This is a genomic window from Mucilaginibacter pineti (assembly GCF_900101875.1).
In the GTDB taxonomy this organism is placed as follows: Bacteria; Bacteroidota; Bacteroidia; order Sphingobacteriales; family Sphingobacteriaceae; genus Mucilaginibacter; species Mucilaginibacter pineti.
Genome location: NZ_FNAI01000001.1, coordinates 1 through 230686 on the forward strand (window position 1 = coordinate 1; position 230686 = coordinate 230686).

The 230686-nt window shown below is 42.6% G+C and carries 170 protein-coding genes, 1 pseudogene and 1 riboswitch; of the genes and pseudogenes, 96 read left to right on the forward strand and 75 right to left on the reverse strand.

What is annotated here, in order from left to right; genetic code table 11:
• Nucleotides 1-403: 403 nt before the first annotated feature.
• The gene (locus tag BLS59_RS00005; RefSeq protein ID WP_091142102.1) at nucleotides 404-670 is read right to left on the reverse strand and encodes a CHC2 zinc finger domain-containing protein; all 267 of its coding nucleotides are present in this window, start codon (nucleotides 668-670) and stop codon (nucleotides 404-406) included.
• A gap of 372 nt (nucleotides 671-1042) precedes the next feature.
• Between BLS59_RS00005 and BLS59_RS00010 the strand changes: the two genes are divergently transcribed.
• Complete coding sequence (locus BLS59_RS00010; protein ID WP_091142106.1) at nucleotides 1043-3721, forward strand: DUF7133 domain-containing protein; 2679 nt, start codon at nucleotides 1043-1045, stop codon at nucleotides 3719-3721.
• 61 nt (nucleotides 3722-3782) lie between these two features.
• Here the strand turns inward: BLS59_RS00010 and BLS59_RS00015 are convergent, their stop codons facing one another.
• The 7 genes from BLS59_RS00015 to BLS59_RS00045 all read right to left on the reverse strand — a co-directional run bounded on the left by BLS59_RS00015 (nucleotide 3783) and on the right by BLS59_RS00045 (nucleotide 18752).
• Entirely contained in the window at nucleotides 3783-5303 is a 1521-nt protein-coding gene (locus BLS59_RS00015) for a fibronectin type III domain-containing protein (protein ID WP_091142110.1), read from the reverse strand.
• A gap of 12 nt (nucleotides 5304-5315) precedes the next feature.
• Nucleotides 5316-11486, reverse strand: a complete 6171-nt coding sequence (locus BLS59_RS00020; RefSeq protein WP_091142114.1) for a carboxypeptidase-like regulatory domain-containing protein — start codon at nucleotides 11484-11486, stop codon at nucleotides 5316-5318.
• A gap of 18 nt (nucleotides 11487-11504) precedes the next feature.
• On the reverse strand, nucleotides 11505-13181 hold the full coding sequence (locus tag BLS59_RS00025) for a hypothetical protein (protein ID WP_143014026.1): 1677 nt from the start codon (nucleotides 13179-13181) through the stop codon (nucleotides 11505-11507).
• Between the two features lie 77 nt (nucleotides 13182-13258).
• Nucleotides 13259-15034: a hypothetical protein gene (locus BLS59_RS00030; protein ID WP_091142121.1), complete on the reverse strand. Its 1776-nt coding sequence runs from the start codon at nucleotides 15032-15034 to the stop codon at nucleotides 13259-13261.
• Nucleotides 15035-15144: 110 nt separating this feature from the next.
• Nucleotides 15145-15750, reverse strand: coding sequence for a hypothetical protein (locus BLS59_RS00035; protein ID WP_091142125.1), 606 nt, complete (start codon nucleotides 15748-15750; stop codon nucleotides 15145-15147).
• A gap of 172 nt (nucleotides 15751-15922) precedes the next feature.
• Complete coding sequence (locus BLS59_RS00040) at nucleotides 15923-18034, reverse strand: tetratricopeptide repeat-containing sensor histidine kinase (protein WP_091142128.1); 2112 nt, start codon at nucleotides 18032-18034, stop codon at nucleotides 15923-15925.
• A 1-nt stretch (nucleotide 18035) separates the two neighbouring features.
• Entirely contained in the window at nucleotides 18036-18752 is a 717-nt protein-coding gene (locus BLS59_RS00045; RefSeq protein WP_091142132.1) for a LytR/AlgR family response regulator transcription factor, read from the reverse strand.
• A 337-nt stretch (nucleotides 18753-19089) separates the two neighbouring features.
• On the opposite strand from BLS59_RS00045, the gene BLS59_RS00050 reads away from it, so the two are divergent.
• Complete coding sequence (locus tag BLS59_RS00050; RefSeq protein ID WP_091142136.1) at nucleotides 19090-20871, forward strand: hypothetical protein; 1782 nt, start codon at nucleotides 19090-19092, stop codon at nucleotides 20869-20871.
• A 273-nt stretch (nucleotides 20872-21144) separates the two neighbouring features.
• Here BLS59_RS00050 and BLS59_RS00055 read toward each other — a convergent pair whose 3' ends face one another.
• The 7 genes from BLS59_RS00055 to BLS59_RS00085 all read right to left on the reverse strand — a co-directional run bounded on the left by BLS59_RS00055 (nucleotide 21145) and on the right by BLS59_RS00085 (nucleotide 27896).
• On the reverse strand, nucleotides 21145-21576 hold the full coding sequence (locus BLS59_RS00055) for a DUF1801 domain-containing protein (protein WP_091142141.1): 432 nt from the start codon (nucleotides 21574-21576) through the stop codon (nucleotides 21145-21147).
• A gap of 63 nt (nucleotides 21577-21639) precedes the next feature.
• On the reverse strand, nucleotides 21640-22608 hold the full coding sequence (locus BLS59_RS00060; RefSeq protein WP_091142145.1) for a FecR family protein: 969 nt from the start codon (nucleotides 22606-22608) through the stop codon (nucleotides 21640-21642).
• A complete protein-coding gene (locus tag BLS59_RS00065) occupies nucleotides 22605-23180 on the reverse strand; it encodes an RNA polymerase sigma-70 factor (RefSeq protein ID WP_091142148.1) in 576 nt (191 codons plus the stop codon). Before BLS59_RS00065 ends, BLS59_RS00060 begins: the two co-directional genes overlap by 4 nt.
• Before the next feature lie 105 nt (nucleotides 23181-23285).
• On the reverse strand, nucleotides 23286-23858 hold the full coding sequence (locus BLS59_RS00070) for a porin family protein (RefSeq protein ID WP_091142152.1): 573 nt from the start codon (nucleotides 23856-23858) through the stop codon (nucleotides 23286-23288).
• A gap of 58 nt (nucleotides 23859-23916) precedes the next feature.
• Nucleotides 23917-24981, reverse strand: coding sequence for a hypothetical protein (locus BLS59_RS00075; protein WP_091142156.1), 1065 nt, complete (start codon nucleotides 24979-24981; stop codon nucleotides 23917-23919).
• Between the two features lie 136 nt (nucleotides 24982-25117).
• The gene (locus BLS59_RS00080) at nucleotides 25118-26002 is read right to left on the reverse strand and encodes an AraC family transcriptional regulator (protein ID WP_091142161.1); all 885 of its coding nucleotides are present in this window, start codon (nucleotides 26000-26002) and stop codon (nucleotides 25118-25120) included.
• A 358-nt stretch (nucleotides 26003-26360) separates the two neighbouring features.
• Entirely contained in the window at nucleotides 26361-27896 is a 1536-nt protein-coding gene (locus BLS59_RS00085; protein ID WP_091142165.1) for a family 43 glycosylhydrolase, read from the reverse strand.
• Nucleotides 27897-28381: 485 nt separating this feature from the next.
• Between BLS59_RS00085 and BLS59_RS00095 the strand changes: the two genes are divergently transcribed.
• The 5 genes from BLS59_RS00095 to BLS59_RS00115 all read left to right on the forward strand — a co-directional run bounded on the left by BLS59_RS00095 (nucleotide 28382) and on the right by BLS59_RS00115 (nucleotide 37548).
• Nucleotides 28382-29848, forward strand: coding sequence for a GH39 family glycosyl hydrolase (locus tag BLS59_RS00095; RefSeq protein WP_162842533.1), 1467 nt, complete (start codon nucleotides 28382-28384; stop codon nucleotides 29846-29848).
• Between the two features lie 36 nt (nucleotides 29849-29884).
• Complete coding sequence (gene rhaM, locus BLS59_RS00100) at nucleotides 29885-30178, forward strand: L-rhamnose mutarotase (RefSeq protein ID WP_240315119.1); 294 nt, start codon at nucleotides 29885-29887, stop codon at nucleotides 30176-30178.
• A gap of 154 nt (nucleotides 30179-30332) precedes the next feature.
• Complete coding sequence (locus BLS59_RS00105) at nucleotides 30333-33341, forward strand: glycosyl hydrolase (protein ID WP_091142179.1); 3009 nt, start codon at nucleotides 30333-30335, stop codon at nucleotides 33339-33341.
• A 12-nt stretch (nucleotides 33342-33353) separates the two neighbouring features.
• The gene (locus BLS59_RS00110; RefSeq protein WP_205411151.1) at nucleotides 33354-36116 is read left to right on the forward strand and encodes a family 78 glycoside hydrolase catalytic domain; all 2763 of its coding nucleotides are present in this window, start codon (nucleotides 33354-33356) and stop codon (nucleotides 36114-36116) included.
• A gap of 1 nt (nucleotide 36117) precedes the next feature.
• Nucleotides 36118-37548 carry an arabinose isomerase gene (locus tag BLS59_RS00115; protein ID WP_091142185.1) on the forward strand — a complete coding sequence of 477 codons (1431 nt, stop codon included), beginning with the start codon at nucleotides 36118-36120 and terminating at the stop codon, nucleotides 37546-37548.
• Nucleotides 37549-37552: 4 nt separating this feature from the next.
• Here the strand turns inward: BLS59_RS00115 and BLS59_RS00120 are convergent, their stop codons facing one another.
• Entirely contained in the window at nucleotides 37553-41695 is a 4143-nt protein-coding gene (locus BLS59_RS00120) for a hybrid sensor histidine kinase/response regulator transcription factor (RefSeq protein ID WP_162842534.1), read from the reverse strand.
• 343 nt (nucleotides 41696-42038) lie between these two features.
• On the opposite strand from BLS59_RS00120, the gene BLS59_RS00125 reads away from it, so the two are divergent.
• Together BLS59_RS00125 and BLS59_RS00130 are read left to right on the forward strand one after the other, a co-directional pair.
• Entirely contained in the window at nucleotides 42039-45233 is a 3195-nt protein-coding gene (locus tag BLS59_RS00125; protein WP_091142190.1) for a glycoside hydrolase family 2 TIM barrel-domain containing protein, read from the forward strand.
• A gap of 223 nt (nucleotides 45234-45456) precedes the next feature.
• A complete protein-coding gene (locus BLS59_RS00130) occupies nucleotides 45457-46632 on the forward strand; it encodes an MFS transporter (RefSeq protein WP_091142193.1) in 1176 nt (391 codons plus the stop codon).
• Between the two features lie 55 nt (nucleotides 46633-46687).
• On the opposite strand, the gene BLS59_RS00135 is transcribed toward BLS59_RS00130, so the two are convergent.
• Nucleotides 46688-47044, reverse strand: a complete 357-nt coding sequence (locus tag BLS59_RS00135) for an RNA recognition motif domain-containing protein (RefSeq protein ID WP_091142197.1) — start codon at nucleotides 47042-47044, stop codon at nucleotides 46688-46690.
• Between the two features lie 185 nt (nucleotides 47045-47229).
• Here BLS59_RS00135 and BLS59_RS00140 point away from each other — a divergent pair, with 185 nt between their 5' ends.
• The 6 genes from BLS59_RS00140 to BLS59_RS00165 all read left to right on the forward strand — a co-directional run bounded on the left by BLS59_RS00140 (nucleotide 47230) and on the right by BLS59_RS00165 (nucleotide 56222).
• On the forward strand, nucleotides 47230-48003 hold the full coding sequence (locus BLS59_RS00140) for an ABC transporter ATP-binding protein (protein ID WP_091142201.1): 774 nt from the start codon (nucleotides 47230-47232) through the stop codon (nucleotides 48001-48003).
• Between the two features lie 48 nt (nucleotides 48004-48051).
• On the forward strand, nucleotides 48052-49746 hold the full coding sequence (locus tag BLS59_RS00145) for a hypothetical protein (protein ID WP_143014027.1): 1695 nt from the start codon (nucleotides 48052-48054) through the stop codon (nucleotides 49744-49746).
• Nucleotides 49747-49883: 137 nt separating this feature from the next.
• Complete coding sequence (locus tag BLS59_RS00150; RefSeq protein ID WP_091142208.1) at nucleotides 49884-51836, forward strand: tetratricopeptide repeat-containing sensor histidine kinase; 1953 nt, start codon at nucleotides 49884-49886, stop codon at nucleotides 51834-51836.
• Nucleotides 51837-51903: 67 nt separating this feature from the next.
• The gene (locus BLS59_RS00155) at nucleotides 51904-52224 is read left to right on the forward strand and encodes an RNA recognition motif domain-containing protein (protein WP_091142212.1); all 321 of its coding nucleotides are present in this window, start codon (nucleotides 51904-51906) and stop codon (nucleotides 52222-52224) included.
• Nucleotides 52225-52624: 400 nt separating this feature from the next.
• Nucleotides 52625-54079 carry a 3-keto-disaccharide hydrolase gene (locus tag BLS59_RS00160; RefSeq protein ID WP_091142215.1) on the forward strand — a complete coding sequence of 485 codons (1455 nt, stop codon included), beginning with the start codon at nucleotides 52625-52627 and terminating at the stop codon, nucleotides 54077-54079.
• A 31-nt stretch (nucleotides 54080-54110) separates the two neighbouring features.
• Nucleotides 54111-56222 (forward strand): plastocyanin/azurin family copper-binding protein, encoded by a 2112-nt coding sequence (locus BLS59_RS00165; RefSeq protein WP_091142220.1) that lies wholly within the window; start codon nucleotides 54111-54113, stop codon nucleotides 56220-56222.
• A 110-nt stretch (nucleotides 56223-56332) separates the two neighbouring features.
• Here the strand turns inward: BLS59_RS00165 and BLS59_RS00170 are convergent, their stop codons facing one another.
• Nucleotides 56333-59191 carry a M16 family metallopeptidase gene (locus tag BLS59_RS00170; protein WP_091142223.1) on the reverse strand — a complete coding sequence of 953 codons (2859 nt, stop codon included), beginning with the start codon at nucleotides 59189-59191 and terminating at the stop codon, nucleotides 56333-56335.
• 346 nt (nucleotides 59192-59537) lie between these two features.
• On the opposite strand from BLS59_RS00170, the gene BLS59_RS00175 reads away from it, so the two are divergent.
• The 6 genes from BLS59_RS00175 (at nucleotide 59538) to BLS59_RS00200 (ending at nucleotide 70979) form a co-directional block, all read left to right on the forward strand.
• Nucleotides 59538-61295, forward strand: coding sequence for an alpha-L-rhamnosidase-related protein (locus BLS59_RS00175; protein ID WP_091142228.1), 1758 nt, complete (start codon nucleotides 59538-59540; stop codon nucleotides 61293-61295).
• A gap of 27 nt (nucleotides 61296-61322) precedes the next feature.
• Nucleotides 61323-64586, forward strand: a complete 3264-nt coding sequence (locus BLS59_RS00180) for a glycosyl hydrolase (RefSeq protein WP_091142231.1) — start codon at nucleotides 61323-61325, stop codon at nucleotides 64584-64586.
• Between the two features lie 109 nt (nucleotides 64587-64695).
• Entirely contained in the window at nucleotides 64696-65739 is a 1044-nt protein-coding gene (locus BLS59_RS00185) for an NAD(P)-dependent alcohol dehydrogenase (protein ID WP_091144932.1), read from the forward strand.
• Between the two features lie 329 nt (nucleotides 65740-66068).
• The gene (locus tag BLS59_RS00190) at nucleotides 66069-68810 is read left to right on the forward strand and encodes a carboxypeptidase-like regulatory domain-containing protein (RefSeq protein ID WP_091142234.1); all 2742 of its coding nucleotides are present in this window, start codon (nucleotides 66069-66071) and stop codon (nucleotides 68808-68810) included.
• A 304-nt stretch (nucleotides 68811-69114) separates the two neighbouring features.
• The gene (locus BLS59_RS00195; RefSeq protein WP_091142238.1) at nucleotides 69115-69915 is read left to right on the forward strand and encodes a DUF4350 domain-containing protein; all 801 of its coding nucleotides are present in this window, start codon (nucleotides 69115-69117) and stop codon (nucleotides 69913-69915) included.
• A gap of 26 nt (nucleotides 69916-69941) precedes the next feature.
• Nucleotides 69942-70979 (forward strand): LacI family DNA-binding transcriptional regulator, encoded by a 1038-nt coding sequence (locus BLS59_RS00200; RefSeq protein ID WP_091142242.1) that lies wholly within the window; start codon nucleotides 69942-69944, stop codon nucleotides 70977-70979.
• Nucleotides 70980-70994: 15 nt separating this feature from the next.
• On the opposite strand, the gene BLS59_RS00205 is transcribed toward BLS59_RS00200, so the two are convergent.
• Nucleotides 70995-71648: a metal-dependent transcriptional regulator gene (locus BLS59_RS00205; RefSeq protein ID WP_091142245.1), complete on the reverse strand. Its 654-nt coding sequence runs from the start codon at nucleotides 71646-71648 to the stop codon at nucleotides 70995-70997.
• A gap of 145 nt (nucleotides 71649-71793) precedes the next feature.
• Between BLS59_RS00205 and BLS59_RS00210 the strand changes: the two genes are divergently transcribed.
• Genes BLS59_RS00210 through BLS59_RS00220 form a run of 3 tightly spaced genes read left to right on the forward strand, consistent with a single transcriptional unit; the run spans nucleotide 71794 to nucleotide 74694 of the window.
• Nucleotides 71794-72996, forward strand: a complete 1203-nt coding sequence (locus BLS59_RS00210; RefSeq protein ID WP_091142248.1) for a di-heme oxidoredictase family protein — start codon at nucleotides 71794-71796, stop codon at nucleotides 72994-72996.
• A gap of 2 nt (nucleotides 72997-72998) precedes the next feature.
• Nucleotides 72999-73442 carry a QcrA and Rieske domain-containing protein gene (locus BLS59_RS00215; RefSeq protein ID WP_091142252.1) on the forward strand — a complete coding sequence of 148 codons (444 nt, stop codon included), beginning with the start codon at nucleotides 72999-73001 and terminating at the stop codon, nucleotides 73440-73442.
• On the forward strand, nucleotides 73417-74694 hold the full coding sequence (locus BLS59_RS00220) for a hypothetical protein (protein ID WP_205411152.1): 1278 nt from the start codon (nucleotides 73417-73419) through the stop codon (nucleotides 74692-74694). The genes BLS59_RS00215 and BLS59_RS00220 overlap by 26 nt, the downstream gene beginning before the upstream one ends.
• A gap of 3 nt (nucleotides 74695-74697) precedes the next feature.
• Here the strand turns inward: BLS59_RS00220 and BLS59_RS00225 are convergent, their stop codons facing one another.
• Nucleotides 74698-75861: a trans-sulfuration enzyme family protein gene (locus BLS59_RS00225; RefSeq protein ID WP_091142256.1), complete on the reverse strand. Its 1164-nt coding sequence runs from the start codon at nucleotides 75859-75861 to the stop codon at nucleotides 74698-74700.
• A 3-nt stretch (nucleotides 75862-75864) separates the two neighbouring features.
• Nucleotides 75865-77211 (reverse strand): APC family permease, encoded by a 1347-nt coding sequence (locus tag BLS59_RS00230; protein WP_205411153.1) that lies wholly within the window; start codon nucleotides 77209-77211, stop codon nucleotides 75865-75867.
• 249 nt (nucleotides 77212-77460) lie between these two features.
• Between BLS59_RS00230 and BLS59_RS00235 the strand changes: the two genes are divergently transcribed.
• The 3 genes from BLS59_RS00235 to BLS59_RS00245 all read left to right on the forward strand — a co-directional run bounded on the left by BLS59_RS00235 (nucleotide 77461) and on the right by BLS59_RS00245 (nucleotide 81633).
• Nucleotides 77461-78516 (forward strand): LacI family DNA-binding transcriptional regulator, encoded by a 1056-nt coding sequence (locus BLS59_RS00235; protein ID WP_091142261.1) that lies wholly within the window; start codon nucleotides 77461-77463, stop codon nucleotides 78514-78516.
• A gap of 117 nt (nucleotides 78517-78633) precedes the next feature.
• Nucleotides 78634-79305 carry a basic secretory protein-like protein gene (locus BLS59_RS00240; RefSeq protein WP_091142264.1) on the forward strand — a complete coding sequence of 224 codons (672 nt, stop codon included), beginning with the start codon at nucleotides 78634-78636 and terminating at the stop codon, nucleotides 79303-79305.
• A 36-nt stretch (nucleotides 79306-79341) separates the two neighbouring features.
• On the forward strand, nucleotides 79342-81633 hold the full coding sequence (locus tag BLS59_RS00245) for a GH92 family glycosyl hydrolase (protein WP_091142268.1): 2292 nt from the start codon (nucleotides 79342-79344) through the stop codon (nucleotides 81631-81633).
• 86 nt (nucleotides 81634-81719) lie between these two features.
• Here the strand turns inward: BLS59_RS00245 and BLS59_RS00250 are convergent, their stop codons facing one another.
• Nucleotides 81720-82799: a phosphotransferase enzyme family protein gene (locus tag BLS59_RS00250; protein WP_091142270.1), complete on the reverse strand. Its 1080-nt coding sequence runs from the start codon at nucleotides 82797-82799 to the stop codon at nucleotides 81720-81722.
• 81 nt (nucleotides 82800-82880) lie between these two features.
• A complete protein-coding gene (locus BLS59_RS00255) occupies nucleotides 82881-83906 on the reverse strand; it encodes a LacI family DNA-binding transcriptional regulator (RefSeq protein ID WP_091142273.1) in 1026 nt (341 codons plus the stop codon).
• A gap of 238 nt (nucleotides 83907-84144) precedes the next feature.
• On the opposite strand from BLS59_RS00255, the gene BLS59_RS00260 reads away from it, so the two are divergent.
• The 3 genes from BLS59_RS00260 (at nucleotide 84145) to BLS59_RS00270 (ending at nucleotide 90109) form a co-directional block, all read left to right on the forward strand.
• Complete coding sequence (locus BLS59_RS00260) at nucleotides 84145-85452, forward strand: DUF3472 domain-containing protein (RefSeq protein ID WP_091142276.1); 1308 nt, start codon at nucleotides 84145-84147, stop codon at nucleotides 85450-85452.
• 33 nt (nucleotides 85453-85485) lie between these two features.
• Nucleotides 85486-86832, forward strand: a complete 1347-nt coding sequence (locus tag BLS59_RS00265; RefSeq protein ID WP_091142280.1) for a Gfo/Idh/MocA family protein — start codon at nucleotides 85486-85488, stop codon at nucleotides 86830-86832.
• A 289-nt stretch (nucleotides 86833-87121) separates the two neighbouring features.
• Nucleotides 87122-90109, forward strand: a complete 2988-nt coding sequence (locus BLS59_RS00270) for a glycoside hydrolase domain-containing protein (RefSeq protein ID WP_091142285.1) — start codon at nucleotides 87122-87124, stop codon at nucleotides 90107-90109.
• A gap of 64 nt (nucleotides 90110-90173) precedes the next feature.
• On the opposite strand, the gene BLS59_RS00275 is transcribed toward BLS59_RS00270, so the two are convergent.
• Entirely contained in the window at nucleotides 90174-90863 is a 690-nt protein-coding gene (locus BLS59_RS00275; protein ID WP_091142289.1) for a class I SAM-dependent methyltransferase, read from the reverse strand.
• 60 nt (nucleotides 90864-90923) lie between these two features.
• On the opposite strand from BLS59_RS00275, the gene BLS59_RS00280 reads away from it, so the two are divergent.
• Nucleotides 90924-91634: a DUF92 domain-containing protein gene (locus BLS59_RS00280; RefSeq protein WP_091142292.1), complete on the forward strand. Its 711-nt coding sequence runs from the start codon at nucleotides 90924-90926 to the stop codon at nucleotides 91632-91634.
• 15 nt (nucleotides 91635-91649) lie between these two features.
• On the forward strand, nucleotides 91650-92438 hold the full coding sequence (locus BLS59_RS00285) for a M90 family metallopeptidase (protein WP_091142296.1): 789 nt from the start codon (nucleotides 91650-91652) through the stop codon (nucleotides 92436-92438).
• Nucleotides 92439-92441: 3 nt separating this feature from the next.
• Here BLS59_RS00285 and BLS59_RS00290 read toward each other — a convergent pair whose 3' ends face one another.
• A complete protein-coding gene (locus BLS59_RS00290; RefSeq protein WP_091142299.1) occupies nucleotides 92442-93266 on the reverse strand; it encodes an MBL fold metallo-hydrolase in 825 nt (274 codons plus the stop codon).
• A 151-nt stretch (nucleotides 93267-93417) separates the two neighbouring features.
• Between BLS59_RS00290 and BLS59_RS00295 the strand changes: the two genes are divergently transcribed.
• Nucleotides 93418-94074 (forward strand): YceH family protein, encoded by a 657-nt coding sequence (locus BLS59_RS00295; protein ID WP_091142302.1) that lies wholly within the window; start codon nucleotides 93418-93420, stop codon nucleotides 94072-94074.
• Between the two features lie 102 nt (nucleotides 94075-94176).
• Here the strand turns inward: BLS59_RS00295 and BLS59_RS00300 are convergent, their stop codons facing one another.
• Nucleotides 94177-98463, reverse strand: coding sequence for a hybrid sensor histidine kinase/response regulator (locus tag BLS59_RS00300; protein WP_091142305.1), 4287 nt, complete (start codon nucleotides 98461-98463; stop codon nucleotides 94177-94179).
• A gap of 227 nt (nucleotides 98464-98690) precedes the next feature.
• Between BLS59_RS00300 and BLS59_RS00305 the strand changes: the two genes are divergently transcribed.
• The gene (locus tag BLS59_RS00305) at nucleotides 98691-98912 is read left to right on the forward strand and encodes a VF530 family protein (protein ID WP_091142308.1); all 222 of its coding nucleotides are present in this window, start codon (nucleotides 98691-98693) and stop codon (nucleotides 98910-98912) included.
• On the opposite strand, the gene BLS59_RS00310 is transcribed toward BLS59_RS00305, so the two are convergent.
• The 4 genes from BLS59_RS00310 to BLS59_RS00325 all read right to left on the reverse strand — a co-directional run bounded on the left by BLS59_RS00310 (nucleotide 98909) and on the right by BLS59_RS00325 (nucleotide 101761).
• Nucleotides 98909-100204 carry a DEAD/DEAH box helicase gene (locus BLS59_RS00310; protein ID WP_317039721.1) on the reverse strand — a complete coding sequence of 432 codons (1296 nt, stop codon included), beginning with the start codon at nucleotides 100202-100204 and terminating at the stop codon, nucleotides 98909-98911. The two genes, BLS59_RS00305 and BLS59_RS00310, sit on opposite strands and share 4 nt — an antisense overlap.
• Before the next feature lie 138 nt (nucleotides 100205-100342).
• Nucleotides 100343-101113, reverse strand: coding sequence for a tRNA pseudouridine synthase A (locus BLS59_RS00315; protein ID WP_091142311.1), 771 nt, complete (start codon nucleotides 101111-101113; stop codon nucleotides 100343-100345).
• A gap of 105 nt (nucleotides 101114-101218) precedes the next feature.
• Nucleotides 101219-101443, reverse strand: coding sequence for a CDGSH iron-sulfur domain-containing protein (locus BLS59_RS00320; protein ID WP_091142315.1), 225 nt, complete (start codon nucleotides 101441-101443; stop codon nucleotides 101219-101221).
• Between the two features lie 90 nt (nucleotides 101444-101533).
• Complete coding sequence (locus tag BLS59_RS00325) at nucleotides 101534-101761, reverse strand: hypothetical protein (protein ID WP_091142319.1); 228 nt, start codon at nucleotides 101759-101761, stop codon at nucleotides 101534-101536.
• Nucleotides 101762-101925: 164 nt separating this feature from the next.
• On the opposite strand from BLS59_RS00325, the gene BLS59_RS00330 reads away from it, so the two are divergent.
• The 4 genes from BLS59_RS00330 (at nucleotide 101926) to BLS59_RS00345 (ending at nucleotide 107107) form a co-directional block, all read left to right on the forward strand.
• Entirely contained in the window at nucleotides 101926-102957 is a 1032-nt protein-coding gene (locus BLS59_RS00330) for an aldo/keto reductase (protein WP_091142322.1), read from the forward strand.
• 260 nt (nucleotides 102958-103217) lie between these two features.
• Nucleotides 103218-104036 (forward strand): peptidoglycan-binding domain-containing protein, encoded by an 819-nt coding sequence (locus tag BLS59_RS00335; RefSeq protein ID WP_091142325.1) that lies wholly within the window; start codon nucleotides 103218-103220, stop codon nucleotides 104034-104036.
• 233 nt (nucleotides 104037-104269) lie between these two features.
• A complete protein-coding gene (locus tag BLS59_RS00340; RefSeq protein WP_091142328.1) occupies nucleotides 104270-105601 on the forward strand; it encodes a Gfo/Idh/MocA family protein in 1332 nt (443 codons plus the stop codon).
• Nucleotides 105602-105751: 150 nt separating this feature from the next.
• Entirely contained in the window at nucleotides 105752-107107 is a 1356-nt protein-coding gene (locus tag BLS59_RS00345) for a 3-keto-disaccharide hydrolase (RefSeq protein ID WP_091142330.1), read from the forward strand.
• A 255-nt stretch (nucleotides 107108-107362) separates the two neighbouring features.
• Here the strand turns inward: BLS59_RS00345 and BLS59_RS00350 are convergent, their stop codons facing one another.
• The 4 genes from BLS59_RS00350 to BLS59_RS00365 form a co-directional block, all read right to left on the reverse strand.
• Entirely contained in the window at nucleotides 107363-108391 is a 1029-nt protein-coding gene (locus BLS59_RS00350) for a GntR family transcriptional regulator (protein WP_091142333.1), read from the reverse strand.
• An 84-nt stretch (nucleotides 108392-108475) separates the two neighbouring features.
• Nucleotides 108476-109486 carry a cytochrome d ubiquinol oxidase subunit II gene (locus BLS59_RS00355; protein WP_091142336.1) on the reverse strand — a complete coding sequence of 337 codons (1011 nt, stop codon included), beginning with the start codon at nucleotides 109484-109486 and terminating at the stop codon, nucleotides 108476-108478.
• Nucleotides 109487-109499: 13 nt separating this feature from the next.
• Nucleotides 109500-110807 (reverse strand): cytochrome ubiquinol oxidase subunit I, encoded by a 1308-nt coding sequence (locus BLS59_RS00360; RefSeq protein ID WP_091142339.1) that lies wholly within the window; start codon nucleotides 110805-110807, stop codon nucleotides 109500-109502.
• 171 nt (nucleotides 110808-110978) lie between these two features.
• Nucleotides 110979-111566, reverse strand: coding sequence for a TlpA family protein disulfide reductase (locus BLS59_RS00365; RefSeq protein WP_091142343.1), 588 nt, complete (start codon nucleotides 111564-111566; stop codon nucleotides 110979-110981).
• A 122-nt stretch (nucleotides 111567-111688) separates the two neighbouring features.
• On the opposite strand from BLS59_RS00365, the gene BLS59_RS00370 reads away from it, so the two are divergent.
• The 23 genes from BLS59_RS00370 to BLS59_RS00480 all read left to right on the forward strand — a co-directional run bounded on the left by BLS59_RS00370 (nucleotide 111689) and on the right by BLS59_RS00480 (nucleotide 156684).
• The gene (locus BLS59_RS00370) at nucleotides 111689-112153 is read left to right on the forward strand and encodes a RidA family protein (protein WP_091142347.1); all 465 of its coding nucleotides are present in this window, start codon (nucleotides 111689-111691) and stop codon (nucleotides 112151-112153) included.
• 200 nt (nucleotides 112154-112353) lie between these two features.
• Nucleotides 112354-113460: a D-TA family PLP-dependent enzyme gene (locus BLS59_RS00375; RefSeq protein WP_091142350.1), complete on the forward strand. Its 1107-nt coding sequence runs from the start codon at nucleotides 112354-112356 to the stop codon at nucleotides 113458-113460.
• A gap of 15 nt (nucleotides 113461-113475) precedes the next feature.
• A complete protein-coding gene (locus tag BLS59_RS00380; RefSeq protein ID WP_091142354.1) occupies nucleotides 113476-114579 on the forward strand; it encodes a dipeptidase in 1104 nt (367 codons plus the stop codon).
• A 214-nt stretch (nucleotides 114580-114793) separates the two neighbouring features.
• A complete protein-coding gene (locus BLS59_RS00385; protein ID WP_091142357.1) occupies nucleotides 114794-117391 on the forward strand; it encodes an MGH1-like glycoside hydrolase domain-containing protein in 2598 nt (865 codons plus the stop codon).
• Nucleotides 117392-117534: 143 nt separating this feature from the next.
• A complete protein-coding gene (gene eat / locus BLS59_RS00390) occupies nucleotides 117535-118860 on the forward strand; it encodes an ethanolamine permease (RefSeq protein ID WP_091142361.1) in 1326 nt (441 codons plus the stop codon).
• Between the two features lie 128 nt (nucleotides 118861-118988).
• Nucleotides 118989-120368 carry an ethanolamine ammonia-lyase subunit EutB gene (locus BLS59_RS00395; protein ID WP_091142364.1) on the forward strand — a complete coding sequence of 460 codons (1380 nt, stop codon included), beginning with the start codon at nucleotides 118989-118991 and terminating at the stop codon, nucleotides 120366-120368.
• A 99-nt stretch (nucleotides 120369-120467) separates the two neighbouring features.
• Complete coding sequence (eutC, locus tag BLS59_RS00400; RefSeq protein WP_091142368.1) at nucleotides 120468-121220, forward strand: ethanolamine ammonia-lyase subunit EutC; 753 nt, start codon at nucleotides 120468-120470, stop codon at nucleotides 121218-121220.
• A 150-nt stretch (nucleotides 121221-121370) separates the two neighbouring features.
• Complete coding sequence (locus BLS59_RS00405; RefSeq protein WP_091142371.1) at nucleotides 121371-123761, forward strand: ABC transporter permease; 2391 nt, start codon at nucleotides 121371-121373, stop codon at nucleotides 123759-123761.
• Between the two features lie 139 nt (nucleotides 123762-123900).
• Entirely contained in the window at nucleotides 123901-126282 is a 2382-nt protein-coding gene (locus tag BLS59_RS00410) for an ABC transporter permease (protein ID WP_091142375.1), read from the forward strand.
• Nucleotides 126283-126485: 203 nt separating this feature from the next.
• Nucleotides 126486-127517 carry a DUF4097 family beta strand repeat-containing protein gene (locus BLS59_RS00415; protein ID WP_091142379.1) on the forward strand — a complete coding sequence of 344 codons (1032 nt, stop codon included), beginning with the start codon at nucleotides 126486-126488 and terminating at the stop codon, nucleotides 127515-127517.
• Nucleotides 127518-127855: 338 nt separating this feature from the next.
• Nucleotides 127856-130285, forward strand: coding sequence for an ABC transporter permease (locus BLS59_RS00420; RefSeq protein ID WP_091142383.1), 2430 nt, complete (start codon nucleotides 127856-127858; stop codon nucleotides 130283-130285).
• A 121-nt stretch (nucleotides 130286-130406) separates the two neighbouring features.
• The gene (locus BLS59_RS00425; RefSeq protein WP_091142387.1) at nucleotides 130407-132869 is read left to right on the forward strand and encodes an ABC transporter permease; all 2463 of its coding nucleotides are present in this window, start codon (nucleotides 130407-130409) and stop codon (nucleotides 132867-132869) included.
• 208 nt (nucleotides 132870-133077) lie between these two features.
• Complete coding sequence (locus tag BLS59_RS00430) at nucleotides 133078-135477, forward strand: ABC transporter permease (RefSeq protein ID WP_091142391.1); 2400 nt, start codon at nucleotides 133078-133080, stop codon at nucleotides 135475-135477.
• A gap of 37 nt (nucleotides 135478-135514) precedes the next feature.
• Nucleotides 135515-137914, forward strand: a complete 2400-nt coding sequence (locus BLS59_RS00435; RefSeq protein WP_091142394.1) for an ABC transporter permease — start codon at nucleotides 135515-135517, stop codon at nucleotides 137912-137914.
• A gap of 306 nt (nucleotides 137915-138220) precedes the next feature.
• Nucleotides 138221-140638, forward strand: coding sequence for an ABC transporter permease (locus BLS59_RS00440; protein WP_091144946.1), 2418 nt, complete (start codon nucleotides 138221-138223; stop codon nucleotides 140636-140638).
• A gap of 148 nt (nucleotides 140639-140786) precedes the next feature.
• Nucleotides 140787-143165: an ABC transporter permease gene (locus tag BLS59_RS00445; RefSeq protein WP_091142397.1), complete on the forward strand. Its 2379-nt coding sequence runs from the start codon at nucleotides 140787-140789 to the stop codon at nucleotides 143163-143165.
• A 144-nt stretch (nucleotides 143166-143309) separates the two neighbouring features.
• Complete coding sequence (locus tag BLS59_RS00450; RefSeq protein WP_091142400.1) at nucleotides 143310-145685, forward strand: ABC transporter permease; 2376 nt, start codon at nucleotides 143310-143312, stop codon at nucleotides 145683-145685.
• Between the two features lie 142 nt (nucleotides 145686-145827).
• Nucleotides 145828-148227 (forward strand): ABC transporter permease, encoded by a 2400-nt coding sequence (locus BLS59_RS00455; RefSeq protein ID WP_091142403.1) that lies wholly within the window; start codon nucleotides 145828-145830, stop codon nucleotides 148225-148227.
• 158 nt (nucleotides 148228-148385) lie between these two features.
• Nucleotides 148386-150797 (forward strand): ABC transporter permease, encoded by a 2412-nt coding sequence (locus BLS59_RS00460; RefSeq protein ID WP_091142406.1) that lies wholly within the window; start codon nucleotides 148386-148388, stop codon nucleotides 150795-150797.
• A 183-nt stretch (nucleotides 150798-150980) separates the two neighbouring features.
• Nucleotides 150981-153365 (forward strand): ABC transporter permease, encoded by a 2385-nt coding sequence (locus BLS59_RS00465; RefSeq protein ID WP_091142409.1) that lies wholly within the window; start codon nucleotides 150981-150983, stop codon nucleotides 153363-153365.
• Between the two features lie 386 nt (nucleotides 153366-153751).
• Entirely contained in the window at nucleotides 153752-154429 is a 678-nt protein-coding gene (locus tag BLS59_RS00470) for an ABC transporter ATP-binding protein (RefSeq protein ID WP_091142412.1), read from the forward strand.
• Between the two features lie 10 nt (nucleotides 154430-154439).
• Nucleotides 154440-155879, forward strand: a complete 1440-nt coding sequence (locus tag BLS59_RS00475) for a TolC family protein (protein WP_091142416.1) — start codon at nucleotides 154440-154442, stop codon at nucleotides 155877-155879.
• A gap of 199 nt (nucleotides 155880-156078) precedes the next feature.
• On the forward strand, nucleotides 156079-156684 hold the full coding sequence (locus BLS59_RS00480) for a porin family protein (RefSeq protein ID WP_091142419.1): 606 nt from the start codon (nucleotides 156079-156081) through the stop codon (nucleotides 156682-156684).
• Nucleotides 156685-156765: 81 nt separating this feature from the next.
• Here BLS59_RS00480 and BLS59_RS00485 read toward each other — a convergent pair whose 3' ends face one another.
• Nucleotides 156766-157371: an HD domain-containing protein gene (locus tag BLS59_RS00485; RefSeq protein ID WP_091142423.1), complete on the reverse strand. Its 606-nt coding sequence runs from the start codon at nucleotides 157369-157371 to the stop codon at nucleotides 156766-156768.
• A 101-nt stretch (nucleotides 157372-157472) separates the two neighbouring features.
• The gene (locus BLS59_RS00490; RefSeq protein WP_205411155.1) at nucleotides 157473-158018 is read right to left on the reverse strand and encodes a hypothetical protein; all 546 of its coding nucleotides are present in this window, start codon (nucleotides 158016-158018) and stop codon (nucleotides 157473-157475) included.
• Between the two features lie 116 nt (nucleotides 158019-158134).
• Here BLS59_RS00490 and BLS59_RS00495 point away from each other — a divergent pair, with 116 nt between their 5' ends.
• Nucleotides 158135-158620 carry a DUF4126 family protein gene (locus BLS59_RS00495; RefSeq protein WP_091142426.1) on the forward strand — a complete coding sequence of 162 codons (486 nt, stop codon included), beginning with the start codon at nucleotides 158135-158137 and terminating at the stop codon, nucleotides 158618-158620.
• On the opposite strand, the gene BLS59_RS00500 is transcribed toward BLS59_RS00495, so the two are convergent.
• A complete protein-coding gene (locus BLS59_RS00500; protein ID WP_091142429.1) occupies nucleotides 158608-159732 on the reverse strand; it encodes a mechanosensitive ion channel family protein in 1125 nt (374 codons plus the stop codon). The genes BLS59_RS00495 and BLS59_RS00500 overlap by 13 nt on opposite strands.
• 182 nt (nucleotides 159733-159914) lie before the next feature.
• Between BLS59_RS00500 and BLS59_RS00505 the strand changes: the two genes are divergently transcribed.
• Nucleotides 159915-160532, forward strand: a complete 618-nt coding sequence (locus tag BLS59_RS00505) for a TetR/AcrR family transcriptional regulator (protein ID WP_091142431.1) — start codon at nucleotides 159915-159917, stop codon at nucleotides 160530-160532.
• Nucleotides 160533-161146: 614 nt separating this feature from the next.
• On the opposite strand, the gene glgX is transcribed toward BLS59_RS00505, so the two are convergent.
• The gene (gene glgX / locus BLS59_RS00510) at nucleotides 161147-163294 is read right to left on the reverse strand and encodes a glycogen debranching protein GlgX (RefSeq protein WP_091142434.1); all 2148 of its coding nucleotides are present in this window, start codon (nucleotides 163292-163294) and stop codon (nucleotides 161147-161149) included.
• A gap of 207 nt (nucleotides 163295-163501) precedes the next feature.
• Between glgX and BLS59_RS00515 the strand changes: the two genes are divergently transcribed.
• Nucleotides 163502-163867, forward strand: coding sequence for a response regulator (locus tag BLS59_RS00515; RefSeq protein ID WP_091142437.1), 366 nt, complete (start codon nucleotides 163502-163504; stop codon nucleotides 163865-163867).
• Nucleotides 163868-163892: 25 nt separating this feature from the next.
• Here the strand turns inward: BLS59_RS00515 and BLS59_RS00520 are convergent, their stop codons facing one another.
• The 3 genes from BLS59_RS00520 to BLS59_RS00530 form a co-directional block, all read right to left on the reverse strand.
• The gene (locus BLS59_RS00520; RefSeq protein WP_091142441.1) at nucleotides 163893-165002 is read right to left on the reverse strand and encodes a hypothetical protein; all 1110 of its coding nucleotides are present in this window, start codon (nucleotides 165000-165002) and stop codon (nucleotides 163893-163895) included.
• Between the two features lie 170 nt (nucleotides 165003-165172).
• The gene (locus tag BLS59_RS00525; protein ID WP_205411156.1) at nucleotides 165173-166444 is read right to left on the reverse strand and encodes an FAD-dependent monooxygenase; all 1272 of its coding nucleotides are present in this window, start codon (nucleotides 166442-166444) and stop codon (nucleotides 165173-165175) included.
• A gap of 121 nt (nucleotides 166445-166565) precedes the next feature.
• Complete coding sequence (locus BLS59_RS00530) at nucleotides 166566-167180, reverse strand: DUF2238 domain-containing protein (RefSeq protein ID WP_091142444.1); 615 nt, start codon at nucleotides 167178-167180, stop codon at nucleotides 166566-166568.
• A gap of 176 nt (nucleotides 167181-167356) precedes the next feature.
• Between BLS59_RS00530 and BLS59_RS00535 the strand changes: the two genes are divergently transcribed.
• The gene (locus BLS59_RS00535; protein ID WP_162842535.1) at nucleotides 167357-168637 is read left to right on the forward strand and encodes a thioredoxin family protein; all 1281 of its coding nucleotides are present in this window, start codon (nucleotides 167357-167359) and stop codon (nucleotides 168635-168637) included.
• A 242-nt stretch (nucleotides 168638-168879) separates the two neighbouring features.
• On the forward strand, nucleotides 168880-169617 hold the full coding sequence (locus tag BLS59_RS00540) for a LytR/AlgR family response regulator transcription factor (protein ID WP_091142452.1): 738 nt from the start codon (nucleotides 168880-168882) through the stop codon (nucleotides 169615-169617).
• 3 nt (nucleotides 169618-169620) lie between these two features.
• Here the strand turns inward: BLS59_RS00540 and BLS59_RS00545 are convergent, their stop codons facing one another.
• Nucleotides 169621-170337 carry a ZIP family metal transporter gene (locus BLS59_RS00545; RefSeq protein WP_091142455.1) on the reverse strand — a complete coding sequence of 239 codons (717 nt, stop codon included), beginning with the start codon at nucleotides 170335-170337 and terminating at the stop codon, nucleotides 169621-169623.
• On the reverse strand, nucleotides 170337-170900 hold the full coding sequence (locus BLS59_RS00550) for a phosphatase PAP2 family protein (protein ID WP_091142457.1): 564 nt from the start codon (nucleotides 170898-170900) through the stop codon (nucleotides 170337-170339). The genes BLS59_RS00545 and BLS59_RS00550 overlap by 1 nt, the downstream gene beginning before the upstream one ends.
• A 298-nt stretch (nucleotides 170901-171198) precedes the next feature.
• On the opposite strand from BLS59_RS00550, the gene glmM reads away from it, so the two are divergent.
• The 4 genes from glmM (at nucleotide 171199) to BLS59_RS00570 (ending at nucleotide 174806) form a co-directional block, all read left to right on the forward strand.
• Nucleotides 171199-172581 carry a phosphoglucosamine mutase gene (gene glmM, locus BLS59_RS00555; RefSeq protein WP_091142460.1) on the forward strand — a complete coding sequence of 461 codons (1383 nt, stop codon included), beginning with the start codon at nucleotides 171199-171201 and terminating at the stop codon, nucleotides 172579-172581.
• 165 nt (nucleotides 172582-172746) lie between these two features.
• A complete protein-coding gene (locus BLS59_RS00560; RefSeq protein WP_091142464.1) occupies nucleotides 172747-173883 on the forward strand; it encodes a cysteine desulfurase family protein in 1137 nt (378 codons plus the stop codon).
• A 283-nt stretch (nucleotides 173884-174166) separates the two neighbouring features.
• A complete protein-coding gene (locus BLS59_RS00565) occupies nucleotides 174167-174526 on the forward strand; it encodes a hypothetical protein (protein ID WP_091142467.1) in 360 nt (119 codons plus the stop codon).
• Between the two features lie 58 nt (nucleotides 174527-174584).
• Nucleotides 174585-174806: a hypothetical protein gene (locus tag BLS59_RS00570; protein WP_091142470.1), complete on the forward strand. Its 222-nt coding sequence runs from the start codon at nucleotides 174585-174587 to the stop codon at nucleotides 174804-174806.
• Between the two features lie 81 nt (nucleotides 174807-174887).
• Here BLS59_RS00570 and accD read toward each other — a convergent pair whose 3' ends face one another.
• Entirely contained in the window at nucleotides 174888-175733 is an 846-nt protein-coding gene (gene accD, locus BLS59_RS00575; protein ID WP_091142473.1) for an acetyl-CoA carboxylase, carboxyltransferase subunit beta, read from the reverse strand.
• A 311-nt stretch (nucleotides 175734-176044) separates the two neighbouring features.
• On the opposite strand from accD, the gene fbaA reads away from it, so the two are divergent.
• The 4 genes from fbaA (at nucleotide 176045) to BLS59_RS00595 (ending at nucleotide 178787) form a co-directional block, all read left to right on the forward strand.
• Nucleotides 176045-177124, forward strand: a complete 1080-nt coding sequence (fbaA, locus tag BLS59_RS00580; protein ID WP_091142476.1) for a class II fructose-bisphosphate aldolase — start codon at nucleotides 176045-176047, stop codon at nucleotides 177122-177124.
• 94 nt (nucleotides 177125-177218) lie between these two features.
• Nucleotides 177219-177719, forward strand: a complete 501-nt coding sequence (locus BLS59_RS00585) for a low affinity iron permease family protein (RefSeq protein ID WP_091142481.1) — start codon at nucleotides 177219-177221, stop codon at nucleotides 177717-177719.
• Complete coding sequence (locus tag BLS59_RS00590; protein WP_091142484.1) at nucleotides 177694-178119, forward strand: GNAT family N-acetyltransferase; 426 nt, start codon at nucleotides 177694-177696, stop codon at nucleotides 178117-178119. The genes BLS59_RS00585 and BLS59_RS00590 overlap by 26 nt, the downstream gene beginning before the upstream one ends.
• A gap of 80 nt (nucleotides 178120-178199) precedes the next feature.
• Nucleotides 178200-178787, forward strand: coding sequence for a hypothetical protein (locus BLS59_RS00595; RefSeq protein ID WP_091142487.1), 588 nt, complete (start codon nucleotides 178200-178202; stop codon nucleotides 178785-178787).
• 86 nt (nucleotides 178788-178873) lie between these two features.
• Here the strand turns inward: BLS59_RS00595 and BLS59_RS00600 are convergent, their stop codons facing one another.
• From BLS59_RS00600 to BLS59_RS00625, 6 genes and pseudogenes are all read right to left on the reverse strand, one after another.
• Nucleotides 178874-179650: a DNA-formamidopyrimidine glycosylase family protein gene (locus BLS59_RS00600; protein ID WP_091142489.1), complete on the reverse strand. Its 777-nt coding sequence runs from the start codon at nucleotides 179648-179650 to the stop codon at nucleotides 178874-178876.
• A 46-nt stretch (nucleotides 179651-179696) separates the two neighbouring features.
• On the reverse strand, nucleotides 179697-180596 hold the full coding sequence (locus tag BLS59_RS00605; protein WP_091142493.1) for a helix-turn-helix domain-containing protein: 900 nt from the start codon (nucleotides 180594-180596) through the stop codon (nucleotides 179697-179699).
• Between the two features lie 3 nt (nucleotides 180597-180599).
• Complete coding sequence (locus BLS59_RS00610; RefSeq protein ID WP_091142499.1) at nucleotides 180600-181211, reverse strand: pyridoxamine 5'-phosphate oxidase family protein; 612 nt, start codon at nucleotides 181209-181211, stop codon at nucleotides 180600-180602.
• Between the two features lie 11 nt (nucleotides 181212-181222).
• Complete coding sequence (locus tag BLS59_RS00615) at nucleotides 181223-181639, reverse strand: nuclear transport factor 2 family protein (RefSeq protein WP_091142501.1); 417 nt, start codon at nucleotides 181637-181639, stop codon at nucleotides 181223-181225.
• Between the two features lie 118 nt (nucleotides 181640-181757).
• The gene (locus BLS59_RS00620; protein ID WP_091142504.1) at nucleotides 181758-182312 is read right to left on the reverse strand and encodes a carboxymuconolactone decarboxylase family protein; all 555 of its coding nucleotides are present in this window, start codon (nucleotides 182310-182312) and stop codon (nucleotides 181758-181760) included.
• Nucleotides 182313-182419: 107 nt separating this feature from the next.
• Nucleotides 182420-183469: pseudogene (locus BLS59_RS00625) on the reverse strand (winged helix DNA-binding domain-containing protein).
• A 69-nt stretch (nucleotides 183470-183538) separates the two neighbouring features.
• Here BLS59_RS00625 and BLS59_RS31490 point away from each other — a divergent pair.
• The 11 genes from BLS59_RS31490 (at nucleotide 183539) to BLS59_RS00680 (ending at nucleotide 194281) form a co-directional block, all read left to right on the forward strand.
• Nucleotides 183539-183682 carry a hypothetical protein gene (locus BLS59_RS31490; protein WP_162842536.1) on the forward strand — a complete coding sequence of 48 codons (144 nt, stop codon included), beginning with the start codon at nucleotides 183539-183541 and terminating at the stop codon, nucleotides 183680-183682.
• A 99-nt stretch (nucleotides 183683-183781) separates the two neighbouring features.
• Entirely contained in the window at nucleotides 183782-184126 is a 345-nt protein-coding gene (locus tag BLS59_RS00635; RefSeq protein WP_091142515.1) for a hypothetical protein, read from the forward strand.
• A gap of 103 nt (nucleotides 184127-184229) precedes the next feature.
• Nucleotides 184230-184691 carry a DUF4268 domain-containing protein gene (locus tag BLS59_RS00640; protein WP_091142518.1) on the forward strand — a complete coding sequence of 154 codons (462 nt, stop codon included), beginning with the start codon at nucleotides 184230-184232 and terminating at the stop codon, nucleotides 184689-184691.
• A gap of 273 nt (nucleotides 184692-184964) precedes the next feature.
• On the forward strand, nucleotides 184965-187427 hold the full coding sequence (locus BLS59_RS00645) for a glutaminase family protein (RefSeq protein WP_091142522.1): 2463 nt from the start codon (nucleotides 184965-184967) through the stop codon (nucleotides 187425-187427).
• A gap of 221 nt (nucleotides 187428-187648) precedes the next feature.
• The gene (locus tag BLS59_RS00650) at nucleotides 187649-188968 is read left to right on the forward strand and encodes an MFS transporter (protein WP_091142525.1); all 1320 of its coding nucleotides are present in this window, start codon (nucleotides 187649-187651) and stop codon (nucleotides 188966-188968) included.
• Nucleotides 188969-188980: 12 nt separating this feature from the next.
• Entirely contained in the window at nucleotides 188981-189709 is a 729-nt protein-coding gene (locus BLS59_RS00655) for a (Fe-S)-binding protein (RefSeq protein ID WP_091142529.1), read from the forward strand.
• A gap of 522 nt (nucleotides 189710-190231) precedes the next feature.
• Entirely contained in the window at nucleotides 190232-192157 is a 1926-nt protein-coding gene (gene thrS, locus BLS59_RS00660) for a threonine--tRNA ligase (protein WP_091142531.1), read from the forward strand.
• 1 nt (nucleotide 192158) lies between these two features.
• Nucleotides 192159-192725 carry a translation initiation factor IF-3 gene (gene infC, locus BLS59_RS00665; RefSeq protein WP_090647343.1) on the forward strand — a complete coding sequence of 189 codons (567 nt, stop codon included), beginning with the start codon at nucleotides 192159-192161 and terminating at the stop codon, nucleotides 192723-192725.
• A gap of 145 nt (nucleotides 192726-192870) precedes the next feature.
• A complete protein-coding gene (gene rpmI / locus BLS59_RS00670; protein WP_090647347.1) occupies nucleotides 192871-193071 on the forward strand; it encodes a 50S ribosomal protein L35 in 201 nt (66 codons plus the stop codon).
• A gap of 79 nt (nucleotides 193072-193150) precedes the next feature.
• Nucleotides 193151-193495, forward strand: a complete 345-nt coding sequence (gene rplT / locus BLS59_RS00675) for a 50S ribosomal protein L20 (protein ID WP_076369188.1) — start codon at nucleotides 193151-193153, stop codon at nucleotides 193493-193495.
• A gap of 117 nt (nucleotides 193496-193612) precedes the next feature.
• Entirely contained in the window at nucleotides 193613-194281 is a 669-nt protein-coding gene (locus BLS59_RS00680) for a response regulator transcription factor (protein ID WP_091142537.1), read from the forward strand.
• A 46-nt stretch (nucleotides 194282-194327) separates the two neighbouring features.
• On the opposite strand, the gene BLS59_RS00685 is transcribed toward BLS59_RS00680, so the two are convergent.
• The 5 genes from BLS59_RS00685 to BLS59_RS00705 form a co-directional block, all read right to left on the reverse strand.
• Complete coding sequence (locus BLS59_RS00685) at nucleotides 194328-195077, reverse strand: SRPBCC family protein (RefSeq protein ID WP_091142541.1); 750 nt, start codon at nucleotides 195075-195077, stop codon at nucleotides 194328-194330.
• A gap of 181 nt (nucleotides 195078-195258) precedes the next feature.
• The gene (locus BLS59_RS00690; RefSeq protein WP_091142545.1) at nucleotides 195259-196359 is read right to left on the reverse strand and encodes a DUF5074 domain-containing protein; all 1101 of its coding nucleotides are present in this window, start codon (nucleotides 196357-196359) and stop codon (nucleotides 195259-195261) included.
• A gap of 30 nt (nucleotides 196360-196389) precedes the next feature.
• A complete protein-coding gene (locus BLS59_RS00695) occupies nucleotides 196390-197283 on the reverse strand; it encodes a cell surface protein (RefSeq protein ID WP_091142549.1) in 894 nt (297 codons plus the stop codon).
• A 27-nt stretch (nucleotides 197284-197310) separates the two neighbouring features.
• The gene (locus BLS59_RS00700) at nucleotides 197311-198447 is read right to left on the reverse strand and encodes a YncE family protein (RefSeq protein WP_091142553.1); all 1137 of its coding nucleotides are present in this window, start codon (nucleotides 198445-198447) and stop codon (nucleotides 197311-197313) included.
• 4 nt (nucleotides 198448-198451) lie between these two features.
• Nucleotides 198452-200476 (reverse strand): TonB-dependent receptor plug domain-containing protein, encoded by a 2025-nt coding sequence (locus BLS59_RS00705; protein ID WP_162842537.1) that lies wholly within the window; start codon nucleotides 200474-200476, stop codon nucleotides 198452-198454.
• 143 nt (nucleotides 200477-200619) lie between these two features.
• Nucleotides 200620-200821: riboswitch (cobalamin riboswitch) on the reverse strand.
• Nucleotides 200822-200941: 120 nt separating this feature from the next.
• Here BLS59_RS00705 and BLS59_RS00710 point away from each other — a divergent pair.
• The 3 genes from BLS59_RS00710 (at nucleotide 200942) to BLS59_RS00720 (ending at nucleotide 203037) form a co-directional block, all read left to right on the forward strand.
• Nucleotides 200942-201520, forward strand: a complete 579-nt coding sequence (locus BLS59_RS00710) for a DUF6580 family putative transport protein (RefSeq protein WP_091142560.1) — start codon at nucleotides 200942-200944, stop codon at nucleotides 201518-201520.
• A gap of 78 nt (nucleotides 201521-201598) precedes the next feature.
• The gene (locus BLS59_RS00715; protein ID WP_091142564.1) at nucleotides 201599-202285 is read left to right on the forward strand and encodes an SIR2 family NAD-dependent protein deacylase; all 687 of its coding nucleotides are present in this window, start codon (nucleotides 201599-201601) and stop codon (nucleotides 202283-202285) included.
• Nucleotides 202286-202323: 38 nt separating this feature from the next.
• Nucleotides 202324-203037 (forward strand): Dph6-related ATP pyrophosphatase, encoded by a 714-nt coding sequence (locus tag BLS59_RS00720; RefSeq protein ID WP_091142567.1) that lies wholly within the window; start codon nucleotides 202324-202326, stop codon nucleotides 203035-203037.
• Between the two features lie 217 nt (nucleotides 203038-203254).
• On the opposite strand, the gene BLS59_RS00725 is transcribed toward BLS59_RS00720, so the two are convergent.
• Entirely contained in the window at nucleotides 203255-203503 is a 249-nt protein-coding gene (locus BLS59_RS00725) for a hypothetical protein (RefSeq protein WP_091142571.1), read from the reverse strand.
• Nucleotides 203504-203506: 3 nt separating this feature from the next.
• Nucleotides 203507-204208 carry a DUF3291 domain-containing protein gene (locus BLS59_RS00730; protein WP_091142575.1) on the reverse strand — a complete coding sequence of 234 codons (702 nt, stop codon included), beginning with the start codon at nucleotides 204206-204208 and terminating at the stop codon, nucleotides 203507-203509.
• 197 nt (nucleotides 204209-204405) lie between these two features.
• Between BLS59_RS00730 and BLS59_RS00735 the strand changes: the two genes are divergently transcribed.
• The 6 genes from BLS59_RS00735 (at nucleotide 204406) to BLS59_RS00760 (ending at nucleotide 209269) form a co-directional block, all read left to right on the forward strand.
• Nucleotides 204406-204888: a GAF domain-containing protein gene (locus tag BLS59_RS00735; RefSeq protein WP_091142578.1), complete on the forward strand. Its 483-nt coding sequence runs from the start codon at nucleotides 204406-204408 to the stop codon at nucleotides 204886-204888.
• Nucleotides 204881-205528, forward strand: coding sequence for an alpha/beta hydrolase (locus BLS59_RS00740; protein WP_091142582.1), 648 nt, complete (start codon nucleotides 204881-204883; stop codon nucleotides 205526-205528). The genes BLS59_RS00735 and BLS59_RS00740 overlap by 8 nt, the downstream gene beginning before the upstream one ends.
• Nucleotides 205525-206127 (forward strand): DNA-3-methyladenine glycosylase, encoded by a 603-nt coding sequence (locus BLS59_RS00745; RefSeq protein WP_091142586.1) that lies wholly within the window; start codon nucleotides 205525-205527, stop codon nucleotides 206125-206127. The genes BLS59_RS00740 and BLS59_RS00745 overlap by 4 nt, the downstream gene beginning before the upstream one ends.
• A 36-nt stretch (nucleotides 206128-206163) precedes the next feature.
• Nucleotides 206164-207444: a kynureninase gene (gene kynU / locus BLS59_RS00750; RefSeq protein WP_091142590.1), complete on the forward strand. Its 1281-nt coding sequence runs from the start codon at nucleotides 206164-206166 to the stop codon at nucleotides 207442-207444.
• A gap of 61 nt (nucleotides 207445-207505) precedes the next feature.
• Complete coding sequence (locus BLS59_RS00755) at nucleotides 207506-208360, forward strand: bestrophin family protein (protein WP_091142594.1); 855 nt, start codon at nucleotides 207506-207508, stop codon at nucleotides 208358-208360.
• Nucleotides 208361-208366: 6 nt separating this feature from the next.
• Entirely contained in the window at nucleotides 208367-209269 is a 903-nt protein-coding gene (locus BLS59_RS00760; RefSeq protein ID WP_091142598.1) for a histone deacetylase family protein, read from the forward strand.
• Here BLS59_RS00760 and BLS59_RS00765 read toward each other — a convergent pair.
• The 4 genes from BLS59_RS00765 to BLS59_RS00780 all read right to left on the reverse strand — a co-directional run bounded on the left by BLS59_RS00765 (nucleotide 209266) and on the right by BLS59_RS00780 (nucleotide 212436).
• Nucleotides 209266-210645 (reverse strand): MATE family efflux transporter, encoded by a 1380-nt coding sequence (locus BLS59_RS00765; RefSeq protein ID WP_091142602.1) that lies wholly within the window; start codon nucleotides 210643-210645, stop codon nucleotides 209266-209268. The two genes, BLS59_RS00760 and BLS59_RS00765, sit on opposite strands and share 4 nt — an antisense overlap.
• A 51-nt stretch (nucleotides 210646-210696) precedes the next feature.
• Entirely contained in the window at nucleotides 210697-211320 is a 624-nt protein-coding gene (locus BLS59_RS00770) for an AlbA family DNA-binding domain-containing protein (protein WP_091142605.1), read from the reverse strand.
• A 27-nt stretch (nucleotides 211321-211347) separates the two neighbouring features.
• Nucleotides 211348-211806 (reverse strand): GNAT family N-acetyltransferase, encoded by a 459-nt coding sequence (locus BLS59_RS00775; RefSeq protein WP_091142609.1) that lies wholly within the window; start codon nucleotides 211804-211806, stop codon nucleotides 211348-211350.
• Between the two features lie 135 nt (nucleotides 211807-211941).
• Nucleotides 211942-212436, reverse strand: coding sequence for a DUF4442 domain-containing protein (locus BLS59_RS00780; RefSeq protein ID WP_091142612.1), 495 nt, complete (start codon nucleotides 212434-212436; stop codon nucleotides 211942-211944).
• Nucleotides 212437-212567: 131 nt separating this feature from the next.
• Here BLS59_RS00780 and BLS59_RS00785 point away from each other — a divergent pair, with 131 nt between their 5' ends.
• Nucleotides 212568-212777 (forward strand): hypothetical protein, encoded by a 210-nt coding sequence (locus BLS59_RS00785; RefSeq protein ID WP_091142616.1) that lies wholly within the window; start codon nucleotides 212568-212570, stop codon nucleotides 212775-212777.
• Between the two features lie 71 nt (nucleotides 212778-212848).
• Here the strand turns inward: BLS59_RS00785 and BLS59_RS00790 are convergent, their stop codons facing one another.
• From BLS59_RS00790 to BLS59_RS00840, 11 genes are all read right to left on the reverse strand, one after another.
• Entirely contained in the window at nucleotides 212849-213643 is a 795-nt protein-coding gene (locus BLS59_RS00790) for an SDR family NAD(P)-dependent oxidoreductase (RefSeq protein WP_091142619.1), read from the reverse strand.
• Between the two features lie 166 nt (nucleotides 213644-213809).
• Nucleotides 213810-214196 (reverse strand): VOC family protein, encoded by a 387-nt coding sequence (locus BLS59_RS00795; protein WP_091142623.1) that lies wholly within the window; start codon nucleotides 214194-214196, stop codon nucleotides 213810-213812.
• A gap of 176 nt (nucleotides 214197-214372) precedes the next feature.
• Nucleotides 214373-214774 (reverse strand): VOC family protein, encoded by a 402-nt coding sequence (locus tag BLS59_RS00800; protein ID WP_091142626.1) that lies wholly within the window; start codon nucleotides 214772-214774, stop codon nucleotides 214373-214375.
• A gap of 256 nt (nucleotides 214775-215030) precedes the next feature.
• Nucleotides 215031-216296, reverse strand: a complete 1266-nt coding sequence (locus tag BLS59_RS00805) for a tetratricopeptide repeat protein (RefSeq protein WP_091142630.1) — start codon at nucleotides 216294-216296, stop codon at nucleotides 215031-215033.
• A gap of 4 nt (nucleotides 216297-216300) precedes the next feature.
• Nucleotides 216301-217419: a tetratricopeptide repeat protein gene (locus tag BLS59_RS00810; RefSeq protein ID WP_091142634.1), complete on the reverse strand. Its 1119-nt coding sequence runs from the start codon at nucleotides 217417-217419 to the stop codon at nucleotides 216301-216303.
• 5 nt (nucleotides 217420-217424) lie between these two features.
• A complete protein-coding gene (gene gyrA / locus BLS59_RS00815) occupies nucleotides 217425-219998 on the reverse strand; it encodes a DNA gyrase subunit A (RefSeq protein ID WP_091142637.1) in 2574 nt (857 codons plus the stop codon).
• A 237-nt stretch (nucleotides 219999-220235) separates the two neighbouring features.
• Complete coding sequence (locus tag BLS59_RS00820; protein WP_091142641.1) at nucleotides 220236-220634, reverse strand: hypothetical protein; 399 nt, start codon at nucleotides 220632-220634, stop codon at nucleotides 220236-220238.
• Between the two features lie 10 nt (nucleotides 220635-220644).
• A complete protein-coding gene (gene hemF, locus BLS59_RS00825) occupies nucleotides 220645-221559 on the reverse strand; it encodes an oxygen-dependent coproporphyrinogen oxidase (RefSeq protein ID WP_091142645.1) in 915 nt (304 codons plus the stop codon).
• A gap of 140 nt (nucleotides 221560-221699) precedes the next feature.
• A complete protein-coding gene (locus tag BLS59_RS00830) occupies nucleotides 221700-222932 on the reverse strand; it encodes an MFS transporter (RefSeq protein ID WP_091142649.1) in 1233 nt (410 codons plus the stop codon).
• A 115-nt stretch (nucleotides 222933-223047) separates the two neighbouring features.
• Nucleotides 223048-223245, reverse strand: coding sequence for a cold-shock protein (locus BLS59_RS00835; RefSeq protein WP_091142652.1), 198 nt, complete (start codon nucleotides 223243-223245; stop codon nucleotides 223048-223050).
• Nucleotides 223246-223383: 138 nt separating this feature from the next.
• Nucleotides 223384-224019 carry a peroxiredoxin gene (locus BLS59_RS00840; RefSeq protein WP_091142655.1) on the reverse strand — a complete coding sequence of 212 codons (636 nt, stop codon included), beginning with the start codon at nucleotides 224017-224019 and terminating at the stop codon, nucleotides 223384-223386.
• A gap of 151 nt (nucleotides 224020-224170) precedes the next feature.
• Here BLS59_RS00840 and BLS59_RS00845 point away from each other — a divergent pair, with 151 nt between their 5' ends.
• A complete protein-coding gene (locus BLS59_RS00845) occupies nucleotides 224171-225955 on the forward strand; it encodes a glycoside hydrolase family 15 protein (protein ID WP_091142660.1) in 1785 nt (594 codons plus the stop codon).
• A 486-nt stretch (nucleotides 225956-226441) separates the two neighbouring features.
• On the opposite strand, the gene BLS59_RS00850 is transcribed toward BLS59_RS00845, so the two are convergent.
• From BLS59_RS00850 to BLS59_RS00860, 3 genes are all read right to left on the reverse strand, one after another.
• Nucleotides 226442-228640, reverse strand: coding sequence for a bifunctional alpha,alpha-trehalose-phosphate synthase (UDP-forming)/trehalose-phosphatase (locus tag BLS59_RS00850; RefSeq protein WP_091142664.1), 2199 nt, complete (start codon nucleotides 228638-228640; stop codon nucleotides 226442-226444).
• Nucleotides 228641-228791: 151 nt separating this feature from the next.
• Complete coding sequence (locus BLS59_RS00855; RefSeq protein WP_091142668.1) at nucleotides 228792-229283, reverse strand: hypothetical protein; 492 nt, start codon at nucleotides 229281-229283, stop codon at nucleotides 228792-228794.
• 237 nt (nucleotides 229284-229520) lie between these two features.
• The gene (locus tag BLS59_RS00860) at nucleotides 229521-230330 is read right to left on the reverse strand and encodes an SDR family oxidoreductase (protein WP_091142672.1); all 810 of its coding nucleotides are present in this window, start codon (nucleotides 230328-230330) and stop codon (nucleotides 229521-229523) included.
• Nucleotides 230331-230686 lie beyond the last annotated feature (356 nt).

A 230686-nucleotide genomic window follows, 5' to 3' on the forward strand; every position in this document is an offset into this window, starting at 1 on the left:
CAGAGCCGATGGTACTGCGGTAAAACGTGGGAGAGTAGGTCGGTGCCCAATCTTAAATCAAGCCCTTGCTGGAAACAGTTAAGGGCTTTTTTTATTAGCCGGCATTTGGGTCATTAGTCATTGGGTCATTAAGTCATTGGGTCATTGATCCTGACCTAATAAAATTTCCCCTAACTGTTCACGTTCATAACACCCTGAACTCCCGTGAACACTTAATATCTCGTTATAATCAGGCTATTAACTGTTTAACACTACTGGTAAATCAATGGCACCATGTAAATATCGGTCATTGGGTTATTGGGTATCAGGTCATTGATGTGATTCCCCGGTTAACCTAATCCCCGCTCTTCGATCCATACACTGCCGCACCTTTTGCCTTTTACCTTTAACTTTTAGCCTTCTTTTATGATCCTTTTGTAATTAATTGTATAGCTTCTTCCCTGGTTTTGTGTTCAATAGCCATCACAAACTCTACCGGACCTCCGCCTTTACCGCATCCAAAACATTGAAAAATATTTTTCTCGGGTGATACCATTAGCGAGGTAGCCAAATCTTTATGAAATGGGCAGCGCCCCTTCAGGTTTCTGCGGCTTTCTTCTAATAAAATATATTTGGAAATGATAGTTACCAGGTTGGGTTGAATAGGGGATAATAGGTGGTCTGTTAGCATGAAAGTTAAAGTATAGCCTGCATTGGGCAGGGGCACAAAAGTACATACACGGGCGGTTCCATACTACCCCAAAACTACCATGTTGAAAAATAAATTACGCTGGCTATTATTCTAATATAGCCTCTGTAATATCAATATTACAAATCAAAAAAATGGTCTGACTTTATATGAAGGCTATAATAAGTTCCTTAAAGGCATCGATAGTAATAATCCTATTGCCATCTTGGGGCGCTTTTATTATCTTGTAGCCGATTCAATATTTCAAAATAGCCAATTTTATTTGTATTTACCTCAAAAACCTTTATTCATAAATATGTTTAACTGCGATTTGAAAAACAGTATTCGCATTTATACAGAAATAAACCAATATCTATGTTAAAACTTTCCTTTACTTCATTTTTTGTTGTGCTTTTTTTAGGTGTTTGCCAATATTTTAATGGCACTGGTAATCATGAACCTCAACAAAAAATAATTATAGATTCTTCAGTTACACGTCAGGCAGCGTCTGCCAACGTTCATAAAACTTTGGTTGCTCCGGATGGATTAACACTTACGCGATTTTCGGGCCCGGATCTTACACCAAGTCCCGCTTGTATTGCAGTTGCACCAACCGGGGAAGTGTTTGTTGGGGTTGATATGATGGGATCATTGGGTCGGGATCCCGGAAAAGGTCACATACTCAGGTTGGTTGATAAAGACAATGATGGAAAAATTGATGAGCATACAGAATTTGCCCAGGTTGATAACCCGCGAGGTATTCTTACCATGGGTGACCAGGTTTTTGTGCTGCACACCGTTTTTTCGAAAGAAACGGGTAAGGCAACGGGTATGGATCTGGTGGTTTTTGAAGATAAGGACCACGATGGTGTTGCAGACGGCCCCCCTAAACCACTTATTGAACACATAAGTAATGCACATATGCTGGCCGAACGCGGAACCGACCATGCCACCAACGGTATCCGCATGGGAATTGATGGCTGGATTTATATAGCTGTTGGCGATTTTGGTTTCCACGATGCTATAGACAGATCCGGAAAAAAAATGACCATGCTTGGCGGCGGTATTGTACGCGTACGCCCGGATGGAACGGAAATGGAGATCTACAGTCATGGTACGCGCAATATTTATGACGTCGCAATTGACCCATACATGAACATTTTTACCCGTGATAATACCAACGACGGCGGTGGCTGGAACATCCGTTTCTCGCATCAGATCCAATCTGGCGAATATGGTTATCCTGAATTATTTCAGCATTTTACCGATGAGATTTTGCCAGCTCTTGCCGATTTAGGTGGAGGATCTGGTACCGGCGCGTTATTTATGGACGAGCCCAACTGGCCCGAAAAATATAATCACGTTCCGATGATGGCTGATTGGGGAAGAAGTGAGCTTTTTATCCACCGTATTCAACCCGATGGGGCCAGCTTTAAGCAAAAGGAAGAAGATTTTATCGCGTTGCCTCAAATTACCGATCTGGATATTGATGGTTCGGGGCGACTTTACCTATCGGCATGGGATGGTGCGGGTTATTCTGGTAATCCCGACAGGGGATATGTGGTACGTGCAGTGCCTACAGATTGGACCTATAAAGCTTTCCCAAACCTGAAAACAGCGTCTCTAGATGATTTGGCAGGTATGCTTAAATCGGGGAGCGCCGTTGCAAGGTTAAATGCCTCGCAGGAATTAATTACCCGGCCTGCAGAACAAGCCGGTAAGGCGGCGCTGGCTATCGCATCGGATATTAGCTCACCGTTATATGCACGTGTAGCTGGTTTATATACTTATGCTCAAATATCGCGCGAAAGCGGAATACCTTCTTTAGTACAGCTTTCGCAGGAAAAGGAGATAAAGGAATTTGCATTGAGGGCCCTTGCCGATAGAAAATGGACTTCAGCTGCTGCAATTCCAATAGAGCCGTTCTTAAATGCGCTTAAAGATCCATCTGAACGTGTACAGGCGGTAGCCATTATTGGATTGGGGCGACTTGGAAAAGTTGAGGCTGCCAAATCATTATTAGCAACCAAAGTCCCGGCCAGTTTTGTTGCGCCAGGCAAACAAACAGAAGGACCGCACGCTACGCCAAATTCAGCTATCATACTTCCACATTTGGCGGTTAGGGCGTTGGTAAGTCTTAACGCGGTGAGTGCCTGTGTTAATGCTGTAGGTACTGAAAATTCAACACTGGCACTTTGGGCCCTGCGCTATATGTATGATAATAAGGCTGTTGATGGCTTAGTATCGGCTTATAAACAATCAAAAGATGAGAAGTTGAAAAAACAGATCCTGGTAACATTATCTCGATTGTACAAAAAAGAAGCTGCTTATGATGCTTCATGGTGGTGGGGTACCCGGCCCGATTCACATGGCCCTTATTATAAGGGAATCCTTTGGGGCGGTTCTGAGCGGATAGAAAAATTCCTTAAAGCAGAGCGTTTAAAAGCAAGTACAACAGGCAAACAATTTTTTGCCGATTTAAATGCTCGTAATCAAATGGATATTGCCGGTTTTGGCGGCGAAGAAAAAGTTGTTGCCGCTAAAGAAGTAAAGGTTGATCTGGAAAAGATCCGCAATAAAAAAGGCCAGATAGGTAAAACTTCTATTGAAGATGTGATGCTGATGATAGCCAAGATAAAAGGTGATCCTGCAACGGGTAAAGCTCTTTTTGCAAGGCAGGGTTGTATTGCATGCCATAGTATAACCAGGGGCGAAAAGCTCAAAGGCCCTTTTATGGGGCAAATTGGATCTATCATGAACCGTCAGCAAATTGCCGAATCTATTCTCAAGCCAAGTGCCTCTATTTCACAAGGTTTTGCCACCATTTTGATAACAGCCAAGGGGAATAAGAACTACATGGGCTTTATTACCGATGAATCTTCTCAGAAAATTGTTATGCGGGATATTACAGGTTCTGTTTTTACTATTAAAACAGCCGATATTCTTACCCGTAAGGAAATGAAAACATCAATGATGCCTACAGGGCTTGCCAACGCGTTATCCTATGACGAATTTGCATCGTTAGTTACTTTTCTTTCCCAACAAAAGAATTAACAATAGCTGGGGTAACACAATATTAAGGGTGGGAAACAGAATAGTTTACCCGCCCTTTTTATTAATTAACCTGCAATATATTACTTCCGCCGCTTTCTATATTATCGGTGTTTATTGCTTTTAGCTGGTAGATGTTCAGTTGGCCAGGTGTATAATTTTGGGTAGCTATCATGTCTTTTCCGGTTGATATGGTATCTGTTAGTACAAAATTTTTGCCGTTATATTTATATAAATGATATTCTTTAATGGTTGAGGTTTCACTTATTAACCATTTGATAGTTAGTTTGTTATTTATTATTCCAGCCTTTAAATTTTGCGGACCGAAGGCTTTTTCAAACGCGTTGTTGTAGGTATATGGCAAACTAAGGTCGCTTCGCTTATCGCCATTTAGGGCCTTTACTTTGTAGGTGTCGCCATCGTGGGGTTTTGCGATTACCATGTAGTTTGTGTTGGAGATAATAAAGCCCGGTAACTGTTTGAAAATGTTTTCATTAGCTTTCTTCAGGTAAACCGCATAACCGGCAACTTCTTTTAGTCGTGCGCTGTCTACAGACCATGCCAGGTTATAAACTGTATCATTAGCGGTAATAATGCGCAGATCCTGCGGTGCGGGTATTTTAACCGGATTGTTTATATAGGTAACTGATACAGTATCAGAGGCTTTACTTAAATCAAAGGAGTTACTTTCGGCAACTATGGTGTACTGATAAGTTTGATTGGATAAAAGCGTACTGGTCGAATCTTTCCATTCGTATTTATTGGTTTCATTTTTTGTTATAAGGGTAGTTGCGTTAACAAAATCGCCTGTATTATTAGTGCGTTTTTTAATGTAAAAGCCTCTGGCTTTGGTATCTATGTTACTCCAGCTAAGCATGATGCTTTTATCTTTTTGCTGCGCAGACACATTATAAACCGGCAAGGGGATTATCGGGAACTGCGGAATAACAAATATACTTGCCGAATAAAATACCCTGCCATCGCTTATGCTGCTCATTGCCAGTCGATAAAAGAAGGGTTCATTGGCATCGTGTACCTTATCTGTATAACTGTTTTCTGAGTTTGATAGTACGGCGATGGCAGTATAGCCATCAGCTTTTTTGCGGCTGCGCTCAAGGACGATATTACGGGCACTGTATCCATATTTAATAGTCCAGGTAAGGTTGATGTTATTGGTGCCTTTGGTGTTAACAGCCTTAAATAATGTGGCTACGGCTCTCGTGTCGGGGGCATAGGCGTACGTCCATACATCGTCAGTACGCAACAGTGTGGTGTCAGCACGCGTCAGCAGGCGGTATTGGTAAACACCGGGTGCTTTTTGGGTGGTAGTGTCCAGGTAATGCCAAATTTTGCTGGTGGCTATTTTCTTTTTCGACTTTAGCAGTACATCGCCATCGGCACCCTTGCGGTAAATGGTTATGGATACGCTATCTAATTTTGCAATCACCTGAGGGCGGTAGGCCAGCAGTATATTGCCGCCGCTATATTTGGCAGAGAGTGCGGCACTATCAACTTTAACAACTTTTTGCTGGGCAAACGCGGATGCTGTAAACAACGCAAACGCTATGATGATAATATTTTTCATGTTAGTTTATTATTAAAATTTAGGTTTAACACTAAAGCCAAATCCACCGGTATTTTTTTCAAGCCTGAGATCAAGGCCAAAGCCTAATTCACCAACGCAGTAAACAACTTTGGCTCCTATATCAAACTTAATGTAACCTGTTAGGCCGTCAAGGTATTTTAGTTGAAACTCGCCCGCAGTACTGCTTGATACGCCTATGTCGCATACCCCAATACTCATAAGGAAGGCTATAGATGCAAAGGCCTTACCGCCTATAATGATCTCGGTAGTTTTGTCGAAATTAAGGCATACCCTTACATCGGCACCGCCAGAAAATTTGAACGTTGGTACAAAAGAACCCAATAACGGTATATCATGTAACGATGGCCCCGGTATAGTTGGCAGATCCTTTTCACTTAGCGACTTCATTACGTTTACATAAAAACCTTTAAGTCCGTCATCAATGCCCGGCAGCTCGTTGTACAGGGTTACGCCAAGCAGGTTGTTCTTGATGTAAGCGGGCAGCGGACCGTCATAATAACCTAAAGCTATGCCGCTCTTAAAGCCGGCGAATATAGGGATAGGGGTTAATTCGGCATTGGTAATAGCGCCGGCAAGTATAAAGCCGTTGCCGTCTATCTGCATATCAATTGTGCCATCAACAATAGTAACCGGACCAAGTACTACATGAGCCCCGGTGATAGTTAGGGCGCCCTGTAGTATTTTTTTATCAAAATCAAGGGTGAGGGCCAAACCGCCGAAAGGCGTTTCAATACCATCAAGCTTAATGGCTTTTTTCGAATCCGCATCGTTTGATATAGCGCCGTTCACAACAAAATCTATCAGGTCGCCACCGTCTTTCAAAACGTTTCTTGTGCCGCCTGCCGCAGTAAATCCTTCTGGTTTGGCGGTGAATTTTACAAGATCCCAGGCGTTGTTCTGCACGCGTGAACCTCCATATTTTATGGTCATCCTCTTGGTCGATCCAATGAGCCTTTCCTCGGGTTTAATTACCAGTACCGTATTATCAGGTACCTTGGTAATAGTGGCCGTTACCTTAACACCATCGCCCGGGGTATTCTTATACATGATCATATCGCCGGTGGTGGTGAACAGGTTATTCTCCAGCCTGAAGCTATTGCCGTTAAACTTAACCTTACCCGGCAGTTCCAGGTCGGTTTGTAATTTCTCTACTGTACAAACCACGTTATTGGCATCCCGTTTAGGATCGGTAAAGCTTTTGTTGTACCTGAACCTGCCGGTAACATTGGCGGCGCAACCCGGTATATCAAGATCGGTATTACCGATCAGTATAAAGTTATCGTTCCCTAATTCAATACCGCTAATGGTTTGAGAAACCACATTGAAAAACTTATGCTTAGCCGGATCTACGTTGATGGTTTGATGTATACCATCGCTGTAGGCGCTTAGCATATTCAGGTTTATCATATCCCAACCCGATATTCCAGGTATATTGCTGATGTAGGCAACCACTTTATTAGCGCTGTTTACGTTTATCCTGTAATGCGGTTTCTGATCAAATGTGGCCGCATCGTCATACATGAGGGTTAATTTTGAGCCATAGGTTAAATGCAGCGGGGCAACACCGGCCAAAGTAATAGGTTCATTACCCGTTAGTTTATTTTCGCCCAGGTCAACGCGGGTTGGCATAATAATAAGGTTGCTGAGCGGTACCTGCGGTAAATTGGTTTGCAGCTTGCCATCGGTTACCCTAAAGCCGCCCTGGTTTACTTCATATTGTAACCCGGTACCTGTTATTGACCATTTTTCGAGCGCAATGTTAATTGGGCCAGTATACTCGTTCCAGGTAATGTCGTTGTTGGTTACTTTAATGGTACCTGCCGGCATAACGGCGGTTGTTACCAGCGGAATTGTGAGATTTACGTTTGCTTTTATATTAAAGCCATCCTTATTTACAAATGAGCCGCCGCCAAGTGTGGCGCTAAAATCATGTACCTTAAAGCTGCTTTGATCATATAAAGCCCTTAACGTATACTCGCCGGCAACGTCAGTGCAATTAGCCGGTGCCAGTACCGCCGAAGGACTAAGGGGCTTGCCCGGAATGCGCACACCGCTGGTAAACAAAAACTTACCAGTGTAATTATAGCTAAAATTAAAGCCATCTAATTGCGAGGTTACAAAGCCATTGAGGCTACCGCAGCCATTATTGTTTTGAATGCTTAGCTTTGGATAATCATACCGCGTGATAGAGCCGAGCACCTCGCAGCTAAACTGATCAAATGCCAATACCTTAAAGTTGGATGTTTCCAGCGGGATGCTGCTGTTAACCGGTTTTATGGTGTTCTCCGATGCCTGGTTTAGAAAGCCTTTCAGATTACCAAATTCCCCTTCATCAAGTTTTACAGGGATATTTTTAAATGGCAGTCTTGCGTTGGCCAGGGCTGGTTTAAATGTGCTGTTGCCCGGCAGCTTAACAAACGAGCCGCTGATGGTTATATTTTTAGGATCGATGCGTGCCGATTCACTTACTTCCACCGGTATGCCCCAGATCTCGCCTTTAGCATTCAGCGCTGTTAGCTCAAAATCAACCGAGCCCTGCCCATTAACCCCCATTACCTCTTTACTTTGGCGGATGTAAGCTTTTGTACCGCTTTTTACTGCATACACTGTTATAGGTAACGGCTGGTTCATGTTAAAATATGAAAGCCATATTTGCCTATCTACAGCACCAGTTAAAGTGTAATGTCCATTATCATCGGTAAGTGTTTGGTTTTGTACCTCGCCATCCTCGTTTGATCCGGTAACGGTATAAACCCGTGCGCCGGGTATAGCAGCTTTAGTTTTCGCGTCCCTTACGTAGCCCGAAATGGTTTGCCCTTTTATCAGTGTAATGGTGATTACCTTTGCCAGCTTGCGATTGGCTATGTTAAGGTAATCATCTTTGGTTACATAACCATCGGCAACGGTACGTACCCTAAATTCATCAGACGGACTTGCTATTGCAATTTCATTGGTTAGCCCGGTATTTGAGTTGCTGGGATAGCAGATGTTTAGGCTTTTCCCAATACTGGTACAGCTTTGTGCAACAGGGTTGCCGTTCTGATCAACAACTTTAAATTGTACACGGTGCAGTTTTTCTGTAACCCGTATCTCGCCATTGGTGGCTCCTATATTGGAGATCCAGGTGTATGCGCCGCTGGTGCCGATATTCTGGTAAAAGGTTTCGGCAAAGTAATTATCAACGGAGGGTACAACTTCTATTTTTGAATAACCGCCGTGACAATTATCAATAGCAAACCAGCCCGACGCCGATGTTTTTACAAACGGCCCGCCATCAACCCGTACGTTACTCACTATGCCGTCGCCATTTTTGTTCATAACACGACCGATAACCTTGCCCATACCTGTTAATGTTTGCTCTGTTTGCGCCGGAAACCGCTCGCCGGGCATTAGCAATTGCTTGTAGGTGCCAACAAGGTGATCGTAATAGCCGCTCTTTGATATAATGATGGTACGCAGCGGGCCAACAACTTTATTTACACCAGCCTGGTATTCGGTTTTTACCGCTAAATCGGTAAGGTGTATGTAGCCATTATCATCGGTAGGTACTTCGTAATATTGCGGGATGGTGTTTGCATTCTTATATTCCCAAATTTTTACAGTAGCACCTTGCACACCCTTGGTAATACCCTGCTGGGTAGAAATTGCCCGCATATAGATCTCGGGATTTTTAGGCTGCAATACCATATTTGCGACAGCTGTAGTTACCTTGAAATTTGAGTTAAATACCCATGTTGGTACTGGGCCGCCAAAATCTCCGCCCACCTGGTAATCCGCACCGTTTATGTCCTTGCCAGAAGGTTTTATATATTCAGATTGAACTTTATAGGATAAGCTCCCTTCAAAGGGATTGTTCATGGAACTGGCCGTATGCTTATGTATAGGCAGCAGGTTGGTAAAATGCGCCCAGCCGTTGGCATCGGTTTTCACGATATCAACAACAGGTAATGATTCCCCTCCAACATTGTCCTGGATGTTGGCATAGTTTTCACTGTTTCCTTCTGCAGGCATAGTTTCAGGGTCGTCTTCCATATCAATATCGTAACCAACATTATGGGCACCATCGCCCAGTAGTTTTATAAATTTATGGGTATCAAGCATCTGTACCGGGTAATTTGGCAATACCGATCCCGGTTGTAAAGCCTGATCCTTTATTTTAGGATCAGTTTTTAACTGTACATCCGCGTTGTAGGAATTTACAAACACTACCTCATCGGGCAGGGTCATAGCTTGTCCCGCTTTTGGGAACATTAAAATATCCGGGCTGCAATAATAGTTGTGTTCATCCTTTAAAACTAATTGTATAACCCCGTAGCAATTTAAGCCCGATGAACTTTCCTTGCCCATATAACCCAATTTGTAATTGTTGAGGAATTTAAAGCTAAAGCTGCCATCGGTTGCTGTTTTTGAACCCAGGCTGTTGATGATAACGTTGTAGTTAAAGTTAAAGCCGCCAATATTCATAACATGGGTGGAAAAACCGCCATTAAACATGGCTTTGGGTTCTTTAAAATCATCCAGGTTTTGAGGGTTATCGCTGGTGGTTTGCAAAATGGCATACCTGAAGTATAGCTTTACGTTTTTAAGCGCTTTTGAATTTTTATTGTTGAACCGGCCGTTGGCCACAAAATCGGGATAGGGCGCGTCATTAGGCATCGGTATAGATACATTTAATGGCTCGGGAATTTGTTTCATTACAGTTTTTGGAGGCAGGGTAAAGCTGGCGCTGTTAGGTACTTCGCCCACGTTTTTAAACCTGTAAAACAGCTTTCCGTTAATGGTGCTGGTAATAGGCGGCGGCAGGTTTGCCTGCGAAATAGTATTAGGAATGCTTTTGTAGGTGAATATCACTACCTGGCTTTTACCCAGGTTGCTAAAGCGGTAGTTTGAACCACCGAGCACCTTGGTGGTGATCTGTACAGCATAAGTAGCGCCCGAATCAAGCTTAATTTTGTGGTTATTACTATTTCCATTTGGATTATAAACCATATTTAATGCGCTTGGCGACAATATTTCATAATTAGTGGCCGTGGTAGAATCATTTACAATTAACTGCGTATTGTTATCGAGCGCAATGGCCGGTGTAATACCCTTTGTTAACTTGCTTATTTTTATCCCATATTGAACCGGGCCGGAAATTGCATCGGCGCTTACCCAGGTAATATTGGTATTAGGCTGTGCATAAGAACCATACAAGTTTTTAACAGCAGTTAATGACGCGTTTGCCAAAGGAGATGTTATTTGCGGGGCAGGCAGCACAACTTCGGGCAGCGAATAGGTAAAAACATTGGCGCCGCTAACACCATCGTTTTTAAAAACCACCTTACCGGCGGCATCATATGATTTTACCCGCCAGGCATACCGCTTGTTAAGTTTAAAAGGAGGATCGCCGAGGGTGCTTACATAAGTTAGTCCGTTAGTGATTTTATTTATCATCGGGAACGATGTTGAATTTAAAACCTGGTTGGGATTTGCTGCCACATCGGGCATTTCGGCAACCTGTAAAATATACTGGGTGCTAAGCGCTACAAAACCCGCGTTGGCCCATACAAATTGTACATTTTGAGGGTTTAGTGCGGTTATTTTTCCGTTTTGCAGTGGCCCAAGTAAAATGGGGGGCTCGGGATAGGCAATGGTAATAAGACTGCAGCCCAACGGCGCCGATGAAGACAATACTCTGCCCGTGCCCATATCAACAGCTGTTACGCAAAGAGTATAATTGCCTTCGGGCAGGCGCGATGTGTAAATGAGCCTGCTTTTATCAACCCCATAAACGTTGAGCGAGTTAATGTCGAAGATATCTCTCAACGCGGTGCCATTCATTTGCTTGTGCTCGTTGGGGCCTAAAATGATAGGGTTTGCAGGTACATAATTTGATTTGGTGGTTATCCGGATACCGTTATCGCCGCTAAGCCGGCCAACCAGTTTAATTTTTAAAGGTGTTGCGGTGAGGTTATTTATCATAAAGAAAACCTTATCGGCATTTGACCCCGAATAGTCGGAATAAAAAGGCGAGTACGGCGGCTTTATATTTACATTAATATCTATTACAGGGATAGCATTTTGTCCGGATACTGTTTTAACGCCAAGAGATAATACCAGCAATAAAAAGAAGGTTACAGTTCTTTTAAAATTTTGAATAAGCAGGTAGTGTTTGTTCATAACGGTAGTTATTAAATTTTAAAAGGAATGTATTAAACCCAGGTTGGTGCGCACTTCGTTAAAAGAGGGCAGAGTTATATCCTTTGAATTGCTTTTAAGATAATTGAGTGTGAAATTTGCCGCGTCGCGCTTGCCAATACGGTATGAGGTGTTCATGTAGGCGTTGATGATGCTGCCGGCATCGATATTATTGTTCCGTTGCAACTGGTAACTGAATGCACCGTTGATACCCAAATTGCCCTGCGTTTTATTTATACCGATGGATGGCCCGTAAAAAATACTGCGGCCAAAGGCTATATCAGCCGTGGTATAGCTCAGGCTGGTATTTATGCCAAACGCCTTTTTAGGAAAACCAAGCTGGTATGATAGATTGGCCGTTTTACTGTTGGCCTTGCTGTTTGGCGCGGTATAAGAATTTAAATCGACCAGTGATTGCAGGTTGCCCACAAATACAAAACCGTGCGAGATGCTTTCGCCGGTAATATCATACCGAAAGATAGTGCTCAGGTTATGGTTAGTTCGCGATACCCTGAACTGATCGATAATGGGGTTAAGTCCCCTGTCCTGTGTAATGCCGAAGTTGCTGTACCTTACATTAATCCCATATTTTGGTTTGTTGAACGATACATTAAGCGACCCTATTTTGCGGTTTGACTGGTAGGCTTTATCATGCAGCAGGTTATCGTTTTGCATACCGAAACTACCGCTTACCTGCATCTGTCCTTGTATCAGCCTTACCATACTTTCAATGGTGAAATTCTGAGCGTCGGTTTCAAAATAGTAGGCGCCCATGCTTTTGTAGTCGGGATCAATACGGCTGTATCTTAATTTGATGTTATAAGCGGCCGCGTTATAACCTATGCTTGTTTGTGCTGCAGTTGAAAGTTGGGTTGATGAGTTTAATTTGATGAGGCTTTTAATGAAAGCCACCTCGCCCAGTTCCAGGTTCTTCAGTGTATCCGACAGGAGGTTATTGGTGTAGATACTGCCCGATACATCGGCATCAAATACAAAATGTTTAAAAAAACCAAACCTGGTAGATAGACCAAGCACCATGTTTTCTGCAGGATTAAGCAAACCAGAATCTGGCCGGGACGACAGGGAGTGGATGTCATCCTTACCATGCAGGTAAGTAAGGTCTACATGGTTTTGTTCGGTACCGTAGCCCAGTTTTAAGCTGTAGCCTGTTCTTTTATAGGCAGGTTGCTGTGCCAGAGCCAGCGGTTGCAAAGGGTCTTGCTCTATCGCTTTGTTAAAACGGCCATATATAAAGCCTAATCTTAATTTACCTGGATTTAATTCAACGCCGCCGCCTAAAAAGTTATGGCCGGCCAGTGTATACGGCGACCATTCCAGGCTGCGCCAGCCGGCATGTACGGTTAGCCATTTATAAGTAGGACTAATACCATATTGATTAAACGGCTGCGTATAGCTGCGCTGCTGATCACTCACCACCACACTAAACGGAAACGAAACCCCATAAACAGACATAACAGGAGCGCCGTTAAAAATATAGGAGAAATCGTGCTGCCGTGCGGGGATGCCGCTAACCTCATAGGTACCCAAACCAAGCCCCAGCGAGCCGCTGATGGCAAAGGGCTTTTGCTGTACCATATTACCAACATCCTGGGCGCTGGCGGTAAAGCAAAGCAGGCTAAAAAATATAACAGCAATTAAAAGTGTGATGCGTTTCATAAGGTTTTGCTTAATAGTGGTGAAGGGCGAAAAAATACAGCAGGCCATAAGGCCTGCTGCTCCCTAATTAACCATGATCACTTCAACTTTATGAAGCTGTTATTGTGCAGGTTATATTTTTCCATTACCTGCTGCATGGTTGGCCGGCTGTTGGTTTTGCTAAGGCTTAACGTGCCGGTTGTGCTGGCCGGGGTAACCACAATGCGTACTTTATCAATGTTGATGAAAAAGTTATTGCCATTATCACTATAGCCTACCGATATATGCACGTAAGCGGCGTTTGTTGCTGTGGTTATGTAGTAGGTATAGTTTTGTAAATAATTGTTGATGTTTTTGGTAAAGGAAAGCTGGGTCCAGTCATTACTGCCGGTATATCTCACATAAACAGATACCACACCGGTACGGGCAGCCACTGCGGCGGATTGCGGCAGGGTGAAAACGGTAGTGGTGTCGTTACCACCTTTGCTCATGCGTAAACGGGCAAAATTGGTGCTGGTAAAATCATCAAAGCCACTATAGATCCAACTGAAGGTGGCCGCATCCGGCGATTCAAAGGCCATAACGTTGGCATTCCCGTCGGCACCTTTAAGCGACGTTGGGCCGCCCCAGTTATCATTTAGTTTAGGACCGTAAATTTCATAGGTGCTGGTATTGATATAAAAATCACCCTCCTTACCTAAATCACCAAACTCGGCGGGAGGGCCGTCGCCGCTCAATATGGTTGATCCATTGGTACCATTGGTTCCGTTTGTACCGTTGCTGCCTTTCAGGCTGGTACCTGCGCCCCAGCCGGCCGCTGTTTTTGGGCCATACATAGCCTTTGCCACCTTACCGAAATAAAAGTCGCCAACCTTACCTAATGCTGGAGCAGGGTCATTGTCGCCGCTGTAAATAACAGATCCATCGGCACCCGCCGGGCCTGCGGGGCCTTGTGCGCCATTCGCTCCGCGCAATAAAACAGGGATTCCCCAGCCTGCGGCTACCTTTGGCCCATAAAGCTGGTAGGCACTTTTATCCAGGTAATAATCACCAACACGACCGAGGCCTACAGCGGGAACGGTGTTGCCGCTCAAAGTAACGCTGCCGTTGGTGCCATTTGTACCATTGGTTCCGTTTGTACCGTTCTGGCCGTTTGTTCCGTTTTGCCCGTTGGTGCCATTTGTACCATCGGTACCTTTAAGTGTTATTGGCTGGCCCCAGCCATTGCTTGTTTTAGGGCCGTATAATTGGCCGGTATTGCGGTTCAGGTAATAATCGTTAACAGCACCTATGGTAGTTACAGGTACGCCGAAACCACTGTAAATAATACTACCATCTTTACCGGCGGCGCCTGTTGGGCCTTGCGCACCCTGGGCACCACGCAATAGAATGGCAGTGCCCCAGTCTACCGAGGCTTTGGGACCATATAATAAGTAGTTTGTTTTATCTAAATAATAATCGCCATTTGAGCCGATCCTTGCTGATGGTGTACCTGCACCGCTTAAAGTAACACTGCCATTGCTACCATTACTACCATTGGTTCCGTTTGTGCCGTTTGTCCCATTCTTGCCATCGGCACCCATCAAATCAATGGGTGAGCCCCAGGTAGTTGTTTTGGGGCCGTAAAGCTGCCTGGTGGTACGGTTAAGGTAATAATCGCCGGGTTTACCTGTACTTAAAAGGGGCAGGCCCGTTCCGCTGTAAATAATACTGCCATCGGCACCGGCGGCACCAACTGCACCCACGGCACCGGTTGCGCCCTGTTGGCCTTGCGGCCCGGTTGCACCTTCTGGACCTTCAAGACCGTCTTTTGAGCAGGAATATATAAAGGCGGTAAATACCAGCAGAATGATAAGGAGTTTGTTTGTTTTCATAACAGAATAGATTTGCAGAAATAATTGTTAGCTGAAATTACCGGGAACATGGCCGCTATTGCGCTGATAATCGACTAACGTACCTGAATAATCGTTGAAAGGAATGATTACTAAAATTCGGGGTTCATGGAATCGGGATGATAGATAACCCTGAACCGGCCATCGGCAAGTTTGGTGGTACGCTCTGGATTGGTTTCATAAAGGGCGTACAGCACGGGCGTAAACGTGCCTTCTATCACGTAAGCCGTTTTATCTGATTTATCTATTTTGGTAATCTGCACCGTATTTTCCTGAACGGGATTATCGGCCGTTGTGCTGGCCATTTCCTTGTCTGAGCTTTTTGCTTCGGGATAATAGAAAACACCGCTTTGCGCGCCGTTATCGTTACGGGTAGATGGATAGCTGCCTGGTTTAAGGTCGGAGTTGGAATGAAAGGAGAGGTCCATTCGTGAACCATCCGCAGCCTCGGCAAAAATAGAAAACTGGTGACTTAACGTTTTATAGCTTACCGTATAGGTTTTAAATTCTTTTGATGGAAAGGCCTCCCAAAGTTTATCATGTATCTTAACTGAAAAATATTGATTGGGTGTGGTGCCTGCGCTTGTCTTGGCCGTATCATTGGAGGGTGATTTCCCCGAACCTGATCCACATGAGGTATATAACAACATAGCAACCAGGCCTAAGCTTAATAATGTTGGTTTTATAAGATTTTTCATAATGATTGGGTTATGAAATAAACTTATAGGTAAACCGGAGTATCAGCAGATAATAATCTGTCAACGGTTATAAATAATCGGTGAAGGGAAAATGGAGGGGAAATTGTTGGGGCTGTTCGGTTGTTTTTTCAGTGTAGATGAGGAAATATATTGCGTATCTACATCATGGATATCAGTTAAAAATAACAAGCATAGCGGTGCCGCCAACATCACTGCTGATGTGCAGCGTTGCATTTAGTTTTTGTAATAACTCCTTAACTATCAGTAATCCATAGCCTGAAGATTTGCTTTTGATATGTACGGTATTTAATAGTTCATCAATTTTTTCAGCGGGGATAACATCGGCCTGATTAACTACGGATATAAAGGATTTGCCCTTCGCATCCGTTCCGGCATTTAAATAGATTGCTGTGTTGGCATAGGCGCTGTTAATGGCGTTCTGCAACAGGTTCCGGAGTATGATGATAAGCAGGTTTTGATCGCTCATGAGGGCCTGCAGGTTTACATCGCCAGGTTTAATTTCAAGTTGTTTGGTGGTGGCCTGGCTTTTCACCATGAGGGATGCCTCGTTAAACAGGCCGTTAATATCAATGCGCTCTATATCAAGCGCAAAATTTTCCATCTGGCTTTTAGACCAAAGCAGCAGATCTTCCATAGTTTCTAAAAGATCGGTTGACGATTGGATAAGCTGTTGATGGTGGCCGGCCTTTTGCTCGTCAGTTATCAGCTGGGGTTGTTGCTGTAATTTTAAAAAGGTAAAAAGCTGGCTTACCGGGCTGCGCAGATCATGCGAAATAATGCCGAACAGCTTGGCCTTAGTTTGATTGGCGCCGGTTAACTGCTCGTTTATAATATCCAGTTCCTGGTTTTTTTTATCGAGCAGTAAATTTGCTTTTTGCTTATTCCGGAAGTTAAGGTAGATAGAAAACAGGGCGATGAGTAACATAGCGGCCCCGCCAACCAATAACCAGCGCATAGTCCGTTCCTGTTTCAGCTGGATGTTTTTATCATCATTTTCTTTATTCAATAAACCTATCTTTTGTTGTTTTACCTCGTTCTGGAACATGGCTTCAGTTTCGGCAAGGTTTAGGGAGATCTTTTGTTGGTTCAACGAATCGGATACGATGATATATTTGTTAAAATACTGCGTGGCCAATGCCGTATTGCCTGTTCTGATCTCAACAGCTGTGAGGGATTTTAACACTTCGGCGTATTGTTCTGCATTGTAAACCTGGGCACCATGCTCGCCCATTTTGTAGTACTTACCGGCGGTGGCATAATCATTAATCGCTCTATAATAATCGCCATAAGCCATATTAACAGCCGAAGTCATTATTTCTTTATTGTCAATTTTAGCTTGTTTGTCGGCTTTATCAATATATGATTTCGCCAGCTTATAATCTTTAGCTTTTAAAGCCAGATTAGCCATTTCAATACTTGTTGATATCAGCTGCGACCAATTACCCGGTGTGCCATCAACAGTTTTATGCAGCAGGTTATAATATTTTAAGGCGTTATGCTGGTCATTCAACATTGCGTAACTCCGTACAAACTTGCCGTAGGCTGTAACATCAAATATAATGGAGTGGTTTAAGTTTGGCCGGGCATCGTCCAGGTATTGCAGCGCTTTGTTGGGTTGTTTCAGGTAGAGGTAAATTTCGGCAACCATCATTAGTTTGGCGGCATAATCAAGCTTGAGTTTAAGTGATTTTGTGGTATCGGCAAGTTTTTTATGCAGTTCCACACTCTTTAAAAAATCGCTCAGAGCAATACTGTAATAAAACTTTTGCTGCTGATTGTATAAGCCTAAGTTGTAATAAACATCGCTTTTATTTTTCAGGGTATCGGTGCTTTCAGCTATCTGTTTAAGCTTTTGGGCGGCTTCATCGGCCTTTTGCTGCATACCCATGTAGTGATAAATAGAAACGAGGTTGCCCAGCGGTTTTAAGCTCCGTTCAATTAGCTCTGCTTTTACAGCCTCGTCATAAGCGGTTTCAAAATGATTTTTGGCTTCGGGAAAATTCTGCTTATAATAATACCCAACACCTATCGACTGATTAAAGAATAACTTATACTCGTGGTCTGCAGGTTGTGTAAGCTTTAACGCGTCGTTGCCGGTTTTAATGAGTTCATCAAAGCTTTCGCTTTTACCGGTAAAGTTGGCGATGATGGCTTCGCAAACTTTCTTTTTTTGATTTAGTACTTTGTATCTGTCGTTTTGCTGGCCATAGCAAAGGCCTGCAATTAGCATTAAACACAGGGAGATAAGGTTCTTTAGGTTCATGTTACAACGGTTTAAATGCTTGTTTGGCTTCGCGCAGGTAGGTTTTTCCAACAGGTAAAATACTCGCGCCCATATCAATGTTTTTAATGTTAAAGCACTGCACTTTATTTATAGCTATTACATAGCTGCGGTGTATGCGCATAAACTTACCCGCAGGTAACGATTCAAGAAAGCTGGATAGGGTGGTAAGCGTTAAGTGCGATTTTTTTTCGGTTACTATTTTGGTGTAATCGCCGTAGGCTTCCAGGTAAAGGATCTCGTTAAGATTTAGTGTTACGGAGCTATGGCCATCCTTGAAAATTACTTTTTCGTTTTCAAACAGCACGTCGTAAGCTTCGGCTTTGCTTTTAAGCTGGATAAAATCATTAATGCGTTGTATGCTGCTGCAAAACCTGGGGCTTTCAACCGGTTTTAAAATAAAATCAAAAACCTTTAGCTGAAAACCCTGCAGCGCATATTCAGGGTGCGATGATACGATAACATTAATACAATTTGATTGGTTGATGGAGCGGATAAAATCGAGCCCGTTTATTTCGGGCATATCAATATCTACAAATAAAACGTCGGGCTTGCAGGTGTTAAAAAAGCTAAGGGCATCAACACAATTATCAAAACTGCCCGATAGTTTGAGATTGGGATAGTTTAATATCTCGTTTTCAACGGCTTGCCTATCCAGCAGGAAATCGTCAATTACTATACATGATAAAGGTTTTGTCATAAATTTGCAGGTTTAGACAGGTTAAACCTAATGAAAAATTATAACTATTTGTTGTTCAAATTAATTTAGAACCATTTGCTATAATTATGCAGGATTGGTTGATAACCAGTATGCTTTTGTTTTGAGGTTGGCCCTGAAGCATAAGTAATAGTATCTTTATCGGCGCATAAACAACTGAATTTTGAAGGCGAATCTTGTTACAAATCGCCCAATTTATCATCTAATAAAAAAATAAAAAAAATGGGTAAGGGTAAAGCATATTAAGCGTGTCTTGTATCCGCATCATATCATATAAATGGGATATAAAACAGCCTGTTTACTTAAATACAAACGCTTAATGATAATAAACAGAACTCAAATTGCCCGCTTTCTTTTCCTTTTTATAGCCGCAGGTATCAGCTCAAAGACCTTTGCGCAGGGCAATTTAATGAAGAACGTAGTTATAGGCGATATAAAAGATCAGCGCCTGGCTAACGTCCTTACTAAAATTGCCAGCAAAGGCGATTTTTATTTTGCCTACAATAATAAAAGTATTCCTGCCGATAGCATTGTATCTGTTTCGGGCTTCCACGGATCGTTGTTTAGCCTGCTTGACAAATTGTTGGGCGAGGAGTATGAGTTTAAGGAGGTGCCCGGCTATGTGGTGTTAAGGCATGCTCCAAGTAAATTATACCTTACCGCCGAGGTTGAAAAAGACCAGTCGAAACAATTTATAGTACGAGGATTTGTAAAAGACGTTGTAGACCAAAAGGTGGTAAAGCAAGCCAGTGTTTATGAAAAGGATTTGCTGATATCGACCCTTACCGATGACAAGGGATACTTTGAGCTAAAATTGAAAAACTACACCGGCTCGTTGCTCCTTACCGCAACGCGTGAAAACTACCGGGATACCTCGCTTTATGTGCTCCCGTCTATAAACGTTGTAGCCAATCCAGCCGCCGACCAAGCCTATAAATATTATCCCGAAGATAATGGAGGTAAAAGTGTTGAACATAGCCGTTTTGCGAGGTTCTTTATCAGCTCAAAGCAGTTGGTGCAGGGACTAAATTTAGGTAACTTTTTTGCACTAAGTCCTTACCAGATATCTTTAACACCTGGGTTAAGTTCGCATGGTATGTATAGCAGCCAGGTTGTTAACCATTTTTCGTTGAATTATTTTGGCGGATACACTGCCGGAGTAAATGGTTTTGAGGTAGCAGGTTTTTTTAATATCGACCGCAAGGATGTTAAATATGTACAGGTAGCGGGTTTATTTAACGTGGTTGGGGGGAGTATGCGGGGTTTCCAGGCGGCAGCTGTTTATAATAACGTGCTAAATAATGCCTCGGGTGTACAGGTAGGCGGCCTTATAAATAAAGTGGATAATTTTAAAGGTATGCAGGTTGCAGGACTTTTCAATTATGATAAAACGGCATCGGGCTTTGTATTGGCGGGTTTGTTTAACAGCACCGGCGATTTTAAGGGCGGCGTGCAGTTTGCAGGGCTGGTTAACGCAACACAAAACGCTAAGGGTATACAATTTGCAGGTTTATATAATCAGTCGGCAGGCGATGTGGGATCGCAGTTTGCGGGGCTGGTTAACGTTGCCAAAAAGGTAAAAGGGTTTCAGTTTGCAGGACTGGTTAATGTTGCCGATAGCAGCGATTATCCCATTGGTCTTGTTAACTTTATTAAAAACGGTGAAAAAAGTATAGCCATAAGTACCGATGAAAACCGGTTCATACACCTCGATTTTCGCTCTGGCGGCCGGGTTTTATATGGGTTGATAGGCGTGGGGCATAGGTTTGATAAACAGGCATCCAGCAGTACTATCAACCTGGGTTTCGGGGCTCATATTATTAACCCTAACCTGTTTTCGCTTAATGGCGAGTTTATTACGCAAACAGTTACCGATTTTAAAAGTCCGGCTTACCAGGTGAGTTCTTTTAAACTATTGCCGGGCCTTAATCTTAGTAAAAACATCAGGCTGTTTGCGGGCCCATCCCTTAATATAACTTATGCCGATAAGGGTGATAACATTCCCGTTCACGGATGGGTACTTAGTAAACACATCAGTAATAATGGTAAACTAAGTTTGGTTCATATTGATTTCACCGGCGGACTGCAACTGGTTTGGTAAACCACCAATAACTAAATATGGCAGTATCTTGAAACTTTATATAAACTGTCTAAAAACGAAAGTTTTTCATTGCCGTTGACTTTAGTCAACGGTAATGAAAGGCATTATTACGGGCTTTAGCCCAATTATCCAAGCGACATTTGGGCTAAAGTCCTCGTTTTCTACTCATTATTCCGTTGACTAAAGTCAACGGCAATGAATTTTATAGCATACTCAAATAGTTTAAATCAAATTTAAACAGCTTCTACGATATGGCAGTGTGTTAGTTTGTAATTAATTTTCACCTGTAATCTCAACACCATTTCGAATTGCGGCTCCAAGTACATCAATATTTATATCTTTTAAGTTTTTGAACTTAATGCAATACCCGCTCACGCTCGCCTTGCCTATTTCTTTTCCATACGTTTGGGCCAGGTATGTTTTATCTTCGATACCAAGAATATAGATAGAAATTCCGGTTGTGTTTGCGCTCATACCAATTTGATAAAACTCCCTGGTTTTTCCATCAGCATATTTAATGGTGTAAAATCCATAGCCTATATTAGGATTAGAAACAGTTTTGTTTTCGCTGTTTTTACCATCAAAGAACCATAATTTACATCCCGGTAATACCTGGAGTATAAACCTATGCAGTTCTTCCATGTCGCTGCGTTTTGGCTCAGGTTGGCTGGTAATATACGTTTCGATTTGTTCTGTTATGTTCATATGAAATGATGGGTTGCTTACTTAGCCTTCACTAATTTCAAACTGAAACACTATCCTAAATATTTATTTAAGGATAATGCCTTGATCTGTTTTAATAACCTGCATTTCGGGGTTACTCGTTTTTAACACATTTAATATTTTATCCAGCGCAATATCCTGCTTAATAGTAAGCGACATAGGATAATTGCGGATGGCATTATTCTCAATTTTAATATTGACATTATATGCTTTGTTCAGCACATCCACCAGCTGCCATAGCGGCGTTTTATTGGCAATAAATACACGGTTGGTATAATAGTTATACAGCAGTTCGGTGTTTTTCTCCACCTTCAGCACTTTATCACCGGGTTTTATGGTTACCCTGTCCTGCGGGTTTAACCGTACGGCGCTGCTACTTTTGCGCACCTCCACTATACCGCTTTCTACAATAACCTCGGTACTTGCTGCCCCGCTTTTTATATTGAAGGCCGTACCGATATCCTTTACGGTTATTCCATTCACACTTACCGAAAACGGAACCTGCTCGTTATGCTTCACATCAAAAAAGGCTTCGCCGGTAAGTTTTATTTCTCTTCTTTTGCTATAGCTGCCGGTATAGCTAATGCTGGAGTTTTTGTTGATATACACCATTGAGCTATCGGGCAGGGTTATTATACGCACGGTGTTTGTTGCCTGTATGTTTATCACTTTTTCTGGGCCGTATAAGCTGTAGGCAATCCAACTGCCACCAATTAAAAATACAATTGCCGCAGCTATGCGCAACCAGTTTGTACGGGGGGGAATGGGTACTACTTTAGCCTGTTGTGTGCTTTTACTGCGCAACTCCTTAAAATGTTCCCAAGCCTCAGTTTCGTGCAGCGGACTAACCTGCGCAAGCCGTTTGCTGCTCTCCAGGATCACCCTTACATCATCCAGTTTTTTTGTATTGGCAGGACTTGATGCAACCCATGCATCAACCGTAGCGCGCTCATCGGGGCTGGCTTCCCCAAGGATATATTTGATCAGTATATCTTCGCTCGTATCCTTCTTCATGATCTAAACATATTAAATAACATCAACGTAATTAATGGTAAAAATTCCTTCATTTCTTTTCGCAATATCCGCAGGGCTTTGCCCATATGCGTTTCCACCGTTTTTATAGAGATATGTAACTGATTGGCAATCTCCTGGTATTTTAATTCCTCAAACCTGCTTAAATGAAATATGGCCCTGCATTTTTCGGGCAGTTTATTTAGCGCGTTGTTAAGGTGCTGCTCCATTTCGCTGAGTTTTAATTTACCGGCAGCATCGTCTGTATGGTGTTGCATGGTGTGTACAGTTGCGGTTTGATATTTTAATTGAACCTTTTGGTGCCGTAAATAATTAAGACAATCATGATAAACCGATTTATACAAGTATGATTTTATAGAAACCTGCGGGTTTGCCCACTCGTTACGTTCCCAAAGTTTCAAAAACAGGGATTGTACAACTTCTTCGCTGGTATCCCAATCCTTTAATAACGAAAACGCGTAGGCATGCAGCTCCCTGAAGTGTTTTTTGAACAGCTGCTCAAAAACTACTTCGTTATCATTACTCAAACCGGCTGTTAACTTGGTATCATCCATTAATCGGGAATCAGTTTTCGGCAAATAAATATAAATCGATTGAAATTGATTTGATTGCAGGCAGCTTTTATTTGCACAGCCGCCTGCTTTATCAAACTTAATTATTTATTGGAATTTAAAGCCAACTCCCAGGCTAAAAATGTTGGCCTTTTGCCCAAGCTGCTTGTTAAATTTGCTTAGGCCCAGGCTGTAACGGGCATCAAAAGTTAAGTTGCCTACGTCAACACCGGCATCAACAAGGCCGCCCGCGGTAAAGTCCTGGTATTTGAAACCACCAGGTGCAATTGGCTTTTTTAGATTGTATGACAGATCGGGCCCGGCGGCCAAACGTACATTAAAATCGGCCGTGTTAAGGAGTTTGTAACCAACCAATAAGGGCAGGTTTATCTGTCTGAATTTGGCCTCGTAGGCACCGGAGTTAAAACGGTACTTATCGCTAAAGGTAACATAGTTAAGTTCGGGCTGAAAGAACAGCGTACTGCCGGTGCGGGCAAATATCCCCGCGTTAAAACCAATCTTTCCGGATTTGTCTGATACAGCATTCAGGCCGGTTTTAAGGGTAGAAAAGTTAACGCCGGCCTTAATACCAAACTCCAGATCAGATGATGATTGTGCTTTTGCTGTACCGATACCCAGTGTAACTACAATGGCGGTAGCCAATAATTTAATTGTTTTCATTTTGATTTTTGTTGTGATTATATATGTGATTATTAGATTATTATAAGTTGCGTGTCACTTAAAAAAGCACCTGTACACCGGCTGTATAGCCTGCATAAAAGCCGTATAGATTGCGGTCGTTGTTTCTTTTCCAGCTGGAGATGTATTTGGTGGTCATGTTTCTGCCTTCCTCGGTATCGGCATTAACATAGTTGATGGATGGGCCGCCAAACAGTTCCAAAGTACGTGTGATTTTAAAAGCAGGCATTAACCTGAACGACGATTTAAAGTAGTCGCCGCCTTTAAAGCTTTCGAGGCCGCCGCTCACCAATTCGGTATTCAGGCGAAATACCTTTGTGCTGAAGATATGGGCACCCAAACCAGCCTCATAGGCATATCTATCGCGCTTATTTTTGAAGTTGTAACCCACTCCGATAATGCCATACAACGTTTTACCGCCCGACCGGAAAGTTAACAGCGTAGTTTGGTTTTCATCAATAGTAGCTGCAAAGGCCTTTTCGCCATTTTTTGAAAGGTTGATGATACCTATTTGGGTACCGGCGCTATCGGCAATGTTTATAAATGATAACTGCGTGCCCTTAACCTTTTTTGCAACATTGATAAACGCCGAGATCTGTACACCTTTTACATTTTTGGCTACGTTGGAGAACCCCGCTATTTGCAGGGACGATACATCCCCGCCTTTATTAAGGAAGCCGGCAATCTGCGGGCCGCTACCGGTATTGGCAATATTGGCAAAGCCAGCGATTGCCACACCCTTGCCGCTACCATAAGTGTTTAAAAAACCGGCTACCATGGTGCCGTCGGCATTATGCCCAACGTGGTTTGAGAAGCCCGCTATTTGAAAGCCGGTAGCATTGTTATGTATAATGTTTGTTATACCTGCAATGGTAAAGCCGCGTTCGGCGGCAGATACGCCCGCAATAATATTCAGTGAAAAACTGTTAGTATCGCGGGCAGCACCTGCGCCGTTGCTGCTTAAGGGGTAAACTAAACCAATATTTGTTTTTGCGCGGGTATTTTGCTGGGCGAAACTGCTGGTGCTTGCAAAGCCGGCCAAAATTAAGGCGGCTGTTTTAATGATAGTAGGAAAGCTATTCTTTTGGTAATTGTTAAAATTCATGGTACGCTATTTTTCGTGTATTTGAAGCTATAACACGATCAATAAGCTTTACCCTTACTGCATTTTAATTTTTTTGTACGATGAGTATGTGCCGCTAAAATAATGGCAGAAATTATCCAATTAAACCAATAAGGAACTATCTTAACTCCAAAGCCCGTTTCCGGTAATCGGTGGGGGTGATGCCGGTTTTTTCTTTAAACAGCTTTGAAAAGTAAAAGTAATTATGAAACCGGAGATCATAGGCGATCTCTTTTATGGGGATATCCGGATTGTTTAGCAGCTCCTTGGCGCGCTCTATTTTTAGCTGGATGTGATATTGTCCCGGCGACAAGCCCGTATAATTTTTAAACACTTTCCTGAACCACGAGTAACCAACCTGCAACTCCTGGGCGGCCTGTTCGGGTGAAAAATCAGTAGCGATATTTGAGCGGAACAATAACCTCGCTTTGTTAATGATCAGCTCCCTGTCCTCACACTCTACCGCGTTTTGCTTAATAATGGAGTGAAAGCTACCCATCAAATGCAAAGCCGCGCCCGAGATAAGGGGCTGATAACCGGTGTTCTCCTGCTTGGTGGTTTCAATAATGCTGTTGAATAAGTTAAAGATACCCTCATGAAAGCCTATGTACAGGCTTGGGTTATCTGGCCGCAAGAAATGGTTTTTGGTGAGGTTATCTACAATATCGCCCTTTATGCCAATCCAGTATTCATCCCAGCCGGTTTCGTTATTGGGTTTATAGCGGTGCCGCTCGCCGGGGAACAGGATAATGATGGTGCCTGCCTTAATCTCATGCTGCTTGCAGTTGTCTGATTCAAAGATGCCTTTGCCCCGGGTTATATAAATGATCTGGTATTCGTTTAGTACGCGCCCAATGTTCCAGTTAAAATAATGATGTGCCGGGTGGTTTTTCCCCGGGTACGAGCCTGTCGGACCAATATGCGTGCAGCCGGTGTTTAAAACACATAAGCCCCAGTTTTCATCATCACGGCTAACAGGCAGGTACTTATAATAATTGATCATTCAAAAACATAATTTTAAGCATACCATGTTTGCAATAAACACATCCATCCCTAAAATCTGAAAAAACATGGAGATGGCGTGGTTTATACAAAATTAAAGATAGCTGCAATTAACACCATATCAAAAAATACATCAACCGTTAAGAAGCTGTCTAAATTTGATTTAGATTATTTATGTATCATGTAAAATCATTGCCGTCGACTTTAGTCGACGGCAATGATGACTGAAAAACGAGGGGGCTTCAGCCCAAATACCGCTTGACAATTGGGCTGAAGCCCGCAATAATCTATTCTGTTACTGTTGACGGCAATGAATATTCTAATCTTTAACAGCATCTTAATAAATAAAATGCTACATCTTATTTACCGAAATGTATTTGCAGTTTAAGCTCCCGGTTTTTTTCTGTCGAAAAGGTTTTACCACCGTCATTACTGTAAAGCTCAACTCCCGTCGTTTTAGCTGTATCCCTAAATGCAAATCCGTAGCAACCGGTAGCCGCAGCCGATTTGATAACAATGCAATACGCCGCGCCTTTTGTTACCATAATTTTAGGATGAATAGCCACCCTTTTTGCCGACCAGCCAATTGTCGCTGCCGGAATAGCCTCGGTACCTAAAGCAGAGCCTATAGCCTTTCCGGTTTTATCCGCTTTAAATATAGTGACAGCAAGCTCCGCATCGGGATAGCCGGTTTTAAAGGTGGTAAGCTCAATGGTGGTTAATACGCCAGTTTTTGCCGGTATAAAAGATTGTGAGCGCTGTACATTTTTGCTGATATCGCAATGGGTCTTGAACCCTGCATCAGCTTTAATAGTTGAAACTTTATTATCCGAGCCCGAAATTTTAAATGCCTGCTCGCAGGTCATGGGGTTTATGGAGCCATCGGCAGCAAAGGTTAGGGGAGCCCAATAGTAATTGGCGAGGGCTTCATTTTTAGCCGCGTTGTTCCACAGATCGCTGCCAAACAAAAACACCGTGCCCGAACCCAGCTTTATGGTAGATACAAACGAAGGCTGCCCGCCGCATGAATTATCGCTTATCTTTTTCCCTTCAGACCACGGCCCCAGGGGCGATGCGGCCGTTTTATAAGATGCGCCCGTACCTGAACAATAACCGCAATTAGGGTCGGAATACACTACATAGTAAATTCCATTACGCTTAAACATACCCGGTGCCTCGGTATTGCCCGTAGTAATGTTTTTTACCACTTCGCCGGTACCGGTAAGGTAATCGGCACTTAGTTTTTCTATTACAATGCTGCCCTTGGTGCGCCAGTCGGTATAGGCCAGGTAAGCGGTGCCGTCATCATCAACAAAAGTATCATGGTCGCCGTTGTTCAGTCCTGCGGCAGGTGCGCTGCTATTTACGGCCAGTTTAGGTTCGGCAACCTCGGTAAATGGCCCAACCGGACTTTTACCCGTAAACACACGGTAACCCGATACATTGTCGTAAACATTTATCCAAAGCACATACAAGCCGGTTTTTTCATTGAAAATAACATGTGGTCTAAAGCAGCCATAAGTATTGCCGTTGCAGCGGGTTTGCCAAACCTGGGTTTGGGCATCAAACAAAAAGCCACGATCCTTCCAGTTCACCATATCGGTAGATGAATAGCTTTTAAACCCGCAGAAAGGTGCGTTTTTGTTGCCCCACTCAAAACCGCAATCGTAACTGGTGCCATACAGGTAATAGACACCGTTAAATAAGGCTATCTCGCCGTCATGTGCGTCAATGGCATCGCCTACGGTGCTAAAGCGGGTTACCTGCTTGCCGTCCTTATCAAAATTGGTTACTGTGTTTGCTTTTGCATTGGTTTGCGCGTTTGCGCACTGCGGCGCAAAATAGGTGCACATTATAAAAACAAATGCAATAGTATAATGCCTGGTTTGAAACATATATCAGTTTTTGTGGAATTAAGTACAGAAGGTAACCGGTTTATATGGTTGCCACCGCTAAATTAATTAAACCCGCCAAGCGCTGTTTATACAATTTGACAATTATGATGTGTTTTGTGGCAAATAGGTTGGTGTGAATATGCTTTTATCGTCATACTTCTATAGGGAATTGCTAATTATCAAAAACTACAAATCAAATATCAAAATATACATTTCCGCTTAGCTGCATTAAAATACTTTTGAATACCGATTTAAATCAAGGCATTAACACGACTTTACTCACCCGACCATCGCTACGCTCGGCCACCTTCTCTTCGCCTTCGGCGGAAAGAGGGGAGGGATTAGTTTGATAATATTGGGTGAGTAGAAAACAAAATAAAAAAATGTCTTCACCCTCTTTCCAGCGCAGCTGAAGAGAGGGTCGGCCAGCGAAGCGAAGCCGGGGTGAGTCGAACCAATATACAGATCCATTAAAAATACCAAATATGAGAAAATACCTAACTATAATCTTTTTATCCGTTACAGTAGGTGTTTGCAGCGCGCAGCCCCAACTAACCGTGCAATGGAACGATGTGGTAATGGTTTCAAAGTCGACACCTACGCTACAGGTAGTGGGTAATCCCATGTTGCGCCGCAAAGCGCCAATGCACGATGGCTCATTCAGCGCCCTGCGCGATTTGAACGCCGATTATGTAAGATATGTGCCCTGGTTCCCGTATCCTAAACTGGCCGTTGCCGAACTGGAACCACCAACAGCCACCAAAACCTCCTGGGATTTTAGCCTGATAGATCCCATGACCATCGATTTTTTGGAAGCTACCAAGGGGCATTCTGTGATCATGAATTTTAGCACCATTCCCCAATGGATGTTCAAAACCGACCACCCGGTTGGCTATCCCGAAGATGCCAACAATGTTGGCTGGAGTTATGGCGGCGGTACGCAATTAAGGGATTCCACCATGAAAGAATTAACGGGTTACTTTGTGCGCCTCATTAGCTGGTACACAAAAGGTGGTTTTACAGATGAATTGGGAAAATATCAAAAATCAGACTATCATTATGAAATTCCGTATTGGGAGGTATTGAACGAGCCCGATCTGGAGCATAGCATGTCGCCGCAAACGTATACTAAAATTTACGATGCCATGGTTACGGCTATTAAAACGGTATTGCCAAAAGCTAAATTTGTGGGCATGGCGCTTGCTTTTGGAAACCCCAACTGGTTTGAATATTTTCTGAACCCGGCCAATCATAAACCCGGTATCCCGCTGGATATGATCTCTTACCATTGTTATGCCAATGCCAACAGTAATCAAAAGTTCGATGCGTATGAATATTCGGTGTTTGATAAGGCCGAAAGCTTTGTAAATACGGTAAGCTATATTGAAAATGTCCGCAAACGCTTATCCCCGGCAACCAAAACAGATATTAATGAATTAGGCACCTTTGTAAACGATGAAATGCGCGGACAGCCTATTCCTCCTGCTTACTGGAACCTGTCGGCAAGTGTGTATGCATATTTTTTTATCGGGCTTACCAAGGCAGGTATCGATGTTATCGGCGAATCGCAGCTCGTTGGTTTTCCAAGCCAGTTTCCGGATGTGACCATGATAAACTATCAAAACAATAAGCCCAATGCGCGTTTCTGGGTGCTTAAACTTATTAAAGACAATATTAAGGCCGGCAGTAAACTGGTAAATACCGGTATTAACGCCAACAATGGCGATGATATAGTGGCACAAGGCTTTACAGATGCAGGCATAAAAAAAGTGTTGCTGCTTAACAAGCGAAACAAAACCATCGATATTAAAATACCTGCAGACTTTAAGGGGGCTAAGGCATATACCATTGATGAATCATCTGCCGATGATCCCGCTATTCAATCTGTTATAAATTCCGAAAGTGTTCAGCTAAAGCCGTTCGCTGTAAAATTGCTGGTGCTGGAAAAATAAAATAATAGGTATACTATGCAGTTAAGAGCTTTTAAAATGAAATTGACACCCGGGTTTAAGGATGAATACCGGAGGCGGCACAACAATATTTGGCCCGAATTGGAAGCATTGCTTAAAAATAATGGTATCAACGATTATGATATTTTTTATGACGAGGATACCGATGTTTTGTTCTGCCTGCAAAAGATCAACAGCGACAAATTATCATCAGATTTAAGCAGTAATGAGGTTATGAAAAAATGGTGGGATTATATGGCTGATATTATGGATGTTAACCCGGATAATTCGCCGGTTATAAAATATCTTGAACCGGTTTTTCACCTTAAATAAAGCAACTCAATTTATTGTGCAACAATGTTTGTTTAATGCTGATATTTAAATCAAAAAGTATAAATTTTTTATCAAATAGGTAATATAGTGCAAGTACAATTAAAGATAGATTTGGAAGCCTCTCTCATGAACTTTAAAATTATTACCTAAAAAAATGAACAGATTTTTATCCTTCCTTATCATCGCGTGTTGTGGTTTAAATATCGCCAATGCGCAGGTGAACAAGCTGCAAAAACAATTCCTCCATCCGCCCGATAGCGCAAAGCCGGGTGTGTACTGGTATTTTATGGATGGTAACATGTCCGAAAAATCCATTACTGCCGATTTGGAATCGATGAAGACGGTAGGCATTGGCAACGTTACTTTCCTGGAAGTTAACGTAGGCATCCCGCGCGGTCCGGTTGATTTTTTGAGCGAAGAATGGCAAAATATGTTTGCCCACCTGGTGAAAGAAGCTAAACGTCTGGGTATTGAAATTACCTTAGGCATAGGTCCGGGGTGGACAGGCAGCGGTGGCCCGTGGGTGCCCGTAGCGCAATCTATGCAACACCTGGTGAGCAGCACTATAAATGTAAGCGGAGGCACAAAACAGCCGATAGTTTTGCCTGTACCGCCACCCAAAGCGCCATACTTTGGCGAGGGTGGCTTTAGCCCCGAACTGAAAAAACAATGGGACGATTTTTATGAAGATGTCGCCGTGCTGGCTTATCCAACACCATCGGCACAGGCGCCTAAAATAGCCGATATAGATGAAAAGGCATTGTATTACCGTGCACCTTATTCATCGGCGCAAGGGGTTAAACAGTTTTTACCGTCAACCGCCCAGTATCTCGAACCTGCAAAAGATGCGGTAATTGATAAAACAAAAATTATCGACCTGACCAGTAAACTACAGGCCAACGGTACCCTCAATTGGGTTGCCCCCAAAGGTAACTGGACTATCATGCGATTGGGCCGCCGTAATAACGGCGCTATTACCCGCCCGGCACCCGTGCCCGGTTTAGGCTTCGAGGCCGATAAATTAGATACTATAGCGCTGAACGCCCATTTAGATAATTATGTAGGCAAACTCATCCGCAAAACAGGTAAACCTAATGTGAACGATGCCGGCGGTTTAAAAAGGCTGCACATGGATAGCTGGGAAATGGGAGCGCAAAACTGGACGCCTCTTTTCCGTGAGGAGTTTAAAAAAAGGAGGGGATACGATCCCTTACCTTATTACCCGGTTTACGCGGGCAACATTGTTGAAAGTGATGAAATAAGTGAGCGCTTTTTATGGGACTTACGCCAAACAGCGCAGGAACTGGTGATAGAGAACCACGCCCAGCAGGTAAAAACCTACGCCCATCGCAATAATATGCAGCTGTCTATAGAGCCGTATGATATGAACCCGACTGCAGATCTTGAGCTTGGTTCGGTGGCCGATGTGCCAATGGCCGAATTTTGGAGCAAGGGACTTGGGTTTAACTCATCGTTCAGCTGCATCGAATCTACGTCGATAGGCCACGTAAATGGTAAATCGCTGATCCCATCAGAGGCTTTTACCTCGCAGGATAACGAGGGCTGGAAACAATACCCCGGCGCCATGAAAAACCAGGGCGACTGGGCGTTTGCCACAGGTATAAATCGCTTTGTTTTCCATACGTTTCAAAATCAATTCCTGCCCGATTCCTTACGCCCTGGTGCCACCATGGGTCCGTACGGTGTACATTGGGACAGGAACCAAACCTGGTGGCCTATGGTTGGCGGTTACCATGATTATATATCGCGCTGCCAGTATATTTTACAGCAGGGCCGCACCGTGGCGGATGTGCTGTATTTAACACCCGAGGGTTCACCGCATGTTTTTCGTCCGCCATCCTCTGCTATGGATGGCGATATTGTACAGCCGGATAGAAAAGGTTATAATTTCGACGGATGTTCACCAGGCCAGTTGTATACAGCCATTGTTCAAAACGGGATGATTGTATTCCCGGGTGGCGCGAGTTACCGTCTGCTGGTATTACCGGCTGTTAAAACTATGACACCGGCTTTACTCAAAAAAATTCAATCGCTGGTAAATGATGGTGTAGTGGTTGTGGGTTCGCCGCCGTTAAAATCGCCGGGCTTATCAGATTATCCTTTATGCGATGTACAATTAAATACAATAGCAAAAGAATTATGGGGCACCCTGCAGGAACCATCGCAACAAACCACGCATCAATACGGTAAGGGGAAAATAATATGGGGTGGCGAACTGGGGACGCAGATAAATGACCTTTATCCCGAATATGACCTTACCGCGGCCATACTAAAAGCGATGAACGTTGCGCAGGATTTTACAGCCAATGGCACTTTGCGCTACACCCATCGTACCACCGGCGACGAGGACATTTACTTCGTATCGAACAGAACAGGCGCGCCGGTTGAAACCACCGCGACATTCAGAACCACTGCCGGAAAACCCCAGCTTTGGGATGCCATGACCGGTACTATAAAACAACTGCCCGAATACACAGTAGCTGGTGGACTTACCACAATTCCATTAAAGCTGGAGGCTTATCAAAGCTATTTTGTGGTATTTGCTAAAAGTAGCTTACAGGCCGCCACCACTAAAAACTTTGCCGAAAATACGGTAGTAAAAGCGCTGGATGGTCCGTGGCAGGTTAGTTTCGACCCTAAATGGGGAGGCCCCCAAATAATAAAGTTTGACGAACTGAAAGACTGGACGCTGCGCCCGGAAGATGGTATAAAATACTACTCGGGTACTGCGGTTTATCACAAAGAGTTCGATCTGCCTAAAAACCTTAATGCCGGAGGTAAAAACCTTTATGTTGATTTGGGGGAGGTTAACAATATGGCCGGCGTAAAGTTAAATGGTAAGAATCTGGGTATAGTTTGGACAGCTCCCTGGCGAGTAGAAATAAGCGGCGCTATATTGCAAAAACATAACAAACTGGAAATAGAGGTAATAAACCTATGGCCAAACAGGTTGATAGGCGACGAAAGAATCCCCGAAGCCGACCCGACGGAGAACGGAAAATGGCCCGAGTGGCTGCTTAAAGGGCAACCGCGCAACAGCAAAAGGTACACCTTTTCCAGCTATAGGTTTTATGATAAAAACTCGCCCTTGCTAAAATCGGGTTTGGTTGGGCCGGTAACAGTACAGCAAAGTGGTTTATAATTTATGACGAATATGCGTAGCTACAAGAAAAATTCAATAAAGTGCTTTTCAATTGGTGCATTACTTTTCCTTTTCATTAATGTAGCTCACGCGCAATTAACAGTCATAAAAACGCTTTGCGAAAATAAGGCAAATCCGTTGGGTGTTCCGGTTAAACAGCTGCGTTTTGGCTGGGAGCTTTCTTCGGCGCAAAATGGGCAATATCAAACGGCCTACCAGTTGGTAATAGGGCGTTCGGTGGCAGATTTAGATCATGGGCTGTATAGCATTTGGAACTCATCCATTGTTAAAAGCGGCGAAAGTGTTTTGGTTCCCTATAAAGGAGCCGGCCTGCAAGCGGGAACGCGCTATTTTTGGCGGGTAAAAGTGTGGGATAAAAATAAAAAGGCTTCGGCATGGAGTAAAATAAGCTCCTTTTGTACGGAACTTGAAAGTACTGCCGATTGGAAAGGCGCCCGCTGGATAGGTTACGAGGACCTGCCTGATAGTATGCGTGTTGCACCTGGCTCGCCTTGGCGATTGGCGAATAAGGCTTTGCAAAGGCCGGTAGTACCCTTGTTCAGGAAAGAGTTTTCGGCCAATAAAAAAATAGTGTCGGCATACGCTTTTATCAGCGGTTTGGGTCAATATGAAATAAGTGTCAATGGGAAAAAGGCAGGCGATGGTTTCCTGACACCCGGGTGGACGTATTATGATAAAACCTGCCTGTACAATGTGTTGAACGTAACTGCCCTACTAAAGCAAGGAGCTAACGCCATAGGTGTAACGCTGGGCAATGGCTTTTATAACATCAACAGTGAGCGTTATTTTAAACTTGTAGTTGCCTTTGGAATGCCCAAACTTATCTGCCGCATAAAAATTACCTATGCTGATGGCACAACCAATGATATCATAAGCGACCAAAGTTGGACAACCGCGCCATCGCCAATCACCTTCAGCAGCATTTACGGCGGCGAAGATTATGACGCGCGCCTGGAGCAACAAGGCTGGAACGTAGCCGGATTTAACGCTTCGCATTGGAAAAATGCCGAGCTGGTAAAAGCCGCTTCGGGCGTACTAAAAGCCGATATGGATTACCCGGTTGCTGTTATGGATACGTTTGCGGTAAAAAAGGTAAGCGAGCCCAAGCCATCAGTTTATCTGTATGATTTCGGTCAGAATGCCTCAGGAATCCTGGAATTGCAGGTAAGCGGCCGCAAGGGGCAAACAATAAAACTTATTCCTGCCGAAATTTTAACTTCCGGGAAGTTTGCCAATCAGGATGCAACCGGAGGGCCATATGTTTATTCCTACACTCTAAAAGGCGACGGTGTAGAAACATGGCGACCAAAATTCACCTATTATGGATTTCGGTATGTTCAGGTTGAAGGTGCGTTGCCAGATGGCAAAGCAGCTGAATTACCCGTTATAAAAAAATTAACGTCGCTGCATATCCGTAATTCATCGCCGCAAAATGGTACGTTCAGTTGTTCCAATGAATTGTTTAACCGTATTTATACGCTCATTAACTGGGCCATAAAAAGTAACTACCAAAGTGTGATTACCGATTGTCCGCACCGCGAAAAACTAAGCTGGCTGGAACAGGACTATCTGATGGGTAACTCTATTCATTACAACCTGGATAATTATAGCCTGTATCGTAAACTGGTATCGGATTTAATGGACGCGCAAACACCGGCAGGCTTTGTACCCGATATTGCACCAGAATTTGTAAAATTCGACGGTGGATTTCTCGACTCGCCGGAGTGGGGCAGCAGCGCGGTTATTTTGCCCTGGCAGCTGTACAATTGGTATGGCGATAAGGATGTACTGCAAAAGGCATATCCCATGATGACCAAATATGTAGCCTACCTGGAAAGTAAATCTGATCATCATATTTTATCATACGGCCTGGGCGATTGGTTTGATTATGGTCCGCAGCAACCGGGCGAGGCCCAGCTTACGCCTAAAGCCCTTACAGCCACCGCTATTTATTATTATGATGTTTTATTGCTGAGTAAAATGGCGGCGCTATTAAATAAAACATCAGATGCCAAGGCATATACCCAGCAGGCTATTGCCGTAAAGCAGGCATTTAATAGTAAGTTTTTTAATACGATAAATAATGTATATTCAACTGGCAGCCAGACTGCTATGGCTATGCCATTAAGCATTGGTTTGGTTGATAGCGTTAACCGGGCGGCAGTTCTCAAAAATCTCACCGACTCCATAAAGCAGCAAAAGTACGCGCTTACCGCCGGGGATATCGGCTTTCATTTTTTAATTGATGCTTTGGATAAAGACGGCCAATCGCAGGTTATCTATGATATGAATAACCGCGATGATGTGCCTGGCTATGGGTATCAGCTTAAAAAAGGAGCAACAGCTTTAACTGAGTCGTGGCCCGCGCTGGAGAATGTATCAAACAACCACCTTATGCTGGGGCATATTATGGAATGGTTTTACAGTGGCCTGGCGGGCATAGGGCAGGAGGCCAACAGTACGGGATTTAAATTATTAAGGATAAGGCCGCAGCCGGTTGGCGATATCACGAGTGCATCGGGATCATTCCATACGCCTTATGGCTGGGTTAAAACCAATTGGAGAAAGCAGGGTGGCAGTTTTTATATGGAGCTTACCATTCCGCCCAACGTGGGTGCCAACGTGTACCTGCCGCTTAAAAACGGGCTTAAGGTTTATACTAACGGGAAACTCACCAGAGGTAATCAACCTGCCGGGGACGGATTGGAAAAAATTCCATGTGCAGCGGGCAAATACATTTTTGAAGTTAAATAAAATGATAGATAGCAATTTGAAAATTGGGTTATTCGGCATTGGGCTGGATGTATATTGGGAGCAGTTTGATGGTTTGAAAATCAGTTTGGAAGGCTATCTGGAAACACTGAGCGCCAAATTTAATACCCTACCTGTTACGGTGGTTAATGCCGGGTTGGTTGATACCGTTGATAAGGCATTTGAAACCGGTAAAATGTTCAGGCAGGAGGATGTTAATATTATATTTTTATACGTGGGCACCTACGCGCTATCGTCTACCGTGCTGCCAGTGGTTCAAAAGGCCAACGTGCCGGTGGTGATACTTAACCTATCGCCAGGCGAAAGTATAGATTATGAGCAGTTTAATAACCTGAACGACCGTACACTCATGACAGGTACCTGGCTCAAATACTGTTCGGCATGCCCGGTGCCTGAAATTGCCAATGTTTTTAAAAGAACGGGTATCAAATTTCACCAGGTTACCGGTATGCTGGAGAATGATCCGGAAAGCTGGAGCGAGATCCTGGAGTGGGTAGAGGCGGCAAATGTGGCCAATATTATGCAGCACAACCGCATAGGCTGTATGGGCGGTTACTATTCGGGTATGCTGGATATTTACACGGATATTACTTTGCAGATAAAATACTTCGGCGGCCATTTTGAACATATTGAGGTTGAGGAACTCAGCACCATAAAAAATGAAGTTACTGCCGCCGAAACAGAAAAGCGCGTAGCAGATTTTAAGCAAAAGTTTGATATTCAGGATGATTGCCTGCCCGAAGAACTTTCAAGGGCTGCCCGCACATCTGTAGCTATGGATAAGCTGATCACCCAATATAAACTGGGTTCATTTGCCTACTACCATAAGGGGACGGGGAACCCGGATAATGAGGATACCATGAGCTCGATCATCCTGGGAAATTCGTTGCTTACCGCGAATGGAATCCCGGTTGCCGGAGAGTATGAAATAAAGAACGCGCAGGCCATGAAGATCATGGATAGTTTTGGCGCTGGCGGTTCATTTACAGAATATTACGCTATGGATTATAAGGACGATGTGGTGCTGATGGGCCATGATGGTCCCGGGCATATTGCCATTGCCGAAGGTAAAACCAAGGTAAAACCTTTGCAGGTTTATCACGGCAAGGTAGGCAGTGGCCTATCGGTAGAAATGGCCGTTAAATGCGGCGAAATAACCTGCTTATCCGTAGTGGAAACAGGAAATGACGGGCTGATGCTGTTGGTGGCAGAAGGACAATCTGTTGCCGGGCCTATTTTACAGATCGGTAATACCAACAGCCGTTATCGTTTTCCAGGTGGTGCGCGCAAGTTTGTAACGGATTGGAATAGTTATGGTCCGGCACATCATTGCGCCGTGGGCATAGGCCATATCAGCAGTAAACTGAAAAAGCTCTCCCTCATATTGGGTATGGAAATGGTGAAGGTTTGCTAATCTTTTATTTCAGCGTTCCATTTTTTAGCGACTGCATATACTGCGAAGGTGATTTTCCGAATTCCTTTTTAAACACGCGCGAAAAATAAGAGTGGCTCTGCAGGCCAATCCTGTCGGCCACTTCGCTTAGAGAAACATCCTCGTGCGTCATGATCTGGATGGCTTTTTTCAGGCGGATGGTTTTGATGAACTCACCTACAGACTGATCTGATATGCTTTTGATCTTTTGGTACAGCTTGGTGCGGCTGATATACAGGTTATTGCATAAAAAGTCAACGTCTAAGTCGGCATCCTGAATGTTGGCTTCAATAAGTTCCAATAGCTTGTTTATAAAATCCTTATCCTTTTCATTATGGACAAGCTCGGTGGCTTCGGTAAGGTAATCATTGGTGTATTTCAGCTTCAGCTTTTGGCCCTGGTCAAATATATTTTGAATAGTTAACAGCAGCAGATCGATACTCAAAGGTTTGGCAAAATAATAATCAGCACCAGATTCCATGCCCGCTATTTTGGCATCCAGCGCGTCCTTTGCCGAAAGTATGATGAACGGGATATGACTGGTTTCAAATTTATCTTTAATCAGCTTACAGAGTTCAATGCCGTTCATACCCGGCATCATAACGTCGCTTATGATCAAATCGGGTGTTTTATCGGCAGCTAATTCGATGGCTGCGTTCCCGTCTTCGGCCTCATGGATATAATAAAATTTCTCTAACGATTGCCGCAGGAAAGTGCGCAGTTCATGGTTATCTTCTACCAGTAAAATGTGTTTGGTTATCTTTTCAGGTAGCTGCCCGCGTTGTTCTTTATCAACCTCCATCGCGAGTATAGAAGCATCCAAAGGTTCCAGCTGAGAGCCTTTTGTGTCGCTGTTGGGCGTTATAATTTCTGCATTGGTATAATTTTCCTTGCCCCAGGGTAGTGCCACAAGAATTTGGGTGCCTTTATTGCGTTCGCTGTAAACGGAGATATCTCCCTTATGCAATTGCGTAAGACTTTTTACGAGCGCCAAACCCACGCCCGAGCCCAAATGATCTTTACTGATGCGGTAATAGCGATCAAATATATTACTGATAGAATCAGTAGAGATACCAATCCCGGTATCGGCTATCAGAAAATAGATATATGCGTTGGCGCGGTACTGGTCGTTTAGCAAATGGTACTCTGTGGCAAATGCAGGTTTAAACTCATTGCGGTTTAAAAAGATCTCCAGCGTAACCTGGCCGCCATTGTTGGTGTATTTAATGGCATTGTTAATTAAGTTGAATAGAATTTTCTCCAACACCTGCGCGTCAAATAAGTTCGATAGTTCATCATCACCGTTGGTCGTTGTATGGTCGGTTATTTTAAAACTGATGTTTTTGCTGGCAGCCAGGTTTTTAAACTCGAGGTACAAGCCATTACAAAATTGGCCAATAGCTAAGGGCTGAACCTGCAGTTTTATAGCACTATCGACTATTTTTCTGAAATTCATCAGTTCGTTAATGAGGTTTATCAGCCTTTTAACATTGCGCAGCATCAACTGGTATGGGTTGGTAAGTTCATCGTTTTTATTACCGTTGATGATGTTTTCAAGCGGCCCTAATATCAGCGTAAGCGGGGTGCGGAATTCATGCGAGATATTGGTGAAAAATTGTAGCTGCTGCTGGTGAAGTTCTTCGCGCTGTTTGTGCATTTCCTCCCTTTTATTTTCGTTAACCGCGCGGATAGCCAATTCTCGTTTCAACCTATACCAGCGGGCCTGGTAAATATAGATCCACAATAAAAAGCCGATAACAAGCGCGAAATAAATTATCTTGGCCAATGTAGATTTCCACCAGGGCGGGGTAACTGTAATGGCTATAGTTGCCTGGTTGCTGCTCCATAAGCCGTCGTTATTGGTGGCCTCAACTATAAATTGATAATTGTCATAATCAAGGTTGCTATAGGCCGCGCCAGGATTTGTACCATCGGTGTATTTCCAGGTTTTATCGTAACCGATGAGCTTGTAACGGTATTTGCATTTTAGCGGATTGGCATAGTGCATGGCGCTAAACGAGATCACAAAGTTGTTTTGCAGGTAGTTGAGTTTTAATGCCTTGCTGTAGCTAATTATTTTATCCAGGGTGTTTTCGGCAGAATCGGACTTGCCGTAAATGGGTTTTTGATTGTTGATGAGCAAATCTGTCAATACGGGATGCGCCGGAATCTGGTTCGATTTTATTTCATTGGGATAAAAATAATTAAGGCCATTAATTCCACCGAAATACAACCGTCCGTCGGCCCCCTTAAATGATGCACCTACCTTAAAGCTATTGCCTTGCAGGCCGTCGTTCTTTTCGTATCTGATTAACTTGCCTGTAACCGGGTTTAAAAATTGCAGTCCGTTTCCACCCATCCAAATATTGCCGGCATTGTCAATTTCCAAACTTTCAACATCATTAAAAATGCCCATGTTGCCGGTGTAGGCTTTTATGCTGTAAGTATCATCTTTCCGGATAATTAAGCGGTTTACACCGCCGCCTATAGTGCCAATCCAATAAGTACTATCGTTCTGTTTGCTTACCGGGTAGGTGTAGTTGGAGCTTAAAGAGTTCTTTTTTTCTGAAGCCTGGTAATCATAGGTTTTAAGGATGTTGCCATCTTTATCAATCAAAATTCGTTTTAATCCGTGGGTGCTGGATACAAACAGTTCGGGCTTTTTCTTATCGGCAAAAATAAAATAGCTTTCACCGTAGTACTTTATATTAAATACGCCTTTGTCGTCCTTGAATATTACGCCAAACCTATCCGTATGGTTACCAAACCAAATGTTGCCAAAGCAATCTTTGGTGAGCACGTCAATTACATGATTGGGGAATTTGTCGCTGCCGGGCGGGTTCCATAGTTCCTTCCGGTTTGCCTTTAAAATTTCAATACCGCGCGAGTGGCCTATCCAGAGGTTATGTTCGTTATCCAGCGTTAGTGCGGTTACGTTATCATCTTTAAGTTTTACGGCGGAGTTATGGGTATTATAAAACGTGAACTTTTGCAATTTCAGGTCATAACGGTTTAGCCCGTCGTAATTTGTACCTATCCATAAATTCTGCCCGTTTTCATCCAAAACCGACCGCACATAACTTCCTGACATTGAATTGGGATCTTCCTTATCATGCTGAAGTGTGTAAAACCTCTTTTCGTTCAAATCGCAATAGTTTACGCCACCGCCAAAAGTGCAAACCCAAAGGCATTGCGAGCGGTCGATATACATATTGTTCAACGAACTTGAATTTAAGCTGTTTGGCGAGTTTTTATTGGTAATAAGATCCGTAAGCTGCAGGCTGCTGTTTAATCGCATCAACCCCGAACCGGTATTTATCCAGTAGTTTAATTTGCTATCCTGCGCAATATGCGCTACATAAGCGTTATCGTTTAAAGTGAATTGCCTAACAACAGTGTAACTGCCCGTTGTGATTTTATTGGTTAAAAATAGCTGCCTTCCGCTGGCTATCAGTATGTTTTGTTTGTTATCTATGAAAATTTTCGACAGGTTAAGATCGGGGCATGAATCTATACGGAGGTTGGTGAGTTGGCCACCGGAACCTGGTAGCCAAACCCCCTTGTTGGTAGCCAGGTATATGTTGCCCAAACTATCCCGCGCCATTTCAGAAAAGTTTACTCCCGAAGGTATGGTGAGCTTTTGCTCGTTCACGTTGCCGCCCGTTATGCTGTAGCACCTTAATTGGTTGCCCGTTATGCCATATAAGAGATCGCCTTTTCTTATTAACCGCCAGAAAGCCGGTTCACCCTCAACGGTATAATCTATGTATTTTTCAGTTTTTGAGTCGAAACGTTGAAGGCCGCCTTCGGTACCCAGCCAAATATTGCCTTCGTCATCGGGGTAAAGGCATATAACCCTGTTCTTTTTGGCGTTATTGAGCGGTATGTTGGTGTTGTAAAACTTTTTTATGGTGTAACCGTCAAACCTGTCTAACCCAAAGTTGGTGGCAATCCATATATAGCCCAGTTTATCCTGCACCAGATCATTGGCATCGGTGTGCGAGAGGCCAACATCTACAGTAAGGTATTTGAATTTGTAGGGGTACGACTGGCAAAAAGCGGAGTTACCGGATACAGCAATGGAAAGGCTTAAAAAAATGATGATCCTTAAAAAATGGATTTTTTTCAACTCTTTATATTGACGCTTAAAACTCATTTATGATTTACTGCTCGGCCTATTAGCTATTAATAAGCTAAAGAAACGCAAAAATTGCCAATCTTGTAATACCATAGTATCGTTACCTAACTCCCAAAATGGTTTATCCTGTTGATTTAAACGGTATTGAATAAAATAATGCACTATTGTACAAAAAGAATGTACAATAATACAATTGCAATAAGCGCATATTAAGGTTATTTGTGTTGCTATATGTACCTCTTTAGCAAACAGGATCGTTTTCCCTTAATTACAACATATATAATCCAATTATTCGTTAACCATTAAATTACATCTAAATTAACATCAGCAATTTATGACCAACTTCTCTTTAAAAAGAAAAATTGTACCGCTCTTACTATTCATTGCATTTATTTGCCATACTAAAGCAGGTTTTGCCTTTCAGCAAAAAGAAACCGGACTTTCAAAAAACGATACTGCTTTTGTGCCAAAGGAAATTGAAGACCCCGAGAACATAGGCATAAACAAAGAGGCCAGCCACGCTACGCTGATGCCTTACGGCTCATTGAACGAGGCACTGGCCGGTAACAGACATGCATCTACCTTTAGCAAAAGCCTGAACGGTTTATGGAAATTTAATTGGGTAGACTGGCCGCAGAAACGCCCTGTTAATTTTTACAAAACAGATTACGATGTATCTGGCTGGAAAGATATTAAAGTGCCATCAAACTGGCAGGTAGAAGGTTACGGAACACCATACTACAGCAACTTTACCTATATTTTTCAAAAGGATTTTCCGAGGGTAATGAGCACCCCGCCTGAGAAATATACGGCGTATACCGAAAGAAACCCGGTAGGTAGCTACCGTCGCGATTTTACATTACCTGCAACCTGGAGCGGTCGTCGCATCTTCATTACTTTTGATGGGGTAGACGCCGGATTTTTCATTTGGGTGAACGGTAAAAAAGTAGGTTACAGCGTAAACAGCCGTAACGCCGCCGAGTTCGATTTGACCAAATACGTTAAGCCCGGAAAAAATACCCTGGCGGTAGAGGTTTACCGCTTTACCACCGGCAGCTATCTGGAAGATCAGGATATGTGGCGCCTGAGCGGGATCTTCAGGAATGTAACCCTTTGGAGCAGTCCGCAGGAGCATATCAGGGATTATTTTGTAAAAACCAATCTTGATAAACAATACAAGGATGCCGATGTAGCGGTATCGGCCAAAGTGAAAAACTATGGCACTGCTACAGTTAAAGCACGCGTTTTGGATATCGCTTTATACAATGGCCTGGTACCTGTACCCGGAGCCGTTACCCAAAAAGCCATCCCGGCATTAAAACCGGGTGAAGAAGTTGAAGTAAATGCCAGTTTCCACGTAAGCAACCCGCAAAAATGGACTGCCGAAACACCTAAGCTTTACACTACTGTTATCGCCATTAAAGATGGTGCCGAGGCAGTTGAAACGTTATCATCACGCACCGGTTTCAGGAATATTGAGATAAAAGGCCGGTTGTTTTTGGTTAACGGTGTGCCGATTAAATTGAAAGGTGTAAACCGTCATGAAAACTGGCCTAATGATGGCCACGCGGTTACTGAGGCACAAATGATAAGTGATATATTGCTTATAAAGCAGGCCAATTGTAACCACGTACGTACCTGCCACTATTCTGACGATCCGCGCTGGTATGAGCTGTGCGACCAATATGGTATTTACCTGGTGGCCGAAGCCAATCTGGAAAGCCACGGTGCATGGGACGAGTTTAACGAAGAGCCACGCATTAAAGCTGCTCTTATCGACAGAAACGTAGCCAACGTAGAGAATTTTAAAAACCATCCGTCGGTTATTATCTGGTCGCTTGGTAACGAGTGCGGCAGCGGCGGATCAAACTTCAGAGCTATTTTAAAGGTCATTAAAGGTATCGATTCTACAAGGCCTACGCACTACCAAGGCTTTGGCATAGGTAAAAACAACCCTGCCGATATGGACAGCGAAATGTATACCGATGTAGAAAACCTGGAAAGACACGCAAACGATGCAACCCTTACCAAGCCGTTTTACCTTTGCGAGTATGCACACGCCATGTTTAACTCCATGGGCTCGGTAGATATTTATAATGATCTGTTCGATAAATATCCGCAATTATTAGGCGGCGCTATTTGGGAGTGGCAGGATCAGGGAATATATAACAACCGCGATCCTAAACACCCTATAACTGCCTTTGGTGGCGGCTTTGGCGAGTATCCTAACGATCAATACTTTATCCATAAAGGTGTTGTGTTTTCAGATCGTTCATTAAAACCGCACTACCCCGAACTGAAACATGCTTACCAGTGGATTAGCATCCATGCTAAGGATTTGAAGAGCGGTGTGGTTAACATTAAAAACAGGTACCAGTTCATCAACCTTAATGGCTTAACCTCTAAATGGGAGGTAACTGAAAACGGTACAACTATTTCATCAGGTAATTTAGTATTGAGCGAAATTAAACCGGGCGGCGAAAAGGATGTAACAATCCCTTACCACATTACCCCTAAACCGGGTGCCGAGTATTTCTTAAGAGTTTCATTTGCGCTTTCAACGGATAAGCTTTGGGCTAAAAAGGGTTTCGAGGTTGCTTCGCAGCAATTGGAACTGCCTGTTGCTATCCCGGCTGTTAAACAACCCTTAACAGGTGGCGCGTTAACACTGGCCGACGATAAAGATGTTATTAAAGTAAAAGGTACCGGCTTTAAACTTGAGTTTGATAAAGCTAAAGGAACTTTTACTAAAATGGAAAACAGTACCGGCAATATCCTGCGCGAAAACGGTGGTCCTATGCTGCACTTATGGCGCGCACCGCACCGCAAGGATGATATGTGGGCTTATGATGATTATTGGGTTAAATATGGCCTGAGAGAAATTAAATGGGTAACCGATGCGGTAAACACCAAACAGCTTTCGGCAAATGAGGTTGAAATAAAAGTAAGCCTTACCGGTACAGGTAAAAAAGACTTTGTTGTTCATCACCAGGTTGTTTATACCATAAACAGCAATGGCGCTATTAATGCCGACAATAACGTGAGCTTTAGCGGAGATGATAAAATAGTATTTGGAAGGCTGGGCGTACGCTTGTTCCTGGATAAGGACCTTACAAAGTTTGATTACTTTGGCCGCGGCCCGATGGAAAACTATGCCGATAGGAAACAAGGCTTTGATGTAGGTCATTATTTCAGCACCGTAAATCAGCAGCTTACACCGTACGAAAAACCGATGGATTGCGGTAACCACGAGGATGTTCGCTGGGCTAATTTAAGTACAGATAAAGGCCTGGGCTTAGGCATAAAACAAGGTACAGACCTGTTCCAGGTAACCGCCCTGCCTTACAGCGACGAGGAAATGGAAAACGTAGAGTACAAAATAGACCTGCCAAAAAGCAAGGGAACTGTATTGTGCATCAGCCACAAAACGTTGGGTGTAGGCTCATGGGGCTGCGGTCCGCGCCCGTTGGAGCAGTATCGCGTTTATGCCAAACCAACAAGCTTTAACTATGTAATAAACCTGAAATAGTTTATTGTATTAAACATAGCCCCGCATATTTTGGGGGAACATCAAATAGCCATAGCAAAATTAGTTTTGCTATGGCTATTTTGCTTTGTGACCACCCATAAGTCAGATCGTCATTGGTAATAGCCACTATAGTGTAAAAAATACACCTAAAAGAAGATAGCGCGGGCAATTTTAGCCTGTATTAACTTATTTTTGCCGCAATCCGCACCATCTATTAATATATATGAAGAAAAATTTGCTGCCTTTGGCATTGGGAGGTTTAGGTATAGGTACCACCGAGTTCATGATGATGGGGCTGTTACCAGATATAGCCAAAGATTTTCACATCACCATACCCCAGGCCGGTCACTTTATTTCTGCATATGCTTTGGGTGTGGTAATAGGCGCGCCTTTGCTGGTTGCCGCCAGCAGCAGCATCGCCCCTAAAAAAATACTGTTTGTACTTATGGCCATGTTTACGGTATTTAACACCATATCTTGCTTTGCGCCAAATCCAACTATTTTATTTATAGCCCGTTTGTTCTCCGGTTTACCGCATGGTGCATTCTTTGGGGTTGGATCTGTTGTGGCCAGCAGGCTTGCCGACAAAGGTAAACAGGCGCAGGCAATCTCCATTATGTTCGCCGGACTTACGGTAGCTAACCTGCTTACTGTTCCGGTTGAAACTTATATAGGTCATCATTTTTCATGGCGATACACTTTTGGCAGCGTGGGTCTTATCGGGCTTATTACTATGCTGTCCATTTATTTTATGCTGCCTGCATTGCCGGTAAGCAGAACGGGCAATATAAAATCGGAGTTGAAAGTATTTAATCGGCTTGATCCCTGGCTTATAGTGCTCATAACCGCTATTGGTACTGGCGGGCTATTTTGCTGGATAAGTTATATATCTCCGTTGATGACAGAGGTTTCTCATTTTTCGGCGGCCACTGTGCCATACATTATGGTTGTTGCCGGTTTAGGCATGGTTGTAGGAAATATAATAGGGGGTAAGCTGGCTGATAAATTGAAGCCACTTAGCGCCTGTATGGTATTACTGGTAGCTATGGCGGCCGCCTTGTTAACTATTTATTTTGTTTCGGGTAACCAGGTAATGTCGCTTATCATGACGTTTATCTGCGGCAGCCTTTCTATCGCTATAGCTTCGCCTATACAGATCCTCATGATTCAAACCACAAAAGGGGCCGAAATGATGGGCGCATCAATAACGCAGGCCGCTTTCAATATAGGCAATGCTCTGGGTGCGTTTTTAGGAGGATTGCCAATAGCTGCAGGTCTGGGTTATACTTCGCCGGAGTTGGTTGGGGTAGCTATGGCACTTACAGGTGCGTGCTTTGCCTTCGTGCTGTTGAAACGGAATCAAAAAGCTGCTGTTCCAGTAGAGGTAGTTTTGGTTTGATGAGTATTAATAGTATCCGATAAAAATATTAAAACAGCAAAACAGGCCGGGATAGTTAAATAAGCTTTCTTGGCCTTTTCTTTTTAGCGGGGTCATTTGTGCGGTCTGTTTTAACATAGCCGACGGTTTTTGGACCACGGGAGAATGACTTAGGGGCAGGTGTTATTGCATTTTCGTCCCTTATTTTTACGGATAACATACGGCCGCTTATTTCGGTACCGTCTAATTCTATAACGGCGTTTTCGGCATCCTGCAGGGTTTTCATTTCTAAAAACGCGTAACCTTTGCAGATCTTCGTTTTTTTATCTCTTACAATTTTAATGGTATCCACTTCCCCGTGAATGCTAACCAGCTTAACGAGTTCAAGTTCTGACATTTCTAAAGGAAAGCCGCCTATAAATATTTTGATCATGGGTAAATGATTTTACTGCAAATATACTCAATCAATAAAACACTATGTACTAATTATTACGAGCTGCGGTTTTTATCTGTATCATTAAAAATAAAACTTGCATTAATCGCTGATTTTTATAGTATAACAGCCGCCATAAAATCATAATATTTATTTAATTTAACGGCATATTATAATGCTTCTTTATGGCAGAAACACCGCTTATACAAATTCATAATCTTAAAAAATCATACGGTTCAAAATTAGTACTCAAAGGGCTGTCACTTGACATTTATCCCGGGCAGGTTATTGGCTACATAGGGCCAAACGGGGCGGGTAAATCAACCACGGTTAAGATCCTTACCGGGCTTATTCCCGATTTTGAAGGCGAGGTTATTGTTGATGGCATTAATATGGCCACCAATCCGCTCGAAATTAAGAAAATGATAGGCTACGTGCCCGAAAACGCCGAGATCTACGACGTGCTTACACCATTGGAATACCTTGATTTTATAGGTAAACTATATGGCATGGAAGAAGCTGTATTGCACGAAAGGGCAAAGCGGCTGCTCATGGCATTTGGCCTGGGCACCAACGGCGACGACCGCATGGATACCTTTTCCAAAGGGATGAAGCAAAAGGTGCTGCTCATTTCGGGGATAATCCATAACCCTAAGATCATCATATTAGATGAACCATTATCGGGGTTGGATGCCAACGCGGTTATTATGATAAAGGAACTCATCATGCGTTTATCGCAGGAGGGTAAAACTATTTTTTACTGCTCGCACATGATGGATGTGGTAGAGAAGGTATCTGATAGGATCTTACTTATCAATAAAGGTGAGATAATTGCCGATGGAACTTTTGAGTCGCTTAAGCAAAACCATAGTGATACGCTGGAACGCATTTTCTCAAAACTAACGGGCCGCGAAGATTCGGCTAACGAAACAGATGCTATTATTAACGCTTTCGATTAATAAAGCCTCCATTGCAGAATGAATAATATCCTTTTAATGTTCCTTTCTATGGATAAGATATTTTTACGCCTGGTATCGGCCTTTTACCCAATTTTGGCCAAAACCGGTGTTGATACCGAGCAGCTCAATGAAATATTGCGCGTAAAGCTGCTGATGGATACCCGCCGGCCAAAGGCTATGTTTGCAACGCGTAAAAGCGCGCAAAACAACAAGGGGCAGCAATCACCAATACTTATCAGTTTTTTTACCTTGCTGATGGGCTTTTTTATCGGCCTTATACTTATTGTAAGTAAAGCGCCGTACGTTGGCGAAACCTTTTACTTTATTGTATTTATGGTGCTTATGGCACTTACGCTGATCTCTGACTTTACCACGGTTTTAATTGATACCCGCGACCAGTTCATCATTCTCCCACGCCCGGTTAGCGATAGAACTATAGCCGTATCGCGGATCATGCACATCAGTATCTATGTGCTGCGTTTGGCCCTGTTACAAGGACTTCCGGCGCTCATCATTGTAGGTTTTGTTGACGGGATATGGGCGGTGCCTATATTTTTTATACAAATACTGGAAGCTACCTTCCTGAGCATATTTATGGTGAATGTTATTTATTTGCTGCTGATGAAAGTTGTGAGTCCGCAGCGTTTTAAGGATATCATCAGTTACTTTCAAATAGGATTTTCGATAATCATATTTGCTACTTATTACCTGCTGCCCCGGTTGATAGATATATCTGTTTTGGGCAATATTCAATTGCTGAGCCATTGGTGGGCATACCTGTTGCCGCCTGTATGGATAGCTGCCTTAAATGAATCGCTGATCCATGCCACCCGGGCCGATATGATAACCAGGATCCTGGCTATCGTGGGTTTCACAACACCGGCGGTGGGTTTGTGGTTTGTAGCTAAGGTATTGGCACCAGGCTTTAACAGGCGGTTATCTGTTATTGCAACATCCGATGGTAACAGCAATACAACGGGTAAGGTAAAAAAAGCAGGCAGGTTCAATTTAATAGAAAAGCTGTCAAATCTTGTTGCGTCAGATCCTGTTGAAAATGCCGGGTTCCGCATCACCTGGAAACTGGCGGCGCGTACACGCGAGTTTAAAATGAAGGTGTATCCTGCGTTTGCTTATGTACCTATCTACTTCCTGTACTTCGCGCTTAATGGCAAAGGCGATTCACTGTCTGACAGGATAGATAAACTACAGGCCGGGCATACCTATGTTTTTCTCATTTACCTGTGTACGTTTATATTATCATCCATCCTCATGAATATTTCCATGTCTGAAAAATATAAATCGGCATGGGTTTATTACGCGTTGCCAATCGGGGCTCCGGGTAAGATTCTTTCGGGTATGTATAAAGCCATTATTGTACTTTATTTTTTACCTTATTGCCTGGTGCTGAGTATCGGAATTATTGCCATATGGGGCCCAGCGGCCATAAACGACCTTATCCTGGCATTTTTAATAAGCCTTATTTACGGTATTTTAATGGCCCTGTTCATGGTTAAGGGTTTACCTTTCTCCAACCCGGTTGTAGTGAAACAAGGTGGGGGTAAAATGATCACCTCGCTCATGATCCTGTTATTTATAGGGGGTATTGGCTTTGGGCATTACTTTTTAATGCGCTGGGAAAATGTGGTTTGGATATGTATAATACCTGCGTTGTTAATTAACTGGGTAATGTTCAGGTATTACAAAAGGCAAACGTGGGATAATATTGAGCTGTCTGAAATTTAAGCAGTTATTAATAGCTATTGGCGAAGTGCTTTTTTATTTACAGGTTCTTTTAAGAAATACAACTGTTAGAGTGATAATAACGTAAAAGGAGAACACTTATTCCTAAAAGTTCTGCTTTCGTTAATCCAATCCTAACTATGATCATCAAGGGCCTGCGTTTATCACTTTTATTTAGTTTATCTGTTTTGGCGGCTTGCGGGCAAGATACTCGTCGCAGAGAACTGGTTATTGTGAAGGATAGCCTGGCAATAAAGCATTACGCGGATAAAAGTAAAGCGTACCAGCAGAATTTCCCCGATTCGGCTTTGAGCTATGCAGATCAGGGACTGAAACTGTCAAGAAAGTTGAAATACCGGCATGGCGAAGGAATTATGCTGGATAGGTTGGCCGACATTAACGCAAGATATGGCAATCTGGGGCTGGCCATCAAGTACAGGCAGGAGGCGCTAACTATTTTTAAAACGCTCAATGATGCTGCCAGTGTTGCAGACACCCGCTCAGGTTTAGGGATTCTCGTTGCCCGCAAGGGCGACCGCATAACTGGCAATACGCTTCTTAGGCAAACCCTTGCATTTTACCGTACGCGCAAAGACACTGCGGGCATTATCCTTTCAGAAACACGTTTAGGAGAGGTGCAGGAGTTAGTTGGTAACCACAAACAAGCCTTAGTTTGGTATACCGAAGCGGAGCAATTACAGGAAGGAAGGCCGCTAACCGACGATTATTTAGGCTTGATCAGTAGTATAGGCAAACTACATACCCGGCACGGCAATCATAACCAGGCCATTGCCTATTATGAAAAAGGAATCAGCAAAAGCAGTTCCGGGCGGTATGTTAAATCCCATATAGCCTTTTTACATCAGGCCGGTAAGGCCGCCGACTCGCTTGGCGATAAGGCTAAGGCATTAGATTACCATCGCCGCGGCTTACAAAAGGCCCGGGAAAATGGGTTGCAGGAAGAGGAGGCACGCTCCCTTATGGCAATAGCGGGTACTCTGAAAAATGAAGACGCTACGCAAAGTATCACACACCTGAAAAATGCGCTGGCTATTTCACGTAACATCGGGGAGAAACAGCTATCCGCAGAAATTTACCATAGTCTTTCAGATATTTATCGTCAGCAAGCTCGCTATGAAGAAGCGTTGCAGGCATTGGAGGCTCACCACCGCTTGCTTGATAGTTTGCAGGAAGCCAACGAGGGGCATAAGTTGGCGGTGTTGCAGGGCAGCTATGAACTGGCCGAATCGCGTTTACATATAGAATCGCTGGAGCTTATCAATCGCCAGAGAACAGATCAGCGCAATGAGGGCTTAATAGCAGCCATAGCCGTTTTGCTTATCCTGTTGGTGCTTACCTTTTATTTCTACAAAACAAAGCGGCTCAACCAGCAATTGCAATCTTCCAATCTTATAAAAGATAAGTTATTCTCTATTATTGGTCATGATCTGCGTAATCCGATAGGGGGGATAACCCAGTTACTCGCTTTGATGGAAGAAGGCGGTCTGTCTGAAAATGAAATGTATGAGCTGGTAACCGAAATGAAAAAGCAGGGTAATGTTACACTCGAAATTTTAAACGCACTACTTAACTGGGGCGAGGCACAGCTTAAAGGCATACACATTAAACCGGTTAACTTTAATGCTAAAGACAGTATCCTGAAAAATATGGCCGCACTGCAGCAACAGGCGGCAGATAAATCTATCCAAATTCATGACCACTCGGCAGCGCAGCTGGAAGTGTTTGGCGATGTTAACCATTTCGATTTTATTATCCGTAACCTGTTATCTAACGCTATCAAATTCAGCAGGCCTTTGGGGCAGGTGGAAATTAGTGCCGAAATACAGGCAGGGGCAAATCAGCTAACTTTTGCCATAAAGGATTATGGCAAAGGCATCAGCCCCGAACAGCAGGCGTTATTCTTAAAATCGAACCTTGATATTTCTTACGGTACAAAAGGCGAAAAAGGGACAGGTATCGGACTCATGCTCTCCAAAGAGTTTATTACTGCTAATCACGGCCGTATTTGGTTAGATAGCAAGGTGGGTGAGGGAACGGTTTTTTACTTCACTTTTCCGCAGGTAAAAAAGTAATTTTAAAGAAACTCAGTAAAAATCATAGTCTGTTATACGAATATCAAAAAGTAGTATCTTTGCCGTTATGGTTAAGTTATTTATAGTAGGTATCCCAAGGGACATGGACGAGATAGAATTACTCGAAATGTTTATCATACATGGTCAGGTAGACCAGGTAAAGATCATTACCGATATAAATACAGGCGAAAGTAAAGGCTATGGATTTGTAGATATGACCGATCAGCCGGGAGCCGACAGGGCAATTGCGGCACTTGACGGATCGGAGATAGACGACAGGCAAATAAGCGTACGAATAGCAGAAGACAAAAGGCCGGCCCCTCCGGCCCCAAAAGTTTTTAAAGTTGATCCTACAGAACGTAAAAAAAGGCCCAGAAAACGTTTCTGAATTATGCCGTTTGGTGATCAAACATCAAACCCTTTAGCACATTTATTTAAATAGCATTACCTTCTCTGTATTGGTAAGTCAATATTGCCTTTTGGGCTAATAAGTGGCATATAATGATTTTTTTAATTGTAATAATTTAATAACAAGTTACAGTTTTGCATCATTTTGCTTATGTTTACTGCACGTAATAACTACACTAAAACAATTTAGATAATAGATATTTCGTATTTCTTCGTAGTAGAATTAATTAAACCTTAGTTATAAACTTAAAGCCAATGCAACAACAAAAATAGTACACTCTATAGTTTAGGGTTGTGCACTCCTGTGTTCTGCCGTGTGGTATCAGCTGCACCTTCAGAAAGCTAATTAACCTTTCCAACAATTATTTTTTATATAGATTATGCAAAACAAATACTTTTTAAAGTTCCTATGTCTGCAGGTGTTTTTAATAAATACTGCAGTGGTTTTCCAGGGTCATGCCCAGGCACCGGCATCCGGTCAAATTTCGCTGAATGATCTTTCAGCATTTAAAACACCATCGGCCAATTGGTCAATTGCAGGTTCAGTAGTTGCCGATTTTAACAAGGTAAATACCATCAGCAAAAAAGACGGTCAGGGTATCTTGGTTAACATTCCCGGCAAAAGCAAAAACGAAGATCTGTTTACCAATTTTGAACACGGCGATCTTGACCTGAACTTTGATTTTATCATGCCGAAAGAATCTAACTCGGGCGTATACCTGCAAGGCCGTTATGAAATTCAACTACTTGACAGCTGGGGTAAAGATAACGTAACCAACAGCGATCTGGGCGCGGTTTACCAGCGCTGGGACGAAAGCCGCTCCAATGGTCAGTTTGGTTATGATGGTGTGGCGCCACGCTTAAATGTGAGCCGTGCCCCCGGATTATGGCAACACCTGCATATTTTATTCAACGCACCAAAGTTTGACGCCGCCGGTAAAAAAACAGCCAACGCCCGTGTAGTAAAGATTGAACTGAACGGTGTTACCATTATTGAAAATGCTGATTTGCAAGGCCCAACACGCGGATCGGCATTTGCAGAAGAAGCTGCAAGTGGTCCGCTCAGGATCCAGGGCGATCATGGTGCCGTAGCTATAAAAAATATCAATTATAAAACCAGTGTTAACCCCGCAATTGTCGATGGTTCAAAACGCGTATGGGATGAAAACGATAAGCCCGTTACTGTTGATGTAAAAGGCGAGCCTGTGGTATTCCGCAGCTTTGTTGATATCCCGGGTAAAAGGGTTACCCACTCTGCCAGCATTGGTTATCCGCATAACATAAGCTATGGTTATGATCTGGACAATGGCGCTATTTACCAGGTTTGGAAAGGCGGTTTCCTTGATGCTTCGCCAATGTGGTTATCACGCGGCGATGGTAACGCAAGGCCTATTGGCAGCGTTATCAATTTAAGCGATGCATCATCACTTGCTATTTTAAATACTACTACCGAATCATGGCCAGATACGCTTGCCGATCTTGTTTATCGCCCTAAAGGCTACGAGCTTGATGAGCAGGGTTACCCAACCTTTAAATACATTTTTAACGGTATTCATGTAAATGATAAAACTACCGCTAACGAAGGCAAATCATTAACCCGTAACATCAGTGTTGATGGTCCTGCGCCAAAAAACCTGTATGCCCGTGCAGCTGTCGGAAGTGATATTACCGAAGTAGGCGATGGCTTGTACAGCGTAAATAACTTTGAATATTATGTACAGTTTGATAAAGGCACCAAGCCTGTATTACGTACAACTTCAAAAGGTAAGGAGTTACTGTTACCGGTAAAAAATACCGATAAAGGTACCTCTGTTCAATATTCACTGATCTGGTAACCCCGTTAAAAAAGACATTAAAATTTATCAAATGAAAGCTATTATTAAAAATATATTAATGACTTTTTCTGTGACCGCGGCTGTGGGTATTGCCACAACGTTTGCGCAAGACAAGTCTGCAAATCCTGTTCCTACAGAAAATGATTTTTACCACATTGTTACCCTGCCCGTACCCGAAGGTGTTGAGCTTGAGGTAGGTGGTTTAACCTTATTGCCCGATGGCAGCATTGGCGCATCAACCCGTCGTGGTGATATATATATCATCCAAAACCCGTACCAACTTGATGGCAGCCTGCCTTACTACAAAAAGTTTGCATCGGGCCTGCATGAAGTATTGGGTTTGGCTTACAAAGACGGCGCGTTCTATTGCGTGCAGCGCGGCGAGCTTACCAAACTTATTGACAAGAACGGCGATGGCAAGGCAGATGTTTACGAAACTGTTTACGCCTGGCCAATCTCCGGTAATTATCATGAGTATTCTTATGGCCCCGTTATTATGCCTAATGGCAACATGATGGTTAACCTTAACGTAGGTTTTGATAACGAATGGTGGAGAGGTAAAAGCCTGGTTAAATGGAGAGCATGGACCCTGGAGATAACCCCTGATGGCACAATGACCCCTTATGCTACAGGTTTACGCTCACCAGCCGGACAAGGACTTATTGATGGTGATTATTTTTACAGCGAAAACCAGGGCGATTGGGTTGGATCTGGCTATATCATGCAATTAAACAAAGGCGATTTTGCTATGCACCCTGCCGGTTTACGCTGGGCTGCCGATCCTTTATCGCCGGTAAAAGTACGTACCGAAGATATTTACTCACGCGTTAATCCACGTTTTAACGATCCGGAAGGAAAGATTGAAGACAGGGATCCAAAACGTCCGTACAAAACATTATTTGAAGTTGCTGCCGAAGTTAAAGGCATGAAATTGCCTGCAGTTTATTTACCGCACTCGGTATTAGGAACTTCAACCTCATCAATGGTACAAATACCTAAGGATGATAAGTTTGGTCCGTTTGCAGGGCAGGTTATTATTGGCGATCAGGGTCAGAGCCGTTTAAATCGTATCTTCCTTGAAAAAGTTAAGGGCGAATACCAGGGCGCAGCATTCACCTTCCGTGAAGGTTTTGAATCGGGCGTATTAAGATTAGCCTGGGGTGCCGATGGTTCACTATTTGTAGGACAAACAAACCGTGGCTGGGGTTCAAAAGGTCAGAAATTATACGGATTGGAAAGGGTTGTTTGGGCTAAAAAAACACCGTTCGAAATGAAAGCCGTTAGAGCAATGGCCGATGGTTTTGAAATTGAATTTACCCAGCCTGTAAACAAAAAAGCAGCTGCAGATCCGGATGCTTATAACGTAACAGGCTTTACCTACAAATACCATCCTGTATATGGCAGTAACACCATCAGGGAGAAAATTCATGTGGTAAACGCGGCGGTAGTATCTGAAGATGGTTTAAAAGTACGTTTGGTGATTGACAGCCTGCGCGAAAAATACATTCACGAAATACGTGTTGATGATAAGGTTACTTCTGTTGAAGGCAATACCCCGTTATTACACCCCGTGGCTTATTACACGCTCAACAATATTCCCGAAGGCGACAAGCTTAACGTACCAAAAAGGAAACCAAAGCCGGTTCATGACATGAGCGGTATGGATATGACAATGGTTAAACCCGCCGCCGAATCAAAAGCCAAAGCAGCTACAGTTGCAGGCGTTGCACTTAAAAAGAACCAAACTACCAAACCTGCATCATGGACAACCATTGATCAAACCATTACCCTTGGTACCAAACCGGGTTTAAAATATGATAAACTGGAGCTTACTATTAAAGCGGGCAGTAAGGTTAAGCTAACCTTTACCAATAATGATGATATGCCGCATAACTTTGTAGTTGTACAACCAGGGCAGGCTGTTGCCGTAGGCGAAATGGCTATGAAATTAGGTTTGGCAAGCACAAAGCTTAGCCACATACCAAACACGCCGCTGTTGTTATTTAACACAACGCTTGTTGGTCCGGGTTCTTCACAAACCATTTACTTTGTGGCCCCAACCAAGCCGGGTAAATACACTTACGTTTGTACAGTGCCTGGTCACTTTTACGTAATGCAGGGTACTTTAACCGTGGTTAAATAGTAGTCCATTCATACTATCCCGTAATTAACGGAAGTAGAAATTCAAAATAAACAAAAAGCCCTCCCGATTTTCGGGAGGGCTTTTTGTTTGGTAAAGATTGTTATAAGATATTATTGTTTTGGCTTACCATCGCTGTCAAGCTCAACAATAGGGTAACCTAATTTTTGCAAGCCGGGAAGCGTTTTGGCTTTATCGCCAACTACCAGGATGATCATATTATCTGTATTCAGGTACTTTGAAGCCAGCTGATTGATCTCGGCAGGGGTAATGGTAGATAAGATCTTGTTCTGATCGTCAACAAAAGTAGGTTTAAGATTATACTCCTGTATACGTGAAAGAAACGCGGCCTTTTGACCATTGGTTTCGTATTTGCGGGCATCACTTTGGCCTATGGAGGTTTGGGTGAATTTCAACTCGTCGGGCGTAATGCCGTTTTGCTGATAATTGCGTATCTCCTTAATAAACTCTACAACAGAGCTATCTGTAGCAGTTGCCAGCACACCGGCCGAGGCCGTAAAATCGCCGCCGTATTTGCTGGAGTTAAAGCCCGAGCGTGCGCCATACGTCCAGCCTTTTTTCTCCCTTAAATTAAGGTTGATGTGGCTGTTGAACGCACCGCCTAATATGTAGTTGGCAATACCCAGCTTATAATAATCGCCGGTTACATCATAGTTAAGTTTATCCAGGTAACCAATGCGAATTTCTGATTGTGCGGCATTTGGAACATCTACGATATACAGTGTGGTTTTATCAAATGAATTACCGCCGGCAGGAGTAGGGATGGTTACTTTTTTATCTTTCCAGCTATTCAGGAAGGCAAGCGCGCCCCTTGCGGTACCCTCGTTAACATCGCCAACTACAACAATATTAGTTACCGATGGCGAGAAGTTGTTATCGTAATAGTCCTGTACGTCCTGTAAGGTAATAGCGGCTACGGTTTCTTCATTACCGCCTGTTGCGTAGGTGCGTACGTTATCAGTTCCGTATAGTATTTTGTTGTAAACGCTTGATGCTACGCCAGCGGGCTGCGTTTTAGCTTGTTTAAAACCTTCAATGGTTTGCTTTTTAATACGGTCAAGCGCATCCTGCGTAAACTTGGGATTGTACAGTTTTTCCTGCAACAGCGCCATCGTTTTCGGCAGGTTTTTGGTTAGCGATGATACGTCGATAGAGATTTCATCTGCACCGGCAAAAATACCTATGTTGCTGCCCAGTTTTTCCAGTTCGGAGTTAAACTGCTCGGCAGTATAATTCTTTGTTTCCTCATTCATCATACGGCCAACAATACCTGCTAAACCGGCTTTAGCCGGATTGTTAATAGCAAACATGCCGCCGCCCTTAATGGAAATTGAAATAGATACCGCCGGGATCTCCTTGTTTTCGGTACCGATAATGTGGATACCATTAGGTGTAACGGTCGACCATATTGCAGGTACCTTAATAGCCGGATTTGCACCCACACCTGGTTTTACAGCACGATCAAAGTTATCTGTTGCTTTGTGATAAGTTAAACCACCGTAACCGTAATCCGGTGCCTTGTACCCGGCTGTATTTACCGTGTAATTATCAGCAGCTACAGGTTGTACCGTGCCGCCTTTTGGCAATACGCTTAAAATAACGGCCGGTTTGTTTTTTATGTATTTGTTATATACACGTATTACATCTTCCTTGGTTACCGCGCGGATGGATGCAAGTTCTGCACCTATCTGGTTGGGGTTGCCGGTAAAAGTTTGTGCCTGCGCCAGTGCCGATACTTTGCCGCTTACGCTTGACAGGCCATTAATATAACCAGCCTCTGAGCTTGCTTTAAAGCGGATCAGGTCGTCATCGCTAACACCTTTCTGTTCAAATTCGGCTAACGACTCATCTACCAGTTTTTTTGCGTCGGCCAGTGTTTGGCCCGGGAAAGGTATAACACGGATGCCAATTTCGCCGGCCAGCTCTGTATTGGATGAGTTCATGGAAGCTTGCGCAGCCTTGCGTGTTTTTACAAAGTTTTTGTAAAATATAGAGTTTCTGCCCTGCCCAATTATACCCGCTAAGGCGTCAAGCGCAGACATATCCTTATCGTAGATCTTTACGCCCGGATAAGTAATGGAAAGCATGGGTAGCTTGGCGTAGTTATCGGTGTAAGATATGTAGCGGTCGGCAGTTAAAACGGGTGCCGGTAACGACATGTTTTTAACCTCAGGACCTCTTGGTATGCTGCCAAAATATTTACTTACCCAGGCAAGTGTTTGCTTGGCGTTTAAATCGCCGCCTATGGTTATAGTTGCGTTGTTTGGTCCGTACCATCTCAGGAAGAAGTTTTTCAGGTCGTTAACACCAACTTTATTCAATTCCTCGATGTACCCGATAGTCAGCCATGAATAAGGGTGCCCGTACGGATACAGGTTTTTAGAGGTGTATTCGCTCGCCAGACCATAGGGGCGGTTATCATAATTCTGGCCGCGTTCATTCTTTACAGTGGCACGCTGTACCTCAAATTTTTGCTGGGTAACAGCATCAAGCAAAAATCCCATCCGGTCAGATTCCAGCCAAAGCATTTTTTCAAGCTGATTGGCAGGTACGGTTTCGTAATAATTGGTACGGTCGCGGTTGGTTGAGCCGTTTAAGGTGCCACCGGCTTCAGTAATAATTTTAAAGTGGTCGCCGTTGGCAACGTGATCGCTTCCCTGGAACATCATGTGCTCAAAGAAGTGGGCAAAGCCCGATTTACCAATCTCTTCACGCGCCGAACCTACGTGGTAGGTGATGTCCACATGAACCAGAGGATCGGAATGATCTTCGGCAAGGATAACGGTTAAGCCATTCGGAAGTACATACTTCTCATAGGGAATCACCAGGTCTGAGCCTTTTCGGGTAACTTTTTCAACCAGCTTGGGCTGAATGGTGGTTTGGGCGTTTGCACAAAGCGCAGCCAAAGCCATTGAGGTAATTAAAAACGATTTTTTTAAAGATTTTATCATAGTTGATATGTTTAAATAGTATTCGTTGATGAGCATCAGGCAGCAGATTCCTGAAAGAATACTATATTAAGAATTTTATAGGCGCGGTTTAAGCTAACGCCGGGTTTTTAAATCCGTGTAACGGAATTGTGACTGATGGGCATATCCGTTAGCGGGATATTGCGATTAGACACAGGTTAAGCGCGAAACATAAAGCAGATAGTGCAGGATGCCGAATTAATGATAATAAATTAACATTGTTTAATTATAAGCCATGCGGCTGGTTGGGTACAACATTGCCTTCCCCAACAACTGCAATCTGTAACAAATTGAAATTATAAAAGCACCGGGAATTATTACAACCTGTATGAAAAAACTATATATAACCTTATTGATCATTAGTTCTTGTTTGATTTGCAAAGCCCAGCTGCCGCCGGTTTTTGATGCCGGCAGGGCAGCCGAAGCACAATCGACAGAAACAGTAAGGAAATATCTTTCGCCGGTGCGCATCCTATGGAAATCTGCCGATGCCGGCTCACACATTACCAACGCCGAAACATTGCTGAAAAAAGGTAAAGGACAGGCTGATCTTTCCGGTACCGACCTTTGTGTGCTTACCAGCACCGTACAAGGCAAACCGGGCATCCTGCTTGATTATGGAAAAGAATTACAAGGGGGCTTACAATTAATAACCGATCAATCACGCGGCGGCAAGCCCATACGGGTGCGGATCCGCTTTGGCGAATCGGCAAGTGAGGCCATGTCCAGTATCGATACTGTTAAAGGTGCCACAAATGACCACGCCATGCGTGATTTTATCGTGTCGGTACCGTGGTTGGGTAAACTTGAAATTGGCAATACAGGTTTCCGTTTTGTGCGGATAGATTTGATAGATGATAATGCCGAATTAAAGCTGAAAGAGGCCCGCGCCATTTTTATTTACCGCGATATTCCATATTTAGGATCGTTCAAATGCAGTGATACGTTGCTTAATAAGATCTGGCTTACCGGCGCGTATACTGTTCATTTAAACATGCAGGATTATTTGTGGGACGGTATCAAACGCGACAGGCTGGTTTGGGTAGGCGATATGCACCCCGAAACATCAACCATAGCAGCTGTATTTGGCTATAACGATGTGGTACCTAAAAGCCTGGATCTGGCGCGCGATATTACCCCGCTGCCGGGTTATATGAATGGCATGATATCATACTCCATGTGGTGGATCTTGATCCAGCATGACTGGTATATGCACAACGGCAACCTGAAATATCTGCAACAGCAAAAAAGCTATCTGATACCGTTGCTTAAACAATACGCTCAAAAAGTTGATGCCAATAACAGCGAAGCACTCAATGATGCCGGGCGGTTTTTAGATTGGCCGTCCAGCGAAAATGCAAAGGGTATACATGCCGGTTTGCAAGCCATGCTGGTAATGACCCTCAATGCCGGATCGGAGCTTTGTACCATTTTAAAAGACCCCGCCACCGCCAGGATCTGCGATGCGGCCGTTGCCCGCTTAAAGAAAAACGTGCCGGATGCCAATGGCTCCAAACAAGCAGCCGCACTTTTGGGCCTGTCAGGGTTATTGCCTGCCGATAAAGCCAATGCCGAGTTATCAGCCGGTGGCGTACATAATTATTCTACATTTTTTGGTTATTACATGCTGCAGGCTAAGGCAAAAGCTGGCGATTACCAGGGTGGCATTAGTGCCATCCGTGATTTCTGGGGACCTATGCTTGGCTTAGGCGCCACCACCTTTTGGGAAGATTTTAATATAGACTGGCTGCCCAATGCCTCCCGCATTGATGAACTGGTACCCGAAGGCAAGAAAGATATTCACGGCGATTATGGTGCTTATTGCTACAAAGGTTTCAGGCATAGCTTGTCTCACGGTTGGGCATCTGGTCCTACGCCCTGGTTAACCGAGCATGTGCTGGGTGTAAAAGTAATAGAAGCCGGCTGCAGGGTTATAAAGATAGAACCCCATTTGGGCGATCTTACCTTTGCCGAAGGTACTTATCCAACACCTTATGGTATCTTAAAAATAAAACACGTGAAGCTGGCCGGCGGAAAAATAAAAACAACGGTTAGCGCGCCAAAAGGTGTTAAAATAATTCAGTAAAAATCCATCCGTAATATCAAACTCAAAATGCGAAATATTTATAAAAGCGCCTGTATTGTAACGCTGGCATTTACTTGTATCGGTAGCAGCACTATGGCGCAGCAAAAAGTAAAACCCGTTGTTAGTAATAGTCTTTACTCGGGTTTTAAAACCACGCCCGATTCTGTACAAACAAGTGTTTACTGGTACTGGCTTTCTGGTAATGTTTCTAAAGAGGGAGTAATAAAAGACCTCGAATCAATGAAAAAGGTGGGTATTAACCGTGCTTTTATTGGCAACATTGGGCTCGATGATGTACCGTACGGAAAGGTTAAACTATTCAGCGATGAATGGTGGGATATTATGCACACGGCACTCAAAACGGCCACCCGCCTGGGTATCGATATCGGTATTTTTAACAGCCCGGGATGGAGCCAGTCTGGGGGGCCCTGGGTAAAGCCCGAGCAGGCCATGCGTTACCTTACCTCATCAACACAAACGGTTAAAGGGCCTATTGTTTTTAATCAAAAGCTAACAAGCCCTGTTAAGCAATTCCAGGATGTAAAGGTGATCGCTTATCCTGCGCCAACTGGGTTTGGAACAGATATTTCATCGGGTAATAAGGTTACTATTAATTCGGAACCATCGTTAACGAACGTCAATAACCTTATTGATGGTAATGAAAGCACCACTGCAAGCCTGCCATCAGATAAAAAGACCACCGTTACCATTACTGCCGATGGTGCTAAATATACTGCCCGCAGCGTAATGTTTTATTTAGGCCACCGGGCCTTGCGTTTTGAGGGCGATATTCAGGCGCTGGACAACGACGGGCACACCTATAAAACCATCAAGCATTTTATTGTTGACCGCAGCAACAGTGCGCTTAACGTGGGCTTTTCGCCTTATGCGCCGGGTGCAGTAAGCATTCCGGCAACTACATCCAGTAGTTTCCGGATTGTTTTTGATGAGAGATCATATGATGCCGAAATTGCCGAAATAAAAATATCGGCCCAGCCCCTTGTTGAAAATTATGCAGAAAAAACGCTGGCTAAAATGTTCCAAACGCCGCTTCCTTACTGGAAAGAATATCAATGGGTACCACAACCGCCGGTTGATGATAAAAACTATGTTATAGATCCCGCAAAGGTTATAGATATATCTAAATACCTGGCTGCGGATGGTACGCTGAAATGGAACGTACCTGCCGGTAATTGGGTAATTGAACGCACCGGGATGACACCAACTCAGGTTACTAATAGCCCTGCGCCGCCGGAAGGTACGGGGCTGGAAGTAGATAAAATGAGCAAGCAGCATATCGCCGAGCATTTCGACGCTTTTTTGGGGCAGATACTCAAACGCATCCCGGCGGCAGATCGTAAGAGCTTTAAGGTAGCCGTACAGGATAGTTACGAAACTGGTGGCCAAAACTGGACGGATGCGCTGGCTACCAAATTTCAGTCGCTATACGGATATGATCCAACGCCGTATATGCCGGTGGTAAACGGCAGGGTAGCGGGCAGCCAGGATCAGTCCGATAGGTTTTTGTGGGATCTGCGCAGGTTTGTAGCCGATGAAGTTGCCTATCAATACGTAGGTGGCTTGCGCGATGTAAGTCACAAGAACGGGTTAACCACCTGGCTCGAAAATTACGGACACTGGGGTTTCCCGGGCGAGTTTTTACAGTACGGCGGCCAGTCTGACGAAATAGGCGGCGAGTTTTGGAGCGAAGGCGAGCTGGGTAATATCGAGAACAGGGCGGCATCGTCATGCGCGCACATCTACGGTAAAAATAAAGTATCGGCCGAGTCATTTACCTGCGGGGGCGGTGCGTTCTCCCGCTATCCGGCTATGATGAAACAACGTGGCGACCGCTTTTTCACCGAAGGGATAAACAATACACTATTGCACGTATACATTGAACAGCCTTATGAAGATAAAGTACCGGGGGTAAATACAGGCTTCTCCAATGAATTTAACCGTTTAAATACCTGGTTTTATGATATGGATCTGTTTACGGCGTACATCAAGCGCTGTAATTTCATGCTTCGCCAGGGAAGTTACGTGGCCGATGTAGCCTATTTTATTGGCGAAGATGCGCCCAAGATGACCGGTGTGCGTGATCCAGAACTGCCACAAGGTTATTCTTTTGATTACATAAATGCCGAGATCCTGAACAGCCGCGCAAAAGTAGTTAATGGCAAACTGGTATTGGCCAGCGGCATGAGCTACAAAATATTGGTACTCCCTAAATTGGAAACCATGCGCCCGCTACTGTTGCGTAATATTAAAAAATTAGTTAGCGAAGGCCTCACCATATTAGGCCCTGCGCCAAGCCGATCGCCAAGTTTGCAGAACTATGGCAGCGCTGACGCGGAGATCAAGAGTTTAGCTTCGGAATTGTGGGGCGATATAGATGGTAGTGCTGTTAAAACCCATAAATATGGGCAAGGACTTGTTATAAACGGTATGGACATGGAGCAGGCCCTAAAGCTGGTAAACGTACCGCCCGATTGCAGGTTTGATAAAGATAAGCAGGCACTGTTTATCCACCGCAGGCTTGCCGACGGCGATGTGTATTTTGTATCAAACCAAACAGATAAAGATCTTGACCTTGATGCAGCATTCAGGGTAAGCGGTAAAGCGCCCGAACTTTGGGACCCCGTAACAGGCAGCAGTCGCAACTTACCATCATACAAACAGGAAGGCGCAATAACAACCGTTCCCTTAAAACTTGCACCTAACCAAAGCAGCTTTGTTGTTTTCAGAAAAAACAGCGTTGCCGGCAAAGCGAAGGATGAAGCACTTAATTACCCAAAACAACAGGTGGTTAATAAGATCAATACACCATGGAAAGTTACCTTCGATACCAAAAGGTGGGGCCCTACAAAACCTGTATTTTTTGATAAGCTTGACGATTGGACCAAACGTGCAGAGGATAGTATTAAATATTACTCAGGCTCGGCAGTTTATCATAACACCTTCAATATAGCCAAAATTGAAAAAGGCAAACACCTGATACTTGATCTGGGACAGGTTAAAGCTATGGCGAAAGTAAAGATAAATGGTGTTGAAGTTGGCGGTGTATGGACGGCCCCTTACGTGCTGGATATTACAGGTAAACTAAAACCAGGTAATAACACTATTGATGTAACTGTGGTAAATACCTGGGTGAACCGCTTAATTGGCGATAGCAAATTACCGGCCGACAAACGAAACACCTGGACTATTAACAACCCATATAATGAGCATAGTAACCTGGAGGCATCGGGCCTTACCGGGCCGGTAAGTATAAAATCTGTTGCCTACTAATTTAGTTGTTTGATTTTTGCAGGTTATGGTTTGAATTTCGTAATTTTTGCTAAATAGTTTCTCATTAGCTTTGTTTGTATTAAAACATAAAAAAACTATAAAATTTACCATGATAACAGCAAAAGGTTACGCGGCACAAGATGCCGAAACAGATTTAGCGCCCTGGGATTTTCAGCGCCGCGAGGTTGGTCCTCATGATGTTCAGTTTGATATTTTATTTTGTGGAGTTTGTCACTCCGATCTTCACCAGATCAAAAATGATTGGTTCCCTGGTATATTTCCAATGGTGCCGGGGCATGAAATTGTTGGTCGTGTAATTAAAGTTGGCGACCATGTAACCAAATTTAAAGTTGGTGACCTTGCCGGTACCGGCTGCATGGTAGATTCATGCCAGGTTTGCGAAAACTGCAAGCAGGATCTGGAGCAGTATTGCCTGGAAGGAAGCACCCAAACTTATAATAGTATGGAGCGCGATGGCTCATCGCCAACTTATGGTGGTTACAGCAATACCATTGTAGTAAGGGAGGAATTTGTATTGCACATCTCTGAAAAACTTGATCTTGCTGCTACAGCACCTTTGTTGTGTGCTGGTATCACTACTTACTCGCCATTAAGGCATTGGAAAGTTGGCAAAGGACATAAACTTGCCGTATTAGGCTTAGGTGGTTTGGGCCACATGGCTGTTAAATTTGGTGTAGCTTTTGGTGCCGAAGTTACGGTACTAAGCACATCGCCAAAAAAAGAACAGGATGCTAAAGATTTAGGCGCACACCATTTTGTAGTAACTACAGATCCACCACAGATAAAAGCAGCGCAAGGAACATTTGACTTCATCCTCGACACGGTTTCTGCCGAGCATGATTTCAACATGTACCTATCGTTGTTAAGAACAAATGGCGTTATGATTTGCGTTGGTGTACCACCAAAACCGGCAGAAGTAGCTGCGTTTAGCTTATTAGGCGGCAGAAAAAGCCTTGCTGGTTCTGGCATCGGCGGTATTAAGGAAACTCAGGAAATGCTTGACTTCTGTGCCGAAAATAACATCGTTTCAGATATCGAATTGATCGATATCAAGAATATTCAACCAGCTTATGACCGTATGGTTAAAGGCGATGTACGTTACCGCTTTGTAATTGATATGGCTACATTGTAATAAAAATAATTGTAACAGAGCTTACACCCAAAGAGAAACCGGCATGTTAAACACATAGCCGGTTTCTTGTTTTTAAGCATTTTTTGATTTTATAAAGTGCTGAAATACGGGCTATTAATTACAACTGATTTAATGAGGTGCTTTGTAACAAAATTATCTCAAATATTATTTTTTGCTGTTTATTGCGGATAATATTTATATTTATCTGGTCCTAAATCGTTATAGATATAATTGCTTTAGCCTTTAAACCTATTTAATAAATGTTAGTCTAACTGCTTAACCGGCGCAGGGCAAACGCAATTATAACAACCAATAAACCTAATATACCTATGCTAAAATCTAAATCTGCCAAAGTCATTTTACCGGCTTTTTTTCTTCTTGCAACCCTCACGGCTTTTATTAAAGTTGATGGGCCTATTGATAAAATAGTTGCAGCATTAAACAACTGGACAACAAACAACCCTCAAGAAAAAGTTTATCTGCATACCGACAAACCATATTACGCTCTGGGCGATACCATTTGGTTTAAAGCGTACGTAACCGTGGGCAGCAGGCACCAGCTATCGGCATTAAGCGGGGCTGTATATGCCGATCTGATCAACGAAAAAGACTCGGTGGAGAAAAGTATAAAATTGCCCCTCAGTGCGGGTATGGCCAAAGGTAACTTTGTTATTAGCGATACCTTAATGTCTGGCAATTACCGCATCCGGGCCTATACGCAGTGGATGCGCAATGCAGGGCCAGATTATTATTATGATCATACCTTCGCCGTAATTAAAGGTTTTGAAAACGACGTAATAGCAAAAGTAAGCTATCAATATAAATTGATTGACAAAAAGCCTCGTGTTATAGCCACAATTAACTATACCGGTAAAGACGGCAGTCCGCTGGCATCAAGAGATGTGAGTTACAAGATAGTTATCAATAAAAATACATTCTTCCGCGAAACGGCGAAAACCGATGCATCCGGTAATGTTATTATTTCGATACCTAATGATGCCAAAACAGGTCTTGATAAAGGCGGTTTTATTGTTACCGCATTCAAAACCGAAGAAAAAACATTAGTCACCAATGCGTTTGCCATAAAAGCGAACCTTACGCAAAGCGATGTGCAATTTTTCCCCGAAAGCGGCAATTTAGTTACCGGCATAACTTCAAGGGTAGGGTTTAAAGCGGTAGCGCCAGATGGTAACGGCATTGATATTAAAGGTTCTGTTATTGATAATGCCAACCAGGAGGTAGCCACTTTTCAAAGTGAACACGCCGGCATGGGCAAATTTATGTTTAAGCCGGAGGATGGTAAAACCTACACCGCTAAGATTACCTATCCAGACGGTACCCAATCATCTGTTGGGCTTCCTAAAGCACAGGATGCTGGTTATGTGCTGGCTGTATACAATAATTTCGATAGTGATACTTTGGTAGTAAGGATAAATGCTTCGCCACAGTTGTATCAAACGCCGCAAGTATTAAGCCTGGTGGCACAAACAGGTGGCGAAATGATTTTCGGCTCGCAGGTGAAGATAGCAAGAGCGGCCACATCGGTGTTTATTCCCAAAAAAGATTTTCCTACCGGTATAGCGCAATTTACATTATTCAACAGCAATGGGCAGCCGCTTAACGAGCGTATTTCATTCATCCGGACACCAGATCTGATGCAGCTTAAACTCACCACGGCCAAACAAAGCTATAAAGCAAGGGAAAAGGTTGAAGTCATGGGCGATGTAATGGATGGCGCGGGCAAGCCGGTTGCAGGTACATTCTCGGTGTCGGTAATAGACGAAAGTAAAGTGCCTGTGGAAGAAAGTGCGGAGAGTACCATCTTGTCAAATATCTTACTAACCTCCGATTTGAAGGGCTATATTGAAAAGCCCAACTATTACTTCACCAAAACAAGCGAAGAGGTAGATGGTGCCCTGGATAACCTCATGCTTACCCAGGGATACCGCAGGTTTGTGTGGAAAGATTTACTTGCAGGTACGGGCACTACACCTGCGCTTTTATACCCGGCAGAGAAGCTAAATACAGTAATTTCTGGCCGGATATTAAGCCTGAGCAACAAACCGGTACCGGGAGGAAAGATTACCTTGTTTTCGTTAAAGACAGGTATAACCCAGGATACCGTTGCCGATGCCGAAGGAAAGTTTAGCTTTCCTAAGCTGGTACTTGCCGATAGCATAAAATTCAGCGTACAAGGCAGAACCCCCAAAGACGGTACCCACGTAATAATAAAACTCGACAAGATTGCATGGCAGGGGATGACCGTTAATAAAAACGTTGGCGATATAAATACCGACTTAATGGGCAGCAAAAAGGAATTTGTTGAAGGTAATGTAAAAGAAATAGCCCAGCTGCAAAGGTCTGGAAAATTAAACAGGGTACAGCAACTGCAAACCGTGAGTATCAAAGGCAATAAGCCTGGTCGTTCGCAAGGTATGTTCAGTGTACCCGAAGGTCACGCCGATCAGACTTTTGTACTTGACCATGCCGAAAACTGCGCCACCTTGCTGGCCTGCGTGCAGGGGCGTTTGGCTGGGGTAACGTTTGAGCCTAACGGCGATGTGCAAAATTATCCGTACGGAAAAGATGGCGGAAAAGCTGTACCTATGAACGTATATATCAACGGCGAACAGATTACTGATAAGTATGATGTAGAAGATGTGTTTACAGGAGGATCTATCGACCCGGCAGATGTTGTTAAGATAGACGTTGTGCGGACAGGCGCGGCCATGAAATCATACCTGGGAGGGTTGGCCCTGCTTATTACCGTCAGGGGATCGTGGACAAAAGGATCTTATCACCCTGAGATAGCCAATATTTCTCCGCGTGGCTTTAGCAATGTTAAAGACTTTTATTCGCCAAAGTATGATGCGCCGCAAAGTGATCCGGGTACGTTAACAGATCTGCGCTCAACAATTTACTGGAATCCTGGTGTAAAGGCATCAACCGATGGTAAACTGAAGTTTGATTTCTTTAATGCCGATGAAAAGGGTACCTATAAAGTTATTATTGAAGGTATCAATGCTTCGGGTCAGTTAGGTAGGCAGGTATACAAGTATAAGGTTGAATAAAAGTTTTTCAGTCAAGTAAAAACACATACCTGATAAATAAAGATGCCCGGCAACTGGCCGGGCATCTTTATTTATCGACCTTTAACGTTTCAGTGATTTACAGCTGTCGTTAAAATCAAATATTTTTTCAAAAAGGTATTAAATTCTAAGTTATTCTGTTAATTTTATTGCTTCGTTTAAGCCATTTATATGTCACTAAATCGATGTAGTAAATAAAAGCGCCGTTGCTTGATACTTTTACATATCAGTAATACATTTGACGAACCAATTATAGCTATTATAAAATACATGCTGGTAAAGAATAATGAATTACAGAATAAATGGTAAAGGAGTTTATTTATTATTTTTAATAATTACTACAGCAGTTTACCAATTAAAGGCACAGGTTGTAACGCTCGATTATTATTTTAATCACGAGGTGCATACTAACGCTGCGGGCAAGCAGCAGCGTTATCATTATTTATGGAACGAAGCCCAGGATTCCGGGTATTCAATTTGGGGTGATGCATTTAAAAAGCATGGAGCTACGTTAGATACACTTGCCGAAGCGCCAACAACTGCTAACCTGAAAAAGTCTGCAGTGTATATCATTGTTGATCCGGATACGAAAAAGGAAAGTCCGAAACCCAATTACATCAGCAAGGGTGATGTATCAGTTATTGAAAAGTGGGTAAAAAATGGCGGTGTGCTGGTTATGCTGGCTAATGACAGCGCCAATGTAGAGTTACTACATTTTAATACACTTGCTGCAAAATTTGGGATGCACTTTAATAATGATTTGCAAAATCATGTAATAAATGATGCGCATTTTAATGACGGTGCAATTGTTACAAAGGATAATCCCCTGTTTAAAACCGCAGGTAAGATATTTATGAAGGATGTATGCTCTATAACAATAAAGGGCAAGGCTAAGGCAGCTTTAAAAAAAGATAACGCAATTATTATTGCAACTGCTAAATTTGGCAAGGGAACAGTATTAGCCGTTGGCGATCCCTGGTTATATAATGAATATACAAATGGAAGATTGCCTTCCGGTTTTGAAAATGATAAAGCAGCCGATGACATATCGGCATGGTTGTTAAAACAAGTTCCTGATGTTAATTAATTTTATACGGTAATCCGCTGCGCGAAATGAAAAAAAAGAGAGTTTCTATTAAAGATATTGCAGCGCAGTTAAATATTTCAATAACTACGGTTTCCTTTATACTAAACGGAAAATCAAAAGAAGTGGGTATAAGTACCGCTCTTACCGAAAAGGTATTAAAACACGTAGAGGAAACAGGCTATAAGCCCAATTTACTGGCCAAAAGCCTGCGCACAGGTAAAACCAAGATCATTTGTTTACTAATCGAAAACATTGCCGATCCGTTTTTTGCAACAGTAGCCGGGTATGTAGAAGAATTATTTAACCAACGCGGTTATAAGATAATATTTGGAAGTACAAAAAATCAGGCTGCTAAAACAAGGGAACTGATAGACCTTTTCAGGGATAGGCACGTTGATGGGTTTATAATTGCGCCCTCGGAAAAATTGGAGGCGGATATCACTAATTTACTAAACGAGAGTATTCCCCTGGTACTTTTTGACCGTTATTACAAGGAAATTGAAACCGATAGGGTAACAACCGACAATTACGAAGGCGCGTATAACGCTGTTAAGCTCTTAATAGATCAGGATTACCGGAACATAGCGCTAATCACAATAGACTCGGAGCAAACGCAAATGCATGACCGTTTGCTGGGCTATGAGAAAGCCATAAGCGAATATGGGCTAAAGCCATACACCGTAAAAATGAACTACCAAAAAGTAGAGCAAACCGCCGTAGAGGAGATCACGCAACTATTAACCCAAAACCCCGATATTGATGCCTTGTTCTTCGGTACAAATTACCTTACACTTAAAGGTTTGCAGGCAATTGAGGAGTTAAATTTAAGCGTTCCCGGCGATATAGGTGTGATATCATTTGATGATCATGATGTGTTTAAGCTGCTGAAACCCAATATCACCGCTGTTGCGCAGCCGATAGCCAAAATGTCGGAAGAGATGGTGAACTTATTGCTGGAACAGATAGATGTCACTAAAGCAGAGCGCACTAAAAGACAGGTAGTTGTGCCATCTACGATGCATGTAAGAGATTCGTCAATCAAGAAAATCAATCACAATGCCTAAGGGCTTTTATCGTGTTTAACTAATCAGGATATTTTCGCCAAATTTTTGCGATACGGTTGTTTTCTCGCCGCCATCAATGCTTATAACCAGCGATTGATCAAACGTTATTATCTCAAATAGCTGTATTTGTGTACCTATTCCTATGTTCAGTTTTAGCAGATATTGAAGAAACGCGCTGCTGGTGTCCCTCACTGCCGCCACCCTGCACGATGTGCCTGTTTTAACATCGGCCAGCTTAACCGAATAGGTTTTGGGTAATTTACCATTAGCTTTTGGTATAGGATCGCCGTGAGGGTCATATTCCGGGAACCCAAGGAATTTATCAAGCCTATCGGCCAAAGTAGGGGCGCTTATATGCTCCAGCTCTTCGGCAATATCATGGATCTCATCCCAATGATAGCCCAGTTTTTCCAGTAAAAAAACTTCCCAAAGACGGTGTTTCCGTACAATGAGTATAGCAACTTTTAATCCCTGCGGCGTTAGTCGCACACCTTTCTTTTTATCATATTCTATCAATTGCTTTTCGGTCAGCTTCCTAATCATATCCACTACCGATGCCGCATTATTGCCCAATGATTCCGCGATAGCGGTGGGCGTAATTTTTTCATCGGCCTTTTGCGATAACCTGTATATAGATTTAAGGTAGTTTTCTTCGGATAAAGTGTGCATACTTCTACGGGATAATTACAAACATAAATAAAATAAGCTGATAATTTAAAATTGATTAGTCTTTAAATTAAAATTAGTCTTATCTAATTTTAATTATTTTATAATTCAAATTATAATGATATGTTTGTCCTGTTAAAATAAACTTATGGGGCGAAGATCATTACTTATAACAGGTTCAGTATTAGGTGTCGTTATTTTTATTGCAGCGTGCTCGCATGTGCTGCCGGTAGCCCCGGCGGGCGATGCCGTACTTGACGGACCGGTAGATGATTTAACCGGCGAGCAGTTAGCCAGGCACGCCACCGGCGATGCTGCCTTTACCGACCAGGTGTTTACACCGCAAACAGGGTTAGGGCCGGTGTTTGTTGCCACCAGCTGCGGCAGCTGCCACAAGGGCGACGGAAAAGGGACACCCTTTACCACTTTAACCCGCTTTGGGCAAACGGATAGCACCGGTAATCATTTTCTGGAACAGGGCGGGCCGCAGTTGCAAAGCCGCGCCATACCCGGTTATCAGCCCGAGCAAATTCCTGAAGGGGCAAGCTTCGCAAAATTTACCCCGCCAATTAATACCGGCTTAGGCTTTCTGGAACTGGTAAGCGATGCCGATATCATAGCCATGGCCGCCGGTAATACCAACAACGCCGATGGCGTACGCGGGCATCCAAACTGGAATTATATTCCGGCTTACATTCCTGCCGAACAAAATAGGATCACAAGGGGCGGAAAATATATTTGCCGTTTTGGCAAAAAAGCGAGTGTGTTTAACCTGCTGCAGCAAACGGTAAACGCCTATAACCAGGATATCGGCATTACTTCATCTTTTGATCCGCTGGATGCGTACACCCGCAAAGTTATCGACCCGGAGATTGGTACCAGCACCATTAACGATGTTGTGTTTTACCTGCAAACGCTAAAGGCACCGCTGGAACGTACCCCTAATGATGTAGCTGTACAGCAAGGCAAGGCCATTTTTATACAAGCCGGCTGCGAAAACTGCCATAAACAAACACTCAAAACCGGTTATTCGCCGGTTGATGTGCTTTCCAATAAGGAGTTTCATCCTTATACAGATTTACTGGTGCATGATATGGGCCCTGGTCTTGATGATGGTTATACCGAGGGCAACGCCAAAACAAGCGAATGGCGTACCGCGCCGCTATGGGGATTGGGCCTTGCCAAAAATTCACAAGGTGGCAACATTTTTTTGCTGCATGACGGCCGCGCGCACAGTATTTCCGAAGCGATACTTATGCATGGCGGCGAGGCTGCCGTAAGCAAGGGGCGTTTCAATAAGCTCACCGTTGCCGAACAGGAAAAGGTTATCAAATTTCTTCAATCATTATAATTATGGATCGTAAAAACTTTATAAAAACCTGCGGTTTCGCCTGTATTGGTGGCGCCGTTTTAAGTCCGCTGTTGCAGGGATGCGCCACTGCCGATCATTATGTAAAGGCCGACACCAAAGGCAATATACTGGTAATTAAAAAAGCGGAGTTCATTAAAACAGGTGGGAGTGGCAAAGCCAGTTATCACAAATATGTGATCCTTAAAAATCAGCAATTCGGCTTCCCGATTTGCATTTACCGTTTTGCTGCTGATGAGTACACCGCTTTATTAATGCGCTGTACCCATAAAGGCTGTGAAGTTAAGCCACAGGGCGATTTCCTGGTATGCCCATGTCATGGCAGCGAATTTACCAACCGGGGTGTGGTGCAAAGCGCGCCAGCCCAGGAAAATTTAAAAGCATTTATTATAAAAACAGATAATGAAAATATCTACATACAAGTATAGGGGCAGGGCGGGTTGCAGGAGTTTGGGTTTTTGTTTTGGGTTAATAATATATTGTTTTACTGCACAGGCACAGCAACAGGCCGATTCAACGCAGTTTTTAAAGCATACACCTGCCGATACTTCTACCCGGAAATTAAATATGGACGCCTTATATAGCCGCCCGTTTTTGCAATTGGGTAAGGCGCCTATAGCCATTGGCGGATACATGGAAACCAATACGCAATACACCGTTACCGATGGTGCTACGGAAGGTTTTTCTTTCCAGTTCAGGCGGGTATCTATCTTTTTATCATCTACGATTGCCAGCCGGATAAAATTCCTGTCGGAGATTGAATTTGAGGATGGTGGTAAAGAGATCAGCGTTGAATATGCTTCGCTTGATTTTGAATTACATCCCTTGTTGAATTTAAGGGGCGGCATCATAGTTAACCCCATAGGTGCCTTCAATCAAAACCATGACGGCCCTAAATGGGATTTTATAGACAGGCCAATTTCATCCACCACTATTTTACCCGCCACACTTTCCGAAGCCGGATTTGGATTTTATGGCAAGCAGTTTACCGGGAACTGGGTATTTGGATACGAAACCTATTTAACCAACGGTTTTGACGATAAAGTTATAGCCAACGAAGAAAACCGCACTTCCCTGGCGGCAGGCAAGGGCAACCCCGAAAAGTTTGAAGAAAGCAATAGCGGCTTACCTATGTTTACCGGAAAAATAGCTATCCGCAACCGTAAGCTGGGTGAGGTCGGTTTGTCATATATGGATGGGGTATACAATAAATGGCGCGATGATGATGGCAATATCCTCGATAAAAAGCGAAGCATCCGGGCTTTTGCCATCGACTTTAATACCTCATTTCTGAAAAACAGGATCAATATACTGGGCGAAGCAGCAAAGGTGCTTGTTGATGTGCCTGATACTTATAGCCAGCAATTTGGCAGTAAACAATGGGGCGGCTTTGTAGATGTTGTTGGCACCGTGCTGCAAAAAAACATCCTCGGCTGGGATAATGCCAAGCTCAACATCGGGGTAAGACTGGAGTATGCCGACTATAACGAGGGCAAGTTTAGGGAAACAGGCGGCAACATAGCCGATGATCTGTGGTCGGTTTGCCCGGCAATAGCGTTCCGGCCGGTTGGTACTACGGTTATCCGGCTTAATTATCGCAGGCAGCAACAACGTGATATTCTTGGTAATCCTCCTGCCAAAAGTGGCGTCATTCAATTTGGCTTCGCAACATATTTTTAATTGCTATTGCACACTGGTGAGCGCCTGCTGAAGATCTGCAATTAAATATTGCGGATCTTCGAGGCCTACATACATCCGTATCAATTGCTGACGATCATTGTTATTATCATAATGCTGTATACCGAACGAGGCTATTGCCGGAACGATAAGGCTTTCATGGCCGCCCCATGAAACAGCCAGCAGTATATGCTTTAAATTATTGCAAAAAGCCTCAATTTTTTCAAGCGATGAGTTTTTCAATGTAAAGCTAAATAAACCGCCGCAGCCTTTCATCTGCTCATTGGCAAGGATTAACTGCTTGTTATTGGGGCTAAATGGCCATATTACGTCCTGTACGGCTTCATGACCGCTTAACCATGCTGTAATGGTTTTTGTACTCTCGAAACTGCGTTCAAGGCGTAGGGGTAAGGTTCTTAATCCGCGTAAAAGCAACCATGCCGAATTTGGCGAAAGGGCAGGCCCAAAAGTCATAAATTCATTTTCGAAGATCTTCTTTAAGAGCGCCTTGCTGCCAGTGAGTACACCCGCCACCACATCCGAATGTCCGCCTATGTATTTTGTGGCAGATTGCGCTACCAGATCAATACCCAAGGCTATGGGTTGCTGGTAAAGCGGACTACAATAGCTGTTGTCGATAATAGTCACGATATCACGCGAGCGTGCAAATGCCGCCACTTTTTTCAAATCCTGCAGTTCATAGCTAAATGTGCTTGGGCTTTCTAAAAATATGATGCGTGTTTTGGGTTGGGCAGCTTGTTCAAATTCCTCCAGATTGGTTCCGCTGATAAAGGTTGTTGTAATGCCAAATTTGGGCAAAAAATCATTAAAGAACTTTACCGACCAGCTATAAGAGTTTTCAACCGCAATTATATGATCGCCAGATTTTAACAAAGCCAGCATGGGGATGGTTATGGCACTTATACCACTGCTGAATAGTAAAGCATCCTCGGCACCATCAAGCGCGGCAAGTTTTTTTCTTAAAATATCAAGCGTAGGGTTTTGCCCGCGAGAGTAAAGACTGGCTGCAAACTCATCATCCATAGCATTGCGCAAATCTCCTACGGTTTTGAAGGCAAAATTGCTTGTTTGTATAATTGGCGGCGAAACAGCATTGAAATAATTTTCCCGTTCCTCTCCAAGTTCATTTAAAATAAATGACAGTTCCATAATTTAGGGTATAGTGATTGGTGGTTTACTTTTTTTGGTAATAAAATATATGATCAAACCTATTGCAAACGCACAAAGGCAAACTAATGCTGCTTTAGGGTTTTCAATAAATATGCTGATAGTAACAAACCAATAGGTAGCAATAAAAATTATAGGGATAACAGGATACCAGCTTATGGTATAAATGCCCTTTGCATCAAGATGTTTGTTTTTTTTGCGCAAAATGAAAATGGTAACTGCCGCCGTAGATAAGCCTATGGTGTCAAAAAACATTACATAATCCAATATTTTATGGAACGAGCTTACAAAAAACAGGATAATTAGCACCGCTGCCACAAAAAAACTGAGGCCAAACTCCTGTACTTGTGTTTTCTGGTTCACGTGCTTAAAGCGGGCAGGTAATATGCCGTCATCGGCCATGGCGTAATATACCCGGGGATTAGCCATAATGTTTACATTAATGAATGCCATTACCGATATAAACATCAATAACGATACTATTTTATACCCCGATGTCCCAAACAGCACACCGGCAAGGGTTGCGGCTAAGGTTGTTTTATGTTGTAGTCCGTTTATTCCTAAAACCGAATAGTAAGTAAAATTCATTAACATGTATAACGATATAACTACTATCATTCCCCAGAAAATTGCTTTTGGAATGTTAACCTTGGGGTTTATAATATCGCCGCCAAAATTTATTGTTTGCTGATAGCCGCCATAGGTAAAAAATACAGCTACCAGACTTATCCCGAAAGCACTAAGGTTGTTACTGCTTTCGCTTGCCATTTCCATATAAGCGGTATGGATATTACCCTTAAAAACCGCAAAGCATAAAATAAGTATCATGCCTATTTTAAACATGGTGAGCACATTTTGCGTGCGTGCGCTCATTTTTATGCCTATAAAGTTTATGATATATAATACCAGCACCGATGTAATGGTCATTATTTTTATGCCCATTGCATTTTGCAGGCTTACGGGCATAATTACGGGATTAATGTATTCGGCGCCGATGAGGGCTACGGCGGCTACGGATGCAGCATTACTTATCACTAACACCCAATTGATCATAAAGGCAAAAGCCGGATGAAAACAATATGAAAATACCTTGTAAAAACCGCCGGTGGTAGGATAGCGGGCACCAATTTCGGCAAAAGTGAGCGCACCGCACCAGCTAACGAAGCCGCCAAACAGCCACGCTGCAAAGTATAATAAAGTATTGCCGGAGTTTTTGGCAACCTCGCCGGGCGTAGCAAAAATACCCATACCTATTACCAGGCTGATAACTATCATCGACAGATCAAAACGGGTGAGTTTGGGCGTAATGTTCATTAAATTATAGGATGCCATTTTGGGGCTTTAAAAGGTACAGAAATTTATTATAAACCATAACTCCGGGAGTGTTTTATTACGCCCGTAAATAAAATACCGAAATATGTGTTTTGTGAAACAATATTTATAATTTAAATCGTTATTAACCCGTAAATTATCACTACGAAATCGATTGCGTTTATTAATAATTGATAGATTTGTATTTGAAAGAGCAAATTGCTTTTTGTAATTTAGCTCATCGCAGCCAAGTAAACCGAAACCTGTAAAATGATAAAAAAGAAGATATCTATAAAAGATATAGCCCAGTTAACTAACACATCTATCACTACGGTTTCATTTGTTTTAAACGGTAAGGGACGTATTAGCAAGGAGATCACCAAAAAAATAATGGATGTAGCGCGTGAAAACGGCTACGAACCCAACCGTATGGCCATTGGCCTGCGTACTGGTATGTCAAAAGTTATTGGGTTGATCGTAGAGAGCATTGGCGGTCCGTTTTTTGGCGAAATGGCAAAGGTTATAGAGGAGGAGGCAGAGAAGGCCGGTTACCGTATAATTTATTGCAGTACCAACAACAATTTACAAAAGGGGAGGGATGTTATAAAAATGCTGTCGCAGCAATTGGTTGACGGTTACATTATTACTCCCTTCAATGGTTTAGAAAAAGAGATCCAAAGCCTGGTTGACGATGGAAAGCCGGTAATATTAATTGACGGTTATTTTCCAGACCTGGGCATTCCGCATGTACTGGTTGATAATTATAACAGTACGTTTAATGCCATAAACTGCTTTATTCAGTCGGGCTATCGAAATATTGGTTTTGTAACAGCGGATCTGGATCTGATTCAGTTACATGACCGCATGAGTGGTTATAAAGCAGCTTTAAAAGCAAATGACATAAAGGAAGATAAAAAGAAGATATTTAAATTACCTTTTAATACCGATAAAGCCGAGGCCGTAAAAGCGTTAAAAACGTTCATCGGTCAGCAAAAGCAAATGGATGCCATATTTTTTACTACCAATTACCTGGGCACCTTGGGCTTACAAACTATTAAGGATATGGGTTTAAGCATTCCAGATGATCTGGCGGTGATTAGTTTTGATGATAATGAGATCTTTAGCCTGTATCCGCCGGGTATCACCACCGTTCAGCAGCCTACTTATGAGATCGCTAAATCGGCCATCGACGTTTTGCTGGCGCAGATGAATGGCCAGAGCGGGGCGTTCGAAGTAAAATTACAAATCCCATCAAGACTGATTGAACGCGGGTCGACATCGCCAAAAAAAATAATTACACCATCGTTTAAAAGAAAAGCAGGATAAACACATTTTAATATCCCGTTAAAAATGATCTCTAAAAAAAACAGATCAAACCAATAAATTTTATATTTTTGATAAAACGTTTTATCAAATCTTGCACAATTAATTAAAATCCATTAAATGAAAAAAGTTCTCATTTTAAGCGTAGCATTAATGTTATGCATGTTAAAAAACAGTAATGCCCAAACTCCAGAGGTATTTAAGCAAAAAGGTTACCAGTTAACCTTTATTAATCAGGACCCTACGTTTAGTAAGGATTTGAGTGCCAAATTAATAAAAACCTTTTTTGAGGTTTATCCTAAACTGGCAAAAGAGTACAACAAAAACACAGCTAAAAAAGTAACTTTTATTATCGATACTGCCTACAAAGGCGTTGCTGCTACCTGGCAGGATACTGTTCATTTTAGTCCGGTTTACATGAGTGCTCACCCTGGTGATATTGATGTGGTTACGCACGAAGTAATGCACATTGTACAGGCTTACGTTGATTTTAACGGACCCGGATGGTTAACTGAAGGTATTGCAGATTACGCACGCTTTAAATTTGGCGTGGATAATGCAGGTGCCAATTGGTCGTTACCTGCTTATAAATCAACCCAAAACTATGATAACAGCTACCGCATTACAGCCCGCTTTTTGGTTTGGATCGAGAAAAATGTGAAGCCAAATTTGGTAATTGATCTTAACAACCAGTTACGTGAACATACTTTTACAGATGATAGCTGGAAAAAGGAAACGGGTAAAACATTAGATGAGCTTTGGAAAGCTTATATTGCCAATCCGGTTGTTTAAATTATATCCCTTGAGGACTTTATCACACATAGTAAAATGAAGAAACTACTTTCGATATTACTAATTGGCTCGGCCGCTTGTGCACAGGCACAAACCAAACCGGGCGAAAAATTAGTACAATATGTTAACCCTATTATTGGTACGCAGCGCATGGGGCACGTTTATCCCGGTGCAACCGTACCTTTCGGAATGGTGCAATTAAGCCCCGAAACCGATACTGCAGGTTACGAGCTTAACGGTAAATACAATCCGGATGTGTATAAATACTGCGCAGGCTACCAGTACGATGATAAAACCATTGTGGGCTTTAGCCATACGCATTTTAGCGGTACAGGGCACTCAGATCTGGGCGATTTCCTGATCATGCCAACTGTAGGCACCTTAAAGCTTAACCCCGGCACGGCAGATAAACCCGGCAGCGGTTACCGCTCGGGCTTTTCGCACCAGAACGAAGTAAGTCAGGCCAATTATTATAAGGTAAAGCTCGACGAAAGCAATATCATTGCCGAAATGACCACGAGCGCAAGGGTAGGTTTTCACCAGTATACGTTCCCTAAGTCAGATCAATCGCACATCGTGCTTGATTTGATGGCTGGTATTTATAACTATCCGGATAAAAACGTTTGGACGTATTTACGGGTAGTGAATGACAGCACCGTAATAGGTTACCGCCAAACTAATGGCTGGGCACGTACGCGCACACTGTATTTTGCCATGAGCTTCTCAAAGCCATTTTTTCAGCATGGATATAAAAAGTATGACAAGCGCGAAGTGTACGGTGGTTTCTGGGGTAAATTTAACCAGGTTAAAAACTTCCCTGAAATAGCAGGCCGCCAGCTGCGTACTTATTTTGATTTTAAAACTGAAGAAGGCGAGAAGATCAAGATCAAGTTTGCTATTTCGCCGGTGAGCATGGATGGCGCGTTGAATAACATGAAAGTTGAAATACCAGGATGGGATTTTGATAAAGTGAAAAACGACGGACAGCAACTATGGGAAACCGAATTGCACAAAATTGAAATTCAGGGCAGCAAAGATACCAAAGAAAATTTTTACACATCTATGTATCACACCATGATAAACCCAACCGTTTACATGGATGCTGATGGCCAGTACAAAGGGCTCGATCAAAATGTACACAAAGCCGAAGGTTTCACTAACTATACTACTTTCTCGTTATGGGATACCTACCGTGCCCTGCACCCGCTGTTTAACATTATTGAGCCAAGCCGTAATGCCGATATGGTAAAATCTATGCTGGCGCACTTTGACCAAAGTCCTGAGCATATGCTGCCGGTATGGTCAAACTCGGGTAACGAAAACTGGTGTATGAGCGGTTACCATAGCGTAGCGGTAATTGCCGATGCTGTTATAAAAGGCAATGTGAACTTTGATGCCAATAAAGCGCTTGATGCCTGCGTTGCCACCGCCAAACACCGCGATTATGAAGGTATAGGCGAGTACATGGATAAAGGTTATATCCCTGACGAAAAAAGCGGTGTATCTGTATCATCAACAGAAGAATATGCTTTTGACGACTGGGCTATAGCGCAATTAGCAAAAAAACTAAACCGTAATGATATTTACGAGGAGTTTATAAAACGCTCGCAAAATTATAAGAACGTGTATGATGCCAAATCAGGCTTTATGCGCCCAAAACTTGCCGATGGCACATTCCGCCAGAAGTTTGATCCTTTGAGCACCATAAACGAAGGCTTTATTGAAGGTAATTCCTGGAATTATACCCTGTTTGCACCGCAGGATCCTAAAAGCCTTATTGAGCTTATGGGCGGTAACAAACGTTTTGTGGGCTACCTTGATTCGTTGTTTACCATGAACCTGCCCGATAAGTACTTTGCCGAAACAGAGGATATTACCCGCGATGGTATTATAGGTAACTACGTACATGGTAACGAACCATCGCATCATGTTGCCTACCTGTACAACTGGACAGATAAACCATGGAAAACACAGGAGCGTATCCGCATGATTTTACCGCGCATGTACAAGCCTACACCAGATGGTTTGGGCGGTAATGATGATACCGGCCAGATGAGTGCCTGGTATATTTTCAGCTCATTAGGATTTTATCCTGTAGCTCCCGGGTCAGATCAGTATTCAACCGGCAGCCCGGCCGTTAATGGCGCGGTTATTAACCTTGAAGGTGGCAAAAAATTCACCATCAACGTTAAAAACCAGGGTGATAAAAATGTTTATGTTCAAAAAATGGTATTGAACGGCAAAACGCTTGATAGCTTGTTTATCAGCCATGCAGATATTATGAATGGCGGCGAAATTACTTTTTACATGGGATCTAAGCATAAATAGAAAATCCCCTTAATAGCCGTATAAATAAAAAGGCAGTATCTGTATCAGATACTGCCTTTTTTATAGTGTTACCTTGAAATAGCGATCTATATTTCGGCGGCTAAAAATTCCTTGTCGACGCTGGCAATCATTGTTTTAAATGTCGGTTCGGCGTTTAGGTATTCGGTTAATAATTTAAATTGGTTTTTTGCACGGACTAAATTATGATCGGGATATTTAGCGCCGTAGTAAATATCGTTGTTCAAAAAGTCTGTCAAAAAGCGCAATCCCTGCATATAGATCATCATTTCGCCCGAAAAAATGAAATGCTGTTTTTCGGTTTCGGTTAAGATGCTTCCCATTTCAGACATGTAACCTTTGTAAATACACCTGAAGAAATCTTCCCTGACATGAATTTGCGACAAGTCTGTTTCTTCTTCATTAACCGGCGAGAGGTAGGTACGCATCATATCACCTATATCGCTTAAATAATAACCGGGCATCACCGTATCCAGGTCAACCAGGCAAAGGGCGTTCTTGTTGGCATCAAACAGCACGTTATTGATCTTGGTATCGTGATGTACAACCCGCAGCGGAATTTTATTGTTACTTACCAGTTCGTTGTAAGTCTGTAGTATCTGCAGGTTATTGTAAACCGCTTTTATCTCATCGCTGGCTTGTGCTAATCTTAACGCGTTGGCAGTTACCGAGGCGGCCTTAAACTGATCGAACCTTAATTTGAGGTTATGAAAATCAACAAGGGTATATTCCAGCTTGTTAATGTCAAAATCATGCAGCATACGGGTAAACCTGCCAAACTGCTGTGCTGCCTGGTAAGCCTCCTGTTCGTTTTCCAGCGTGTTAACGGTATGCGAACCCTTAACAAAAGGAAACAGCCTGAAATAGTCGCCCGTGGCCGATTTTACCAGGAAATCATTAGATAAGGCCTTCAAAGGTGCTACAAAAAGATAATCCGGATTTGTTTCGCTTAGGTACTCCTTTACTAAAGAGAGATTGTTAACAATATTATGCGGTTTTTTAAAAACGTTGGTATTAATTTGTTGCAGCACATAATCATGCGCCTTACCCGTAAGTTTATAAGTATGGTTAATTAACCCGGAGCCAAAAGCCTCAACTTTATAGTCCGCAGATTTCAATCCGAAGCTAATTAGGATGTTATCAAACATGTTTTTTCTATTATTATACCAAACATACTTAATCGCTAAACGAATATGGTGCGCAAACGTTTGAGTGTTTTTTTGAGGGGACTATTGCTTGTTTTCAATTAACTGCGATTCTATGATGATCTTGTAATAAGCGCTCTGTTCGTTTGAGCCCTGCTGTTTGTTACGCAATAAGTCGAGCAGGATATCAGTAGCTTTTTGCCCCTGTAAATAAGGGAATTGCTCAACAGATGCCGCCGGGATATTTTCCATGTAATTTATTAGCGGCAAATTTGCGTAACTAACAAATTCAAGGTCTTTATTTATGTTGATCTTTAGTTTTTGGGCATATTTAATGGCAAACAACGCCACATAATCATTAAATGTAACAATAGCCGTTGGTTTTCTTTTGCTGGCCAGCAATTCGTCAAGGGCAGCTTTGGTGCCATCTTCGGTTAAATCACAGGATACTATTAATGAAGGATCAAACTTAAGCCGGTTTTTGGTCATGGCCTTTATATAACCTTCTTTTCGCTCGCCGGTTGCAACCATGGTTTGCGGGCCATTTATCATACCTATGGCGCGGTGCCCTCGTTTAAGCAGGTAGCTTACTGCCTCAATAGTGCCAATTTCCATATTACAAGCCACATAATGAATGTTTTGCATAGGGGGGATGCGATCAAAAAACACAACCGGAATATCGTATTTTTTTAAACTCTCGAAATGTTGGAAAGACGATGTGTTTTTACCAACAGACACCAACAGCCCATCAACCCGGTGATTTTTCATTTTCTCCACCAGTTGCTTTTCCTTTTGTTCGTCATCGTGCGATTGTGCCAGCAGTACAGTATAATTCTTTTTATAGGCTGTATCTTCAATAGCGCTTATGGCCGACGAAAAAAATGCTTCGGAAAGTTCCGGTAAAATAACACCGATGGTGTGCGTTTTTCCCTGCTGCAAGAAAATAGCGGTTTGGTTTGGCTCGTAATTCAGTTCGTCTGCCAGTTTTTTAACCTTCATGCGGGTAGTTAGCCCAATGCTGGGGTGGTCATGCAAGGCTCTTGAAACCGTTGAAACAGAGATGCCTAATATTTGTGCTATCTCTTTTATTGTAGTTGGTTTTGATTGCATTATCCGTTGCGTTATTTGTGGCTACAATTTACAAGTAAAAACATTATCATGACAGTATTAAGTTCATATTAATTGCAGGTAATTTTATTGTTGTAAATTGAAGAGGGATTGAAACGGACATTTTTTTTAATTTTTCAAACGTTTGCGTTGAATTAAGCTCCCTTGTTTTTTACTAAACACGCCGAATGCTATTACATTTATGAAATGATATCCAGCCGGTATCAGCAAACATCCAAATATGAAAAAAACTATCCTTACTTACTTTGCCTGTTTTTTTGCGGTGTTGGTTAGCCAGATTTCCAGTGCTAAAATCCATCGTACAGATGAACCAAAATCAATTGTTATACCGCTTGGGGGCAACGCCTGGGTAAACGAACCTGCACAGATAACCGACGAAGGCTTAACTAACTGGGCAGATCAGAAATCTGTTGCCAGCATCTACTTCAGGGTTTCTGTAGTGCAGGATATTCAAGTTTCCTTAAGGCTAAAGGTTGCAAGCGGCGAAAGCACCATAAGCGTTAGCAATGGGAAAAATACTATCAACAAAAAAATAAACAATACAACTTTTGATACGGTAGCCATTGGCAAAATACACTTAACCAAGGCGGGCTATGTTAAAATAGACTTAAAAGGCATCAGCAAAACCGGCGCTGTTTATGCAGATGTAGCCGACCTTATTATAAAAACCGATAAACCCGATAACGACCTGGTATATGTAAAAGCAGGCAGTTCGTTTCATTTTGGCCGTCGCGGCCCATCGGTGCATTTAAACTTTAACGTTCCGGCCGAAGCTAAAAGTAAGGTAAGGTGGTTTTACAACGAGATAACGGTGCCAACGGGTATGGATGTTTTAGGGTCGTACTTCATGGCTGATGGTTTTGGCCAGGGCTACTTTGGCATGCAGGTTAATTCACCAACAACAAGGCACGTACTGTTTTCTGTATGGAGCCCCTTTGATACGCAGGACCCTAAAAGCATTCCGGATAGTATGCGCATAAAAATGTTAAAGAAAGGCGAAAATGTACACGCCGGCGAATTTGGTAACGAAGGCTCGGGCGGCCAAAGCTATATGAACTATCCGTGGAAAGCGGGCAGTACTTATGCGTTCCTATTAGGTGCCGAATCCGATTCTGCAACCAATACAACAATCTTTACAGCATATTTTAAGGATGTAGCAGCAGGTAAATGGTATCTGGTAGCCAGCTTTAAACGCCCGCAAAAAGCAACTTATTTAACCAGCCTGTATTCGTTTGTTGAAAATTTTGAGCCGGATAATGGCGATAAAATCCGCCGGGCGTATTTTGATAACCAGTGGATAAGCACCACCAATGGCGATTGGCTGGAATTAACTCAAATTTTATATACAGCCGATGCTACCGCCAAAGCTAACTACAGGAAAGATTATGCCGGCGGATTAAAGGATGGGAAGTTTTACCTGGAAAACGGCGGCTTTTTTGATGCCTTTGTACCTTATAATACACCATTTAGCAGGCAGCCGGGCGGCCATAAACCTGTAATAAATCTTAATGAGTTACCTGTTAAATAAATCATTGCACAATTAAATCACACTAAATAAAAAATGGAAAGAAGATCGTTCATTAAACAAAGCGCCATAGTTGCGGCCGGTGTTACCATATTACCAACGGGCAGCCTGTTCGCCTCGGTAAATGGTAAAGTAAAATTAGGCTACATAGGCGTTGGCGCCCGTGGCATGAGCCATATTTCAGAAGGTGTACTTCGCGATGATGTAGAGATCGTTGCGATATGCGATACCCAGGAAAGGTCACTGAAAATTTGTCGCGATTACATAGCAAAAAAAGGTAAACCTGCAGCCAAAGAATACACTGGCGGCCTTGATGCCTACAAAAGACTGCTTGACGATAAAACTATCGACGCCGTTATAATTGCAACCCCATGGCAGTTTCATTACCAGCAATCAATAGATGCTATGAAAGCGGGTAAATACGTGGGCTGCGAGGTAATTGCAGGTTTAACCGTTGATGAGCACTGGGATATTGTGCATACTTCAGAAAAAACAGGTATCCCTTACATGACTTTGGAGAACGTATGTTATCGCAGGGATGTAATGGCGGCTTTAAATATGGTAAGACAGGATGTTTTTGGCGAATTAGTTCACCTTGAAGGTGGATATCAGCATAATTTACGCAACGTTTTGTTTAATGATGGTAAACGTTACTATGGTGGCGGTGTTGAATTTGGTCCGAATGCGTTAAGTGAGGCCCAATGGCGCACACAATTTAATGTTGATAGGGATGGCGATTTATACCCAACCCACGGTGCCGGCCCATGCATGCACTACGCAAATATTAATGCAGGTAACCGCTTTACCAGTATCTCATCTTTTAGCTCAAAGGCACGCGGACTGGCAGCTTATGTGGAGCAATTATCGCCGGGTAATAAAAACGCTAAGATCAATTATAAAAACGGTGATGTTACCACTACCATGATCAACTGCGCAAACGGCGAAACCGTGTTGTTGAGCCATGATACCCATTTACCCCGCCCATATTCATTAGGTTTCAGGGTGCAGGGTACAAAAGGCTTGTGGATGGATGTTAACCAAAGCGTTTACATTGAAGGTAAATCAAAGGATGATGAGTGGGAACCGGCACAAACCTGGTTTGATAAATACGATCACCCGCTTTGGAAAAAATACGAGAAACTTGCCGAAGGCGCTGGTCATGGTGGTATGGACTGGTTTGTATTTAACGGCTTTATTGAGGCTGTTAAGCAAAAAAAACAAACACCAATTGATGTGTATGACTCGGTAACTATGAGCGTAATAGCGCCGCTATCAACCAAATCGCTAAAAGAAGGTAACGCAACACTTGAATTTCCTGACTTTACCAAAGGAAAATGGAAAGACAGAAAAAATACCTTTGCGCTTGACGACAGCGGTTTTTAAAAAGCCCAACTAAATAATCTGCTATATTTAAGCCCTGTAACACCTAACCAAAGGGTGTTGCGGGGCTTTTTGTTTAAACGTTTGCACTTATTAACTTTTTGTAAAACAAACGTTTGCGCTATGTTTGCGTAAAGCCCGCTTTGCTTTGTTTGCGCTTAATAGCTAATTTTCACTATTCAAAAACACATTATAGGTGCTTTAAAACCAAATTGCTTTATGTTTTCAATGCAATGGAAATAAAATCAAAGCAATTGCTCCAAAAAGTACAAGTGCCTGCTAAATTTATACTATGAAAAAACACTTCTTTGCGCTCGTTTTCCTGTTATCAGCTGTTGGGGCTTCGGCTCAAAAAATACCTTATACCAATTGCCCTGGTTGCTGGCTGCCCGATTCATTGGGGAACCACCGGGTAGTTTTAACTTTTAACGGTACAGGCAAGGCTGCAAAGGTTATCATCCCCTGGAGAAGAAGGGATACCGATCCCGAAAGTAAACGGATAATTATCCAGGATGCAAAAACGGGCCAAAAAATAACCAATGTAAAATTTGGGCAGATCACCCGTGAAAGCGGCGAGATTAGTTTTGAGCCAATTTCTGGCGTGGGTACTTATTATGTGTATTATTTACCGAGCAAAAATGAAGGTCGTTCCAATTATCCGAAAGGCACTTATTTAAAACCCGAGCAAACAGCATCTGCCGAATGGCTTGGCGAAGTTGGCAGTGGTAAAGCTATTCCTGCCGCAAGTGTAAAGGCATTTCAATCCATAGACGCCTTTAACAGCTTTTATCCGATGGAGGTTATCGCCACTAAAGCAGAAACCGACGCTTTGGTTAGCAAACATAAATCGGAGCCATTTATTGTTTTTCCTGAAGACAGGTTAAATTCCATCCGCATGAGTAAAGATCTGCCGCAACGCTGGATTGAGCTTGGCGAGCAAACCAAATATACAGGTCAGGCCGCACGCGGCGAAAACTTTGCCTTTCAATTAGGTATTTACGCCCTGCAAAACCTGCAGAATGTTAAAGTTACTTTTAGCAGCCTTACAGCACCGTCTGGTAAAACTATCCCGGCTGCGGCTTTATTTTGTATCAATACAGGTGGTACAGGTTATGATGGTAAGCCGCTTATTAAAACCGTTGATGTAAATGCGGGTACTATCCAGGCTTTATGGTGTGGGGTTGATGTGCCTGTAGGAGCGTCACCGGCTACCTACACGGGTAAGGCCACTATCAGTATCGACGGAAAACCTGCGAAGGTTGTCCAGTTGGCTATTAAGGTAAGCAGTAAGATCTTAAAAGACGGCGGGGTAGATGAGCCCTGGAAAATGACGCGTCTTAAATGGCTTAACTCTACAATGGCACAGCAAAACACCGTTATTGCACCTTATACGCCATTGGAGGTAAATAATAACACCATAAGCCTATTGGGCCGAAAAGTGGAAGTTAACAAAGATGGTTTCCCAAAACAGATCCAAACGCACTTTACACCCGAAATGACGGGTTATACCACCACACCCAATAACCTGCTAACCGAGGCAATTCATTTTCATTTTATAAATGCCGGTGGCAGCAAAATGAACCTGAAAAGTCAGGGCGTTCAATTTACTAAAAAAGAGGCCGGCACTGTACAGTGGACGGCCACCAGCACAAACGACACACTGCAAATGCAGGTTACCGCATCGTTGGAGTTTGATGGTTTTATAGCCTATACCGTAAAGGTTAAGGCATTGCAGGATGTAAGTTTAAAGGACATTGCTATGCATATTCCGTTTAAAAAGGATTATGCTAAGTACATGATGGGCCTGGGACAAAAAGGAGGCTACCGTCCTGAAAATTTTGAGTGGAAATGGGATGTTTCCCATAAAAACCAGGATGGAGCATGGGTAGGTAACGTAAATGCCGGTTTACAGTATTCGCTGCGCGATGAAAAATATGTGCGCCCTTTGAATACCAATTTCTACCTGCAAAAACCGTTGATCCTGCCATCTTCATGGGGTAATGACAACAAAGGTGGTATTAAGATAGCCGATGATGGTAATGCCGTACTGGCCAACAACTACAGCGGCGAAAGGAAGCTAAGCAAAGGCGATGAGCTGTATTATAATTTTACGCTGCTTATCACACCATTCCACCCGATTAATACCGATTTTCAGTGGGCTACCCGTTTTTATCACGCTTACAAACCTATTGATACCATTAAAGCAGTAGGGGCAACTGTTATCAATATTCACCACGCAACGGCTATTAATCCTAATATTAACTATCCGTTCATCGCCTGGAAATCAATGAAGGCTTATGATGATTCGGCACATGCGGCGGGTAAAAAAGTGAAGATTTACAACACCATCCGCGAACTATCTAACCATGCTTATGAAACATTTGCGTTGCGCAGTTTGGGTCATGAGATTTATTCACCGGGTAAAGGCGGCGGCTTTAGCTGGTTGCAGGAGCATATTGGTGATGATTACATTGCCGCATGGTTTGTTCCCGAAATTAAGGATGCGGCCATCATCAACAGCGGCATGAACCGCTGGCACAATTACTATGTGGAAGGGATGAACTGGCTTACTCAAAACGTTGGTATAGACGGTATTTATCTGGACGATGTGGCTTTTGACCGGGTAACTATGAAACGCGTTAAACGGGTGTTAACCAAAGATGGTCACCCTGGTATAATTGATTTGCATTCGGCCAACCAATACAATAAAAGCGATGGCTTTAATAATAGCGCCAACTTGTACATGGAACATTTTCCATACTTAAACCGCCTATGGTTTGGCGAGTACTTTGATTACGAGAAGAATGACCCTGATTTCTTTTTGACCGAAGTAAGTGGTATTCCCTTTGGTTTAATGGGCGAAATGCTGCAAGGCGGCGGTAACAAATGGAGAGGTATGGTTTACGGTATGACTAACCGCATGCCATGGAGCGACGGTGCCGACCCACGCCCGATATGGAAAGTATGGGATGATTTTGGCATGAAAGGCACAAAAATGATAGGCTACTGGGTTGATGATGTACCTGTTAAAACCAATCGTGCTAAAGTATTGGCTACCGTTTACAAAAAAGATGGCGCTGCCCTTGTATCCATTGCCAGCTGGGAAGATGGTGATACCGATTTCCAGTTAAAGATTGACTGGAAAAAATTAGGCATTGATCCATCAAAAGCGACCATTACCGCGCCCGAGATCAAGAGCTTTCAGCCAGGCAAAACGTTCGGCTTGAATGATAAAATCCCGGTTGAAAAAGGTAAAGGCTGGTTGCTGATCATCAAGTAAAATTTATGTATAAAGCTGCAGTATTATCATATTGCAGCTTTATACATTTGAATAGTGCAGGTACCTATTTCAGCGTTAACCGCACTAAATACTGCTGAAATTCATCTTCTAATAAAACTTCCATATCATAGCCAGCTTCACTGGTAATTTTGATCAGCATTTTTTCATCAATATATAGCCAGGGGAACCACTCTGTTTTTTGGCGGTTATATTCATATTGATAAAGCAGTTCGCCGTAGTACTTGCCGTTATCCGGTAACTTGCCTTCGTATAGGTAGGCAATGTCAGATGAATCAAACAAAAGTTGCCCACCTTTATTTAGCAGCAGCTTCATGTGTTCCAGGAAAATGGTCAGGTTAGCTATAGTTCCGGTTAGGCCTATGCCATTCATGAGCAATAACAGGGTATCGTATTTGCGTTCCTGATATTCAAATATATCCGTTGTTATTACATTTTTTACGCCACGGGCTTTCATTACATCGGCAGCAAGCGGAGAAATTTCTAACGCCGCAACGTCAAAACCGCGTTCCTGCAGTAATAAGGCGTGGCTGCCTGCGCCTGCGCCAATGTCGAGCACATCGCCGCGGCATTCGTTAAGGGCAAGCCATTCCAGGTCGGGCATATCATCTTCGTCGCGAAAGTAGGCTTCTATAGGCATTTCCTCTTTTGGTCCATATTGGTTATGGATCCATAATTTATGCGCTGGGGCTTTATGAAAATGGTTGTAGATGGCCTGGCCTAATGTATCTTTCATGCAGGGCAAAAATAAGGATTGATAGTTTAAATAACCGCACAATAAATACCTTTGGCAATTATGTTTAGCAGCAACACCATATTGGCGTTAATTATTATAGCGGGAATTACCTACGCTATCGCTGCGCGCAAACTAACGGTAATTGCTGCGCTAACCGGTGGGGTAGTTGCTTACCTTGTTTTTGTTGGTGCTGGTTTTACCGGCGTAGCCATGATGACGGCTTTTTTTATCATGGGGTCTGCAGCAACCTCATGGCAGGCAAATAAAAAGCTGGTTTTTGATGCCGCGAACGAGCATAAAACAGGCAGAAGTGCAGCACAGGTATTGGCCAATGCAGGCGTAGCGGGGGCATTAGGCTTGTTCACTTTATTTTACCATCAGCAACATCCCTTATTAATATTGATGATGGCCGCCAGCTTTGCTTCGGCCGCCGCCGATACCCTCTCATCAGAATTAGGGACGGTTTACGGTAAGCGTTTCTTTAATATCATCAGCCTGAAACCAGACGAGCGCGGGCTCGATGGTGTAATAAGCCTGGAGGGAACTTTGGCCGGTCTTGCCGGAAGCATCATCATCGCCGTTATTTATGCCTTTGGATTTGGTTGGGACATAAATATTCTGTGGATCATATTAGCCGGAACCGCAGGTAACCTCAGCGATTCGGCAATGGGTGCTTTATTGGAACGTAAAAGCTATATTGGCAACAATACAGTAAACTTATTAAATACACTTATAGCGGCATTGGTGATGTTGCTGATTTATATAATTTAATAACCAAATTTACAAATGACTTACAACATCGTTATACTACTCATCGTATTCGCTCTTATTGCCTGGTATTTTTTAAGCCGGGGCAAAACCAAGTTAACCACGACCTCGCCGCAAACCGATTTTAAGCCAATATTAAACACCCATATCCAGTTTTACCAGCTATTGGATGATGCCGGTAAGCAGGTATTTGAGCAAAAGGTTAATGCCTTTCTTGATGGTATAACCATTGAAGGTGTTGGCACCACGGTTGATGATACCGACCGGGTAATGATAGCGTCCAGCGCCGTGATCCCCATTTTTGGCTTTAAGGACTGGCGTTACCAAAACCTTACCAACGTGATCCTTTATCCCGATACTTTCGACGGTGAGTTTCAGTTTGAGGGCGAGAACCGAAATATCCTGGGCATGGTTGGTACCGGCTACATGAACGGACAGATGATCTTATCGCGCGCAGCGCTTATCAAAGGGTTTTCAAAATCGGCAGGGAAGGAGAACACTGCCATTCATGAGTTTGTACACCTGTTAGATAAAAGCGACGGCGCAACCGATGGTGTGCCCGAAAACCTGCTGGCGCATGAATACGTTATGCCCTGGCTAAAAATGATACACCAGGAAATTCACAAAATAGAAGCCGGTAAATCAGATATCAACCCCTACGCCATAACCAACGAAGCGGAGTTTTTTGCTGTAGTGGCCGAATACTTTTTTCAAAAGCCCGATGAGTTAAAGCATAAGCACGCCGAGCTTTATGAAATGCTAAGTACGATATTCATGCAGGACCGGGCTAAAGACGATATCGTTTAATCGTTATAAAAACGCGCCAAACCCAAAATCAAGCTGACCAACTTGGGCGCTTATTGTATTGCTAAAACCTATGTGGTAAACCGGGGTTTCCTCAAAACGCGAGGCTACTATAATGTTTATGCCATCGGCACAATTGTTAAACAGTTCTTCCACCAATTTTGGGTCGTTATTGTTTTTGGAGAGGTGAGCGAGCAGCAGGTGCGTCATGTGCGGCGGCCGGTGGGTCATGAAAAGAGATAAGGCCTGTTTATTGCTCAGGTGACCTTTGCCGCCCCTGATGCGGCGTTTGAGGTGATAAGGGTAGCCGCCGTTCTCCAGCATCTCATCATCGTAATTAGCTTCAAGAAAGGCGGCATGGCATTGGCTGAAATAACGGATCAGCCGGTCGCAAACTAAGCCCAGATCGGTAAATACACCAACTTTTATATCGCGGCAGCTTACTATAAAACTGTGCGGTTCGGTGGCATCATGCTCTTTGGGGAATGATGTTACCTGCAGTTCGCCTATGTGTACGGTTTCAAATTCGCGCAGGTGGTGTACCAGTTCCATATCCAGGCTATCGCCCATGTGCAACAGAGTACCCGGCGTTATGTAAACCGGCAGCTTGAACTTTTTTGCCAGTACCGGGATGCCGCGGATATGATCAGAATGTTCGTGCGATACAAATATGGCTTTTATCTTGCTCATGGACAGCCCCAGCCGGGCCATGCGTTTTTCAGTTTCACGGCATGATATGCCGGCATCAACCAATATTGCCTCCCGCTCGTTCCCTACGTAATAGCAATTGCCATTACTCCCCGAATTTAGTGATGTGATGAATAAAGACATTCTTTTAAGCTAAAAGCAAAAGGCTGAAAGCCCAAAGCTAATCTGTCTACAAAGTAACACATTTACCATAAAAATTAGCATACCCACAAGTCAAGTGTTTAAAAATAAACACTAATATTTTGCGGTTATAAAAAGCTGACTATATTTAACCATGGATTCACCGCAAACTTTACCCGTACTTGAAGCAGTTGAACTGCGTGTGCTTGGCTCGCTAATGGAAAAAAGCAAAACCACGCCCGACTATTACCCCATGACCCTTAACGGTTTAACTGCCGCCTGCAACCAAAAAACATCGCGCAAGCCGGTTGTTAATTACGACGAAGGTACGGTTACAGAGGCGCTTAATACCCTAAAAAGGCGTGGACTGATCTCTACTGCCACCGGTGGTTCCATCCGTAATATTAAGTACAAACACAATTTTGCTATTGTTTTCCCGGTGATTCCTGCCGAAGTAGCACTGATATGCCTGCTGATATTACGCGGCCCGCAAACCCCCGGCGAACTAAATACCAGCTCGGGCAGGTTATATGAGTTTGAATCGATAGAAGAGGTACAGGAGATGCTGGAGAAACTGGCCGATCCGGAGATGCCATACATAGTTCAGTTACCTAAACGCCCCGGCCAAAAGGAAGCCCGCTATGCCCACCTGTTAGCCGGCACCCCAGAAATATCCGACGATGACGAACCCGAAGAAGGCACCGGCAGATCATCCAGCGGCCTTGAAGCAAGAGTTGTAAAATTAGAGCAGGACCTTGCCGAAATGAAGGTAGCTTTTGATAAGTTAATGAAGGAATTGGGCGTGGAGTAACCACACTCTATTAACCGGTGTAAACAACCTATCAACCGGCGCGAACTTTCAGTTCGTGACCTAACATGGTTGCGGCTTTCAGCCGCCGTATAAGTTGCGGTTTTACTTCCTTTTTACCATTTTATGAGCTGCCTTTAATACCGCTATTAGCCCTTCTGTTTTCATGGGTTTGGCAATATAATCGTCCATGCCTTCGCTTATGCAAAGGTCGCGGTCATCGGGGCCGGCATTGGCGGTCATGGCAATGATGAATGGCTGGTTGATATTGCTTTTACGGATAGATCGTGTGGCTTCAAAACCATCCATCTCGGGCATCTGCACATCCATCAGTATTACATCAAAATTCTTGCTCTTGATTTTATCTAACGTTTCAAGTCCGTTTATGGCCAGTTCAAAATTGTAGCCAAGTTTAGTTAACATCCGGCTTATCAGTTTTTGGTTCACTTCATTATCCTCGGCAACCATGATGTGTAATGGGTATTGGATGGCGAAATTTTCATCGAGTAATTTTACGGGTTTGTTTTCGGTTACGCTCAAGTTTCCGACGCCCTTTAACTCGGCCTGGATACTTTTACCCAATTGATTTTGTTTAACGGGCTTAGTTAATATAGCCGAAAAGAGGCCCGGATACTTACTTTTAGAGCTGTCGCCAATGGAACTTAGCATGATTACCGGCAAATTGGTAAATTCTTGTTTAATGGCCTTTGCCAGTACAACGCCATCAGTTTCGGGCATTTCCATATCTGTGATCACCAGGTTGAAGTTGCGCGCTGCGGTTAACAGTTCAAGCGCCTCAATGGCCGATGCGGCCGCCACCGTAATTAGTCCCCATTGCTCCAATTGCATTTGAAGTATAAAGCGGTTGGTTTGGTTATCGTCTACAATAAGTACTTTTTTGCCTTTAAGATCGGCAGTGTTAAATACCAGCGGCACATACTTGGATTGTTTTTTGCTGATAGCAACCTTCACCGTAAATACAAATACCGATCCTTCTCCAAAAACGCTTTCCACCCAAATTTCGCCTCCCATCAGTTTCACCAGCCGCTCGCTGATCACCAAACCCAAACCGGTGCCGCCGTACTTACGCGTGGTTGATGAATCGGCCTGCCAAAAGGCGTTGAACAGGTTAGGAAGTTTTTCTGTAGCAATGCCAATACCCGTATCCATAACGCTAAAGCCAATCTCAATTTCATTGTTTTCTAAAGTCTTCGACAAGAAAACTTTTATAAATACCTCACCCTTTTGCGTGAATTTTAAGGCATTACTGGTTAGGTTGGTAATTACCTGTTTAAGGCGCAGGCTATCGCCAACAATTTGAAAAGGCAGGGCAGGATCTATCTGGTAAACAAGTTCCAGTTCCTGCTGTGATGCTATTGGCGAAAAGATGTCCATTACCTCTTCAATGCAGTGGCGCAGGTCAAAATCTTCCTGCTCCATATCCATCTTTCCCGATTCTATCTTGGAGAAATCGAGGATATCATTAATAACACTCACCAGGCTGTCGCCGCAAGCCATAATGGTATCGGTATAATCGCGTTGCTCACTGTTCAAATCAGTTTCGCTGAGTAAAGATGCCATGCCGATAACCCCATTCATAGGGGTGCGGATTTCGTGGCTCATGGTGGCAAGGAACACACTTTTTGCTTGGTTGGCCTTATCTGCTTCTTCACGCGCCTGTTGCTCCTGGTTCATGTGTATTTCCAGTTCTTCTGATTGCGAAAGCAGTTCTTCATTCAGCGCCTGCAATTCTTCAGATTGTACCTGCAGTTCGGAGTTTAGGGACTGCAAACTTTCGGCCTGTTTCTTTAGTTCCTCCGATTGGGAAATTACTTCGGCCGTACGTTCAGATACCTGCTCTTCCAACCGGGCTTTTTGCTTTTCAATAGTGTTTACTTTTAAACGGTAAAGGCCATAAATAACCGCGAATATTAGTAACGCGGCCAATATAATAAACCACCATGTTAACCAAAATGGCGGCAATATGATAAGCTGGATACTGAGTTCGCGTTTTGACCACTTGCCATCGCTGTTCTGACTTTTTACATTGAAGGAGTAATCACCGGCAGGTAAATTAGTATACGTTGCCGTGTTTTTATTGCCGACGTAGTTCCACCCTTTATCAAAACCAACTAACTGGTAGGCGTAATTCTTTTTATTAACCGGTGCAAAATCCAAAGAAACAAATTCAAAGGAGATTACCGATTCTTCATGGCTGAGGGTAATGGTCTTCGTTTCAGAAATATCCTGCTTTAACGGCGAAGGATCATCGGCCCTTTGCGCTACCGGTACAGATTTGTTAAAGATTTGGAAGTCGGATAGTATTAGCGGCGGGTTGTACGAGCTATCAATAACGTCGTTAGGGTTAAATACATTAAACCCGTTTACACCGCCAAAATACAACCTACCATCATGCGCTTTTACTGCCGAGTGGGGTTTAAACTCGTCGGCCTGTAATCCATCCATAATAGTATAATTCCTAAAGGTCTCTTTTACAGGATCAAACCGGGATATGCCATTATTGGTGCTGATCCATAAATTGCCCCCATTATCTTCCTTTATGGCGTAGGTATAATCATTAGGCAAGCCATCTTTAGTTTTAAATACGGTGAACTTCCCTGTTTTAGGATCGAAGCGGTTTAAGCCATCATAGGTACAGATCCAGATGTTCCCCAAATGGTCTTCAAAAATATCGAGCGCAGTATTATTGCTCAGGCTGTTCTTTGCTGTTTCGTGTTTAAAGTTGGTGAATGAGTTGGTTTGCGGGTTATATATATCAAAGCCGGCATCATTAGTACCAATCCACAAAGTCCCCTTCGAATCGCAAAAAAGGGAATTTATGTTGTCGCTGCTTAAACTTTTTGGATCATTAATATTGTGCCGATAGTGGATAAAGCTGTTTGTCTTAGGGTTAAAAAGTTCAAGTCCCTGGCCCAGGGTTCCAATCCATACTTTATGATCGGCGGTGGTTGTTATGGCGTATATATTATTTCCGCTAAGGCTTGTGCTGTCATCGTCGTTATGCTGGTAGTTGCGAAATTTATGAGAGCTGGCATTCATAACGCTCACGCCATTACCCCAGGTCCCTATCCATAGGTTGTCATTGTCATCTTGTTTGAGGGCCAGAATGTAATTGCCGGATATGCTGCTTTTATCAGCCTCATTATTTTTATAAACCTTAAAATTGCCCGTTTGCGGGTTAAACTCGTTAAGACCGCCACCATCGGTACCGGCCCAAATGTTATGCTGGCTATCTTCACATAGGCTCAGCACAAAATCGTTAGAAAGACTATTGCTGCTGGAGTTATGTTTGTAATGCGCGAAATTATTTCTCGTTTTTTTATACAGGTTTATGCCCGATGCAAATGCGCTGATCCACATATTGCCAATCTTGTCTTTCATTATAACATCAACCGAGTTGCTGGTTAAACTGCTGATGTCAACATCATCATGGGCGTAGGTTATAAATTTGGTTAAATCGGGACTCAGGATGCTCAATCCCCCGTTTTCGGTACCTATCCATAAATTATGATTGTCATCCTCGGCAAGACAAAGAATGCTGTTGTAGGCTATGGAGTTGCTGTTTTTAGGGTCGTTTTTAAAAACTTTAAATGTTTGTGTGGTAGCATCAAATAAATTGAGGCCGCCATTGGTAAGGCCAACCCAAAGCCGGTTGCTGCTATCCTCAAAAATACAGGTTACTTTATTGGCGGCTAACGAGCCTTTAACTTTTTCATCGTGTTTAAAATGGGTAAAGCTTTTATTGGCACGGTTAAACAGGTTAAGGCCTCCGTACGAAGTACCCACCCATATATTATTTTTACTATCGGCATATAACGACCGCAGGTTATCATCATTGAGGCTGCCCGCATCATCCTTGTTATAAACGTAGTGCGTAAATTTATTCTGGCTGATGTTATAGGAGTCGAGGCCATTTTTTAACGTGGCTATCCATAATGTGCCATTTTTGTCAAAAGCCAGTTTTATAATATAATTGCTGGCAATGCTGTTGGTTTGCCCGTCGGTATGCTGGTAGCGGTAAAAGCGGTTCTTTTTACGATCATATTTGTTAATGCCGCCGCCGCTGGTAGCTATCCATAGATCGCCGTTCTTATCTTCGGCAATGTCATTCAGGTAATTGGTGCTTAGGCTGGTTTTGTCGTTAATGATGTTTCTGAATACCTTAAACTTGTTGCCATCGTAACGGTTAAGCCCATCGCGAGTGGCCACCCATATAAAACCACGGCTATCCTGCACCATATCGCTTATGTTAAGTTCAGACAGGTTTTCCCTGCTGCCTATATGCTGAAAATGGATAGGTTTATTTTGCGCAATTACCCACAATGAGATGGCCTGAAAAAATAAGGTCAGGTAAAGTTTTAAGCCCTTCATTTATATAGCGGTAATTTTTGTTTATATGGTTGCCTGTTATTCCTTTAGGGAGTAATACCCAACTACTAAATATAGTTATTTATATTAAAACTCCGCCAGTAATAAGCATACCATTTAAACGAGAATGGAGGAACTTTAGTTATGCCTGGGTTATCATGAAATAAATAAATTGTAAATAATTTACCGGGGAAATACTGCGCTGTTAAAAACAAGCTTTACTTTTGCTTATGCAGGAACAAAACAATAATCCGCTTCATGGTAAAACGTTAGAAATGGTTTTGAACGAGCTTGTGGCCCATTTTGGCTGGCCCGAGCTTGGTTACCGCATCCGTATTAATTGTTTTTTGGATAATCCCAGCATCCAATCAAGCCTGAAGTTTTTGCGCAAAACACCCTGGGCCCGCAAAAAGGTAGAGGACCTATATGTAGATAATTACAACAAATTTTAGTGCTTGCGCTTGTTATTCATTTTAGCCTTTTGCCCCGAACTAAAATTGTAGGTTTTTGAGTTAGCCGCTTTTTTCTCGTGGAAAGCTGCGCCAACAATAGGAGCATCAGGGTTGGGTTTTACCGGTTTATCTTCTTTTTTGATATCCTTATCTATAACCAGGTCATCTGGCAGGGCAGCAACAGGTATTTTTTTACCGCTGGCCTGTTCAATCTTTTTAACTGCGCTTAGTTCAAGGTCGGTTGCAAAGGTAATGGCCATTGTTTCGTCGTCGCTATCGGGTGTGTGATTAGTGATGCGATCAATAAACGTTTCTTTTTCGGCAGGCAAATCAAAATGGATAAGAAAGGGGATACCACCAAGGTTAATAACCTCCTCGTTTTCATTGGCTACAATAAGCACCCTTGCTTTTTCATCAGCCTTAAAATCTTCAATTGTTTTATAGCCGTTAGTATCAAAAAACTGTGGGTTTAAAAAAGCAACGGCCTGGCGCAAGCGGCTATGCAGGCTTTTATATAATTTATCGGCAGTGGCGCGGGTGTTTACAAAAACTACGGTTTTGGTAAACAGTTCCTCATCGTACATGAATAAATTAAGCAGGTTTAGCTTGGTGCCAAAGTTGGGTACATTATAAAGCAGCTGCGGGTGGGTAAGCAACGGTTCTTCGCTCAACGCTTCTACCTCTATAATTGCCGGCGATTTCATGAACGGATCAAGCATTTTTTCCAGCTTGCTGTGCATAACCTCGGTAAAAACAAGTTTTTGGCTTTTGCCAATGCTATTGGCTAACTCAACTACGGGTAGTTGAAGACCTTTTTTTACCATCTGGTCGGCATCGTCAACCACAAACATATCAACCTTATTAAGGTTAAGGCCCAGTTTAAGGTAAATAGCCCTTGCCCTGTCGGGAGTAGCTACTACAATATCAGCGCCATCGGCAAGTGCATCCATCTGGGCTTCAATACCAGGGGCAACGTAAAGGCCTACTATCTTTATTGATTTGTTTTTATTTAAACGGTCAAATTGTTCTATCACGCCCAGCACCTGGTCTTTTTCGGGAACAAGTACCAACACACGCGGAACACCTTCCGGGGCATAATTGAAGCGGTTGAGTACGCCCAGTACATAGGTGGTGGTTTTACCGCTGCCCTCATGGCCGATGGCTATAATATCCTGACCGCCAACTATCCTGGTAAGGGTTTTTAATTGCAACTCTTTAGGGTTTGTAAAACCAGCTTCGTTTACAGATCTTACCAATTGCTTATTCAGCTTCAATTTTTCAAACCACACCATCAGTACGCTTTATTAATTATTTAAGAGTGCGAAATTACTCAAATTACCGCTGATATTTTAGCGAAGCAAGAAATTAGCTTTAAAAACGAGGAAATAGCACCAAATCAATCTCCTTTAAATGAACGGGTTTAGGTGTGTTTAAACCTTGAAATTGCTGCGGCAAGGCAGGTCAAGATAGGGGTAGGTTACTTTAGATAGGTACAATCCCTGCGGATAGGCCGGGATTATGGTTTTAGGCGTTTCTTTGCTGATGAGGTAGTGTTCAAACTCATCCACACTCATATCGCCCCGGCCAATCTCCAGCAGTTTGCCAACAATGATCCTGATCATCTTACTTAAAAAACGATTGGCCGAAATGCTGAACCTGAGCTTATCTCCGTTGCTATCAACAAAAAGTGCTGCCGATGTTACATTGCAAATGGTATGGTCAATCCTGTCTGGCATTTTGCAGAATGCGCGATAGTCGTTATACAATGGGAGCAGGGCCACGGCCTTGGTCATGGTAGCTATATCAAGGTCTTTCTCGGGATAAAGTGAACTAAACCTGCTCAAAAATGGATCTTTATAAGTATGGATAAAGTAATCGTAACCACGCTGCACCGCGTCGAAACGGGCGTGAGGAAGGCCTTGCATTGGTATGATGTCGAATACGGCAATGTCATCGGGCAATAGTTTGTTCAACCTGAAAAGCAGGTCGAAGTCCCATTCGTTTTCTATGTCGGCATGAAAAAAGAACTGGCTGGCATGTACCTGCGCGTCGGTACGGCCGCAACCCACAACTGCTACGGGAATCTTTAAGATCTGGCTGAGCGCTTTTTCCAATACCTCCTGCACGCTGATAACCCCGGCATGTTTTTGCCAGCCGCTATAATGGGTGCCATGATAACCTATGTGAAAAAAGTAACGCATATTGCAGGCTTCAAAATTCAATAAAAAATACCGTAAAACGTTTATAAAGCAAAAGCCTCCTGTAATTTATACAGAAGGCTTTTAATACTTTTAATAAGTTTTTGCTTAAACCTTTTTTGGAGGCAAATCAAACGCGATGGCGTTGTGCTCAAAATGACCTTTGTGCGATCCATCGCAAAATGGCTTGTTGGCCGATAGACCGCAACGGCATACAGATAATACTGTACGGCCTTGCAAGCCATAGTTATTGCCCTGCATATCTACAATTTCAAAGTCGCCTTCGATTTTTACAGAACCGTTGTTATTGATAGTAAGTTTGGTGGTTGCCATGTGAAATATTTTGGTGCGAAGTTAACACAAGCCATCGCCTTTAACAGGGCTATTTGCTATTTAGACCTGTTCCTGATAGGATTGGTTTGCTTAACCGAACGACTGGCCAAAGGCTACCAGTACCTTCAGGTACACATGCCTGTCTAACCCAAATGAATCTGGTTTCTCCGGTTTTACCAAATTGCCATGTTTGTATTTGAGGGGAAACAAAGCAATAAAATCGCGGATGGTGATCTCGTAGCGCAAAAGCGGGTCCCGGCGGTGAATTTCTTCAAGCCTCATTTCAAAAAGGGATATGCGTAGGGGATCTGCAGTCATCTGTCCAAAAATAATAATTATGGGGTTTTATATCACCGATATTAGCACCCGGCATTACATATATGACAAACTAATGATTAGTGAAATTGAGTGGTTAAACACTTATATTTTAGCTTTGTGATAAGCGTCTTACAGGAGCTATAACAAACATCAAAAATACCACAATGGAATACAGACAATTAGGAGCATCGGGACTAAGAGTACCCGTATTAAGTTTCGGCACGGCCACTTTTGGCGGCGGCAACGAGTTTTTTAAGGCCTGGGGAAATACGCAGGTTGATGAAGCCAAAAAAATGATAAACCTATGCCTTGATGCAGGTGTTAACTTTTTTGATACGGCTAACGTGTACTCAAGGGGCCTATCCGAAGAAATATTGGGCAAGGCGCTGGAAGGTTTACGTAATGATGTGCTTATTAGTACCAAAGCTACTTTTACCATGGGCGATGGGGCTAACGATTACGGCTCATCGCGCTATAATATTGTAAAACGGGCCGAAGAAAGCTTGCGACGCCTGCAAACAGATCATATTGATATTTACCACATGCATGGCTTTGACGCCACCACTCCTGTACAGGAAACCCTGCGTGCGCTTGACGACCTGGTTACCAGTGGTAAGGTGCGTTATATAGCCTGTTCCAACTTTTCGGGCTGGCATTTGATGAAGTCCTTATCTGTGTCTGAACGTTATGGCTGGAGCAGGTACGTGGCTCACCAGGCCTATTATTCGCTGCTTAACCGTGAATTTGAATGGGAGTTGATGCCGTTGGGTATCGAGGAGAAAGTTAGTACCATTGTTTGGAGTCCGTTGGCATCTGGTCAGCTGAGCGGTAAATTCAGGAGGGGACAACCTATTCCGGAGAGTTCAAGAACGGTACAGGGTGGTAGTCATGGTCCTGCTACTAACTTTGAACACCTGTATAATATTGTTGATGCTTTGGATGAAGTGGCCGAAGAAACAGGTAAATCTGTTGCACAGGTTTCCTTAAACTGGTTATTACAACGCCCAACTGTTGCCAATATCATAATAGGTGCCCGTAACGAAGAGCAGCTAAACCAAAACTTAGCCGCCATAGGCTGGAATCTTACTATAGATCAGGTTAAAAAGCTTGATGCCGCCAGCGAAGTTGCCCCAATTTATCCATACTGGCACCAGCGCCAAAATTTAAACCTGGTTCCGCTGCCAATAAAATACTAATCCCAATTTGCGGTGATTAACAGAACGTAAATACAAAGCCCTGCTAAGTTTAAAAACCAGCAGGGCTTTTCTGTTTATTGTAAAACTCCTGTTAGTACAGTTGTTTACTCCAATTTTGCGTAAAAATACGCACGTACTTCAGTAAATTTACTAAAGAAAATATACAGCGGGCAATATACCTTTACCATTGTAAAAGCAACATTCAGCCTGTTTAAAACATATACAAAACCTAAGCCTTATCACTTTAAAAACCTAAGCGCATGATAAAAAAGCAATACCTTAAAGAACTGGCCATACCGGCAACACAGCAGCGAAACGGCAGTACCAATACCCTTAAAGATGTCATGAAAATTCAAAGCTGGCTTAACCTGTATGCTATGGTACATCCCTCTTCGGGAACGGCCACCGGCATTGACGGCGACTTTGGGCCGGCTACAGAACTGGCCGTGAAACACTTTCAGGCAGCAAAAGGGTTGTCGCAAACAGGCGTGGTGGATCTGGCGCTTTTCAAAGTATTATCGCAACCAATGGCAAACGCTTTTACAGGCGTGGCCGCCGGTACCGATCTGCGTACTATATTAGTTAACACCGCAATACAGCATTTAAATAATGCGCCTTTTGAGCTTACCATTAAAGGGCAAAGCAATAGCGGCCCTTGGGTACGTGCTTATATGGATGGCATGGAGGGAACGCCCTGGTTTTGGTGCATGGGCTTTGTACAAGCTATTTTTGACCAGGCCGCCAGTCAGCTTGGTAAAGATTTCAGAAAATTAATGCCCCTTTCTTATAGTTGCGATACAGTGGCCACATCGGCCATACAAAAAGGCATCCTGAGCCGCTACACGGCCGTACGTAATAATCCGGCGGTGGTAAAACCGGGCGATATCTTCCTGTTAGAAAAAACAACTAACGACTGGGAGCATACCGGCATCATCACCGCCATACACGGCGATATATTTGAAACCATTGAAGGTAATACCAATAACGATGGCAGTAGTAATGGCAATGGCGTTTACAAACGGGTACGTAATTACCGCACATCAAAACTGGATGTAATGTCAATAGCAAGCTTAGTATAAATATCACCTGTCTATATCACACATCAACCTATGAAAACATGCAGGCTCCGTTAACGCGGGGCCTGTTTTGGTATTAAAATCGGCGTTGTGATTTACTACATCGTTGTAGTAACAGTTAAATTACAATGTATAACGAAAGTAACTTGCTGTTTCTTTTCATGCTTTGTAAAACTTAGCTAATTTGCAAGGCCTGCTCACCGGGCACATTATAAACCAATTAACCGATATTAGCTATGATCAGCCGTAGAAAGTTTATTCAAACTACTTCAGCAGCCGGAACAAGTTTCCTGCTGGCGCCACAAATATCAAAGGCCGCAGGTTTTTTCAGAGGATCGCCCAACGAGAAGGTGGTGTTAGGAATGATGGGAACCAATAGTCGTGGTCTTTACCTGGCCCAAAGCTATGCCAAGATCCCAAATGTAGAAGTAGGCTACATCTGCGATGTGGATTCGAAAGTAGTTGATAAAACCATAGAAGAGATCTTTAAAATAACAGGGAAGCGCCCCAAAGGTATTACCGATATCCGCAAAATGCTGGAGATAAAGGATATTGATGCCGTAGTAGTTGCCCCGCCCGATCATTGGCATGCCCCCGCTACCATTATGGCCTGCCAGGCCGGTAAACATGTTTATGTAGAAAAGCCATGCAGTCATAACCCGCACGAAGGCGAAATGGTGGTTGAGGCCGCAAAAAAATACAACCGTTTAGTACAAATGGGTAGCCAGCGCCGCTCATTCTCCAATGTGCAATTGATGGTTAAGGAACTGCATGATGGTGTTATAGGTCGGGCGTATTATGCTAAGGGCTGGTATACCAACAACCGTGCAAGCATTGGTCATGGTAAACAGGTGGCGGTACCCGCAAATTTAAATTATGAATTATGGCAGGGCCCTGCGCCGCGCAAACCTTACCAGGATAACCTTATTCACTACAACTGGCATTGGTTCTGGAACTGGGGAACCGGCGAAGCGTTGAACAATGGCACACATGAGCTCGACGTGATCCGTTGGGGGCTTGGGGTTGATTTTCCGAACAAAGTGGTATCAACCGGCGGTCGTTTCCATTATAATGATGATTGGCAAACACCCGATACGCAAAATATCCTGTACAACTTCCCCAACAATACCGCCGCCGAATGGGAAAGCCGCAGCTGTAACGGCTATAATATTGAACGATTGAGCCGTGGGGTAATATTTTATGGCGATAAGGGAACACTCTTTTATGGCAGCGGTAACGGCTATCAGGTTTATGATCCTGCCAATAAGTTAGTTAAAGATGTTAAGGACGATACCAAGGTAGATGGCAACAACAAAGTAAGCCCAACCGAGGCATTGGATGGTTTCCACATGAAAAACTTTATTGATGGAGTTAGGGGCGTAGCGCCGCTAAACTGCCCGATAGAGATCGGCTTTAAATCAACGTTATTACCACAATTAGGCAATATATCATACCGTGTTGACCGCGTGCTGCACATCGACCCAACAAACGGCCATATTCAAAACGACCCTGAAGCCGAAAAACTTTGGAGCCGCGAGTATGAAAAAGGCTGGGAAGTGAAGGTTTAAGATTAGGGAAACAAAAGTTTGTCCATAAATAATAATTTGTCATTCTGAGCATAGCGAAGAATCTATTCGTCACTATGTATATCTGCGAGTGGATCCTTCGTTCCTCAGGATGACAAAGTTTAAATGTTATAATTAGTTTACATGATACCCATGAAAAAATATATCTACCCCGCAATACTATTACTGGCAACGGCTTCGCTGTCACAGGCCCAAACTAAAATATTTGACGGCAAAACCCTCAACGGTTGGAAACGCCTTGCAGGTACTGCCGATTATAAGGTGGAAGACGGCCAGATAGTAGGCACAACCGTTATGAACTCGGGCAACACTTTCCTGGTTACCGAAAAGGAATACGGCGATTTTATATTGGAACTGGATACTAAAATAGAAAGCAAGCTTAGCAACTCGGGTGTGCAAACCCGCAGTCACTATGATGCTGCCGGTAATGGTGGTAAAGGGAAGGTTTACGGCAGGCAGTTTGAAATTGACCCATCAGATCGTAACTGGAGCGGCGGCATTTACGACGAGGGTCGGCGTGACTGGCTTTACCCCCTGGATTTGAATGCCAAGGCAAAAGATGCCTTTAAAGTTGGTGAGTTTAACCACATCAGGATTGAGTGCATTGGCAACGAAATGAAAACATGGGTTAACGGAATCCCCACTGCAGATGTGGTTGATACTGTTGATGCAAAAGGCTTTATAGGGTTGCAGGTACATGGCATAAGCAAGGAAGAACAGGCCGGTAAAAAAGTATACTTTAAAAACTTTAACCTGCAAACAACCAACTTAAAACCCAAGCCATTCCCAAAAGATATATACGTAGTTAACCTGCAACCTAACAGCCTCTCAGCAGGCGAAAAGGCCGCTGGCTGGAAGCTTTTATATGATGGTAAAACAAATACCGGCTGGCATGGCGCTACGCTTAAAACGTTCCCTAATCATGGCTGGGAAGTTGCAAATGGTGTTATGCACGTACTGCCGTCAACAGGTGGAGAGGAATCGGGTGGTGGAGACGTGGTAACCAACGATAATTACAGCGCTTTCGATTTGTCTTTTGAGTTTAAACTTACGCCCGGCGCCAACAGCGGGGTTAAATACTTTGTTACGCTAAGCGAAGTTACCAAAGGTTCGGCCATTGGGTTGGAGTACCAGGTGCTGGACGATAAACTGCATCCCGATGCCAAGCTTGGCCGTGATGGCGACCGTACACTGGCCTCGTTATATGATCTGATAAAGGCCAACAAGCAGGAGCGCTTTGTACATCCCATAGGTGCCTGGAACACCGGACGAGTAGTGGTATACCCGAACAATCATGTGGAGCATTACCTCAACGGTGTTAAAGTATTGGAGTACGAACGCGGTTCCAAAGCTTATAAGGACCTTGTAGCTATCAGCAAATACACTATCTGGAAAAACTTTGGCGAAGCCCCGGCAGGGCACTTGTTGCTACAAGATCATGGTAATGAAGTGTTTTTCAGAAGTATAAAAGTTAAGGAACTGAAATAGGACTTTCCTTTGGACTTTTGGACAAGGGATTTTTAGATCAAGGATAAAAGACCAAATAAAATATAAAAGGTTGTCATTTCGATAGAGCAAGCGTGGGGCAAGAGTGAAGGGGCGAAAGAGAAACTATCTCTTGAGCGAAGCGAAAAATCTTCTACTGGATGCTAAGTCCCAATTGCTTATCGTATAAGATTTCTCACTCGTACTTCGCTCGAAATGACAACGGTTTTTAATTTTACACGTCTTTGGTCCGCCGATTTACAACGAACTCCTCAGCGTAACGTTAAACGGTACTGCAAAATGGTCATGGCAATTGCTTAATGCAAATTCAGCTGTTTTGCTGCCCATTAGTTTGAAATTGGTTGATATGGTGGTGATACCGTCAAGGATGATCTCTTTTAGCGAGGTTTCATTATAGGAGATAACCCCAACATCTTTAGCCACTTTCAGATCTGCTGCTATGATCTTTTTGATTAATTCTACCAGGTCATCTTCGGTAAGGCTAATGTAAACCGTATCCTGCTGAATAACCTCATTGGCAAGAGAATCAACCACCCCGTAGTCAAAGGCATATTGCCGGCAAAAGTTCAGAAAACCTTTCAGAATTTCTTTGGAGTGATAGGTTTTGCCGGGGAAAATGAGTTTTAGCGTGTGATATTTTGTTAGTTTATCCAGCAATTTTAGCAGCGCTTCATAAACATCTGAGGCAAAGTTTTCATAAATAGCCGCAAACTTACCGCCAACGCCGGGCACCAGGTTGTCCAGCAAGATCAGTTTATCTTTTGGAATGGTGTTGATGATCTCGTGCGCTTTGGTTTCATTATCCAAAAAATGGGGGATAATGATGTATTTGGCATAATCGCTCTGGAAACTTTCGGTAATTATCTTTTTAAAAAAGTAAAAATCGTTATTGTAAATGTAAAAATCGATGGTCGCATTCTCGCCAATGGTTTCTACAAAAGCATCATAAATGATTTTTTTGTGGGCGCTTAATTTATTGAACAGCAGGAAGATTTTAAGCGGTTTCTGAAAATCGGTATTCGAGATAAAGAAACCTTTACCGGGAACGGAACTTACGATCCCTTTGTCTTTGAGTTCTTTATAAACGCGTTCTATAGTATTGCGTGAAGTGTCAAGCGCAAAACTCAGGTCGTTAATGGATGGCAGCATATCATCCTTCACAATATCACCGCTTTCAATTGCTCTTATTATTGCATTGGAAAGCTGCAAATATTTAGGGGTGATGGAATATTCATCAATGGATAATATTTTAAGATAGTTCTTCACGCTATAACTGGATTATCACAAATGTAATATTATGACGCAGTATTTTGCTTTTTTTAAGGATAGTAGGGGACGGTTCAGGCAAGATTAACGTTCCTTCTTTTGAAAACTATAATACAGATAGCCAAGTGCAGGCAATATAAACAAGCTGCCTACCATTAGTCCAATAGCCAGATCGTCGATGGTTTTACCGCTTGCATGATCGGTAAGGAGGGACATGGAGCTGCCATCTTTAAAGATGATGAACCTCGGGAAACGCGTGTGCCCTACAGCAATCAATATCATACTAACCTGGAAAGCTGCCAGTAAACGGATCCATTGCCTGTTCTTTTGTGCCGATATGATCATCCACAACCAAACCAGCGATAGTGTGGCTAATACAACCACGGTTACGCCTATCTTGTTACCAAAAATCCAATTGGCAAGATGTACATTTTCGAAATAGGCGGCGGTGAATACCAGTGCCCCGCAAATTACAGCCGCCACGTTCATGATCTTCGCCTTTTTTATGTACCGTTTGGTATCGGCTATTTCCTTTGATTCGCCAACAATATATATAGCAGCCAGGAAGCCGCACAAGGCCACCGTAAAAAAGCCTACAGAAACAGAAAACCAGTTGAACCAGCTAAAAATATAAGCTCCCGCAAAGGTTTTGGCAGTAGGGTCTATTTGCCCGGATAGTGCGCTGCCAGCAATAATGCCCAAAAACAATGGCGTTACAAAGCTGGAATAAACAAACATGTGGTTATAAAAATTCTGGGTGTTCTCGTCCTTTATGGCATCATAATTACGGAATGTGAAGGCCGTACCGCGTGCAATAATGCCCAATAAAAGGATAAGCAGGGGGATATGCAGATAAGTACACATTTCGCTGTAAATAACCGGGAAACCAACAAAAAGCACCACCACGGTTATAATAAGCCACATGTGGTTGGCTTCCCAAATTGGGCCGATGGCCTGGTACATGGTTTTGCGGGTGCGGTGTTTATTATCTGTAGAGGTAAAAAGCTCAATAATGCCCGCGCCAAAATCGGCCCCGCCCAGTAAAAAGTAAAGGGTGATGGCGGCAAATAAAAACAGGATAACAACGTATAGCATAGTCGTTGGGGGATTAACGGTCGTACAATTCAGGCACCATTTGTATTTGCCTTTTTAATAAAAATATCACAAACACACTCAGCGTAAAGTATATAAACGTAAACAGGTAAAACGTGTATTGAATGCCCGGCATTTTGGTAACGGCTTCGCTGGTACGCATTACGCCCTGGATGATCCAGGGCTGCCGGCCAACTTCGGTAACCGTCCACCCGGCTTCCAGGGCAATGAAACCCGCCGGTGTGGCAACGATGAAAAGTTTAAGGAACCAGGCTTTATTAAACCAGCTTTTCTTTTTAAACAGGGCTATAAAATAAATAATGCCAATAAACATCATTAGCGTACCAATACCCACCATTATTTGAAAAGCATAGTGCGTTATAGCCACCGGAGGCTGATCTTTAACCGGGATCTTATCCAGTCCGTTTACGGGAGTTTTAAAATTGTCATGCACTAAAAAGCTCAGCAAGCCAGGGATTTCTAAACCATAATTTACCTTTTTAGTGGCGGTATCCGGTATGCCGCCTATTACCAGCGGGGCATATTCCTGGGTGTGGAAATATGCTTCCATAGCAGCCAGTTTTGCAGGTTGCCTTTTGGCGGCATCCTTGGCAGATATATCGCCGCTCAGTGGTTGCAGTATGGCTGCCGTAGCACCAAATATGATGGCTATTTTAAATGATTTGGTATGAAATTGGATATTCCTTTTCCGGTAGATCATCAGCGCGTGAATCCCCGCCACGGCAAAGCCTGTTGCAGAGAATGCGGCAATGGTCATGTGCAGCGATTCGGAAAACCAGGCGGCATTGAACATGGCCTTAACGGGATCTATATTGGTGTATTTGCCGTCCACATAATCAAAGCCTGAGGGACTGTTCATCCAGGCATTGGCCGATACCACCAAAATTCCCGATGCTATACCGCTCACCCCAACTACAACACCGGTAACCCAATGAAACCATGTGTTTAACTTATTCCACCCGTAAAGGAAAAAGCCGAGTGCTATAGCTTCAATGAAAAAAGCCGTACCTTCTAAAGAAAATGGCATCCCGAATATTGGCCCGGCATGTTTCATAAAGGTTGGCCATAGCAAGCCCAGCTCAAAGGAAAGCATAGTGCCCGATACAGCGCCGGTTGCAAAAAATATGGCAACGCCCTTACTCCAGGCAATGGTGATGTTTTTATAAATAGGGTCTTTGGTTTTTATCCATTTGTAATGGGATATGGCCATAAAAACGGGCATAACCATGCCAATGCAGGAGTATATGATATGAAAACCTAATGATAAGGCCATTTGCGACCTCGCTGCAATAAAATCGTCCATACGCTATGTGTAAATAATGGCTGAATTTAAAGCTATAATGCAAAAATAACTGTAAGTTTTATTAATTGATATTGAATATAATTAATACTTTTTGATTTTAACTTGTTGTATTAGTGCGATAAATTTATTAGCAGTTCCATTACGGCCCATGCAATTATAGGTGCGTTATCTTTACTTGCCTTCCAGGTTCAGAAAATCGGCAAAATGCACATTGCCATAATCGGCTATGCCGCTATGTTTATAAATGAGGCTGCCATCTCTTCCAAATACCATTGTTGTGGGTATGGTGCCGTCCATAAGCGTATCGGGCACCTGGGTTATGGAGGCGTACACCGGCAGGTCGTAACCATGTTTTTGCATAAATGCTTTGGCTTTCGGCAGGTCGTTATCAACATCAACCATAATGAACGCTACGGTTGGGTCGTCCTTAAACTGTTTATATAGTTTGTTGATGGCGGGCATTTCGGCCATGCAGGGCGGGCACCAGGTGGCCCAGTAGTTTACAAATACAGTTCGTGGTTTTAATTTAGCTAATGATATGGTATCGCCGTCGCTGCTTTTAAAAGTAAGATCGGGGATATTGGCAAAACTCTCATGGTGGCGTGCGTATGCTTCCACATCGGGCTGATATAGCCCAACGCCCATTAATCCCCTCAAAAAAATGCTTTTTGCATCGGCATTAACCAAAATTATAACAGTTAAAATAAGTAATATGCCAAAGGTTATGTTTGAGGTGCTTAACTTGCTTTTTTGTTTCATGGTTAATAACGGCGATGTATCCCAAGGTACAAAAAAACGAAGCAATGGGATCTGCTTTTTAGATGACCCATGTAAAACCTATTCTGTTTAATATTGTTGGCTAATGTTTATAATTTTATACCATGAATACTCCCGAACAAAACTTTGCCGAGCTGGGTTTAAACCTGCCGCCGGCACCAAAACCACTTGGCGTATACAAACCATGTTTAGTTGATGGTAAATATCTTTACCTGTCGGGCCACGGCACAGTACAGGACGATGGAAGTCTTATCATCGGTCGCATTGGCGAAACAATAAGTCAGGACGATGGTAAACTCGCCGCCCGCCAGGTTGGTTTAGCCATGCTGGCCACTATAAAAGCCAACATAGGCAGCCTTGATAAAGTAAAACGCGTAATAAAAGTACTGGGCATGGTTAATTGCACCGCCGATTTTGAAAAACACCCCTTTATCATAAACGGCGCCAGCGAACTTTTTGCCAAAGTTTGGGGCGAAGAAAACGGTATAGGCGTACGCAGCGCAGTAGGCATGGGCTCGCTGCCGGATAATATCCCCGTTGAAATTGAAGCCCTGTTTGAGCTGTTCTGAGTTCTGAGTTCTGAGTTCTGAGTTCTGAGTTCTGAGTTCTGAGTTCTGAGTTCTGAGTTCTGAGTTCTGATAAAATGGTTATTAAGTTAGCGAAAATCCTGTTAATCCTTTAATCCTAAAAATCATGGTTCAGACAAAAATCCCAGTTCAGAAAAAATCAGCGTAATCAAAAAAATCAACGGTCAAAAATCAACGGTAAAATGAATTGGTATGAAATAGAAGACATAGAGAAACTGGATACCCCGGCTTTGGTGGTTTATCCCGATAGGGTAAAGGCTAATATTGCGCTACTTGTCAGTATGATTGATGATGTAAGCCGCTTGCGCCCGCACGTTAAAACCTATAAAAACAAAGAGGTTACCATGCTGATGCTGGAAGCGGGCATCGGCAAATTTAAATGTGCCACCATTGCCGAAGCCGAAATGCTGGGGATATGCAAAGCGCCGGATGTACTGCTGGCCTATCAGCCGGTGGGACCAAAGCTGTACCGGTTTATAAAGCTCATCCATGCTTTCCCGAACACGAAGTTTTCATGTTTGGTTGATAATGATATGGCTGCCAAAGAAATCTCAGATGCCGCGAAACGATATAAGATAAAGATCAACGTATACCTCGATCTGAATGTGGGCATGAACCGTACCGGGATAGCGCCCGGCTTTGAGGCCTTGCAGCTATACATGGATTGCGGCGTATTACCCGGATTAAACCCCGTAGGCCTGCATGCCTATGATGGCCATATTCACGATACCGATCTTAAAAAACGCACCGAACGCTGCGATGTGGCTTATCATCCCGTATCAAAACTACAACAGGATCTGAAACGTAAAGGTTACCCCGAACCTGTTATTGTTGCCGGTGGTTCGCCTACATTTCCTGTTCATGCCAAACGGGAGGCTATTGAATGTAGTCCCGGTACGTTTGTTTACTGGGATAAGGGATATCAGCTTGCCACACCTGATCAGGAATTTTTGCCCGCTGCGCTGATAGTTGCAAGGGTAATATCGTTGCCCGGAGCAACAAAATTATGTTTGGATGTTGGGCATAAATCCGTATCGGCAGAGAACGAATTAGCCAAGCGCATCTACTTTTTAAACGCTCCTGAACTTATCCCGGTTTCACAAAGTGAGGAACATTTAGTGGTAGAAGCAGGTAAGGGCCACACCTATAAAATAGGCGATGTACTGTATGGTATTCCGCATCATGTTTGCCCCACGGTTGCTTTATATGAGCGCGCTTATCTAATTGAAAATAATGCACTTAACGGCGAGTGGCTAAATATTGCCCGCGATCGTAAGCTTACCATTTGACAAATAAAATACAAGATGTTTATAATAGATGCCCATTTAGACCTGAGTATGAATGCCCTGGAGTGGAACCGTGATCTCACCCGTCCGCTCAGTGAGTTGAACCAGCGCGAGAATGGCCTCTCCGATAAACCCGACCGTGCGAAAGCCACCGTATCATTACCTGAATTACGTAAGGGAAAAATTGGTTTGGTAGTAGCAACCCAGATAGCCCGTTATGTAGCACCGGATAATCCTTTACCCGGCTGGCATTCACCCGCGCAGGCCTGGGCGCAAACGCAGGGGCAGCTTGCCTGGTACAAGGCTATGGAAGAAGCCGGCGAAATGGTACAGGTAAATGACCTCGCCTCGCTGGAAAAACAGCTTGCTTTATGGAACGATGGCGCATCTGCCCACAACAAACCCATTGGCTATATTTTAAGTTTGGAAGGTGCCGATTCAATTGTTACTATAGATCATTTGGAGCGTGCCTATGATTATGGCCTGCGTGCTGTAGGCCCCGCGCATTACGGCCCCGGCAGGTATGCGCAAGGTACGGATGCAACTGGCCAAATGGGCGAAAAAGGCCGGGAGCTATTGAAAGAAATGGAGCGGTTAAACATTATTTTAGATGCCACCCATTTATGCGACGATAGCTTTTGGGAAGCGCTGGATAACTTTAACGGCCATGTTTGGGCCAGCCACAACAATTGCCGTGCGCTGGTAAACCACAATCGCCAATACAGCGACGAAATGATAAAAGCCCTCATAGACCGCGGCGCTGTAATTGGTGCTGCGCTGGATGCCTGGATGATGGTGCCGGGCTGGGTGAGGGGACAATCTACCCCAAAGGGCATGAACTGCAACCTGGAGGTAATGGTAAACCATATAGACCATATTTGCCAGATAGCGGGCAACGCCAATCACGTAGGCATGGGCACCGATCTGGATGGCGCATTCGGGCGCGAGCAATGCCCGTATGACCTTGAAACCATCGCCGACTTGCAAAAGGTTCCCGGCTTACTAAAAAAACGGGGTTATACAGATGCCGATATTGAAAACATGATGCATGGTAACTGGTTAAGGTTTTTAAGAAAGGCATGGGGAACTTCAATAAACCCACGACACGGGAGAGGGCTTTAGTATTTCCAATTTAAAATTGTCATTCTGAGGAACGAAGAATCTGTTATACAATAAGTAGATCCCATCCACGGCAAATCAAGGTCCTTCTGCTCTGGAGAGGATTATTACATGAGGGCTTCGCCGTTTAGGTGAGGCCCGAAGCAATTTCTTCACCTTCATGTAAAAACAAACTTTATCATTCTGTAATACTACCAAATAAACATACTTTGCAATAATGAATGCAGAACAGTCAAGGTTAAAGGATATAAGCTGGAAAAAGTGGGGACCTTATGTAAGCGACCGTCAATGGGGCACCGTTCGGGAAGATTACAGCGCCAATGGCGACGCCTGGAACTATATAACCCATGATATGGCCCGCAGCAAGGCGTTTCGCTGGGGCGAAGAAGGGATTGCCGGCATCTGCGACAGGCAGCAAAATATTTGCTTTGCCATCGCGCTTTGGAATAAAAAAGACCCCATCATTAAAGAGCGCTACTTTGGCCTCAGCAATCCCGAAGGAAATCACGGCGAGGATGTGAAGGAACTGTATTATTACCTTGATAGTACGCCCACGCATTCGTACATGAAAACGCTGTACAAATATCCACAGCAGTCGTTTCCGTACGAGCAATTGCTTACAGAAAACAAGCGCCGCACCCGTAACGACCCGGAGTTTGAATTGATTGATACCGGGATCTTCGACAAGGATGCTTATTTCGACGTATTTACCGAGTATGCAAAAAATGCGCAGGATGATATTTTAATCAAAATCACCGTACATAACCGCGCCAACGAAGATGCCAGTTTGAACATCATGCCTACACTTTGGTTCCGCAACACCTGGAGCTGGGGGTATGATGATTATAAACCTTATTTAGCCGCTAAATCAAATACTGTAATTGAGGCTAACCATAAAGAATTTGGTCAGCTTTGGCTGCATACCGAAGGTAACGGGGCTTTACTGTTTTGTGATAACGAAACAAATTCACAACGCCTTTATAACTACAACAACGGCCTTAGTTACCATAAGGATGGCATCAATGATCACATAATTCATGGAGCCAATACCATCAACCCTAATAATAACGGTACAAAGGCTGCTGTTAATTATGATGTTAGCATCGCGGCAAAACAAAGTGTTATCATTCGCCTGCGTTTGTCGCCGGATGCCAATTATAGCTTTGAAGATTTCGACCAGATCTTTAACACCCGCATAACCGAGGCCGACCAGTTTTATAAGGACGTTTATACCAATAAGGATGATGCCGACAGAAGCCTTATTCAACGGCAGGCATTTGCTGGTATGTTATGGAATAAACAGTTCTATTACTCGGATATAAGGCAGTGGCTCAACGGAGATCCGGCGCAGCCCGAGCCACCCGTTCAGCGTGAAAATGCCCGCAACAGTAAGTGGAAACACATGAACACCAAGGATGTGATCTCCATGCCCGATAAATGGGAGTATCCTTGGTTTGCCGCCTGGGACCTCGCATTTCATTGCCTAACGCTGGCCAATGTAGATATGCACTTCGCCAAAAATCAGTTGATATTGCTTACCCGCGACTGGTACATGCACCCCAACGGGCAGTTACCGGCGTACGAGTGGGAATTTAGCGATGGTAACCCGCCGGTGCATGCTATGGCCGTTTGGAAAATTTATCAAAAAGATAAAAAGAACAACAACGGCAAAGGCGATACCTATTTCCTGGAAAGGGTTTTTCATAAGCTGATGCTGAATTTTACCTGGTGGGTGAACCGTAAGGATGCTTTGGGCAATAATATTTTTGAAGGCGGTTTCCTGGGGATGGATAATATTGGTGTGTTTGACAGGAATGTTCAATTGCCAATGGGGCAGCACCTGGAACAGGCCGACGGCACCAGCTGGATGGCCATGTATTCGCTTAACTTATTGCGGATAGCTACCGAACTGGCCGAAACAGATAAAGCTTATGCGGATATTGCCTCTAAATTTTTTGAGCATTTTATTTACATAGTTGATGCCATGTCTAACCTCGGCGAAAACAAAGAAGGCCTTTGGGACGATGAAGATGGCTTTTTTTATGATCAGCTGCGGTTTCCGGATAATGGCTCGGTTAAAATGCGGGTGCGCAGCATCGTGGGACTGATACCCTTGTTTGCGACCGAGGTGCTGGATGAAAATGATATCGTTAACAGTCCGGTTTTTACAGAGCGGATGCGCTGGTTTGCCGAAAAGCGGCCCGATCTTGCATCGTTGGTTTCGCGCTGGGGTGAAAAGAGCAGTACCGGAAAACACCTCATCAGTCTGCTCAGGGGGTATCGTATGAAATCGCTGTTGAAATACATGTTGGATGAAAATGAGTTTTTGAGCCCATATGGCATCCGTTCGCTATCAAAATATCATGAACAGCATCCATATCATATTGCACTCAACGGCGTTGAATTTGGCATAGCCTACAAACCTGCCGAAAGCGATAGCGGCCTGTTTGGCGGCAACAGCAACTGGCGCGGCCCCATCTGGATGCCCATCAACTACCTTATTATTGATAGCCTGCAGCGCTTTCATGAATATTACGGCGATGATTTCAAAATAGAATGCCCCACAGGTTCGGGTAATTTTATGAACCTTAAACAAGTGGCCGATGAACTTTACCACCGGGTATCCAAGCTGTTTTTAAAAGATGGAAATGGTAATCGTCCCGTAACGGGCAGCCATCACAAACTGCAAACAGATCCGAATTTTAAAGACTATATACTGTTTTACGAATATTTTTGCGGCGACAGCGGTCGCGGAGCCGGTGCATCGCACCAAACCGGCTGGACAGGCCTCATAGCCAATTGCCTGCATATGTAATAATGAAGCCGAAAACTATCCACTTGCAAAGACCAATGAACTAAAGAACAAGTGAACCAATAAACTAATTAACAATTCCATAACATAGCGCCGTTTTGATTTGAGCCTTGCTTTGAGTATCTTAAAGCGGTAAAATATTAACTATGGCAGCAACCCCGGCAGAGCAGTTAAAAAGAGTATTAAAGCCTGTCCATTTATGGGCTATAGCGGTAGGGCTTGTTATCTCGGGCGAATACTTTGGCTGGAATTTGGGTTGGGCTGTTTCGGGTACTGTTGGGCTTTTGATAGCCACGCTGGTTATCACGGTAATGTATATCACGTTCATTTTCAGTTATACCGAGCTTACTACCTCTATACCACATGCCGGCGGGGCCTTTGCTTATGCTTACCGGGCAATGGGTCCATTTGGCGGACTGATAGCCGGATATGCAACCCTGGTCGATTTTTTGGTGGCTACCCCGGCTATTGCGGTAGCTTTGGGTACTTATCTCCACTTTTTGAATGGCGCTATCCCTGTTTTGCACACTGCCATGTTTTTTAATGTGGTGTTTATCATCCTTAATGCGTATGGTGTAAAGGAATCGGCAACGTTTTCTATATTCATTACCTTACTTGCCGTGGCCGAGCTGTTGCTTTATATGGGTGTGGTTACCCCGCATTTTAGCATGCACACTTATTTAACCAATCCCATGCCTTTTGGCTGGAGTGGTGTTTTTGCTGCGCTGCCATTCGCGGTTTGGTTTTACCTGGCAATTGAGGGTGTGGCCATGGTTGCAGAAGAAGTTAAAGACCCCAAAAAGAACATCCCGCGTGGTTACATTTCAGCAATTGTTACCCTTGTGTTTTTAGCCTTAGGTGTAATGATTCTCACCGGCGGCGTTACCGACTGGCGTAACCTCAGTAAACTTGATTATCCGCTCCCAGAGGCCATCGGCATAGTACTGGGCAGAACCAGCGGACTAACCAAAATATTCGCCAGTATTGGCTTGTTTGGGCTTATAGCATCATTGCATGGTATTATCCTCGCATCCTCCAGACAAATATTTGCTATGGCCCGCAGCGGCTATCTGCCGCGTTCGCTGGCCAATATCAGCCATAAGTTTAAAACGCCTCACTGGGCGCTGGTAGTTGGCGGCCTGGTTAGTTCCATCTTCATCTATAAATTTAAAACAGACCAGATCATTATGCTGTCGGTATTAGGTGCCGTGGTAATGTACATGATGAGCATGATCAGTCTGTTTATTTTGCGCAAAAAGGAACCCAATCTGGAAAGACCATTCGCAGCGCCGTATTACCCGGTATTCCCTGCCATTGCGCTTGTTATCTGCGTAGTGTGTTTAATAGCCACCATATATTTCAATTTATTAATGAGCTATATATTTTTCGGCGGTCTTGCTGCCATAATTTTGGTTTTTGTGCTGATGGGCAGGCATAAGATAAAACTCACGGAAGAGCTGATGAATGGATAGAGGACTATTGGATGAAGGACTATTGGACTGTTGGATAAAGGACCATTGGACAAAAGACTGTTGGATGAAGGACTGTTGGACAAAAAGACCAATGAGCCAGTGAACAAATGAACTATTGAACAAAAAACATGAGCCAATTTCGCCATACTATCAACCAAAAGGTTTACAGGTTTAATGACCTGAAAACTTTGTTGGGCAAGGCTTCGCCACATCGATCTGGCGATGAGTTGGCAGGCGTATGTGCTGAAAGTTATGAGGAAAGGGTAGCGGCGCAAATAACTTTGGCCGATGTGCCTTTAAAGTTATTTTTGAATGATGTGGTTATCCCTTACGAAAAGGATGAAATAACAAGGCTGATCATTGATAGCCATGATGTTAAATCCTTCAGCTTAATTAGCCATTTAACCGTTGGCGAACTGCGCGACTGGCTTTTGAGCGACGAAACAGACACCCAAACGCTTACCCAAATAGCCGCGGGACTAACCCCTGAAATGACGGCCGCAGTATCAAAACTAATGCGCAACCAGGATTTAATAGCTGTAGCAAAAAAATGTGAGGTGATAACCCGGTTTCGCAATACCATTGGGTTAAAGGGGCATTTCGCTACCAGGTTACAGCCCAACCACCCGACAGATGATCCGAGGGGAGTGGCGGCGAGTATTATAGATGGTTTACTGCATTGCAGTGGTGATGCTGTTATCGGTATTAACCCGGCAACAGACAGTCCGGCTGCGGTAAGTAGTTTATTAACGCTGATGGATACGCTGCGGCACCAGTTTGAAATTCCGACACAAACCTGCGTGTTAAGCCATATCACCACTACTCTGCAGCTCATCAATGCCGGGGCGCCTGTTGATCTTTGTTTTCAGTCGATAGCCGGAACGGAGCTGGCAAATACCAGTTTCGGTATAAACATGGCGCTTATTGAGGAAGCTTACCAGGCAACGCTCTCCTTAAACCGGGGTACCATTGGCAATAATGTAATGTATTTTGAAACCGGCCAGGGCAGCGCACTATCTGCCAATGCCAATTTTGGTGTCGATCAGCAAACCTGCGAAGTGAGGGCTTATGCTGTAGCCCGCAAATTTAAACCCTTGCTGGTGAATACCGTTGTAGGTTTCATAGGTCCCGAATATTTATATGATGGCAAGCAGATCATCCGCGCAGCGCTGGAAGACCATTGCTGCGGAAAACTGCTTGGCTTGCCAATGGGGGTAGATGTTTGCTATACCAACCATGCCGAAGCTGACCAGGACGATATGGATAACCTGCTTACCCTGCTTGGCGTAGCTGGTTGTAATTTTATCATGGGCATTCCCGGTGCCGACGATATTATGCTTAATTACCAATCTACCTCGTTTCATGATGCGCTGTATCTGCGTAAAGTGCTCGGCCTAAAACCTGCCCCTGAATTTGAGCAGTGGCTCATAAAGCAGGGGATTGTAGATAGCAAAGGAAATATGCTGCCCGTGAGCGCAGCGCATGGCTTATTGGGAATAAAAGTTTGATCAGATTAAGGACTAAAAGATAAAGGAGTAAGGACAAGGGAAGTAAAGATTGAGGGATAAAAGAGCAAGGATAAAGGAAATAGGAGCAGATAGCATCAGATGAAGAGAAATATTCCAGAGGAATTGGAGCCTTTAAAAGCTTTGCAGGAGTTTACGCCGGCACGGATAGCTATTGGTCGCGTGGGTACAAGTATCCCGCTAAAACAATCGTTGGAATTTAAACTTGCCCATGCACATGCCCGCGATGCAGTATATTCTGAACTGGATATCAATGGCTTATCAGATACACTTAAACAGTTTCAGTTACCCGTATTGCAACTCCACAGCAAAGTGGCCGACAGGCGGCAATACCTTCAGCGACCCGACCTCGGCAGGAAGTTAAATGACGCTTCTATCAATTCGCTCCATAACAGCGCTGCCGCCGATGTTGCCATTATTATAGTCGATGGGCTTTCTGCTACTGCGGTTAATGAAAATACTATTGGTCTTTTACAGGTGCTTATTCCGCAATTGCAGGCCGCTAACTTTAAGCTGGCCCCAATAACCCTTGTTGAGCAAGGTCGTGTAGCCATTGGCGACGATATAGGAAGCGGTTTGAATGCCAAATTATCCCTTGTGCTCATTGGCGAACGCCCAGGCTTAAGTTCGGCAGATAGCGTGGGTGCCTACCTCACCTATAATCCCAAACCGGGTTTAACCGACGAATCACGTAACTGTATCTCTAACATTCGCCCGAAGGGGCTGTCGTATAAAAAAGCAGCCAAAAAAATCTTCTATCTTATCAGCGAAGCCTTCGCCAGAAAGCTATCCGGTGTCGATCTGAAAGATAATGCCGGGAGTCTGGATTTTTAAGTCACAATTTTTTAAAAAACGTACGCAACCGGACGATAAGTGTTTCACTATCGAACATTTTTTTAATATTGATATTTAATTAAATATCTGATAATTAGATATTTAATTATTTGGTACGCCTTTTACTATTAGCTTGTAAACAAATAGGTCATGTTAAAGAACTATCTTAAAATAGCCTGGAGAAATTTGATTAAACATAAAGTTTTTTCATTTATAAACGTGTGTGGCCTGGCCATTGGCGTGGCGGCGTTTTGGTTAATTAGTCTTTACGTGGCTGATGAATGGAGCTACGATCGTTATAATAAAAATGCCGACCGTGTGTTCCGCGTGGTACAGCATGGTTCATGGAATGGCGGTAAGTTTAACCTCGCCGTTACCTCGCCGCCTTATGCGCCTGCTTTAAAAAATGATTACGCCGGGGTAGAGGATGCCGTTAGGGTTGATGCCGAAGGTGGCGGCAAAATAAGCTATGGCAATAAGCAGGTTAACCAGGGTGACATGATCTTCACCGATAAAGGTTTTTTTAACGTATTTAGTCACCGCTTTTTATACGGCGAGGCGGCAACAGCACTGGCAAAACCCAATACTATTGTTTTAACCAAAACATTAGCCATTAAACTATTTGGTGATGCGGAGAATGCCCTTAACCAAACCGTACTTATTGAAAATACGCCCAATATGGTTACCGCTGTTATTGATGATGTGCCGGTAAATTCACATTTCTCTTTTTCGGCATTAAGATCATTACCAGCCAATTACACGGGTAAATGGGGCAATTCAAGCATATATACCTACGTGCTCTTAAAAAATCACGACGATTATAAACAGATAGAAGCCAATTCAGCCGCCTTCTTCAATAAATATTTAAAAGGGGAGCAAGGGCCTCTTAAATATCAGATGGAACTGCAGCCGCTTACGTCTATCCACCTTAAATCCAATTTAGATTATGAGATAGGGCAAAACGGCAACATTACCTATGTGTATGTATTTAGCGCTGTGGCTTTGCTTATTTTGGCTATTGCGGTTATTAATTATGTGAACTTGACTACCGCGCGGTCGTCTGTAAGGGTAAAGGAAATAGGGGTACGCAAAGTTATCGGATCGAGCAAAAAGCAGTTGATGCTGATGTTCTTTGCCGAATCTATTTTGCTCACCGTTATTGCTACGCTTTTGGCAGGGGTAATCATACAGTTCGCGCTGCCGTATTTCAACCAGTTATCGGGCAAAACTTTAATATTGCTGCAATTCGGTATGGCCAAAACGCTTATTGCCTTTGTGGTATTCACTTTTGTAACAGGTTTTTTAAGCGGGTTGTACCCGGCTTTGTTCCTTTCTGGCTTCCGTACAATTTCGGCTATGAAGGGGCAAATGGGCAGCCAGGCATCTACCATATTATTCAGGAAATCGCTGGTGGTTTTCCAGTTCATTATTACTATTGTGATGATAGCAGGATCATGTATCATTTACCAGCAGCTGCACTTTGTAATGAATAAGGATCTGGGTTTTAATAAGGCGCAGGTGCTAACATTCCATATTCACGATAAATCAGCACGTACCAAAATAGCGGCCATAAAAAGCCAACTGATGCAAAACCCGGCTGTCGAGAATGTTGGTATAGCTGGTAACCCCATCGGGAACAACAATATTGGTTCGGGCGATTTTAACCTTGGTGCCGATGGTAAGGCCAACCCAGAATCGAAGATCGTAGAGAACCTGGTGGTCGACGAGGATTTTATCCCAACGCTACAGATAAAAATGGCAAAGGGCCGCAATTTCTCGCCAACAATGGGTACTGATCAAAAGAACGCCATTATTGTGAACCAAACATTGGTGAATGAAATGGGCTGGAAAGATGCCATAGGCAAAACCGTACGCACCGGGATCGACCAGGATGGTCATGTTATTGAAAAACAGATCATCGGTATTGTGAAGGATTTTAACACCTATTCGCTGCAGCACAAAATAGCGCCAATGGTGCTCACTATGCCCGAAAATGCTAACGACGAGGACAATCTGTACGTACGCATCAGCAAAAATAATATCCCCGCTACTCTAAAATACATCAGCAACGTGTATGGTCGTTTTGATATCGAAAGCAAAGTTGAATTTCATTTTCTTGATCAAAACTTTGCCAATCAATATCAGTCAGAGCAAAAGCAGGGCAGCATCCTGTTCATATTTACCATACTGGCTATTTGCATTGCCTGTCTTGGCTTATTTGGACTGGTTACCTTTACTGCCGAGCAAAGGGTTAAAGAGATAGGCATTCGCAAGGTATTGGGTGCCAGCATAGGTAATATTGTAACCCTGCTATCGCAGGATCTGATGAAACTGGTATTGGTTGCCACATTAATAGCATCGCCATTAGCCTGGTATGGAATGAGCAGGTGGCTGCAAAGCTTCGCTTATCGCATTAATATAAATTGGTGGGTATTTGCCGTTGCCGGCCTGGTGGCCATTATAATAGCCTTTGTGACCGTAAGCGTTCAATCTGTAAAAGCAGCAACTGCCAACCCGGCCAAAAGCCTTAAAAGTGAGTAGTTGGTTATTGGGTCATTGGTCATTAAGTCATTGTTTTTTTAGAATTTAGATATTAGAATTTAGAGTTTAGTTTTTAGCATTAGAGTTTCCCCCTTTTAGAATTTAGAGTTTAATTTTTAGCATTTAGAATTTTACCAATATGATGAATATCAAATTAGCCTGGCGCAACTTAAAAAAGAATAAGCTTTATGCTTTTGTAAACATACTTGGCTTAACGGTTGGTATTGCCAGCTGCTTGCTCATTGGTATTTATATAAAGCACGAAACCAGTTACGATAATTTTCATATTAACAAGGATAGGATAGTGCGTGCGAATATGGAATACAGTCGCGGCGGTAAATTGCATAACACAGCCATTAGTGGCACAAAGGGTGGCCCGCAGCTCAAGCGGATCTTACCCGGCGTAAAAGATTACGTACGTACCATAAAATCGAGCAGTGTTATTGCCAGCAACGGCGTAATATTTACCGAAAAGGGCGTTTTGTACGCCGATCAGAATTTTTTTAAGGTATTCTCCTTCAACCTGATTAAGGGCGATGTTAACTCGGCCTTAAATGCACCCGAGAAAATAGTTATTACTCAAAAAGCGGCCAAAAAATACTTTGGAAATGATGATGCAATAGGCAAGGTTTTAAAAGTAGGCTCTTTGAATTATACGGTATCAGCAATTGCCGGTGATATACCCTCAAACTCGCAAATGCAGTTTGATTTTGTAGCGCCCTTTAGCCATTACATGGATACGAACGGACCCGAGCAGTGGTGGACGGCAAATAACATGACTTACCTGCTGTTAAATGATAAAGCCACGCTGGCATCTATGCAACAACAGGTATCGGGTTACATGACTACTGTAAGCAAAAACGAGTTGAAGATGACCGGCGGCGATTATCTTACCTTTAAACTTCAGCCATTAACTGATATTCACCTTAATTCATCGGTATCGGGTGGGTTTGAACCCGTGGGCAGCATCACTTATATTTATATCCTGCTGGCCATTGGTTCGTTAATATTGATAATAGGCTGCGTTAATTACGTAAACCTTGCCATAGCGCAATCATCCGGTCGGGGTGCCGAAATAGGCGTACGTAAAGTAATGGGTGCCGGTAATGGCGAATTATTTTGGCAATTCATAGCCGAATCGGTAGTTACGGCGGCAATAGCGGCTGTTTTTGCATTGGCGCTTGCGGCCTTCGTATTGCCATTGTTTAATCAGTTATCGGGCAAGCAGTTGGAAGCAAGCGTGCTGCTTGATCCTGTAATTCTTGCAGGCCTTGTTGCGTTAAGCCTGTTCATCGGTTTTGCAGCAGGGGCCTATCCGGCTTTAGTGTTATCAAGTGCTAAACTTATCAAGATCCTGCGGTCGGGTTTCTCCTTTACTTCGGGCAATAGTGTACGTAAATCACTCATTGTTTTTCAGTTTGTGATCTCTATATTCCTTATCATATCAACCATTGTGATCTTGCAGCAGTTGTCGTTCATTCGCAATAAGGACCTGGGTTATAACAAAAGCAATATGGTGGTTTTACCTATCGACGGTAAAATAATCCCGCATTTGGATGAACTTAAAAAAGCAATAGGTGCGGTGCCCGGCGTGCAGCAGGTTTCTGCCGCGTATGACGAACCCATTAATGTGGGCTGGAGCGATGGGGTTAGTACCAACGATGGTAAGGATGTTGCCGTAAACGCCATCCCTGTTGATGAAGATTTTGTTAAAACCATGCAGCTAAAACTTATTGCCGGCAGTGATTATACCCATGCCGATGTACTGCAGATTGACACCACCAATCACAATAAAAACTTTCATTACTCCTTCATCCTCAATGAATCGGCAGTAAGGGCCTTGGGTTGGACACCAGAACAGGCTATCGGGAAAACCATATCAAAAGGGGAAACCGGGGTTATAAAAGGAGTTGTAAAAGATTTTAATTTTAAAACGTTTCACGACCCTATCAGTCCGCTGGTGTTATTTCTTAATAAGGATATGCTGTATGAGGTTTTTGTGAAAATAAAGGGCGACAACGTATCCGGAACCATAGCCGATATTGGCAAGGTTTGGAAAAGCCGTGTTACGCACCGCCCGTATGATTATGGTTTCCTTGACGATGATTATAATGCCCTGTACCTAAGCGAGCAGCGTACCGCGGGTATTTTTACCACGTTTTCGGTACTGGCTATAATTTTAGCTTGTATGGGTTTGTTTGCCATCACCGCCTTTGCAGTGGTACAGCGTACCAAGGAGATTGGCATCCGTAAGGTACTTGGCGCAAACGTTAAAAATATTGTGGTGTTGATATCCAAAGATTTCCTGAAGCTGGTTATAGTAGCTACGGTTGTTGCATCGCCAATTGCATGGTATGTTGCGCACAAATGGCTGGAAGATTTTGCCTACCGCATAAATATACAGGTATGGGTATTTATAGTAACCGGGGCAGCATCGCTACTGGTAGCAGCCATAACTGTGAGTATACAAGCCATTAAAGCCGCTTTAACCAATCCCGTAAAAAGTTTGAAAAGCGAATAAATCAATTAGTCATTAGGTCATTGGTCATTAGGTCATTTTCATTTACGGTGTAAAAAAATTGAGTTTAGAATTTAATAATTAAGATTTAGAGTTTTTCCCTCTTTAGTATTTAGAATCTCCCCCTTTAGGGTTTAACTTTATTTTCAATTTGATGCAACTTAATTGCTGCCGGGGCAGTCTTATAGCTACTAAACAAACAAATCATGAAAAATTACTTACTGTTATTATTTGTTGCCTGCCAAAGCTACTCGGCTTTTGCGCAGGATAGCAACCAGGCCCCGTATTCCACAAAGTCGCTTTCGGGCTCAACTATAAAGCAGGTATTTGTAAATACATCAGGCGGCAGCATCAGCGTCAGCGGTGCGGATGGACAAGCTCCGCGCGTAGAAGTTTATATAAACGGCAACAACGGAAACGGTAAAATATCCAAAGAAGAAATAGCCAAACGTTTAGAAAACTACGATCTGGATGTTACCGTTAACGGCGGCGAAGTGCACGCTACTGCAAAAAACAAGCACAACTTTTCAAACTGGAAAAACTCATTGAGCATATCCTTTAAAGTGTACGTACCCAAACAGGTAGGTACCGACCTAAACACAAGCGGCGGCAGCATCAGCCTGGATAATTTGGCCGGTAACGAAAAGTTTGAAACCAGCGGCGGTAGCCTTCATGTAGATAAAGTAACCGGCATTATAAAAGGCGAAACATCTGGCGGTAGTATCCACATCAGCAATTCTGGTCAGGATATTAATATGGAAACATCTGGCGGCAGCATCCAGGCGTCAAATTGCCAGGGCAATATTAAACTGGAAACATCTGGCGGGTCTTTACATTTAGAAAACCTGAAAGGTAAAATAAACGCATCAACCAGCGGTGGCAGCATCCAGGGTGCAAACATTGGCGGCGAACTGATCACCGGTACCTCTGGCGGCAGTATCAACCTATCCGACTTAGCTTGTGCGCTTGATGCATCAACCAGCGCAGGTAGCTTCCGCGCCCAATTTAACAGCGTTGGTAAATATGTAAAAATTGATGTGAGCGCCGGTAACATTGATTTAAAATTACCGGGAAAGCAGGGTCTTAACCTCGATTTGCGCAGCGACAAGATCAGCACCAATATTTCTGGTAACTTTAGTGGTACCAAAGAAAAGGACAAAGTAGAAGGTAAGCTAAACGGCGGCGGACCTGTAATTGCGGTAAGAGGAACCAGCAATATCAACCTTAGCATCAACTAACTGGTGTAACCCAATAAGAATAAAGCGCAAAGCCCGTCATTAACACCGACGGGCTTTGTGCGTTTACAGTGGTTTTTTAACTGTATCATAACCGAACACCCAGTGTTACGCCTGCGAACAGTTGCAATTGGTAGTATAAATTAAGTAGTTGTTTATCAGTGGTTTGAATTATTGGTATGTGTTTTAAACTATAAAGCCAGTAAAAGATTGGTATTTCCTTTTTAGGATTTATAATTTCCTTTTTTTAGAATTTAAATTTTAGGATTTGGAGTTTCCCCTTTAGGATTTTCTCTTTTTAGAATTTAGGATTTCAATATTTAGCACTTAAAAACATAGGCATGTTAAAAAACTATCTGCGCAGTGCTTTGCGTAACATTACCAGGCACAAGTTTATATCCTTCATAAACATATTTGGCTTAACCGTTGGCTTAACCTGCTGTTTGTTGATTATGGTTTACGTAATCAATGAGTTAAACTATGATAAGTTTAATACCAATGCCGAAGATATTTATCGTGTTACCCGTAGTTTCAATACCGGGGATGGTGTGGAAACCCTGCACCTGGGAGCGGTAGCGCCACCCTTTGGGCCATTGCTTAAAAACGAGTTTCCGGATATTAAAAAAGTTACCCGTATTTACCCAAGCGGCAACTTAACTGTTAGGTATAAAGACAAATTGATCACCGAAAAAGAAGGCTGCTTTGCCGACGAAAATTTCTTTGATTTTTTTAGTGTGAAAACCACCAAAGGCGATCCTAAGTCGGCACTATCAGAACCATTTACTGTTATGATGACACAGGAACTGGCACACAAGTATTTTGGTAACGAGGACCCGATAAATAAGGTTATAAGACTGAGCAACCAATTTGATGTTAAAGTAACCGGTATATATGAGCCTTTTCCTGGCAATTCGCAGCTTCATCCTAAAATGTTACTGTCCTTCAACACGTTAAAAGATAGCGCGGTTTACGGTAAAAAAAATCTGGAAACTAATTGGGGTAATAACGCTTTCTTTACATACCTGCTATTTCCCAAAGGATATAATGTAGATAAGGTTGCTGCGCGGTTTCCGGCTTTTTTAGATAAGTACGTACACGATGTGGGGCAGGCAGGTAACTCCCACGAATCAAGGAACAGCAAATTATATTTCCAAAAATTTCTTGATATCCACCTGCACTCGCACCTTGATGATGAAATTGAGCAGAACGGTGATATTAAACGGGTACTAATATTTTCGTCTATCGCGCTGTTTATCCTGCTTATCGCCTGTATAAATTACATGAATTTATCAACGGCACGGTCGGCATTAAGGGCAAGAGAGATAGGTATCCGTAAGGTTATCGGCGCACAGCAAAAAGAGATCATTGTGCAGTTTTTAAGCGAATCGGTATTAATTACAACCTTTTCGCTGGTACTGGCTTTGGCAATTACCGCTGCCGTTATACCATTGGTCAACAAGTTTTCGGGCCTGGCCTTGTCTTTTCAACTCTTAAATCAGCCCCAAATTATCGCTGCCATTATAGCAACGCCTTTTATCATAGGTATCATCAGTGGTATTTATCCGGCTATCTTCATGTCGTCATTTAAACCGGTCAAGGTGCTAAAGGGATTGTTGAAAGTAGGTTCGGGCAGTATCTCGTTCAGGAAAGTGTTGGTTGTTATCCAGTTCTCTATATCTATAATTTTAATTGTGGCTACCACTATTGTTTTTCAGCAATTGAAGTATATGCAGCAAAAATCGCTGGGTTTTAATAAGGATCATATCCTCACCATGCGTAATCCTTTCACTCCGGCCCAGTTTGAGGTTTTTAAAAATGAACTTACCAGGGCAGGAGTAGTTAAAGATATGACACGTTCGTCGCGCATTCCAACGGGTAGGTTATTGGATAATCAAGGTGTTTCGGTTATACAAAACGGTACTGTACAGTCTGTAGATGCAGTTTTAAAATACGTTAATACCGATTATGGTTTTATCACAACCTATGGAATGAAAATGGCCGCCGGTCGTAATTTTTCGAAGGATTACGGTACCGACAGCAATAATTACGTGATCAATACATCAGCTGCAAAAGTATTAGGCTGGCATACACCTGATAAAGCTATCGGCAAAACAATAAGTTATGGGGGCGTTAACGGAAAGATAGTAGGAGTGGTTAATGATTTCCATTTTGAATCATTACACCAAAAGATCATTCCGTTATTGATGCGGATGCCGTCATTTGCCAATAATAGTTACAACAGGTTATCTGTTAAAGTTAGCGGCAATAATCTCCAATCGGCTCTTAGCACCATTGAGCAAAGCTGGAAAAAATACCAACCCGAAGTGCCTTTCGAATACGTGTTTTTGGATGACAGATTTCAGGTGCTTTACAATACAGAGCAGCAACAGGGGAGTTTGTTCACCATATTTTCGTTCATAGCCATATTTATTGCCTGCCTGGGGTTGTTTGGCCTCTCGGCGTTTACCATTACGCAGCGGGTTAAAGAAATAGGCGTACGCAAGGTGCTGGGCGCAAGTATCCCGCAAATAGTAACCGAGCTATCAAAAGACTTTTTAAAACTGGTATTAATAGCATCAGTAATTGCCTTGCCAATTGCCTGGTACTCCATGAACAAATGGTTGCTTGATTTTGCCTTCAGAATAAGCATCCAATGGTGGGTGTTTTTAATGGCAGGCGTAATTGCGCTCATTATAGCATTTGTAACCATCAGTTTCCAATCTATAAAAGCAGCAAGTGCAAACCCGGTTAAAAGCTTAAGGAGTGAATAAATTGGTCATTAGTTGCACGTCATTGGGAATTGGGATTAGAGTTTCCCTACTTAGGATTTGAATATTAGAGTTTAGAATTTCCTTATTTAGAGTTTAGTTTTTAGAATTTAATTTAATCATCATGTTGAAAAATTACTTCAAGATCGCTTTTCGGAATTTCGGGAGGCACAAGCTGTTCACGTTCATTAATGTTATTGGCTTATCAATAGGCATCAGCGCCGCTCTGGTAATTTATATCATGGTCGATTTTGATTTTAATTTTGATAAGTTCCATAAAGAACCCGAGAATGTATATCGCATTGTAACCGAATATTCATTCCAGGGCGAAGCAAGCTATAACAGCGGTGTAACCGGCCCCTTGGCCGCCGCTACACAATCAGAAGTAACAGGGGTAAAGGTTGTTGCCCCCTTTTATACCATTGATGGTGTTAATGTATTTATTCCCAAAAACTCGGGTACGCCTGCAAGGTTTAAAAATCAAAGTAACCTTGTACTGGCCGATGGCCGGTATTTTGACATTTTTAATTACCAATGGCTGGCTGGATCGGCAAAAACAGCGCTGAAGGAACCATACCAGGTGGTGCTTACATCAGACCAGGCTAAGGTGTATTTCCCGGCGATGCCGTATAGCCAGATGCTGGGTAAAACGGTGATCTACGATTCTATTAAAACTACAGTAACCGGTATAGTACAAAATTTCACCAAAAGCAGCGATCTTACTTTTCATGATTTTATATCATACAGCACCGGCGTTAATAATGCAACTTTAAAAGATTGGTTGGGCCTTACCCAATGGGGCAGCACTACATCGGCTTCGCAACTTTTTGTTAAGCTAAATGGCAAAGCCTCGGCTGCTAATGTCGAAAAACAATTGAATTTAATGTTTGAAAGGCACAATCCTAAAAAGCCCGAGGATAAAGGAAATGCCAGCTCTTTCCACCTGCAGCCTTTGAACGATCTGCATTTTAACCAGCATTATTCAAATTTTGATAATGGCCGTACCGCAAACAAAACCACCATGTATGGTTTGTTAATAATAGCGCTGTTTTTGCTGCTTTTGGGCTGTATAAACTTTGTGAACCTTACTACGGCGCAGGCATCGCAACGGTCAAAAGAAATTGGGGTTCGCAAAACCATGGGCAGCACCCGTGCGCAACTTATCATCCAGTTTTTAAGCGAAACTTTCCTGATAACCTTGTTTGCAGTAATTGTGGCGGTAGCCCTGGCACCGCTGATCCTTAAATTATTTGCCGATTTTGTTCCGCATGGCATCAAGATAGATTATCTGCACCACATCAGCCTGTTGGTATTCCTGGTGCTGTTAACCGTGGTAGTAAGTCTTTTATCCGGCTTTTACCCGGCCCTTGTATTATCGGGCTATAAACCGGCGCTGGTATTAAAAAATCAAGCCCAAACTGGTTCAAGTAAAACACGTAATGCATTGCTGCGTAAGTCATTAACCGTTACGCAGTTTGTTATAGCGCAGTTTTTTATAATGGCCACCATACTGGTAAGTAAGCAAATTTATTATGCTTTACACAAAGATCTTGGCTTTAAAAAGGATGCTATTATTGTGTTAGGTACGCCTTTTAACAGTATCAATACCAATTTGAAACAGGTTTTTATGAACAAGATAAGTTCGATACCACAAATTGATCTTATAAGCGTTGGCGGCGCGTCACCATCATCGGGCAATACCAACTCCACCACTATAAGTTACAAGGATGGTAAAAAAGAAATAAAGACCGATGTGCAGCAAAAATTCGGCGACGAAAATTATACAAAGCTGTATCAAATAAAATTACTTGCCGGCAGGTACCTGACCAAGTCCGATTCATCAAAGTCTTATCTGATTAACGCTACTTATGCTAAGGTGCTTGGTTTTAAAAATCCGGCTACGGCAGTAGGACATTTGCTTGATTATGGCGATAAAAAAATAACCGTTGTCGGCGTGGTTGCCGATTTTTATCAAAAATCATTACATGATGCTATAAAGCCGCTGGTCATAATGATCCCCGAAAATAAATACAATAACCGCACGTTCCACATCGCACTAAAACCACAAACCCAGGGCGGTAACGACTGGAAAAAGGCCATCGCCAGTATTCAAAAAACATGGAAGGAGCTGTATCCCGATGATGATTTTGAATATAATTTTTATGACGAAAACATTGCCAAGTTTTATAATGCCGAGCAGCATACCTCAACATTGTTAACATGGGCTACGGGTTTATCAATATTTATCAGCTGCCTTGGGTTGCTGGGCCTGGCTATGTATACCACCAACTTGCGCACTAAAGAAATTGGTGTGCGTAAAGTGCTGGGTGCATCGGTAGCGCAAATTGTACGCTTGTTATCTACCGAATTGGTATTGCTTATTGTGCTTGCCTTTGTAATAGTAACCCCGATAGCCTGGTACGCCATGAACAAATGGATGGAAAACTTTGCCGACCGTACAACCATAAGCTGGTGGATATTTGCCCTCAGCGGCACCGGCATGTTATTAGCAGCGTTATGCACGCTAAGTTTCCAAACTGTAAAAGCAGCCGTAGCAAACCCGGTTAAAAGTTTAAGAAGCGAATAGAGGAGCAAGGATAAATGACTTTTGGAACAAGGACTTTTTGGAGCAAGGAACAAAGATAAAGGCGAAGTAGAAATCATCATAAATATTTAATCTTTTATCTCAAAGTCCTTTATCCTTGGTCCAAAAGTCCTTGCTCCTAAAAAAGACTTTAACAATTTTTAACTACTCATTTAAAGGGTTTTAGGTATCATTGGGTAAACTAAACGTTATGATAAAAAACTACTTCAAAATAGCCTGGCGTAACTTGTGGAAACACAAATTTTATACGCTTATTAATATTTTCGGCTTGTCGTTGGGTATTGCCTGTAGTATTATATTGTTTCAGTTTATTACCTACCACTTGAGTTTTGATAGCTATCACCACGATGCCAAAAAGCTGTACAGGGTTGTAAATCAGCTTCACTTTGAGGATGGCGTAATGCTGTACGATCAGGGTGCGCCAATGGTTATCGTGAAATCTATAAAAAACTATCTGCCGCAAATTAATGATGCGGGTATCCTCATTCGCAAGCAATCATTTACGGTAGGTATTGGGCAAAGTAATTTAACCGGGCGAAAGATATTTTATGAAAAGGATAACGTTTGCCTTACCGATGCGCATTGGTTTAATATGTTTGATTATACCTGGTTAAACGGCACCGCAAGCAGCGCCTTTAGCGACCCTTACAGCGCTGTTATTACCCATAAACTCGCCCAAAAATATTTTGGTACAGATGATGCCGTTGGCCGGGTACTAAGGCTGGATAATAAATACAATTTTAAGGTTACTGGCGTACTCAAAGACAACGTGCAAAACACCGACTTTAAGTGCGATATGTTTTTATCACAAACCTTCCTGGCAACCTTATACCCGGATGTTCAAAAGCAATGGCAGGAAAATTGGGATTTTTCAGACTCGCGAAATGTGGTGTTCTTATCATTACCGGCAGGTTTATCACCCAAAACTGTCGAAAACACCATGACCCGGGCCTCCGGTAAGGATATAGCAAAGTATATCAACTACAAATTACAACCCTTAAATGAAGTGCATTTTGACGGGCGGTACAGCGGCGTGATTCAAAAATCGCTGTTAGTTACCCTGGGGTTGGTAGGCTTATTGTTAATTGTAATAGCCTGCGTTAACTTTATAAATATGGCCACGGCGCAAAGTTTTAAGCGCGCTAAGGAAATAGGCACCCGCAAAGTTTTAGGCAGCACACCATCGGCTATATTTTTCCAGTTTATTTCCGAAACTTTTTTAATCGTACTGTTTGCCGCGTTGTTGGCTACGCTGTCCATCTTTATTTTTTTACCGGTTTTAAATTCCTGGCTGCAAACAACGCTTACGTTCAATATTGTTAACGATGGCGGGCTGTTTGTGTTTATTGGTGGCATGATGCTGTTGATAACAGCCGCCGCGGGTTTTTATCCGGCATTAATTTTAAGCCGGTTTAAACCGGTAAACGCGTTGAAAAACCAAATTGGTGGTTCATCGCAAGCTGCAGGCTTTAGTCGTAAGGGATTAATTGTGGTACAAAATATTATAGCGCAGGTGCTAATTGTAGGCACTATTATTATTACCATGCAGGTGAGGTATTTAAAAACCACCGATATGGGTTTTGATAAAGCAGGCGTAATCATGTTGCCGCTGCCCAATTTTGATAAAAGTAAAACAGATTTTCTGCGTAATCAGTTGCTGGCCAACCCTGCGGTGACTGCGGTATCTTATTGCTACCGCGCCCCGTCATCTACGGCGGATAAGGGTGGTTCTATAAAATTTGATACCCGCGATTGGGAGAAATTTGTTGGCCGAACCGTAATGGGCGATGCGGGTTATGCTAAAACCTTCGGGCTTAAAATTATAGCGGGCCGCAACCTTGCCGAAAGCGATACCGCTAAAGAATACCTGGTGAACGAAAAATTAATGCGGAAACTGGGTATCAAAGATCCGCAGCAAATTCTTGGTCATCAATTTATAGCCGGCGACCTTACCAATAACCCCGGCACTATAGTAGGTGTGGTAAAAGATTTTAATGCCAAATCGCTGTACAGCGCCATCGAGCCGGAGTATATCAGCACCTATCGCAAGGCCTACCAATACATGGGGGTGAGGATCGATATGAAAAACCGCGCCGCGGCGTTAGGGCAGGTGCAAAACATGTGGCAATCTGTTTTTCCGGATAATGTGTTTGAATATCATTTCCTGGATGAACAAATAGCCGATTTTTATCAAAAGGAAGATCTGTTGAATAAACTCATTACTTCGAGCGCCATAATTGCCATATTCATAAGCTGTTTGGGTTTGTTAGGCTTAATTTCCCTGCTCACGCTACAACGCACCAAAGAGATCGGCATCCGGAAGGTATTGGGGGCATCGGTAGCAAATATTACCGCATTACTATCTGCCGATTTTTTAAAACTTGTGCTGATAGCCATAGTGGTAGCCACGCCAATTGCCTGGCTTACCATGAGCAAATACCTGCAAAACTTTGCCTACCGCATTGATATACAATGGTGGGTGTTTGCACTTGCCGGAATGCTGGCCATACTGATAGCTGTTTTAACCGTTGGCTATCAATCCCTTAAGTCGGCAATGGCTAACCCGGTAGATAGTTTAAGGAACGAGTAGTAACAACTGAGATATAATAACCATTAAACCAATAGCGATGATCAAAAACTACATAAAAATAGCCTGGCGATACCTGCAAAGGCATAAGCTTTACAGTTTTATAAATATTAGCGGCCTGGCTGTTGGTTTGGCGGTGTGTATGCTTATTATGCTTTATGTGGCCCATGAGTTAAGTTTCGACAGTTTTCATAAAAACGGTAAAAGGATTTATGCTTTAAGCGAAACCTTAAGCTTTGGCGGCAACTCGGTTAATTGCCCAAGTTCAAGTTATGTTACCGGTCCGCAGATATTGCAGAACGATGCTAAAGTGGAGGCCTACATGCGTATGTATCACCCACAAAATGACGCAATAGTTGAAAGCGTTAATATGCCGGGCACAAAGTTTGGCGAAAGTAAGTTACAGTTTGCCGATGCCGGTTTCTTTAATTTTTTCACGTTTAAACTATCATCAGGTAATGCGGCCGATGTGTTGAGTAAACCTTTTTCGGTAGTGTTATCAAAGGCTGCAGCCGGTAAATACTTTGGCAATAGTAATCCAGTTGGCAAAACCCTCAAAATAAAAACCGATAGCATAGCTTATACCTACCAGGTTACAGGTATTGCGGAAAATGCACCCTCAAACTCAACCATTGATTTTGATTTTCTGGCATCGGCATCAAGCCTTGCGGCAATGCCAAAGAGCAAAGCAGAAATGAACAGGCCAGGCATTGGCAATGGTAACTTTAAAACATACCTGTTGCTAAAACAACCTGCCGATAGCGCTCATTTATCGCGTTCAATGAAGCAATTGCTGATAACACAAAGCCAGGCATTTGCCGATCAAAAAATTATACTTACCGGTTTAACCGATATGCATTTCAAACTAAACTTTGGCGATTCGGCTAATATAAAGTACCTGAAAATATTTCCGCTTGTTGCCGGTTTAATTTTACTGCTGGCGTTGGTTAACTACATGAGTTTGTCTACCGCGCGGTCAACATTAAGGTCAAAGGAAATTGGGGTGCGTAAAGTATCCGGCGCGAGCCGTAAAAGCATCGCCTCCCAATTTTATGTTGAATCGGCATTGTTTGCGGTGTTATCGTTTGTACTGGCTTATTGTATTTGCTATTTCTTTAAAAATGCGTTCCTCAACGTGCTTCAGCTTAAAATTGACAGCAGCTTTTTATATAATCCGGTTATAATTGCGGCTATGCTTGCCTTGTTAACGCTTACTATTTTAATAGCAGGCAGTTACCCCTCCATTGTATTATCGGCATTTAATCCTGTTGCTACTTTAAAAGGAAAAACCAGCAGACAAACCGGGGGGATAGCTGTACGCAAGGTATTTACGGTACTGCAGTTTGCTATTTCGGTGGCGCTTATCATTTGCGGGATCATTATCGACAGGCAGCTATACTATTTCAGGCATACAGATACAGGTTTAAGTCGCGATAATGTGGTAATGGTACCTATCGGAAAAAACTTCGGCAAGCATTATTTGAGTTTCAAGAACGATGTACAGTCAATATCGGGTATAAGCAATGTGGGTACCGCTAATTATCCAATGTATAAAGGGTACGGAATGTTTAGTGTAGAGCCAAAAAACAAGAAAGACCCTCAACTATCATTACGGGCTTTAACCGCCGATGCCGACCTTGTAAAAACCCTGGATATTCAATGGAAAAATAAACCTGCAACTACCATCGGCGTAGCTAAAAAAATTATTTTAAATGAGGCCGCGGTAACTAAATTAAACCTGTCGCCCGTAAATGCAGTAGGTAGTTATGTTGATTTTGGCTTTGATAAATTTGAGGTTGTGGGTATAATGAAGGATTTTGCTTATTCATCGTTACAATCAGAGATTGAGCCATTGGGTTTATTTATTATAGATAATAAAATAGCCGATTGGGGTACAGCCGGCGGTTGTCTTTTTGCCCGTATCCAGCCACATACCAATGTGCCCTCAACAATAGCGGCTATTCAAAACCTCTATAAAAAATACGACCAGGAAACCCCGTTCAACTACATTTTTATGGACGATGCCTTTAACGCCCAATACAAAGCCGAAGACAGGCTGGCCTCTATATTTGGCTATTTTACCATTGTTACCATTTTCCTTGCATCGATGGGTTTATTTGGTTTGGCGGCATTTACTATTGAACAGCGTACCAAAGAGATCGGCATCCGTAAAATATTAGGCGCGGGGATCTCATCCATCACCAAAACTCTTTCTGCCGATTTTTTAAAATTGGTATTGATAGCTATACTTATTGCTTCGCCAATTGCATGGTGGCTGATGAATAGCTGGCTGCAAGGTTTTGCCTATCGTATTCATGTACAATGGTGGATGTTTGCACTGGCGGGTGGCCTGGCCATATTTATTGCCTTTATAACGGTAAGTTACCAGGCACTCAGGGCAGCCATAGCCAATCCTGTAAATAGCTTAAGGAACGATTAGGGCTTTTGGAGTAAGGATTTTTTTGGAGTAAGGACAAAAGGAGCAAGGATTAAGGATTTGAAGAATAAGGAGAAAGAGCAACATTCATTATCATCCTTACTCTTTATTCCCTTCATCCTTGTTCCAGCAGTCCTTGCTCCCAAAGTCCTTCCGTCCTTGTTCCCAAAAAAACACTGTATCATAAACGTACACAAGGTGTTACACATACGAACACTTGGTATTATTGATTTGAAATAATTGACTGTTTATCAATTGGTTATGTTTTTGGTATGTGTTTTAAATCATATCAGGAAAATTACCCCACTTATGATCAAGAATTTTATAAAAATAGCCTGGCGCAACATAGTAAGGCACAAGGGTTATTCCTTCATTAACATATCGGGTTTAACTGTAGGTATAGCGGCTTGTCTGCTTATTTTTGTAATTATAAAATACGAGCTGAGTTTTAATACCTATCAAAAAAACTACAGCAGTATTTATCATATAGTAACCGAAGAAAAACACGAGGCAGATCTTACGTACAATCCAGGTGTTACGGTACCTGCAACGGCGGCCTTACGTATTGATTTTCCGCAGGCTAAGGTTGCTGCGTTAAACAGCAGCTATGGCAGCCAGATCACCGTACCCGAAGCGGCAGGAGGGAATACCGGCGATAAAAAGTTTACCGAAAGCCTTGGTGTACTTTTTATAGAACCGCAATTTTTTGACATTTTTAACTCCACATGGTTAGCCGGCAACGCCGCTGCGTTGAGCGCGCCGGATATGGTAGTGATAGACAAAAGTTCGGCCATTAAATATTTTGGTGATTGGCAAAAGGCCGTTGGCAAAATTCTTAAAATGGATAACCTAATAACGCTTAAAGTTGCCGGCGTGGTTGAAGATGCACCTGCAAACAGTGATTTCCCATTTAAAATAATGGTATCGTTTGTAACCTGGAAACAACACGGCAAGGACTACAGCTATAGCGAAGATTGGGGCTCAACAAGCAGTAACCACGAAATATTTATGCTTTTCCCCAAAAGCATGACGCCCGAAAATATCAGCAGCCAGTTAAAAGCTTTCTCCTTAAAACACTTCAAAAAAGGCATTTCAAAAACAAACTTATTGCCGCAGCCATTGTCTGAATTTCACTTCGATACCAGGTTCGGCAATCAACTTGGCGATCATAGTACCAGCAGGGCAACGCTGCGCACGTTATCGTTCATTGGTATACTTATCATTATAATGGCTTCTATAAACTTTATCAATCTGTCAACAGCGCAATCTGTAGGCCGGTCTAAAGAAGTTGGTATCCGCAAGGTTTTAGGCAGCACCCGTAAACAGCTTATCTTCCAGGTAATTGGCGAAACCGCTATCGTGGTTTCAATATCGGGCTTACTGGCGTTATGTATAGCTAAACTGGCCTTGCCTCAGCTTAAAAATATTGCCAATGTGCCAGATAGCATTGGTTTGTTTAACCTGCAAAGTCTGCTGTTTTTAGGGGCTGTAGCTGCTATCGTAATACTGTTATCGGGTATTTATCCGGCGTTGGTGGTATCGGGCTTTAAACCGGTTATGGCCTTAAAAAATAAAATCACGGCTGCCTCAATAGGGGGCATTCCTTTACGCAGGGCTTTGGTTGTGGCGCAGTTTGCCATTTCGCAATTGCTTATTATAGGCACTATAGTAGCGGTAAACCAAATGGATTATGTAAATAAAGCCGATTTGGGTTTCGATAAAAATGCTGTATTGATAATTCCCGGCTATACGGATAGCCTCAGCTTGCGTAAAATAGAGTCGTTTAAACAGCAATTGCTGCAAAATTCCAATGTTCAGGCGGTAAGTTTTGCTTCGGATGCACCATCGTCAGAAAATAACTGGGGTACCAACTTTAACTTCAATGGCTCAACAAAGGATGTAGGCTATAACACTTACCTCAAGTTTGGCGATGCCGACTACTTTAAAACATTAGGGCTGCAGTTTGTAGCCGGTAAAGGTTACGACGTAAGCGATACCACCAAACAGTACGTAGTAAATGAAACCTTTATACATAAATTAGGAATCCAGGATGCCGAAAAAGCGATAGGCAAAACCATACGGCTGGGCGGCGGGCAATGGAAGCCGATTGTTGGCGTGGTTAAAGATTTTAAGACCAATTCTCTGCGCGAAACCATAAAACCTATAGTTATAAGCCCAAGCAAGCGTTTTTCAGGTATAGTAGCCATAAAAATTCAAACAAAAAACCTGTCGGCAACGGTTAGTCAGCTTCAAAAAATGTGGGAAAATACTTATCCCGAATATGCTTACAACGGATATTTCCTGGATGAAAACATTGCCAAGTTTTACCAAAGCGAAAATCAGATGGCGTTGGTTTACAAAATATTTGCTGTAATAGCCATCTTTATTTCCTGCTTAGGGCTTTATGGCCTGGTGTCATTCATGGCGGTACAGCGTACCAAAGAGGTGGGCATCCGCAAGGTATTAGGCGCATCGGTAAGCAGTATCGTATTTCTGTTCTCCAAAGAGTTTATGGTATTGATAGCTGCATCCTTTATTATAGCCGTGCCCGTTGCATGGTACGTTATGAGCGGCTGGCTGCAAAACTTCGCTTACCGTATTTCATTAAGCGTGTGGGTATTTTTATTAGCTATAGTTACATCAATAATTATTGCCTGGTTAACCGTTGGCTACAAAGCCATGAAAGCCGCGCTGGTAAACCCCGTTAAAAGTTTAAGAAGCGAATAGACTTTTGGTCATTAAGTCATTGGTCATTAAGTCATTGGTCATTAGGTCATTAGGTCATTTTTTTAGAGTTTAGGTTTTAGAGCTTAGAATTTAGAATTTATCTGTTTAGGATTTAGAATTTACCCGTTTAGAATTTACACTGTCCATTATGCTTAAAAATTATATAAAAATTGCCTGGCGTAATTTAAAGCGCAACAAAGCTTACGCTACTATTAGTGTTGTTGGTTTAGCGTTGGGCATCGCCTGCGGCATCCTGATCTTTACACTCATTACCTATCACCTTAGCTTTGATACTTTTCATAAAAATCCGGATAGGGTTTACCGCCTGTACACGGAGTGGCATGATGATGGTATAGGCATGTCAAACGGGGTTCCCCAGCCCCTGGGCAAAACCTTCAGGAATGATTTTTCACTTGCCGAAAAAACGGCGCGGGCTATCAATTTTCATAACCCGTTAATAACCATAACAAAAGGTGGTGATGTTAGGAAATTCCAGGAAGAAGACGGCGTTACCTTTGCAGAACCGCAATACTTTGATATCCTTAATTTCCCGCTGATAAAAGGCGACAGGAAAACAGTATTGGTTCATCCCGGCGAAGCTATTATTACCCAAAAGATGGCCTATAAATACTTTGGTAATGATAATGCAATGGGCAAAGTTATCCGCCTGGATAATAAGGTGAATTTTACCATAACCGGCATCCTGAAAGATATCCCAGCCAATACGGATCGCAGGCAGCAGATCTATTTATCATATGGTAACATGGATGAATACACTGATAAGCGCCGCGAAGACAATTGGGGCGGCGTTTATAGCGGGAGCGAGGCTTTTACAATCCTGAAACCCAATGTTTCAAAAGCACAGGCCGAAAAAGCCTTAGCCGTAATAGTTTCCAAACATTATACCGGTCGTGATCTTAAAACGTGGTTCTTCAAACTGCAGCCCCTTGCAGATATGCACTTTAACCCCGAACTGGATGGCTATGCAGATAAAAAGTATCTATGGGCATTATTTTTCATAGGTCTGTTCCTCATTATAACTGCTTGTGTAAACTTTGTTAACCTGGCAACCGCGCAGGCTCTTAACCGCGCAAAAGAGGTAGGCATTCGCAAAGTAATGGGCAGCCTTCCGTTCCAGCTATTTTGGCAGTTTATTGCCGAAACTGCTTTGATAACCGTTGTTGCCGTACTGTTGGCTATTGGCTTATCTTACCTGGCGCTGCCGGCAATAAACCATCTTTTCCAATCGGAAATGACGTTCGACATAGCCCGGTTATCCATATTTATATTTGTGATGGCGTTGGTGGTTATCTTTCTGTCGGGTTCATATCCCGGCCTGGTATTGGCAAGGTTTCAGCCCATTATGGCGCTTAAAAGCAAATTGTCACAAAAGCATGTGGGTGGGTTTTCGCTGCGGAGGATACTGGTGGTTACCCAATTTTCTATCTCTCAAATATTAATTATAGGCACTATTATAGTAGTATCGCAATTGCATTACTCTCAAAATGCCGACCTTGGTTTTAATAAAAACGCCATTGTGCTGCTGCCCATACCATCAAATGATAAGGCCAAGCTGACTACCATGCGCAACCGCTTTAATACAATACCTGGTGTTGAAAAGGTATCCTACTGCTTTAGGGCCCCGGCTTCGCAATCAAATAATACTACGGGTGTTAATTTTAATCACCGTACCGAAGATGAGCACTGGGGCATCAACACAAAAACAGCCGATGAAAACTACCTGTCGACCTTTGGTTTGAAATTGGTGGCCGGTCGTAATTTTTTTCCAGCCGATTCGGTAAGAGAGTTTGTGGTTAATGAAACTTTTGTGAAGAAGCTTAACATGAAACCGCGTGATGTTATAGGAAAAATGCTGTCGATTAATGGTAAAAGTACCACGGCACCTATTGTTGGTGTGGTTAAGGATTTTTACAATTACTCGTTCCATAGCGAAATATCGCCTATCTGTATTATGCCTTATTGGGGTGGTTATTCAACAGTGGCTATTAAGATGAACATGCGCAATGCAAAATCGTCTTTGGCGTCGGTCGAAAAAATATGGAACGATACCTTTCCCGAAGAACTTTACTCGTACCAGTTTTTGGATGACAGCATAAACAAGTTTTACCAACTGGATAATGTAATGCTTACTCTTATTGAAGCATTTGCCGCCATCGCCATATTAATAAGCTGCCTTGGTTTGTACGGTTTGGTATCGTTTATGGCAGTACGTAAAACTAAGGAGATTGGCGTACGGAAAGTTTTGGGTGCCGATATTCAGCATATTTTGTGGCTGTTTGGTAAGGAGTTTACCCGTTTATTGCTGATAGCCTTTGTAATAGCCGCGCCGCTTGCATGGTGGGTAATGCACAATTACCTACAGGATTTTAAATATCGCATAACTATAGGCCCCGGTATTTTTCTGATGGCCATATTATCAACATTTATAATTGCCGCAATAACGGTAGGCTATCGGTCCATAATATCTGCACTGGCCAATCCGGTAAAAAGCCTGAGAAGCGAATAGATTTTGGTCATTAGGTCATTTTTTAGAGTTTAGAAATTAGGATTTAGAATTTTCCTTTTAGAGTTTGGAAATTAGGATTTAGAATTTCCCTTTTAGAGTTTAGAAATTAGATTTGGGATTTACCCTTTTAGAATTTAAACCATTATGTTAAAGAACTACATTAAAATAGCCTGGCGCAACATTGTAAAAGGTAAAGTTTACAGTGCCATAAATATACTGGGCCTGGCTGCCGGCATGGCGGTTGCTTTGCTTATTGGCTTATGGGTAAACAATGAGTATTCGTTTGATAGGTTTTTGCCTAACTACCAACAGGTATACCAGGTGAGGCGTAATTTTAACAGCAATGGCGAGATGTTGAACTTTACCTCAACATCCTTAGCACTGGGTATAGCGCTAAAAAACCAGATCCCGGAAATTGAGTACGTGGCCGAAACAAATTGGCTCTCTTCGCACGGATTGATGGTTGGCGATAAAAAGCTCATCATGAACGGTGAAGGCGTTGGCGGAGATTATTTGAAGATCTTTGAATATCCCTTGTTAAGGGGGAGCGCGAGCAATGTACTGAAAGATCCGTATTCCATAGTGCTTACACAATCGGCAGCTAAAGCGCTTTTTGGTACCGATGATGTGATCAATAAAATGGTCCGGTTTGATAATACTAACAACTTGAAAGTGACGGGTATCCTGAAAGACCTCCCGGCTAACTCAACCATTCAGCTAAGTTATATAATGCCATTTAGCTATTTCGAGGCTATAAATCCTTACACGCGTATGGATAAAAAAGATGCAAGCTTTGGTAACAATGGTTATGAACACTTTGTAAAACTTAAACCGGGCATCAGTTATGAACAGGTGGCTCCCAAGATCAAGAACATTGAAAAAGTTCAGGTAAATAACTCCAATGCCAAAAACTCCGATGTGGTATTGCAGCCCATGCAAGACTGGCATTTGTATACCAATTACATTAATGGCGTTGCAAGCGGCGGCTTTATTGAATATGTGCGTATATTTAGCGTAATAGGCTTGCTTGTACTGGCTATAGCCTGCATCAACTTTATTAACCTCACTACAGCACGATCTGAAAAGCGGGCCAAAGAAGTAGGTATCCGCAAGGCAATCGGTTCATATCGTAAGCATTTGATCTTTCAGTTTTTAACAGAATCTATCCTGATCACCTTTATCGCATTTCTGTTCTGTATTTTATTTGTGCAGGTTAGTTTACCGTTTTTCAATGAACTAACCGATAGGAACATAGCTTTACCCTATGAAAACCCTGTTTTTTGGGCTATAATACTAAGTGGCGTATTAGCAATTGGAATTATAGCAGGCAGCAAACCTGCGTTTTACCTGTCGGCTTTTAACCCGGTTAAAGTGTTGAAGGGTACCATTCAGGTTGGTCGTTCGGCAACGCTTTCCCGTAAGGTTTTGGTAGTGCTGCAATTTAGCTGTTCTATAGCACTTATAGTAAGCACCGTTGTTATTTACAGGCAGGTACAGTACGCTAAGGACAGACCCACCGGTTACAATATAGACAGGCTGCTCATGACCGATAACAGCACAGACATATCCCGCAATTACCAGGCACTAAAGAATGACCTTTTGCAAAGCGGCTTAGTGCAAAATATTACCACTGCATCAAGCCCCGCTACGGGCATTTACTGGCACAATAACCTGGATTACTGGCCGGGGAAAAATGCAAATGAAACGGTTGAAATGGGAATGATAAGAACCACCGCCGGTTATTTTAATACCCTTGGGATGAAAATTGTTGCAGGCCGTAACATGCAAACCGATGCCGATACAAATAATGTTGTATTGAACCAGGCTGCGGTAAAGCGCTTGCGTTTAAAACAGCCCCTCAACCAGCAAATCACCATAAACGGGAATAAGTTAACCATAATAGGTGTAGCAAAAGATGCACTTATGGACTCGCCATTTGCACCGGCAGATCCTACAACGTTTGTTTACAATACCAACGCTCAGGATAAGGTAATATATCGCCTTTCGCCCAACGTAAAAACGCAGGATGCTATTACAAAACTCGGCCAGATCTTCGCAAAATATAATCCTGCGTATCCGTATACCTACAAATTTGTTGATGACGAATACAACCGCAAGTTTAGCCAGGAAGTGCTTATCGGTAAGCTATCGGGCATTTTTGCCGGACTGGCCATATTTATATCGTGCCTTGGCTTATTTGGCCTTGCCGCTTACGTTGCCGAACAGCGCACCAAAGAAATAGGCGTTCGCAAAGTACTGGGTGCATCAGTAAGCCAAATATGGTTTATGCTTTCCAAAGATTTTGTGCTGCTGGTAATGGTAAGCTGTATAGTAGCCACGCCAATAGCTTTGTATTTCTTACAAAACTGGCTGCTTAAGTACAGCTACCGCATTACTATAGGCCCCGGAATATTTATTGTATCGGCAATAGCTGCTATCGGCATAACGCTTATAACCATCAGCTTTCAGGCTATTAAGGCTGCGGTAGCTAATCCGGTTAAAAGCCTGCGAAGCGAATAGGTATTGGTCATTGGGCATTAAGTCATTGGTCATTAGGTCATTTTTTTAGAGTTTAGAATTTGCCCTTTTAGCGTTTTTAAAAATTAGGATTTAGAATTTACCTGTTTATAATTTAGAAATTAGGATTTAGAATTTACCCACTATGCTGAAGAACTACATTAAAATTGCCTGGAGAAACATCTGGAAGAGTAAGATTTTTTCTGCTATCAACATTGTTGGTCTTTCTGTGGGAATGGCGGCCTGCATGATCATTATGCTTTTTGTTGCGTACGAAAAGAGCTTCGATGATATGCACACCAAAAATCTTTACAGGCTTAACGAAGTGCAGAAATTTCCGGGGATGGTTGCTTCGCAAAAGGTGGCTTTATCCATGTTTCCGATGGGGCCAACACTTAAAAATGAGTTTCCCGAAATAAAAAACTTTACCCGGATTAACAGGCAAAACAAATTTCAGCTTACGTATGGGCAAAAAAAGGTATTTATGCCCCAGGTGTTCTTTGTCGATTCGACATTCATGGGCATGTTTGATTTTAAGCTGATACATGGCGAAAGGGAAACAGCATTGCTAAAACCCCATAGTGTACTATTAACCCAAAAAACCGCCGAAACAATATTTGGCAAGGAAGACCCCATGGGTAAAACCATTACCCATTATGGCAATGATACCACAAGTTATACCGTTACCGGGATTTTGGCCAACATTCCTAAAAATTCGCAATTGCAATTCGATGGACTGTTTTCATTCAATACCATTTTTAAACCCTGGATGCAAAATGCATGGGGCGGCAACTGGCTAAACACATTCCTGGAACTTGCACCGGGTACAGACATCCATAAACTCGAACAGAAATTTCCGGCCTATCAAAAAAAATACATGAACAAGGATAACTGGAAGTTTTATGAACTGTTCCTGCTGTCGCTTAAAGATGTGCATAGCAATGCTGCCGATGTTGGGCTTGATGATTTAAACTACCAAAAGTTTGATAAAAAGCTCACTAACCTTTTTGCTATTATAGCCCTCATCGTATTGGTGATAGCCTGTGTTAACTTCATCAACCTGTCCACCGCACGGTCTGCCGAGCGGGCTAAGGAGGTTGGGGTACGCAAATCCATCGGGGCGCACCGCTTTCAGCTGGCCTGCCAGTTTTTAGGCGAAACCGTAATGCTCTCGCTTATAGCCATGGTTTTTGCCTGGATATTTGTATTGATAGCCATACCCTATATCAACAACCTCAGCCAGCGCGATATTAGTTTGCCATTAACGGCTACCTGGTGGCCTGTTGTAGTAATATTTGTAGCAACGGTATGTATTGGCTTGCTATCGGGGATTTATCCGGCAGTGTTCCTTTCCTCTTTTCAGCCGGTTAAAGTGTTGAAAGGCTCTGTTGAAACTGGCCGTAACAAAGGATCGCTGCGTAATATTTTGGTGGTGGCGCAGTTTACCAGCGCTATTGTGTTAATGATTGCCACCATATTTGTTATAAAGCAATTGCGGTTTATGCAGCATAAAGATCCCGGCTTTAGTCGAGAGCAGGTGGTTACAATTCCGCTTAATATGGTTAACCCCGCAAAGTACGAGCTAATTAAACAGGAGCTTTTGAGCAGTAACCTGGTTCAGGGTGTTACCGGTTCACAGGATCAGCTGGGCAGCCATTTGGATCAATCTGGTGTGGAGTTCAGGTTGAAAGATTCGCCTTTACGGCAGCTTACCTCAACCCGGCTTATTGTAGATCCGGATTACCTTAATTTTTATAAGATAAAACTTGTTGAGGGTAAAAACTTCTCCAAAGAAAAATCAACCCGTGGACGCGAGTATATCATTAATGAGAAACTGGCTGCCGAACTGCTTAAAGATCATAAAAATACACCAATGAGCGCGCTTATAGGTCAGCATTTTGGTTTCGATTCGTTGGGGGTTATTACCGGCATAGCTAAGGATTTTAACTTTAACTCACTGCATTATAAAATAGAAACGATGTTCATGTTCAATCAGCCCGATTGGGGCTTGGGTACTATGTCTGTCAAAATAAACGGCGCGCACACCACCGAAACACTCGACTTTATTAAAAAAACGTGGACAAGCACCGTACCGGATATCCCGTTTGAATACCAATTCCTTGATGATCATTTTACAGAAGTTTACCGTGTAGATAACCAGGTAAGCAGTGTGGTAAGTATTTTAGCGGTATTGATCATCGTTATTTCGTGTCTTGGTTTATTTGGCCTGGCATCTTATTCAGCAGAAAAACGAATCAAGGAAATAGGGGTAAGGAAGGTATTGGGGGCTACTGTTCAAAATATTGTGGTGTTACTTTCCAGTCATTTTATAAAGCTGGTGCTCATAGCAAACCTTCTGGCCTGGCCAATAGCCCTCTATGGCGTTAATGCATGGCTGCGGGATTTCGCCTATCGTGTAAATGTAGATTGGTGGGTATTTGCCATAGCCGGCGGTGTATCGGTTATTATTGCCTTTGCAACAGTAAGTTTCCAATCAGTTAAGGCAGCTATTTCCAATCCGGTTAAAAGCCTAAGAAGCGAATAGTTATTGGTTCATTAAGTCATTGGTCATTAGGTCATTTTTTAGAGTTTAGAATATTCCTTTTTAGGATTTAAAAATTAGGATTTAGAGTTTATCTGTTTAGGGTTTAGAATTTCTCTTTTTTAGAGTTTAGAATTTATCTGTTTAGAATTTGAATAACCATGTTAAAAAACTATATCAAAATAGCGTTTCGTAACCTTATCAGGGATAAGGCATATTCTGTATTGAATTTGATTGGCCTTTCGATGGGTTTGGCAAGCGTTATTATGATAATGGCGTATGTGCGCTATGAGTTATCGTATGATAAAAGTTATAGCAACCACACCCAGGTTTACCGCCTTACGCGCGAAGCTAAAAGCGCCAATACAGATGAAGTTTTTATCGATGTGCCATCGGGCCTTGCGCAGGCTTTGCAAAAGGAGTTTCCGGCGGTGAATACCTTCAGCGGTGTTTTTGCCAGCAATGTTGAGGTTAAGCACCACAATGACATTGTCAGCATCAATTCGATACAAGCCGGGGCTGATTTTTTCAAGATCTTTAATTTTCCCTTTGCCAAAGGCGATCCGGGTTCGTCATTAACAGAACCGGGCAGCATTGTGATATCAGAGCGCATCGCCCAAAAACTTTTTGCCGGGAAGGAAGCCGTGGGCAGTAACATTACCACCGTTGGGGGCAAGGTTTTACATATTACAGGTGTTATGAAAAACTTGCCTGCAAACTCGCACCTAACTGGCGATATAGTGGTTTCTGGGAGCGGCGATAAATCAATGGCCGAAAGTTTAAACTGGATGGCGTACACTTCTTTCCCTCAATATATACTGTTAAATAACCATACCGATGCAAGACAGCTGGAAAATCAGTTTGCATCCATTTACAAAAAATACCAGTTCCCCAAGGATGTTTCCATTCACTTACAGCCGGTAACCGACATTCATTTAAGATCACATGCGCAAAATGAAATTTCTATAAACAGCGATATCAAATACGTTTACATTTTTATGTCGGCGGCGCTATTGATCCTGTTTGTAGCCTGCATCAATTACATTAACCTAACAACCGCCCGTTCATTACAGCGCGCCAAAGAAATTGGATTACGCAAGGTACTTGGCGCCCTGCGGAAACAGCTTATCATGCAGTTTCTTACCGAGTCGTTTTTGTTTTTCTTTATTAGTACAGTACTTGCGCTTTTTATAAGCTACACCATGTGGCCGGCATTTTCTGCGGTTATAACCGGTTATGAGTACGTAATGCCGTTGTTTGATACCAAAAGCGCGTTAATGGTATTTGCGGTATTTGTTACTGGAGGCCTGCTTGCGGGGGCTTACCCGGCTTTCTTTCTATCGTCGTTGCAGCCAGTTAAGGTGCTTAGGGGCTTATCTAAGTTCGGAATAAATATAAGCTTGCGTAAGGCGCTGGTGGTATTACAGTTCACTATTTCGGGCGTGCTGATGGTATCTACCATAGTGGTTTATCAGCAGCTTAACTTTATCAGCAATGCGCGGCTTGGCTTTAATAAGGATAATTTGATAACCGTGCCTTTCTACATGTCAAATTCGCATGTTGCAGCCTTTAAGTACGAGTTGACTAAAAATCGGGATATTCAATCTGCAACAGTAGCTTCCTGGAGTATAGGGAAGGATTATGGCGGATCATCAAGCATGGAAGACAAAAAGGACCCTAAACGCCAGCTGCAATTTTCGTTTATTAATGCCGATTTTGATTTTGTAAAAACAATGCAGATCAATGTTAAAGCGGGCAGAAATTTTTCGGCCGCGTTTGGTACCGATACAGTTAATGCCGAAAATTTGAATAAGAAAAACCTGCCTTATGAACAGTTCAAAAAAGAACTTGCAACCCAATCTGTTATTTTAAACGAGGAAGCCGTTAAACTGCTCGATATTAAAAAACCGGTAGGGCATGTGATAAGTACGGGTGCCGTACAAGGTACAATTATTGGCGTGGCCGAAAACTTTAACGGACTAACCCTGCACCAAAAAATACCTGCAGTGGTCATGACCTGCTCGGCCATTTCGGAGTACGGACAAATGTTTATCCGGATTTCGCCAAGGAATACCCAAAACACGCTTAATTATATAGCAGATCAGTGGAAAAAGTTTTACCCCAGCCACAGGTTTGATTTTGCCTTTGCCGATGATAAGCTGCAAAAGCTATACTCTGCAGATAAACGGCTGGGTACCCTGTTTGGAACATTTGCTACGCTTGCCATTGCAATAGGCTGTTTAGGCTTATTTGGATTGATTTCCCTAACGGTACAAAACAGGCTGAAAGAAATTGGTATAAGAAAGGTACTTGGCGCAAGCGTTATAGATATTACCAGTCTTATCTCTGCCGATTTTGTTAAGCTGGTTATTGTTTCCTTTGTCATATCGTCGCCGGTTGCCTGGTATTTGATGACTAACTGGCTGCAGAGCTTTGCTTACCGAATAGATATTCATTGGTGGATATTTTTAATTGCCTGCGGCATAGCCATTGTAATTTCGCTGGTAACATTAAGCTTTCAATCCATCAAAGCCGCCATTGCCAATCCGGTTAAAAGTTTAAGGAGCGAATAATTTTGTTGGTCATTAAGTCATTTGCTGCGCGTCATTAACTCATTGGTCATTAGGTCATTTTTTAGAGTTTAGAAATTTGGATTTAGAGTTTAATAATTAGGATTTAGAATTTAGAAATTGGGATTTAGAATTTAATAATTAGGATTTAGAGTTTTAAAAATTAGAATTAGAATTTAAACCATCATGATAAAAAATTATTTTAAGATAGCCTTGCGCAACCTTTGGAAACACAAGGTGTTTTCATTCATAAACATAACAGGTCTTTCCATTGGGATAACGGCCTGTTTTTTTATTTTTATGTATGTTGGCTTTGAGTTAAGCTACGATAATTTTCATACCAAGGCCGATAGGATCTACCGCTTGGTAACGGATATTAAAACACCTACCGAAACTATAAATACGGGTATAACGGCTTGGCCATTTGCACCAAATATTAAGGCCGATTTTCCAGAGGTTGAATCGTTTGTGCGCATCAGCGGCGGCAGCTTCCTGGTACGAAAAGGTGATGTTAAGTTTCAGGAAGAACACTCCATTTTTGCCGATTCTACCTTTTTTAAGGTGTTTGATTTTAAACTCTTAAAAGGCGATCCAAGAACTGCACTTACCGCACCCGCCACCATTGTATTTACCGAAAAGGCCGCTAAAAAATACTTCGGCAACAAAAACCCGATGGGCCAAACCGTGCTTGTTACCGGCGATGCCATACCGGCGGTTATAACCGGTATTATGAAGGATATCCCCGAAAATTCGCAGATAAAGGCAGATATGCTTATTTCCATGACCTCGCTTACGCAAAGGTTTAATAAGGAGATTGATAATTCATGGGGTAACTTTGGCGCAACAAGCTATTTGCTCTTAAAACCCAATACCAATCCTAAAGCTCTCGAAGCTAAGTTTCCGGCCTTTTTGGAAAGAAGGAACGGCAAGGAAGAGCGCGACCATAAAATGTCATACAAGTTTTTCCTGGAGCCGCTAAAATCAGTTTACCTGCACTCCACCCGCGGCGGACAGGAATCTGGCAGTATTACAAACGTGTACATTTTTGGTATAGTTGCCGTATTTATACTATTGATAGCCTGTTTTAACTTTGTAAACCTCACCACGGCACGGTCTGTTGAACGGGCCAAGGAGGTAGGCATTCGCAAGGTAGTTGGTGCCGAAAAATCGCAGTTAGCCAGCCAGTTCATAGGCGAATCTGTTGTACTTTGTTTAATTGCCTTTGTGCTCACCGTTATCCTCTCTGTACTATTACTGCCCATGTTTAACCAGCTGGCGGGTAAAACGGTTAGTCCGGGTATATTTTCAAACTGGTATTATGTGGTTATTCTATTGGGTACTGCGGTGTTAATTGGTTTGGTTGCGGGTATTTATCCGGCATTGGTATTATCTTCATTTAAGCCGGTGTCCGTGTTAAAAGGGCGCTTTTCCAGCGGTACCAAGGGTAATTTGTTGCGTAAAACACTGGTGGTATCGCAGTTTACCATTTCTATATTTTTGATCATCGGTACTATTATAGTGTACAAGCAAATGAGTTTTATGCAAAACCGCGATTTGGGTTTTGCTAAAGACCAAATGCTTATCCTCGATACCAATGGCGATCCTGGTGCCAATGCCTTTAAGGAAGCTATTGCAAGCATCCCCGGCGTTCAGTCAACGGCAAATTCATCCAGCGTACCGGGTGGGGGTAATCCGGGTGCTTATTCCGAAATTGAAAACACAAAAGGCGATCTTCAGATTGCCAACCTCGACCTATATTTTGTTGATTGGGATTATATAAATCAGTTTAAGATAAAAATGGTTGCCGGCCGGCCTTTTTCACGCGAGTTTGGTACCGATACCGCACAAGCCATGTTGCTGAATGAAGCTGCTGTTAAAATGTTTGGGTACACATCGCCGCAGCAGGCCATAGGTAAACGTTTTAAACAATGGGGGCGCGAAGGTAAAATTGTTGGGGTGATGAAAGATTTTCATTTTCGCTCGTTACAAGAGGTCATCAAACCTTTAAGTATGCGTATCGAACTTAAAAACCTGGGGTTAATCTCGGCCAAAATATCTTCCAATAACTTATCGGCCACCATAGCGGCCATCCAAAACAAATGGAAAATGCTTATCCCCGGCAGGCCCTTCAGCTATTATTTTTTAGATGAATTTTTTGATCGTCAATACCGGTCAGAACAACGCTTTGGCAAATTATTCTTCAACTTTGCGGTACTGGCTATATTTATATCATGCCTTGGCTTATTAGGCCTGGCGTCATACAGCACCTTGCAGCGCACCCGTGAAATAGGCATCCGCAAGGTGATGGGGGCCACTGTACCGGGAATTGTTAACCTGCTATCAAAAGATTTCCTGACGCTGGTAGGTATATCATTCCTGATAGCATCGCCCGTTGCAGGGCTGTTTATGCACTATTACTGGCTCAAAAGCTTTGCCTACCGGGTAGATATGAGCTGGTGGATCTTTGCACTGGCCGGTTTATTGGCAGTTGTAATTGCCCTTGCCACCATAAGTTTCCAGGCTATAAGGGCAGCCATGGCCAACCCGGTTAAAAGCCTCAAAAGCGAATGATAAGGTTAAAGGTAAAAGGTTAAAGGCGAAAGGTGATGTATGCGGGTATATCATCTTTTACCTTTATTGGTATGGGCGACATCAAACTAAGCTTACAATTTCCACCGCATAGGTTTCTTCTACCTTTAACCTTTCGCCTTTTACCTTTCTCCTCAAACGACCTTTAACCTTTCGCCTTTTCCCTTTCACCTTAAGCTGTATCATAACCGTACGCATCCTGTTACGTAAGCGAACAGTTTTTGTATAACTATAAGTATATAAATAATTGATAATTAATGAGTTGAAAGTTTGGTATGTTATTGATACTTGATACGCCGAATTGAATTGATATTTTTAAAATAAAAATTAACCATCAATTCATTAACTAACTAATCAACAATTAACAAATGTTATCACTTCAGCATATTTCGAAATACTACCAGGTAAGCGGACTTAAAAATTTTGTGCTTAATGATCTTAGTCTGGAGGTTGACCAGGGCGAGTTTATATCTATAATGGGCCCATCGGGTTCTGGTAAATCATCATTGCTAAACATCATAGGTATGCTTGATGAACCATCAGACGGGTACCATTACTTTGTAGATCATGCCGTTCATCAGCTTAAAGAAAAACAACGCTCGGCTTTGTATAAACAATACATTGGCTTTGTTTTTCAGGCCTATCACCTTATTGATGAGCTTACCGTTTATGAAAACATCGAAACACCGCTGATATACCAGGATTTTAAAAGCTCCGAACGTAAGGCGATGGTGGCCGATATGCTGGATAGGTTTAGCATTGTAGGTAAAAAAGACCTTTTCCCGGCGCAGCTTTCGGGCGGGCAGCAGCAGTTGGTGGGTATTGCCCGCGCGCTGATTGCCAAGCCAAGGCTATTACTGGCCGATGAGCCTACAGGTAACCTTAACTCTAAACAAGGGGAGGAGATCATGGAACTGTTTCGCAAGCTGAATAAGGAAGACGGCGTAACCATTATACAGGTAACCCACTCCGAAAAAAATGCCGAGTACGGTTCGCGCATCATTAACCTGCTCGATGGCAAAATCGAATCTTCAAAACAACTCTGATCATATACTAATGCGATACTTTAAATTTATATTTCTAAGCCTGGTTGCACTATCAGCAGTAAACGTGCAGGCACAGGCCCAAACAGATTCGGTAATTACCATCAGGCAATGCATTGATATTGCCATAAAAAACAACCTCGATGTACAAAAGAGCGAGTTGGAAATGGCACGACTTAACATTGGCTACAAACAAGCCAAAGAATACCTGCTGCCAAGCATAAACGGACAGGTAGACCACGGTATAAACAACGGGCGTAACATTAACCCATTTACCAATAGTTACGTAACACAATCGCTTACTTATGGTAACTACAGCCTTAATGGTAGCCTCACCCTGTTTAGCGGTTTAACCAATTTAAATAACATAAAACAGGCTTCGCTGGCATACCAGGCCGGCAAAATGGATTTTCAGCAGGCTAAGGATCAGGTAACCATTAACGTGATAACCGCTTATTTGCAGGTTTTAGATAATACCGAGTTACTGGGCCAGGTTATCAACCAGCTGGATGTTTCAAAAAAGCAGGTAGAGCGGTTACAGATCCTGGAGCAGCAAGGCGCCAACAAGCTCCCGTCAGATCTTTACGACCTTAAAGGTACCTATGGCGATAATCAGCTGAATTTGGTGACAACGAGGAATACCTTAGAGGTTTCAAAGTTAACCCTCATGCAAATACTTAATATTCCGTACAACAAAAATATTAAACTGGAGCCATTGAGTGTGCAGGATGTATCAAAACAAACCGATGCCAATTCCGAGCAAATCTACGCTACCGCTTTGCAGCAGCTGGCTTATATAAAAGCTGCCGAGTTAAGGAGCCAAAGCGCCGAAAAGGGTGTTAAGGTAGCCAAAGGAAATCTGCTGCCTACGCTATCATTAAACGGCGGCATATTTACAAATTACTCAAGCGCGGCACAAAAGTCTGTTTTTGTTGATTCAACTACGGTAAATACCGGCAGTTTTGTGAACGGGCCAGGAGGGGTTAAGCAACCTGTTATGGAAACGCAGGCAAACTTTGCCAATAAAAGCATTGGCTATTATGATCAGTTTAAAAATAACTATAGCACGCAGGTTGGGTTAACATTGCGTATCCCCATCTTAAATTACTTCCAAAACCACAACAAGGTAGCCTTAGCAAAAATTAACCTGCAGGAAGCCAGGTATGTAGAAAATAATACTAAAATTGTTTTAAAACAAAGTGTTGAACAGGCCTATCTGAACATGACATCGGCTTATGAAAGGTACACCGTACTTAACGACCAGGTGAAAGCCTATGCCGAATCATTCAGAACTGCCGAGATCCGTTTTAACGCTGGTGTACTTACATCTGTAGATTTTGTACTGGCTAAAAATAACCTCGACAGGGCAAAGATCAACATGATTAATGCAAGGTATGATTGCTACATCTTTAACAAAATATTAGATTACTACCAGGGCAAGTTAGTGCTCTAAAAAATTTGGGAAAGATTTATAATTTATAAAATTTTTATACATTTATTCCAGATTATATGTCGATATCTGGCTCATAATCAGTTAGCTTAATGCTTCAGGGTTATGAGCCGGATATTTCTAATTTAGGATGTTAAGTAAATATTTGCTTACTTAGCGTTTTAAATCCACTACACAATTACCTACTAAACTCACACCTAAAATGAGAAAAACCATTATTTTAACATTATCAATTTGCCTGTTTAGCATAGGCATAGCATCGGCGCAGGTTATACCAAATTTTGCATTTGGTATTAAAGGCGGCTTAAACTATTCAACCTTTCCATCAAACGGCGTATTTAACAATAATAACAAGGCTGGCTATTTAGCGGGTGCCTGGGCAAGGTTTGGCGGTTTAGGCCTTATCTTTCAGCCAGAGCTTTATGTTACCGGTAAAAATATCGACATTAAGGATAACGGCGATGGCGTAAACAAAGCAAAATTCACCAGTATTGATCTGCCTTTATTAGTTGGCGGTAAAGTTGGTGCTTTAGGCTTGGCCGGAAGATTTTACGGTGGTCCGGTTTTGTCGTTTGCTGTAAATAAAGACCAAAGTATAAGCGGTGCTACTTCGCAGGCTACAAGGTTAAACTACAAAGATGCAAACTACGCGTTGCAGGTAGGTGCCGGTGTTGATATCAGCAGCTTTTCTGTTGATTTAAGATACGAAGGCGGTCTTAATAAAATAGGATACGGTCCGCAGGAAAATTCACATACCCGTGTAAGTGTATTTAGTCTTGCCCTTGCCTACAAATTGTTTTCATTGTAAAAACTTTACATAAACAAAAAAGCCATCTTGATTTTCAGGGGGGCTTTTTTGTTTGTAGATATCTCTAAGAATACACCTCTTTTAATCTGTATCAGTTCCTTTTTGCAAAATGCCCTCTTCTACACTGTTATCAATCAACTTTTTAGCGTAATTCCACAATACTTGTGATCCTTCCTTAATGATGCTCTTCTTTTCTACTACCTTTTCATAGGGTACGTTAAATTCTTTCCAGGTGCCTCCGTTATTTGATCTGTTTTGAAGCAAGGGCTCAAACCGATCCATCGCGCGGGCGAATTTAGCTTCTGCGGTTTCACCTGCTTCAAATTCCTCCCAAATTAAAATCAGTTCATCAGCTTGTTCTGATGGCAACAAGCCGAATATTCGCCTGGCTGCCGCCAATTCAGCTTCGGTATTGGTATGATTTACAGCGGTATCATATAAAAATATGTCCCCGGCATCAATCTCCACCAAATCATGGATCAACAGCATCTTTATAACCTTTAATAGATCGATTTCTTGATTGCTGTGTCCAGAAAGAACTACCGCCATTAAGGCGAGGTGCCAGCTATGCTCCGCATCATTTTCTGTACGGGTGCTGTTAAAAAGGCGTGTTTTACGTTGTATGTATTTTAACTTATCGATTTCGTGAATGAAATCTACCTGTTTTTGAAGTTGCTCAATGTTCATATCTCTTGCTTAAGCAATGCAAATATAGCGTATCTCCGGCGCTTATAAATAAGAAAGCCATCCTGAAAATCAGGGTGGCTTTCTTATTTATAAGAATTGCCTTAAAATTTAATACGACTAATCAAGCCTTTCAATTTTAGCTGTTTTATCAATTTATCAAGTTTACGCTCGTGTTTGCCGCCGGCATCCAGGGCATCAAATACCAGGCCTGCCGTTACAGCATATACTGCGTGGTGGAAACCGTCAATAGCTATTGCCTTTGGCTCTTCTTCGGTTATAGGTGGTGCCGCGTTAAATTTTGGCAGCATAACCATGCTGGTACCCCAAACAGCTCCAAAATGAAGTAAGGTGGCCGGTAAGCCTTTTAATCCCGTTAATGATATCAATCCCCGCGAAATTCCCCAAACTGTGCCATAGGCCCAGTGAATCTCTTGCGATAGTTTGGGTTTTTCCTCTTTTGAGGCAGGTTTAAATCCCGCAGCTTCGCCCGCTACTTTCAGTGTGGCCTCGCTTGGCTCGCGTTTGGTTATTTTCATTTCTATTATTTGCGATAGCGTCATGGCTGCCGTGGCAGCCAGTCCCGCCAGCAGGCCTTTTCCTATTGCACCGCCAAGTGCGCCCAGGGCATTGTTTTCATGTAGTTTCATAGTGTTGGTGTTTGTTACTATTTATAACAATGAAATTTACCTATTGATTTATATTTTTTAATCAGAACATAAATACAGTTGCCATGGTTGTATTATTACTTATTTAATACAATATTATGCAGTTGAAAATATCAAAGCCTTTTTGGCAGGTTATAGGTTTAGGCACACTTGCGGGTATGCGTACTACGTCGGCACCGCTAATTGCCTGTCATATATTGAGTAACCATCAATCAAAACGGCTGGCAAAATCGCCATTACGGTTCATGCAATCAAAAAATGTGGCGGTGGCTTTTAAAGTTTTAGCCCTGGGCGAAATTGTTGGCGATAAATTACCATCCACACCTAACCGTATCAAAGCATCGTCGCTTGCGGCCCGGATACTTTCTGGCGCGCTTGCCGGGGCAAGTATTTATAAGGCAACGGGCGGTAAGGCACCAATGGGAGCGTTGATAGGCGGTGCAGCTGCTTTCGCATCAACATTTGGCAGTTATTTTTTACGCAAAAGCGTAGTTAAAACCAGTCATATTGTCGACCCTATAATTGGTGCCATTGAAGATGCGCTGGTAATAGGCTGCGGCACAAGCCTCATTCAATTATCCTGACCTTGTACTTTAGGCTGCAGGTATTTTTCCAAGTTGCCAATATCGTTGCGGATACGCGGTAAACTATCAGGAAAGTTTTGCTGAACGTAAGTAACCAGGTTCTCGCGGATGTAACAACGCAGGTCAAAGGCTTCAGATGAATTGCGGGCGCTCATGAGCACACGCACCTCAATGTTATTTTCCTTGGTATCGGTTACCTGTACCACTTTAACTTTTTTATCCCACAGGGGCGTTAAGTTAATCAACCTGTCAAACTCCGTACGCAGTTCTTCCAGCGGAACGGAATAATCAAGGTACAGGAATACAGTTCCCAGGATCTCAGATGAGGTACGCGTCCAGTTTTGGAAAGGTTTGGTAATGAAATAGTTTATAGGGAGTATAAGCCTGCGCTTATCCCATATATTAAGCACCACATAGGTTAGGGTAATTTCTTCAACGCGTCCCCATTCGCCCTCCACCACCAGCACATCATCAATACGGATGGGTTGCGTAAACGCTATCTGAAAACCGGCAAGCAGGTTCCCCAATGAGGTTTGTGCCGCGAAACCTACTATAATACCACCAATACCAACACCGGTTAATAAGCCCGTACCAATTTTACGCATGCTCTCAAAACTGAGCAGTACAATGGCTATGGTTACAAATACAATAAGCACCACCAAAATTTTGCGGATAAACTGGATTTGCGTACGCACTTTACGCTCGGTAAGGTTATCGGCTTTGCTGAGATCATAGGCATGGTAAACATAATCTTCCAGCACACGGATGGCACGCACCAGGATGCCCGCAAAGGAAATAGTAAGGCAAATTTCAATGGCTTTATCAAGTGGGGTAATGTAAATTTTATCCATCCGCATCAGCGGGATAAACAGGTTGAGCAGGAACAGCGGGATAAAATAGGTGATGGCCGTACCCAGGTTTACAATTATTGATTTAAAAATGGAATAGGTAGTTTCTTTTTTTGCATAAAATTTAAACAATCTGGTTACAATAAACTTTATGATAAGCCCCGCCATGATTGCAGCGAGGGCTATTATCAGATTCCATACAATGGCCGGGATACGCTGTGAAAATTCAAGTAAGTCGGCAGGCAACCTGTTTTCAATATTCATAGTATATATGTTTGTTAACACCTACATAAATACTATGAATGTAAAATTGTTTTAGCAAAGGGCAACGAAGCAGGTGTTGATACACGTATTTGTAGAATTTTTGATAGTTTTGTTAAAAAAGTCAGGAATTTAGGGCCGACTGTTTATTTGTTTACCTAATTTTATATAATTATATAGCAAAAATGGCTGCAGGTAATGACCATCAGGATATAAAAAGAGAGAAGATCTTAGAAGCTTCGCACCAGCGTTTTTTACATTATGGCTATTCAAAAACCACAATGAATGAAATTGCCGGCGACCTTTCTATGTCTAAAGCTTTGCTGTATTATTACTTTCCCGATAAAAGCCAGCTTTATATGGCCGTAATGCGTAAGCTGGCCAATGATTACCTTAAACTGTTGGAAGATAATATTGATACCTTTGGCGATTTAAAGCAAGCCTTTGTTTTTCAGATAAATACCCATCATGATTTTATAGTGAACAACTATAATTTCTTCGACTTTTTTAGGCTGAACGAGCAAAACCTGCCAGATATGATCTGGGAAATTGTAGGAATGGTACACGCTGCCGAATTGAATTTGCTAAGCCGGGCCATTACCACCGAAATTGGCAGGGGCACCATAAAGCCTATAGAAAACCCCGAAGAAGTTGTTGACCTGCTGCTGGATGCCCTGCATGGCATACGGGTAGGGGCCATATCACAAAAAAAGACCAGCTTCCCCCGCAAAGAGCATCTGGACGAGATTCACGCCAAAAAATTACTGCTGATAGACATATTTATTAAAGGCTTAATGTATTAAAAAATACAATCGATTAAGTTCCTTTTTTGCCAATGTCAATACCCCGTCACAATGCTGGCGTTAGTAAATCTGTACTGAAATTTATAGATACCTTTGTTTAAACATTAATTAATAGGGCCTTGCAAAGTTGTCCTGTTGTTATGTTTTATACTTCCTATTTCAATAAGAGGTGATTGTTTTAGAGTGATTTAGCGGGATGAAGATTTATTTTCATCCCGCTTTTTTGTGCTTACAACTTTTTACTCACTCGCGCGGGTTTAGCGCAGCGTAACCCGTGTGAAAATATGTATTAAGCTTCCAGCTTAATCATGCGCCGGCTGAAAGCCGGAACCATGCTCAGTCACGGGCTACCAGCTACAAGTGTTCGGAAGATTAGCTGCTCCGTCAGGAGCTATCTATTTGTAGCGATTCAAGCGTAATGATTTATTGCCTCATCGAGGCTACCCTTGAATGTGATGGCCTGTTAATTTGGGGTAGCACCTACGGCGCAAATTTTTTTTAACATGATTTGCTACAAATAGGTAGCCCCTTCAGGGCACAGGTTGCAATTGTTTCAATTCTTCCGAACACTTGTAGCTACCAGCCCGCGCCAGTAATTGCCCGCGCCAGCTCGCTCAATGATGTTTAGTATCTCCGTTATGTATTAGCTGGTGGCGCAGTAAAATAACCGAGCGGCCTTGTACCTCTATTTCGGCTTCGGCGTTAAAGGTGCCGGTGATTTCGTCTGTGGGGTTTTTGCTGGTATCTATGAGTAGTTCCCAATCGTCGGCATATTCAACGGCGGGCAGGTGATAGTTTAACGGCTGGTCATGGGCATTAAATATAATGTAAAAGCTATCGTCAACAACCTTGTTACCTTCGGCATTTACGCTGTGCAGGCCAAGCCCGTTCAAAAAAACGCCAATTGATTTGGCAAAATCATGGTTCCAGTGATCTTCGGTCATTTCGGCACCGTCGGGCAAAAACCAGGCTATATCGGCAACGCCGTTTTTTTGATCAGCCTCGCCCTTAAACCAATTTTTGCGCGAGAAGGAGGCGTGGCTTTTACGCAGACTTATCAGCTGTTTCGTAAATGCTGTCAGTTCCTTATCCACCGTTTCCCAATTGATCCACGACAGCTCATTATCCTGGCAATAGGTATTGTTGTTGCCCTGCTGGGTACGACTCATCTCGTCGCCGGCGATAAGCATAGGTACCCCTTGCGATAGGAACAGCGTTGTTAAAAAGTTGCGCTTTTGCCTTTCGCGCAGTTCATTTATAGCAGCATCATCGGTTGGGCCTTCAACTCCGCAGTTCCATGAGCGGTTATGGCTTTCGCCATCGTTATTATCCTCGCCATTGGCCTCGTTATGTTTTTCGTTGTATGATACCAGGTCATTGAGTGTAAAGCCATCATGCGCCGTAATAAAGTTTATGCTGGCAGTAGGTCTGCGGTATAACTTATACAGGTCAGAACTACCCGTTATCCGGTCGCCAAACTCCGCGAGGGTACTTTCGGCACCACTCCAAAAATCCCGTATGCTATCGCGGTATTTGCCGTTCCACTCGGCCCAGCCGGGCGGAAACTTGCCAACCTGGTAACCGCCCTCGCCAACATCCCAGGGCTCGGCAATCAGCTTTACCTGCGATATGGTAGGGTCCTGGTGTATGATATCAAAAAAGGCGCTCAACCGGTTTACTTCATGCAGTTCTCGGGCCAGGGTGGCTGCAAGGTCAAACCTGAAACCATCTACGTGCATTTCCTGTATCCAGTAGCGCAGGCTATCCATCATAAGGCGCAGCACATTGGGTAAATTGGCATTGAGCGTGTTGCCGGTACCGGTGTAATCCATATAGTACCGTTTATCGTCGGTAAGGCGGTAATAACAGGAATTATCAACCCCGCGAAACGAAAGGGTAGGCCCCATCTGATTACCTTCGCCGGTGTGGTTATACACTACATCCAGTATCACCTCAATGCCTGCTTTATGCAGCCCCTTCACCATGTTTTTAAACTCGGTAACCTGTTGCCCCAACACACCGCTTGATGAGTAGCGCGCATCCGGCGCAAAAAAGCCAATGGTATTATAGCCCCAGTAGTTGGTAAGCCCTTCTTCAACCAAATGCCGGTCGTTCAAAAAATGGTGTACCGGCATCAGCTCAATGGCGGTAATACCCAGGTCTTTCAAATAATTTATAGTAACCGGATGGGCAATGCCTGCATAAGTTCCCCTTATTTCTTCAGGAATTTCGGGGTGCATTTTGGTAAAACCCTTCACGTGCGCCTCGTAGATCACCGAATTAAAATATTCAATGCAGGGGGCTTTATCGCCCTCCCAATCAAAATTATGATCCACAACTACAGATTTTGGCACAAATGCCGCGTTATCTGTTTCGCTAAAGCTGAGGTCTTCTTCGGCACTGCCAATTTCATAACCAAACAGTGAATCGTCCCAGTTTATGGTGCCAGAAATTGCTTTGGCGTAAGGATCTATTAGTAATTTGTTGGGATTAAAACGGTGGCCGTTCTCGGGCTCATAAGGGCCATGAACCCTGTAACCATAAAGCTGCCCGGGTTTTAAACCGGGGATATAAACATGCCATATCAATTCGGAGTATTCGGTAATGGATATTTTTTCGTATTCAACTTCATCTTCGGCGGTATTAAAAAGGCAAAGGTCAACGCCGGTAGCGTTCTCGGAGTACAGCGTAAAGTTAACGCCGTTACCATCCCAGGTAGCGCCAAGCGGAAATGATTTGCCAGGGTATGTAGTTATTTTCATAGGTAAGTGCAGGGGTATATGCTCTTTGATGTTTGTAGTCCAATAATTAAAATAAGCGAAAATTGTTTGGATAGCTGCTTTTTAATTGCGGCAATATAAGCATATAGTAAAAACCTCTTATAATGCTTACTTCAATTTTAAATATCTTAATTATTAATTGATTATTGTTTTTGCTGTGTGTAAATTTGACTATCTACTACTTAACCTATGAGCAAGAAAATATTTGTTGTTGAAGACGATGCAGATCTGTCTGAGGCAATACAACTTATCCTTAATGAAGAGGGTTACCAAACTGTGGCATCGTACCAAAAAAACTCTATTAAAGGTGTGATACTGCACATGCCAGACCTGGTATTGGTTGATAATAAATTAACCGATGGTTTTGGCAGTGAGCTTTGCGCAGCCATAAAACTGCACCCGCTTACCAGCCATATCCCCGTGATATTGATATCGGGCTATGCTGACCTTGCCGATATTGCTGCCGCCTGCGGTGCCGATGCTTACCTGAACAAACCTTTTGAGCTTACAACACTTATAGAGTTGGTTTCCCGCTACTTAAAAAAGGCAGCCTGATAATAGGCACTAATTAAATGCCTTCTTATTTGGGTTCGGTGGGTTTTCCGGCCACGTATGAAACCGAGCTGATGCCAGATAGGTATAACAATACATCAGGGAAGGTAGGCATGGTTTTGTTATTAATGGTGTAAATGATAAAGTAAACCCCAAGCACAATATTCCAGGCAAAAATTTGAAAGCGCTGCATATTTATGCTTTGTCCATCGCTTAAAATATCGGCAATAAAATTCTCGGCCGTTTTGGGCGACCAGTTTTTACCCTTTTTTACTTTCTTGTAATAGTCAATATATGATGCTGTACCGTTGGTGGTCATACTAATACCAAGCAGGATTAAAATAGAGGGGTTTAGGGTTGAAGGTATATCGGTAAGTATCAGCGAATAAATAAAACCGCCTATTACCAAAACTGTCCAAAATGCCAGTTGGGTTTGCGCCAGGCTGTAAGCGCCGCCTTTGCCTTCCTTCAAGATGTCTGATTTAACTATTAAAATACCCAGCGCTATGATCAAAACGAGGTAGATCCCAGTCATCCAGATAAAGGCCGTTTTGTTGAAATAAGTGAGGGTAAGCTCGGTATTAGGAAGGTCTTTTTTTAGCACTTTAACTGGCAACATGCCTTCCCAGGCTACGGTGGTATGTATGGTAAGCGAGTTTTTTGTCCACGAGTCGGTTAGTTTGTACAGGTAGTCCCAGGCTGCCTTTGTGGTGGTATCGCGCTTAAGTTGAAACGGAATCCACATTACGGTATCGGTAGTTTTAAAATCTTCTTTGCTGATGTTGTTGAACAGATCTGACGTTATACCCCGCAGTTCAACACCTTCTGCATACAGCACAATCCTGTTACGGTCGGCAGGCCGGGTGTTCATAAAATCCTTGGGGTTGGTTATTTCTACCAGAATAATATCACCGGCCCGGGCAACTTTACGGGTAAGGCTATCCTCCAGCTTGCGTGCCGATACATTAATTACATACGATGTTTTTACCACGGCGGGGGCTGCGGGTTGTGCAACTGCCTTTGCGTGTGCGGCAGCGGCGGTGGTTTCTGGCGATTGCTGAGGTTTGTTTACAGCGAAACATACGATTGCAGGGCATATAAAAAATAGCGCGGCAAAAAAAGTAAATAATGCTTTCATAGGATTTTTTGATAAGCAGTACGTATTTTAATAAGGTAGGATAAAACTATTAGGAATAGTTTGAAATAAGCGCAGGGTTTATACGTGAGTTTAACCGTATTTTTACGCTATTTAACCCTAAGGAGCTAAAAATCAATAAGTAAAGTAGGAGTGTGCCGGGTGATAGGACTTTAGCTTTGCAGCTGAAATTGATGCTGATCGTTTAAACAACCCTGTTCGTAATCCTTTAGTTCGATGGCGTTGGCGGCTTCGTCAACGGCTTGCTGCATCTCTTTTAAAAAGCTGCGGAATATTTTTTCTTTTCCGGGAAGTTTAAGTAACAGGCGCAGCATGGTTGTTTGAAACCACAAGTGGATTTTTGATTTAGATACCAGGTCTTTTAAAATGGTAACGCCAAGTTTACGGTTCATGTTGATGAAATGATCCATCTGCTTTTCGTAATTTTTAAAGGCTATGCGGTGATCGCCATTGGCAGCGGCCAGTTCACCGGCCAGTACGTATGCACCCACTAATGCCAGGCTGCTACCTTGCCCAGATGCGGGCGACGGGCAATAACCTGCGTCGCCAAGCAAGGCCACACGTTTGTTGAACAGCGTATCCATTTGTACCTGGCTTACGCTATCAAAATAAAAATCGGTAGTGGTGTAAATGGCATCTAATATGTTGGAGATAATCCCGCCATCCTCCCTGAAATTATCTATCACCAGTTTCTTTTGGCTATCTGTATCCCTGTGGTCGATATCAACAAGATGCGAGGCGAACAAGAAAAAGGCCTTTGCTTCCTGCTTTTTACCGGTGCTGTATACGTTTACCACTTTGTTCAATGCGGGATAGCTCAGTTCCCAATGATCAAGCTCAAAATGGTTGGGGATGGTGAAAATACATACGTAATACCCCAGGTGTGCTATATGTTTATCGGCCCTGCCAAATACCATATTGCGGGTGTTTGAGCGCAGGCCATCGGCGGCTATCACCAGGTCAAAGTCGCGTTGTTCGCCGTTCTTTAAGATAACGGTTACCTGCTCCTCACTTTGCGACAGGCCGGTTATACCGTTATCAAACAGGTATTCGGTTTCGTTTTTGGTAGCGTTGTAAAGTATTTCAGATAGTTCGCCGCGCATGATCTCTACATCATTTTGCTGGCGCATGCCAAATATGTTGGGGTCGTTAAGGTCGGCGTAGCGCTTGCCGTTGGCATCTATCATTGATGAGCCAAGCATGGCGGTATTTTTTTGTTTAACATCATTTAGGATTCCCATACGGTCGGCAACTTCAACGGCGGCTCCGCGCAAGTCAACCCGGTAACCGCCTTTGCGAAGTGCAGGCGCTTTTTCAACAACGGTAACATTAAAGCCATATTTATTAAGCCAGTATGCCAGCGCCGGCCCGGCGATGCTGGCTCCTGAAATTAAAATGTTCCGGTTTTTCATGTTGTCGCTCATCGGTAATGTTAATACTGATGCAAATGTGGCGACATACAATACGCACCGTTAGTAGATTTCGGTAAGTGACACTATTTTGTCGGTGAATACAGGAGAAACTGGTTGAAGCGGTTATTGCAACTTAGTTACTAAAGGATTGTTGACTTTGGCTGATGGCCTTATCCTGAAATCGAGCCATAACAATAACCATACAAATGGCGCCTATGGTGGCAAACAGCATATCTGATTGCGTATCCCATATATCACCCTGCGTACCCAGGAACGAATCGCCGGATGAGCCGGAGGTTACAGAAACAAACCACTCCAAAAATTCATACGTAACGCTGATGCTCATACAAACACACACGGTTAAAAACGCCATCCATGATCTTTTCTGAACTATTTGCTTGCGGATAAACAACTCGCGCACAATCATAGCCGGTACAAAGCCCTGCACAAAATGGCCCAGTTTATCGTAATTATTGCGGGCCTGGTGAAATACTTCCTTCACCCAGTCAAACAAAGGCACCAGTGCGTAGGTGTAATGCCCGCCTACAAAAAGTACAAAGCAATGCAGCAGTATAAATACATAGGTGAGGTAACTAAACCTGAAGCTTTTAAACGTAAAAATCAGCACAATAAAGCCAATAATGCCCGGGAAAACCTCCAGTATCCAGGTAAAATAATCATGAGGGGATATAGCCGAAGCAATAAGACCGGCAAAAAACAGGCATATAAGAATATAGTATTTTTTCACATCCTAATATGCCTATTTAAATCGGTATTATCAGCAGGTTAATTTACACCCTTTATGCCCGGAAGATCATTCTTAACGATTGATCTTCACCAATTATAACCAAATCCGCTTAGTGCGATTTTTAAGAATCATATGCGGAAAACATGTTATATTGCCTTTACCAATTGTACCTGTTTATGAAAAAACTGTTAATCGCTATCTTGTTCTTTACAAGTGCAGCCGCTTATGCTCAAAAAAACAAAGGCATCAGGTTTGAGAATACCTTAACCTGGGCCCAGGTTAAGGCAAAGGCCAAAAAGGAAAACAAATACATCTTTATAGATGGGTTTACCACCTGGTGCGTGCCTTGTCGTAAAATGGCGGCCGAGATATTTCCGCAACAGAAAGTTGGCGCATTCTTCAATAAAAATTTCATCAATGTACCTGTACAGTTCGATCAGTCGAAAAATGATAACGCCCAGGTAAAGCGCTGGTATGCCGATGCCAAAATGTTGGCAACCCAATATAAGGTTGATTTGTATCCTACCTTTTTGTTTTTTGCCCCCAACGGCAGTCTTGTACATGTTATTAAAGGCGGCACCAACAGTAGTGATATGTTTATAGCCAATGCCAAACTTGCCTTAAACCCGTCTACCCAGTTTATCACCCTTAAAAAGCAATTTGATGCGGGTAAAAGAGATACCTCGTTTTTATTAAGGGCTGTCACCTCTGCACAAAAAACAAATAACGAAGCCTTTGCCATCACGGCTATAAACGCCTATCTGCCCACACAAAAAGAGCTGCTTACGGCGCAGAATATTAGATTTATAGTTGCTGCTACCTCAGGCAGTACCGACCCCGGTTTTAACACCTTACGCAGCCATCCTGATAAGGTTGATGCCATAGCCGGACAAGGGAAAAGCGCACTTCTGGTTAATGATATAGCGTTTGATGAGGTTGTTTTGCCGTTATTAAGGAATGGTGGAAAAAAGACCAATTACGGCGGGGGAATGATCATGTACTCGGGGGAGTTAAATAAAAATGTTGATTGGGCTGCCGTAAAATCAAAGCTCGATATAAACTATGCCGATCAGGCGGATGATATTATTGTTGGCGCTAAGCCGGTTTATTACCAATGGCTGGAGGATTGGCCTTCATTTGTTAGTGCCGTAACCGCCTATACTGGAAAGCCAAAGGGATTTGATAAAGACAAACTCAACAGCTTTGCCTGGACGGTATTTAGCGCAAGTGACGATAAGCAATTTTTAAAGACCGCCACCGATTGGACGAAGTTACTATTAGCAGATGATGCCAATAACCTGTTTTATTTGAATACTTATGCAAACCTCTTATACAAATCGGGCGAAAAGGACATGGCAATAAACGAAGTGGAAAAAATGATAAAGCTGAGCGGTACAGAAAATGAAAACCTGGTTAACCAATTAGCTTTGATGAAAAAAGGAGAAAAAACCTGGTAAACAAAGTTAAACCTAATATTCTTTCCTGAACAGTACCTGCGAAGTATTCACCACCCGGCGGTAGTGTTCTGCGGCAAAAAAAACTCCGCTAAGTTTAACGGGGAACACGCTCATTAATAATGCCCACTCACACACTAACTATATAAATGCATTTTAAAGCGGTTATTTTTAGTCTATAAAACTCATTGCCGTTCCCGATTAAATTTATGGCCTAATATTTTTACCTTTAATAAAACGCATCTATGTTAAAAGCAGTTATTTTGGATGATGAGGTGAGGGGCAGTTCGTTGCTGAGTCGTAAGCTGGCCATTTTTGAAGAGGAATTGCAGGTTGTCGCAGTTTTTAACGATCCCTTTAAAGCGCTTTCAAAAATTGTTGATCTTGATCCGGATGTATTGTTTCTTGATGTTGAGATGCCGGGGCTTAATGGCTTTCAGTTTCTTGAAAAACTGGGCTCCTTCAACTTCCATGTGATATTTACCACCGCTTATGATACCTATACGCTGGAAGCACTTCGGCTGAGCGCGGTTGACTACCTGCTGAAACCTATTGACGAGGAAGAGCTGCACACTGCCATCTACAGGCTTAAAAAGAGGGTTGCAGACAGCAACAAACAGGTTATTAAAACCGAAGACCGACCAACGCGTAACCGCCTTGCCTTACCCACTGCCGAAGGCGTTTACCTGGTTGATAAGGCCAGCATTATCCGGGTAGAGGCCATGAGTAACTACAGCACCTTTTACCTTAACGACCGCAAAAAAATAGTAGTATCAAAAACCCTGAAGGAGTATGAACAGGCTTTGGACGAAGCCTCGTTCCTGCGTATTAACCGGTCGGTGATTGTAAACCTGGAATATGTAATTAAATACCGCAAAGGCGACGGCGGTACATTAGAAATGACCGACGGTACCGAAATAGAAGTATCTGCATCACGAAAAGAAGCATTGATGGAAAAGATCTTCGGCGAAAAAAAGGCCTGATGGTTACAACTCGCTGATAAAGCCAGCCAGCGCAATGGCCACACCCAACAATACGGCAATCATCTTGCGCATGTTAAATTTATGGTCGGCGCTTGATTCAAATAGTATGGTGGTAGATATATGCAGGAAAATCCCTATAACCACACCCATAATGCGGTTGTAGTAATGCTGCAGGTTACCAATATCGCCGGTGCTTAAAGCGTTGCTAAAAAAGTATCCGGCAGGTGCCATTATAGCAAACAGCAGTATGAAAAATATAGTTTTTGATTTACCCTGCCTGTTGGTAAGGAATACTGTACCCAAGGCAAACGCCGCCGGGATGTGGTGTAGCGCTATGCCGTAAACCAACTGGTTTTGATTGCCTTGCGCCAGCGGCATCCCCTCTAAAAAAGCATGCAAACAAAGACTTACCATAATGCCCAACGGAAAAACAGGGTGGGCGTGGTCATGCTTGTGCATGTGGCCATGTTCAATACCGTCAGAAAATTGCTCCAGTACAATCTGAAACAGGAAACCTACCAATATAAATACACCTACGTAGTTATCATTGCCATGATAGGCATCGGGTATTAAATGCAATACGGTAATGCCAAACAGGTAAGCGCCGCTAAATGCCAGCACCAGTTTAAGCATTTTATGGTTATCGCCCTTAAACAAAAAGACAGCTAATCCCCCGCAGGAGGCACTTAAAAACAGGATTAAAACTTTCCAGATCTCCATTAAAAGGCAGGTTGTATTTTTTTAAATATAAAGGCAAACAGGGTGCCCACCAGCGCGCCGTAAAGCGCACCGCAAATAACATCAACAGGGAAATGTACCCCTACATACACCTGTGCAAAGCAAACAAGCGCGGCCCATAAAATAGCCCAGAACCATATCCAGCGCCATTTTTTGCCAAACAGCAGGCACAAAAAAATAGCCATAGCAAAATGATCTGTAGCGTGGGTTGATGGAAAGCTGTAACCCGTACCACAGGGAATGCGGCTTATATCGGTAACGGATACTACAGGATCCCTGCAGGGGCGCAATCTTTTTACATTGTATTTTATGATGCTGGCGCTGGTAAAATCGGCAAAGCCTGCGGTTGTGGCCAGCAGCAAAATGATGATAGCGCCTTGCTTTTTATATCGCCAAAGGCAAAAAGCAACAATAAATACATACAGCGGAATCCAAAACTTTGGGTTACGGAGGTAAGGCATCACGAGATCGAAAAACGGGTTCGACAGGTCATGGTTAATGAAATAAAATAAATGCCGGTCGAGTTGTAAAATATAGTCGGGCATTGGTGTATGCAAAAATTAGGCGTTTTGTGTGTTATCAGCACCAAAGGTATCAATTACTTTAAAACAAGTTTTATAGGTTGCCGTTAATAAACCGGCAACCGGCATGTAAAGTTTATAAATTGGGGCACAAATTTGCGCTGCCGGGCGTTAATGGGGGATAATAAAACTGCAACAAAATTGCTTTTACGCCCAAAATAGGGGCTATTTCGCTGCTCAAACGATTGCGCTATCGTTATAAATTATATACAGCTATCGGTTAAATATTTTTACTTTTACCACACAAAAAACAACAATAATTTTGACACTAATAAAATCAATTTCGGGGATACGCGGCACCATTGGCGGAGCCGCAGGCGATGGTTTAACACCGCTGGATATTGTAAAATTTACTTCGGCCTATGGCGCCTGGGCGGTAAAAAAATCGGGGATCAAAAAAATCGTTATCGGCCGGGATGCACGCATCTCTGGCGCAATGGTTAATAACCTGGTTATTGGCACGCTGCAGGGTTTGGGTATTGATGTTATAGACCTGGGCCTATCTACAACGCCAACTGTTGAGGTTGCCGTTACGGGCGAGAAAGCTGGCGGCGGTATTATCCTTACTGCAAGCCATAACCCCAAGCAATGGAACGCGCTTAAACTTTTAAATGCCAACGGCGAGTTTATAAGCGATGCCGATGGTAAGGAAGTGCTTGAAATAGCCGAAAGCAGCGATTTTGAATATGCCGATGTAAACGACCTGGGAACAGTTACCAATGACGATAGCTGGCTGCAAAAACATATAGACCTTGTACTGGCATTACCGTTGGTTGATGTGGAAGCTATTAAAAAGGCCGATTTTAACGTTGTGATTGACTGCGTTAATTCAACAGGCGGTATTTTTGTACCTGCCTTATTAAAGGCACTGGGCGTAAATACTGTTCATGAACTGTATTGCGAACCCGATGGGAATTTTCCGCATAACCCCGAGCCGCTGCCCGAAAACCTTACCGCCTTATCAAAAGAAGTACTGGCAAAAAGGGCGCATTTAGGTATAGCTGTTGACCCGGACGTTGATCGCCTTTGCTTTGTTTGCGAGGATGGCAATATGTTTGGCGAGGAGTATACTTTGGTTGCCGTGGCCGACTACGTGCTGCAGAACAATAAAGGAAATACAGTGTCAAACCTGTCATCAACCCGTGCCCTGCGCGATGTTACTGAGCTTGCCGGTGGCGAATATCATGCATCGGCAGTAGGAGAGGTGAACGTGGTTAATAAAATGAAAGAGGTTAATGCCGTTATTGGCGGCGAAGGCAATGGCGGTGTAATTTATCCTGAAATACATTACGGTCGGGATGCTTTGGTTGGGATAGCGCTGTTTTTAACCCAACTGGCTAAGTATGGCAAGTCGGTTTCAAGCCTCAGAGCGTCATACCCAGGTTATTTTATTTCAAAAAATAAGATAACCTTAACGCCAGAAATGGATATAGATGCCCTTTTGATTAAGGTAGAGGAGAAATACAACAAACAACCGCACTCAACAATTGACGGTTTGAAAATAGAATTTGATAAAGAATGGGTACATTTGCGTCGTTCAAATACTGAACCGATTATTCGTATTTACTCCGAGGGCAATTCAGAAACGGTTGCCAACGGGTTGGCAAATAAAATAATCGCTGATATAAAAGAGATATTGAATTAATTATTGAATTATTGAGTTAGGAAATAACAAAATAATTCAGTAAATTGATAATTAGTAGTTTTTTACAAGTTAACTGACCCGTTTATTGGAATATTGATTGATGAATTGTTGAGTTCACTCTTCAAATCACATATTCAATAATTCAATAATTCAACAATTAAAAAAATGCGCGTTTATTTTGATAATGCTGCTACTACGCCGCTTGACCCTGAAGTTTTAAAAGAAATGTACAAGGTGATGGAAAACCATTATGGTAATCCGTCGTCAATTCATTCACATGGTCGCGAGGCAAGAACATTGGTAGAGAAATCGCGCAAAACAATAGCTAACCTGTTGCATACTTCGCCCGCCGAAATTTTCTTTACGTCAAGCGGTACCGAGGCCGATAATACCGCCATCCGCTGCGGCATTGTTGATCATAACATTACACACGCCATTACCAGCCGTATTGAGCACCACGCGGTATTACATACACTGGAGGCAATGGAAAAGGCCGGCATTATAAAATTAAGTTTTGTTAATGTTGATGAGAAAGGCAATGTTGATTACGATCACCTGGAAACGCTGTTGAAAACCAACGAGCGCAGCTTTGTATCTATCATGCATGCCAATAACGAAATCGGCACCCTGTCAAACATGGACCGCATTGGCGATTTGTGTGAGGCATACAATGCTATATATCATTGCGATACGGTACAAACCATGGGCCATTACCGCCATGATTTGGGTAAGCTTAAAACACATTTCCTGGTTTGTGCAGGCCATAAGCTGCACGGGCCAAAAGGGGTGGGTTTTTTGCATATCAACCACCGCATTAAAATAAAACCATTTATATATGGCGGTGCCCAGGAACGCAATATGCGCGGCGGTACCGAAAATATTTATGGTATTGTTGGCCTGGCCAAGGCGCTTGAAATGGCTTATGCCGAAATGGAGCAGCACCAGGCACACATCCAGGGCTTAAAATCATACATGATAGGTAAACTGGTTGACCAGATTCCCGGCGTAAAATTTAATGGCGAAACCGATGCCGATAAAAGTTTGTATACCGTACTTAACGTAGCCTTTCCCGAAATGGAAATGGCCGATATGCTGTTGTTTAACCTTGATATTTCGGGTATTTCGGCATCCGGCGGCAGCGCCTGCAGTTCGGGTACCGATATTGGCTCGCACGTGCTTACTGCCATCGGCGCAAGTTCTTCAAGACCATCTGTAAGGTTCTCTTTCTCCAAGTACAACACCAAGGAAGAAGTTGATTTTACTGTGAATAAGGTAAGGGAGCTTTGCCTGGTGAACGCCTAAGGCATCAATACAGAATTTCATTTTCTTAAATTTCCAAATTACCGCAACCATCTTGCCGCTTGTCATTTTTAACATGATTAGCAATAGGATGGTTGCCTCATAAATAATCCCTTACTGATGCGTGCTGACGACCTACTGACGGCTACTGACGAGGTACTGACGGCTGCTGACGACATACTGACGGTGGCTGACGAAAGTAATCTTTTTAGAAAAATATTTTCTTAAATAGAAAACAATAATGCAAACTGGTGGGTTTATTAATTAACAACTAAAATTAAAACCTATGAATATGCATAATGAAACCTGGGAAAACCAGGACAGCGATTTCGAAAATACCAACTCGTTTTCTGAAAACGACCATAGCAAAAATGATGAAAAGGACGTGGTAACTGACGAACATCCAAATGAAACGCCTGAAGAAGGTGAATCAAAAAAAGAAGGTACAGGCTACCACAGCCAATCGGAAGTTGACCAGCCGCAAAGGGGCGCTAACACCTCATTTAGTGAGCAAACCGATGTTACCCCGCCAAATAAGCACGAATTTCCATCGGTAGGTCCGTCAAAAACAGACTTTGAAAGCCGTCCGCAAGGCCGCACAACTGGCAGAATGGTTGGCCATGAACCCGGTACAGAAGGTGTATAATAGCCTGTTATTTAATAGGTTATTATTAATTAACTAAAGTTAAAAGGAGGAAAGGATCATGAGCGATTATAAGGATTCTGAAATAAATCAGAATAATAAAGAAGAAAGAGAAAGTAGCAGGGGGATAGACTCCCGCACTAATCAAAGCAAACACATTCTTGAAAAAGATGGGCCTCAGAAAAAGCATTTCAATGTGCTAAATGAAGATGGCAGCTTAGCCGATCTCCCGGATGAGAATGTTCAGGATGCTGGCGCCGAGTCTGCATCGATTACGGAATAGTTAGGCGCTAAATAATAATGATTTCTAACAATAAAGGCTACCCAAACGGGTAGCCTTTATTATCGTATTAGTTAATGAGCTTTAATTAGCCATCATCTTCAGGAACGAAGCCAGTTTTTCTTTCATTTCCCGACGATCAACTATAAAATCAAGGAAGCCATGCTCCTGAACAAACTCAGCAGTCTGGAACCCTTTTGGAAGATCTTTTTTAATGGTTTCCTTAATAACCCTTGGGCCTGCAAAACCTATCAGTGCACCAGGTTCGGCAATGTTAATATCGCCTAACATGGCGTAAGAGGCTGTTACACCGCCTGTTGTAGGGTCTGTAAGTAAAGAAATATAAGGGACTTTTGCCTGCGATAATAAAGCCAGTTTAGCCGATGTTTTAGCCATTTGCATTAGCGAAAATGCAGCCTCCATCATTCTTGCACCACCTGATTTTGAGATCATCAGGAATGGAATCTTATTGGCGATGCTATGATCGATCGACCGTGCAATTTTTTCGCCCACAACAGAACCCATTGAGCCGCCAATGAAGTTAAAATCCATACAGGCTATAACCAGGTCCTGGCCGTCAATTTTGCCTACACCGGCGCGTATGGCGTCTTTTAAACCCGTTTTAAACTGGGTTTCGGTAAGCCTGTCGGTATACTTTTTGGTGTCCTCAAAATGCAGTGGATCGCCCGATGTAAGATCGGCAAAAAGCTCTGTAAACTCGTTATTATCAAATAGTACCGAAAAATATTCTTTTGAACCTATGCGCAGGTGATAGCCACAATAATGGCAAACATATTGATTTTCAACCTGCTCAGAATAATGTAGGGGTTTCTTACAATTTGGGCATTTATTCCAGATACCATCAGGGGCTTCTTTCTTTTCCTCAGTAGTCGTAATTATCCCTTTCAACTCTCGTTTAAACCACGCCATATCTATGTCTAACTCTTTCAATTGACTACAAAGAAACGAAAAATATTATTAAGTGCTAAAAGTTAAAAAAACTAATGCCTTATGAATTATTTAACAAAAACGTTATGCCGTGGTTTTATATCAAATTTGTAATAAACCGCCCCGAATTTTGGAAAAGCATCGGTTTTTGATGTGTTTACCCCGGTTTTACTATCGTTTTAATATAGTTATGCCAAAATCCTTGTACAAAATGTTAATATGTTGCTATTAATAACAACATTTATCGCCCAAAACCAAGATTTTTTATAACTTCGAGGCCCAAATAAAAGCTCATGGATTTAAAAAATTATACAGGTGTTCTGCATGGCGATCAGGTGCAGGAACTATTTGAAGCTGCCAAAAAGCATAAATTTGCTTTGCCAGCTGTAAACGTTATTGGTACCAATACTATTAACGCGGTTATGGAAACAGCTAAGCTGGTAAAATCTCCGGTTATTATTCAGTTATCAAATGGCGGCGCGCAGTTTTACGCAGGTAAATCATTAGATAACTCAAAATTACAGGCTTGCATCTTAGGTGCTGTATCTGCAGCAAAGCACGTTCATTTATTAGCAGAACACTATGGTGTTGCTGTTATTTTACATACCGACCATGCTGCCATGAAATTTTTACCGTGGATAGATGGTTTGTTAGATCATGGCGAGAAGTTTTTTGCTGAAACCGGCAAACCGCTTTTCTCATCACACATGCTTGATCTTTCTGAAGAACCTCTTGAAGAAAATATCGAGATCTCCTCTAAATACCTTGCCCGTATGGCCAAATTAGGTATGACACTGGAGATTGAATTAGGCGTAACGGGTGGCGAAGAAGACGGTGTTGACAATTCTGATGTTGACAGCTCACGTTTATATACCCAACCAGAAGAAGTTTCTTATTCTTACGAACACCTTTCTAAAATTAGCCCGCGCTTTACAGTTGCTGCTGCTTTTGGTAACGTGCACGGTGTATATAAACCAGGTAATGTTAAATTACAGCCGGTTATCTTGCATAACTCACAGGAATATGTAAAACAAAAATTTGGTTTAACTGCCGAGAAACCTATCAACTTTGTATTCCACGGTGGTTCTGGTTCAAGTCAGGAAGAGATCCGCGAGGCTATTTCATATGGCGCTATCAAAATGAATATTGATACCGATATGCAGTGGGCTTATTGGGAAGGCATTAAAGATTACTACAAATCAAAAGAAGGATACTTACAAAGCCAGATAGGCAGCCCGGATGGTGAAGATTCTCCGAACAAGAAATATTACGATCCTCGTGTATGGTTGCGTAAAGGCGAAGAAACTTTTGTAAAAAGGTTAGCTGCTGCTTTTGAAGATTTAAATTGCGTTGACGTAAACAGCAAATTATAATATTCATCAAAAACTAACAAAGCGCCGGTACATTTGTTGTATCGGCGCTTTGTTGTTATAAAGCGATCCCTAAAACATTTAAAAAGTTTACAAAATGGCAAAGACCGCTACAAAAAAAAAGAACTTATTTGAACGATTTGCCAACTGGGCAACTGCAGCCACCGGTAGTTCGGCGGCTTTTATAATTGCCATATCTGTAATACTTGTATGGGGGATAACCGGGCCTGTTTTCAAATACTCAGATACCTGGCAGCTTATCATTAACACAGGTACTACCATTGTTACTTTTTTGATGGTATTTTTGATCCAGAAATCGCAAAATAAGGATTCAAAAGCGATTCATTTAAAATTGAATGAACTGCTGGCCTCGCACCAGGGTGCAAGTAATCGGATGGTTGATATTGAAGACCTGACGGAGAAAGAACTCGACTTGTTTCATAAGTTTTATGTGCAATTGTCAGAACTTGCTGAGCAAGAAGATGATATTACCTGTACCCATTCCATTGATGCAGCCGAAGAAAATCATCTTAGTAAGTTAAATAACCTTAAATTAAAACCACATTACGTTAATGCCCGCAAACATAAAAGTAAATAAAGTAACCGAGCAAGCCGATCTTGATAAAGTGTTTGCCGTACGGCGCGAAGTTTTTGTTATTGAACAGGATTGCCCGCCCGAGCTGGAATGGGAGTTTGAAGATGAATCGACCCATTTTTTAGCTACCGCCGATGGAGAACCAGCCGGTGCCTGCCGCTGGAGAAAAACTGACAAGGGGTATAAACTGGAACGTTTTGCTGTATTGAAACAATTCCGGGGCTTTGGAGTAGGGCAGGCCCTGGTACAAGCCGTATTGGACGATCTGCCTGCAGAAGCAGGTTATGTTTATCTGCATGCCCAGGTACAGGCAGTTTCGCTGTACAAGAAATTTGGTTTTGAACAAACCGGGCCCGAATTTGAGGAAGCAGGGATCAGACATTATAAAATGATCAGGAAATAGCAACTAATTTTAAATTAGCTTGCAACCTATTGCGGAAATCTGTCGTCTACCCAATAGTTATCCATCATTTATAAAATTTTATGTTAAAACACTTTACTTCATCTGCAAGAACAAGCAGAAACCTCAGATCATTTTTTGCACTTATGCTTTGTTTTGTAACGCTGAACACTTTAGCGCAGGATAAAACAAAAACAATTGGCAATAAACCCCGCACAGGTTCAAGTAATACTAGTTATGATGTTGTTCAGGGCGGGCAGGTAGGTATAAAAATGAGTGCAGGTAGTAAACCTGTACAATTACTTAAACTCGATTTTCATGTAACCAGTCGAACTAATGATACGATCCCCTTTAAGGTGAACGTTTACACTATGGACGGTAAGCTGGTAAAAGATAATTTTGTTACTGCTGAAATAAAAGGAACAATTAAAAAATACGACCAGGCACAAAGTCAGCTAATCAGTGTTGATTTATCACCCTATAATGTTTTAGCAAAAGGTAATATTTTGGTTGCTGTAGAGTTTTTGAAAACGCAACCGGGCTCAAACCTGGGTTTTGCCTGCGGGATACTTAATGGCGGTACTTATAATAAATACAGCGCAACCCACGAATGGAAAAAGACGCCTATTGTAGGTGCCGATTTTAGTGTACTGGTTAAGAAGTTGAAATAAATGCTGCCCCGATTTATAAAATGACAAGGCGAAAAGACTTACGAAGTTTTTAAAACTTCGTAAGTCTGGATCTCCATAAGTTCAAATTAGTTATATAACTCCTGCTCATCCGTATAATAAGTTTTTCTCGATGCTTCATTTATTTTAATCTCAGCACCTTTGGGGCTATGCGTTTTCTTTGAATTGTGGATTAGCATAAAATCCCTTACCTCGCCGTTAATAATATCTGGGTTTGATTTGAGGATAGCTTTTTCTGCATCATTCAAAACCGTGTGGATTTTTTCTACCAGTGCTTTAATTTTGTCTTCCGGTATTTTATTACTTACCGAAAAAGGAGAGATACCAGCATGCCATAGGATCTCGTCGGCATACGCGTTACCTATACCACGAATGATCTTTTGATCGAGCAGGATAGTTTTAATGTTAGTTTTTTTCTTTTGGAGGATAGGGGTGAGATAGTGAACGCCTGCCTCTTTTGATAATGCATCTGGCGATTCCTTTTCGCCGGGATTTAGCGTTGGATTGGCAATTCCTTGAAAGTCAGTCAGCACTAAGCCACTATTGTCTGTAAAATGCAATTCGATGATAGGGTATTTGTTCTCATTTTTGCCATCAAACAAAAAAAGTTTTCCATGCAGCATCAGGTGCAACGAAAGGATGTCGCCTTTGCTGAATTTTATATAGAGTTCTTTTCCTTCACGATAAACCTTGTCGAGTTTTTGACCTTCAAGCGTGTCTTTTAACTCCTTATGGGTTACATTAAGCTTTTTAGCGTTTATTATAACCACTTCCTTAATGGTTTTTCCGGATAGTTTTTTATCTAAATTATAGCTGAAAGCTTGCAGATCGGGTAATTCGGGCATGGTAGTTTGTGTTTTATAAATTAACCAAATATAAACTGATAAGTTTTTAGTTCACGCGCTGATGTTCGTTTGCCCTGCCAAAGCCAACGGTATCCCGGTAACCCTGCGGTGAAACATCGGCATTGGTTTTGAAAAAGCGACTAAAGTAGTATTCGTCCTCGTAACCCAGGTTCCACGCTATTTCCTTAACCGGCTTGTTGGTTAAATAAAGTTCGCGCTTGGCTTCAATAATAATACGCTCGGCAATGAGGTTGCTGATGGTTTTATTAAAATGGGTTTTGGTGATCTTTGCCAACGCCTTGGCCGATATATTAAGCATATCCGCATAATTGCTTGCGCTATGCTTTGTTTTATAATTTTCCTCAATGGCCTCCTTTAAATCCTGTAGAATATACGGCTCTTTATTTGCCATATCGGGCTTTTGCTCAAGTTCTTGTTGTTCAGTTTTTAAGCGGGAGGCCGTGATCAGGAATATTTTGAGATACGATACCAGGATCTCGTACTGCGCTAATCCTTTGTTCGGAATTTCGGCTTTTACCAGGCTGATGATATTATTAAAGGTAGCGGCGCTGGTTGCATCAACCTTTACATAGGGCGGATGGTAAATATTATTAAACAAAACCCCGCTGCATGATACCTCTTTATGATGTTTGTGAATGCAAAAAAAATCGGGATGAAACTGAATGGCCACACCACTTAATGCCTGTTCTTCCGCTAACATAAATGGTTGGTACGGGGCAAATGCCAAAAGCGTATTTTGCACGACGTCATATTCAGAAAAATCGGACTTTAATTTTCCGTCACCTTCCTTGATCCAGATAATCGAGAAGTAGTTATTTCGTTGCAAATGGTCAAAATAGCTGTTATCCTCAAAAAAGAATAGTTTAAAGGCAAGGTTGCCATTTACAGGATCGGTAAGGGTAAATGTATTTTGAGCCTCGGTCATTATCTATTGTTCTAATTGTGCTTTTAGAGCTGCGTTCTCTTGTCTAAGTTTATTGATATAGTCATGCTGAGCTGCAAATTCCTGCTGTATTTCTTCAAGCGTGTATCTTGGTGTAATATGCTGAGGGCAATTCCAATCGTAGGCAACAACTTTTAATAAAAATATCCGTTCGGCGTGAAACTTATAATCCGGAAGATCAAGTTTTTCATAAAGTTCGGGGTTTTCATCTATGGATAAAATACTGGCTTCGGCAAATATTTTTAACCTTGCCTTAGCCGCCTGATCTAATAAAAATAAGGCTACTTTATTATGAGTTGCCAGGTTGCCCGCAGATATGTATTGCCTGTTTCCACCAAAATCAATAAATGCTAATGTTTCATGATCCAATACTTTTAAAAAGCCCATAGGACCGCCGCGAAACTGGACATATGGAAAACCACTTTCACTAATGGTTGCCATATAAAAATTATCCTGATGAGCTATAAAATCCTTTTCGTCTTCTGTTAGGCCATCCGTATACCGATGTTGTTCCATGCGGCCATAGCTTGCGCGGCTGCCATAACGTACCTGAAAGTCCTTTACGGCATCGGTAAAGGCAATTTTTGGATAGTTCATGATCTGTTTGTTTATAGAAGTTTACGATCGGCTTCGGCAATGGGCATATCATTTATGCTGGCAAATCTTTTTTGCATATAGCCATCTTCATCAAACTCCCAAAGCTCGTTTCCATAACTGCGGAACCACTGCCCGCTGTGGTCATGCCATTCATACTCAAACCTTACAGCCATGCGGTTTCCGCGAAAACCCCAGAGTTCTTTTTTTAGTTTGTAATCCAATTCTTTTTCCCATTTGGCTTTCAAAAAATGTTTTACCTCTTCGCGGCCGTTAATGAAATCTGTGCGATTGCGCCATTCTGTATCAATGGTATAGGCAAGACAAACTTTTTCCGGGTCGCGGGTATTCCAGGCATCTTCAGCAGCCTGTACTTTTTGAAGCGCGGTTTCCTCGTTAAAAGGAGGTAGGGGATAGCGTTTGTTTTCCATGATAGTATTATTAAAGTATTGATAAAGTTAAACAGAAATAAAAGGCGATTATAAAGAAACAAGAGATAGGATTTTTCTATGACCACTTGTTTCTTTATAATGTACCTCAATTCAGGAATTATGCTTCTACAGAATTATGTGCCCTTACAACCGGGAAGTCAATTTCTGTTTGGGCTGTATTATTGAAATAGTTGGTGAAAACATTTAAAGCTACGTGCGCTACAATTTCGCCTATTTCGCCATCGGTATAACCCGCGGCTTTAACAGTATTTACATCAGCGTCGCTCACGAGGCCGTTTTTGGCAACCAAAGCGGCGGCAAACTTTAAAGCGGCATCGGTTTTGGCGTCTGCATTATTTATGTTGCGGGCGTTATTAATAGTGTTTGCATCAATATGGACCAGTTTTTCGCCTATATAGGTGTGTGCTGACAAACAGTAATCACAATTGTTTTTTTCAGATATTGCGAGAGCTAACAATTCGCCGGTTTTTGCGCCGAGCTTACCGTGGGCTAATAATCCGCTTAAACTAAGGTAGCTTTCCAGCACAACGGGCGAGTTACCCATTGTACGCATCATATTTGGTATTACGCCTAATTTGCTTTTTACAGCGTTAAATAATTCTTGTGTTTTGCCTGTGGCTTCATCAGGACTTAAAGCTTTTAAACGTGACATTGTTTTGTGTTTTAATTGTGTCGTTATTGACAATACAAATGTGCACACAAGCATAATCCCGCAACATGGATGAATTACGTTAGTGCATGGACAATTTTCCCTGACGACTAAATCATGAATTTTTTATACCAGTTAATTGCCTGCTCAACCGCCTTTGTTTGGGCGATATTTAGTTTACCAAATAAATTTAAGCTGACATTAACTGTAGTGGTTTTAACCGTACGTTTCCAGGTGCCAACAACCTGGTTGTCAACAACAATTGCCGGATCGAAGATTACGCGCCGGGCCTGCTGCAAGTATTTTGAGTTAACAATAGCGTCACGATTTTTATAAGCAATTGCAAATTCATCAAAAGCGGGTAGTAAATAAGCAGTTGCCTTTTTATCAGCGATAAGTTCAACATTGTAAGGCATCCAATAAGTTTTCCCGTCGATAGCCTCATTAACAAGTTGATGCCTTACATTTTGTAAACCAATGTTTGCGTCTGTAACGGTGATGCCGGCCCAGGTGGCAAAATCATGAATTGTAGCTGGCCCGCGGCTTTTAAAATAGCCATCGGCCAATTTGGTCAGGGCTTCTTCGTGCGTTAATGTTGGGTAAGATGGTGCTCTTTCATCAAGCAAGGCATAGGTGAATTGTTTGCCAACTTTAGCGCCATTGCAAATTATGGCATCCAATTCGGCATGCATGAGTAATAAGGTAAGTCTTAGCTCGTCTGTAGCTATGTCATTGTTTTGCAGGGCGGTTACAATTTCTGATCGCGTTAGCTGCTTGTTACCCTGAAGTGTATTTACAAATACCTCTTTGCTTTTACTAAATACTTTGTAGTCTAATTCATACTTTTTATACATACCGGCGTTAACGGCGTTTATTCGTGGTGCCGAAAGCGTCAGGATCTAGCGAATATTTTCGGGCGAAACAAAATGCCATGTTGGTCTTAATAAGTGTGTACGGAGTATTTTACCATCTGTAATAGCCTGCTCAACAATTGTATCGCTTGCATTTTGCATCCGCAGACCAACGGCCCATTTTGCACCTGCGTAATCCTGCGCCTGCATAGCTACCATATATTTCACAACATCTTCTGGCTGTTGTAATTGGGGATGATGAATTTGCTGGTTTACGATGCGTTTATGAGCTATTGTGTTTTCTTTCATTGTAAATGGCTTACTAATTGTAAATTTAACGCGCAGGATTGACAACTGTCTGTCAGCAACTAATATAATATGAATAAAATAAGACCCGCATTTTTTGTAGGAGGTTTGCTAATCGGTATTGTAATTGGCACCATATTACACAGTTTAAAGGTTGGTATAGCTATTGGCGTATTTTTGGGTGTTGCCATTACAGCAAGGGATCTTACGCGTTAATGAAATCCACTTAAGTTGGAAAATGCTATATAAACATATTTAAATCCGAACAATTTTTTAACTGGCTTGTAATAACAATAACTAAAATTTATTACAGATATGATTCGCACAGTAAGCCACAGCATCAAAAAAGACAACGGAACGGCCACTAATATCATCATTGAACCTGTACTAACGCAATCGGCAAGTAACGGGTTAGATTTTACCGGCGTTTACACACTTTATAAAGATACCGACGCACACGAATATCACCTGCTTGATATCCAGGAAATAGCACCTGAGATAGGGGATAGCCTACCTTTGGTAGATGATAAAAAGAACCCCGATTTTTTAGGCCGTATCGTCATCAAAGGCGATAATTCAAACTGGGAGTATACCGGTGGTACACTTACACCAGATGAGCAAAGCCAGCTTATTTCCTACATACAAAGCGCTGATCGCTAACGATTCGTGTTGATTTAGTAAGGCCCTTTTTGGTTTCTGCTATAATTCTGATGCTGACTATCCATGATTTTGCATAATTTTGATGCTTTAATGATTAAAGATATTGTATTCAAAAGACGAGGCATCCCAAATTAAACAGGCATTCTGGACAGCATTCGGGCAATATATAGCTCCGCAACTATCGGCGGATGGCCTCAGAACCAACTGGATAAATTATAAAACCGGCATAAGGCACCTGAGCTTTAAAATGCAGGCAGATAAACGTTCGGCATATATTGCTATAGAGATTGCTCATCCCGATACTTGTATCCAGGAACTCATGTTTGAGCAGTTTAAAGAACTGAAAAATGTATTGAAATCAACCGTCAATGAAGATTGGGAATGGCAATTGCACACGGTTGATGAAAGCCACAAAACCATTAGCCGTATTTATAAAGAGTTGCCCAACATCAGCATTTTTAACCGTAACGACTGGCCCGCGCTAATCTCTTTTTTTAAACCCCGTATCATCGCCCTTGATGAGTTCTGGAGCATAGCCCAATATAGCTTTGAGGTGTTTAAATAGATGTGCAGATTTCAAATGTGCAGATTATAGATTTCAGATATGCAGATGAAAAACTATCTGAATAATCAATTGATTATTGGTATTATCTTGATCTAAATCCGCATTCCCACAATCTGCACATTTGAAATCTATAATCTGCATATCTGCCTTCTATCTACAAATCGTATCAATAACTCCACAAATTGATACATTCTTTTAAAATCGATTTTTATTTAAAGGAAAATGTAAATATTTACAATTCATTAACCTTTAAATTAAACATTTATAAATAACATGAAGAGGTTTCCTTTAACCGTATGTCTTGCTCTTGCCGGCTTTTTGGCCAAAGGGCAGGTTACAAAAGCCCCGGCTTACCCGCTGATTACGCACAATCCTTATTTTAGCATTTGGTCTTTTACCGATGATCTGAATGAATCAACAACCCACCATTGGACAGGTAAAGACCAATCATTAATTGGTTTAATAAAGGTTGATGGAGAAGTTTACCGTTTTATGGGTAAAGAGCCTGCTTCATACAAAACCGTACTGGCTGCTGCCGATGAAAAACCGTATACCTGTAAATTTACCGAAGCTGCACCAGGTGCAAACTGGGCCGACGTTAAATTTGACGATAGTAACTGGAAAACTACAACAGCGCCTTTCAGCGACGATAAAAACTTAGGTAAAACCGTTTGGACAAGCCGTGACCTTTGGGTTCGCAGAACTTTCACTTATAGCAAAGCAGATATCAATAAGTTGTACTTGAAACTTCACCATGATGATGAAGCAGAAGTATTCCTTAACGGCGAAAAAATCAATGCAACCAGCGGCGCCAATGGCGATCTGATCATTATGCCGCTTAAGGATGATGTTGCAAGCAAACTAAAAGAGGGCGAAAACGTACTTGCTTTACATTGTACTAACACGGGTGGTGGTGCATACCTTGATGCTGGCCTGGTAGATGAACTAAAACCAACCGACCATGCCGAAATTAAAGTTGCTAAACAAACCAGTGTTGTTATTACCGCTACGCAAACTATCTACAAATTTAAATGTGGCGATGCAGACCTTCAGGTTACCTTCACTTCACCGTTGTTGATGAATAATCTTGCCGTACTTTCAAGGCCGGTTAGTTACGTTACTTATTCTGTAAAATCAAATAACAGCAAACAGCATAATGTACAGGTTTACCTAAGCGCATCAACAGATATCGCGCGTAATACGCCGATGCAGAAAATAACCACTGAGAAATATGCGAGCAATACTTTATCTATACTAAAAGCAGGTACGGTAGAGCAGCCTATCCTGCAAAAAAGGGGGGATGATCTGCGTATCGATTGGGGATATATGTACGTTGCCGCTCCAAAAACAGCCAACGCATTACAATATGTTACCACCGGTGCCGAAGCTGTTGGCGCGTTCTTTAAAGGTGAAACTAAGTCTACTGCTAAAGAAGGTACTAACCTGGTTTTAAACACAGTAGTTCCTTTTGGTAAAGTAGGTAAAGTTGCTGTTGAAAAATTTATTGAGCTTGGTTATGATGATATTAATCCGGTTCAGTATTTCCACACCAATTTAAAACCGTGGTGGCAAACTGCCCAGATCAAAACCATTGAGCAGGTGCTTACAAAAGCTGCATCTGATTACCCGGTTGTAATGAAAAACTCCGAAGCATTTAGTGCTTTGATGTACAGGGATGCTGAAAAAGCTGGTGGCGAAAAATATGCTAAGTTATGTGCTTTGGCCTATCGCCAGGCAATTTCTGCCCATGCATTGGTTAAGAGTCCACAAGGCGAGATCTTATTTTTGTCGAAAGAGAACTTTAGTAATGGCTCTATCAACACAGTTGATGTTACTTATCCATCAGCTCCGTTATTCCTTATTTACAACCAAAGCCTGCTTAAAGGTATGCTTAACGGGATCTTCTACTTCAGCGAATCGGGCAAGTTTGCGCATAATTTCGCCGCGCATGATCTTGGTACTTATCCAATTGCCAACGGCCAAACCTATGGAGAAGGTATGCCGGTTGAAGAATCTGGTAACATGATGATACTTACTGCTGCTATTGTTAAAGCAGATGGTAACGCGTTATATGCAAAAAAACACTGGAAGGTATTAACCACCTGGGCAGAATACCTGAGCAAAGAGGGCGGCGATCCAGCTAACCAGCTTTGTACAGACGATTTTGCAGGTCACCTGGCACGTAACGCTAATTTATCTGCCAAAGCTATTGTTGGTGTGGGGGCGTATGCTCACATGGCCGAGTTACTTGGCGATAAAGCCACTGCTACTAAATATAAGGCAAGGGCAAAAGAAATGGCCGCAGCATGGATGCAAATGGCTGATGCAGGCGATCATTATTCATTAGTATTTGATAAAAAAGATACCTGGAGCCAGAAATATAACATTGTTTGGGATAGAATTTTAGGTTTAAATATCTTCCCGCAATCGGTTTATGACCGCGAGGTTAAATTTTACCTTACCAAACAAAACGAATTTGGTATACCTTTAGATAGCCGCAGAACTTACACCAAAAGCGACTGGATCATCTGGACAGCTACTTTAGCTAAAAATGAGGCCGACTTCAAAGCACTGGCTAACCCCGTATATAAATATGCTGAAGAAACGCCTACCCGCGTACCACTAAGTGATTGGCATGAAACAACCGACGGTAAACAAGTTGGTTTCCAGGCCCGTAGTGTAGTTGGTGGTTACTTTATAAAATTACTTCAACAAAAATGGGCTGTGAAAAAATAAGAATCAAGAAGTAAGAGTCAAGATTTAAGACTCTATCTTCATCTCGTCATTGCGAGGAACGAAGCAATCCCCAACTGTGCAGAACAACTCTGCAAACCGGCGATTGCTTCGTTCCTCGCAATGACGTTTTTGTTTTACGGCTTTACATACCTATATAAATTTCTTTGTCTTGATTCTTAACTCTTGACTCTTGATTCTTTTTCCCTATTTTTAGTATATCAATGGAAACCAAAAACAATAAGAAAATCATAAGGGCCTGGGCCTTTTTTGATTGGGCCAATTCGGCATATAATCTCGTTATCACCTCCACAATTTTTCCGGCTTATTATGTAGCCATCACTGCTAACTCCAGGAATGGTGATAGAGTAACGTTTTTTGGCAAGAGTTTTATTAATACTGCTTTATCAAACTATGCTTTAGCCGTGGCCTATATGATCATGGTGCTGCTTTTACCCGTACTATCATCAATTGCCGATTACAGAGGGAATAAAAAGGTTTTCATGCAGTTTTTTACCTGGCTTGGTTCGCTCTCTTGCTGTGGCCTGTTTTTCTTTGGACCTAATAACCTGGAGTTTGGAATAATTTGCTTTGCACTTGCAGCTATAGGCTATAGCGGTGGATTTGTTTTTTACAATTCTTATTTACCCCAGATTGCGACTGTTGACATGCAGGATAGCGTAAGTGCCAAAGGGTTTACTTATGGCTATGTTGGCAGCGTTATATTGCAGATAATTTGTTTAATTTTTGTACTATCACCTAAAACATTTCACTTAACCAGCGGTGGGGCAGCTCAATTGTCATTTCTTTTGGTAGGTATCTGGTGGATAAGTTTTGCCTATATACCTTTTATTGTACTACCTAAGGGCAGCCCTAACGCGCAAACTCACCATCATAATATTATCAAAGGAGGATTTGTTGAATTGGGCAAAGTTTGGGCAAAGGTGAAAACCATGCCTTTATTAAAGAGGTTTTTACCTGCGTTTTTCTTTTACTCTATGGGGGTGCAAACTATAATGTTGGTAGCAGCGGGCTTTGGGGCCAAGGTATTAAAAATGGAAACAAGCGGATTGATCGAAATTATCCTCATCATACAATTAGTGGCTATCGGTGGTGCTACATTAATGTCGCGTTTGTCGGCTATTATTGGTAATGTAAAGGTTTTAATATTAGTGGTAATTATATGGATAGCAGCCTGTATTGCTGCTTATTTTGTAACTACCATTCCTCAGTTTTACGCGCTGGCCGTAGTGGTTGGTTTAATAATGGGTGGCATCCAGTCTATGTCGAGGTCAACTTATTCAAAGTATTTGCCGGAAAATATTCCTGATACCGCATCGTTTTTTAGTTTTTATGATGTTACAGAAAAGTTAGCTATAGTAGGAGGTATGTTTAGCTTTGCATTTATTGAAGAATTAACCGGTAGCATGCGCAATTCTACATTAGCTTTATGTGGTTTCTTTATCGTCGGATTGATTTTATTGTTTTCTTTGTTGTCAGCTGAAAAAAAGATTAAGAAAAATACGGAATTTAGCGCCGTGTAATTTGTGCCGAAGATGAAGATTGAGTTATTTGTACCTTGTTTTATTGACCAGTTATATCCCGATACCGCGTTTAATACCATAAAGGTACTGGAAAAGGCAGGCTGTACGGTAAGCTTTAACCCTAACCAGACCTGCTGTGGCCAGCCCGCTTTTAACGCAGGTTTCTGGGACGATGCCAAGGCGGTGGGTAGCAAATTTCTGAATGATTTTTCTGAAGATAGCGTGATCGTTACCCCATCTGCGTCATGCACGGGCATGGTTAAAAACTATTATAACGATTTGTTCACCAATACTGCCGTACATAATAAATGCCGGGCAATACAGGGTAATATCTATGAACTGTCTGACTTCCTGGTAAATATCCTGCAATTCGATTATTTCGGTGCCGAATTGGATGGCAAAGCCGTTTATCACGATAGCTGCGGTGCACTGCGCGAATGTAAGATCAAAGAAGAACCGCGCCAACTACTTTCCAAAGTGCTTGGCCTTGAGTTATTGGAGCTAAAGGATAATGAAACCTGCTGCGGTTTCGGTGGTACTTTCGCCGTTAAGTTCGATGGTATATCCACAGCAATGGCCCAGCAAAAGGTAGATAACGCGCTGGCCGTAGGAGCGGAGTACATTATTTCGACTGATGCCTCATGTTTACTGCATCTGCAAAGCTATATCGACAAAAATAGGCTGCCAATAAAAACCATGCATCTGGCTGATGTTTTGGCTTTGGGATGGGGGAATGTTTAGGTTTTGATTTAGGAATTGGGATGTTCGATTTCGGATTTATAAAGTTACTATTTTTTGCTACCGCGGGCTTTCAGCCATACGTGTTCGAAATAAATAAAAAAAGGTGTCATTTCGACGAGGTACGAGGAGAAATCTTCTGCGATAGCAAGTGGACTTAGTATTTCGTTGAAGATTTCTCCTTGCCCCTCACACACACACAATTGCCATGCGGGCTCGTCGAAATGACAACCTTTTTATAAATCTCTAAGGTTTCGAACACTTTTGGCTTGTAGCTCGGGGGACGCATGGTTTTAGCTTTCAGCTGAATATAAAGCCGGAGGCTTTAAACCCGATACCCACGAGTTACGCTGCGCTAACCTCGCAGGAGTTGACGGTTGTAAATCATAAATTCAGCAAATGCCAAATCGAACATCCGAAATCCCAAAATCCCAAAATAATTCCTATTTTTGCACCTCAAATAATAGATCACTTTTGTAGGTGATCTGCAAACGTAATTTTATAAACTTTAAATCATAGTTGTAGATGATTAGTATTACACTTCCCGATGGATCCGTTCGTCAGTACGACAAGGGGATCACTTCCATGCAGATAGCATTGTCTATCTCCGAAGGATTAGCACGTAACGTATTAGCAGCCGAAGTTGATGGCCAGGTGTGGGATGCCACACGACCAATCGAAAAGGATTCGCACGTTAAATTATTAACCTGGAACGATGCTGCAGGTAAATCAACATTCTGGCATTCATCGGCCCACTTACTGGCCGAGGCTTTGGAGGCGTTGTATCCCGGCACCAAATTTGGTATTGGCCCGGCCATTGAAACCGGCTTTTATTACGATGTAGACTTTGGCGACCGGGAATTCTCTTCGGACGAGTTCAAGAAGATCGAAGATAAGATCATCGAACTGGCTAAAACCAAAGAAGAATACATTCGTAAGCCGGTGAGCAAAGCCGATGCTATTGAATATTTTACTGAAAAAGGCGACGAGTACAAACTGGATCTGCTTAAAGATCTGCCAGATGGTGCCATCACTTTTTACTCGCAAGGAAACTTTACCGATTTGTGCCGCGGGCCTCATATCCCCAACACAGGCCCTATAAAGGCTGTTAAGCTCATGAGTGTTGCCGGTGCCTATTGGCGTGGCGACGAAAGTCGTAAACAGCTTACACGTATATATGGCGTTACTTTTCCCAAGGCAAGTGAGTTAACAGAATACCTTCACATGATCGAAGAAGCTAAAAAGCGCGATCACCGTAAGTTGGGTAAAGAGTTGGAATTGTTTGCTTTTTCTGAAAAGGTAGGTATGGGTTTACCATTGTGGTTACCTAAAGGAACTGCTTTGCGCGAACGTTTGCAAAACTTTTTACAAAAAGCACAGGTTAAGGCGGGTTATGAACAGGTAATTACACCGCACATTGGTCATAAAAACCTGTATGTAACATCTGGTCATTATGAAAAATATGGTGCCGATTCATTTCAGCCGATAAAAACACCGCAGGAGGGAGAGGAGTTTTTCTTAAAACCGATGAACTGTCCGCACCACTGCGAGATTTATAAAACAAAACCACGCTCATACAAGGATCTTCCGGTTCGTTTGGCCGAGTTTGGTACTGTTTATCGTTACGAGCAAAGCGGCGAGCTGCACGGTTTAACCCGCGTACGTGGCTTTACTCAGGATGATGCTCACTTATTCTGTCGCCCGGATCAGGTGAAGGACGAATTTAAGAAAGTGATAGATCTGGTATTGTATGTGTTTAAAGCCTTGGGCTTTGATAATTATACAGCACAGGTTTCCCTGCGTGATCCTGAAAATAAAGCCAAATACATTGGTACAGATGAGAACTGGGCCCTGGCGGAATCGGCTATTATTGAGGCAGCGGACGAGAAAGGCTTGATTACTGTTGTTGAATACGGCGAGGCGGCTTTTTATGGCCCTAAGCTTGATTTCATGGTGAAAGATGCGCTTGGCCGTAAATGGCAGCTGGGAACTATTCAGGTAGATTACAATTTACCGGAGCGTTTTGAACTGGAATATACCGGCAGCGATAACCAAAAACACCGTCCGGTGATGATTCACAGAGCTCCTTTTGGATCAATGGAGCGCTTTATTGCCGTATTAATTGAGCATTGTGCAGGTAATTTCCCGCTTTGGTTATCGCCAGAGCAATTTATTATCCTTCCGATATCAGAAAAATACGAGGAATATGCAAAAAAACTTTCTGATGTGTTAAAAGATTCCGATATTTGCGGGCTGATTGATTTTAGAGACGAGAAGATAGGGCGGAAGATACGCGATGCTGAAGTCAAAAAGATCCCTTATATGCTGATTGTTGGTGAAAAAGAAGCGGCCGAAGGCCAGGTTTCTGTCAGAAAACATGGTCAGGGCGATTTGGGAAGTATGAGCATAGAAGATTTTAAAGAACAAATAACTAAAGAAATAAAAGTATAACTTGGCATTAAACAAACCCTTCAATAGAGGACCAAGGCTTCCTTTTAAGAAAAAAGAAGCTGAACACAACATCAACCAATTCATTAGAGCTCAGGAAGTTCGCCTTGTAGGTGACAATGTTGAGCAAGGTATTTTTTCATTAAGAGATGCACTGGCAATTGCACAGGAGCAGGAATTGGATCTGGTTGAAATATCTCCAAACGCTGTACCTCCAGTTTGTAAAGTAACGGACTATAACAAGTTCATTTACGAGCAAAAGAAAAAGCTTAAAGAGATTAAGAGCAATGCCAAGCAAACTGTTATTAAAGAGATTCGTTTCGGACCTAATACTGATGATCATGACTTTGAATTTAAATTAAAGCATGCCATTAAGTTTTTGGAAGCCGGCGAAAAGGTGAGAGCTTACGTGCACTTTAAAGGGCGTGCAATTGTATACAAAGAGCAGGGTGAAATATTACTGCTGCGTTTTGCACAAGCGCTTGAAGATGTAGGTAAAGTGGAGCAATTACCAAAGCTTGAAGGTAAAAGGATGTTTTTAACCCTTGCACCTAAAGCGGCTAAAAAATAGATATGAGATGTTAGATATGAGATTTGAGACAATCTTGTATCTGACGTCTTTTTAAAATAAACGTGAAATATGGGGTTCAGGTGCAACGAGATTATTAGTCTCACATCTCAAATCTCATATCTAACATCTAAATAAATAAATAGTTATGCCAAAAATGAAAACCAATTCCAGTGCAAAAAAGCGCTTTAAGCTTACTGGAACCGGTAAAATCACACGGAAGAATGCATTCAAAAGCCACATCTTAACTAAGATGTCGACTAAACGTAAGCGTAACCTTGGCCACACCAGCTTAGTTTCTAAAGCTGACAGTGGAAATGTTAAACGCATGCTTTGCATCGGAAAGTAATTCACAATTTTTTTTAACCAGGTATTAGAGTTTTAAGTTCTGTTGTAAAAGCAGGCACTCACTACCAAAAACAAACAACATGCCACGTTCAGTTAACGCAGTAGCGTCGAGAAGACGCAGGAAAAGGATCATGAACCTCGCCAAAGGTTATTGGGGTTCAAGAAGCAAGGTTTATACCGTTGCAAAAAACACAGTAGAAAAAGGTTTACAGTACGCTTATCGTGACCGTAAAACCAAGAAAAGAGAATTCAGAGCTTTATGGATACAGCGTATTAACGCAGGTGCCCGTCAGCACGGAATTTCTTACTCTCAATTAATAGGTAAATTAGCAGCAAAAGAAATCGGTTTAAACCGTAAAGTATTGGCTGATTTAGCAATGAATCATCCTGATGCTTTCAAAGCCGTTATTGATGCAGTAAAATAATACAATAAAAGGAACTTCCTTTTATAAAAAGCCTGATATTCATTTATCAGGCTTTTTTTGTTTATAGTTGTTCAAACACGCTTGCTTTTTAGCATATTAGTGACTCCTGCTACTAATATGTATTTAAACGATTCTGTTACTTCAAAAATAAACGAGTTTGCCCGGTTTGCCGAGCAAATGCCAGGGGTTGTCATCATTCACCACATAAGCGATTTTTCTGTAGTATATATGACTGCCAACGGGTTGAAATTGCTGGGTGTAACGCTTCAGGAATTGATTGATATGAAAACCGAATACTATCCACGTTTTTTTAATATGGAGGATATGGAAGATTTTCTACCTAAAATGCGTGTTTTATTGGATAATAATCAACCCGAAGAATCTTTTTCCTATTTCCAACAAGTTAAATATGCCGGCAAAAGCGATTGGACATGGCATATCAGCGCTGTGCGAATTTTTATGTGGGATGATGAGGGAAAGCCTTTATTGACAATCACCACGGCTTATCCTATCGATAGGATGAAACATATAGGGGCAAAAGCCGAACGATTACTGCAAGAGAATAATTTCCTGAAAAAGAATATTAAAGCATTTTCAACCTTGAGCAAACGGGAAAAAGATATCCTAAAACAGGTAGCTCTTGGTAAAACCTCTATCGAAATTGCCGATGCTCTATTTATATCTGTGGAGACTGCGCAAACCCATCGCCGCAACATCCGCAATAAGCTGGAAATTAGCAGTGCCATTGATTTTGCAGCCTATGCAAGGGCCTTTGATTTGATATAGTTAAAGCAGAACACACCTAAATACGTAATGCTTTAACATAACTGATTTATGAAATGATAATTATGGTATTATCAGTACCATCCAAAAAAGCTTCGGGACCGTTGTTAATATCCATATATTGTTTAAAATTCTGTACGTCTTTATCAACCATTTTCTTAAACAATGGGTTCAATACCTGGGCAATACCCGCCCCCAATCCCCCGGCAGGTGGCTGATAACTGATAACAATATCAACCAAAGTTCCGGTACCATCCATTGTATCCTGAAAACGTACCTTACCTGCATTATCTATCATCGAATCGGGTAGGGAACTCCAGCCGATCATTTCATTTGGTTCGTCCTTTACAATTTCTGCGTGCCAACTTATTGTACTTATATCAGCCGGTAGTTTTAAAACCCAGTGTGAATATTTTTCGTCTATAACCTCTACGCTTTCCAGGTGTTTCATGAATAGCGGAAGGTTATCAAGCTTGCGCCAAAAATTGTAAACCTTGTGTCTTGGTTGAGCAACAGTAAAAGATGAGCGTATGTTTATATTAACCGGGCTTGTTGACAACTTGCCAATACGTTTATATAATTCGCAATGCCCGGTAATGCCACGATTTAAAAGATACCCACCGGCACCAAGCTTTAATATACTGGCAAAAGGGTTGGAGAATATGTTTTTGAAACCTGATAAACCAAGTTTCAGGCCACCGGCAATGGAGGTGTAACGCTCGGGCCAATTTAAGTTTACTCTGTCATCGCCGTAAAGTACGGGGTAGTTATCGGTATATTTAACAATAGTAGTTGCCATGCTTTTTTTTAAATAGGTTAAAATTTAAACACCATACATGGCCGTAAGTTTTTAATAATTGAATTTATTTAACCTTATTGTAATTAAATTAATACTCAGTTACAGTATTGGGTCTCAAACAAAACAAAACCCCAAAGCCGAATAAAAGCTTTGGGGTTTAAATACTGGGCTGCGTTAAAATTTATTGATGAAATAAAGGCATTGCCGGGAAGTATAAACCGGTATAGGCTACATCGGCTTTTTGCGCTCCGGTTGCCGTGTCGTAAAAGTAAAGGTCGTTAACCTTAAAGTTTTCGCCATAGCCAGATTTTACGGTTGTAACAATTAGCTGGTTGAGTTTTGCGTTGTAGCTAATTCCCTGGCCGTACATTTCTTTACCATCGGGTATTTTTATAAATGGCGTGGTGAATGAGGCGGCATTTGTTGCAGTGTATTTGTAAATTTCGGTACCGCCATTATACTGTTCGTTTTTAGCCAGGAAAATAGCATCGTCTGTTGTAGATGCTGTTATCGAACCTGTATGCCATGCCCCCCATGAGCCATTTATAACAAATGGTACAGCTATATTTTTAACCGTCAGAGTGACTGGATCAATACTTACCAACTGGTTACTGCCTGCTGCCCATATGGAACCGTCTTTACCTTTTGCAAAGGCAACATCTAAATCGGCAATTTTTTTAGCTATGGAGAAGTCGGCTTTTAATATTACTACACCATCAGTTTGTGATAATACAAAAATGTAATTGCCCGCTTTTATCATGTCGCCAACTTCACCATCAACGCCTGCTATCTTTGTGCCTAATGCTAATGTGGATAAATTAAGCGGGTAAATACCTTTAGCAGTACTTACCAAGCCATTATTGTTATCAAGAGCGATAAAGCTTCTCCAGTCGTTATCCATACTGGCGGCAATACGGCCGGTTTCCTTTAGCGTAAGTTCATCGGTAACAACTAACGGGCCCCCGCCTTTAACCAAAAGATATATTTTGTGATTAAAAATAGTTCCCGATTCTAACGAGGTGGTATTAGGGGCAAATGATTTATCCGGGTTTTCCTTTGTGAAAGCACTGTCAGTTAATTTACCTGTACCATAATCAAAATAACTTACGTTGCCATTAAGGGTTTGGTACGAGCCCTCATTTAATATAAAAAAGCCATTTTCATATTTGCCTGCTGTAACAATTAGTTTATTGTTCTCATCCTTTTTGCAGGAACTTATTGTTGCCAGTAATAATACAGGTAACAGGTAGGGTAAAAATTTTAAGGTAATGGATCTTTTCATTTTTATTTAATTGATTGTTCTGTTGAATGCTTATTTTAAAAGACTTAAGTCAGCCGCGCCGCCAAATTCAGTTGATTGTTCGCCCAGCCAGCCCATGTTATAGAGGATGCCGGTTTGTACTTTAATAAAGTCTATTCCCTTCAGAGACACCTTATTTCCATTTGCATCAATAGCGTTGGCGATATCAACTTTATCGCCACCCAGAGTATTGTCGGCATAACCATAATCAAACGATGCGCTGGTTATATAGGCTGGATCATTATCATTAATATTGCTTGATGGCAATAGTGAGCCAGATAGCGTATAGCTATTGGTTTTAAGGCCGATAGGGAAATAAGCCTGCGAATGGTAAATATTGGTTTGTATAACACCGCTTTTACCTTTGTTATCCTTCCACGGTACGCTGCAGGTATCGCAAGCTGGCCGGGTATAGGTAACCGAATAATTGCGGGTGTAGCCTTCTTTATATTGCGCGCTGCCGGTAAGCTCGTACCAGGTATCGTCGGGTTTGCCGTTGCCGTTTGCATCTTGCATTACCCAAATTACACCAGGTTCAGCAAATATCGAAAACGCGTTGCCGTATACAATAAAATCCTCTTTGCCAGCTGCGTTAAGTACGGTGTGGTCAAACCCAACTATGATATAACCTCCCCAGGCGCCAAGGCTAACCAGTCCCTGGTCATTACCTAAAGTTCCATTAGCAGCAACCGTATCTCCAATGCCGGTGTTGGTAAACTGACCGGGGGCAGGGTTAAAATCAAATAATGTGGTAACGTATGCCTTACTTGTTGCGGTTATTGGGCGGATGGATGGCTCGGGTGTTGCTCCCGGGCTGTTATCCTTTTTACAGGATGATAATAAAGCCAATCCCAGTACAAAGATTATGGAAAAGCATTTAAATTGATTTGGGTTAAAATTGATCATTTTATTGATTTTTATATAGGTAAATGTTTAGTATGCAAATGCAAAATGTGCTGGGATATCACCCGCGGTTACCGACCACTCTTTTTTCCCGCCGGGGCTAAAGCTGTATAAAGTACCCGGGGTTAAATAATTTTTAGCATCGGTTACCAGCACTTCTTTTGTAACGGGATTTACGGCTATACCATAGGGTACTTTTATTTGCGCGTCGGTACCATCGGTAATGAATTTACTGTTCATTACAGTTTCGTCTTTTACGTTAAGCATGATGTAATTGGTAGTGTTTTTACCGGTGTTATAGTTAAACTCAAAGTTGTACATATAGGCAATGTCGTCATCTATCCACAAGTTACTTACGCCAAAATCAAATGTTTTTTTTACCTGATCGGTCTTGGTATCAATCACGAATAGTTTTGATGGTATATTATAGTAATCGCCGCGCGAGGTAACATAAATATCACCGTACTTATCCGCTTTTAAACGGTCGAGGTTGATGGCTACATCTATACGTTTTAACTCAGTAAAGGAAGCCAGATCAATCACCGAAACGGTACGCTCATAATTCGGCGGACTATAGCCCCCTGAGTTAGCTACATATAGTTTTTCGCCAACTATAGCCATTTCTTCGGGTTGGCGGCCAACGGTTACTTTACGGGTGATCTGCAATGTGGCCGTGTCTATTTCATTAACAGCCCCATTAGGCGCCTTCGGATCGCCAACGGTACCCAAATACGCACTTACATATGCCTTGCCATTATGAAACGTTACATAGCGGCAATTGGCTATGGTTATTAAAGAAATACGTTTGCCTGTACGTGCGTTTAGGATCTCTACCTTGTTAGATACATTCACCACCACATATATTTTAGAGCCGTATATGCCTATATCGTTACCCACATCGCCCAGGCCTTTGGTCACATCCGGGTTAATCTGATTATAAATATTGAGGTTGTAATTACCCGTTGTGTAATCCATAAAATCAAGCGATGCCCTGTTCATATTCATATTCCCCTCATTAAGCACGTAAAAGCCTTTTACCTTACTTGTTGGATCGGCAGTGGTTACGTGGTTTGTTTTTGTGGGTATAGGTACATCTGCTTTACGGCAGGAAGCTAAAATGAAGCATCCGGACAATAAACAAATTATTTTATAAATGATATTTTTCATAGAATTAAAAGGTTGAACTGATTGTAAAGCGGTAATTACGCCCCGGTAAAGGGAAATTAGTTACAACATCATTATATTGATTAAGCACATTGTTTATTTCGATAGTACCTTTTAATTTGTGCTTATTGTAATTGGTTGTGTAGGTAAAACCGGCATCATGTGTATAAAATGGTTTTACATAATTAGCCGGAATATGGGCGCCAAGATCATACCGTTCGCCTATATATATATAGCTGTAATTGAAGGATAGTTTTTTCCATTCAGCGCCAATTAGTACCGACCCACTGTTAACGGGTGTATAAGGTATTTGCTGATTATAAACATCGGGTTCGGTAGGGTCTGTAACATCCACGGCTTTTTGATGGGTATAGCTTATGCCTGTATTAATGAATACGCTGGTAGCCACCTGCCAGGTTGCCTGTCCATTAATTTCCAAACCTTTAATATGTACTTTGCCCAAGTTAAACATGATCCATCTTTCAAGATCTTGCCCCGGAATGGCCACTATTTTATCCCTTACTTGGTTGTAATAAGCATCTGCCTGTACAGCAAAGTATACCAGTGTATGCTGATGAAGGGTTTTATTATAGGTAAAACCAACATCAAATTGTTTAGTGTATTCGGGCCTTAAAAGAGAGTTGCCAATAAAGGTGTAATATAAGTCATTAAAAGTAGGCAGCCTGAAAATGCTTTTGTAAAATCCCCTTATCCTAAGGTCGGGATTATCTGTTGGCTGCCAGGAGAACAGCAGGGCAGGAGTGTAGGCTGTTTTTTTGCCTGCCGCTACTAAAGTATCTACGTTATCTTTAACAAAGGTGCCTAATATATTTGCCTGTAAATTAAAATGTTTAAAATGCAGGTCGGTTGCTGCAACGGTTAATATGGTATGGCGCCGGGGACTTACAAAACGGTATTTAGCCGAATCGTTTTCTGTTGCGTTAAGTTTGTTCCATTGATAATCAGCGGCCAAGGAAATATCCCAGAAAGAGTTGATGCTGTATTTGTTCGCTGCCGAAAAATATAACTCATGCTCATAATACTTGTCATTAAGTAAGCCTCTTGTCGTTGTAGTTTCCGGGTCGAGGTAACTGGTGTAATCATTGGAATACTTAGCACTAAGCATTAAGCTGTACCGGGTATCAAAAGTTTTGTTGTAGGTAGATTGTACAAAGATATTCCTGTCGCGCTGCCTTTGGTCAGATTCAAACCTGTTTGAAACAGCAGCCCGGGGCAGTCCACGCTCAGAATTGTATAAATAACCCTTAACAGCCCATTTGCAGCTATCCTGCATTTTGCCAAACAAACCAAGTTCTACCCGTTGGGCGGAGATATCGCCGTTTTGCCGTATAGCGGTGGTATCATAAACGCCGTTGGTATATCTAAACTTGTACTTGCCGTTGGCATGGGTAAGTTCTGCACTTAATGAGCTGTAAATACTATCACCTAACTTATAATTGAGCAATAATGACGGATTTACCAGTCCCATCCCGCCGGCCTTGAGGCTCACCTTACCATTTGCGTTAGTGCCGGGTTCAAAATGTGGTTGTTTGGCCATAAGATAAATGGCGCTTCCCGAGGCGAAACCTTTCGCCGGTTGAAAAATATTACTCTTCTGCGCATTATATAGGTCTATCTCATCAATATTATCAAGCGAGAATTTACCCAGATCAACCTGGCCGTTCTGCGCGTTGCCAAACTCAATGCCATCGTAAAAAACAGCAACATGGTTAGCGCCAAGGCTACGTACATTAATGGTTTTTAAGCCGCCTATACCGCCATAATCCTTCAATTGTACGCCCGAGAAAAATCGGATGGCATCGGCTACCGAAAGACTGTTGAGTTTTTCAAGTTCGGCGCCTTTGAGCATTTGCAGTGGAGTAGCCGATGTATTGCGTGATGAAATGCGGCCCGCGCGAACAGCAACTTCCTTTAAGGTATGTGTTTTCACCGTGTCGTTATCCCGTTTGCTGCTATCTGCTTTTTGAGCAAACAGTGTACTGCTAAACAGATTAAAGCCGGCAATCATCATTAAAAGGAATAAATATTTGTAAAGTTGTTGCAATATCTTGTCCGTAAAAATCAAACAAATAGCAAGCAGATTGTGAAGTACACAAAAAATGGAAATACACGATGGGTATATTTTCATTCCAGCCTCAATCCCCGAAAGCTATGAATTAATATGTTTGCCTGGCAGGTCTTCTGACTTACTCCCCTCGGTCCGGTCTTCCCATCCTGGTTAAGGGTAGTGACTTGCAGAATGGACGTTGGTTATGGAGCTTACAGCTGCGGGACAGTTCCGGAATTACACCAGATTCCCTTTTAATCCTGCTCTTTAAATAAAACAAAGGCAGGAACCGAAAGCGCTTCAAAGTTAGTAACTTTAATAACAATATTTTGAAAAAGATGTATCGAAACAAGCGAATGTTACACACCGGTATCAAACTGTTTTTTATTTGCGACGATAATGAGTAGTTTTACAGCAATAATTTTTATCATGACTAAAAAAGATAACATTAACCGAAACATCATCATTGTTTTGATGATAGTGGTAGCAGCTGTTTTCAGGTTGCTGGCATTTAAATATCAGCAATTAAGCAATTTCAACCCGGTAGGCGCAATCGCTTTATTTGGTGGTGCTTACTTTACTGATAAATGGAAAGGTTATCTTGCAGTGCTGCTAACTTTGTTTACAACTGATATTATCCTTAACTATCTGTACACTTCGAAATTTGTTATTGGGTACGATGGTATTATCGGCGTTTATTTAAGCTTTGCAATTATGGTTTTTTTAGGCACTATGTTAAAAAAGGTAAATGCCTTAAATGTGCTTTTGGCATCAGTAGGTGCTGTGCTGATGCATTGGCTGGTTACAGACCTTCCTTTGTTTTACACCACGCTTAATCTTTATCCGCATACATTAGCTGGTTATAAAACATCATTAATTGCAGCTATCCCTTTTGAATACAATATGGTATACGGCACGTTGGTGTTTAGCGCAATTATGTTTGGCGGTTTTGAATTGGCCAAGAGTAAATATGCTTTTTTGCAGACCAAAAAACAACTGGCACTTTAAATCAAAATATTAAAAATGAAAAGCGACCTGCCTATGTGTATGGTCGCTTTTTTTATGGACTAAGATATTTATTACGATATGAAAAAAGTTGTGGTGCTAACGGGCGCCGGTATCAGTGCCGAAAGCGGCCTTAAAACCTTCAGAGATAGTGATGGCTTGTGGGAAGGATACAATATACAGGATGTAGCCACACCCGAAGCCTGGGAGTGGAATCCCGTGCTGGTGCAAAATTTCTACAACGAACGCCGTAAATCTGTACTGGAAGCAAAGCCGAATGCCGCCCATTACGCGCTGGCTAAACTGGAAGAGCAATACGATGTAACCATTATTACCCAAAACATAGATGACCTGCACGAACGGGCAGGATCAACCAATGTGATACACCTGCATGGGGTAATTACCCGTTCCCAATCAAGCATCGATCCGCGGCTTACTTATCCAATAAACGGCTGGGAAATTAAAATGGGCGAACTTTGCGAACTTGGTTCGCAATTGAGGGCGCACGTAGTTTGGTTTGGCGAGGATGTACCAATGATAGCACCTGCGGCTACCATATGCGCCGATGCTGAAGTTTTTATGCTGATTGGTACATCGTTGGCTGTATATCCGGCTGCGGGTTTAATAAGATATGTAGCCAAAAACGTTCCTAAGTTCATCATCGACCCCAAAATACCCGATGTAGGAACTGGCGGCAATATTATTAAAGTGCAGGAAAAAGCAACAGTAGGGGTGCCGGCTGTGGTTGAGCAGTTGTTAAGTTTATAGACAAATCACCATTAAATCACCAATTCACTAACTAAATAATGAAGTGCATTTTTAACTGGAGTGGCGGTAAGGATAGTGCCCTTGCGCTGTATCACTGCCTGCAAAACCCGGCTTTTGAGGTCAAATATCTTGTGACCACAATTAATGATGAAGCTGACCGGATCTCTATGCATGGAGTACGCACTGAGCTACTGATCAAACAGGCCGAAAGTATAGGTATTCCATTGTATCAGATTCGCTTGCCCGAGATGCCCGGAATGGCCGAATACGACGCGGTAATGAGGAAGCATTTAACCCATTTAAAAAATGAAGGGATCACACATTCTATATTCGGTGATATATTTCTGGAAGACTTGAAGGTTTATCGCGACACGAGGTTAAGTGAGATTGGTCTTACTGGGATCTATCCATTATGGAAACGCGACACCCGCGAACTGATTGGCGAATTTTTGAATTTAGGATTTGGTACCGTAATAGCTTGCGCCCAGGCAAAATTGAAGCACATTGTTGGAAAGGAGATAAGTCAAGAGCTTATAAATTCCCTGCCCGTTGACGTTGATGTTTGCGGCGAAAATGGGGAGTTTCACACCTTTGCTTTTAAAGGGCCGATTTTCAAAAATGAAATAAAATACAAAACCGGGGTAAAACTATTCAAAGAATACAAAGCCCCTAAAAATGCCAATGATTCTTGCAATGCAACAACCGATGAACAACCTGCCGGATTTTGGTATTGCGACCTTTTACTGGCTTAAATTTCAATTATTTGGCAATTTATGCCGCCAAATATAATTTTGTGTTTATACTTAAATAATTATATATCAATTTATTATTTTGTTTATATGATGTTATTGTTTCCTATTAGGTGTTGTTAATATAAATCAAAATTGAACCCCAATTGCAAATAGCCAAATTAAATTCTGTTTGTGTTTTTTATTGAGTTTAAATATCTGTAAATGAGTAACTTAAATATTAAAAGTTATAGCGATAGTATGCATCTTTAAAATCGGTGCGCATTTCTATAAAACGAGTGCCTACTTTCTTTAAAAACTCTTCGTCGAGCAATTCAAACACGCTGTTAACGCCATCGGTTAAATCCATTTCGGCAATTTTATAACTCTGCTCCAGGGTACCCTGCTCTATCTTCACAATAAACTTTTGGTTCATGTTGAGGATAGATATTTTGAAATCTGGGTGTGGCAGTTCGGCAATAATTCTCATATTTTAATTTTTTAACAAATCATTTAAAGGATCTTTTCCATTCAGTTTGCCAATGCTGGCAATAGGTATAAAACGGGCGAATAGTTCTTCGCTATACCAGTTTTCGCTGCGGGTAAGTTTTATTACTTCGGCATGTTCGCGGCTTTTGTAGGCAAAGGCTTTTACGTCATCAATACTTTTCCAAACCGAAAAGGTAGCCTGCCGGTAAACTGGCGCTTCGCCAATACCAAAAGATGTAATATATCCGGGCGCGTTGGTCATTAAATTGGCTACCTCATCCACATGGTTCCAGAAGTTTTTAAGTTTACTCATTCTGATGGTGGCCCGAGTAAGCACAGCAACCGGCCCGTTGTAATCTTTTATAGCTGGCTTGCCAAAAGGCTCCTTGCCATCCCATTTGCCATGACTTTGGATTGGTTGGCACAACAATGTCCATTTTTCGTACCCCAGGTGTCTCCACCAACCCGAAACAAATGAGTTGCTATAGAAACTGTCAAAATCTTCCCGACTTTCCCAGCAGGCCAATAAGCCCCATTGTTGCCAATCGGGCTGCAGATCAAAAGTGCCATTCCGCCCCGATCCCAGCAGTTTCCAAAAAGTACAGCCTTTCTGCAGCCACATCGGCAGGCGATGCAGCGCCATAGCCAGTAGTGCCAGGGGGATAAACAGTTTCCGATAACGAACTATAGTGAGGCTAACTATCATTACCTGCTAAATAAAAGATTTAATATGATATTCTGGAAATTTAGTGTCAAGTATCAAGATTTTGGATGTCAGGATGTAATATGATAGTCTATCTATCTGTTTATCTATTACTATTTATCCGATATCACTTTTGTTTTATAAGGGTAAAAAGTAGCTCTTGCTACTTGATACTAACTACTTGATACTATATTTGTGCTATGGCAGAGGATTTAAAAATTACCGCATCAACCGATAAAATTGAACAATATACTGCGCTGGTACCGCAAATTGAAGCTTTGCTTTACGGTGAGCCCGATTTGGTTGCTAATCTGGCAAACATCTGCGCGGCTTTAAAGGAGCAGTTCAAATGGTTTTGGGTGGGTTTTTATATAGTTAAGGAAAATGAACTTGTTTTAGGGCCGTTCCAGGGCCCGGTGGCCTGTACGCGCATTGGTTTGGGTAAAGGTGTTTGCGGCGCAGCATGGCAGCAGGCCAAAACGCTGATCGTGCCAGATGTTGACGCGTTTCCCGGCCATATTGCCTGCAGTTCACTTTCCCGTTCAGAAATTGTTGTGCCGGTTTTTTATAACAATAAAGTGGTTGCCGTGTTAGATGTTGACAGCGAACTGCTGGATCAGTTTGATGATACAGATGCGCAATACTTGGAACAAATTATTAAGCAGGTAAACTTTAATGAGTAAAATATTTTTAATTGCCGGTCTTGGCGCCGATACGCGTGTTTACAACAATATCGACCTGCACGAGCATGATGTAACACCGGTTGACTGGATTGAACCAAATAAACAGGATACGTTAAGTACATACGCGCAAAAGCTTATCCATCAATATAATATAACTCCCGGCTCTATTGTAATTGGTAACTCTTTAGGTGGGATGATAACTATTGAAATAAGCAAGCTCATTCCCATAAAAAAAGCTATTCTGATATCCAGTATAAAAACAAGCAACGAGGCTCCCTGGTACTTTAGCCTGTTCAGGAACCTGCCTGTTTATAAACTCATCCCCGGAAAATTATTTACTTCGATGGGTTTTATGGTGAAGCCATTGTTTGGCCACATGGGCACCGAAGACGCATGGCTTTTTAGCGACATGCTTAAAAATACATCTCCGGTTTTTGCAAAGTGGGCCATGGGCGCCATATTGCACTGGGAAAATAAATTAACACCCGCCGATACCTATCACATAACCGGCGATAAGGATCTGATATTTGATTACAAAAGAATTAAAGGTGCTACAATTGTTAAAGGCGGCACCCATATTATGATCTTCGACAAGGCCAACGAGATCAACAAAATCCTAAAACGTATCCTCAAAAAATGAAACTGACCGAAGATTATTACCTGGGCAACGATGTGGTAGCTATCAGTAAAAGCCTGTTGGGTAAGTATTTATTTACTTATATTGATGGTGTAATAACCGGTGGCTATATTGTTGAAACAGAGGCTTATAATGGCATAATAGACAAGGCTTCACATTCTTTTGGCAACCGCCAAACACCGCGTACTAAAACCATGTTTATGCAGGGCGGCATAGCTTACGTTTACCTATGCTACGGCATTCATGAAATGTTTAACGTGGTTACTTCTGTTGAGGGGCAGCCGCATGCTATCCTTATCCGCGCGGTTCACCCAACCGATGGTATTGAGGTTATGCAGGTTCGGCGTAATATGCAGGTTGTTAAGCCAAACATTACATCTGGGCCGGGTTCGGTTGCAAAGGCTTTTGGGATTTCGCGTAATGTTAATGCTATCAGTCTTCAAAGCGATACACTTTGGATTGAGGACAGGGGACTGAACTTTAGCGATGCGGACATTACCGCCTGCCCCCGTATAGGTGTTGCCTATGCTGCAGAAGATGCTTTGCTGCCTTATCGTTTTTATGTAAAAGGCGATATTTACGTTAGTAAACCTAATAAATAGGCTAATTAGCATTGGTCTTTTTTGTAATATTGACACATGAACTACCAGAACAGTTTAGCGTTCGCTATTGAGCGGGATCAGCAGGATCCCTTAAAAGATTTCAGAAAGCAGTTTTTAATACCTCAGCATAACGGCAAGGATGTAGTTTATCTGTGTGGTAATTCTTTGGGTCTTCAGCCATCGTCTGCAAGTAAGTACATAAATGATCAGTTAAGTAACTGGCAAAACCTGGCGGTTGAGGGCTGGTTTCAGGGCGATGATCCATGGTTGGAATATCATAAGTCTTTAGCAATTTCCGTTTCAAAGATAGTTGGTGCTAAAGAAAGTGAAGTTACGGTGATGAATTCGCTTACAGTAAATCTTCATTTACTAATGGTAAGTTTCTATAAACCAAATAGTAAACGATATAAAATATTGATGGAAGGCGGTGCTTTCCCATCAGATCAATATGCGGTTGAGAGCCAGGTGAGGTTTCACGGTTTTGATCCTAAAGATGCCGTTATTGAGATTTTCCCTCGTGAGGGCGAAGTGACTTTACGTACCGAAGATATCATTCAACAGATCAGGGATAATGCGGATGAAGTTGCTTTAGTGCTTTTTGCCGGGATAAATTACTACACGGGGCAGTTTTTTGATTTACAGGCGATAACAAAAGCTGGCCATGATGCCGGTGCATATGTCGGCTTCGATCTGGCGCACGCAGCGGGTAATGTACCCCTGCAATTACATGATTGGGGGGGCGATTTTGCCTGCTGGTGCTCCTACAAATACATGAACTCGGGCCCGGGCGGTATAAGCGGTGTTTTTGTGCATGAAAAACATTTTAATAACCAGCAACTCGACCGCTTTGCTGGTTGGTGGGGCTACCGTGCAGATAAGCGTTTTCTAATGGCTCCAGGCTTCGAAGCCGCCAACGGTGCCAACGGATGGCAGGTAAGTACGGCCCCAATATTGCTCCAGGCTTTATTTAAAGCCTCTATGGCTATTTTTGATTCCGCGGCGGGTATTTGTAGGCTCCGTGAGAAAAGCCTCGCTTTAACGGGTTATTTAGAGTTCTTAATAGGGCAGATCAATAAACAGCAAGGCGAGGAGGTGTTCAGGATCATAACACCTGCAAATCCGCATGAGCGTGGTTGTCAGTTATCAGTTGTGTGTTTGCGAAATGCCAAGGCCATTTTTCAATACTTAGCCAACAACGGCGTAATAGGCGATTGGCGCGAACCCGATGTTATCCGATTAAGCCCCGTGCCGCTTTATAATACTTTTGAGGATGTTTATCACACCGGAAAACAGCTGCTCGCTGCAATAGCGCAATAAAGTGTTTGGACAAGGCCAGGGGAGTTTTTGAATTTTGAATTTTTACTTTTGACTTAACAAGATGGTTTACTATAACCCCAAAGAATGGTTTTCGTTTATTTTCAGGTTAAACAAGGCCGATACGCTGCGGGAGCTTTTTCCGCTGATATTGGCTGTAAGCGCCTACGCGGGCATTGTTACCTACCTGCTCATAGATTTCTGGAAACTCCCCGATACAAGTATGCTGCGCAAGGTGAGTTATATTCACCAGACCATCGGGTTTGTGTTTTCATTGCTGCTGGCCTTTCGTATCAATTCGGCCTATGATCGCTGGTGGGAAGGCCGTAAGATCTGGGGAAGCCTCACTAATAACAGCCGTAACCTGGCCATTAAGCTAAAGTATCTTGTTAATGATACCGACGCGGCATTTTTTAATTACGCCATCCCGCTTTACGCCCGCTCACTGAGGAACCATTTACGTGATGTTTTTGTAGCAGAGGAGCAGCAGTTTATCAGTATCGACAAGGATAAACATGTGCCCAACCAGGTTGCATCGGCCATTATTAAAAATGTTTATCGACTTAATAAAGAAGGTGTTATCAACCCAGAGCAATTGATTAGTTTGACTGCCGAAATAACCTCGTTTACAGATATTTGCGGTGCTTGCGAAAGGATCAAAAAAACGCCCATCCCGTTTTCCTACAGCGTATTTATCAAGAAGTTTATCTTTACCTACATCATGACTTTGCCTTTTACCTGGGCGTTTGACCTGAAGTATTTTCTTATACCCATCATTGGTTTTGTGCTGTTTGTTTTTGCCAGTATCGAGCTACTGGCAGAAGAGATTGAAGATCCATTTGGTAACGATGCCAACGACCTGCCACTTGACAACATCTGCGAAAATATTCAGAAACACATAGGCGAAATTTTAGCTTAGCAAGTAATGTTAAAGATTGCTTATGATCCTATATATGCGCATCCGCTGCCCGAAGGGCATAGGTTTCCGATGCTCAAATATGAGCTGATTCCGGCGCAGTTGCTGCATGAGGGCGTCATAACCCGTGAAAGTTTATTCTCCCCTGGATTGCTTGATGAAGCTATTATTCTGAAAACCCACAACGAAAACTACTGGCAGCAATTACGTGATCTGACTCTTTCTGATAAGGAACAGCGGCGGATTGGCTTTCCTTTATCGGCCCGTTTGGTAGAGCGGGAAATAAGGATTGCCAAAGGTACCATCGATGGTTGCAGGTTTGCGTTTGACAATGGCGTCGCTTTTAATGTAGCCGGAGGGACGCATCATGCAGGTACTAACTGGGGCGAAGGCTTTTGTATGCTGAACGATCAGGCAATAGCGGCTAATTATTTGTTAGCTAATAAATTAGCAGCATCTATATTAATAATTGATTTAGATGTTCACCAAGGAAATGGCACCGCTCAGATCTTTGAAAATGAGAGGCGGGTGTTCACCTTCTCAATGCACGGCGCCAATAATTTCCCATCCCGAAAGGAAACCTCAGATTTAGATATCCCCCTTGCTGATGGTATTGAAGGAGATGAATTTCTTCGTATCCTGAAAGAAACCCTGCCCAGATTGATCAGCCAGCAGAAGCCCGATTTTATATTCTACCTGGCCGGAGTAGATGTTTTAGGTACCGATAAACTTGGCAAACTTGCCCTAAGCCGCGAGGCCTGTAAAGCCCGCGATCAGTTTGTTTTTGAGCAATGCATTGCCAATAATATTCCGGTGCAGGTAAGTATGGGCGGTGGTTACTCGCCGCAGATCAGGGACATTGTAGAGGCACATTGCAATACCTTTAAAGTGGCTTCCGATCTGTATTTTTAATCTTTAGCTTCGATAAACACCGTTTTATCCCGATGGTTTTTGCTGATGAGGTTGAAGCGGATAAACAGGAGTATAGAAGCTGTTGCCAACCCAAGTACCAATCCGTACCATACGCCATAAACCCCTAATTGAAACTTAATACCCAGCAGGTAACCAACGGGTAGTCCCAACACCCAATAGGCTAAAAAGGTAATAAACGTAGGGACATTAACATCGCCCATGCCGCGTAAAACTCCAAGTCCCACAACCTGTGTACCATCGAATAACTGGAAGAATGCTACAATGATAAGTAGCTGTACAGTAATTGCTATTACGCTTTCATCTGAAGTATATATCCACGGTAAAAGGTGTCTGCCCAGCAAGAATAGTACTGCGGTAATACTCATGAAAACCAACACGATATGATAATTGGATATGGCAGCTAACCGTAAATTTTTATGATCACCGGAGCCAAAATAGTTCCCTGATTTTATAGCCGCCGCCGCCGATATACCGCTTGCCATCATATAGGTCATGGCGGCCAAACTGATAGCAACCTGGTGAGCAGCTTGCGGAACTAGGCCAATAGTACCCACCAAAATAGCCGCGCCACCAAACGCGCTTATCTCAAACGTATATTGCATAGCCACCGGCGCGCCAATTTTCATGATCTGTATACCACGCAATCTGTCAATATTTCTAATGCTGAAATCTTTTAAATATTTCCTGAAGTTTGCCGATTTGAAAACGTAGAAAGCCATCACTATCGACATTAAACAACGATCGATAAGGGTGCTGTAACCTACACCTTTTATCCCCATTGGCTGTACGCCAAACAATCCCTTTACAAAGATGATACCCAGGCAAATATTAAGCAAATTACCCCATATGGAGATATACATGGCCTGCTTGGTAAAACCCAAACCCTCGGCAAACTGCTTAAACGTATTGAACAGCAGGAGGGGGATAAGTGATAAACTAAGCAGCAACAAATATGGCTTTGCCTCGGTAACCACCTGCGGCGACTGATCCAAATGGCCTATGAGTAGCATAGTGCCAAAGTATATCAGCGCAAATAAAAGTATGCCGCTTAACATATTCAAAAACAGACTGTTGGATAGCAATTGTCCGCATTCTTTATCATCTCCTCTGCCGTTATTTTGCGCAATTAAGGGCGTTAATCCGTAGGAGATACCCATTCCTATAACCAACGGCACCATAAAAAGGCTGTTTACCAGTGATACGGCCGCTAATGAAACTGTGCCTGCAAAATGACCCACAATTATGGTATCGGATGTTTGAACCAACGTGTGCCCAAGTTGTGATATCACTACCGGGATGGCCAGTTTTAAACTTTCGGCATAGTACGGTTTGTATTTCAGGTATACGGCTTTCATAATTCAGATGCAGGGCTGCAAAAGTAAATAATAAGCCGGTAAACTACGCCATCAGCAGGCGGTATAAAACTCTTCTTTTTCGGTTGTATGGATACGGATAAGGCCCGAGAGGATCAAATCAACCAGGATTCGCTGGGTGCGGCGCCTTCCCATTTTAAGCAGCTCACTGCACTCTTTTATGGTGATATGGTTGGTTTGCTGCAAGTAGCTGAGTAATGTTTTTTCATTATCGGAGTACTCAATTAATACGCCCTGATCGCTGGAAGAGCGTTTTAGCACCTCCAGGACAATTTTACTTGCCAACACGCTTTTGTCCTTAACCCGCACGTAGGCCCACCATTTTCCGTCTTCGGCAAGGGCGTAATGGGGCTTTAGCTCGCTGGCTAAGGTATCTACAACCAGCACCAGCTTATCATCTACATATATCTCTTCAAATATAGGCTCAAGTGCGGGACGGGCAAACATGTGCGCCGCGCGGGTAATCATATAGCGTTCCTCATCCTCAGATTTCACGCCTTTTATGGTGCCATCGTCGGCAACGCCAATTAGTAGCTTGCCGCCCCGGTTATTGGCGAATGAAACCATTGTACGGGCTATTTTCTCGCAGCTGGTAATGGTTTTTTTAAAATCGAGTGTTACGCTTTCTCCTTCAAAAATCAGTTTTTTGATGTTCATTTTTAGCTCCTTGACTTTTTAAACTAATTATTGAGGTTTACTGTATGGGGTAAATATTTCCATCCACCTTTCGGGCTTTATTATTTGTGTAAAACCAAACTGGCTGTACAATCCCTGGGCATCGGCGGTAGCCAGCGACCAACGCCTTAATCCCTGCATATCACTATGATTTACAATGGTTTGCACCAGCCATTTCGACAATCCTTTTTTGCGGAAAGTGGCCAGGATAAACACATCGCATATATAAGCAAAGGTAGCATTGTCTGTAATTACCCGTGCAAAGCCCACTTGTTTATCGGCCTCGTATACGCCAAAACATAAGGAATTAGCGATGGCTTTTTCCAGCTTCTCCCGCGGGATTCCCTGTGCCCAATACGATTCATCATTTAAATAATTATATATCATATCAACATCAAGTAATGCTTTATCGGTTGATATTTTGTAGCCTTTTTTAATAAAGGCTTCGTCGTTCATAAAAACAGTCATCGGTTAATAATTTCTTTCGTCAGCAGTCGTCAGTATGGTGTCAGCAACCGTCAATAGGTCGTCAGCAGCCGTCAGTATGGCGTCAGTAGTCATCAGTAGGTCGTCAGCAGTCGTCAGTATGTTGTCAGTATGTTGTCAATGGTCGTCAGTTGGTGATACATTGGTGTCAACAAAATTTAAGTTTCGTACATACACTTCGTTCATTAGCGATACGCATATTTCGCCATCTTTATTGTAAATATCAATAGGGTAGTGGCCGGTATATTTTCCCACGGTATTTAAAATGGTTTCGGCGGCGGCAATATCATCATTATTTAAACTGATCTTAAAATGCAGATCGGTTAAGCCGGGCTTGATGTATTGTATGGCCGATGATTTTGACCATGCTATTAACTTGTAACCCTTATGGCTAAATAGCTGGTGAAACAGCAAAGGATAAAACGGATCGGCGGCGGCAAAAATTGTTCCGCCAAAAATGGACTTGTTATAGTTTTTATTTAAAAAACTTTTCTTAATCCTCACCTCAACACCTTTGTACCCTTTATCAAATTTAACCACCCAAATACGCTGGAAAAGGAGGGGAGGGTATAGGCGCATTACCCATTTTAACATTCCTTCGGATACAACCATAGTGCTTAAATATCAGAAAATATTGTTTAATTACTTTACACTGCGAGCAAATTATCCTAAACAATATGGCCGGTGTGCGGTTAGTACTATGTTCATTAACAATTTTGACATTTAATATAAAACACATAACTATGAAAAAGCAAATTTTAAGTCTTGCACTTGTCGCGGCGATGATTGGTGCAATTGCAACTGGTTGCGGTTCAGAAAAAAAAGCAAGCGATGGTTCTGATAGTACAAAAATGGACTCAGCATCAACCGCTGCACCGGTAACCGATACCACTAAAAAAGACAGCACTAAAACTGATACCGCTAAAAAAGATACATCAAAGTCTAAGATGTAGTTTCAGTCTTGTAAATTATAAAAACGCCCGGGATCTGTTTGATCCGGGCGTTTTTTCTTTTGTGTTGATTGTTAAAAAGCCGATTTTATAACACCGCCGTCGGCCCGTAAGGTGGCGCCGTTGGTAGCTGACGATAGCGGACTTGCCACAAACGTTACCAAGCTGGCAATTTCATCTGGTTGTATAAAACGTTTAATGATGGATGTTCCGCGCATGTTTTCAAAAAATTCCTTTTCTACATCGGCATTACTCAACCCTTTGTCGTTGGCCAGTGCGGTTATGAAATCGCCTACACCTTCAGAAAGTGTTGGCCCGGGCAGTATGGTGTTTACGGTAACTGCGGTATGCTTTGTAAGCTCGGCCAGGCCGCGTGCTACTGCAATTTGTGCAGTTTTTGTCATGCCGTAATGAATCATCTCGGCAGGGATCTGGTAAGCTGATTCGCTGGAGATAAAAATTATGCGGCCCCAGTTATTGCTGATCATCTTATCGAAATAAGCGCGCGACAAGCGCACACCGCTTAAAACGTTCACTTCGTAAAAACGCAGCCAGTCATCGTCTGTTATAGCCGCAAATTCTTTGGGTTCAAAAATACCTACGTTATTAACTAAAATATCTACAGCGGGTAACTGTGCAATTAAATTTTCAACCTGGCTTTTGTCTGCAAAATCGGCAGCAATGCCTTTGATGTTTTGGTTGCCGGTTTCGGCCTTTAATTTCTCAATCGCCTTATCAATTTTATTTTTATCACGACCGTTTATATATAATTCAACGCCTTCATTAGCCAATGATTTGGCGATAGCATAACCAATGCCGGCCGTTGATCCGGTTACCAGGGCAACCTTGCCATTAAGTTTAAGATCCATCGTTTATAATTTAAAATGTGTGTGTTTTTAAGTAAACACCACAAGCATGATACCGTTTTATGCCGCTGTCAGGTTTTAATATAAAAGATGTATAAACGTTGACAAATCCTAATGGTTATGCCAAAATCCAGTATGTGTGAATTATCGTTTACCCTGTAACGTTATCCTAATCAACGTCATCAACTGGCTCCCAAAGCTCAATAATGTTTCCTTCCGGATCCAGCACATGTACGAATTTGCCATATTCATATTCTGCAATCTCATCAATAATGGTTACGTTGTCTTTTTTTAGTTCATCTACCAGCGCAACGATATTTTCTACCCGGTAATTGATCATAAATGGCTTGGCCGACGGATTGAAATGTTTGCTATCCTGTGGAAACGTACTCCAGGTTGTGGATCCTTTTTTCGACGGATCGTCGTCCTGTCGCCATTCAAACGTTGCCCCGTATCCACTGTTAGGCAACCCAAGGTTTTTTGTGTACCATTCGTTCATCCCTTTCGGATTATCGCATTTAAAAAAGACGCCACCAATACCCGTTACTTTTTTCATATTTAAACGTGTTGTGAAATTAAAAAATGATATAAAAACAGAAGAAAAAGCTTTATATTATATTGGTAGCCTTTATAGCAATTTCCATCTATTTTTACACATTACCAAATCTGTTTTAAAATCTTCTATTAATGCCTGATGAACGTTTTAATGGCACAACATATTTAGCTTAATAATTAAAAGCCTTCCATATAAAACACATTAAACTTATGCCCATCCGGGTCGGCAAAAACAAAACCATAATATCCGTTGCCAAATTCTTCGGGCTTAGAAATAATTTTTCCGCCAGCTTTTTCAACTTCTTTTTCCCATTTATTCACCTGATCTACGCTTTGGGCCGAAAGTGTGAACATAACTCCGTTTGCAGTTTGCGAATCGGCTATTTCAATTTTCATGTTGGTTTTGAGGATGTCTTTTAAAAAAAAGTGCATTACAAAATCATTTTCGCCAACAACAAAACTTGTCAATTCGTTAGAGCTACGGGTGTTGTTACATTTAAATCCTAATTCGGTATAAAATTTTGTTGTTCGCTCTAAATCGCTTACGGCTAAATTTGACCATATCATTTTTGGATTCATAATTCTATTTTTTGATAAGTTATTTGTTTATAAACTGTTTAAACAAAATTATTGTTTGGATAGATAACTATTACGGTACGAAAACGACATTTAAACTGCTATTTGCGGCAGTTAGTGCAAATAGCCGTTTAAATGAAAAATATGTAAAGGCCTTAAAAAATGGCACAATGTAATTATTCCCATAATTAACATTATGTTAAGTAGTATATTCAAAAGAAGAGGAGATTCTTGTGAAACCTCCTCTTCTGATAATGTTTTATTGAGCGCTGCCAGCTAAGGCATCAATTTGTTTTTTGATGGATGCTGCATTGGCATCATCTTTTTTACCTAAATAATAGGTTCTTAAGTTTGTTAATGCATCAACCGATTTTGGTTGTAATTCAACCGCTTTTACCAGGTATGGTTTTGCAAGGTCGAACTGTGCGTTTGCTTTGGCAATTGCTGCATCGTATTCTTTTTGTTTGTTTGCAGGTAATTTATTTGCTGCATTGTAAGAATCAATTGCAGGGTTAAGTATTACGTAACCTAAATTTAAATTAGCTTCAAAATAGTTAGGATCAAGCTCTACTGCTTTTTTGTACATTTCTGCCGATTTATTGTAAGCTTCAACTTTTTGTGCCTGTAAAGTAGCTTTGGTTGCTGCATCTTTAGCTTTGCCTTGTTCTTTAACAATAGCTTCTGCCGTTTGTGAATAAGTTAAACCAGCATAGTAATACAAGGTTTTATTTTTAGGATCGGCCGCTAACGCTGTTTGTATTTTTTCTACAATTTCTTTTTGCTTGTTTGCCGCAAGGCTTATTTCAATTTCTCTTTTGCGCAAATCAAGGTTGTTTGGATATTTAGCTACACCATCGGCAACAATTTTAAGTGCGCCTGTGGTATCCTTGCTTGCCAGGTAAACTGATGACAGATCAACATATGCAGTTTGTACCTTTGAGTAATTTGTGGTAAGCAATTTGGTGTAGTTTGCTATAGCCGCAGGGTAATTTTTAGCGTTTGATGCTGCTAAACCTGTGTAATAAATAGCGTTGGTATCTTCTGGCAAAACGGTACGGTAGTAATCAAATGAATGATAAGCTAAATCGTATTTACCGGCCTGGTATTCTGCAACACCTTTGGTAAGCTGGTATTGTGCAAGGTTTACTGTACCTGTGTGTATATATCCTTTGCTTTCGCCTTTGGTATCAAGTTCAGTTGCTTTTTTCAATGCTTCATCGGCAGTGGTAAACAATGGAAATGATGTTGCAGGTACACTATCCTGTACGGCCAAGCATGAATAAATAACACCTTTTAAGGCGTATGTTTGTGGTAAAGCGGCTGTTTTTTCGTTTGCTGCTGCTTTATCAATTGACGTTTTAGCATTTGTAAGGCTGGTATTAGCCATTGCAATCATCAATTTTTGACCTCTTAATCCTTCATATTTTTCATATTCGGATTTTGCGTTGTTTAACTCCCCTTTTTGCGCAAACGCTGTTGCCGAAACCAAGCCCAGAAGGCCCGCCATCAAAAGTTTGATTTTCATGTTATTAATTGGTTAGCTGTTTTAGTTTATTGTTTACTTTATCTAATTGCTCTTTATTGGTGGTTTTGGTATAAACAAGCTGCAATGCCTGTAATCCCTTTACGTTTGCTGGCGATAGCTCGTTTGCCTTTTCAAGCCATTGTACTGCTTTGCCCAGGTTTTTAATTTCCTCGTCTTGCTGTTGGCCAATGGTGCTTTTCTTTAAATAAAGCAACCCTAAATTAAATACCGGCTCGTATGCCGATCCGTTTAACTCAATAGTTTGCAAATAAAGCGCTTCTGCCTTATCGTATTTATTTAAATGATCATAACATGAAGCTGCAACAAATGCAATATCGGCGTTATTTGCATTCATGTCAAGTACAGATCCTATTAGTGGCTGTAACGATTTGTAGTCCTTTATATTATTATAAATGTTTGCCTCGTCAAGCAATAAAAACCTATCGGCAGGTACCAGCCTTCTCCCCTTTTGCAAAACCTGCAGCGCTTTTACCGTATCGCCAAGTGATTTGTAAATGTTTGATGCTGTTTCAATATACTCGGCACGGGTACTGTCAACGGCTAATAAATTGCTGTAATATTTGGCGGCATCAACCAGGTTGCCCATTTTATTGTTGGAGTAAGCAATATAATCGGTAATGGGTTTAAAATTGGGGGCGTACTTGCGTGCGTTCTCAAATGCCTGTCTGCCGTTGGCAAAGTCGGAGTTGTTTACAAATTCAAAGCCACGGCGAATAAAGGTGTTAGCCAGGCAGCGCTTAGCATAGTCAAGCTCAGGTTGAAATTTGTAGATCTTGCTATGAGCCGTCAGTTTGTCAACCAATGCGGCTGTTTCCGGAAGTAAGTTTGGTGATTGCCCCAGCTTATTTGCCGAGTCGATATACAAAATGCTCGAATTGGCTAATGCACGGTAAATATTCTTTTCCAGATCGGCCGAGTCTTTTCTTGAAACCACCAAACTATCGGCTGATTTTTTTGCCGCGCTCAGGTATTTCAGGTCGCTATACTTTTTATAGTAAGCCAAATCGTTAACTACAACCTTTAGCGCTTCCTTTTGGGCAAACGCAAAGGTTGTAGTAATAAATGGTAATAAAACCGATAACAGGATTTTACGGTTCTGCATATTATTTATTCAGTTGGTTCGTCAGTTGTTGATTCTTCACTGCTTTCTGCTGCCTCGTCATCGTCGGCAGGGCTTACTTCGGCATTTTCATCAAGTTCCTTCACTTCATCCTCATCATGCTCAATTTTTGCTACCGAAGCAATTTCATCGTTACCTTTAAGTGTTATCAGCCTTACGCCTTGCGTTGCCCTGCCCATTGTGCGCAGTTCACTGATGGCAATACGGATAATAATGCCCGATTTATTGATGATCATCAGATCTTCTTTATCAGTAACACCTTTTATGGCAACAAGGTTTCCGGTTTTTTCAGTAATGTTTAAAGTTTTTACACCTTTACCACCACGGTTGGTTACCCTGTAGTCGTCAATATCGGTACGTTTACCGTATCCTTTTTCAGATACCACCAAAACGGTGGTTTCGGCATCGTTGATACTTATCATACCAACTACCTCATCTGTTTCACCATCTAAAGTAATACCACGAACACCGGTAGCTGTACGCCCCATCGGCCTAACGTTTGATTCGTTGAAGCGGATTGCGCGGCCCGATTTAAGTGCCATTACAATTTCGCTGCTGCCGGTTGTTAATGTTGCTTCAAGCAATGAATCGCCCTCGTTAATGTTAATAGCGTTGATACCATTGGCACGCGGACGTGAATACGCCTCAAGCGATGTTTTTTTGATGGTACCTTTTTTGGTACACATAATAATGAAGTTGTTCTCCAAATATTCTTTATCCTTAAGGCTGATAAGCTTAATGTAAGCCTTAATGTTTTCTTCCTTAGGAATGTTGATGATATTTTGGATAGCGCGACCTTTTGAGGTACGTGTACCTTCGGGTATTTCAAACACACGCAGCCAGTAGCATTGGCCACTTTCTGTAAAGAACAGCATGTAGTTGTGGTTTGATGCCACTAACAGGTGCTCAATAAAGTCGGCATCGCGGCTGTTGCTGCCCAGCGAGCCTTTACCACCCCTGCCCTGACGGTGATATTCCGTAAGTGGTGTGCGTTTGATGTAGCCTTCACGAGATATGGTGATAACTACATCCTCATCCTCAATAAAATCTTCAGTTTGCATTTCGGCAGATGAGTGAACCATTTCGGTGCGGCGCTCATCGCCATATTTTTCTTTGATCTCTAAAAGCTCGTCCTTGATGATCTGCATGCGCAGGCCTTCGTCGTCTAATATCGATTTTAAGTGTTCAATAAGTTTCATTAAGCCGGCATACTCATCCTTGATCTTATCGCGCTCAAGTCCGGTTAAGCGGCGCAGCGTCATATCTAAAATGGCACGTGCCTGTATGTCTGATAAACCAAACTGGGCTATTAAACCTTCCCTTGCTTCATCGGGAGTTTGCGAAGCACGTATCAAACGGATAACTTCATCCAGGTGATCTAATGCTATCAGTAAACCTTCTAAAATGTGGGCGCGTTTTTCGGCCTCGGCAAGTTCAAACTTGGTACGGCGTACAACAACCTCATGCCTGTGCTCAACAAAGTGATGGATCAGATCCTTCAGGTTAAGCATCATTGGGCGGCCGTTAACCAGCGCAATGTTGTTAACGCTAAATGATGTTTGTAAAGCGGTGTATTTGAATAAGTTATTTAGTACGATAGCTGCATTGGCTTCTCGCTTTACCTCGTAAACAACGCGGATACCTTCCCTGCTTGATTCATCGCGGATGGCAGAAATGCCTTCCAGCTTTTTCTCGTTAACAAGTTCGGCGGTACGCTCAATCATGAGAGCTTTGTTAACCTGGTAAGGTACTTCGGTAACAATAATTCGTTCCCTGTCGTTACCGTGGGTTTCAATTTCGGCCCTGGCACGGATCACTACCCTGCCGCGACCTGTTTCCAATGCCTCACGCGGACCTTCAAATCCGTAGATGATACCACCTGTAGGAAAATCCGGACCTTTTACATATTTCATCAACTCGGCAACCTCTATCTGGCGGTTATCTATCAATGCCATAGTAGCATCAATTACCTCCGATAAATTATGCGGGGCCATATTGGTAGCCATACCCACCGCAATACCCGATGCTCCGTTAACCAACAGGTTGGGGAACTTGGCGGGCAATACAGTAGGTTCCTGTAACGAGTCGTCAAAGTTTAATTGAAAATCAATGGTGTCTTTGTTAATATCGGCCAGCATTTCTTCGGCAAGTTTTTGCAAACGTGCTTCGGTATAACGCATTGCCGCGGGCTCATCACCATCAATTGAACCGTAGTTACCCTGTCCTTCAACAAGCAGGTAGCGAAGGCTCCATTCCTGGGCCATACGTACCATTGTGTCATACACAGATTTATCGCCGTGTGGGTGGTACTTACCCATCACCTCACCTACAATACGGGCCGATTTTTTATAAGGCTTGTTGTTATTTAAACCCAGATCAAGCATGCCGTATAAAACACGCCTGTGAACGGGTTTTAAACCGTCGCGGACATCAGGTAATGCCCTGGAAACGATAACCGACATTGAGTAATCAATGTAGGCTGATCGCATTTCCTCATCAATATTTATCGAAATTATTCTGTCTTCTTTGTGTGAATTATCGTTTTCTGTTCCTTCGGCCATTTTTATTTATTTGTGGAATCTTCTCTTATAATTGATCGTTAAAATTGAATTTTAAACGACCTGCGAAGTTAAGAAAATAGTTGATTATAGCACCATTTTTGGTAACAATAAACGAATGGATTTATGCACATCGGCAAAAAAATGTGGATATTATTTAGATGTGCAGATTTCAAATTTCAGATGTGCAGATGATTTCTGAACCTTGATTTTCAGGATTATCTGCACATCTGAAATTAATTACTTCACCTTTACCCAATGATCTTCAATGAGGTTGCCGTTGGGTAGTTTTGCAATTAACTTAAGGGTATCATTGCTTATTATATAGTTGTATTTAACAGTTTTGCCAAGTAGTTTTGATTGCTGCACGCAGTAGGTTTGCGTTTCCAGGCAGGTATCGGCATTTAGCTGGTAGGTGCCTTGTTCATAAACTACTGGCTTCTCCCCTTTTTCGAGCACCAAAGCCTGGTATTGGGTGGCGTTGTAGGTGCGCTGTAATTTATATGCCGATGATGCGCTGTCGAGGTGACCGTTTACCAGTCCGCCGCGGTATTCCCAAATGCCCTCAAATGGGGTTGTTCCGCTTTTAAAAGCGCAAAGCGATAGTATGATAAGAAGTGGTAAAATGAGTTTTTTCATAGCTTAAAACTTAAGCCCAGTTGATCCCTTTTTTTAACAGCGATAAGGTGCGTTCTTCCTCGCTGCCCGGCGCTGCCTGGTAATTGTAAAGCCACTTGGCGGTTGGAGGCAGGCTCATTAATATAGATTCGATACGGCCATTGGTTTCCAGTCCGAATTTGGTGCCGGCATCATAAACCAGGTTAAACTCGGTATAGCGGCTGCGGCGTTGGTATTGCCATTGCTGCTGCTCGTCGGTAAATTGTTTATGGCGGTTACGTTCAACCAGCTCGGTGTAAATTGGAATAAATGAACGACCAACAGCTTTTGAAAAATCAAAGATATTTTCCCAGGATAGCTCGTCGTTGGCGGTTAAGCGGTCATAAAAAATGCCGCCGATGCCACGGGTTTCGTTACGGTGTTTTATGTAGAAATAATCGTCGGCCCAAAGTTTAAACCGGTGATAAAAATCATGGTAATAGCTGTCGCATACTCCCTTTAAACCCGCATGGAAGAATTGCGCATCCTCATCTATAACGTAATGCGGTGTCAAGTCGATGCCGCCGCCAAACCAGCGTACCGGCGGCTGATCATTGCCAAAGGTAGATGGCATTTCAAAGTACCGGATATTCATATGGATGATGGGCACCAGCGGATGATTCGGGTGGATCACGATAGATACGCCGGTAGCAAAAAAATCATCAGATTGTACCTGAAGGGCGCGTTTCATATTATCGGGCAGCTGCCCGTGCACGGCCGAAAAATTAACCCCGCCCTTTTCAAACACATCACCGTTTTGTATTACCCGCGTGCGACCGCCGCCGCCGCCTTCCCGATCCCACTTTTCTTCCTCAAACCGGGCCTTACCATCAGCAAGTTCCAATGCTGCACATATCTCGTCCTGTATCTGCTGGTAATCGGCGGCTATTTGTTCTTTAGTTATCATTAATGCAAAGGTAGCTTTATTTAAGAATTTGAAAATTTGAGGATTTGAAAATTTGAAGATGACTTATGAAAGCAATTTTAAAATTCATAAATCATCATTTTGATATCATCTTCAAATTTTCAAATCGCCAAATCTTCAAATTAGCTTATTTCCACATAGTTCAAATCCTTACCAAAGGTTTCTTTGAGCTGGCTTAAGGAGAATAGTGCAATTACTGTTAAGATACCCATCATGATATAGCCGCTGGTAACCATACCGTAATGAACCACAAAAGCATTAAAGGCAATGTTTATAGGTATCAGCGAACCGCGTACAAAGTTGGGTACCGTAGTAGTTACTGTCGACCGTATATTGGTGCCAAATTGTTCTGCCGCAATGGTAACAAAGGTTGCCCAATAACCCACCGAGCAGCCCATAAAGAAACAAATCCACACAAACTGGTGACTGTTAAGCCCTTTTGAACCAAGGTAATAAACAACGCTTACTACCGATAGAAGCAAAAATACCACCATGGTAAGCTTTCGTGATTTGGTAACCTGGGCCAGTAAACCGGCAAATATATCGCCAACGGCAATACCAATGTAGGTATACAACACGCCATCGCCGGCGCTCAGTGGTTCGGTAGCACCCAAAGCTTTGCCAAATTCTGGCGATAAGGTAACCAATACCCCTACCACGTACCATAACGGTGCACCTATTAAAATGCAATAGAGATATTTTTTTAGCCTGTCCCAATTGGTAAACAACATAAAGAAGTTTCCTTTGGATATATTGGTTTGCTCAATATTCTTAAACATACCCGATTCAAAAGTACCTATCCTGAGCAGCAATAAGGCGATGCCTAAGCAGCCGCCTACTTTATAAGCATCCTGCCAGCCATGCTTGGCCACCATAACAGCCGCGGCTGCTCCAAACAGGCCAATAACAGCTACTATCATGGTGCCGTATCCGCGTTTTTCTTTACTTAGGGTTTCGGCTACAAGGGTAATGCCTGCGCCAAGTTCGCCTGCAAGGCCTATCCCGGCTATAAACCTCACTAAAGCATAAGTATTTACATCCCGCACATAAGCGTTAGCAAAATTGGCTATGGAATACAGTAAAATAGAGCCGAAGAGTACTTTTATGCGGCCCAGCTTATCGCCAATTACGCCCCATAATATACCGCCCAGTAAAAGGCCAAACATTTGTACGTTAATGATAAACTGGCCTTTGGGTAATACATCGGCAGCTGAAACGCCTATATCCAGCAAGCTGGCTTTGCGCACTATCGAAAAAACCAAAAGGTCATATATATCAACAAAATAGCCAAGGGAAGCAACAAGAACCAGGAAAATCATGTTTCTGGTGGCTTTGGCGGCGGTAGTATCGGTCATAATTGTAAATAATTGGTTGGCTAAAGTAGCAGAATTATGTATAAAACAGTAAATTTTTAACACAAAAAAACCCCTGTAATTGCAGAGGTTTCTTTTTTAAGAACTTTTGGGTTAACTATGCTTTTTTAACATTTACTGCCTGTAATCCTTTTCTGCCTTCTTCCACTTCGTAAGTAACGCTATCATTATCTTTAATGGCATTTACGCCGCCCTGTACATCCTTAAAGTGCACAAAAAGATCCTTACCATCATCGGTAACAATAAAGCCATAACCTTTTTGAGTGTTAAACCATTTTACTTTTCCAGTTTTCATAATTATAATTATCGTATTAAAAATTTTGTTAAGATTAGAACTAAAGCCAAACTGAAAATAAAATGGTTTTAATTATCAGACGGAATAGATAAACCTATCTTTCTCAAATATATAAAATAATTAATAAACCAAATAAAATTATTTATTTGGTTGCGGAGTAGTCCTTAAATAGGGTTTAATGAGGGTAAAGCCCTTTGGAAATTTGGCAGGGATGTCTTCTGTCTTGGTAGCCGGTACCACTACAACATCTTCCCCATCCTTCCAATCGGCCGGAGTTGCAACACCGTAATTTGCGGTTAATTGTAATGAATCAATAACCCTTAATATTTCCTGGAAGTTACGACCTGTTGATGCCGGGTAAGTGATGATGAGCTTAACCGCTTTATCTGGCCCGATGATGAACAACGAACGTACGGTAGCATTTACCGAAGCATTAGGGTGGATCATATCATAAGCTTCAGAAATTTTACGGTCTTCATCAGCTATAATCGGGAAGTTTACCTCTACCCCTTGTGTTTCGTTGATATCGTTTATCCAGCCGGTGTGTGATTCTACCGAATCAACGCTCAGGGCCAGTACTTTTACATTGCGTTTTGCAAACTCATCTTTTAAAGCGGCTGTTTTACCAAGCTCGGTAGTACAAACCGGGGTATAATCGCCGGGGTGCGAAAACAATACTGCCCAGCTATCGCCAAGGTATTCGTAGAAATCAATGTCACCTGCAGATGTTTTTGCTTGAAAATTTGGGGCTTTATCGCCTAATCGTAAACTCATGACTTATAATTTTTAAGTAGATTAAAGACTACTAAGTTAATATACATTTTATCACAAATCAAAATTTAACAAAAATTATACTACAATTTACGCCAACATTACACAAGCTATGTTGTTGAACTTGTTATTAGCTTAAAACTTAATACAACTAATGAGCAGACATACATACGATACCGGCATTATAGGAAACTGCGCTTTTTTAGCGCATATAAATAAAAACACCAATGTAGACTGGCTTTGCTGGCCGCGATTTGATAGTACTTTTATATTCGGCGGCCTGCTTGATAAAGAAAAAGGCGGCGAGTTCTCTATCCGCCCCGAAGGCGAATACACATCTGAACAACATTACCTGGAAAATACCAACGTGCTTATTACAGATATAAGCCCGGCCAGCGGCGGCAAATACCGCATTACAGATTTTGCCCCACGCTTTCATCAACACCAGCGCTATTATAAACCGTTAATGCTGTTCAGGAAAATAGAGGCGCTTGAGGGTTCGCCGCGGATAGTTGTAAAGTGCGCGCCGGTATCTGAATACGGCGCCGTGAAACTAACCGTAAACCGGGGCAGCAATCATATCCAGTACCTCGGTGGTGAAGAAAATATAAGGCTGACCACAAATATTCCTATTAGCTATGTTTTTGATGAGCATCCCTTTGTACTAAATGAACCCAAATACCTGGCCCTCACCTATGGCGAACCGCTGGAAGCTCCTCTGATTAGCACTGCCGACCGATTTTTAACTGAAACCATTCAATACTGGCGCACCTGGATCAAACACTCGTCTATAGCTACTTATTACCAGCCCTTTGTGATCCGATCTGGCCTGGCGCTTAAAATACACCAGTTTGAAGACACTGGGGCCATTATTGCCGCAAGTACTACCAGTTTACCAGAGTCGCCGGGAAGTGGCCGTAACTGGGATTACAGGTACTGCTGGCTGCGCGATACCTACTATGTGATAACCGCGCTAAACCACATTGGCCATTTTGAGGAAATGGAGAAGTATTTTAGCTATGTAACCGATATTTCATTTTCTGACGAGGAACGTTACCAGCCATTATACGGCATTACCGGTAAAAAAGACCTGGTAGAAGAAATCCTCACCGAACTGGAGGGCTACATGGGTAACCAGCCTGTGCGCATAGGCAACCAGGCATCAGAACATATTCAGAATGATATTTACGGGCAGGTTTTGATTTCCCTGCTGCCATTGTATACCGATCACCGCTTTGTATTTTCAGAACGTAAAGATTCGGTACGGTGGATTGAGCGCCTGCTCAACAAAATTGAACGCACCATTGATGAAAAAGATGCTGGTATCTGGGAGTTCAGGAATATGGCAAATATACATTGCTACAGTAACCTGTTTCAGTGGGCCGGTGCATCGGCTGCCGAAAAAATGGCGCGCACCATTGATAACCAGGAATTGATAGATAAAGCCATCGCGCTTAAAGAGCGTGCCGCCGTACATATCGAAAGCTGTTACGATCCGGTGCGCAAGGTGTACACCAATTCGGCAGGCAGCGATAACCTTGATGCCAGCACCTTGCAACTTATTATGATGAATTACCTTGATCCTGCATCGCAGCGCGCCAAGGATCATTTAATTGCATTAGAGAACGAATTGAGGACCCCTAATGGTTTATTTTACAGGTATTTATATAAAGATGATTTTGGTAAACCAAAAACTACTTTCCTGATATGTGCTTTCTGGTATGTAGAGGCCCTGGCCAGCGTTGGTCGTTTGGATGATGCACAGCGCGAGTTTGCCAACCTGCTGCAATACTCCAATCACCTGTTACTATTTAGCGAGGATGTGGATGAGAACGACGGCAGCCAATGGGGAAATTTCCCGCAAGCCTACAGTCATGTGGGGCTAATGAACGCTGCCTACAGGATTGCTATGAAACTGGATAGGCCGGTGTTTTTATAATTTCAAATGTGCAGATTTCAGATGTGCAGATGAAAAACTAAATCTGCACATCTGAAATTTGCGTTGTTCAAAGTCGCTGACCTTCTGACGGATATATAAACAAAATTTGTCATCCTGAACGTAGTGAAGGATTTATTCGTGACCGTGCAAATCAACATTGCAAATCGCATAACAGATCCTTCACTACGTTCAGGATGACAAAATAATGTACCAGCTCTGTAAATTCAAGACGACTCACCCCGTCTGCGCTTCGCTGGACACCCCTCTCTGCGGCAAGCCGCAAAGAGGGGAATTGCGTTTTATTGGAAATGAACTTGTTTATTTAAGTGTTTTTCCACCCTCTTTGCGGCGAAGCCGGAGAGAGGGTCGCCCGCGGAGCGTGGCGGGGTGAGTCGAAACGTTTGCAAAGTTTACGTTTCCTTCACTACGTTCAGGATGACAAAATTGGATAACCACTTACTACTCCCCAATCAACCAACTCACAACCTACCCCACCTCCACCGGTGTATGGCTGGCGAAATTGGTGAGCAGCTTACGAACCTCCTGCGGGTTGCGCAGGTAAAATTTGGCCGCCGATAAATTGCTGCCCACCTTTATGGTTATAGCACTGTCTGGTAGGGCTTTAAAGATATCCTCGTCGGTATAATCATCGCCGAAGGCTATAATAAAATCATAATCCCTGCCCTCGGTAAGCGTTAAGGCAGCCTTGCCTTTATTGATATCCATATTCTTAACTTCCAATACTTTATCTCCTGCTAAAAGCTGCAGGCCTTTATCGGCAGCCAGGTATTTAAGGTTGTTCATCAGTTCGTTGGCCCTAAGCTCGCCTAAGCCGGTTTGCGCTTTGCGGTAGTGCCATACAAGGGAATATGTTTTTTCTTCGATGAAGGAGCCCGGCGTACGGTCTACATAGGTTTCCAGTATGGGGAAGATCTCTTGCTTCCATTGGTCGGATAGGCCGGCTATTTTATGCCAGGAGGTTTTTGGCTGTTTAAACCAGGAGCCATGCTCGGCAATGAGGTACATATCGGTTTGGTTAAACCACTCATCTAAATTATCGTGGTTACGGCCACTGATCAAAACAACCTGGTTTGCAGGATCTTCTGATAGTTTATTGATGATGTCATAAAGTTCCTTATCCGGACTGGCCTGCTCTATGTTTGATTTAAAACCCACCAGCGTACCGTCATAATCTAAAAATATGATGCGCTTTTTGGTTTTGGCGTAACGGTTAATGATGGATTGCTCTGTAGATTGACTAACGTGCCTCGATTGTAAAGAGCGTTGCATCAGCTTTACCTCCTTCAGCCTGTCCATAAAGATCTTTACCCAGTGCGAGATATTGAATTTAGACACCAGCTGCCGCATCGGGATCATGCGTTTCTGTTGCTCGTCTAAAGGCATGTTAATGGCCTGTAATATAGCCCTGCACACCTCGCCGGTATTGTTTGGGTTTACAATAATAGCATCAATTAATTCCTTAGATGATCCCGCCATCTCGCTCATAATCAGTACGCCATCGTTGTTTATACGGCTGGCTATGTACTCCTTGCTTACCAGGTTCATGCCATCGCGCATGGGGGTAATAAGGCAAACATCGGCCGAGTAATACAGGGCCGAAAGTGTTTCTATCGGAAACGAACGGTAGTAATAATGTATGGGGCTCCAATCCATTGTGCGGTAAATGGAATTGATGTTGCCTACCTTTTTGTCTATCTCATCGCGCAGGTGTGCGTATTGCGGCACGGTATCGCGCGATGGTACCACTATCATGTAAAGCGTAATGGTTTCTATACATTCGGGGCATAGCTGCAGCAGTAGTTCAAATGCCTGCAGGCGCTGTAAAATCCCTTTGCTGTAATCAAGCCTGTCAATAGAGAGGATAAGCTTGGTGTTTTTAAAGTTATTTTTTATCAGCTTTATTTGCTCTTTTACATCATCCTGTAAGGGCAGCGAAGCGTATTTTTTCTCGTCTATCCCCATCGGGAACGATTCAACTACGATGGAGCGCTCACCCGTAGTGATAATATTTGATGAGGTGTACACCGGTAAAATGCGACTTGTAGCTCCTAAAAAATGGCGCACATCATCAAAAGTATGAAAGCCGATGAGGTCGGCGCCCAGCATCCCCTCCAGCAATTCTGACCGCCAGGGAATAAGCCTGAACATTTCATGCGACGGGAACGGGATGTGCAGAAAAAAGCCAATGGAAACATCGGGCAGCTGGTGCCTTACCAGTCCCGGTAACAGCAATAATTGGTAATCATGGATCCATATTACATCGCCGGGTTCGGCAACGCTCATGATCACATCCCTGAATTTTTTATTTACCAACTGGTAATAATCCCAGTTTGATTGCTTGTAATTGGCGTAGGTTGATGCATAATAATGAAAAACCGGCCAAAGTACTTCGTTTGAAAATCCTTCGTAATATTGGTTAATCTCTTCCTGATCCAGAAATACCGGGATGAGGCTTAAATCTTTTAGTTGCTGGGTAATTTGATCTTTATCGTGCTGTTCCCCTACTTCAATGCCGGGCCAGCCTATCCACACGTTGTCTCCTTGTTTGTATATTGAACCTAAACCGGTTGCTAATCCTCCCTCACTTGGCGATAAACTATATTCATCATCGGTTTTGGAGATTTTTACGGGTAACCTGTTAGATACAATTATTGTCTTGGGCATAATAAACTATTCTATTTTTGTAAATACTATAGTTTATAAAGGTAAAAACAGACAAGTTGTTTGCCCCGGACACCGAATTGCGAATTTCTTAAAAAGCAAAACGCCATTTCGATATAATCGAAATGGCGTTTAATTGTTGTGGTTTCTTAAATTATTTCACTGTTTGGAAAAACTCAAGATTTGCTTGTTGGTTAATTCTCAACAATACTTCGTGTGCATCATTTTTGATATCAACAAAGTATGAAGTTTCATCAATGCTGTCGTTAAATGAAGTGTTAGCCTGGTAAACAATTACCTCGCCAATTTCATAACCTGGGTACTGTTTGTTGATTTGTTTTAAAGTTTTTGCCGGGATAGCTTTACTGTCAACACGTTGAGTTACACCAAGGTACTCGCCGTTAAGGTTGTAGAAAGCAGTTTTCTTAACACCATCAACAACAAATGTTGCTTTTTGGCAAGTTTTAGTAACAGTCCAGCTTACGTTTTTTGCATCAGCAAAATCAACATTAAAGTAGTGTAATGCTACGTAAGAAACGTTTGCTTCACCATCAGCTTTTTCTACTACTTTTTTACCACCATCGGCAGCAAATACATTTACGCTTAATAAAGCGGCAATTGCGGTTGTTAAAAATATCTTTTTCATGTATGTTTAAATTTTAAATCCATAACAAAAGTATGTCAATGTTGTCAATGTGACAAATAAAATTTAATTTTTATGAATATTTGATAATTATATTGGTTTTATGGTGATAAATTTAAATTTTGATAAGTTACTTAGTGTATATTTTACAATATGTTAAAGGTGAATTTGACTACTAAAACGTTTCAGGTTGCTATAATCATTCTGTTATGTGCTTTAAGATGTAAATTCTTTCCGGTTTTACCCGTTATCGGCAAAGCCGGGATACAGGGTCATCCCGCCATCCATAAAAATGGTGGTGCCGGTTATATAGTCGGCCTGGTCAGATGCCAGCCAGGCAGCCAGTTTGCCAATATCATTTGGTTTGCCAATGCGGTTATAAGGTATGAGCGTTAACAGTTTTTCCAATGCTTCGGGTGTATCCCAGGCGGCTTTATTTATAGGTGTTTGAATAGCGCCCGGACCAATACCCACCACCCTTATTTTATGCGGAGCCAATTCCTGCGCAATGCTTTTCATAAACATACTGATGCCGCCCTTGCTGGCCGCGTAATTTACATGCCCCGCCCAGGGAATTACCTCATGCACACTGCTCATGCAAATTATTTTACCGGCAGCCCTGCTCCTGTCTTGCACCACTCCCCTGCGTATAAATTCTTTGGCAGCCTCGCGCGAGCAAAGGAACTGCCCGGTAAGATTAATACTAATTACCGTATTCCAGTCGGCAAGGGTCATATCCACAAATTTGGAATCCTTTTGTAAGCCTGCGTTATTTACCAGGATATCTATAGTGCCGTAGGTCTCAAACATTTGGGCAAACATGGCTTTTACTTCCTCCTCGTGGCTTACATCTGCCTGTATGGCAATGGCTTCACCACCGGCGGCTTTAATTTCGGCAACTGTAGCATCGGCAGCATCGTGGTTGTGGGCGTAATTTATAATCACTTTTGCGCCTGCAGCGGCAAGTTCAAGTGCCACGCCTTTGCCTATACCGCTATCGGAGCCGGTTACCAGCGCGGCTTGTCCTGTTAATGTTGGGGTTGGGTTCATTTATTAACTTTTTGATTGTTAATATATGCAAGAAAATTGGGATGAGAATGTTTGCCAGCTTGAAGGATTTTGTCTGAACCGGGATTAAGCGGATTAAAGGATTAGTATATTTTCAGCCCCTTCACGTAATCCTGTATATGCCGTCGCTCGGCTCCAGCCCACAAGTGTTGGGAAGGTAAAAAGCGTTGTCATTTCGAACGAGGTACGAGGAGAAATCTTCTACGATATGCAATTGAACTTAGCCTTTCGTAGAAGATTTCTCCTTGCCGCTCACACGCAATTCCCATGCAGGCTCGTCGAAATGACAACCTTTTTGTTAAAATTTATTCTTCCCAACACCTCTCGGCTGGAGCCAA

What these genes read in the sequence shown, in the direction of transcription:
- BLS59_RS00005 (WP_091142102.1), bottom strand. Translation starts at nt 670, where the DNA reads ATGCTAACAGACCACCTATTATCCCCTATTCAACCCAACCTGGTAACT.
- BLS59_RS00010 (WP_091142106.1), top strand. Translation starts at nt 1,043, where the DNA reads ATGTTAAAACTTTCCTTTACTTCATTTTTTGTTGTGCTTTTTTTAGGT.
- BLS59_RS00015 (WP_091142110.1), bottom strand. Translation starts at nt 5,303, where the DNA reads ATGAAAAATATTATCATCATAGCGTTTGCGTTGTTTACAGCATCCGCG.
- BLS59_RS00020 (WP_091142114.1), bottom strand. Translation starts at nt 11,486, where the DNA reads ATGAACAAACACTACCTGCTTATTCAAAATTTTAAAAGAACTGTAACC.
- BLS59_RS00025 (WP_143014026.1), bottom strand. Translation starts at nt 13,181, where the DNA reads ATGAAACGCATCACACTTTTAATTGCTGTTATATTTTTTAGCCTGCTT.
- BLS59_RS00030 (WP_091142121.1), bottom strand. Translation starts at nt 15,034, where the DNA reads ATGAAAACAAACAAACTCCTTATCATTCTGCTGGTATTTACCGCCTTT.
- BLS59_RS00035 (WP_091142125.1), bottom strand. Translation starts at nt 15,750, where the DNA reads ATGAAAAATCTTATAAAACCAACATTATTAAGCTTAGGCCTGGTTGCT.
- BLS59_RS00040 (WP_091142128.1), bottom strand. Translation starts at nt 18,034, where the DNA reads ATGAACCTAAAGAACCTTATCTCCCTGTGTTTAATGCTAATTGCAGGC.
- BLS59_RS00045 (WP_091142132.1), bottom strand. Translation starts at nt 18,752, where the DNA reads ATGACAAAACCTTTATCATGTATAGTAATTGACGATTTCCTGCTGGAT.
- BLS59_RS00050 (WP_091142136.1), top strand. Translation starts at nt 19,090, where the DNA reads ATGATAATAAACAGAACTCAAATTGCCCGCTTTCTTTTCCTTTTTATA.
- BLS59_RS00055 (WP_091142141.1), bottom strand. Translation starts at nt 21,576, where the DNA reads ATGAACATAACAGAACAAATCGAAACGTATATTACCAGCCAACCTGAG.
- BLS59_RS00060 (WP_091142145.1), bottom strand. Translation starts at nt 22,608, where the DNA reads ATGAAGAAGGATACGAGCGAAGATATACTGATCAAATATATCCTTGGG.
- BLS59_RS00065 (WP_091142148.1), bottom strand. Translation starts at nt 23,180, where the DNA reads ATGGATGATACCAAGTTAACAGCCGGTTTGAGTAATGATAACGAAGTA.
- BLS59_RS00070 (WP_091142152.1), bottom strand. Translation starts at nt 23,858, where the DNA reads ATGAAAACAATTAAATTATTGGCTACCGCCATTGTAGTTACACTGGGT.
- BLS59_RS00075 (WP_091142156.1), bottom strand. Translation starts at nt 24,981, where the DNA reads ATGAATTTTAACAATTACCAAAAGAATAGCTTTCCTACTATCATTAAA.
- BLS59_RS00080 (WP_091142161.1), bottom strand. Translation starts at nt 26,002, where the DNA reads ATGATCAATTATTATAAGTACCTGCCTGTTAGCCGTGATGATGAAAAC.
- BLS59_RS00085 (WP_091142165.1), bottom strand. Translation starts at nt 27,896, where the DNA reads ATGTTTCAAACCAGGCATTATACTATTGCATTTGTTTTTATAATGTGC.
- BLS59_RS00095 (WP_162842533.1), top strand. Translation starts at nt 28,382, where the DNA reads ATGAGAAAATACCTAACTATAATCTTTTTATCCGTTACAGTAGGTGTT.
- rhaM (WP_240315119.1), top strand. Translation starts at nt 29,885, where the DNA reads ATGAAATTGACACCCGGGTTTAAGGATGAATACCGGAGGCGGCACAAC.
- BLS59_RS00105 (WP_091142179.1), top strand. Translation starts at nt 30,333, where the DNA reads ATGAACAGATTTTTATCCTTCCTTATCATCGCGTGTTGTGGTTTAAAT.
- BLS59_RS00110 (WP_205411151.1), top strand. Translation starts at nt 33,354, where the DNA reads ATGCGTAGCTACAAGAAAAATTCAATAAAGTGCTTTTCAATTGGTGCA.
- BLS59_RS00115 (WP_091142185.1), top strand. Translation starts at nt 36,118, where the DNA reads ATGATAGATAGCAATTTGAAAATTGGGTTATTCGGCATTGGGCTGGAT.
- BLS59_RS00125 (WP_091142190.1), top strand. Translation starts at nt 42,039, where the DNA reads ATGACCAACTTCTCTTTAAAAAGAAAAATTGTACCGCTCTTACTATTC.
- BLS59_RS00130 (WP_091142193.1), top strand. Translation starts at nt 45,457, where the DNA reads ATGAAGAAAAATTTGCTGCCTTTGGCATTGGGAGGTTTAGGTATAGGT.
- BLS59_RS00135 (WP_091142197.1), bottom strand. Translation starts at nt 47,044, where the DNA reads ATGATCAAAATATTTATAGGCGGCTTTCCTTTAGAAATGTCAGAACTT.
- BLS59_RS00140 (WP_091142201.1), top strand. Translation starts at nt 47,230, where the DNA reads ATGGCAGAAACACCGCTTATACAAATTCATAATCTTAAAAAATCATAC.
- BLS59_RS00145 (WP_143014027.1), top strand. Translation starts at nt 48,052, where the DNA reads ATGGATAAGATATTTTTACGCCTGGTATCGGCCTTTTACCCAATTTTG.
- BLS59_RS00150 (WP_091142208.1), top strand. Translation starts at nt 49,884, where the DNA reads ATGATCATCAAGGGCCTGCGTTTATCACTTTTATTTAGTTTATCTGTT.
- BLS59_RS00155 (WP_091142212.1), top strand. Translation starts at nt 51,904, where the DNA reads ATGGTTAAGTTATTTATAGTAGGTATCCCAAGGGACATGGACGAGATA.
- BLS59_RS00160 (WP_091142215.1), top strand. Translation starts at nt 52,625, where the DNA reads ATGCAAAACAAATACTTTTTAAAGTTCCTATGTCTGCAGGTGTTTTTA.
- BLS59_RS00165 (WP_091142220.1), top strand. Translation starts at nt 54,111, where the DNA reads ATGAAAGCTATTATTAAAAATATATTAATGACTTTTTCTGTGACCGCG.
- BLS59_RS00170 (WP_091142223.1), bottom strand. Translation starts at nt 59,191, where the DNA reads ATGATAAAATCTTTAAAAAAATCGTTTTTAATTACCTCAATGGCTTTG.
- BLS59_RS00175 (WP_091142228.1), top strand. Translation starts at nt 59,538, where the DNA reads ATGAAAAAACTATATATAACCTTATTGATCATTAGTTCTTGTTTGATT.
- BLS59_RS00180 (WP_091142231.1), top strand. Translation starts at nt 61,323, where the DNA reads ATGCGAAATATTTATAAAAGCGCCTGTATTGTAACGCTGGCATTTACT.
- BLS59_RS00185 (WP_091144932.1), top strand. Translation starts at nt 64,696, where the DNA reads ATGATAACAGCAAAAGGTTACGCGGCACAAGATGCCGAAACAGATTTA.
- BLS59_RS00190 (WP_091142234.1), top strand. Translation starts at nt 66,069, where the DNA reads ATGCTAAAATCTAAATCTGCCAAAGTCATTTTACCGGCTTTTTTTCTT.
- BLS59_RS00195 (WP_091142238.1), top strand. Translation starts at nt 69,115, where the DNA reads ATGAATTACAGAATAAATGGTAAAGGAGTTTATTTATTATTTTTAATA.
- BLS59_RS00200 (WP_091142242.1), top strand. Translation starts at nt 69,942, where the DNA reads ATGAAAAAAAAGAGAGTTTCTATTAAAGATATTGCAGCGCAGTTAAAT.
- BLS59_RS00205 (WP_091142245.1), bottom strand. Translation starts at nt 71,648, where the DNA reads ATGCACACTTTATCCGAAGAAAACTACCTTAAATCTATATACAGGTTA.
- BLS59_RS00210 (WP_091142248.1), top strand. Translation starts at nt 71,794, where the DNA reads ATGGGGCGAAGATCATTACTTATAACAGGTTCAGTATTAGGTGTCGTT.
- BLS59_RS00215 (WP_091142252.1), top strand. Translation starts at nt 72,999, where the DNA reads ATGGATCGTAAAAACTTTATAAAAACCTGCGGTTTCGCCTGTATTGGT.
- BLS59_RS00220 (WP_205411152.1), top strand. Translation starts at nt 73,417, where the DNA reads ATGAAAATATCTACATACAAGTATAGGGGCAGGGCGGGTTGCAGGAGT.
- BLS59_RS00225 (WP_091142256.1), bottom strand. Translation starts at nt 75,861, where the DNA reads ATGGAACTGTCATTTATTTTAAATGAACTTGGAGAGGAACGGGAAAAT.
- BLS59_RS00230 (WP_205411153.1), bottom strand. Translation starts at nt 77,211, where the DNA reads ATGGCATCCTATAATTTAATGAACATTACGCCCAAACTCACCCGTTTT.
- BLS59_RS00235 (WP_091142261.1), top strand. Translation starts at nt 77,461, where the DNA reads ATGATAAAAAAGAAGATATCTATAAAAGATATAGCCCAGTTAACTAAC.
- BLS59_RS00240 (WP_091142264.1), top strand. Translation starts at nt 78,634, where the DNA reads ATGAAAAAAGTTCTCATTTTAAGCGTAGCATTAATGTTATGCATGTTA.
- BLS59_RS00245 (WP_091142268.1), top strand. Translation starts at nt 79,342, where the DNA reads ATGAAGAAACTACTTTCGATATTACTAATTGGCTCGGCCGCTTGTGCA.
- BLS59_RS00250 (WP_091142270.1), bottom strand. Translation starts at nt 82,799, where the DNA reads ATGTTTGATAACATCCTAATTAGCTTCGGATTGAAATCTGCGGACTAT.
- BLS59_RS00255 (WP_091142273.1), bottom strand. Translation starts at nt 83,906, where the DNA reads ATGCAATCAAAACCAACTACAATAAAAGAGATAGCACAAATATTAGGC.
- BLS59_RS00260 (WP_091142276.1), top strand. Translation starts at nt 84,145, where the DNA reads ATGAAAAAAACTATCCTTACTTACTTTGCCTGTTTTTTTGCGGTGTTG.
- BLS59_RS00265 (WP_091142280.1), top strand. Translation starts at nt 85,486, where the DNA reads ATGGAAAGAAGATCGTTCATTAAACAAAGCGCCATAGTTGCGGCCGGT.
- BLS59_RS00270 (WP_091142285.1), top strand. Translation starts at nt 87,122, where the DNA reads ATGAAAAAACACTTCTTTGCGCTCGTTTTCCTGTTATCAGCTGTTGGG.
- BLS59_RS00275 (WP_091142289.1), bottom strand. Translation starts at nt 90,863, where the DNA reads ATGAAAGATACATTAGGCCAGGCCATCTACAACCATTTTCATAAAGCC.
- BLS59_RS00280 (WP_091142292.1), top strand. Translation starts at nt 90,924, where the DNA reads ATGTTTAGCAGCAACACCATATTGGCGTTAATTATTATAGCGGGAATT.
- BLS59_RS00285 (WP_091142296.1), top strand. Translation starts at nt 91,650, where the DNA reads ATGACTTACAACATCGTTATACTACTCATCGTATTCGCTCTTATTGCC.
- BLS59_RS00290 (WP_091142299.1), bottom strand. Translation starts at nt 93,266, where the DNA reads ATGTCTTTATTCATCACATCACTAAATTCGGGGAGTAATGGCAATTGC.
- BLS59_RS00295 (WP_091142302.1), top strand. Translation starts at nt 93,418, where the DNA reads ATGGATTCACCGCAAACTTTACCCGTACTTGAAGCAGTTGAACTGCGT.
- BLS59_RS00300 (WP_091142305.1), bottom strand. Translation starts at nt 98,463, where the DNA reads ATGAAGGGCTTAAAACTTTACCTGACCTTATTTTTTCAGGCCATCTCA.
- BLS59_RS00305 (WP_091142308.1), top strand. Translation starts at nt 98,691, where the DNA reads ATGCAGGAACAAAACAATAATCCGCTTCATGGTAAAACGTTAGAAATG.
- BLS59_RS00310 (WP_317039721.1), bottom strand. Translation starts at nt 100,204, where the DNA reads ATGGTGTGGTTTGAAAAATTGAAGCTGAATAAGCAATTGGTAAGATCT.
- BLS59_RS00315 (WP_091142311.1), bottom strand. Translation starts at nt 101,113, where the DNA reads ATGCGTTACTTTTTTCACATAGGTTATCATGGCACCCATTATAGCGGC.
- BLS59_RS00320 (WP_091142315.1), bottom strand. Translation starts at nt 101,443, where the DNA reads ATGGCAACCACCAAACTTACTATCAATAACAACGGTTCTGTAAAAATC.
- BLS59_RS00325 (WP_091142319.1), bottom strand. Translation starts at nt 101,761, where the DNA reads ATGACTGCAGATCCCCTACGCATATCCCTTTTTGAAATGAGGCTTGAA.
- BLS59_RS00330 (WP_091142322.1), top strand. Translation starts at nt 101,926, where the DNA reads ATGGAATACAGACAATTAGGAGCATCGGGACTAAGAGTACCCGTATTA.
- BLS59_RS00335 (WP_091142325.1), top strand. Translation starts at nt 103,218, where the DNA reads ATGATAAAAAAGCAATACCTTAAAGAACTGGCCATACCGGCAACACAG.
- BLS59_RS00340 (WP_091142328.1), top strand. Translation starts at nt 104,270, where the DNA reads ATGATCAGCCGTAGAAAGTTTATTCAAACTACTTCAGCAGCCGGAACA.
- BLS59_RS00345 (WP_091142330.1), top strand. Translation starts at nt 105,752, where the DNA reads ATGAAAAAATATATCTACCCCGCAATACTATTACTGGCAACGGCTTCG.
- BLS59_RS00355 (WP_091142336.1), bottom strand. Translation starts at nt 109,486, where the DNA reads ATGCTATACGTTGTTATCCTGTTTTTATTTGCCGCCATCACCCTTTAC.
- BLS59_RS00360 (WP_091142339.1), bottom strand. Translation starts at nt 110,807, where the DNA reads ATGGACGATTTTATTGCAGCGAGGTCGCAAATGGCCTTATCATTAGGT.
- BLS59_RS00365 (WP_091142343.1), bottom strand. Translation starts at nt 111,566, where the DNA reads ATGAAACAAAAAAGCAAGTTAAGCACCTCAAACATAACCTTTGGCATA.
- BLS59_RS00370 (WP_091142347.1), top strand. Translation starts at nt 111,689, where the DNA reads ATGAATACTCCCGAACAAAACTTTGCCGAGCTGGGTTTAAACCTGCCG.
- BLS59_RS00375 (WP_091142350.1), top strand. Translation starts at nt 112,354, where the DNA reads ATGAATTGGTATGAAATAGAAGACATAGAGAAACTGGATACCCCGGCT.
- BLS59_RS00380 (WP_091142354.1), top strand. Translation starts at nt 113,476, where the DNA reads ATGTTTATAATAGATGCCCATTTAGACCTGAGTATGAATGCCCTGGAG.
- BLS59_RS00385 (WP_091142357.1), top strand. Translation starts at nt 114,794, where the DNA reads ATGAATGCAGAACAGTCAAGGTTAAAGGATATAAGCTGGAAAAAGTGG.
- eat (WP_091142361.1), top strand. Translation starts at nt 117,535, where the DNA reads ATGGCAGCAACCCCGGCAGAGCAGTTAAAAAGAGTATTAAAGCCTGTC.
- BLS59_RS00395 (WP_091142364.1), top strand. Translation starts at nt 118,989, where the DNA reads ATGAGCCAATTTCGCCATACTATCAACCAAAAGGTTTACAGGTTTAAT.
- eutC (WP_091142368.1), top strand. Translation starts at nt 120,468, where the DNA reads ATGAAGAGAAATATTCCAGAGGAATTGGAGCCTTTAAAAGCTTTGCAG.
- BLS59_RS00405 (WP_091142371.1), top strand. Translation starts at nt 121,371, where the DNA reads ATGTTAAAGAACTATCTTAAAATAGCCTGGAGAAATTTGATTAAACAT.
- BLS59_RS00410 (WP_091142375.1), top strand. Translation starts at nt 123,901, where the DNA reads ATGATGAATATCAAATTAGCCTGGCGCAACTTAAAAAAGAATAAGCTT.
- BLS59_RS00415 (WP_091142379.1), top strand. Translation starts at nt 126,486, where the DNA reads ATGAAAAATTACTTACTGTTATTATTTGTTGCCTGCCAAAGCTACTCG.
- BLS59_RS00420 (WP_091142383.1), top strand. Translation starts at nt 127,856, where the DNA reads ATGTTAAAAAACTATCTGCGCAGTGCTTTGCGTAACATTACCAGGCAC.
- BLS59_RS00425 (WP_091142387.1), top strand. Translation starts at nt 130,407, where the DNA reads ATGTTGAAAAATTACTTCAAGATCGCTTTTCGGAATTTCGGGAGGCAC.
- BLS59_RS00430 (WP_091142391.1), top strand. Translation starts at nt 133,078, where the DNA reads ATGATAAAAAACTACTTCAAAATAGCCTGGCGTAACTTGTGGAAACAC.
- BLS59_RS00435 (WP_091142394.1), top strand. Translation starts at nt 135,515, where the DNA reads ATGATCAAAAACTACATAAAAATAGCCTGGCGATACCTGCAAAGGCAT.
- BLS59_RS00440 (WP_091144946.1), top strand. Translation starts at nt 138,221, where the DNA reads ATGATCAAGAATTTTATAAAAATAGCCTGGCGCAACATAGTAAGGCAC.
- BLS59_RS00445 (WP_091142397.1), top strand. Translation starts at nt 140,787, where the DNA reads ATGCTTAAAAATTATATAAAAATTGCCTGGCGTAATTTAAAGCGCAAC.
- BLS59_RS00450 (WP_091142400.1), top strand. Translation starts at nt 143,310, where the DNA reads ATGTTAAAGAACTACATTAAAATAGCCTGGCGCAACATTGTAAAAGGT.
- BLS59_RS00455 (WP_091142403.1), top strand. Translation starts at nt 145,828, where the DNA reads ATGCTGAAGAACTACATTAAAATTGCCTGGAGAAACATCTGGAAGAGT.
- BLS59_RS00460 (WP_091142406.1), top strand. Translation starts at nt 148,386, where the DNA reads ATGTTAAAAAACTATATCAAAATAGCGTTTCGTAACCTTATCAGGGAT.
- BLS59_RS00465 (WP_091142409.1), top strand. Translation starts at nt 150,981, where the DNA reads ATGATAAAAAATTATTTTAAGATAGCCTTGCGCAACCTTTGGAAACAC.
- BLS59_RS00470 (WP_091142412.1), top strand. Translation starts at nt 153,752, where the DNA reads ATGTTATCACTTCAGCATATTTCGAAATACTACCAGGTAAGCGGACTT.
- BLS59_RS00475 (WP_091142416.1), top strand. Translation starts at nt 154,440, where the DNA reads ATGCGATACTTTAAATTTATATTTCTAAGCCTGGTTGCACTATCAGCA.
- BLS59_RS00480 (WP_091142419.1), top strand. Translation starts at nt 156,079, where the DNA reads ATGAGAAAAACCATTATTTTAACATTATCAATTTGCCTGTTTAGCATA.
- BLS59_RS00485 (WP_091142423.1), bottom strand. Translation starts at nt 157,371, where the DNA reads ATGAACATTGAGCAACTTCAAAAACAGGTAGATTTCATTCACGAAATC.
- BLS59_RS00490 (WP_205411155.1), bottom strand. Translation starts at nt 158,018, where the DNA reads ATGAAACTACATGAAAACAATGCCCTGGGCGCACTTGGCGGTGCAATA.
- BLS59_RS00495 (WP_091142426.1), top strand. Translation starts at nt 158,135, where the DNA reads ATGCAGTTGAAAATATCAAAGCCTTTTTGGCAGGTTATAGGTTTAGGC.
- BLS59_RS00500 (WP_091142429.1), bottom strand. Translation starts at nt 159,732, where the DNA reads ATGAATATTGAAAACAGGTTGCCTGCCGACTTACTTGAATTTTCACAG.
- BLS59_RS00505 (WP_091142431.1), top strand. Translation starts at nt 159,915, where the DNA reads ATGGCTGCAGGTAATGACCATCAGGATATAAAAAGAGAGAAGATCTTA.
- glgX (WP_091142434.1), bottom strand. Translation starts at nt 163,294, where the DNA reads ATGAAAATAACTACATACCCTGGCAAATCATTTCCGCTTGGCGCTACC.
- BLS59_RS00515 (WP_091142437.1), top strand. Translation starts at nt 163,502, where the DNA reads ATGAGCAAGAAAATATTTGTTGTTGAAGACGATGCAGATCTGTCTGAG.
- BLS59_RS00520 (WP_091142441.1), bottom strand. Translation starts at nt 165,002, where the DNA reads ATGAAAGCATTATTTACTTTTTTTGCCGCGCTATTTTTTATATGCCCT.
- BLS59_RS00525 (WP_205411156.1), bottom strand. Translation starts at nt 166,444, where the DNA reads ATGAGCGACAACATGAAAAACCGGAACATTTTAATTTCAGGAGCCAGC.
- BLS59_RS00535 (WP_162842535.1), top strand. Translation starts at nt 167,357, where the DNA reads ATGAAAAAACTGTTAATCGCTATCTTGTTCTTTACAAGTGCAGCCGCT.
- BLS59_RS00540 (WP_091142452.1), top strand. Translation starts at nt 168,880, where the DNA reads ATGTTAAAAGCAGTTATTTTGGATGATGAGGTGAGGGGCAGTTCGTTG.
- BLS59_RS00545 (WP_091142455.1), bottom strand. Translation starts at nt 170,337, where the DNA reads ATGGAGATCTGGAAAGTTTTAATCCTGTTTTTAAGTGCCTCCTGCGGG.
- BLS59_RS00550 (WP_091142457.1), bottom strand. Translation starts at nt 170,900, where the DNA reads ATGCCCGACTATATTTTACAACTCGACCGGCATTTATTTTATTTCATT.
- BLS59_RS00560 (WP_091142464.1), top strand. Translation starts at nt 172,747, where the DNA reads ATGCGCGTTTATTTTGATAATGCTGCTACTACGCCGCTTGACCCTGAA.
- BLS59_RS00565 (WP_091142467.1), top strand. Translation starts at nt 174,167, where the DNA reads ATGAATATGCATAATGAAACCTGGGAAAACCAGGACAGCGATTTCGAA.
- BLS59_RS00570 (WP_091142470.1), top strand. Translation starts at nt 174,585, where the DNA reads ATGAGCGATTATAAGGATTCTGAAATAAATCAGAATAATAAAGAAGAA.
- accD (WP_091142473.1), bottom strand. Translation starts at nt 175,733, where the DNA reads ATGGCGTGGTTTAAACGAGAGTTGAAAGGGATAATTACGACTACTGAG.
- fbaA (WP_091142476.1), top strand. Translation starts at nt 176,045, where the DNA reads ATGGATTTAAAAAATTATACAGGTGTTCTGCATGGCGATCAGGTGCAG.
- BLS59_RS00585 (WP_091142481.1), top strand. Translation starts at nt 177,219, where the DNA reads ATGGCAAAGACCGCTACAAAAAAAAAGAACTTATTTGAACGATTTGCC.
- BLS59_RS00590 (WP_091142484.1), top strand. Translation starts at nt 177,694, where the DNA reads ATGCCCGCAAACATAAAAGTAAATAAAGTAACCGAGCAAGCCGATCTT.
- BLS59_RS00595 (WP_091142487.1), top strand. Translation starts at nt 178,200, where the DNA reads ATGTTAAAACACTTTACTTCATCTGCAAGAACAAGCAGAAACCTCAGA.
- BLS59_RS00600 (WP_091142489.1), bottom strand. Translation starts at nt 179,650, where the DNA reads ATGCCCGAATTACCCGATCTGCAAGCTTTCAGCTATAATTTAGATAAA.
- BLS59_RS00605 (WP_091142493.1), bottom strand. Translation starts at nt 180,596, where the DNA reads ATGACCGAGGCTCAAAATACATTTACCCTTACCGATCCTGTAAATGGC.
- BLS59_RS00610 (WP_091142499.1), bottom strand. Translation starts at nt 181,211, where the DNA reads ATGAACTATCCAAAAATTGCCTTTACCGATGCCGTAAAGGACTTTCAG.
- BLS59_RS00615 (WP_091142501.1), bottom strand. Translation starts at nt 181,639, where the DNA reads ATGGAAAACAAACGCTATCCCCTACCTCCTTTTAACGAGGAAACCGCG.
- BLS59_RS00620 (WP_091142504.1), bottom strand. Translation starts at nt 182,312, where the DNA reads ATGTCACGTTTAAAAGCTTTAAGTCCTGATGAAGCCACAGGCAAAACA.
- BLS59_RS31490 (WP_162842536.1), top strand. Translation starts at nt 183,539, where the DNA reads ATGAATAAAATAAGACCCGCATTTTTTGTAGGAGGTTTGCTAATCGGT.
- BLS59_RS00635 (WP_091142515.1), top strand. Translation starts at nt 183,782, where the DNA reads ATGATTCGCACAGTAAGCCACAGCATCAAAAAAGACAACGGAACGGCC.
- BLS59_RS00645 (WP_091142522.1), top strand. Translation starts at nt 184,965, where the DNA reads ATGAAGAGGTTTCCTTTAACCGTATGTCTTGCTCTTGCCGGCTTTTTG.
- BLS59_RS00650 (WP_091142525.1), top strand. Translation starts at nt 187,649, where the DNA reads ATGGAAACCAAAAACAATAAGAAAATCATAAGGGCCTGGGCCTTTTTT.
- BLS59_RS00655 (WP_091142529.1), top strand. Translation starts at nt 188,981, where the DNA reads ATGAAGATTGAGTTATTTGTACCTTGTTTTATTGACCAGTTATATCCC.
- thrS (WP_091142531.1), top strand. Translation starts at nt 190,232, where the DNA reads ATGATTAGTATTACACTTCCCGATGGATCCGTTCGTCAGTACGACAAG.
- rpmI (WP_090647347.1), top strand. Translation starts at nt 192,871, where the DNA reads ATGCCAAAAATGAAAACCAATTCCAGTGCAAAAAAGCGCTTTAAGCTT.
- rplT (WP_076369188.1), top strand. Translation starts at nt 193,151, where the DNA reads ATGCCACGTTCAGTTAACGCAGTAGCGTCGAGAAGACGCAGGAAAAGG.
- BLS59_RS00680 (WP_091142537.1), top strand. Translation starts at nt 193,613, where the DNA reads ATGTATTTAAACGATTCTGTTACTTCAAAAATAAACGAGTTTGCCCGG.
- BLS59_RS00685 (WP_091142541.1), bottom strand. Translation starts at nt 195,077, where the DNA reads ATGGCAACTACTATTGTTAAATATACCGATAACTACCCCGTACTTTAC.
- BLS59_RS00690 (WP_091142545.1), bottom strand. Translation starts at nt 196,359, where the DNA reads ATGAAAAGATCCATTACCTTAAAATTTTTACCCTACCTGTTACCTGTA.
- BLS59_RS00695 (WP_091142549.1), bottom strand. Translation starts at nt 197,283, where the DNA reads ATGATCAATTTTAACCCAAATCAATTTAAATGCTTTTCCATAATCTTT.
- BLS59_RS00700 (WP_091142553.1), bottom strand. Translation starts at nt 198,447, where the DNA reads ATGAAAAATATCATTTATAAAATAATTTGTTTATTGTCCGGATGCTTC.
- BLS59_RS00705 (WP_162842537.1), bottom strand. Translation starts at nt 200,476, where the DNA reads ATGATGATTGCCGGCTTTAATCTGTTTAGCAGTACACTGTTTGCTCAA.
- BLS59_RS00710 (WP_091142560.1), top strand. Translation starts at nt 200,942, where the DNA reads ATGACTAAAAAAGATAACATTAACCGAAACATCATCATTGTTTTGATG.
- BLS59_RS00715 (WP_091142564.1), top strand. Translation starts at nt 201,599, where the DNA reads ATGAAAAAAGTTGTGGTGCTAACGGGCGCCGGTATCAGTGCCGAAAGC.
- BLS59_RS00720 (WP_091142567.1), top strand. Translation starts at nt 202,324, where the DNA reads ATGAAGTGCATTTTTAACTGGAGTGGCGGTAAGGATAGTGCCCTTGCG.
- BLS59_RS00725 (WP_091142571.1), bottom strand. Translation starts at nt 203,503, where the DNA reads ATGAGAATTATTGCCGAACTGCCACACCCAGATTTCAAAATATCTATC.
- BLS59_RS00730 (WP_091142575.1), bottom strand. Translation starts at nt 204,208, where the DNA reads ATGATAGTTAGCCTCACTATAGTTCGTTATCGGAAACTGTTTATCCCC.
- BLS59_RS00735 (WP_091142578.1), top strand. Translation starts at nt 204,406, where the DNA reads ATGGCAGAGGATTTAAAAATTACCGCATCAACCGATAAAATTGAACAA.
- BLS59_RS00740 (WP_091142582.1), top strand. Translation starts at nt 204,881, where the DNA reads ATGAGTAAAATATTTTTAATTGCCGGTCTTGGCGCCGATACGCGTGTT.
- BLS59_RS00745 (WP_091142586.1), top strand. Translation starts at nt 205,525, where the DNA reads ATGAAACTGACCGAAGATTATTACCTGGGCAACGATGTGGTAGCTATC.
- kynU (WP_091142590.1), top strand. Translation starts at nt 206,164, where the DNA reads ATGAACTACCAGAACAGTTTAGCGTTCGCTATTGAGCGGGATCAGCAG.
- BLS59_RS00755 (WP_091142594.1), top strand. Translation starts at nt 207,506, where the DNA reads ATGGTTTACTATAACCCCAAAGAATGGTTTTCGTTTATTTTCAGGTTA.
- BLS59_RS00760 (WP_091142598.1), top strand. Translation starts at nt 208,367, where the DNA reads ATGTTAAAGATTGCTTATGATCCTATATATGCGCATCCGCTGCCCGAA.
- BLS59_RS00765 (WP_091142602.1), bottom strand. Translation starts at nt 210,645, where the DNA reads ATGAAAGCCGTATACCTGAAATACAAACCGTACTATGCCGAAAGTTTA.
- BLS59_RS00770 (WP_091142605.1), bottom strand. Translation starts at nt 211,320, where the DNA reads ATGAACATCAAAAAACTGATTTTTGAAGGAGAAAGCGTAACACTCGAT.
- BLS59_RS00775 (WP_091142609.1), bottom strand. Translation starts at nt 211,806, where the DNA reads ATGACTGTTTTTATGAACGACGAAGCCTTTATTAAAAAAGGCTACAAA.
- BLS59_RS00780 (WP_091142612.1), bottom strand. Translation starts at nt 212,436, where the DNA reads ATGGTTGTATCCGAAGGAATGTTAAAATGGGTAATGCGCCTATACCCT.
- BLS59_RS00785 (WP_091142616.1), top strand. Translation starts at nt 212,568, where the DNA reads ATGAAAAAGCAAATTTTAAGTCTTGCACTTGTCGCGGCGATGATTGGT.
- BLS59_RS00790 (WP_091142619.1), bottom strand. Translation starts at nt 213,643, where the DNA reads ATGGATCTTAAACTTAATGGCAAGGTTGCCCTGGTAACCGGATCAACG.
- BLS59_RS00795 (WP_091142623.1), bottom strand. Translation starts at nt 214,196, where the DNA reads ATGAAAAAAGTAACGGGTATTGGTGGCGTCTTTTTTAAATGCGATAAT.
- BLS59_RS00800 (WP_091142626.1), bottom strand. Translation starts at nt 214,774, where the DNA reads ATGAATCCAAAAATGATATGGTCAAATTTAGCCGTAAGCGATTTAGAG.
- BLS59_RS00805 (WP_091142630.1), bottom strand. Translation starts at nt 216,296, where the DNA reads ATGAAAATCAAACTTTTGATGGCGGGCCTTCTGGGCTTGGTTTCGGCA.
- BLS59_RS00810 (WP_091142634.1), bottom strand. Translation starts at nt 217,419, where the DNA reads ATGCAGAACCGTAAAATCCTGTTATCGGTTTTATTACCATTTATTACT.
- gyrA (WP_091142637.1), bottom strand. Translation starts at nt 219,998, where the DNA reads ATGGCCGAAGGAACAGAAAACGATAATTCACACAAAGAAGACAGAATA.
- BLS59_RS00820 (WP_091142641.1), bottom strand. Translation starts at nt 220,634, where the DNA reads ATGAAAAAACTCATTTTACCACTTCTTATCATACTATCGCTTTGCGCT.
- hemF (WP_091142645.1), bottom strand. Translation starts at nt 221,559, where the DNA reads ATGATAACTAAAGAACAAATAGCCGCCGATTACCAGCAGATACAGGAC.
- BLS59_RS00830 (WP_091142649.1), bottom strand. Translation starts at nt 222,932, where the DNA reads ATGACCGATACTACCGCCGCCAAAGCCACCAGAAACATGATTTTCCTG.
- BLS59_RS00835 (WP_091142652.1), bottom strand. Translation starts at nt 223,245, where the DNA reads ATGAAAACTGGAAAAGTAAAATGGTTTAACACTCAAAAAGGTTATGGC.
- BLS59_RS00840 (WP_091142655.1), bottom strand. Translation starts at nt 224,019, where the DNA reads ATGAGTTTACGATTAGGCGATAAAGCCCCAAATTTTCAAGCAAAAACA.
- BLS59_RS00845 (WP_091142660.1), top strand. Translation starts at nt 224,171, where the DNA reads ATGAGCAGACATACATACGATACCGGCATTATAGGAAACTGCGCTTTT.
- BLS59_RS00850 (WP_091142664.1), bottom strand. Translation starts at nt 228,640, where the DNA reads ATGCCCAAGACAATAATTGTATCTAACAGGTTACCCGTAAAAATCTCC.
- BLS59_RS00855 (WP_091142668.1), bottom strand. Translation starts at nt 229,283, where the DNA reads ATGAAAAAGATATTTTTAACAACCGCAATTGCCGCTTTATTAAGCGTA.
- BLS59_RS00860 (WP_091142672.1), bottom strand. Translation starts at nt 230,330, where the DNA reads ATGAACCCAACCCCAACATTAACAGGACAAGCCGCGCTGGTAACCGGC.